This window comes from Streptosporangium nanhuense (genome assembly GCF_059358815.1).
Window position 1 is genome coordinate 1 of record NZ_JCADBG010000003.1, and the last position, 229,293, is coordinate 229,293.

At 70.0% G+C, this 229,293-nt stretch carries 203 protein-coding genes, 3 tRNA genes and 2 pseudogenes (1 of these 208 only partly in view); 80 read left to right on the forward strand and 128 right to left on the reverse strand.

The window, feature by feature from the left end; all coding sequences use genetic code 11:
- Positions 1-7,118: DUF7507 domain-containing protein (locus tag AC5L38_RS07855; protein ID WP_495242453.1), on the reverse strand; the 7,118-nt coding region annotated here is incomplete at its 3' end.
- On the opposite strand from AC5L38_RS07855, the gene AC5L38_RS07860 reads away from it, so the two are divergent.
- The 3 genes from AC5L38_RS07860 to AC5L38_RS07870 all read left to right on the forward strand — a co-directional run bounded on the left by AC5L38_RS07860 (position 7,081) and on the right by AC5L38_RS07870 (position 8,088).
- A complete protein-coding gene (locus AC5L38_RS07860) occupies positions 7,081-7,296 on the forward strand; it encodes a hypothetical protein (protein ID WP_495242087.1) in 216 nt (71 codons plus the stop codon). The genes AC5L38_RS07855 and AC5L38_RS07860 overlap by 38 nt on opposite strands.
- 39 nt (positions 7,297-7,335) lie before the next feature.
- Positions 7,336-7,602, forward strand: a complete 267-nt coding sequence (locus AC5L38_RS07865) for a hypothetical protein (RefSeq protein WP_495242088.1) — start codon at positions 7,336-7,338, stop codon at positions 7,600-7,602.
- Between the two features lie 297 nt (positions 7,603-7,899).
- The gene (locus AC5L38_RS07870) at positions 7,900-8,088 is read left to right on the forward strand and encodes a hypothetical protein (protein ID WP_495242089.1); all 189 of its coding nucleotides are present in this window, start codon (positions 7,900-7,902) and stop codon (positions 8,086-8,088) included.
- Between the two features lie 1,499 nt (positions 8,089-9,587).
- On the opposite strand, the gene AC5L38_RS07875 is transcribed toward AC5L38_RS07870, so the two are convergent.
- The 3 genes from AC5L38_RS07875 to AC5L38_RS07885 form a co-directional block, all read right to left on the reverse strand.
- Entirely contained in the window at positions 9,588-10,817 is a 1,230-nt protein-coding gene (locus AC5L38_RS07875) for a Dyp-type peroxidase (protein ID WP_495242090.1), read from the reverse strand.
- 21 nt (positions 10,818-10,838) lie between these two features.
- Entirely contained in the window at positions 10,839-11,486 is a 648-nt protein-coding gene (locus tag AC5L38_RS07880) for a copper chaperone PCu(A)C (RefSeq protein ID WP_495242091.1), read from the reverse strand.
- A 227-nt stretch (positions 11,487-11,713) separates the two neighbouring features.
- Positions 11,714-12,271: an MFS transporter gene (locus tag AC5L38_RS07885; RefSeq protein ID WP_495242092.1), complete on the reverse strand. Its 558-nt coding sequence runs from the start codon at positions 12,269-12,271 to the stop codon at positions 11,714-11,716.
- Between the two features lie 303 nt (positions 12,272-12,574).
- Here AC5L38_RS07885 and AC5L38_RS07890 point away from each other — a divergent pair, with 303 nt between their 5' ends.
- Entirely contained in the window at positions 12,575-13,153 is a 579-nt protein-coding gene (locus AC5L38_RS07890; RefSeq protein ID WP_495242093.1) for a DUF998 domain-containing protein, read from the forward strand.
- Between the two features lie 52 nt (positions 13,154-13,205).
- Positions 13,206-13,490, forward strand: coding sequence for a YiaA/YiaB family inner membrane protein (locus tag AC5L38_RS07895; RefSeq protein ID WP_495242094.1), 285 nt, complete (start codon positions 13,206-13,208; stop codon positions 13,488-13,490).
- 51 nt (positions 13,491-13,541) lie between these two features.
- Here AC5L38_RS07895 and AC5L38_RS07900 read toward each other — a convergent pair whose 3' ends face one another.
- Positions 13,542-14,051, reverse strand: a complete 510-nt coding sequence (locus AC5L38_RS07900) for a winged helix-turn-helix transcriptional regulator (RefSeq protein ID WP_495242095.1) — start codon at positions 14,049-14,051, stop codon at positions 13,542-13,544.
- A gap of 97 nt (positions 14,052-14,148) precedes the next feature.
- Here AC5L38_RS07900 and AC5L38_RS07905 point away from each other — a divergent pair, with 97 nt between their 5' ends.
- Positions 14,149-14,865 (forward strand): DUF899 domain-containing protein, encoded by a 717-nt coding sequence (locus AC5L38_RS07905; protein WP_495242096.1) that lies wholly within the window; start codon positions 14,149-14,151, stop codon positions 14,863-14,865.
- Between the two features lie 14 nt (positions 14,866-14,879).
- On the forward strand, positions 14,880-15,401 hold the full coding sequence (locus tag AC5L38_RS07910; protein WP_495242097.1) for a pyridoxamine 5'-phosphate oxidase family protein: 522 nt from the start codon (positions 14,880-14,882) through the stop codon (positions 15,399-15,401).
- 5 nt (positions 15,402-15,406) lie between these two features.
- Here the strand turns inward: AC5L38_RS07910 and AC5L38_RS07915 are convergent, their stop codons facing one another.
- Entirely contained in the window at positions 15,407-15,529 is a 123-nt protein-coding gene (locus AC5L38_RS07915) for a hypothetical protein (RefSeq protein WP_495242098.1), read from the reverse strand.
- A 162-nt stretch (positions 15,530-15,691) separates the two neighbouring features.
- Here AC5L38_RS07915 and AC5L38_RS07920 point away from each other — a divergent pair, with 162 nt between their 5' ends.
- Positions 15,692-16,243, forward strand: coding sequence for a TetR/AcrR family transcriptional regulator (locus AC5L38_RS07920; protein WP_495242099.1), 552 nt, complete (start codon positions 15,692-15,694; stop codon positions 16,241-16,243).
- A 295-nt stretch (positions 16,244-16,538) separates the two neighbouring features.
- Positions 16,539-16,892, forward strand: coding sequence for an STAS domain-containing protein (locus AC5L38_RS07925; RefSeq protein ID WP_495242100.1), 354 nt, complete (start codon positions 16,539-16,541; stop codon positions 16,890-16,892).
- A gap of 740 nt (positions 16,893-17,632) precedes the next feature.
- Here AC5L38_RS07925 and AC5L38_RS07930 read toward each other — a convergent pair.
- On the reverse strand, positions 17,633-18,115 hold the full coding sequence (locus AC5L38_RS07930) for a MarR family winged helix-turn-helix transcriptional regulator (protein WP_495242101.1): 483 nt from the start codon (positions 18,113-18,115) through the stop codon (positions 17,633-17,635).
- Between the two features lie 158 nt (positions 18,116-18,273).
- On the opposite strand from AC5L38_RS07930, the gene AC5L38_RS07935 reads away from it, so the two are divergent.
- From AC5L38_RS07935 to AC5L38_RS07950, 4 genes are all read left to right on the forward strand, one after another.
- The gene (locus tag AC5L38_RS07935; protein ID WP_495242102.1) at positions 18,274-18,696 is read left to right on the forward strand and encodes an HGxxPAAW family protein; all 423 of its coding nucleotides are present in this window, start codon (positions 18,274-18,276) and stop codon (positions 18,694-18,696) included.
- 470 nt (positions 18,697-19,166) lie between these two features.
- Positions 19,167-20,177 (forward strand): STAS domain-containing protein, encoded by a 1,011-nt coding sequence (locus tag AC5L38_RS07940; protein ID WP_495242103.1) that lies wholly within the window; start codon positions 19,167-19,169, stop codon positions 20,175-20,177.
- A gap of 406 nt (positions 20,178-20,583) precedes the next feature.
- Entirely contained in the window at positions 20,584-21,288 is a 705-nt protein-coding gene (locus AC5L38_RS07945) for a hypothetical protein (protein ID WP_495242104.1), read from the forward strand.
- Positions 21,289-21,339: 51 nt separating this feature from the next.
- Positions 21,340-21,972 (forward strand): thymidylate synthase family protein, encoded by a 633-nt coding sequence (locus tag AC5L38_RS07950; protein WP_495242105.1) that lies wholly within the window; start codon positions 21,340-21,342, stop codon positions 21,970-21,972.
- An 81-nt stretch (positions 21,973-22,053) separates the two neighbouring features.
- On the opposite strand, the gene AC5L38_RS07955 is transcribed toward AC5L38_RS07950, so the two are convergent.
- The 4 genes from AC5L38_RS07955 to AC5L38_RS07970 all read right to left on the reverse strand — a co-directional run bounded on the left by AC5L38_RS07955 (position 22,054) and on the right by AC5L38_RS07970 (position 30,243).
- Positions 22,054-23,577 carry an ankyrin repeat domain-containing protein gene (locus AC5L38_RS07955; RefSeq protein ID WP_495242106.1) on the reverse strand — a complete coding sequence of 508 codons (1,524 nt, stop codon included), beginning with the start codon at positions 23,575-23,577 and terminating at the stop codon, positions 22,054-22,056.
- A 238-nt stretch (positions 23,578-23,815) separates the two neighbouring features.
- Entirely contained in the window at positions 23,816-26,056 is a 2,241-nt protein-coding gene (locus AC5L38_RS07960) for a heavy metal translocating P-type ATPase (RefSeq protein ID WP_495242454.1), read from the reverse strand.
- A gap of 253 nt (positions 26,057-26,309) precedes the next feature.
- A complete protein-coding gene (locus tag AC5L38_RS07965; RefSeq protein ID WP_495242107.1) occupies positions 26,310-27,356 on the reverse strand; it encodes a DUF8832 domain-containing protein in 1,047 nt (348 codons plus the stop codon).
- Positions 27,357-27,726: 370 nt separating this feature from the next.
- Entirely contained in the window at positions 27,727-30,243 is a 2,517-nt protein-coding gene (locus tag AC5L38_RS07970; RefSeq protein ID WP_495242108.1) for a GcvT family protein, read from the reverse strand.
- A 75-nt stretch (positions 30,244-30,318) separates the two neighbouring features.
- On the opposite strand from AC5L38_RS07970, the gene AC5L38_RS07975 reads away from it, so the two are divergent.
- A complete protein-coding gene (locus AC5L38_RS07975; RefSeq protein ID WP_495242109.1) occupies positions 30,319-31,269 on the forward strand; it encodes a phosphotransferase in 951 nt (316 codons plus the stop codon).
- The gene (locus AC5L38_RS07980) at positions 31,266-32,852 is read left to right on the forward strand and encodes an amino acid permease (protein WP_495242110.1); all 1,587 of its coding nucleotides are present in this window, start codon (positions 31,266-31,268) and stop codon (positions 32,850-32,852) included. The genes AC5L38_RS07975 and AC5L38_RS07980 overlap by 4 nt, the downstream gene beginning before the upstream one ends.
- Positions 32,853-32,975: 123 nt before the next feature.
- Here AC5L38_RS07980 and lipB read toward each other — a convergent pair whose 3' ends face one another.
- Both lipB and AC5L38_RS07990 read right to left on the reverse strand, forming a co-directional pair.
- Positions 32,976-33,614, reverse strand: coding sequence for a lipoyl(octanoyl) transferase LipB (gene lipB, locus AC5L38_RS07985; RefSeq protein ID WP_495242111.1), 639 nt, complete (start codon positions 33,612-33,614; stop codon positions 32,976-32,978).
- Positions 33,615-33,659: 45 nt separating this feature from the next.
- Positions 33,660-33,845, reverse strand: coding sequence for a PspC domain-containing protein (locus AC5L38_RS07990; RefSeq protein ID WP_344743060.1), 186 nt, complete (start codon positions 33,843-33,845; stop codon positions 33,660-33,662).
- Positions 33,846-34,061: 216 nt separating this feature from the next.
- On the opposite strand from AC5L38_RS07990, the gene AC5L38_RS07995 reads away from it, so the two are divergent.
- Entirely contained in the window at positions 34,062-35,621 is a 1,560-nt protein-coding gene (locus AC5L38_RS07995; protein ID WP_495242112.1) for a M28 family metallopeptidase, read from the forward strand.
- Positions 35,622-35,718: 97 nt separating this feature from the next.
- Entirely contained in the window at positions 35,719-37,224 is a 1,506-nt protein-coding gene (locus AC5L38_RS08000; protein WP_495242113.1) for a M28 family metallopeptidase, read from the forward strand.
- A gap of 142 nt (positions 37,225-37,366) precedes the next feature.
- Here the strand turns inward: AC5L38_RS08000 and AC5L38_RS08005 are convergent, their stop codons facing one another.
- From AC5L38_RS08005 to AC5L38_RS08015, 3 genes are all read right to left on the reverse strand, one after another.
- Positions 37,367-38,029, reverse strand: coding sequence for a mycothiol-dependent nitroreductase Rv2466c family protein (locus AC5L38_RS08005; protein WP_495242114.1), 663 nt, complete (start codon positions 38,027-38,029; stop codon positions 37,367-37,369).
- 62 nt (positions 38,030-38,091) lie between these two features.
- Complete coding sequence (locus AC5L38_RS08010) at positions 38,092-38,985, reverse strand: hypothetical protein (protein ID WP_495242115.1); 894 nt, start codon at positions 38,983-38,985, stop codon at positions 38,092-38,094.
- Positions 38,982-39,473, reverse strand: coding sequence for a SigE family RNA polymerase sigma factor (locus tag AC5L38_RS08015; protein ID WP_495242116.1), 492 nt, complete (start codon positions 39,471-39,473; stop codon positions 38,982-38,984). Before AC5L38_RS08015 ends, AC5L38_RS08010 begins: the two co-directional genes overlap by 4 nt.
- A gap of 176 nt (positions 39,474-39,649) precedes the next feature.
- On the opposite strand from AC5L38_RS08015, the gene AC5L38_RS08020 reads away from it, so the two are divergent.
- Complete coding sequence (locus AC5L38_RS08020) at positions 39,650-40,477, forward strand: undecaprenyl-diphosphate phosphatase (protein ID WP_495242117.1); 828 nt, start codon at positions 39,650-39,652, stop codon at positions 40,475-40,477.
- Positions 40,478-40,565: 88 nt separating this feature from the next.
- Here the strand turns inward: AC5L38_RS08020 and AC5L38_RS08025 are convergent, their stop codons facing one another.
- The gene (locus AC5L38_RS08025) at positions 40,566-41,783 is read right to left on the reverse strand and encodes an extracellular catalytic domain type 1 short-chain-length polyhydroxyalkanoate depolymerase (RefSeq protein WP_495242118.1); all 1,218 of its coding nucleotides are present in this window, start codon (positions 41,781-41,783) and stop codon (positions 40,566-40,568) included.
- A 557-nt stretch (positions 41,784-42,340) separates the two neighbouring features.
- Here AC5L38_RS08025 and AC5L38_RS08030 point away from each other — a divergent pair.
- Both AC5L38_RS08030 and AC5L38_RS08035 read left to right on the forward strand, forming a co-directional pair.
- A complete protein-coding gene (locus tag AC5L38_RS08030) occupies positions 42,341-44,983 on the forward strand; it encodes an ATP-dependent RNA helicase (protein WP_495242119.1) in 2,643 nt (880 codons plus the stop codon).
- Positions 44,984-45,158: 175 nt separating this feature from the next.
- Positions 45,159-46,541 carry an amidase gene (locus AC5L38_RS08035; RefSeq protein ID WP_495242120.1) on the forward strand — a complete coding sequence of 461 codons (1,383 nt, stop codon included), beginning with the start codon at positions 45,159-45,161 and terminating at the stop codon, positions 46,539-46,541.
- Between the two features lie 182 nt (positions 46,542-46,723).
- On the opposite strand, the gene AC5L38_RS08040 is transcribed toward AC5L38_RS08035, so the two are convergent.
- From AC5L38_RS08040 to AC5L38_RS08060, 5 genes are all read right to left on the reverse strand, one after another.
- Positions 46,724-47,683: an aldehyde dehydrogenase family protein gene (locus tag AC5L38_RS08040; protein WP_495242121.1), complete on the reverse strand. Its 960-nt coding sequence runs from the start codon at positions 47,681-47,683 to the stop codon at positions 46,724-46,726.
- Complete coding sequence (locus AC5L38_RS08045) at positions 47,676-47,873, reverse strand: hypothetical protein (RefSeq protein WP_350969140.1); 198 nt, start codon at positions 47,871-47,873, stop codon at positions 47,676-47,678. The genes AC5L38_RS08040 and AC5L38_RS08045 overlap by 8 nt, the downstream gene beginning before the upstream one ends.
- On the reverse strand, positions 47,866-49,293 hold the full coding sequence (locus AC5L38_RS08050; RefSeq protein ID WP_495242122.1) for an aldehyde dehydrogenase family protein: 1,428 nt from the start codon (positions 49,291-49,293) through the stop codon (positions 47,866-47,868). The genes AC5L38_RS08045 and AC5L38_RS08050 overlap by 8 nt, the downstream gene beginning before the upstream one ends.
- Positions 49,294-49,302: 9 nt before the next feature.
- Entirely contained in the window at positions 49,303-50,241 is a 939-nt protein-coding gene (gene deoC / locus AC5L38_RS08055) for a deoxyribose-phosphate aldolase (RefSeq protein ID WP_495242123.1), read from the reverse strand.
- 176 nt (positions 50,242-50,417) lie between these two features.
- Positions 50,418-50,687, reverse strand: coding sequence for a hypothetical protein (locus tag AC5L38_RS08060; protein ID WP_495242124.1), 270 nt, complete (start codon positions 50,685-50,687; stop codon positions 50,418-50,420).
- An 822-nt stretch (positions 50,688-51,509) separates the two neighbouring features.
- On the opposite strand from AC5L38_RS08060, the gene AC5L38_RS08065 reads away from it, so the two are divergent.
- Both AC5L38_RS08065 and AC5L38_RS08070 read left to right on the forward strand, forming a co-directional pair.
- Positions 51,510-51,668 (forward strand): hypothetical protein, encoded by a 159-nt coding sequence (locus AC5L38_RS08065; protein WP_495242125.1) that lies wholly within the window; start codon positions 51,510-51,512, stop codon positions 51,666-51,668.
- A 124-nt stretch (positions 51,669-51,792) separates the two neighbouring features.
- Positions 51,793-54,705, forward strand: a complete 2,913-nt coding sequence (locus tag AC5L38_RS08070; protein WP_495242126.1) for an ATP-binding protein — start codon at positions 51,793-51,795, stop codon at positions 54,703-54,705.
- A gap of 169 nt (positions 54,706-54,874) precedes the next feature.
- On the opposite strand, the gene AC5L38_RS08075 is transcribed toward AC5L38_RS08070, so the two are convergent.
- The 8 genes from AC5L38_RS08075 to AC5L38_RS08110 form a co-directional block, all read right to left on the reverse strand.
- On the reverse strand, positions 54,875-55,444 hold the full coding sequence (locus AC5L38_RS08075) for a TMEM165/GDT1 family protein (protein ID WP_495242127.1): 570 nt from the start codon (positions 55,442-55,444) through the stop codon (positions 54,875-54,877).
- Between the two features lie 272 nt (positions 55,445-55,716).
- On the reverse strand, positions 55,717-56,754 hold the full coding sequence (locus AC5L38_RS08080; protein ID WP_495242128.1) for a UDP-N-acetylmuramate dehydrogenase: 1,038 nt from the start codon (positions 56,752-56,754) through the stop codon (positions 55,717-55,719).
- 41 nt (positions 56,755-56,795) lie between these two features.
- Entirely contained in the window at positions 56,796-58,091 is a 1,296-nt protein-coding gene (locus AC5L38_RS08085) for a glycosyltransferase family 2 protein (RefSeq protein WP_495242129.1), read from the reverse strand.
- A gap of 114 nt (positions 58,092-58,205) precedes the next feature.
- The gene (locus AC5L38_RS08090) at positions 58,206-58,634 is read right to left on the reverse strand and encodes a MaoC family dehydratase (protein WP_495242455.1); all 429 of its coding nucleotides are present in this window, start codon (positions 58,632-58,634) and stop codon (positions 58,206-58,208) included.
- 1 nt (position 58,635) lies between these two features.
- The gene (locus AC5L38_RS08095; protein WP_495242130.1) at positions 58,636-59,082 is read right to left on the reverse strand and encodes a MaoC family dehydratase N-terminal domain-containing protein; all 447 of its coding nucleotides are present in this window, start codon (positions 59,080-59,082) and stop codon (positions 58,636-58,638) included.
- 391 nt (positions 59,083-59,473) lie between these two features.
- Positions 59,474-59,638, reverse strand: a complete 165-nt coding sequence (gene rpmG / locus AC5L38_RS08100; RefSeq protein ID WP_030921771.1) for a 50S ribosomal protein L33 — start codon at positions 59,636-59,638, stop codon at positions 59,474-59,476.
- A gap of 80 nt (positions 59,639-59,718) precedes the next feature.
- Positions 59,719-59,792: transfer RNA gene (locus tag AC5L38_RS08105), tRNA-Met, on the reverse strand.
- A 212-nt stretch (positions 59,793-60,004) separates the two neighbouring features.
- Positions 60,005-60,077 (reverse strand) — tRNA-Thr (locus AC5L38_RS08110).
- Positions 60,078-60,800: 723 nt separating this feature from the next.
- On the opposite strand from AC5L38_RS08110, the gene AC5L38_RS08115 reads away from it, so the two are divergent.
- The 5 genes from AC5L38_RS08115 (at position 60,801) to AC5L38_RS08135 (ending at position 65,383) form a co-directional block, all read left to right on the forward strand.
- Positions 60,801-61,112: a hypothetical protein gene (locus AC5L38_RS08115; protein ID WP_495242131.1), complete on the forward strand. Its 312-nt coding sequence runs from the start codon at positions 60,801-60,803 to the stop codon at positions 61,110-61,112.
- 346 nt (positions 61,113-61,458) lie between these two features.
- On the forward strand, positions 61,459-61,707 hold the full coding sequence (locus tag AC5L38_RS08120) for a hypothetical protein (RefSeq protein ID WP_495242132.1): 249 nt from the start codon (positions 61,459-61,461) through the stop codon (positions 61,705-61,707).
- Positions 61,708-62,000: 293 nt separating this feature from the next.
- Positions 62,001-63,293, forward strand: coding sequence for a PP2C family protein-serine/threonine phosphatase (locus AC5L38_RS08125; protein ID WP_495242133.1), 1,293 nt, complete (start codon positions 62,001-62,003; stop codon positions 63,291-63,293).
- Between the two features lie 110 nt (positions 63,294-63,403).
- On the forward strand, positions 63,404-63,808 hold the full coding sequence (locus tag AC5L38_RS08130) for a YciI family protein (protein ID WP_495242134.1): 405 nt from the start codon (positions 63,404-63,406) through the stop codon (positions 63,806-63,808).
- Between the two features lie 162 nt (positions 63,809-63,970).
- On the forward strand, positions 63,971-65,383 hold the full coding sequence (locus AC5L38_RS08135) for an RNA polymerase sigma factor (RefSeq protein WP_495242135.1): 1,413 nt from the start codon (positions 63,971-63,973) through the stop codon (positions 65,381-65,383).
- Positions 65,384-65,401: 18 nt separating this feature from the next.
- On the opposite strand, the gene AC5L38_RS08140 is transcribed toward AC5L38_RS08135, so the two are convergent.
- A complete protein-coding gene (locus AC5L38_RS08140) occupies positions 65,402-66,460 on the reverse strand; it encodes an LLM class flavin-dependent oxidoreductase (protein ID WP_495242136.1) in 1,059 nt (352 codons plus the stop codon).
- 572 nt (positions 66,461-67,032) lie between these two features.
- On the opposite strand from AC5L38_RS08140, the gene AC5L38_RS08145 reads away from it, so the two are divergent.
- The 5 genes from AC5L38_RS08145 to AC5L38_RS08165 are packed head-to-tail and all read left to right on the forward strand — an operon-like array spanning position 67,033 to position 75,237.
- Positions 67,033-68,295: a glycosyltransferase family 2 protein gene (locus tag AC5L38_RS08145; RefSeq protein WP_495242137.1), complete on the forward strand. Its 1,263-nt coding sequence runs from the start codon at positions 67,033-67,035 to the stop codon at positions 68,293-68,295.
- 1 nt (position 68,296) lies between these two features.
- On the forward strand, positions 68,297-70,663 hold the full coding sequence (locus AC5L38_RS08150; RefSeq protein WP_495242138.1) for a right-handed parallel beta-helix repeat-containing protein: 2,367 nt from the start codon (positions 68,297-68,299) through the stop codon (positions 70,661-70,663).
- On the forward strand, positions 70,660-72,648 hold the full coding sequence (locus tag AC5L38_RS08155; protein ID WP_495242139.1) for a right-handed parallel beta-helix repeat-containing protein: 1,989 nt from the start codon (positions 70,660-70,662) through the stop codon (positions 72,646-72,648). Before AC5L38_RS08150 ends, AC5L38_RS08155 begins: the two co-directional genes overlap by 4 nt.
- Before the next feature lie 3 nt (positions 72,649-72,651).
- Positions 72,652-73,869, forward strand: a complete 1,218-nt coding sequence (locus AC5L38_RS08160) for a right-handed parallel beta-helix repeat-containing protein (protein WP_495242140.1) — start codon at positions 72,652-72,654, stop codon at positions 73,867-73,869.
- Positions 73,870-73,905: 36 nt separating this feature from the next.
- Positions 73,906-75,237, forward strand: coding sequence for a UDP-glucose dehydrogenase family protein (locus AC5L38_RS08165; protein ID WP_495242141.1), 1,332 nt, complete (start codon positions 73,906-73,908; stop codon positions 75,235-75,237).
- Between the two features lie 319 nt (positions 75,238-75,556).
- On the opposite strand, the gene AC5L38_RS08170 is transcribed toward AC5L38_RS08165, so the two are convergent.
- The 3 genes from AC5L38_RS08170 to AC5L38_RS08180 form a co-directional block, all read right to left on the reverse strand.
- A complete protein-coding gene (locus AC5L38_RS08170) occupies positions 75,557-76,084 on the reverse strand; it encodes an FAD-dependent oxidoreductase (protein ID WP_495242456.1) in 528 nt (175 codons plus the stop codon).
- A gap of 183 nt (positions 76,085-76,267) precedes the next feature.
- A complete protein-coding gene (locus AC5L38_RS08175) occupies positions 76,268-76,897 on the reverse strand; it encodes a pyridoxamine 5'-phosphate oxidase family protein (protein ID WP_495242142.1) in 630 nt (209 codons plus the stop codon).
- A 497-nt stretch (positions 76,898-77,394) separates the two neighbouring features.
- Positions 77,395-77,700, reverse strand: coding sequence for a hypothetical protein (locus tag AC5L38_RS08180; protein ID WP_495242143.1), 306 nt, complete (start codon positions 77,698-77,700; stop codon positions 77,395-77,397).
- Between the two features lie 333 nt (positions 77,701-78,033).
- On the opposite strand from AC5L38_RS08180, the gene AC5L38_RS08185 reads away from it, so the two are divergent.
- Positions 78,034-78,729: a DUF6188 family protein gene (locus tag AC5L38_RS08185; protein ID WP_495242144.1), complete on the forward strand. Its 696-nt coding sequence runs from the start codon at positions 78,034-78,036 to the stop codon at positions 78,727-78,729.
- Positions 78,730-79,042: 313 nt separating this feature from the next.
- Here AC5L38_RS08185 and AC5L38_RS08190 read toward each other — a convergent pair whose 3' ends face one another.
- The 5 genes from AC5L38_RS08190 to AC5L38_RS08210 form a co-directional block, all read right to left on the reverse strand.
- The gene (locus tag AC5L38_RS08190; protein WP_495242145.1) at positions 79,043-79,255 is read right to left on the reverse strand and encodes a hypothetical protein; all 213 of its coding nucleotides are present in this window, start codon (positions 79,253-79,255) and stop codon (positions 79,043-79,045) included.
- Between the two features lie 281 nt (positions 79,256-79,536).
- Positions 79,537-80,919: a nitrilase-related carbon-nitrogen hydrolase gene (locus tag AC5L38_RS08195; RefSeq protein WP_495242146.1), complete on the reverse strand. Its 1,383-nt coding sequence runs from the start codon at positions 80,917-80,919 to the stop codon at positions 79,537-79,539.
- A 36-nt stretch (positions 80,920-80,955) separates the two neighbouring features.
- Complete coding sequence (locus tag AC5L38_RS08200; protein WP_495242147.1) at positions 80,956-81,642, reverse strand: response regulator; 687 nt, start codon at positions 81,640-81,642, stop codon at positions 80,956-80,958.
- Between the two features lie 5 nt (positions 81,643-81,647).
- Positions 81,648-82,838 carry a sensor histidine kinase gene (locus AC5L38_RS08205; protein WP_495242148.1) on the reverse strand — a complete coding sequence of 397 codons (1,191 nt, stop codon included), beginning with the start codon at positions 82,836-82,838 and terminating at the stop codon, positions 81,648-81,650.
- A gap of 125 nt (positions 82,839-82,963) precedes the next feature.
- Entirely contained in the window at positions 82,964-83,392 is a 429-nt protein-coding gene (locus AC5L38_RS08210; protein WP_495242149.1) for a DUF6010 family protein, read from the reverse strand.
- Positions 83,393-83,730: 338 nt separating this feature from the next.
- On the opposite strand from AC5L38_RS08210, the gene AC5L38_RS08215 reads away from it, so the two are divergent.
- The gene (locus tag AC5L38_RS08215) at positions 83,731-84,669 is read left to right on the forward strand and encodes a GlxA family transcriptional regulator (RefSeq protein ID WP_495242150.1); all 939 of its coding nucleotides are present in this window, start codon (positions 83,731-83,733) and stop codon (positions 84,667-84,669) included.
- A 34-nt stretch (positions 84,670-84,703) separates the two neighbouring features.
- On the opposite strand, the gene AC5L38_RS08220 is transcribed toward AC5L38_RS08215, so the two are convergent.
- The 3 genes from AC5L38_RS08220 to AC5L38_RS08230 all read right to left on the reverse strand — a co-directional run bounded on the left by AC5L38_RS08220 (position 84,704) and on the right by AC5L38_RS08230 (position 87,582).
- Positions 84,704-85,795 (reverse strand): IS630 family transposase, encoded by a 1,092-nt coding sequence (locus AC5L38_RS08220; protein ID WP_495242151.1) that lies wholly within the window; start codon positions 85,793-85,795, stop codon positions 84,704-84,706.
- A gap of 297 nt (positions 85,796-86,092) precedes the next feature.
- Positions 86,093-86,929, reverse strand: coding sequence for a helix-turn-helix domain-containing protein (locus AC5L38_RS08225; RefSeq protein ID WP_495242152.1), 837 nt, complete (start codon positions 86,927-86,929; stop codon positions 86,093-86,095).
- Positions 86,930-87,105: 176 nt separating this feature from the next.
- Positions 87,106-87,582 (reverse strand): hypothetical protein, encoded by a 477-nt coding sequence (locus AC5L38_RS08230; protein ID WP_495242153.1) that lies wholly within the window; start codon positions 87,580-87,582, stop codon positions 87,106-87,108.
- A 404-nt stretch (positions 87,583-87,986) separates the two neighbouring features.
- Here AC5L38_RS08230 and AC5L38_RS08235 point away from each other — a divergent pair, with 404 nt between their 5' ends.
- The 6 genes from AC5L38_RS08235 (at position 87,987) to AC5L38_RS08260 (ending at position 95,814) form a co-directional block, all read left to right on the forward strand.
- Positions 87,987-88,313, forward strand: coding sequence for a CU044_2847 family protein (locus tag AC5L38_RS08235; RefSeq protein ID WP_495242154.1), 327 nt, complete (start codon positions 87,987-87,989; stop codon positions 88,311-88,313).
- An 80-nt stretch (positions 88,314-88,393) separates the two neighbouring features.
- Positions 88,394-92,401, forward strand: a complete 4,008-nt coding sequence (locus tag AC5L38_RS08240) for an AAA family ATPase (RefSeq protein ID WP_495242155.1) — start codon at positions 88,394-88,396, stop codon at positions 92,399-92,401.
- A gap of 449 nt (positions 92,402-92,850) precedes the next feature.
- Positions 92,851-94,089, forward strand: coding sequence for an IS110 family RNA-guided transposase (locus tag AC5L38_RS08245; RefSeq protein WP_495242156.1), 1,239 nt, complete (start codon positions 92,851-92,853; stop codon positions 94,087-94,089).
- 523 nt (positions 94,090-94,612) lie between these two features.
- Entirely contained in the window at positions 94,613-94,867 is a 255-nt protein-coding gene (locus tag AC5L38_RS08250) for a hypothetical protein (RefSeq protein WP_495242157.1), read from the forward strand.
- A gap of 222 nt (positions 94,868-95,089) precedes the next feature.
- Positions 95,090-95,467: a hypothetical protein gene (locus AC5L38_RS08255; RefSeq protein WP_495242158.1), complete on the forward strand. Its 378-nt coding sequence runs from the start codon at positions 95,090-95,092 to the stop codon at positions 95,465-95,467.
- Between the two features lie 77 nt (positions 95,468-95,544).
- Positions 95,545-95,814 carry a hypothetical protein gene (locus AC5L38_RS08260; protein WP_495242159.1) on the forward strand — a complete coding sequence of 90 codons (270 nt, stop codon included), beginning with the start codon at positions 95,545-95,547 and terminating at the stop codon, positions 95,812-95,814.
- Positions 95,815-96,369: 555 nt separating this feature from the next.
- Here AC5L38_RS08260 and AC5L38_RS08265 read toward each other — a convergent pair.
- Positions 96,370-96,451: transfer RNA gene (locus AC5L38_RS08265), tRNA-Tyr, on the reverse strand.
- Between the two features lie 489 nt (positions 96,452-96,940).
- Between AC5L38_RS08265 and AC5L38_RS08270 the strand changes: the two genes are divergently transcribed.
- The 3 genes from AC5L38_RS08270 (at position 96,941) to AC5L38_RS08280 (ending at position 99,443) form a co-directional block, all read left to right on the forward strand.
- Positions 96,941-97,435, forward strand: a complete 495-nt coding sequence (locus AC5L38_RS08270; RefSeq protein ID WP_389918980.1) for a YajQ family cyclic di-GMP-binding protein — start codon at positions 96,941-96,943, stop codon at positions 97,433-97,435.
- Positions 97,436-97,742: 307 nt separating this feature from the next.
- Positions 97,743-98,318, forward strand: coding sequence for a pyridoxamine 5'-phosphate oxidase family protein (locus tag AC5L38_RS08275; RefSeq protein ID WP_495242160.1), 576 nt, complete (start codon positions 97,743-97,745; stop codon positions 98,316-98,318).
- Positions 98,319-98,564: 246 nt separating this feature from the next.
- Complete coding sequence (locus AC5L38_RS08280) at positions 98,565-99,443, forward strand: WD40 repeat domain-containing protein (protein WP_495242161.1); 879 nt, start codon at positions 98,565-98,567, stop codon at positions 99,441-99,443.
- 41 nt (positions 99,444-99,484) lie between these two features.
- On the opposite strand, the gene htpX is transcribed toward AC5L38_RS08280, so the two are convergent.
- The 7 genes and pseudogenes from htpX to AC5L38_RS08315 all read right to left on the reverse strand — a co-directional run bounded on the left by htpX (position 99,485) and on the right by AC5L38_RS08315 (position 108,624).
- The gene (htpX, locus tag AC5L38_RS08285) at positions 99,485-100,336 is read right to left on the reverse strand and encodes a zinc metalloprotease HtpX (RefSeq protein ID WP_389918989.1); all 852 of its coding nucleotides are present in this window, start codon (positions 100,334-100,336) and stop codon (positions 99,485-99,487) included.
- A 73-nt stretch (positions 100,337-100,409) separates the two neighbouring features.
- Positions 100,410-102,185: an NADH-quinone oxidoreductase subunit N gene (locus AC5L38_RS08290; RefSeq protein WP_495242162.1), complete on the reverse strand. Its 1,776-nt coding sequence runs from the start codon at positions 102,183-102,185 to the stop codon at positions 100,410-100,412.
- Positions 102,182-103,987 carry a complex I subunit 4 family protein gene (locus tag AC5L38_RS08295; protein ID WP_495242163.1) on the reverse strand — a complete coding sequence of 602 codons (1,806 nt, stop codon included), beginning with the start codon at positions 103,985-103,987 and terminating at the stop codon, positions 102,182-102,184. Before AC5L38_RS08295 ends, AC5L38_RS08290 begins: the two co-directional genes overlap by 4 nt.
- Before the next feature lie 222 nt (positions 103,988-104,209).
- Positions 104,210-106,258, reverse strand: a complete 2,049-nt coding sequence (locus AC5L38_RS08300; RefSeq protein ID WP_495242164.1) for an NADH-quinone oxidoreductase subunit 5 family protein — start codon at positions 106,256-106,258, stop codon at positions 104,210-104,212.
- A gap of 266 nt (positions 106,259-106,524) precedes the next feature.
- Positions 106,525-106,806: pseudogene (gene nuoK, locus AC5L38_RS08305) on the reverse strand (NADH-quinone oxidoreductase subunit NuoK); the annotation flags it as partial.
- Position 106,807: 1 nt separating this feature from the next.
- Positions 106,808-107,344: an NADH-quinone oxidoreductase subunit J family protein gene (locus tag AC5L38_RS08310; protein ID WP_495242165.1), complete on the reverse strand. Its 537-nt coding sequence runs from the start codon at positions 107,342-107,344 to the stop codon at positions 106,808-106,810.
- Positions 107,341-108,624, reverse strand: a complete 1,284-nt coding sequence (locus tag AC5L38_RS08315; protein WP_495242166.1) for a NuoI/complex I 23 kDa subunit family protein — start codon at positions 108,622-108,624, stop codon at positions 107,341-107,343. Before AC5L38_RS08315 ends, AC5L38_RS08310 begins: the two co-directional genes overlap by 4 nt.
- A gap of 309 nt (positions 108,625-108,933) precedes the next feature.
- Between AC5L38_RS08315 and AC5L38_RS08320 the strand changes: the two genes are divergently transcribed.
- A complete protein-coding gene (locus AC5L38_RS08320; protein WP_495242167.1) occupies positions 108,934-110,340 on the forward strand; it encodes a serine/threonine-protein kinase in 1,407 nt (468 codons plus the stop codon).
- A 13-nt stretch (positions 110,341-110,353) separates the two neighbouring features.
- Here the strand turns inward: AC5L38_RS08320 and AC5L38_RS08325 are convergent, their stop codons facing one another.
- From AC5L38_RS08325 to AC5L38_RS08345, 5 genes are all read right to left on the reverse strand, one after another.
- Positions 110,354-111,292, reverse strand: coding sequence for a hypothetical protein (locus tag AC5L38_RS08325; RefSeq protein WP_495242168.1), 939 nt, complete (start codon positions 111,290-111,292; stop codon positions 110,354-110,356).
- A 132-nt stretch (positions 111,293-111,424) separates the two neighbouring features.
- The gene (gene nuoH, locus AC5L38_RS08330; RefSeq protein ID WP_495242169.1) at positions 111,425-112,387 is read right to left on the reverse strand and encodes an NADH-quinone oxidoreductase subunit NuoH; all 963 of its coding nucleotides are present in this window, start codon (positions 112,385-112,387) and stop codon (positions 111,425-111,427) included.
- 75 nt (positions 112,388-112,462) lie between these two features.
- The gene (locus AC5L38_RS08335) at positions 112,463-113,143 is read right to left on the reverse strand and encodes an NADH-quinone oxidoreductase subunit C (protein ID WP_495242457.1); all 681 of its coding nucleotides are present in this window, start codon (positions 113,141-113,143) and stop codon (positions 112,463-112,465) included.
- A complete protein-coding gene (locus tag AC5L38_RS08340) occupies positions 113,136-113,633 on the reverse strand; it encodes an NADH-quinone oxidoreductase subunit B (RefSeq protein ID WP_495242170.1) in 498 nt (165 codons plus the stop codon). Before AC5L38_RS08340 ends, AC5L38_RS08335 begins: the two co-directional genes overlap by 8 nt.
- 100 nt (positions 113,634-113,733) lie before the next feature.
- A complete protein-coding gene (locus AC5L38_RS08345) occupies positions 113,734-114,105 on the reverse strand; it encodes an NADH-quinone oxidoreductase subunit A (protein ID WP_495242171.1) in 372 nt (123 codons plus the stop codon).
- A 265-nt stretch (positions 114,106-114,370) separates the two neighbouring features.
- Here AC5L38_RS08345 and AC5L38_RS08350 point away from each other — a divergent pair, with 265 nt between their 5' ends.
- The 5 genes from AC5L38_RS08350 (at position 114,371) to AC5L38_RS08370 (ending at position 120,350) form a co-directional block, all read left to right on the forward strand.
- A complete protein-coding gene (locus AC5L38_RS08350; protein WP_495242172.1) occupies positions 114,371-115,807 on the forward strand; it encodes a polysaccharide deacetylase family protein in 1,437 nt (478 codons plus the stop codon).
- A gap of 81 nt (positions 115,808-115,888) precedes the next feature.
- Positions 115,889-115,978: a putative leader peptide gene (locus AC5L38_RS08355; protein WP_389919017.1), complete on the forward strand. Its 90-nt coding sequence runs from the start codon at positions 115,889-115,891 to the stop codon at positions 115,976-115,978.
- A gap of 213 nt (positions 115,979-116,191) precedes the next feature.
- The gene (locus AC5L38_RS08360) at positions 116,192-118,045 is read left to right on the forward strand and encodes a 2-oxoacid:acceptor oxidoreductase subunit alpha (protein ID WP_495242173.1); all 1,854 of its coding nucleotides are present in this window, start codon (positions 116,192-116,194) and stop codon (positions 118,043-118,045) included.
- An 82-nt stretch (positions 118,046-118,127) separates the two neighbouring features.
- Positions 118,128-119,111 carry a 2-oxoacid:ferredoxin oxidoreductase subunit beta gene (locus tag AC5L38_RS08365; protein WP_495242458.1) on the forward strand — a complete coding sequence of 328 codons (984 nt, stop codon included), beginning with the start codon at positions 118,128-118,130 and terminating at the stop codon, positions 119,109-119,111.
- Positions 119,112-119,423: 312 nt separating this feature from the next.
- Positions 119,424-120,350 (forward strand): NAD-dependent epimerase/dehydratase family protein, encoded by a 927-nt coding sequence (locus tag AC5L38_RS08370; RefSeq protein ID WP_495242174.1) that lies wholly within the window; start codon positions 119,424-119,426, stop codon positions 120,348-120,350.
- Between the two features lie 18 nt (positions 120,351-120,368).
- On the opposite strand, the gene AC5L38_RS08375 is transcribed toward AC5L38_RS08370, so the two are convergent.
- Together AC5L38_RS08375 and AC5L38_RS08380 are read right to left on the reverse strand one after the other, a co-directional pair.
- Positions 120,369-120,686 carry a DUF5131 family protein gene (locus tag AC5L38_RS08375; protein ID WP_495242175.1) on the reverse strand — a complete coding sequence of 106 codons (318 nt, stop codon included), beginning with the start codon at positions 120,684-120,686 and terminating at the stop codon, positions 120,369-120,371.
- A 69-nt stretch (positions 120,687-120,755) separates the two neighbouring features.
- A complete protein-coding gene (locus tag AC5L38_RS08380) occupies positions 120,756-121,289 on the reverse strand; it encodes an amino acid permease (RefSeq protein WP_495242176.1) in 534 nt (177 codons plus the stop codon).
- A gap of 397 nt (positions 121,290-121,686) precedes the next feature.
- On the opposite strand from AC5L38_RS08380, the gene AC5L38_RS08385 reads away from it, so the two are divergent.
- A complete protein-coding gene (locus AC5L38_RS08385; protein ID WP_495242467.1) occupies positions 121,687-122,073 on the forward strand; it encodes a hypothetical protein in 387 nt (128 codons plus the stop codon).
- 21 nt (positions 122,074-122,094) lie between these two features.
- On the opposite strand, the pseudogene AC5L38_RS08390 reads toward AC5L38_RS08385, so the two are convergent.
- A pseudogene (locus tag AC5L38_RS08390) lies at positions 122,095-122,304 on the reverse strand (potassium-transporting ATPase subunit KdpA); the annotation flags it as partial.
- Between the two features lie 113 nt (positions 122,305-122,417).
- Positions 122,418-123,209, reverse strand: a complete 792-nt coding sequence (locus AC5L38_RS08395) for a GbsR/MarR family transcriptional regulator (RefSeq protein ID WP_495242459.1) — start codon at positions 123,207-123,209, stop codon at positions 122,418-122,420.
- Between the two features lie 221 nt (positions 123,210-123,430).
- On the opposite strand from AC5L38_RS08395, the gene AC5L38_RS08400 reads away from it, so the two are divergent.
- From AC5L38_RS08400 to AC5L38_RS08410, 3 genes are all read left to right on the forward strand, one after another.
- On the forward strand, positions 123,431-124,102 hold the full coding sequence (locus AC5L38_RS08400; protein ID WP_495242177.1) for a DUF4097 family beta strand repeat-containing protein: 672 nt from the start codon (positions 123,431-123,433) through the stop codon (positions 124,100-124,102).
- Between the two features lie 88 nt (positions 124,103-124,190).
- A complete protein-coding gene (locus AC5L38_RS08405; protein ID WP_495242178.1) occupies positions 124,191-125,312 on the forward strand; it encodes a serine hydrolase domain-containing protein in 1,122 nt (373 codons plus the stop codon).
- Between the two features lie 692 nt (positions 125,313-126,004).
- Positions 126,005-126,658 carry a hypothetical protein gene (locus tag AC5L38_RS08410; protein ID WP_495242179.1) on the forward strand — a complete coding sequence of 218 codons (654 nt, stop codon included), beginning with the start codon at positions 126,005-126,007 and terminating at the stop codon, positions 126,656-126,658.
- Between the two features lie 312 nt (positions 126,659-126,970).
- Here the strand turns inward: AC5L38_RS08410 and AC5L38_RS08415 are convergent, their stop codons facing one another.
- Together AC5L38_RS08415 and AC5L38_RS08420 are read right to left on the reverse strand one after the other, a co-directional pair.
- The gene (locus AC5L38_RS08415) at positions 126,971-127,183 is read right to left on the reverse strand and encodes a DUF397 domain-containing protein (protein WP_495242180.1); all 213 of its coding nucleotides are present in this window, start codon (positions 127,181-127,183) and stop codon (positions 126,971-126,973) included.
- On the reverse strand, positions 127,174-127,995 hold the full coding sequence (locus AC5L38_RS08420) for a helix-turn-helix domain-containing protein (protein ID WP_495242181.1): 822 nt from the start codon (positions 127,993-127,995) through the stop codon (positions 127,174-127,176). The genes AC5L38_RS08415 and AC5L38_RS08420 overlap by 10 nt, the downstream gene beginning before the upstream one ends.
- 877 nt (positions 127,996-128,872) lie before the next feature.
- Between AC5L38_RS08420 and AC5L38_RS08425 the strand changes: the two genes are divergently transcribed.
- Positions 128,873-129,604 (forward strand): ATP-binding protein, encoded by a 732-nt coding sequence (locus AC5L38_RS08425; RefSeq protein ID WP_495242182.1) that lies wholly within the window; start codon positions 128,873-128,875, stop codon positions 129,602-129,604.
- Positions 129,605-129,999: 395 nt separating this feature from the next.
- Entirely contained in the window at positions 130,000-131,463 is a 1,464-nt protein-coding gene (locus tag AC5L38_RS08430) for a glycoside hydrolase family 62 protein (protein ID WP_495242183.1), read from the forward strand.
- Between the two features lie 190 nt (positions 131,464-131,653).
- On the opposite strand, the gene AC5L38_RS08435 is transcribed toward AC5L38_RS08430, so the two are convergent.
- The 3 genes from AC5L38_RS08435 to AC5L38_RS08445 form a co-directional block, all read right to left on the reverse strand.
- Positions 131,654-132,976: a hypothetical protein gene (locus AC5L38_RS08435; RefSeq protein ID WP_495242184.1), complete on the reverse strand. Its 1,323-nt coding sequence runs from the start codon at positions 132,974-132,976 to the stop codon at positions 131,654-131,656.
- A 124-nt stretch (positions 132,977-133,100) separates the two neighbouring features.
- The gene (locus AC5L38_RS08440) at positions 133,101-135,554 is read right to left on the reverse strand and encodes a glycosyltransferase (RefSeq protein WP_495242185.1); all 2,454 of its coding nucleotides are present in this window, start codon (positions 135,552-135,554) and stop codon (positions 133,101-133,103) included.
- Entirely contained in the window at positions 135,551-136,369 is an 819-nt protein-coding gene (locus AC5L38_RS08445) for a WecB/TagA/CpsF family glycosyltransferase (RefSeq protein WP_495242186.1), read from the reverse strand. Before AC5L38_RS08445 ends, AC5L38_RS08440 begins: the two co-directional genes overlap by 4 nt.
- Positions 136,370-136,705: 336 nt before the next feature.
- Here AC5L38_RS08445 and AC5L38_RS08450 point away from each other — a divergent pair, with 336 nt between their 5' ends.
- Positions 136,706-137,254, forward strand: a complete 549-nt coding sequence (locus AC5L38_RS08450) for a dTDP-4-dehydrorhamnose 3,5-epimerase family protein (protein WP_495242187.1) — start codon at positions 136,706-136,708, stop codon at positions 137,252-137,254.
- On the opposite strand, the gene AC5L38_RS08455 is transcribed toward AC5L38_RS08450, so the two are convergent.
- The 7 genes from AC5L38_RS08455 to AC5L38_RS08485 form a co-directional block, all read right to left on the reverse strand.
- Positions 137,193-138,695, reverse strand: coding sequence for an O-antigen ligase family protein (locus tag AC5L38_RS08455; RefSeq protein ID WP_495242188.1), 1,503 nt, complete (start codon positions 138,693-138,695; stop codon positions 137,193-137,195). The two genes, AC5L38_RS08450 and AC5L38_RS08455, sit on opposite strands and share 62 nt — an antisense overlap.
- A gap of 8 nt (positions 138,696-138,703) precedes the next feature.
- Positions 138,704-139,414, reverse strand: coding sequence for a hypothetical protein (locus tag AC5L38_RS08460; RefSeq protein WP_495242189.1), 711 nt, complete (start codon positions 139,412-139,414; stop codon positions 138,704-138,706).
- A gap of 151 nt (positions 139,415-139,565) precedes the next feature.
- On the reverse strand, positions 139,566-140,648 hold the full coding sequence (locus AC5L38_RS08465; protein WP_495242190.1) for a hypothetical protein: 1,083 nt from the start codon (positions 140,646-140,648) through the stop codon (positions 139,566-139,568).
- A gap of 143 nt (positions 140,649-140,791) precedes the next feature.
- On the reverse strand, positions 140,792-141,688 hold the full coding sequence (locus tag AC5L38_RS08470; RefSeq protein ID WP_495242191.1) for a phytanoyl-CoA dioxygenase family protein: 897 nt from the start codon (positions 141,686-141,688) through the stop codon (positions 140,792-140,794).
- A gap of 62 nt (positions 141,689-141,750) precedes the next feature.
- Entirely contained in the window at positions 141,751-142,644 is an 894-nt protein-coding gene (locus tag AC5L38_RS08475; protein ID WP_495242192.1) for a glycosyltransferase family 2 protein, read from the reverse strand.
- Between the two features lie 72 nt (positions 142,645-142,716).
- Positions 142,717-144,297 (reverse strand): lipopolysaccharide biosynthesis protein, encoded by a 1,581-nt coding sequence (locus tag AC5L38_RS08480; protein WP_495242193.1) that lies wholly within the window; start codon positions 144,295-144,297, stop codon positions 142,717-142,719.
- On the reverse strand, positions 144,294-145,313 hold the full coding sequence (locus AC5L38_RS08485; RefSeq protein WP_495242194.1) for a hypothetical protein: 1,020 nt from the start codon (positions 145,311-145,313) through the stop codon (positions 144,294-144,296). Before AC5L38_RS08485 ends, AC5L38_RS08480 begins: the two co-directional genes overlap by 4 nt.
- 110 nt (positions 145,314-145,423) lie before the next feature.
- Here AC5L38_RS08485 and AC5L38_RS08490 point away from each other — a divergent pair, with 110 nt between their 5' ends.
- Complete coding sequence (locus tag AC5L38_RS08490; RefSeq protein WP_495242195.1) at positions 145,424-146,620, forward strand: RNA-guided endonuclease InsQ/TnpB family protein; 1,197 nt, start codon at positions 145,424-145,426, stop codon at positions 146,618-146,620.
- Positions 146,621-146,660: 40 nt separating this feature from the next.
- On the opposite strand, the gene AC5L38_RS08495 is transcribed toward AC5L38_RS08490, so the two are convergent.
- The 12 genes from AC5L38_RS08495 to AC5L38_RS08550 all read right to left on the reverse strand — a co-directional run bounded on the left by AC5L38_RS08495 (position 146,661) and on the right by AC5L38_RS08550 (position 159,042).
- Complete coding sequence (locus tag AC5L38_RS08495; RefSeq protein WP_495242196.1) at positions 146,661-148,034, reverse strand: DUF4910 domain-containing protein; 1,374 nt, start codon at positions 148,032-148,034, stop codon at positions 146,661-146,663.
- Positions 148,024-149,064, reverse strand: a complete 1,041-nt coding sequence (locus AC5L38_RS08500) for an NAD-dependent epimerase/dehydratase family protein (protein ID WP_495242197.1) — start codon at positions 149,062-149,064, stop codon at positions 148,024-148,026. The genes AC5L38_RS08495 and AC5L38_RS08500 overlap by 11 nt, the downstream gene beginning before the upstream one ends.
- Positions 149,065-149,069: 5 nt before the next feature.
- A complete protein-coding gene (locus AC5L38_RS08505; protein ID WP_495242198.1) occupies positions 149,070-149,720 on the reverse strand; it encodes a PIG-L deacetylase family protein in 651 nt (216 codons plus the stop codon).
- Positions 149,717-150,616 carry a sugar phosphate nucleotidyltransferase gene (locus AC5L38_RS08510; protein WP_495242199.1) on the reverse strand — a complete coding sequence of 300 codons (900 nt, stop codon included), beginning with the start codon at positions 150,614-150,616 and terminating at the stop codon, positions 149,717-149,719. The genes AC5L38_RS08505 and AC5L38_RS08510 overlap by 4 nt, the downstream gene beginning before the upstream one ends.
- Entirely contained in the window at positions 150,613-151,854 is a 1,242-nt protein-coding gene (locus AC5L38_RS08515; RefSeq protein WP_495242200.1) for a class I SAM-dependent methyltransferase, read from the reverse strand. Before AC5L38_RS08515 ends, AC5L38_RS08510 begins: the two co-directional genes overlap by 4 nt.
- 285 nt (positions 151,855-152,139) lie before the next feature.
- Complete coding sequence (gene rfbD, locus AC5L38_RS08520) at positions 152,140-152,997, reverse strand: dTDP-4-dehydrorhamnose reductase (RefSeq protein ID WP_495242201.1); 858 nt, start codon at positions 152,995-152,997, stop codon at positions 152,140-152,142.
- A complete protein-coding gene (gene rfbB / locus AC5L38_RS08525; protein ID WP_495242202.1) occupies positions 152,994-154,046 on the reverse strand; it encodes a dTDP-glucose 4,6-dehydratase in 1,053 nt (350 codons plus the stop codon). The genes rfbD and rfbB overlap by 4 nt, the downstream gene beginning before the upstream one ends.
- A 163-nt stretch (positions 154,047-154,209) precedes the next feature.
- Positions 154,210-155,277 carry a glucose-1-phosphate thymidylyltransferase gene (locus AC5L38_RS08530; RefSeq protein ID WP_495242203.1) on the reverse strand — a complete coding sequence of 356 codons (1,068 nt, stop codon included), beginning with the start codon at positions 155,275-155,277 and terminating at the stop codon, positions 154,210-154,212.
- Positions 155,277-156,731 carry a sugar transferase gene (locus AC5L38_RS08535; protein WP_495242204.1) on the reverse strand — a complete coding sequence of 485 codons (1,455 nt, stop codon included), beginning with the start codon at positions 156,729-156,731 and terminating at the stop codon, positions 155,277-155,279. Before AC5L38_RS08535 ends, AC5L38_RS08530 begins: the two co-directional genes overlap by 1 nt.
- Positions 156,732-156,975: 244 nt before the next feature.
- Positions 156,976-157,326: a hypothetical protein gene (locus tag AC5L38_RS08540; protein ID WP_495242205.1), complete on the reverse strand. Its 351-nt coding sequence runs from the start codon at positions 157,324-157,326 to the stop codon at positions 156,976-156,978.
- A gap of 59 nt (positions 157,327-157,385) precedes the next feature.
- The gene (locus tag AC5L38_RS08545) at positions 157,386-158,009 is read right to left on the reverse strand and encodes a GntR family transcriptional regulator (protein ID WP_495242206.1); all 624 of its coding nucleotides are present in this window, start codon (positions 158,007-158,009) and stop codon (positions 157,386-157,388) included.
- A 10-nt stretch (positions 158,010-158,019) separates the two neighbouring features.
- A complete protein-coding gene (locus AC5L38_RS08550) occupies positions 158,020-159,042 on the reverse strand; it encodes a DMT family transporter (RefSeq protein ID WP_495242207.1) in 1,023 nt (340 codons plus the stop codon).
- 215 nt (positions 159,043-159,257) lie between these two features.
- On the opposite strand from AC5L38_RS08550, the gene AC5L38_RS08555 reads away from it, so the two are divergent.
- Positions 159,258-159,626, forward strand: coding sequence for a barstar family protein (locus AC5L38_RS08555; RefSeq protein WP_495242208.1), 369 nt, complete (start codon positions 159,258-159,260; stop codon positions 159,624-159,626).
- Here AC5L38_RS08555 and AC5L38_RS08560 read toward each other — a convergent pair.
- Complete coding sequence (locus tag AC5L38_RS08560; protein WP_495242209.1) at positions 159,536-159,877, reverse strand: SWIM zinc finger family protein; 342 nt, start codon at positions 159,875-159,877, stop codon at positions 159,536-159,538. The two genes, AC5L38_RS08555 and AC5L38_RS08560, sit on opposite strands and share 91 nt — an antisense overlap.
- 243 nt (positions 159,878-160,120) lie before the next feature.
- On the opposite strand from AC5L38_RS08560, the gene AC5L38_RS08565 reads away from it, so the two are divergent.
- On the forward strand, positions 160,121-162,136 hold the full coding sequence (locus AC5L38_RS08565) for a sensor histidine kinase (protein WP_495242210.1): 2,016 nt from the start codon (positions 160,121-160,123) through the stop codon (positions 162,134-162,136).
- The gene (locus tag AC5L38_RS08570; RefSeq protein WP_495242211.1) at positions 162,133-162,516 is read left to right on the forward strand and encodes a DUF742 domain-containing protein; all 384 of its coding nucleotides are present in this window, start codon (positions 162,133-162,135) and stop codon (positions 162,514-162,516) included. Before AC5L38_RS08565 ends, AC5L38_RS08570 begins: the two co-directional genes overlap by 4 nt.
- A 38-nt stretch (positions 162,517-162,554) precedes the next feature.
- Here the strand turns inward: AC5L38_RS08570 and AC5L38_RS08575 are convergent, their stop codons facing one another.
- From AC5L38_RS08575 to AC5L38_RS08585, 3 genes are all read right to left on the reverse strand, one after another.
- Positions 162,555-163,046, reverse strand: a complete 492-nt coding sequence (locus AC5L38_RS08575; RefSeq protein ID WP_495242212.1) for a GNAT family N-acetyltransferase — start codon at positions 163,044-163,046, stop codon at positions 162,555-162,557.
- A 155-nt stretch (positions 163,047-163,201) separates the two neighbouring features.
- Positions 163,202-163,876, reverse strand: coding sequence for an NUDIX domain-containing protein (locus AC5L38_RS08580; RefSeq protein WP_495242213.1), 675 nt, complete (start codon positions 163,874-163,876; stop codon positions 163,202-163,204).
- A gap of 196 nt (positions 163,877-164,072) precedes the next feature.
- Positions 164,073-164,525 (reverse strand): STAS domain-containing protein, encoded by a 453-nt coding sequence (locus AC5L38_RS08585; protein ID WP_495242214.1) that lies wholly within the window; start codon positions 164,523-164,525, stop codon positions 164,073-164,075.
- A gap of 194 nt (positions 164,526-164,719) precedes the next feature.
- Between AC5L38_RS08585 and AC5L38_RS08590 the strand changes: the two genes are divergently transcribed.
- The gene (locus AC5L38_RS08590) at positions 164,720-165,037 is read left to right on the forward strand and encodes a hypothetical protein (protein WP_495242215.1); all 318 of its coding nucleotides are present in this window, start codon (positions 164,720-164,722) and stop codon (positions 165,035-165,037) included.
- A gap of 301 nt (positions 165,038-165,338) precedes the next feature.
- On the opposite strand, the gene AC5L38_RS08595 is transcribed toward AC5L38_RS08590, so the two are convergent.
- On the reverse strand, positions 165,339-166,277 hold the full coding sequence (locus AC5L38_RS08595) for a hypothetical protein (RefSeq protein WP_495242216.1): 939 nt from the start codon (positions 166,275-166,277) through the stop codon (positions 165,339-165,341).
- A 262-nt stretch (positions 166,278-166,539) separates the two neighbouring features.
- Positions 166,540-167,847 (reverse strand): alpha/beta hydrolase family protein, encoded by a 1,308-nt coding sequence (locus AC5L38_RS08600; protein ID WP_495242217.1) that lies wholly within the window; start codon positions 167,845-167,847, stop codon positions 166,540-166,542.
- Between the two features lie 366 nt (positions 167,848-168,213).
- Here AC5L38_RS08600 and AC5L38_RS08605 point away from each other — a divergent pair, with 366 nt between their 5' ends.
- Together AC5L38_RS08605 and AC5L38_RS08610 are read left to right on the forward strand one after the other, a co-directional pair.
- A complete protein-coding gene (locus tag AC5L38_RS08605) occupies positions 168,214-168,792 on the forward strand; it encodes an ArsR/SmtB family transcription factor (protein WP_495242218.1) in 579 nt (192 codons plus the stop codon).
- A 312-nt stretch (positions 168,793-169,104) separates the two neighbouring features.
- Positions 169,105-171,663, forward strand: a complete 2,559-nt coding sequence (locus AC5L38_RS08610; protein WP_495242219.1) for a pectate lyase-like domain-containing protein — start codon at positions 169,105-169,107, stop codon at positions 171,661-171,663.
- A gap of 270 nt (positions 171,664-171,933) precedes the next feature.
- On the opposite strand, the gene AC5L38_RS08615 is transcribed toward AC5L38_RS08610, so the two are convergent.
- Positions 171,934-172,518, reverse strand: a complete 585-nt coding sequence (locus AC5L38_RS08615; RefSeq protein ID WP_495242220.1) for a TetR/AcrR family transcriptional regulator — start codon at positions 172,516-172,518, stop codon at positions 171,934-171,936.
- A 175-nt stretch (positions 172,519-172,693) separates the two neighbouring features.
- On the opposite strand from AC5L38_RS08615, the gene AC5L38_RS08620 reads away from it, so the two are divergent.
- Together AC5L38_RS08620 and AC5L38_RS08625 are read left to right on the forward strand one after the other, a co-directional pair.
- On the forward strand, positions 172,694-173,647 hold the full coding sequence (locus AC5L38_RS08620) for an SDR family NAD(P)-dependent oxidoreductase (protein WP_495242221.1): 954 nt from the start codon (positions 172,694-172,696) through the stop codon (positions 173,645-173,647).
- A gap of 524 nt (positions 173,648-174,171) precedes the next feature.
- A complete protein-coding gene (locus AC5L38_RS08625) occupies positions 174,172-175,557 on the forward strand; it encodes an MFS transporter (RefSeq protein WP_495242222.1) in 1,386 nt (461 codons plus the stop codon).
- Between the two features lie 238 nt (positions 175,558-175,795).
- On the opposite strand, the gene AC5L38_RS08630 is transcribed toward AC5L38_RS08625, so the two are convergent.
- Positions 175,796-176,596: an alpha/beta fold hydrolase gene (locus AC5L38_RS08630; protein ID WP_495242223.1), complete on the reverse strand. Its 801-nt coding sequence runs from the start codon at positions 176,594-176,596 to the stop codon at positions 175,796-175,798.
- Between the two features lie 125 nt (positions 176,597-176,721).
- Between AC5L38_RS08630 and AC5L38_RS08635 the strand changes: the two genes are divergently transcribed.
- The 4 genes from AC5L38_RS08635 to AC5L38_RS08650 all read left to right on the forward strand — a co-directional run bounded on the left by AC5L38_RS08635 (position 176,722) and on the right by AC5L38_RS08650 (position 180,527).
- Positions 176,722-177,315: a TetR/AcrR family transcriptional regulator gene (locus tag AC5L38_RS08635; RefSeq protein WP_495242224.1), complete on the forward strand. Its 594-nt coding sequence runs from the start codon at positions 176,722-176,724 to the stop codon at positions 177,313-177,315.
- A 122-nt stretch (positions 177,316-177,437) separates the two neighbouring features.
- The gene (locus AC5L38_RS08640) at positions 177,438-178,577 is read left to right on the forward strand and encodes a sensor histidine kinase (RefSeq protein ID WP_495242225.1); all 1,140 of its coding nucleotides are present in this window, start codon (positions 177,438-177,440) and stop codon (positions 178,575-178,577) included.
- The gene (locus tag AC5L38_RS08645; protein WP_495242226.1) at positions 178,574-179,230 is read left to right on the forward strand and encodes a response regulator; all 657 of its coding nucleotides are present in this window, start codon (positions 178,574-178,576) and stop codon (positions 179,228-179,230) included. Before AC5L38_RS08640 ends, AC5L38_RS08645 begins: the two co-directional genes overlap by 4 nt.
- A 313-nt stretch (positions 179,231-179,543) precedes the next feature.
- Positions 179,544-180,527, forward strand: coding sequence for an NAD(P)-dependent alcohol dehydrogenase (locus AC5L38_RS08650; protein WP_495242227.1), 984 nt, complete (start codon positions 179,544-179,546; stop codon positions 180,525-180,527).
- A gap of 24 nt (positions 180,528-180,551) precedes the next feature.
- On the opposite strand, the gene AC5L38_RS08655 is transcribed toward AC5L38_RS08650, so the two are convergent.
- Both AC5L38_RS08655 and AC5L38_RS08660 read right to left on the reverse strand, forming a co-directional pair.
- Positions 180,552-181,106, reverse strand: a complete 555-nt coding sequence (locus tag AC5L38_RS08655) for a hypothetical protein (RefSeq protein ID WP_495242228.1) — start codon at positions 181,104-181,106, stop codon at positions 180,552-180,554.
- Positions 181,107-181,225: 119 nt separating this feature from the next.
- The gene (locus AC5L38_RS08660; RefSeq protein ID WP_495242229.1) at positions 181,226-181,933 is read right to left on the reverse strand and encodes a hypothetical protein; all 708 of its coding nucleotides are present in this window, start codon (positions 181,931-181,933) and stop codon (positions 181,226-181,228) included.
- On the opposite strand from AC5L38_RS08660, the gene AC5L38_RS08665 reads away from it, so the two are divergent.
- From AC5L38_RS08665 to AC5L38_RS08675, 3 genes are all read left to right on the forward strand, one after another.
- Positions 181,896-183,305, forward strand: a complete 1,410-nt coding sequence (locus AC5L38_RS08665) for a hypothetical protein (RefSeq protein WP_495242230.1) — start codon at positions 181,896-181,898, stop codon at positions 183,303-183,305. The genes AC5L38_RS08660 and AC5L38_RS08665 overlap by 38 nt on opposite strands.
- 423 nt (positions 183,306-183,728) lie before the next feature.
- A complete protein-coding gene (locus AC5L38_RS08670; RefSeq protein ID WP_495242231.1) occupies positions 183,729-184,661 on the forward strand; it encodes an RNA polymerase sigma factor in 933 nt (310 codons plus the stop codon).
- Positions 184,662-184,769: 108 nt separating this feature from the next.
- Positions 184,770-185,684 (forward strand): alpha/beta fold hydrolase, encoded by a 915-nt coding sequence (locus AC5L38_RS08675; protein WP_495242232.1) that lies wholly within the window; start codon positions 184,770-184,772, stop codon positions 185,682-185,684.
- Positions 185,685-185,818: 134 nt separating this feature from the next.
- On the opposite strand, the gene AC5L38_RS08680 is transcribed toward AC5L38_RS08675, so the two are convergent.
- Complete coding sequence (locus tag AC5L38_RS08680) at positions 185,819-186,472, reverse strand: hypothetical protein (RefSeq protein WP_495242233.1); 654 nt, start codon at positions 186,470-186,472, stop codon at positions 185,819-185,821.
- Between the two features lie 54 nt (positions 186,473-186,526).
- On the opposite strand from AC5L38_RS08680, the gene AC5L38_RS08685 reads away from it, so the two are divergent.
- Positions 186,527-187,249, forward strand: a complete 723-nt coding sequence (locus AC5L38_RS08685) for a MerR family transcriptional regulator (RefSeq protein WP_495242234.1) — start codon at positions 186,527-186,529, stop codon at positions 187,247-187,249.
- A gap of 187 nt (positions 187,250-187,436) precedes the next feature.
- Here AC5L38_RS08685 and AC5L38_RS08690 read toward each other — a convergent pair whose 3' ends face one another.
- The gene (locus tag AC5L38_RS08690; RefSeq protein WP_495242235.1) at positions 187,437-190,040 is read right to left on the reverse strand and encodes a PA14 domain-containing protein; all 2,604 of its coding nucleotides are present in this window, start codon (positions 190,038-190,040) and stop codon (positions 187,437-187,439) included.
- A gap of 536 nt (positions 190,041-190,576) precedes the next feature.
- On the opposite strand from AC5L38_RS08690, the gene AC5L38_RS08695 reads away from it, so the two are divergent.
- The gene (locus AC5L38_RS08695) at positions 190,577-191,359 is read left to right on the forward strand and encodes a neutral zinc metallopeptidase (protein ID WP_495242236.1); all 783 of its coding nucleotides are present in this window, start codon (positions 190,577-190,579) and stop codon (positions 191,357-191,359) included.
- Positions 191,360-191,386: 27 nt separating this feature from the next.
- On the opposite strand, the gene AC5L38_RS08700 is transcribed toward AC5L38_RS08695, so the two are convergent.
- Positions 191,387-192,217, reverse strand: coding sequence for a hypothetical protein (locus tag AC5L38_RS08700; RefSeq protein WP_495242237.1), 831 nt, complete (start codon positions 192,215-192,217; stop codon positions 191,387-191,389).
- Between the two features lie 385 nt (positions 192,218-192,602).
- On the opposite strand from AC5L38_RS08700, the gene AC5L38_RS08705 reads away from it, so the two are divergent.
- Positions 192,603-193,517, forward strand: coding sequence for a DUF6891 domain-containing protein (locus tag AC5L38_RS08705; protein ID WP_495242238.1), 915 nt, complete (start codon positions 192,603-192,605; stop codon positions 193,515-193,517).
- Between the two features lie 82 nt (positions 193,518-193,599).
- On the opposite strand, the gene AC5L38_RS08710 is transcribed toward AC5L38_RS08705, so the two are convergent.
- On the reverse strand, positions 193,600-194,490 hold the full coding sequence (locus AC5L38_RS08710) for an NAD-dependent epimerase/dehydratase family protein (protein ID WP_495242239.1): 891 nt from the start codon (positions 194,488-194,490) through the stop codon (positions 193,600-193,602).
- Between the two features lie 190 nt (positions 194,491-194,680).
- Here AC5L38_RS08710 and AC5L38_RS08715 point away from each other — a divergent pair, with 190 nt between their 5' ends.
- Positions 194,681-195,532: a helix-turn-helix transcriptional regulator gene (locus tag AC5L38_RS08715; RefSeq protein WP_495242240.1), complete on the forward strand. Its 852-nt coding sequence runs from the start codon at positions 194,681-194,683 to the stop codon at positions 195,530-195,532.
- A 203-nt stretch (positions 195,533-195,735) separates the two neighbouring features.
- Here the strand turns inward: AC5L38_RS08715 and AC5L38_RS08720 are convergent, their stop codons facing one another.
- Positions 195,736-196,269 carry a CGNR zinc finger domain-containing protein gene (locus AC5L38_RS08720; protein WP_495242241.1) on the reverse strand — a complete coding sequence of 178 codons (534 nt, stop codon included), beginning with the start codon at positions 196,267-196,269 and terminating at the stop codon, positions 195,736-195,738.
- A gap of 105 nt (positions 196,270-196,374) precedes the next feature.
- On the opposite strand from AC5L38_RS08720, the gene AC5L38_RS08725 reads away from it, so the two are divergent.
- Together AC5L38_RS08725 and AC5L38_RS08730 are read left to right on the forward strand one after the other, a co-directional pair.
- Positions 196,375-197,133: a class I SAM-dependent methyltransferase gene (locus AC5L38_RS08725; protein ID WP_495242460.1), complete on the forward strand. Its 759-nt coding sequence runs from the start codon at positions 196,375-196,377 to the stop codon at positions 197,131-197,133.
- A 118-nt stretch (positions 197,134-197,251) separates the two neighbouring features.
- Entirely contained in the window at positions 197,252-198,109 is an 858-nt protein-coding gene (locus tag AC5L38_RS08730; RefSeq protein ID WP_495242242.1) for a PD-(D/E)XK nuclease domain-containing protein, read from the forward strand.
- 270 nt (positions 198,110-198,379) lie between these two features.
- Here the strand turns inward: AC5L38_RS08730 and AC5L38_RS08735 are convergent, their stop codons facing one another.
- The 8 genes from AC5L38_RS08735 to AC5L38_RS08770 all read right to left on the reverse strand — a co-directional run bounded on the left by AC5L38_RS08735 (position 198,380) and on the right by AC5L38_RS08770 (position 205,286).
- Positions 198,380-198,679: a helix-turn-helix domain-containing protein gene (locus AC5L38_RS08735; protein ID WP_495242243.1), complete on the reverse strand. Its 300-nt coding sequence runs from the start codon at positions 198,677-198,679 to the stop codon at positions 198,380-198,382.
- Positions 198,676-198,873, reverse strand: coding sequence for a type II toxin-antitoxin system RelE/ParE family toxin (locus tag AC5L38_RS08740; RefSeq protein WP_495242461.1), 198 nt, complete (start codon positions 198,871-198,873; stop codon positions 198,676-198,678). The genes AC5L38_RS08735 and AC5L38_RS08740 overlap by 4 nt, the downstream gene beginning before the upstream one ends.
- 252 nt (positions 198,874-199,125) lie before the next feature.
- Positions 199,126-199,854 (reverse strand): hypothetical protein, encoded by a 729-nt coding sequence (locus AC5L38_RS08745; RefSeq protein ID WP_495242244.1) that lies wholly within the window; start codon positions 199,852-199,854, stop codon positions 199,126-199,128.
- A gap of 70 nt (positions 199,855-199,924) precedes the next feature.
- Positions 199,925-200,710: a GNAT family N-acetyltransferase gene (locus tag AC5L38_RS08750; protein WP_495242245.1), complete on the reverse strand. Its 786-nt coding sequence runs from the start codon at positions 200,708-200,710 to the stop codon at positions 199,925-199,927.
- 654 nt (positions 200,711-201,364) lie between these two features.
- Positions 201,365-202,036, reverse strand: coding sequence for a hypothetical protein (locus AC5L38_RS08755; protein ID WP_495242246.1), 672 nt, complete (start codon positions 202,034-202,036; stop codon positions 201,365-201,367).
- 190 nt (positions 202,037-202,226) lie between these two features.
- Positions 202,227-203,354, reverse strand: a complete 1,128-nt coding sequence (locus AC5L38_RS08760; protein ID WP_495242247.1) for an RDD family protein — start codon at positions 203,352-203,354, stop codon at positions 202,227-202,229.
- A 121-nt stretch (positions 203,355-203,475) separates the two neighbouring features.
- Positions 203,476-204,132 (reverse strand): response regulator, encoded by a 657-nt coding sequence (locus AC5L38_RS08765; RefSeq protein WP_495242248.1) that lies wholly within the window; start codon positions 204,130-204,132, stop codon positions 203,476-203,478.
- On the reverse strand, positions 204,129-205,286 hold the full coding sequence (locus AC5L38_RS08770) for a sensor histidine kinase (RefSeq protein ID WP_495242249.1): 1,158 nt from the start codon (positions 205,284-205,286) through the stop codon (positions 204,129-204,131). Before AC5L38_RS08770 ends, AC5L38_RS08765 begins: the two co-directional genes overlap by 4 nt.
- A 245-nt stretch (positions 205,287-205,531) precedes the next feature.
- On the opposite strand from AC5L38_RS08770, the gene AC5L38_RS08775 reads away from it, so the two are divergent.
- Positions 205,532-206,206: a hypothetical protein gene (locus AC5L38_RS08775; RefSeq protein ID WP_495242250.1), complete on the forward strand. Its 675-nt coding sequence runs from the start codon at positions 205,532-205,534 to the stop codon at positions 206,204-206,206.
- A gap of 46 nt (positions 206,207-206,252) precedes the next feature.
- Here AC5L38_RS08775 and AC5L38_RS08780 read toward each other — a convergent pair whose 3' ends face one another.
- The 5 genes from AC5L38_RS08780 to msrA form a co-directional block, all read right to left on the reverse strand.
- Positions 206,253-207,023 (reverse strand): DUF2306 domain-containing protein, encoded by a 771-nt coding sequence (locus tag AC5L38_RS08780; protein ID WP_495242251.1) that lies wholly within the window; start codon positions 207,021-207,023, stop codon positions 206,253-206,255.
- A 453-nt stretch (positions 207,024-207,476) separates the two neighbouring features.
- Positions 207,477-208,022: a PIN domain-containing protein gene (locus AC5L38_RS08785; RefSeq protein WP_495242252.1), complete on the reverse strand. Its 546-nt coding sequence runs from the start codon at positions 208,020-208,022 to the stop codon at positions 207,477-207,479.
- Entirely contained in the window at positions 208,019-209,113 is a 1,095-nt protein-coding gene (locus AC5L38_RS08790; RefSeq protein WP_495242253.1) for a helix-turn-helix domain-containing protein, read from the reverse strand. Before AC5L38_RS08790 ends, AC5L38_RS08785 begins: the two co-directional genes overlap by 4 nt.
- Before the next feature lie 105 nt (positions 209,114-209,218).
- Entirely contained in the window at positions 209,219-209,422 is a 204-nt protein-coding gene (locus AC5L38_RS08795; protein ID WP_495242254.1) for a hypothetical protein, read from the reverse strand.
- Between the two features lie 91 nt (positions 209,423-209,513).
- Entirely contained in the window at positions 209,514-210,176 is a 663-nt protein-coding gene (msrA, locus tag AC5L38_RS08800) for a peptide-methionine (S)-S-oxide reductase MsrA (protein WP_495242255.1), read from the reverse strand.
- Positions 210,177-210,312: 136 nt separating this feature from the next.
- Between msrA and rarD the strand changes: the two genes are divergently transcribed.
- Positions 210,313-211,233, forward strand: a complete 921-nt coding sequence (gene rarD, locus AC5L38_RS08805; RefSeq protein ID WP_495242256.1) for an EamA family transporter RarD — start codon at positions 210,313-210,315, stop codon at positions 211,231-211,233.
- 78 nt (positions 211,234-211,311) lie between these two features.
- Here the strand turns inward: rarD and AC5L38_RS08810 are convergent, their stop codons facing one another.
- The 17 genes from AC5L38_RS08810 to AC5L38_RS08890 form a co-directional block, all read right to left on the reverse strand.
- On the reverse strand, positions 211,312-211,713 hold the full coding sequence (locus tag AC5L38_RS08810) for a MarR family winged helix-turn-helix transcriptional regulator (RefSeq protein ID WP_495242257.1): 402 nt from the start codon (positions 211,711-211,713) through the stop codon (positions 211,312-211,314).
- A gap of 221 nt (positions 211,714-211,934) precedes the next feature.
- The gene (locus AC5L38_RS08815; RefSeq protein WP_495242258.1) at positions 211,935-212,930 is read right to left on the reverse strand and encodes a polyprenyl synthetase family protein; all 996 of its coding nucleotides are present in this window, start codon (positions 212,928-212,930) and stop codon (positions 211,935-211,937) included.
- Positions 212,931-212,944: 14 nt separating this feature from the next.
- Positions 212,945-214,498: an NADH-quinone oxidoreductase subunit NuoN gene (nuoN, locus tag AC5L38_RS08820; protein WP_495242259.1), complete on the reverse strand. Its 1,554-nt coding sequence runs from the start codon at positions 214,496-214,498 to the stop codon at positions 212,945-212,947.
- Complete coding sequence (locus AC5L38_RS08825) at positions 214,495-216,090, reverse strand: NADH-quinone oxidoreductase subunit M (protein WP_495242260.1); 1,596 nt, start codon at positions 216,088-216,090, stop codon at positions 214,495-214,497. The genes nuoN and AC5L38_RS08825 overlap by 4 nt, the downstream gene beginning before the upstream one ends.
- Positions 216,090-217,952 (reverse strand): NADH-quinone oxidoreductase subunit L, encoded by a 1,863-nt coding sequence (gene nuoL / locus AC5L38_RS08830; RefSeq protein ID WP_495242462.1) that lies wholly within the window; start codon positions 217,950-217,952, stop codon positions 216,090-216,092. Before nuoL ends, AC5L38_RS08825 begins: the two co-directional genes overlap by 1 nt.
- Positions 217,953-218,018: 66 nt before the next feature.
- A complete protein-coding gene (gene nuoK / locus AC5L38_RS08835; protein ID WP_389919284.1) occupies positions 218,019-218,315 on the reverse strand; it encodes an NADH-quinone oxidoreductase subunit NuoK in 297 nt (98 codons plus the stop codon).
- On the reverse strand, positions 218,312-219,148 hold the full coding sequence (locus AC5L38_RS08840; protein ID WP_495242261.1) for an NADH-quinone oxidoreductase subunit J: 837 nt from the start codon (positions 219,146-219,148) through the stop codon (positions 218,312-218,314). Before AC5L38_RS08840 ends, nuoK (AC5L38_RS08835) begins: the two co-directional genes overlap by 4 nt.
- Positions 219,141-219,656, reverse strand: coding sequence for an NADH-quinone oxidoreductase subunit NuoI (gene nuoI / locus AC5L38_RS08845; RefSeq protein WP_344747308.1), 516 nt, complete (start codon positions 219,654-219,656; stop codon positions 219,141-219,143). The genes AC5L38_RS08840 and nuoI overlap by 8 nt, the downstream gene beginning before the upstream one ends.
- Positions 219,643-221,004, reverse strand: coding sequence for an NADH-quinone oxidoreductase subunit NuoH (gene nuoH, locus AC5L38_RS08850; RefSeq protein WP_495242262.1), 1,362 nt, complete (start codon positions 221,002-221,004; stop codon positions 219,643-219,645). Before nuoH (AC5L38_RS08850) ends, nuoI begins: the two co-directional genes overlap by 14 nt.
- Positions 221,004-223,562 carry an NADH-quinone oxidoreductase subunit G gene (locus AC5L38_RS08855; protein WP_495242263.1) on the reverse strand — a complete coding sequence of 853 codons (2,559 nt, stop codon included), beginning with the start codon at positions 223,560-223,562 and terminating at the stop codon, positions 221,004-221,006. Before AC5L38_RS08855 ends, nuoH (AC5L38_RS08850) begins: the two co-directional genes overlap by 1 nt.
- Before the next feature lie 79 nt (positions 223,563-223,641).
- Complete coding sequence (gene nuoF / locus AC5L38_RS08860) at positions 223,642-224,928, reverse strand: NADH-quinone oxidoreductase subunit NuoF (RefSeq protein WP_495242264.1); 1,287 nt, start codon at positions 224,926-224,928, stop codon at positions 223,642-223,644.
- A 130-nt stretch (positions 224,929-225,058) separates the two neighbouring features.
- Positions 225,059-225,790 (reverse strand): NADH-quinone oxidoreductase subunit NuoE, encoded by a 732-nt coding sequence (gene nuoE / locus AC5L38_RS08865; RefSeq protein ID WP_495242265.1) that lies wholly within the window; start codon positions 225,788-225,790, stop codon positions 225,059-225,061.
- The gene (locus tag AC5L38_RS08870; RefSeq protein ID WP_495242266.1) at positions 225,787-227,157 is read right to left on the reverse strand and encodes an NADH-quinone oxidoreductase subunit D; all 1,371 of its coding nucleotides are present in this window, start codon (positions 227,155-227,157) and stop codon (positions 225,787-225,789) included. The genes nuoE and AC5L38_RS08870 overlap by 4 nt, the downstream gene beginning before the upstream one ends.
- Positions 227,154-227,840 carry an NADH-quinone oxidoreductase subunit C gene (locus tag AC5L38_RS08875; RefSeq protein ID WP_495242267.1) on the reverse strand — a complete coding sequence of 229 codons (687 nt, stop codon included), beginning with the start codon at positions 227,838-227,840 and terminating at the stop codon, positions 227,154-227,156. Before AC5L38_RS08875 ends, AC5L38_RS08870 begins: the two co-directional genes overlap by 4 nt.
- Complete coding sequence (locus AC5L38_RS08880; RefSeq protein ID WP_030916695.1) at positions 227,837-228,388, reverse strand: NuoB/complex I 20 kDa subunit family protein; 552 nt, start codon at positions 228,386-228,388, stop codon at positions 227,837-227,839. The genes AC5L38_RS08875 and AC5L38_RS08880 overlap by 4 nt, the downstream gene beginning before the upstream one ends.
- A gap of 2 nt (positions 228,389-228,390) precedes the next feature.
- Positions 228,391-228,750 (reverse strand): NADH-quinone oxidoreductase subunit A, encoded by a 360-nt coding sequence (locus tag AC5L38_RS08885; protein ID WP_362862500.1) that lies wholly within the window; start codon positions 228,748-228,750, stop codon positions 228,391-228,393.
- A 121-nt stretch (positions 228,751-228,871) separates the two neighbouring features.
- On the reverse strand, positions 228,872-229,293 hold the end of the coding sequence (locus tag AC5L38_RS08890) for a geranylgeranyl reductase family protein (RefSeq protein ID WP_389919303.1). The gene runs 856 nt beyond the window's last position; the window shows 422 of its 1,278 coding nt (coding positions 857-1,278); its start codon lies off the right edge, out of view — the gene reads right to left on this strand; its stop codon occupies positions 228,872-228,874.

Here is a 229,293-nt window from a genome sequence, read left to right on the forward strand (position 1 = left end):
GTGTCCACCACCCCCACACCCGTCAACGTCGTGTTACCCGTGTTGAGGACCGCGTAGGAATAGACGATCGTCCGGCCGGCCGCCACCACCGTGCTCGGCGCCGCCGTCTTCAACAACGCCAGACTGGGAACCGGGGCGGCCGTCACCGTCGCCGTCGACGGATTGGAGGCCACCGCCGGACCCACCGGCGGCGTCCCCGACGCCACCGCCGTGTTCACCACCGCCCCCGCGTCGATGTCGGCCTGCGTGATCGTATACGTGCTGGTGCAGATCGTCGCGGCCTGCGGAGCCAACGTCGTCACCGGACACGTCACCACCGGCGGCGCACCCGAACCCGAGAACGACGTGTCCACCACCCCCACACCCGTCAACGTGACGTTGCCGTCGTTGACGACCGCGTAGGAATAGGTGATCGTCGGGCCCGCGGCCGTCACCGTGGCCGGCGCCGCCGTCTTCAACAGCGCCAGGCTGGGAGCCGGGGCGGCTGTTACCGTCGCCGTCGTCGGATCGGAGGCGACCGGCGGGCCGGTGGGTGGAGTGCCCGACGCGACCGCGGTGTTCACGATCGACCCCGCGTCGATGTCGGCCTGGGTGGTCACGTAGGTGCCGGTGCAGGTCGTGGTGGCCGCCGGCGCCAGCGGCGTCGCCGGGCAGGTGATCACCGGAGGTGTCCCCGTCCCCGAGAACGACGTGTCCACCACACTCACGCCGGTCAACGTCGTGTTACCCGTGTTGACGACCCGGTAGGAGTAGACGATCGTCCGACCGGCCGCCGCGACCGTGCTCGGCGCCGCCGTCTTCAACAACGCCAGGCTGGGAGCCACCACGATCGTCACCGTCGCCGTCGACGGATCGGAGGCCACCGGCGGACCCACCGGCGGCGTCGCGGACGCCACCGCCGTGTTCACCACCGATCCCGAGTCGATGTCGGCCTGCGTGATCGTGTACGTGCTGGTGCAGGTCGTGGTGGCCTGCGGCGCCAGCGTCGTCACCGGGCAGCTGATCACCGCAGGTGGTCCCGAACCCGAGAACGACGTGTCCACCACACTCAGAGCGGTCAACGTCGTGTTACCCGTGTTGACGACCCGGTAGGAGTAGACGATCGTCCGGCCGGCCGCCACCACCGTGCTCGGCGCCGCCGTCTTCAGCAACACCAGGCTGGGAGCCGGGGCGGCCGTCACCGTCGCCGTCGACGGGTTTGAGGCCACCGGCGGGCCGGTGGGCGGCGTCCCCGAGGCGACCGCGGTGTTCACGATCGACCCCGCGTCGATGTCGGCCTGCGTGGTCACGTAGGTGCTGGTGCACGTCGTCGTGGCCTGCGGCGCCAGCGTCGTCACCGGACACGTCACCACCGGCGGCGCACCCGAACCCGAGAACGACGTGTCCGTCACGTTCAAAGCGGTCAACGTCGTGTTACCCGTGTTGACGACCGCGTACGAATAGGTGATCGTCCGGTCCGCCGCCACCACCGTGCTCGGCGACGCCGTCTTCAACAGGGCAAGGCTGGGAGCCGGGACGGCCGTCACCGTCGCGGTCGACGGATCGGAGGCCACCGGCGGACCCGTCGGCGGCGTCCCCGACGCGACCGCCGTGTTCACGATCACGCCCGCGTCGAGGTCGGCCTGCGTGGTCACGTACGTGCCGGTGCAGGTGGTCGAGGTCTGTGGCGCCAGCGTCGTCACCGGACACGTCACCACCGGCGGCGCACCCGTCCCCGAGAACGCCGTATCCACCACATCCACCCCGGTCAACGTCGCGTTACCGGTGTTGACGACCCGGTAGGAGTAGACGATCGTCCGACCGGCCGCCGCCACCGTGCTCGGCGACGCCGTCTTCAACAGTGACAGGCCGGCGGCCGGCTCTCCGGTGACCGTCGCCGTCGACGGGGCGGACACGACCGCGGGGCCCACCGGCGGAGTGCCCGAGGCGACCGCCGTGTTCACGATGGATCCCGCGTCCACATCGGCCTGCGTGGTCACGTAGGTGCCCGTGCAGGTCGTCGTGGCCTGTGGCGCCAGCGTCGTCACCGGACACGTCACCACCGGCGGCGTCCCCGTCCCCGAGAACGCCGTGTCCACCACACTCACACCGGTCAACGTCGTGTTGCCCGTGTTCACGACCAGGTAGGAGTAAGTGATCGTCTGACCCGCGGCCTCCACCGCCGAGGGGAAGGCGGTCTTCAGCAGTGACAGCTCCGGGTTGGGTGCGGCGATCACCGTCACGGTCGACGGATCGGACGTCACCGCGGGGCCCACCGGTGGAGTGCCCGACGCGACCGCGGTGTTCACGATCGTCCCGGCGTCCACATCGGCCTGGGTGGTCACGTAGGTGCTGGTGCACGTCGTCGAGGCCTGTGGCGCCAGCGTCGTCACCGGACACGTCACCACCGGCGGCGTCCCCGTCCCCGAGAACGACGTATCCGTCACACTCACACCGGTCAACGTCGTGTTACCGGTGTTGACGACCAGGTAGGAGTAGGTGACCGTCCGGCCCGCCGCCGTCACCACGTTCGGCGACGCCGTCTTCTGCAGTGCCAGGGTGGGAGCCGCGATGATGGTGACCGTCGCCGTCGACGGATCGGAGGCCACCGGCGGGCCGATGGGCGGAGTGGCCGACGCCACCGCCGTGTTCACCACCGCACCCGCGTCCACATCCGCCTGCGTCGTCACGTACGTCCTCGTACACGTCGTCGACGCCTGCGGAGCCAACGTCGTCACCGGACACGTGATCGCCGACGGCGTCCCCGAACCCGAGAACGACGTGTCCGTCACGCTCAACGCGGTCAACGTCGTGTTACCGGTGTTGACGACCAGGTAGGAGTAGGTGATCGTGGTGCCCGCCGCCGTCGTCGTGCTCGGTGACGCCGTCTTCTGCAGTGCCAGGGTGGGAGCCGCGGTGATGGTGACCGTCGCCGTCGACGGATCGGAGGCCACCGGCGGGCCGGTGGGCGGCGTCCCCGACGCCACCGCCGTGTTCACCACCGACCCGGCGTTCACGTCCGCCTGCGTCGTCACGTACGTCCTCGTACACGTCGTCGACGCCTGCGGAGCCAACGTCGTCACCGGACACGTGATCGCCGACGGCGTCCCCGAACCCGAGAACGACGTGTCCGTCACGCTCAATGCGGTCAACGTCGTGTTACCCGTGTTCACGACCAGGTAGGAGTAAGTGATCGTCAAGCCCGCCGCCGTCACCACGCTCGGCAACGCCGACTTCAACAGCGTCAAACTGGGAGCGGCGGTGATGCTCACCGTCGCCGTCGACGGGTTTGAGGCCACCGGCGGGCCGGTGGGCGGCGTCCCCGACGCCACCGCCGTATTGACCACCGACCCGGCGTTCACATCCGCCTGCGTCGTCACGTACGTGTTGGTACACGTCGTCGACGCCTGCGGAGCCAACGTCGTCACCGGACAGGTGATCGCCGACGGCGTCCCCGTCCCCGAGAACGCCGTGCTCGTCACCCCCACCCCGGTCAACGTCGTGTTACCCGTGTTCACGACCAGGTAGGAGTAGGTGATCGTCGCGCCCGTCGCCGTCACCACGTTCGGCGACGCCGTCTTCAGCAGCGTCAGGCTGGGAGCCGCGGTGATGGTGACCGTCGCCGTCGACGGATCAGAGGCCACCGCCGGACCCGTCGGCGGGATCCCCGAGGCGATCGCGGTGTTCACGATCGACCCGGCGTTCACGTCCGCCTGCGTGGTCACGTACGTCCTCGTACATGTCGTCGACGCCTGCGGGGCCAGCGTCGTCACCGGACAGGTGATCGCCGACGGCGTCCCCGTCCCCGAGAACGCCGTGTCCACCACACTCACACCGGTCAACGTCGTGTTACCCGTGTTCACGACCAGATAGGAGTAGGTGATGGTCAAGCCCGCCGCCGTCACCACGTTCGGCGACGCCGTCTTCAGCAACGTCAGGCTGGGAGCCGCGGCGATGGTCACCGTCGCCGTCGACGGCGGAGACGTCACCGGTGGGCCGGTGGGCGGAGTACCCGACGCCACCGCCGTGTTCACCACCGCCCCGGCGTTCACATCGGCCTGCGTCGTCACATATGTGCTGGTACACGTCGTTGACGCCTGTGGCGCCAGCGTCGTCACCGGACACGTCGCCACCGGAGGCGCGCCCGTCCCCGAGAACGCCGTGTTCGTCACCCCCACCCCCGTCAACGTCGTGTTACCCGTGTTGACCACCAGGTAGGAGTAGGTGATCGTCCGGTCTGCCGCCGTCGTCGTGGTCGGCGACGCCGTCTTCAACAGCGTCAGGCTGGGAGCGGCCACGATGGTCACCGTCGCGGTCGACGGAGCCGACGTCACCGCCGGACCCGTCGGCGGAGTACCCGACGCCGTCGCGGTGTTCACCACCGACCCGGCGTCCGCATCGGCCTGCGTCGTCACGTACGTCCTCGTACACGTCGTCGACGCCTGCGGAGCCAGCGTCGTCACCGGACACGTGATCGCCGACGGCGTCCCCGTCCCCGAGAACGCCGTGTCCACCACACTCACACCGGTCAACGTCGTGTTACCCGTGTTGGTGATCAGGTAGGAGTAGGTGATCGTCCGGCCCGCCGCCGTCACCACGCTCGGCAACGCCGTCTTCAGCAACGCCAGGCTGGGAGCCGCCGTGATCGTCACCGTCGCCGTCGACGGAGCCGACGTCACCGCCGGACCCGTCGGCGGAGTACCCGACGCCGTCGCGGTGTTCACCACCGACCCGGCGTCCGCATCGGCCTGCGTCGTCACGTACGTCCTCGTACACGTCGTCGACGCCTGCGGAGCCAACGTCGTCACCGGACACGTGATCGCCGACGGCGTCCCCGTCCCCGAGAACGACGTGTTCGTCACCCCCACCCCCGTCAACGTCGTGTTACCCGTGTTGACCACCAGGTAGGAGTAGGTGATCGTCAAGCCCGCCGACGTCACCACGCTCGGCGACGCCGTCTTCAACAGCGTCAGGCTGGGAGCGGCCACGATGGTCACCGTCGCGGTCGACGGCGGAGACGTCACCGGCGGGCCGGTGGGCGGAGTGCCCGACGCCGTCGCGGTGTTCACGATCGACCCGGCGTTCACATCGGCCTGCGTCGTCACGTACGTGCTGGTGCAGGTCGTCGACGCCTGCGGAGCCAGCGTCGTCACCGGACACGTGATCGCCGACGGCGTCCCCGCCCCCGAGAACGCCGTGCTCGTCACCCCCACCCCCGTCAACGTCGTGTTACCCGTGTTCACGACCAGATAGGAGTAGGTGATCGTGGTGCCCGCCGCCGTCGTCGTACTCGGCGACGCCGTCTTCAACAGCGTCAGGCTGGGAGTCGCCGTGATCGTCACCGTCGCCGTCGACGGAGCCGACGTCACCGCCGGACCCACCGGCGGAGTACCGGAGACGATCGCGGTGTTCACGATCGATCCCGCGTTCACGTCCGCCTGCGTCGTCACGTACGTGTTGGTGCAGGTCGTCGACGCCTGCGGAGCCAGCGTCGTCACCGGACACGTGATCGCCGACGGCGTCCCCGAGCCCGAGAACGCCGTGCTCGTCACCCCCACCCCCGTCAACGTCGTGTTACCCGTGTTGGTGACCAGATAGGAGTAGGTGATCGTCCGGCCCGCCGACGTCACCACGCTCGGCGACGCCGTCTTCAGCAACGCCAGACTGGGAGCCGCCGTGATCGTCACCGTCGCCGTCGACGGAGCCGACGTCACCGCCGGACCCGTCGGCGGAGTGCCCGACGCCGTCGCGGTGTTCACGATCGACCCCGCGTTCACGTCCGCCTGCGTGGTCACGTACGTGTTGGTGCAGGTCGTCGACGCCTGCGGAGCCAGCGTCGTCACCGGACACGTGATCGCCGACGGCGTCCCCGTCCCCGAGAACGCCGTGCTCGTCACCCCCACCCCCGTCAACGTCGTGTTCCCGGTGTTGGTGACCAGATAGGAGTAGGTGATCGTCCGGCCCGCCGCCGTCACCACGCTCGGCGACGCCGTCTTCAACAGCGTCAGGCTGGGAGCCGCCGTGATCGTCACCGTCGCCGTCGACGGAGCCGACGTCACCGCCGGACCCGTCGGCGGAGTACCCGACGCCACCGCCGTGTTCACCACCGACCCGGCGTTCACGTCCGCCTGCGTCGTCACGTACGTCCTCGTGCACGTCGTCGACGCCTGCGGAGCCAACGTCGTCACCGGACACGTGATCGCCGACGGCGTCCCCGTCCCCGAGAACGCCGTACTCGTCACCCCCACCCCCGTCAACGTCCTGTTCCCGGTGTTGGTGACCAGATAGGAGTAGGTGATCGTCCGGCCCGCCGCCGTCACCACGCTCGGCGACGCCGTCTTCAGCAACGCCAGACTGGGAGACGACGCGGCCGTCACCGTCGCCGTCGACGGCGGAGACGTCACCGCCGGACCCGTCGGCGGAGTGCCCGACGCCGTCGCCGTGTTCACGATCGACCCCGCGTCGATGTCGGCCTGCGTCGTCACGTAGGTTCTCGTGCACGTCGTCGACGCCTGCGGAGCCAGCGTCGTCACCGGACACGTGATCGCCGACGGCGTCCCCGAACCCGAGAACGCCGTGTTCGTCACCCCCACCCCGGTGAGGGTGGTGTCACCGGTGTTGGTGACGATGTACGAGTACGTCACCGTCTGGCCCGCCGCCGCCACCGTGCTCGGCGACGCCGTCTTCTGCAACGCCAGCGACGAGATCTGCACGGGAACCACCGTCGAAGAGTTCCCGGCGGACGTTCCCTGCTGGGCCGGCGTGTCGGCACTGGAGAATCTGACGCTCGCGGTGTTGGTCACCGTCGTGCCGGGCGAGTTGGGGCCCAGGGTGACCCGGAACGTCACGGAGGTGGACTGCCCCGGTCCCAGGGTGCCGCCGCTCGTGGCGTTCGCCCCGGTTCCCAGTTGCGCGCTGACCTGGTTGCCGACGAACTGCGCCTGGTCGTCCCCTGGCGCGTCCGTCTTGGGTCCCGCGTTGGGTCCTGACGCCACGACGATGCTCCCCGGGACGTAGACGGTGTTCGCGGGGATCGGGTCGAAGAGCAGCACCCCGATGGCGTTGTCGTCTCCCGTGTTGGTCACGGTGAGGGTGTACTGGATGACCGAACCGGGCACGGGGGTCCCGCCACCGATCACCTGGGCGGACTTGGCCAGCTGGATGTTCGCCTGGCGGAGGTCGATCTGCGTGAAGAACGCCTGCGGCCAGTACGCGTCTCCCGTCGTGCTGAAGGTGAACCGGGCCGAGGTGTCGTTGTTACGGAACGCCGACGACGCGTCGATGATGTTGGAGTCGTACCCGAGCGTGTTGGTGTAGGTCGGGTTCCGGTCGGTCACCTGGCTGCCGAGATTGGCGATGGTGGAGTTGAAGAAGTTGTTCGCCGGGTGGAGGGCGTCGCTGAGCACGGTCAACGGCCCGTTGGTGCTCTGGATGCTCAGCGAGTCACCGACGATCGCGTTGTCGCCGTCGAAGGCGATCTCACCCAGCTGGACGTTCACGGACCCGATGGTCGGGGTCTGGAATCCGGTCACGGTGATCGTGGTGTCCGGGGCACCGTTCTGCTGGTACAGGAAGCCGTCGGACACCGAGATGTTGCGCAACGGCAGGGACGCGTCCCGGTAGGCCACCACCAGCGACCAGCCGCCGAACGCGCCGAGGCCGTCGAACCCCCGGGCGGCCTGCACGTTTCCCACCGAGTAGGTTCCCCCTCCCGTCGACGCCACCAGGGAGGTGACGTCCGCGGAGGCCCCGTAGACGATCCCGTTGTTGGTGACGTTGTCGGGGGTGTCGCCGATGTCGGCGGCCGAAGCGGTGATCGTCCGGTAGGCGGTGTCGCCCGGAGCCTTGATCAGCACCTGCCCGCGCAGACCGATGTTGGGCGCCAGGCGGTTGCCGGCCGGCAGGCCCGTCGTGTCGGTCGTGGTCTGGCTTCGCCCGCCCCAGTACAGGCGCGCGTACGCCACCTGCGCGCCGGCCGTCAGCGTGAGGTTGGCGGTGCTGGAGTTGAAGGTCGTCGCGTCGCCGTCCACGTCGATGAAGGTGGCGGCGATGCTGTTGTTGCCCGAGCCGTTCCGGACGGTGGCGCAGTTGGTCACCTGCGGGGGGTAGCAGGTCACCACCGCGTTCGCCGCGCGGGTCACCGCTCCCCGGTAACTGCTCGTGTAACGCTGGGAGAAGGGGATCGGCGCCCGGCGCGCCGTTCGCGCACCCGCTTCGGACCCCCGTCGGTCCGGCCTGCTCTCGCTCGGAATCCCCGTGGCGCCCTTCTGCCGCGCGGCCTTGCTCTCAGTGCTCTCAGCGCCCTCAGCGCTCTCAGCGCTCTCAGCGCTCTCAGCGCTCTCAGCGCTCTCAGCGCTCTCAGCGCTCTCAGCGCTCTCAGCGCTCTCAGCGCTCTCAGCGCTCTCAGCGCTCTCAGCGCCCTCAGCGCTCTCAGCGCTCTCAGCGCCCTCAGCGCCCTTTCCTGCCGGACCGGCCGTCGCACCGGTCTCGTCGGCCGGTGCGTGCTCCCCGTCAGCCGGTGCGCGGCGCTCGTCGGCCTGCGCTTCGACCTGCGTTCGGGCCGGGACACCGGCCGGGGTGCCGGTCCGCGCGCCGGTCGGGGCGTCGGTCGGGGCGTCGGCGGCACCGGGCTCGCCGACGGGCGTGCCGACGGCCTCGGGACCGGCGGTCGTGCTCCGGCAGTCCCGCCCCGCGCGCGCGTTGACCGTCGGGATGGACATCCGGTCACCGGACGCCCGGACGGCGTACCGCACCTCGATGCTGTCACCCGCGCTCACATCGCCCGCCCACCTGAGCAAGGGCTTGCTGTAGGTCAACGCGCCCGAGGTCGCCCGGCTCTCACCCACGGTCTCGCCGCCGGGGACGGCGGAGAGGTCCTCGGCGAAACTCGCCCCCTCCGCGTCGACGTCACCCGTGTTGGCGACGTGCACCGTGACGATCGCGCGGTCGCCGTCGCGTCGCGCCTCCCGGGTCAAGCGCAATGTGGGGCCGGTCCCGTCTGAGCCACATGTGATGACAAATGATGGGGTGTTGCTATCACCATGAGATGCGAAAAGGGGGGTATACGCTATCGACCCCAAGCCAACCGCACACACCATAAATCCTGACAAGGCACTCCCAAAGAAGCCCCTCCGCACATGAGCCCAGAGCAGCAAGGCCGACCTCCCGCAGGAATTCCGACAAATAGTGTCGAATTATCTAACGGGGGGCCGAGCTTTCCGCGGCGATATTGCCCCGACCACGGCCTTAAGAGGATAACCGGATCATCAGCGACCGAAACGTCAGGCGCGCGGGAGTCGTGATCTGCCAAATTATGCTGCTCTAACAGTTCAATTTCTTTACCATAGCCGCTTTTTCCACAAAAAGCCTACAATTGCGATTCGCCGGATATTGTCCATTACGGGGACAGTCTGAGCGAATGTCTGCCTGACGATGTCCCGACCCGGTGCAAACCGCGCCTGCCCGCCCGGCGTCCAACCGTCGACAAGGCGGCCGACGGTGACGGCGTCGGGAACGGCCCGGGGCGCCGTGGTGCGGAGGGCCGCGTCGGGAGGCACGCCGTGACGGCCGTGAGCGTCACGGCCGTCACGGGCGTACGGCGGCCCCGGTCAGGTGAGGAGACCGTCCCCGATCCAGCCGTTGGGCGAGCATCCCGGCGGGATGGCGAAGACGGCCGAGCCGATCGGGGTCGTCCACTCGTTGAGCAGGTCGGCCTCGGCCAGCCTGCGCTGGATCGGGACGAACTGCCGGGAGACGTCGGCCTGGTAGGAGGCGAACAGCAGCCCCGAGTCGGCGTGCCCCTCCGGGGTGAGCCCCTCGTCGTAGTTGTAGACCCTGCGCAGGATCCGCAGGTTCGGGTCGGCGACATGGGCCCGGCGGATGTGGGCCTGCTCGGAGATGACGGGGAAGCCGATCGCGTTGAGCTTCTCGAAGTCGGCCGCGTCGTGCTCGTCGCGCCCGGTGAGCGGGGCGCCGTTGTCCAGGCGCCGGCCCACGCTGAACTCCTTGCCGACCCGGTCCACGGCGTCCCAGGTCTCCATCTCCGCCCGGATGCGCCGCAGCACCAGCGTGGTGCCGCCGCGCAGCCACTCGGGGCCGTCGCTCACCCACACGGCCCGGTCGAACCCGGGCGCGCCCGGTGCCGGGTTGACGGTCCCGTCGAGCTGGCCCATGACGTTGCGCTGGGTCATCCCGGCGGGCTGGGTGCCCGCACCGCGCCGGAAGCCCCGCTGGGTCCAGCGGACCTTCGCGAAGGAACGGGCGTCCTTGACAATCATGCGCAAGGCGTGGGCCAGGGTGAGGGCGTCGTCGGCGCAGATCTGCAGCAGCAGGTCCCCGCCGCTCCACTCCTTCCTGAGCTTGTCGACCGCGAAGGCGGGCAGCGGCGCCGCCGCCGCCGGCCGGCGGTCGGCGAGTCCGGCCGCCGTGAAGAAGCCGGGACCGAACCCGAAGGTCACGGTGAGCCTGGCGGGCAGGACGGCCAGTTCCGGCTCGGTGTCGGCCAGGGCCGGCCTGCCCTGGGTCAGCCGCCGGGCGTCGTCGGTGAGCAGCCGCATCATCCGGACCAGCGCCTCGCGGTCGGTGTCCGGCAGCAGATCCAGGCCGACGAACACCCCGTACGTCTGAGGCGCCGTCGCGATCCCGGCCTGGTGGACCCCGTCGAAGGGTTCCGTCGCGGAACCGCCGGAGACGGCGGACACCGCCGAGGCGGCCTGGGGATGCGCTTGGGGGGCGACTGGGGGGACAGCCTGGTCGGGGGCACACGCGGCGAGGGCGCCGACCGCGGTGGCGGCGCCTCCCGCGAGCAGTCCCCTACGGCTGAGTCGGGGTTCCCGCATGAGTTCTCCTCCGTTTCCCGCTCAGCCGTTGCTCTCGCCCATGTCCATACCTCCGTCGCCCCCGTCGCCCTTGTCCCCCTCGTCGCCCCCCATGTCCATGCCGGGCTGGTAGTCCTCCTTGCCCCCCGCGAACTCCTTGCCGACCGCGGTGAACTCCACGGTCTTGCCGTCCTTGAGGGTGAGGGTGAAGGGAATCTGCGCGCCGGGCTTCACCGCTTCGGTGATGCCCATCAGCATGATGTGGTCACCGCCGGGCTGGAGCTGGTGGGTGCCCCTCGCGGGGATCACGAACCCGCCGCCCTTGGGCCGCATGATCATCTTCCCCTTGGAGTCGACGACCTCGTGCAACTCGATCTCCGGCGACAGCGGCGAGGCGCCGGAGACGACCGTCACCTCGGCGTCGGTGTTGTTGACCAGGGTGCCGAAGGCGGCGCTCATCCCCTTCTTCGCGGTCTTCACCCACGGGTCGGTGATCGTCAGCGCGGTGGCGGCGACGGGGGCGGTGGAGGGGGTGGCCGCGGGCGCGGCGGTGCTCGGGGCGGCGACCGGTGCCGTGGTGTCCTGGGAGCCACATCCGCCCAGGACCATCACGGCCGCGATCAGGGCGCCCGCGGGGACGGTACGGCGGATCGCGGCACGGTTGACACGACTGATACGACGAGCAGACACGTTGGGGCCTTTCTTCTGGCCGGACCGGCAGGCCGCGGCCGAACGCCGCCTCGATAGGGCCATACCGGACACGCAGCCGGGATTGTCACGCTGATCTGGTCCGCCGGGCAGCCGGAAGGCCGCGTCGGCGCAGGCCCGCGCCTACAGACACGCGGACTCGGGAACAGGCCCGCGCGTACGGACGCGCGGACCCGGGAACAGGTCACGACCCCGGGTGACCTGGGTGGTCAGCCGGAGGTGAGGGTGACGATCCGGGGAGGGCCGCGCCGGCTTACGGCGTGGCGCAGCACGGCCGGGCGCAGGACCCCCGGCTCGATCGCGTCCGCGGTGAGGAGGGAGGTGTACGCCGGGGTCACGACCACGACGAGCACGCGGCCCAGCCGGGCGCCGAGGCGACGGAGCAGCGCCCACAGCACCGCCTCGCCGCGCGCCAGCCACAGCGCGGTCAGCCCGACGGCCCAGCCGTGCGCCACCAGCATGCCCAGGCCGGGCAGCAGCCCCGAGTGGACATGCCCGATCATCTCGGTGGGGGACGCGGCGTGCGCGAGGGAGAACAGCACGTGCAGCCCGGCCTGCGTACCCGCCAGCAGCGGCAGGATCACCGTCAGCGTCCGTTCGCGCCGCGACACGGCGAGAGCCACGACGAAGGCGACCGCCAGGGCCACGGTCGCGGTCGGCACGGAGACCGAACCGCCCGCGAGGACGTGCGCCATCACGCTCAGCCCCAGGCAGACCGCCCCGAAGGCGGCCGCGCGGGCGAGGCGGAAGGGAAGCGTCGCGGGCATGGTGGAGAAATCATCCCACGCCACCCGGGCGGTGCGAAGTTCGAGGCCTGTGGACGTTTCGCGCCCACCCCGCCCCGGAGCGTCGGCAGCGCCTCCCCACCGCGGATCGCCGCAGCTCCCCGCGCCGGCCCGGACCCCTCGAAGCCGTGAAGATCACCCCGAGGGCATCGGGGCGATCCACGCTCCAAAAAATCTTGAAAAGAAATCGGGCCGCCGTGTCGAATCGGGCCGGGCCCGTTCGAAGCGTGGTCAGAGGGCCGCAAGGAGCACCGGAACCGGCCCCGGACACGTGAGGAGAGGGCCATGACCCAGCAGACGACGAGGACCGCGAACACGGCGCCCCGCGACCCGGGCCTCACCAGGGCACTCCTGGGCTGCGGGGTCGCCGCCGGGCCGGTGTACGTCGCGGTGTCCCTCGCCCAGGCGCTGACCCGGGAGGGCTTCGACCTCACCCGCCACGCGTGGAGCATGCTCGCCAACGGCGGCCCCGGCTGGACCCAGATCGCCAACCTCGTCCTCGCCGGGCCGGCGAGCGTCGCCTGCGCGGCCGGCCTGCGCCGGGCCCTGTCCCCCGGACGCGGCGCGACCTGGGCTCCCCGGCTCGTCGGCGCGTACGGGCTGAGCCTGGTCGGCGCGGGGATCTTCCGGGCGGACCCGGGGATGGGCTTCCCCGCCGGGGCGCCCGAGGGACCGGGACCGGTCAGCTGGCACGGGATGCTCCACTTTCGAGTCCGCGAGGGTGGTCGCGGGGCTCGCCCGGATGGTGCACAACGTCGGGCCGGCCGAGGAGCTGGCGCAGGACGCCCTCGTCATCGCCCGCGTGACCGCCACGAGCGGTTGACCGGCCCCGCGAGGTTCCACAGCCGCCGTACTCACCGGTAACTAAGTAGTGGCACTCAGGATCCGGGAGCGGATCGTCACGACGATGGTGTGCATGACACGACCGGTGAAGAACTCGACGACGACCGCCTTCTACGCGCAGGCCGTCCTCTCCTTCGGGCTGTCCGTGGCGGCCCTGGCGATCGGTATCGCGTACCTGCCCGTGACCACCTGGGTCCGGTCCTTCATGGGGATCGGGCTGCTCTACGTGGTGACGTCGACCTTCACCCTCGCCAAGTGCGTCAGGGACCGGAACGAGGAGGCCTCCGTCGTCGGCCGCGTCGACCAGGCCAGGCTGGACAAGCTGCTGGCCGAGCACGACCCCTTCAAGAACGACTGACGCCCGCGCGGGCCGCCCGCCGCGCCCGCTCCCGGGGGACGGGCGCGCGTCTCAGGGCCCGGCGTGCTCGTACCGGTCCGTGCCGGTCCGATCGTGCGAGGCGGCCGGGGGCCCGGCCCCGGGGCCGGGCAGCACGTCGACGTCGGCGGCGCTCATCGGCCGGTCGCACACCGAGCAGCGCAGCTCGACGTGGCCGATCTCGCCGCAGGCGTGGTGGCGGTAGAGCACCGGCGGACCGGCCTCGCCCGCCGTCCACCGGTCGCCCCAGCGCACCATCACCAGGAGCAGGTCGCACAGCTCCAGGCCCTTGGCGGTCAGTGTGTACTCGTGGCGGGGTGGCCGGCTCGAATACTCCCGCCGCTCCAGCACATCGTTCTCGACCAGCCACTTGAGCCGCTCGGTGAGCACCTTGCGTGAGATGTCCAGGCTCTGCTGGATCTGGTCGAAGCGGCTGATGCCGACATAGATGTTCCGCAGGATCAGTGGCGACCACGGCTCCCCGATGACATCCAGCGTGCGGGCGATCGAGCAGGCCATGTCACCGAATCGGGTTCGCTGCATGAGAGCAGTCTAGGCGAGAGGGTTCCCTTAAGGAACGGTCCCCTGTTAGCGTCTACCGGGTAAGTTCCTTGAGGGAACCCACCGGAGGGAGCACGTCATGAACGATCCCCGGGTCGTCTCGGCCGAGGATTGGCAGGCCGCGCGGGAAGCGCTGCTGGTGAAGGAGAAGGAGCACACCCGCGCGCTCGACGCGCTGGCCGCCGAGCGGCGCAGGATGCCGATGGTCAGGGTCGGCGGGGAGGAGGACGGCGGCGGGTACGTGTTCGAGGGCCCGGACGGGCCGGTGAGCCTGCTCGACCTGTTCGACGGGCGGCGCCAGCTCGTCGTCTACACCTTCATGTGGCTGGGCGGTGGCGACTTCTGTTCGGGGTGTTCGATGTTCACCGACAACATCGGGCACCTGAGCCACCTCCACGCGCGCGACACCTCCCTGGTGCTGGTGTCCCGCGGCCCGCTGGCCGAGATCATCCCGTTCAGGGAGCGCATGGGCTGGACGATCCCGTGGTTCTCCTCGCTGGGCAACGGCTTCAACGACGACATGGGGGCGGGCGACGGGTTCGCGCTGAACGTCTTCCTGCGCGACGGCGACGCCGTCTACCGCACCTACTCCACCGCGGGACGGGGAGTCGAACGGCTCGGCAGCGGCTGGACCTTCCTCGACCTGACGCCGCTCGGCCGCCAGGAGACCTGGGAGGACTCCCCCGAGGGCCGGCCGCAGACCCGGCCCTACGAGTGGTGGCGCCTGCACGACGAGTACGAGGCGCCGGCACCACTCGATCGATCATCTCCCGACGGGGAGCCGGGACGCCGATGACGAGGAGGCCCGCGATGACCGGGACGACGCCCGTCGCCGAACTCCTGTTCGACGACGCCGACGCGACACCGATCAGCACGGACGAAGCGACGATCAGACCGTGGGACGAGGCGCGGGCGTGCCTGGATTCCGCGCCGAAGGCCTGGCTCTCGACGGTGTGGCCCGACGGCCGCGCGCACGCCGCGCCCGTCCTGCTGGTCCGAGTCGGCGACGCGTCCTGGATCGCCACCCGCCCGACGTCCCGCAAGGCCAGGAATCTCGCCGGCAACCCCCGCTGCGTCATCACCGTCGCCGGAGAGACCCTTGACCTCGTGGTCGAGGGGACCGCCGTCCGGGCACGGGAGGAGGACGAGCTCCGGCGGGTGGCCGCCGCCTTCAGGACGAAGTACGGGTGGGAGTTCGCGGTGCGCGACGGCTCCGTCCACGAGGACAGCCTCCCGGGCTCACCCGAGTACGGCTTTTACCAGGTCAAGCCCACGCGCGCTTTCGGTTACGGCACGGACGGCAGGACGGCGACACGCTGGCGGTTCGGGTGAGCGGATCACACCGTGGGGAAGGTGGGCGAGCAGCCCGCGTCGCCGACCAGGCCGATCCGGCCGCACGACCAGAAGTCCGCCCGGATCCGGGTGATCGAGTCGCAGCAGAGGGCGGGGCTCCGGTCCATCTCGTCGAGTTACTTAACGGAAGGTAAGTCATCCGCACGGGCATGGACAGGCACTTACCTATCGTTAAGTCAGTTGTCTTCGCCGTGCCGGTACCCTTGGTCCGAGCACGAGGACGCCCGCGCGTACGGGAGGTCCGGCGCGAGGACAGGAGAGAACGACAGGTGGCCAGGCCGTCCGACACCAAGGCGCGCATCCAGGCGGTGGCACGGGAGCTGTTCGCCGAGAAGGGCGTGCAGCAGACGAGCCTGCGCGACATCGCCGACCGCCTCGGGATCACCAAGCCCGCCCTCTACTACCACTTCACCTCGCGGGAGGACCTGCTCCGCAGCATCGTCCAGCCGCTGATCGACGACGTCGACGCCTTCCTCGCCGACACCGAGGCGAACGCCCCGCAGAGCCCTCGCGATCTCCTCCAGGGCTACTTCGACATCACCTTCCGGCACCGGGAGGTGACCGTGATGGTGGTGCGCGACCTGTCCACCCTGGCCCACCTCGACCTGGGGCCCCGCATGGGCAGCTGGCGGCGGCGGCTCATCGCCCTGCTGCTCGGCCCCGACCCCGACCTGGCCGCCCGCGCCCGCGCGGCCGTGGCCATCGGCGGGCTTTCCGACTGCACCGTGGAGTTCGCCGACGTACCGGCCGCGACGCTCGGCCCCCCGGCGGTGGCCGCCGCGCTGGCGGCCCTCGCGGCCGCCCCGCCCGCGGCGGGGTGAGGCGCGCGGAAGGCGGCGTCACCGGGCCGGGCACCGGTGAGGAACGGACGGGCATCGGCGAGGAGCGGACGGGCATCGATGAGGAGCAGCCGGGCACCGGTGAGGAGCGGACCGGCCGGCCCGGACACGTCCGCGGCGCCGACACCCCGGCGGTGTCGGGCGGACGCCACGGAAACGCACCCCCATGTGACACACTTCCGACATCGCCACGGCGACATCGATCGGTCACACCGCCCGCCCCATCACAACGGACGTTCCACGGGCTGACGCCCGCGGCCGCCGATCGGAGGTCCACATGGACCTGTCCACACACGCCCACCCGGACTGGATGGTCTGCGGCGTCGCAGGCGAGATCGACATTTTCACGGCCCACGCGCTCCGCGAGCACCTGCTGACCGCGCTGGGCCGCCCGGGACACCGGCTCCTCCTCGACATGTCCATGGTCACCGCCATGGACACCAGCGGGGTCGCCGTGCTGCTCTCCACCCTGCGCAGGGCCGTACGGCAGGGCGGCACGCTACGGCTGATCGCGCCGGCGCCGGTGGTGCGCGGGCTGCTGAAGGCCAGCGGGCTGTCGGAGAGGTTCGCCGTCAGCGCCGATCTGGCCGGGGCACGGATCGCCGAACCGCTGCCGGCCGGTGCCAGGTGAGCGGAACCGCTGCCGGCCGGTGCCAGGTGAGCGGAACCGCTGCCGGCCGGCGTCAGGCGAGCCGTCGCCCGCGTCCGACGTTCCGGTCCGGGAGGCCCCGCGTTCCGGCTCCCGACCTGCCTCAATTGATTTATTACTAAAAGAGTGAGGAAACATCACAAAAGCGTCAAACGAGTCTAAAGTTAGCTCATGGTGACTCATCGCACGGCGGTCGTACCGGCAGATTCGGGAAATCCCGGTAAGTGTCTCTGCGGCCATCCGGCCGATTACGTGATCGAAACGCGCTGGTTCTCCGGCAGGCACTCCCGCGACCCGGTCTGCGCGCCCCACGTCACCGAGGTCCTCCAGGGGATCGCGAAGCAGAACGCGCGCCGCGACGGAGGGTGAACGCCCCGCGGGAACCGGCCGCGAGCCCGCCCGCGCGCCGGTGATCGGCACGTCGGCCGCGCCGTCACCATGACCGAGGCATGCCCCGCGGACGCTCCGGGCCGCGGGCTCCCGGCCCTCGGCCCGGCCGCCGGTGACGCCTTCGGGAAACGCGCGAGAACACCGGCACCGCTGCCGGGAACGGCGAATCCGGCACCCCTTTCCGCGTCGTGCCACTTCGCGGCATTTCCCGGCGAAGCGCACAGGCTGCCCTCAGCCCTTCGGCTCGCCACCTCCAATTCGTTTTCCTGATGTTTCTCCTGTTCCTTCCGGCGCGACCGGGACGACCGGGACGACCGTGGCGGCGTCCGGCCTCAGGGAGCCGGAGATTCGCGAATCTCGGCCAGGGAGATCCGCATGGCGTCGGCGGCGCGCGTGAACCAGTCGGAGATGGCGGCCAGCTCGTCCGGACCGTAGCTCTCGAAGAGCTCGGTGAGCCGCCGGTAGGTGGGCTCGTACGCCACCGCGATGCGGGCGGCGGTATCCCCCTCCGGGACGATCCGGACACGACGGCGGTCGTGGGGGTCGGGAACGCGCCGGGCGTAGCCGGCGTTCTCCAGGCGGTTGACCACGCCCGTGACGGCCCCCGTGGTGAGACCCGCCAGCTCGGCGAGACGTCCCGCGGTGAGCGCCTCCTCTCCCGCGCCGAGGATGAAGCCCAGACACGTCAGGTCCGTGACGTTGACGCCGAGGCGCTCGGCGAGCGTGTGCTGCCCGACCAGGCTCAGCGCGATCAGCTGGTCCATCCGGGCCAGGACCTCCAGCGGCGACGCAACGGCCTCGGACTTGCGTTCCACCACAGATTCTCCTTACTATCTAAGAAGCTTAGCTCGTGAGATAAATGATACGGGCGGATTCAACCTAGCGCCTGCCACCCGGCCGCCCGCCACGGCCTGCCAAGGCCCACGAAGTGCGACGGGGACGGCGGGGGCGGCGCTTCAGATGGAGGGACATCGTGGGGATAAGAAAAGACCTCGCGGAGTTGGCGGAGATCCACGAAGAGCACGACATGGGGCACACCGTGGCGGGCTGGACCGGCTCGATCGTCTGCATCACCGGCTTCGCGATCTCCGGGGTGGCGATGGTGGCCGCCAGCGTTCCCTTCTTCTGGATCGGCGCGGGGGTCGTGGCCCTGGGAGGCGCCCTGGGATGGCTTCTCCACCAGATGGGACTCGGCAAGGAGATCGGACCACGGCCGGTGTCCGAACGCGGCATGCGCCGGCGCCCGGCGCCGAGCACACCGGGAGCGGCGGAGCCGCCCGGAGGAGCGACACGATCCCGTACGGAATCCCCCGCGTCCGCCCCGGCCCTGTCCGCCCGCCCGGCCCAGCCCGTGGCGGCGGCCCACGTCGCCTCGGGCACGCGGTCCAGCCTCTGATCCGGTCATCCGATCGGTTCGTACGTCGCACGCCCAAGCCCCGGCGTCACCCGGGGCGCGCAGGCCGGCCCCTCGATCGAGGGGCCGGCCTTTCGGTTTTCCAGCCCGCCGCCGCCCGCTCCAACCCGTTCCGGCTCGTCCCCGCCCGCCCACGGACCGTCTGCCCCGCTCCGATCCGGGCAGGCCGGTGCGGGCAGGCCGGTGCGGGCAGGCCAGTGCGGGCAGGCCAGTGCGGTGGAGGCCGGTGCGGGCAGGCCGGTGCGCTGGAACCGGCGGGGCGGGAGTGTCGATCCGAGGACGAGGGCTCAACGACCGAGACTTCGAACCGGCGGTCCCCTCGCAATCCGCCAGAGAGGACGAAATCACGCAAGTACACTGTAATTCCCCGCCAGCGGGGCAACCAGTACTGCATACCTGGTAATACGGAGGGAACGCCCGCCCTGTGAACTGCGGGTCTAAGGAGTCTTTCCATGCCACCCGAAGGTGTGAACACGCTCTCGATATCGGCCGGTGTGCGCGGAAGCGCCATCGTGGTCCGAGCGATCGGCGAGCTCGACTACGACTATGCGCCGACCTTCCGGAAGGAGATCGTTCGAGCCTGGGGTCTGAGCGCCGACGGCTCACCCTCCGAGCTTCGGTCTCCTCCGTCGCCCGGCTCATCGGCCGAGACCCCGTCTTCTCCATCGCTCGACCCGCCGTCCGAGATCCCCGTTTCTCCGGCCCTCGGCTCGCCGTCCGAGCCTCCGGCTCCTCCCGTGACGCTCTCCGGCCCGCCGTCGCTTCTCCTGGAGGCACCGCTCCTCCCGGAAACGCCGCTCCTCCCGGAAACGCCGCTTCTCCCGGAAACGTCGTTTTTCCCGGAAACGTCGCTCCTCTCGGGAACGCCGCTTTTCCCGCGATCGCCGCTTGAGCCGCCGTTCCTCTCCGAGGTCTCGCCGGCCTCCGAGGTCCCGCTGCTCTCTGGAGGTCCGCTTCCCCCGGAGCCGTCGCCACCGCTGTCGCCCGAGCCCCCTTCCCCGTTCTTTCCCGGGAGCCCGCCTCCCCCCTCCCCGGGGAGCCCACCGCCCCCGGGAAGCCCGCCACCGCTCTTCCCCGACAGTCCCGCTCCCCTCTCCCCGGACAGGCCACCAGCGGACGAGTCGCCATCGGGCGGGCGGCCGTCACTCTCCACGACGGCCTCGCCCGCTTCCTCGCCGCGGGTCCTCCCCTCCTTCGAGACGTCTCAGGACACGCGGGCCCAGGTCGGCTCCTGGCTCATCCTCGACCTGGAGGGGCTCACCTTCTGCGACTCCACCGGGCTCGCGGAACTGCTGTGGATCCTGCGCAGGAGTCAGGAGACCCGGACCCGCCTGGTGCTGGCCGGGGTGAGCCGGACGCTGCGCCACATGATGGCCACCACCGGGCTCCTGGCCTACTTCACGATGGCCGCCTCCGTGGAGGAGGCCCTGCTGGAGGTGCCCGGGGCGGCGGGGGGACACTGACGCGCGGGTGGACGACGGTTCCGTCCTTGGCGGCGTGAGGCGGATCTCGCGATCGCGAAACGAATTTCGCGATCGCGAAACGGTCCGCCGCCATCCGGAGCCGGTGAGCCGGCTCCGGACCGCGGCGGCCGACGGGGAGATCGTCCCGTCGGCACGGGACTCCCTTACGGGAGACTCCCGCGGGAGACGCCTCACGCCGGACATCCCGCGGTGACGCCCGGGAAACCCACGGCGACGCCCGGGAAACCCGCGATGACGTCCGGGGAGGACGCGTCCGGGAAGACGCGTGCGGGAGACGTCGCGTAGAAGTCTGAGACGTATGTCGTTAAAAAGCACTCATTCGCCTGACAAGTGGGTCAATATCTTCTTACGGGAAAATCCACTATCCGGCGAAAGTGGGGTCCCGATGCGGAAGACGTCACCGCGGACGACCGCGGAAGCACTGCCCGAGACCCTGGACGGGCTGCCCGTGGCACCCGGGGAATTCCTCGCCCTCGTGTCCGTGGACTTCAGCGGGACGTACCAGGTCTACCTGGCGGCCAAGGACGAGCGCATCAAGATGACCAGGCTGTCCATGAGCCTGCTCGCCGCCCCGTTCGCCGCCGCGGTCGCGCTGGCCAGCGCGAAGGTGGTCAGCCCGGTCATGCTGACCACCTGGCACAGCGTCCCCTGGCACCTGTTCGCGATGGTCGCCGCGTTCGGGCTGCTCAGCGTGCTGCCCTTCCTGCGGCTGATCGAGGCGGTCAACGCGCACATGAGGACCGCGCGGGCGCTCAACAACTTTCGCCTGCTCTACGCGGTCCATCTCAAGGACCAGTTCTCGGCCCTCGGCTGGACTCCGAACCTGCCGGTGGATCCCCGCTACCCGGAGACGTACGCGCCGATGGCGTGGCCGGGGATCAACGTGATGATGCTGGCCCTGGTCAACAGTTCCTACATCGCGGTCGGCGTGCTCGGGATGATCGGGGCGGCGCCGGCCACGGCCCTGCTTCTGGTGATCATCGGCCTGCTCGCGCTGGTCCACTATTTCGTCTACTACGTTCGCGCGAATGTCTCCCGGCAACGCCGGCTCCCACACAACCCCTTCCATTTCCCCAACGTGGAGACCTGAATGTCCGACCTCCTCAGATTCGCGTCTTGTGGGGAGACGTGGATCTGGCTGATGCGACACGTGACACACAACGGCGGGCCCGCCCTGGACGACCGCGGCCCGATCATCGAGGCTCCGGCGGTGCTTTTCGAGGTCACCGGCCTGGCCTGGGACGATCCGGTGCTGAAATGCTACGGCGACGCCGGGAAGATCCCGCTGTACTCCAGCAAGTTCAGCGAGCGGTCGGTCGTCCCGCCGTTCAAGTACAGCTACGGGGGGCGGCTGCGCCAGTTCCTCGGCGTCGACCAGCTCGGCTGGATCGCCGACGTGCTGCGCGCCAAGCCGTACACCAAGAGCGGCTGGATCTCGCTGACCGCGCCCGGCGAGCCTCCCGACGCGGTGCCCTGCCTGACCAGCCTGGCCTTCAGGCTTCGTGCCGGGCGGCTGGTCATGACCGCCGCCTTCCGGTCGCAGAACGTGTTCACCTCCTATCTGAACTACGTCCCGCTGCGCGGCATCCAGAGCGAGGTCGCGGACGGCCTCACGGTGGGCTGCGGGTCGATGAGGGTGTTCGTCGACGTGCCGCACATCTACACCGCGGACGAGGCGGCGGTCGGGGAGATCCTCCAGCTGTCGGAGCGCGGCGGGCCCGGCGAGGGAGCACCGGCGCCGGGCCCCGATCGTCGGATCTGCCCCGTTCGCTGACCTGGCGGGCCGCCTCCCGGGACGACCGGCCGCCTCCCGGCGTCCGCCGTCCCGGGACGCGGCCCGCGACAGGTCACCGCGTCACAGGGAGGCGAGGTGGGCGGCGACCTCGTGCCGTCCCCCGTGCTCGGCCCACCCCAGGGGCGTGGCGCCGAACCGGGTGTCGCGTACGGACGGGTCCGCGCCGAGTTCCAGGAGAGTCTTGACCATGGGCAGGTCCCCCGCCCACGCCGCCTCGTGCAGCGGCGAGGATCCGCGCACGAGGCCGACCTCGAAGCCGAGGGAGGCCATCAGCCGCACCGCCTCGGCGTTCCCGTGCGCCGCCGCCCGGTTGACCAGGTGCGGCACGCGCTCGACGGCCCTGGCCACCAGTTCGGGGGCGACGTCCAGGCGCTCGGCGCGCATGCAGGCGCCCAGGAACAGGTCGACCTCGTCCAGGGAGCCCCTCGCCCCGGCCTCCGCGAGCATCGCGGCCGCCTCGACGTTCCCGCCGAGCACGGCCAGCTCGTAGGGCGTACGACCCTCGAAGATCGGATGACCGGTGCCGGGGCCGTTCACGCCCGCGCCGCGTTCGATCAGGAGCCGCAGGCGCCGGGGCCGCCGCATCATGGTCGCGGCGAGCACCTCGTCCTGGAGCATCCGCTCCGGTGTCGCGTGGGCGGGACCGAGGCGCCGGTGCCACGGCCCGCCGTCCCCCCGGCCGAGACCGTACTCGAAGAGAAGTTCCAGGTGCTCGGTGTCGTCGGCGCCGGATGCGCCGAGTCCCCGGTTGTAGAGGGTCTGGCTGTCGTTGGGATCGGCGCCCGCCTCCAGCAGCAGCCGCGCCAGCTCGGCGGAGCGCGGGTGCGGCGGCTCGCCGCGCTCGCCGCCGCCGAAGGCCCCGGTGAGCGCGGTGAACGGCGAGGGCAGCCCCTCCCACAGGTATCCCGCGTCCGGGTCGGCGCCGTGTTCGAGCAGCACCCGGGCGGTCGCCGTCGCGTCGCCGCCCTCGACCCGCGAGTACGCCAGGTAGAGCAGCGGCTCCCACCGGTACGGTCCGCCCTCGGCCCGCGCCTGGGCCGGGTCGGCCGCCAGCGTCGCGGCCATCGCCTCCGCCTGGCCGGTCGCGGCCATGGTGTGGACGCTCGCCACCGCGAGCCCCGGGTCCAGGGCCAGCGCCCGCGCCGCCTCGCGACGGCGCGACGGGTCGTCGTTCCCGTACGGCAGGCAGGCCAGCCGGAGGAACTCCGCGACCGGGTCCGCGCTCTCGGGCACCAGGTGGGGCGAGCGGGAGTGCCGCGCGAGGACGTCGAGGTGGGCGCGGAGCCGGGGCCAGCTCGCGAAGCCGTACGCCCTCGCGACCGTCAGCTGGGCGTCGGCCAGCGTGAACCCCTCCGGCGGCGATCCGGCGGGCCGCGCCGCGAGGCCGGGAAGCGGGCGGGGGTCTCCCCCGGCCGGCGATGACCCCGCGGGCCGCGTCCCGAGCCCGGGAAGCGGGCGGGGGTGGAACTCGGCGACCAGCTCGAGCGCGGCGGCCTCGGCGGCGCGGACCGCCCTCCTGAGGCGCTTGGCCTGATTCCTCAGGTGTTCGAGGCTGGGGTTGTCGGGAAGACGGCGAACGGGCACGGGTGCCTCCCTTTCGTCACGCCCGACGTCCGCGTGATCGGGCCGAAAAGGAGGTGGGCCGGATGATCGGGGTGGTGCTCAGGTGGGCTCTGCCCTTCCCGCGGACCGGGTGCGCCCTGCCGCGCGGACTCCACCATAACGTCCGCGCCGCCGGAGCGCCCCTCACCCGTCCGCGCCGCCGGAGCGCCCCTCACCCGACCCCACCGCCATAACGTCCCCGCCCCCGCGAGGGCGCCCCTCACCTGAAGCGGCGCAGCCGGAGGCTGTTGCTGACCACGAACACCGAGGAGAGCGCCATCGCGCCCCCGGCGATCATCGGGGTGAGCAGGCCGAGCGCGGCCAGCGGGATGGCGGCGACGTTGTAGGCGAAGGCCCAGAACAGGTTGCCCCTGATGGTGCGCAGCGTGCGCCGCGACAGCCTGATCGCGTCGGCGGCCACCCGCAGGTCGCCCCGGACCAGGGTGAGGTCGGAGGCCTCGATCGCGACGTCGGTGCCGGTGCCCATCGCCATGCCGAGGTCGGCCTGGGCGAGGGCGGCGGCGTCGTTGACCCCGTCACCGATCATCGCCACGGTGCGTCCCTCGGACTGGAGCCGCTTGACGACCTCCACCTTGTCGGCGGGCAGCACGTCGGCGATCACGTCCTCGATGCCGACGGCCTCGGCGACCGCGCGGGCCACCGTCTCGTTGTCGCCGGTCAGCAGGATCGGGCGCAGGCCGAGCGCGCGCAGCGCGGCGACCGCCTCGGCGGAGGTGGGCTTGATCGCGTCGGCGACGGTGATCACCGCGCGGGCCTTCCCGTCCCAGCCGACCGCGACCGCCGTCTCCCCGCGCGCCCGAGCCCGCTCCAGCTCCTCCTCCAGCTCGGACGGCAGGTGCTGCGACCAGTCGGCGAGCAGCTGGGGCCGCCCAACGAGCACGGCGTGCCCGTCGACGACGCCCTGGACGCCGAGACCCTCGATGTTCGCGAAGTCCTCGACCTGGGCGGTGGAGTCCGCCGCGCGGGCGACGGCGCGGGCCACGGGGTGCTCGGAGGCGGCCTCCAGCGCCCCGGCCAGCCGGAGCACCTCCTCGCGCTCCTCACCGGCGGCGGGGAAGACCTCCCTGAGGGTCATCGTGCCCGACGTCACGGTGCCGGTCTTGTCCAGGACCACGGTGTCGATGCCGTGGGTCGACTCCAGCGCCTCCGGGCCCTTGATCAGGATTCCCAGCTGGGCGCCCCGGCCGGTGCCGACCAGCAGGGCGGTCGGCGTGGCGAGGCCCAGGGCGCAGGGGCAGGCGATGATCAGCACCGCCACGGCAGCGGTGAAGGCCGCCGCGGCGCCGGAGCCGGTGCCGAGCCAGAAGCCGAGGGTGGCCACGGCCAGCGCGATCACGATCGGCACGAACACCGCGGAGATCCGGTCGGCGAGCCGCTGCACGGCGGCCTTGCCGTTCTGCGCGTCCTCCACCAGCCTGGCCATCTGGGCGAGCTGGGTGTCCGCGCCGACCCTGGTGGCCCTGACCACGAGCCGCCCGCCGGCGTTCACGGTGGCGCCGACCACCGCGTCGCCCGGCCGCACCTCGACGGGGACCGACTCGCCGGTCAGCATGGACGTGTCCACGGCCGAGGACCCCTCCTCGACCACGCCGTCCGTCGCGACCTTCTCCCCCGGCCGTACGACGAAGAGGTCGCCCGCCGTGAGGGTGCCGACGGGAACGATCTTCCCGGAGGCCAGCGTGACGTCCTTGGCGCCCATCGACAGCAGCGCGCGGAGCGCGGCGCCGGCGCGGCGCTTGGAGCGGGCCTCGAAGTAGCGGCCCGCGAGGATGAAGGTGACCACCCCGGCGGCGGCCTCGAAGTAGATGTTCCCCGAGCCGTCGCCCCCCGACAGGGTGAACTCGAAGCCGTGCCGCATGCCCGGCATGCCCGCCGTGCCGAAGAACAGGGCCCAGAGCGACCAGGAGAAGGCCGCGATCGTCCCCAGCGAGACCAGCGTGTCCATGGTCGCGGCGCCGTGCCGCAGGTTGGTCCAGGCCGCCCGATGGAAGGGCCACCCGCCGTAGACCACGACGGGACCGGCCAGGGCGAGGGAGAGCCACTGCCAGTTGTCGAACTGCAGCGCCGGGATCATCGCCATCGCGACCACCGGCACCGACAGCACGGCGGAGGTGATCAGGCGCTGCCTGAGGGGGGCGAGTCTCCCCTCCTCATCCGTCTCGTCCCGCCCGGTGGACAGCTCGGTGGACAGTTCGGGGGACACCGGCGGGGCCGGCGGTTCGGCGGTGTATCCGGCCTTCTCCACCTCCGCGACCAGGTCGTCGGAGGTGACGCCGGCGGGGTAGGCGACCTTCGCCTTCTCGGTGGCGTAGTTGACGGTCGCGGTCACGCCGTCCAGCTTGTTGAGCTTGCGCTCGATGCGGGCCGCGCAGGAGGCACAGGTCATGCCGCCGATGGCGAGCTCGATCTCGCCGCGGGCGGGTGCTTCGCCGGTGGTCATGGACGTCACGGCCTCTCCTCGTGCCTTCTCTGTCGTCGTAGGCGGCCCGGAGCCGCCACCGGTCCTGCGGCCGGAACCGTCACCGGCCCGCCGATCCGAGCCGCCGCCGGCCGGTCGGCCGGGGCCGGAGGCCTCGTCGCCGCCCGGGAGCGGGCCCGTCCCTCGACCCGGCACCGGTCGCCGCCCCCGCGATGGGTGTGTCCAGGCATGTATCTCTCCTCGCTATGAGAACACGTAACCCCTATGGGGTATTTCACGGCTGGTGGCTGTGCCCGTGGCCGTCCCCGGACGTCGCGGCCCCGCTCCCCTCGGGGTCCGGGCTCGTGGCGGCGGTGAACACGGCGGTACGCACGGTCCCCTCGTGCTTGAAGTCCAGGTGGAGGCCGTAGGTCCCCGCGCTCGGCACCTCGGCGTAGAAAATGATGTCCGGGCCGGGCGCGGTGCGCCCGTCACCGGGCGTGCCGTCGGGGTGCACGTGCAGGTAGGCCAGGTCGCCGTCGCGCAGCGCGACCAGGTGTCCGTACGCGGCCAGATAGGGCTGCAGGTCCGTGACCGGCTTGCCGTCCTTGGCGACCGAGAGCTTCAGCACGCTCGTACGGCCGGGGATGAGATCTCCCGTGAGGGTGACGGTGTAGTCGCCCACCTTGGCGGTCTCGGACGGGACCGCGGGCGGCTCGGGCCGGTAGTCGCCCGCCACCGACAGGTCCATGCCGAGCGTCAGGGGCTGCGCCCCCTCGGGGGCGAAGTCGGCGAACACGCGGTACTCCCCGGCGGCGGGGAGTTCGAGCGGGACCGACCAGACCCCGCCTCCCAGCTGGGTGGGATGCAGGTGCTGGAAGCCCGTCAGGTCGCGGCGGACCACGATGAAGTGCATCTTCTTGTCGTGCTGGACGGTGAACCCGGTGACGGGGGATCCGCCGGGGCCGATCACCGAGAAGCGGAAGTCGGTCCGCTTGCCCACCTTGACCTCGTCGGTCTCCGGCATGAGCATGTATCCGCCCTGGGAGACCTGGAGACCCGCGGGAAGGGGCTGCTCCCTCGCGTCCCCCACCTTCTGCTCCGCGCCCTGCTCCGCACCCTGCCCCGCGCCGTGGCCGCCGTGCCCGGCACCCTGGCCCGCACCCGGCGCCGTGTCCTGGCCCGCGGCCCGCTCGCCACCGGTGTCGCCGGTGTCGCCGGTGCTCTCGGCCGACGCCGACCCGCCCCCCGAAGGACCGGCCAGCCGGCCCGCCCCCAGGGCGCCGCCGAACACCAGGACCAGCCCCAGCGCGTACACACCCACCTTGATCGCGCCGTTCATCCCGACCATCCCTCCTCGATACCCATGGGGGGTATCAGACCGCTCGACCACAGTGCCACACCACCACCTTTTCGGCAACCCCTGGGGGGTATATATGCGCCGGTCTCCAGGTCACAGAATGGCCGATACGGAGCTTGCTGACGGGAACTACGGGAAAACGGCCGCGCGAGAACCGGGCGGGGAGGGGGCCTCCCCGCCCTCTCGATCGGCGCTCAACCGGGCGACGCCGTCGAAGCCGTGACGGGCCGTCAGGGCGAAGCGCGACGCGCCGGGCTCAGGCTTGACCCAGGCGGACCCAGGCGGACCCAGGCGGACTCGGTCGGACTCATGGGTGGTCACGCGCTCCGGCGGAGCGCGTCCCCGGGGACGGTCAGGAGGGCAGGCGCCGGACGCGTTCCGAGGACGGGTCGTAGAGGGGTTCCGCGGTGACGGCGGCGCCCGCCCAGGTGCCGGTGACGCCGATCTCCACGCGGTCGCCGGGAACGGTGCCCTCGGGCAGGTAGGCGTAGGCGATCGAGCGGTCGACCCGGTGGCCGTACCCACCGCTGGTCACCCGCGAGGCGGGCACCCCGCCGGCGCGGACCGGCTCCCCGCCGAGGCAGACCTGGCGGGGGTCGTCCAGGACCAGGCAGAACAGGCGCCGCGCGGGCACCCCGGCCCTCGCCCCCGTACCCGCGTCCCGTTCGGCCGGTGCGGGACGGTCCCCGGCGGGGCGGCGGGCGGCGTCCAGGGCGGCGTCCAGGGCGGCGCGGCCGAGGAAGTCCTTGTCGCGGGCGACCGCGAAGCCCAGGCCCGCCTCGTGGGGGGTGGTCTCCGGGGTGATGTCCATGCCCCAGACGCGGTAGCCCTTCTCCAGGCGCATCGAGTCGATCGCGCGGTACCCGGCCGGGCGCATGCCGTACGGCGTCCCCGCCTCCATGAGCGTGTCCCACAGCGTCAGCCCGTACTCCGACGGGCAGTACAGCTCCCAGCCGAACTCGCCGACGAACGTCACCCGCTGGGCCAGCACCGGGACGTTCCCGACGCTGATCTCCCTGGCCTTCATGTAGCCGAAGGTCAGGTCGTCGCCGGAGACGGAACCGAGGATGTCGAGCGCCCGGGGGCCCCAGAGGCAGTAGCAGGCGTGGGCCGAGGTGACGTCGCGGACGTCGAGGCCCTGACCCCGGAGCCAGGCGGCGTCGTGGACGCCGAAGGCGGTGCCGGTGACCAGGCGGAAGCGGTCCTCCGCCAGGCGGGTGACGGTCAGGTCGGCCTCGATGCCGCCGCGCTCGTTGAGGAGCTGGGTGTAGACGATCGAGCCCACCGGTTTGTCGAGCTGCCCGGCGCACGCCCGCTGCAGCCCCTCCAGGGCCCCGGGCCCCGACACCTCCAGCTTGGAGAACGAGGTCTGGTCGAAGAGGCCGGCGGCGTCGCGGGTGGCCAGGCACTCCTCGCGCACGGCGGGCGACCAGATCCGGCCCGCCCAGCCGTCGGGGCGAGGGCTCCGGTCGCCCTGGTCCTCCGAGGGAAGGTCCTGGGCGGGCTCGTACCGGTTCACCCGTTCCCAGCCGGACTTCTCGCCGAACGACGCCCCCAGCTCCACGTGCCGCACCCAGGCGGGAGAGCGGCGGAGCGGCCGGGCGGCGGTGCGCTCCTCGCCGGGGTAGACGATGTCGTAGTACTTCGAGTACGAGTCCAGCGCCTTGGCCCGGGTCCACGAAGCGGAACGGGCATGGCTTCCGAAACGCCGCAGATCCATGCCGAACATGTCGTATTCGGGCGAGCCATCCACGATCCATTCGGCCATGACCTTGCCCACGCCTCCGGCCGCCGCGAGGCCGTGGACGCAGAATCCGGCCGCCGCCCACAGCCCGCGGACCGGGGTCTCGCCGAGGAGGAACTCGCCGTCGGGGGTGAACGCCTCGGGGCCGTGCACGACCTTCGTGATCTCGGTACGGGCCAGGGCGGGGACCCGCCGCACCGCGGATTCCCACGATTCCTGAAATTTCGGCATATCCGGGGGAAAGACGGTCCGAGGCTCCTCCAGCGGAGCAGCCGTATCCCATATCTCAGGATTACGGATATATCCGCCCACCAGAATTCCGCCATTCTCTTCCCGGAAATAGACAATGTTGTCCGGATCCCGCACCGTGGGCATGGACGACGGGACCCCGAATGATTCGGTGGTGACATATTGGTGCTTGATCGGCACGACCGGAATATCCACTCCGGCCAGCCTCCCGACCCGCCCGCTGGCCGCTCCGGCCGCGACGACGACGGTCTCCGCCCGGACCGACCACTCCTCGAAGTCCTCGGTGCCCTCGGCCCCCGACGCCAGCCGTACCCCGGTGATCGCGCCCTTCGCCACGTCGAGTCCCGTCACGCGGGTCCCGGTGTGAATCCGCACACCCAGCTTGCGCGCCCCGGCCGCCAGCGCCCTGGCCAGCAGCGCCGGGTCCAGCCAGCCGTCCCCGGGCAGCCAGAGCGCGGCGCGCACGTCGTCGGCGTGCAGCAGCGGGAGCATCTCCTTGGCCTCGGCGCCGGAGACGACCTCCAGGCCCAGGCCGTAGGTCTCCCCGGCCCCGGCCAGCCGCAGCGACTCCTCCACCCGCTCGGGCGTGGTCGCCAGGCGCAGGCCGCCCACCCCGTGCCATCCCGGGTCGAGCCCGGTGAGCTCGGCCAGCTCGGGGTAGAGACCGGCCGAATACATGATCATCTTGGTCTGGGTGACCGTGGAACGTAGCTGGCCCACGAACCCGGCCGAGTGCCAGGTGGTCCCCTCGGTGAGTTCGTGCCGCTCGACGAGGATCACCTCGGTCCAGCCGAGCCTCGCCAGGTGGTAGGCGACGCTGCAACCGGCCACCCCGCCGCCGATCACGACGGCCCGCGCGGAACTGGGAAGTTTCAAAGCGCGCAACCCCTCTGTAACGACTAGTCCACAGAATCGGATCAATGGTATGAACGTAGGCCAAAGGAGGGCGGCATGCCAGATCCTCTAGCGGACGTCCGTAAATGGGCCGGCCAGCCCGTGACCGAGACCCTGATCAAGGGTGGGCTCAGCCACCGGATCTCCCGGCTCACCACGGCCGACGGGCAGCGATGGCTGCTGCGCGTGCTGGACCCCCGGGTGTCGGAGGCCGGTCTGGGCATACCCCTCGACCAGGAGATCGCCAACACGCTCCACGCGGCGGACGCGGGGATCGGCCCCAGGGTGCTGCACCGGCTGCCGGGCGCGCTGGTCCTGGAGTATCTCGACGGCGTCACCCTTGACGCCCACGCCGTACGGACGCTTCCCGGCCCCGTCGCGGCGGCCTGCCGCCGGCTGCACGCCGGGCCCAGGTTCGTCAACGACTTCTCCATCTTTCGCAAGCTCGACGAGTTCCTCGCCCTCTGCCGTACCCACGAACTGGGCACACCCGACGGCTACGAGGACCGCCTTCCCGCGGCGGCGGAGATCGAACGGGCGCTGGCCGCCGATCCGCCGCCCACCGTGCCGTGCCACAACGACCTGCTGCCGGAGAACTTCATCCGCTGCGGCGCCGAGGTCAGGATCGTCGACTACCAGCTCTCCGGGAACAACGACCCGGCCTTCGAGCTGGGCGACATCGCGGCCGAGGCCGACTACGACCCGGACCTGACCGTCCGGCTGGCCCGCGCCTACTTCGGCACCGACGACCGGCGGCTCACCTCCAGGGTCCGGCTCAACCTGATCATGTCCAACCTGACCTGGACACTCTGGTTCGCCGTGCACCACGGTCTGCTCAAGGAGCAGGCGGCCGACGCCGACTTCGACTACGAGGCCGAGGCGGCCGACAAGTTCTCGCAAGCCGTACGGGACCTGGACGACCCGGGGTTCGGGCGGCTCGTCGACGACGTCCGGGGCGCGAGCGCCGGATCTCCCCACCCCCCGCACCACGCAAGGAGGCTTGAGTGACCAAGCCAACATCGGCCGACCCGGTCGACGAGGACGCGAGACGCCTCGCCGAACTCGGCTACAAGCAGGAGCTCTCCAGAACCTGGAGCGGCTTCTCCAACTTCGCCATCTCCTTCTCGATCATCTCCATCCTGGCCGGCTGCTTCACCACGTTCGGCCAGGCCTGGAACAACGGTGGCCCGGTCGCCATCGCGTGGGGGTGGCCGCTGATCTCGATCTTCATCCTGATCATCGGGCTGTGCATGTCCGAGCTGGTCTCGGCCTACCCGACCGCCGGCGGCATCTACTGGTGGGCCGCCAAGATGGGCAGGCCGATCCACGGCTGGTTCACCGGGTGGTTCAACCTCATCGGCCTGATCGCCGTGACGGCCTCGGTCGACTACGGCTGCGCGACCTTCCTGAACATCACCCTCAGCCGGTTCTTCTCCGGCTGGGACCCCAACCTGACGAACGCGTTCATCCTGTTCGCGGTCATCCTCGTGCTGCACGCCCTGATCAACATCTTCAGCCACCGGCTGATCTCGACGCTGCAGAACGTCTCGGTGTGGTGGCACGTGTTCGGCGCGGCGGTCGTCGTGCTGATCCTGGTCTTCGGCCCCGACTCGCACCAGTCGATGTCGTTCGTCTTCACCGAGACGATCAACAACTCCGGCTTCCCCGACTCCTCGTACTGGTTCTACGTGCTGCCGCTCGGCTTCCTGCTGACCCAGTACACGATCACCGGGTTCGACGCGTGCGCGCACGTGTCGGAGGAGACCCAGGGCGCCTCCACCGCCGCCGCCAGGGGACTGTGGCAGTCGATCTTCTACTCGGCGATCGGCGGCTGGATCCTGCTGCTGGCCTTCCTGTTCGCGGCCACCGACGTGGACGCGGTCAACGAGGCGGGCGGCTTCGTCGGCGCCATCTTCGACAGCGCGCTCCCCGGCAACCTGGCCACGGCGATCTTCGCGATCTCCACCATCGGCCAGTTCTTCTGCGGGATGAGCTGCGTGACCTCGATGTCCCGGATGACCTACGCCTTCTCCCGGGACGGCGCCATCCCCGGCTGGCGCCTGTGGTCGAGGGTGGACGCCAACCGGACCCCCGTCAACGCGATCGTCTTCGGCTGCGCGGCCGCGCTGGTCCTCACCCTGCCCGCGTTGTACGAGGCCCCCGGCGGCCTGCCGCTGGCCTTCTACGCGGTCGTGTCGGTGGCGGTCATCGGCCTCTACATCGCCTTCGCGATCCCGATCTGGCTCCGGCTGCGGATGGGCGACCGGTTCCAGCCGGGGCCCTGGACGCTGGGGTCGAAGTACAAGGTCATGTGCTGGATCGCCATCGTCGAGATCTTCATCGTCTCGATCTACTTCATCATGCCGCTGGTCCCGGCCGCCGTGCCGTTCGACGACGAGTTCACCTGGACCGCGGTCAACTACTCGCCGATCGTGGTCGGCGTGATGGTGCTGGCCGTGGGCCTGTGGTGGGCGCTGTCGGCCAGGCACTGGTTCACCGGCCCTCGCCGTACGGTCGACATGGCCGAGGCGTTCGACCCGGCCGGCACGACCGGCACGACCGATCCGGCCGGCAAGGAGCCGATCGGCTGACCTGAGCCTCAAGAACCCTGAGAACACCAGGTGGCCGGCCCGCTCCCCGAGACCGGGCCGGTCACCTCCCGAACCGGCGCCACACCGGGGAACCGGCCCGCGCGAAGCCCCCCCGGACGCCGGTCAGCTCGCCTCGAAGGCCTCCGCCACCGCCGCGCGGACCCGGTCCATGGCCGCGACGGCGGGGGCCTCACGCCCCATGGAGGTCATGTCGACGTCGGGCATGCCGCAGGCCACCGCCCAGCTCCACGGGGTCAGGTCGCCGTCGACGTTGAGGGCGAACCCGTGGCTGGTGACGCCGCGGCTCTGCCGCATGCCGATCGAGACGATCTTCCGCCCCGTCTCGACCGTCCACACGCCGGTCAGCAGCTCCGAGCCCGGCGGGGTGTCGCGGCGCTCGGCCGGGACGCCCAGCGCGCCGAGCGCGCCGACGAGCCTCAGCTCGACCTCGCGGACGTAGTCGACGATCCCCTCGCCCTCGTCGAGCTTGACGATCAGGTATCCGACCAGCTGGCCGGGGCCGTGGTAGGTGAGCTGCCCGCCACGACCCGTGCTCACGACCGGGATGCCGTGAGCGGGGTCGGGCAGGTGCTGCTCAGGGGTTCGCCTGCCCACGGTGTAGACCTGCGGGTGGCTGAGCAACCAGAGCGTGTCGGAGCACTCGTCGCGCTGCCGCCGACCGACCAGGTCGGTCATCCGCTCCATCGCCTTCTCGTAGTCGATCAGGTCGTCGTTGACCAGGGACAGTGGGCGTCGCCTCATGCCCCCCAGCTTATTTTCAGCGGCGGACTGCGAACGCCCCGGGACTCAGTAGCGGACGGCCGGCGCCTTGGGGACGAAGATCCACATGAGCACGTAGGCGACCCACAGGGGGCCCGGGATGAGCGAGAGCAGCAGCCAGAACACCCGGACAAGGGTGGGCGGCATGTTGAGCGTCTCCGCGATCCCGCCGCAGACTCCGGCGATTATCTTGTGGTTTCTCGAACGGTGCACGATACCTCTCCCCGAATCGGTGTTCTTCGTCTCTTCAAACGAACGACCGGAACTCTCCCGTTCCCGGGACATCCCTGAGAAAACCCTGTCAGGGTCGGCTTGATAACTTTTCGTGCACCTGAGCCAGAACGCATCTAGGCGAAACCAGTTGATCACGGTACGTTCCGCCATGTACGTAATAGGGGTTCCCCCCTCCGTTCCACTCCGAGGAGCGCTATGCGCCTGAGGTTACGACGCAGCATGGTCAAGGCCGCCACCCTGGTCACGGCCCTCGCCCTCCCTCTCGCCTTCACCGTCCCGGCGAGCGCGACCATCGCGACCACGACGTCCCCCGGCGTCACCGACGTCCTCGCCAACGTGTTCGCGACGCAGATCAAGGGCAAGAACGTCAAGAAGCACCTGGACAAGTTCCAGGAGATCGCGACCGCCAACGGCGGCAACCGCGCGGCGGGAACGCCCGGCTACGACGCCTCCCTCGCCTACGTGCAGGACAAGCTGCGCAAGGCCGGATACAAGACCTCCACGACCGACGTCGAGTTCCCGCTGGGCTGGGAGGAGGCGAGCCCTTCCATCCTGCAGCAGACGGCCCCCGAGGCGAAGACCTACGCCAACCCGGCCGACTTCGTGACCGTGATCTCCTCCAGCGGAGGCGACGTCACCGCGCAGGTGCAGGTCGTCGACCCCGTCATCCCGCCGACGCCGACCCCGAGCTCGACGGCGGGTTGTGAGACCTCCGACTTCGCCGGGTTCGTCCCCGGCCGGATCGCGCTGATCCAGCGCGGCACCTGCCCGTTCGTCGACAAGGCCACCAACGCCAAGGCGGCCGGCGCCGCCGGTGTGATCTTCTTCAACGAGGGCCAGCCCGGCCGTACCGACCCGCTCGTCTTCGACATCATCGAGTGGCGCTTCGGCTTCCCCATCGTGATGGCGAGCACGGCCGTCGGCCTGGACCTGGCCGACAGCCCGAACACGACCGTCCGCCTGAAGGTCGACGCCGAGACCACGGTCGGCCGTACCAAGAACCTGATCGCCGACACCCGCTGGGGCAAGTCCGGCGAGATCGTGGCGGTCGGCGCCCACCTGGACGGCGTGCCCGAGGGCGCGGGCATCAACGACAACGGCTCCGGCAGCGCCGCCGTCCTGGAGACCGCGCTGAAGCTGGCCCACGTGCCGACCAAGTACAAGGTGCGCTTCGCCTGGTGGGGCGCCGAGGAGCTGGGCCTGCTCGGCTCCGACCAGTACGTCGCGGGCCTGTCGCAGGCCGAGAAGGACAAGATCAGGCTCTACCTGAACTTCGACATGATCGCCTCGCCCAACGACGGCACCTTCCTGTACGACGGTGACGACTCCGACGCCGAGGGCGCGCCCGCGGGCCCGGCCGGATCGCCGGAGATCGAGAAGCGCCTCGAGGCGTTCTACGCCAAGCGCAACCTGCCGTTCGAGGGAACCGACTTCACCGGCCGCTCCGACTACGGCGCGTTCATCGCCAACGGCATCCCCGCCGGTGGTATCTTCACGGGCGCCGAGGGCATCAAGACGCCCGAGCAGGCCGCCAAGTTCGGCGGGACCGCGGGCGTCGCCTACGACCCCTGCTACCACGCCGCCTGCGACGGCATCAACAACATCAACGCCGCCGCACTCGAGCGCAACTCCAAGGCCGTGGGCTACGCCACCGCGTACTTCGCCTACGACCTGACCGGCATTCCCGACCGCAACGCCGCGGCCGCCAGGTCCGCGGCGAGGACCGCCGCGGCCCACGAGGGCGCCGCCCGCTAGGGAACCGCTCCGCAAGCGCACCACCACGCTGTACGGCGCGCACCCGCCACGGGTGCGCGCCGCTCGGGGGACCCACACACCCTCAAACCCGAGGAGCATGATGCGCAGTCTGTGGACCATGGGCATGGCGGCGATCCTTGCCATCCCGTTGGCGTTCACCGCACCGTCGGCGTCGGCCGCCGTCCCACCGGACATCTCGCTGACCGCCGTGAAGGCACACCTCACCCAACTCCAGTCCATCGCCACCGCCAACGGCGGCAACCGCGCCCACGGCCGTCCCGGCTACCTGGCCTCGGCCAACTACATCAGGGGCCTGCTGGACGGCGCGGGATTCACCACCTCGCTGCAGTCGTTCACCTACAACGGCGCGACCGGCTACAACGTCATCGCCGACTGGCCGGGCGGCGACCCGAACGACATCCTGATGGTCGGCGCCCACCTCGACAGCGTGACCGCGGGGCCGGGCATCAACGACAACGGCTCCGGCAGCGCCGCCATCCTGGAGACCGCCCTGGAGGTCTCCCGCCAGTCGCTGGCACCCACCAAGCACCTCCGCTTCGCCTGGTGGGGCGCCGAGGAGCTGGGCCTGCGCGGCTCCCAGTACTACGTGAACAACCTCCCGTCCTCCGAGCGGGCGAAGATCAAGGGCTACTACAACTTCGACATGGTCGGCTCGCCCAACGCCGGCTACTTCGTCTACGACGGCGACAACTCCGACGGCGTCGGCTCGGGCCCCGGCCCGGCCGGTTCGGCGCAGCTGGAGGCGACGCTCCAGGCGTACTTCACCTCGATCGGCGTGGCCACCCGGGGCACCGACTTCGACGGCCGCTCCGACTACGGGCCGTTCATCGCCGTCGGCATCCCCGCGGGCGGCACGTTCACCGGCGCCGAGGGCACCAAGACCAGCGCCCAGGCCACCCTGTGGGGCGGTACGGCGGGGCAGGCGTTCGATCCCTGCTACCACCGGGCGTGCGACACCATCAGCAACATCAGCGACACCGCGCTGAACCGCAACTCCGACGCCATCGCCTACGCCGTGTGGACGACCGCGACCGCCGTGGCCCCGACGGTCGTCTGGCAGGACACCTTCGAGACCGCGACCGGCTGGACGACCAACCCCTCGGGGACCGACACCGCGACCCTCGGCCTGTGGGAGCGCGGCGACCCCGAGGCCACCACCTCCAGCGGCGCCAAGCAGCTCGGCACCACCGTCAGCGGCAGCAACGACCTGGTCACCGGCAGGCTCGCGGGTGCCGCGGCGGGCGACTACGACGTCGACGGAGGCATCACCAGCGTCCGGTCGCCGGCCGTCACCCTGCCGTCGACGGGAACGCTCAGGCTGGCGTTCTCCTGGTACCTGGCGCACGGCTCCAACGCCTCCAGCGCCGACTTCCTGCGGGTGAAGGTCGTCGGCTCCACCACCACCCAGGTGTTCCAGCAGCTCGGCGCGGCCTCCAACCGCAACGGCGCCTGGGGCACGGCCAACGTCGACGTCTCCGCCTTCGCGGGACAGAGCGTCCGGATCCTGATCGAGGCCGGTGACGCCTCCGGCGCCTCCCTGGTCGAGGCCGGGGTCGACGACGTCAAGCTGACCCGCCAGTGAGCGGGAAGGTGACCCGGCCGCGGTAGGCGAGACCGGGTGCGGCCCGCGCCTTCCCCTCCACGGGCCGTCCGGATTCCGTCCGGACGGCCCGGCACGCGGGTCGCACCCCCTCTCGAGCGACCACTCATGAACGCGTGGCCCGTCAGCCCGGGTCGTCGTCGAGCCGGGGCTCCTCGTGCGGGGGCCCCTTGAGCTCGTGGAAGCCCGGGGTCGCGGCCACCAGCAGGGTCCCGTCCCACAGGCGGCCCGCTTGCTCGCCCACCGGGATCCGGGAGATCACCGGGCCGAAGAACACCACGCGCTCGCCGCCGGTCGCGGGGCCGGTGACGGCGACCACCGGGGTGCCGACGTGCTCGCCGATCAGGCCGATGCCCTCCGCGTGCGAGGCGCGCACCGCCTCGTCGTAGGCCGTCGACGTCCCGGCCTCGGCCAGTTCCGGCGGCAGGCCGGCGGCGACCAGGGAGTCGTGCAGGGAGCCGACCCAGTCCTCCCCACGGGCGCGCCCGACGGTCCACATCGCGGTGTAGAGCCTGCCGAGCGCCTCCTGGCCGTACTTCTCCCGTACGGCCGTGCAGACGCGCACGGGCACCCACAGGTATCCCTCGGTGTCGCCCTCGGGGTCCTCGTCGCGGCCCTCGTTGAGCACCGACAGGCTCATCACGTGCCAGCGCACCTCGACGGGCCGCACCCGCTCCACCTCCACCAGCCAGCGCGAGGTGATCCAGGTGTACGGGCAGGAGGGATCGAACCAGAAGTCCGCGATCGTGTTGTCCGTCATCCCGAGCTCTCCGATCGTCGCCTTCATGACGTGTCCAGCTTCGCGGATCCCGGACGCGCCGGGGCGGGGACGCCGGCCGAGGGCGCCGGTCAGGAGGACGGTCGGTCGTAGACACCGATCGCCCAGCGGCCGGGCTCGGTGCCCACCTTCGCCGTCACCCGTTCGAGCACCCGCGTCTCCATCCGAGGGCCTATCAGAGCCCAGTTGACGTACTGCCCGTCGCACATCCCCGTCTTCTCTATCTCCTTTTCCGGGCACTTCAGCTTTTTCATCGCCTCACGTGAGATGCGTGGTCTGGGGGGAAGCACCCAGATCGTTAAGCTCTGCTCCTGCGACGTCCAGCCGGGGGACACCGACTTCTCGTCGTACTGCGTGGTCACCCCCGGAGCGTTCCCGCCGCCACCGACGCGGCCACATTCGCCGACGGAGCCCGACCGGTGTTTCCCCGCCCCGCTCAGCAGGACCACCACCGCCCTCGGGTCCTCGCAGACGACCCGGAATCCGGTGAAGACACTGGTCGGGGTGAACCTCACGACATGTTCCGCGCCCATGATCTTCGACCGGTACGCCCGGATCAGCCGCATCTCGTCGCGATGACGCAGGCCGCTGAGGGTCGCGGGGAGGTCCGTGCCGGGGGCCGGCGAGGTGGCGGTGGGGACGGGCGTGGGGTCGGCGGCGACCGCCACGATCGGCGCCTCGCCTCCGCCCCCGCCCCGGGCGGTCAGCGACGGCGCCACGACGGCGACCGCCAGCGCCCCGGCGGCGAGGACCGCCGCGGCCGTGGCCGCCGTCCGCCGCCGCCGGATCGCCCGGCCCCTCGCGAGGATCGCCTCCAGCCGGGCCGTGCCTCCGCCGCCTCCGCCGCCTCCGCCGACCCCGGTGTTCCGGCCGCCCCCGCCGCCCCCGCCGCCCCCGATGCCCCCGATGCCGTCCGCGCCGCGCTCCTCCAGGAGCGCCCTGAGGTCGTCCTCGGTGCCGCTCATCGCCGTACTCCCGTCGTCGCCTGGATTCCCTGATTCACCCTGAGCCGGGTGAGAGCCCTGTTGAGCTGGCTCTTCACCGTCCCGACCGAGCATCCGAGCACCTCCGCCACCTGGGTCAGCGGCATGTGCTCGAAGTAGTGCAGGACGACCACCGCGCGCTGCCGCCCCGACAGGGTGCCGATCGCCGTCCACAGCGCGTCGCGATCGCCGACGTCGCTCGTGAAGTCCCGTTCCCCGGCCCGGTCGGGCAGCTCCCCCGTCGGGATCTCCCCCCGCCAGCGCCGCCGCCACCAGGAGGCGTGGGTGTTGGCGATGATCCGGTAGACGTACGGGTCGGGGTCGCCGTCGATCCGGCGCCAGGCGAGCCAGGCCCTGGCCAGCGCGGTCTGCACCAGGTCCTCGGCGCTCGCCCAGTCCCTGGTGAGGAGGTACGCCGCTCGCAGCAGCCGCTCGTGGCGCTGCTCGACGTACTCCGCGAAATCGGTCATCATGCCTCCGCCTCGGTGCTCCGACGATGACTACCGTCTGGGGGGCGGGTCCGGTTTACGGAAGATCACGAAAAGAGCGCGGTCGGCATCGGCCGAACGGCCGGGTCACAGTTGCCTCCCCGCTCCGCTAGCCTCGCGTAGGTTACGCACGCGCTGGTACGGAAGGTGCTCATGTGATGGGCTGGTTCGAAGCGGTGGTCCTCGGACTGATTCAGGGATTGACGGAGTTCCTGCCGATCTCCTCCAGTGCCCACATCAGGGTCGTGTCGGCGTTCTTCGGCTGGGAGGACCCGGGGGCCGCGTTCACCGCGGTCATCCAGCTCGGTACCGAGGCCGCGGTGGTCATCTACTTCCGCAAGGAGATCTGGGAGATCATCTCCACCTGGACCCGGTCCCTGTGGACGCCCGGCCTGCGCGCCCACCACGCCGCCCGGATGGGCTGGTACGTCATCGTCGGCACCATCCCGATCGTGGTGCTCGGCCTGCTCTTCGAGGAGTCCATCGACAGCGCCTTCCGCGACCTGCGCCTGATCGGCACGACGCTGATCGTCTTCGGCCTGGTCCTGTGGTTCGCCGACCACACCGCCCGCAACAGGCTCACCCTGGAGCGGCACCTCAGCTTCACCCACGCCCTCATCTACGGCTTCGCCCAGTCGCTCGCCCTCATCCCCGGCGTGTCCCGCTCCGGCGGCACCATCAGCGCCGGGCTGCTGCTCGACTACCGCCGCGAGGAGGCCGCCAAGTACTCCTTCCTGCTCGCCATCCCGGCCGTGCTGGGCGCGGGCTTCCTGCAGCTGTTCAAGATCGGTGAGGGCAGGGCCCCGGAGTGGGGTCCCACGATCCTGGCCACCGTGATCTCGTTCATCGTGGGCTACCTGGCGGTCTCGTGGTTCCTGAAGTACATCAGCACCCACCGGTTCACCGGCTTCGTGATCTACCGGATCGCCCTCGGGATCGTCATCATCGCCCTGGTGAGCTTCGGGGTCCTCGACCCCTCGGCCTAGGCGCCCGGTCCTCTCGGACGAACAGACGAACAGACGAACGGCCGGACCGCTGGTCAGCGGTCCGGCCGTTCGCGTTCGGGGTTCCGCGCTAGCACTCGCTGTCGGCGACCACCCAGTGGTTGGTGCCGGTCTGCTTGAGGCCGTGCGTGACGAGGGTGTTCCACAGGCCCATCGCGTTGTTGGACCCGTTGGCGTAGGTGTAGCCGCCGGACTGGTAGGCCCGCCCGGCGGTGGTGTGGGCGTAGTTGCTCGCCCTGACGCAGGTCTGCGGCACCGTGGGCGTGGGCGTCGGGGTCGGCGTGCCGGTCGGGGGCGGGGTCGTCCCGCCGGTCAGGCCGAAGAACTGCGCGTCGTGGTAGGCCGAGCAGATGGTGTCGAGGAAGTACGCCGCCGCGCTGCCGCACTGGTCGGCGGCGCCGCCGGGATCGATCGGCAGGCCATGCCCCATGCCGGATATGTCGTACACGCGCACCACGTCGTTCCCGTACACCTTCAGCGAGGTGCCGCCGGTGAGGCTCCGCGTGGAGGTGGGGCTCTGCGAGACGCCCCGCACGTTCGTCCACTGGTCGCGCAGCTGGACGGCGTTGGCCGGGACGACGGTGTAGTCGGCCGTTCCCTGCCAGATCGCGACGCGCGGGTACGGCCCCGAGTAGCCGGAGTACGCGCCGCGCACCAGGTCGCCCCACTGCTGCGGGGTCTTGCTGACCGGGCCGTACTGGCAGGTGGAGGCCTGGAGGAGGCTGGTGGCGCACCGGTACGCGAGCCCGGCCCCGATCGAGCCGCCCGCAAAGACGTCCGGGTACGTGGCGAGCATGACGGCCGACATGGCCCCGCCCGCCGACAGGCCGGAGACGTAGACGCGCGCCGGGTCGGTCCCGTAGTTGGAGACCGCGTAGGCGACCATCGCGCGGATCGAGGCGGCCTCGCCCTGGCCGCGGACGGTGTCGCCGGTCTGGAACCAGTTGAAGCAGCTCGACGAGTTGTTCGCGCTGCCGGTCTGCGCCAGGACGAGGGTGAATCCCGACTGGTCGGCGTACTTGCGCCAGCCCGAGTTGGCGAAGTAGCCGCTCGCGTTCTGCGTGCAGCCGTGCAGCAGGACCACCAGCGGGCGCCCGGCGGCCGAGCCGTCGGGCCGGTAGCTGTACATGGTGAGGTTGCCGGGGTTGCTGCCGAACGAACCGACCTGGACGAGCGAGGCGGCCCGCGCGGGAGCCGTCGTCGCGGTCGCCGCGCCGAGCAGTCCGAGCAGCCCGAGCGACAGGGTGAGGAGGATGCGGAGAGGTCCCGCGGGAACGGATGCGGCCATGGCGTGCTCCTTCGTGGCCCTGTGACCTGTGTCACCGGCCCTTACCAGCGCACGTTAAAACCGCTGTAACCCGTTTGACATGTTCACGAGACACACTCTTCGCCTCCGTGTTATGGATCACACGGTGGCGGGCGGGGCTCCCCCTCCCCGGATCCCGCGAACCCTCGGGGCCTCCTGGGTGTCCTGACTTCCACGGGGTACGCGAGGTTCCCCGGCTCCCCGGACGCCCTCCGCGGGAGGGTGCGCGGGCTCCCCCGGCGACCGGCGCGAGGCGCCACCCTCCGGGACGAGTCCGGTCGCGGGTCCGGGCCCAGCTCCGGGCGCGGGTCCGGCTCCAGGTCCGGCTCCAGGTCCGGGCGCGGCTCCGGCTGGAGGCTGCCGGTCGGCCGCCCGCAGCCGGGCGGCATGTCGGTAGGCGGTCACGGTGGCGACGAACATAGCGGTCAGACCGATCACGAAGGGATCATTCCCCCGCCCGGCCCGACGAACACCACCGCGGGCGCGTTCCGGGAATCGCCGCGTCCCGCCGGGTGCCGGACCCGGGGGACACTGGACGGGTGCGCTCCGACTGGTCCGGCCTGCCCGTACGCCACGCCCTGCCCGAGTTGCTCGCGGCACTGGACGTGCGGGGCGTCGCCGTGCTCACCGCCCCTCCGGGCACCGGCAAGACCACGCTCGTCCCGCTAGCGCTGGCCGGGCTCCTCGACGGCTCGGCGCCCAGGCGGGTGATCGTGGCCGAGCCGAGGCGGATGGCGGTACGGGCGGCGGCGAGACGGATGGCGTGGCTGCTGGAGTCCGAGGTGGGGGCCGAGGTCGGGTTCTCGATACGCGGCGAGCGCAGGGCCGGCCCGAGGACGGTCGTCGAGGTCGTCACCACCGGGGTCCTCCTGCAGCGGCTCCAGCGCGACCCCGAGCTCGAAGGCGTGGACACGGTCCTGCTCGACGAGTGCCACGAGCGCCACCTGGACGCGGACACCGCCCTGGCGTTCCTCCTCGACGTCCGCGCCGCGCTCCGCCCCGACCTGAGAATCGTCGCCACCTCCGCCACCGCCGACGCCGCCCCCTGGGCCCGCCTCCTCGGCTCCCCAGGCGGCGCCGACGTATCGTCCGGCGACACCGGCGACACCGGCGACACCGGCGACACCTTCGACGCCTCCGGCGGGCTCGCGCCGATCGTGCACGCCTCCGGCACCATGCACCCGGTCACGCCCGTCTGGGTGCCGCCCACCGGGACCGTCGCGCCGCCCCACGGCATGCGGGTGGACCCGGCGTTCCTGGCCCACGTCGCCGGGGTCGTACGGCGCGCGCTGGCCGAGCACGAGGAGGGGGACGTGCTCTGCTTCCTGCCGGGCGTCGGCGAGATCGGCCGGGTGGCCGCGATGCTCACCGGCGTCGAGGTCCTCCAGGTGCACGGCCAGGCCCCGGCCCGCGTCCAGGACGCGGTCCTGTCCCCGGGCGACGGTAGAAGGGTGGTGCTCGCCACCTCGGTCGCCGAGTCGAGCCTGACCGTGCCGGGCGTACGGATCGTGGTCGACTCCGGCCTGGCCAGGGAGCCTCGCACCGACCACGCCCGCGGTCTCGGCTCGCTCACCACCGTCCGCGCGTCCAGGGCCTCGGCCACCCAGCGGGCGGGACGGGCGGGCCGCGAGGCGCCGGGCGTGGTCTACCGGTGCTGGTCGCGGGCCGAGCACGACCGGCTGCCCGAGTACGCGCGCCCCGAGATCGCGCTCGCCGACCTGACCGGTTTCGCCCTCCAGGTCGCCTGCTGGGGCGATCCCGCCGCCACCGGCCTGGCCCTGCTCGACGCGCCGCCGCCCGCCGCGATGGACGCCGCCCGCCGCACCCTGTACGCCCTGGGCGCCCTCGACTCCCCCGGCACCCCGCGCCCACCGGGCGCGCCGGAGCGGTCGCCTGCCCCTCTCCCGGGCCGGGTGACCGACCGGGGGCGGCGGATGGCCGGGGTCGGGGTCCACCCGCGCCTGGCGCGGGCCCTGATCGACGCCGGTACGGACGGGATCGACACCGGGTCCCGGGCCGCCGAGGTCGTGGCACTGCTGTCGGAGCAGCTGCCCCGGGACGCGGGCGACGACCTGGTGGCGGTCTGGCGCTCCGCGCGCCAGGGCGGCGACGGCTTCTCCGCCCGCTGGCGCCAGGAGGCGGGACGCCTGGCGCGGGCCGTACCCGGCACCGGCCCGCGTTCCGGCCGCGGACCGGCGGGTGCCGTCCGGCCGGGGAACGGCGACGACGCCGTGGCGGGGACGGTCGTGGCGCTGGCCTACCCGGAGCGGGTGGCGCGACGGCGCGGCGGCTCGTACCTGATGGCCTCGGGAACGGCCGCGGAGCTGCCGCGCGGGTCGCGGCTGGGGACGGCGGAGTGGCTGGCCGTCGCGGTCGCCGACCGGCCCACCGGGGCGGCGTCCGCCAGGATCAGGCAGGCGGTGGTGATCGACGAGGAGACCGCCAGGCTCGCCGCGGCCTCCCTGTACAGCTCCGGTGAGGAGGTCACCTGGCACACGCCGCCGGGAGAGCGGCGCGGCGACGTGTCGGCGCGGCGGGTGGAGCGGCTGGGCGCGATCGAGCTGTCCAGCGGCGCGCTCCGCGGTGCCGACGTGCGGCCCGCCGTCCTGGAGGGCCTGCGTGCGGAGGGGCTGTCGATCCTGCGCTGGACGCCCGAGGCCGTGGCCCTGCGCGAGCGGCTGGCCTTCTGCCGCCGCACGCTCGGCGACCCGTGGCCCGCGACGGACGACGACGCGCTGATCGGCGCGGCCGACCGCTGGCTGGAGCCCGAGCTGTCGCGAGCCCGCCGCCGGTCGGACCTGGAGCGCCTCGACGTGGTCTCCGCGCTGCACCGCCTGGTCCCCTGGAACGCCCGGCTGGCGGAGGTGGCCCCGGAGCGGGTCGAGGTGCCGAGCGGGTCGCGGGTCAGGATCGACTATTCGGGCGAGCGGCCGGTGCTCGCGGCCAAGCTGCAGGAGCTGTTCGGCTGGGCCGAGGCCCCGCGCGTCGCGGGGGTCCCGCTCGTGATCCACCTGCTCTCCCCCGCGGGCCGCCCGGCCGCCGTCACCGCCGACCTGGCCTCCTTCTGGCGCGACGGCTACCGCGCGGTCCGCGCCGAGCTGCGCGGGCGCTATCCCCGGCACCCCTGGCCCGACGATCCCCTGTCGGCCACCGCCACCCGCCGCACCAACCCGCGCCGCTGACCCCGGCGGGCCGGAAGCCCGGGCGCACCGGGGCTCAGGCGCGCCGGAGGCTCGGGGAAGCCGGGCGAAATAACGCCGATGAGCCGGACAAGTCATCTGATTGAGATGTGGGACGCTTCCCCTTACGCACTCGCCGGACCACACTCGGTGCATGTCGTGGGTGGGAAGTTCCGCAGTGGAGATCGCGGATGCCGTGCGACGGGGGAAGGTCACGGCACCCGTGGTGGTCGCCGAGCACCTCGACGCCATCGCCGAGCGTGACGGACGGATCGGGGCGTTCCGCGTGGTCCTCGCCGAGCGGGCGCTGGCCGAGGCGCGGGCCCTGCAGGAGCGGGAGGACCTGCAGGGCCTGCCGCTCGCCGGGGTGCCGATCGCGATCAAGGACAATGTCGCGGTCCGGGGGGAGACGTCGCGCAACGGCTCGGCGGCGACGCCCGACGTGCCCGCGGACGAGGACCATCCCGTGGTCGCCAGGCTGCGGGCGGCGGGCGCGGTGGTCGTCGGCATCACCAACGTGCCGGAGCTGTGCCTGGCCGGGTTCTCCGACAGCGTGTACGGCGTCACCCGCAACCCGTGGGACCCGAGCCGCACCCCCGGCGGCTCCTCGGGCGGGAGCGCGGCGGCCGTGGCGGCGGGAATGGTCCCGCTGGCCCACGGCAACGACGGGCTGGGCTCGCTGCGCATCCCCGCCGCCTGCTGCGGCCTGCTCTCGATCAAGCCGGGACACGGGCTGGTCCCGCCGCCCGAGCACGACTGGTACGGGATGTCGGAGAACGGGCCGCTGGCCACCACCGTGGCCGACCTCGCCCTGGCCCTGGCCGTCATGGCGGGCGACATGTCGCTGGCGACGCCCGGCGAGAGCGAGGCCCTCGGCGTGGGCAGCGCCATCGACGACTACCCGGGCGGGCTGACCCTGTCCGAACCGCTGAGGCTGCGGGTCGCGGTCGCGCCGATGCCGCTGCCGCCGGGGCTCTCGGTGGACGCCGAGTTCCAGCGGGCGGTGACCGGGGCCGCGGAGGCGCTGGGCGCCGCGGGGCACACCGTGGTGGACCACCCCGAGCGGATGTCCCTCAAGGTGGGCGCCGCCGCCGTGGCCACCTGGTTCGCGTGCGCCAGGGGCGACGTCGAGGGCCTCGACCCGCGCGGGCTGGAGCGGCGCACCAGGTCCCTGGCGAGGATGGGCCGGCTGCTCGCCAGGTTCGGGGCGGACGGCGCCGCGGGCCGCGACCGCTGGCGCGCGCACGGCGCCGACCAGTGGTTCGGGAACGCCGACGTGCTCGTCACCCCGACCCTCGCCGCCGTACCGCCGCCCGCCGAGCGCTGGGGCCGCCGGGGGCTGCCGGCCAACGTCCGCGTCAACCTGACGTACGCGCCCGCCACCGCGGCATGGAACATGGCCGGCTGGCCGGCCATGAACGTCCCGTACGGCAGGCACTCCAACGGCACCCCGATCGGGGTCCAGCTCGTCGCGGCCCCGGGCGGCGAGGCGCAGCTCCTCGCCCTGGCCGGCCAGCTGGAGGCCGCCCGCCCCTGGCCCCGTCACGCCCCGCTCGCCTGAGCCTGGCCCCGAACCCGCCGAACCCGCCCACCCTGACGGGCCTGGCGGGCCTGGCGGGCCGGATCCGGCGCACCGGACGCGGCGAGACCCGATGGAGCCGGGCGGGCCGGACCCGGCACGCCGGACGCGGCGGGCCAGGCAGGGCAGGGCATGGGAGGGCAGGGCAGGGCGAACCCGGCAGGTCAGACGCCGGTGGGGTGCCAGACCGTCTTGGTCTCCAGGAAGGCCGTCAGACGCCTGGTGCCGGGGTCGGCGGACCAGTCGGTCGCGGTCGCGGCGGGGCGGAGGACGCGCTTGAGGTTCTCGGCCGCGGCCTCCTCGCACGTGACCGCCAGGCCCTCGTCGTCGACCCCGGTGAGGTCGAGGGCGTTGACGTCCATGTGCGCGGCGAGCCAGGGGGCGAGCTCGGCGGCCGAGCCGGTCAGGATGTTCACCACCCCGCCGGGCAGGTCGGAGGTGGCGAGCACCTCGGCCAGGGTGATCGATGGCAGCGGGGCGCGCTCGCTCGCGACCACGACGCAGGTGTTGCCCGTGACGATCACCGGGGCGATCACCGAGACGAGCCCGAGCAGCGGCTCGTCGGGGGCGATCACCGCGACCACGCCGGTCGGCTCCGGCGTGGAGATGTTGAAGTAGGGCCCGGCGACCGGGTTGGAGGACCCGGCGACGGCCGCGATCTTGTCCGACCACCCGGCGTACCAGACCAGCCGGTCGACGGCCGCGTCCACGACCTCCCCGGCCCTCTTCGTCCCGGCCTCCGCCAGCTCGGCGGTGAACTGGGCCCGGCGGCCCTCCAGCATCTCGGCGACGCGGTAGAGGATCTGCCCCCGGTTGTACGCGGTGGCGCCCGACCAGCCGCCGAAGGCCTTGCGCGCGGCCGACACCGCGTCGCGGGCGTCCTTGCGGGAGGCCCGCGACGCGTTGGCGAGGAAGTCGCCCCTGGAGGAGGCCACGGCGTAGGACCTTCCGCTCTCGGAGCGCGGGAACGCCCCGCCGATGTACAGCTTGTACGTCTTGCGCACGGCGAGCCGCGCGGATCCGGGGCCCGCGTGGTCCCCTCCGCCCTCGCCCGTACCGTCTCCCGCCGGGGCACCCGCCTGCTTGCCCGCCCGTGCCCGGCTCGGCCGCTCAGCCTTACTCATTTCCCAGCCCTCTCCACGAGCTCTCCTGCTGCGCCAGCCGGGCCGGCACGAAGATCTGACCGCAGCGGCTCACGCCGCACCGGTGGGCGAACCAGCCCCGCAGCACCGGCCGTCCGGCGCGGGCGAAGCCGTGGCCCCGGGTGCTCTGGGCACGGCGGGGACGGCGTTTCGCCCTGTGATGCTCACACATCGAGATACGCCTCCAGCCCGTGCCGCCCGCCCTCGCGCCCGTACCCGGACTCCTTGTAGCCGCCGAACGGCGAGGTGGGGTCGAACCGGTTGAAGGTGTTGGCCCAGACGACGCCGGCGCGGAGCCTGTTCGCCATCCACAGGATGCGCGAGCCCTTCTCCGTCCACACGCCCGCCGACAGGCCGAACGGGGTGTTGTTGGCCTTCTCGACCGCCTCGGCCGGGGTGCGGAAGGTCAGCACGGACAGGACCGGGCCGAAGACCTCCTCGCGGGCGATCCGGTGCGACTGGGCGACGCCGGTGAAGATGGTCGGCGGGAACCAGAAGCCCTTGTCGGGCAGCGAGCAGGCCGGGGACCAGCGCTCGGCGCCCTCCGCCTCCCCCAGGTCGGACAGCTCGCGGATCTTGGCGAGCTGGGCCGCGGAGTTGATCGCGCCGATGTCGGTGTTCTTGTCCAGCGGGTCGCCCAGCCGGAGGGTGCCGAGCCGCCGCTTCAGCGCGTCGAGCAGCTCCGTCTCGATCGACTCCTGCACCAGCAGCCGGGAGCCCGCGCAGCAGACGTGGCCCTGGTTGAAGAAGATCCCGTTGACGATGCCCTCGACGGCCTGGTCGAGCGCGGCGTCCTCGAAGACGATGTTCGCGGCCTTGCCGCCGAGCTCCAGGGTGACCTTCTTGCCGGTGCCCGCGACCGACCTGGCGATCCGGCGGCCGACCTCGGTGGAGCCGGTGAAGGCCACCTTGTTCACGTCGGGGTGGTTCACCAGGGCGGCGCCGGTCTCGCCCGCGCCGGTCACGATGTTGACCACGCCGGGCGGCAGGTCGGCCTGCGCGCAGATCTCCGCGAACAGCAGCGCGGTGAGCGGGGTGGTCTCCGCGGGCTTGAGGACGACCGTGTTGCCGCAGGCCAGCGCGGGCGCGATCTTCCACGCGAGCATGAGCAGCGGGAAGTTCCACGGGATGACCTGGCCGGCCACCCCGAGCGGGCGCGGGCTGGGGCCGTACCCGGCGTAGCCGAGCTTGTCGGCCCAGCCGGCGTAGTAGAAGAAGTGGGCCGCCACCAGGGGCAGGTCCACGTCGCGGGACTCGCGGATCGGCTTGCCGTTGTCCAGGGACTCCAGCACGGCCAGCTCGCGCGAGCGCTCTTGGATGATGCGCGCGATCCGGAACAGGTACTTGGCCCGCTCCGAGCCGGGCAGCGCCGACCAGACGCCGAACGCCTTGCGGGCGGCCTGTACCGCCCGGTCGACGTCGGCCTCGGTGGCCCAGGCGACCTCCGCCAGGACCTCCTCGGAGGCCGGGTTGACGGTCTTGTTGCGGTTGTCACCCTGGGAGTCGACCCACTCGCCGCCGATGAACAGGCCGTAGGACGGCCTGATGTCGACGACGTCACGCGACTCGGGCGCCGGTGCGTACTCAAACATGTGAACGCCTTAGTCGAGGGTGAAGTAGTCGGGACCCGCGTACCTGCCGGTGGCCATCTTCTGGCGCTGCATCAGCAGGTCGTTGAGGACGCTGGAGGCGCCGAGCCGGAACCAGTCGGGGTCGAGCCAGCCGTCGCCGACGGTCTCGTTGACCAGGACGAGCATCTTGATCGCGTCCTTGGTGGTCTTGATGCCGCCGGCGGGCTTCACGCCGACCTTGCGGCCGGTCCCGGCCAGGAAGTCGCGGACCGCCTCCAGCATGATCAGCGTCACCGGGAGGGTCGCGGCGGGCTGCACCTTTCCGGTGGAGGTCTTGATGAAGTCGCCCCCGGCCAGCATGGCCAGCCAGGACGCGCGGCGCACGTTGTCGTACGTGGCGAGCTCGCCGGTCTCCAGGATCACCTTCAGGTGGGCGTCCCCGCACGCGGCCTTGATCGCGACGATCTCCTCGTAGACCTTGAGGTAGTCGCCCGAGAGGAACGCGCCCCGGTCGATGACCATGTCGATCTCGTCGGCTCCGGCCGCCACCGCGAAGGTGGTGTCGGCGATCTTGACGTCGAGCGAGGAGCGCCCGCTGGGGAAGGCGGTCGCGACGCTGGCCACCTTGACCCCGGAACCCTTCAGGGCCGCCACGGCCCCGGCGACCATGTCGGGATAGACGCACACCGCGGCCACCTTGGGCACGGAGGGGTCGGCCGGGTCGGGGTGGACGGCCTTGGCGCACATCGCGCGGACCTTGCCCGGGGTGTCGGCCCCTTCGAGGGTCGTCAGGTCCACCATGCCGATGGCGAGGTCGATGGCCCGGGCCTTGGCGGTGGTCTTGATGGATCGGGTGCCGAGCATCGCGGCGCGCTGGTCGGCGCCGACGCGGTCGACACCTGGCAGGCCGTGCAGGAAGCTTCGCAGCGTGACGTTGGACGTTGCCACGTCGGTGAGCGAGGTCGTCATAGTTGACACCTCTCCAGCATGCCTACTGGTGTGATTACTTCCAAACTGGACCCTGCACAGCAGGCTTGCCGGTTTTCGTCAACATCCGCCGTCTTCCCCCGTATCGGGGGCGAACACCACCGAGCCCCCGTGTCACACGAGGGCCCGGTGACAACGGCGTCAACGCGAGGGCGTCATCAGACGAGGCAGTCGAGAATCTGGGACACCGTCGCACCGGTGATGCTGGCGATGAGGTTCAGGGCCGTGTTGAGGGGCATCAGCCCGGCTCCCACCAGGGCGAGAATCGGCCTGGCGACGGTTCGGATGGTCTGGCAGAGCTCCACCTGCGAGGCGGTCGGGGTGGGAGTCGCGGTGGCGGCGTTGGAGACGGCGGGGGTGCCGAGCACGGCCAGGCCGAGAGCGGCGCCCGCGACGGTGCGGACAGCGATTCTCTGAAGACGCGTCATGAGAGTTCCCTTTCAACGAGACGGGCGCCTTTGGGCGTCCGCACTGGTTGTGCTCATCACGTTGCCGAGGAAACGAGCCCGAAGCAATGAATTAGATTCATTTTATCCGGACGATCCAATATTTCGGGCCAAACATATAGATGTCGACCCGATCCGCGAGACCCCCGTGACACGAAAACGCATACAGCATCCGGCCTCACAACACTCTCCACGCATAAAACCGCAGGTCAGAGCCATGTTTCCAGAAGCACAAAGGGACAGAACAACACCAATCCCACGGGCCTCGCCAAGGAAACAGTGAATAGCGGAATGGCAAGGAGACCCCTCGGCTCTCCACGCCGAACCGGGCTGTCATGTCACGAAATAGCCGTCTTGCGAATAGGTGATCGACGACCACGGAAAAGCAATGAGAATAATCCCGCGAGAGCCCGGCGCTTTTCGGTTCTCCGCGCCGGGCGGGCCGTTCCCGGCCACCCGGGGAAAGCACGCGGCCGAGGACGGCGGGGCCCGGCCAAGGTAGGCCAAGGTAGGCCAAGGCAGGCCAAGGCAGGCCAAGGCAGGAGGGCCGGCCGGGGCGGAGGATCGGCCAGGGCAAAGGACCGTCCGGGACAGAGACCCGGCGGACCCGACGGACCTCTCGGGCGGGGTGGATCGGCGCCGTCTAGGTAGTGCCGGGACGCCCTAGGCGTGATCTAGGTAATGCCCGGGCGAGAAGTGTCCGGGAGATAGGACATCCTCCCGATGTGGGACCGGGGGCCTTAGGACGAATCTTGAGTGTGTAAGGAAAGCGCACCACGAGGTGCCACACCAGGGAGGAACCCCATGGGTCCCGAGCTCCACCTTCAGATGATCGCCCACCGTACCTCCGAGCTCCGCCAGGAGGCCGACAGCTACCGGCGCGCCCTTGAGGCGCAGGAGGACAGGAAGGTCCACTCGCCCGAGAAGCGGCGTGGCCTCTTCAGCAAGATCATCCCGGCATGACCCCGCCCCGAGAGCCCGGCCGCTCCCATCGGCCCGGCCGGGCCTCGCTACCCCCCTGAACCCCCGATTCCACCGAGCGAAAAATAGGGAGATCACACCTTTAAGGCATGACATGCTGGCAGACATGGTGGGTCGGGCGGTAAGCCCCGTCTTCGTAGGGCGGGAGAGGGAGCTCGCGGACCTGACCGAGGCGTTCGAGCAGGCCCGGAAGGACACGGCGGTGACCGTGCTGCTCGGCGGCGAGGCGGGAGTCGGCAAGTCGCGCCTGATCGGGTGCTTCGCGGAGCGGGCCACGGCCGACGGCGCCCACGTGCTCAACGGGGGCTGCGTGGAGCTGTCGACCGAGGGGCTCGCCTACGCGCCGTTCACCGCGGCGATCCGCCAGCTCGTGCGCGAGTGCGGCGCCGAGGAGGTCGCGGCCCTGCTCCCCGAGGGAGGGGCCCGTGACCTGGCCCGGCTGCTCCCCGAGTTCGGCGAGCCGAGCGGCGACACGGAGAGCGACACCGCCCGCGCCCGGCTCTTCGAGCAGATCCTCACCCTGCTGGAACGACTCGCGGAGCGCCACCCGGTGATCCTCCTCATCGAGGACGTCCACTGGGCCGACAGCTCCAGCCGCGACCTGATCGCCTTCCTCAGCCGGAACCTCCGCACCGCGCCCGTGCTGATGGTCCTCACCTACCGCTCCGACGAGCTCCACCGCCAGCACCCGCTACGGCCGGTGCTCGCCGAGCTCGGCCGGCTGGACGGGGTCCTGCGGATGGACCTGCCCCGGCTCACCCAGTCCGAGGTGGCGGCCCAGATGGCCGGCATCCTCGGCACCGCACCCGAGTTCGCCCGGGTCGACAGGGTCTTCCAGCGCAGCGAGGGCATCCCGCTGTTCGTCGAGGCGCTGATGGAGTGCGGCGGCGAGTGCGCCTTCCCCGACTCCCTGCACGACCTGATCATCGGCTCCGTGGAGCGGCTCCCCGAGGAGACGCAGCGGGTGCTGCGCATCGCCGCGGCCGGCGGCATCCGGGTGAGCCACGCCCTGCTCGTCGCGGTCAGCGCGCTGTCGGACGTCGAGCTCGACGACGCGCTGCGCACCGCGATCGCGGCCAACGTGCTGCAGGTCGCCGACGGCCGCGCCTACGTCTTCCGGCACGCGCTGATCCGCGAGGCCGTGCACGACGAGCTCCTGCCCGGCGAGCACGTACGGCTGCACGCCCGCTTCGCCGAGGAGATCGGCAGGGACCGGACGCTGGTCCCCCCCGGCCGGGCCGCCATCGAGATCGCCCACCACTGGCACTCCGCCCGCGACGACCTGTGGGCCCTCGTCTCCGCCTGGGAGGCGGCGGGCAAGGCCGCCAAGACCTTCGCCCACCGCGAGATGATGCAGCTGCTGGACCGGGTGCTCACGCTGTGGGGCAAGGTCCCCGACGCCGCCGAACGCATCGGCGTGGACCACACCACCGTCCTGGAACAGGCCGCCGAGGCCGCGAGCGCGTGCGGGGAGACCGACCGGGGCACCAAGTTCGTCAAGGCCGCGCTGCACGAGCTCGACGAGCGGACCGAGCCCGCCCGGGTGGCGAACCTGCTCGTATGGAGATCGCAGTTCAAGAAGGCCAAGCGGCGGCCCGGGGTCCTCGACGACCTCCGCTACGCCGAGCGGCTGGTCCCCGAACCGGGGCTGGAGCGCGCCGCGGTGCTGTCCAAGCTGGGCTCGTACCTGATATTCAGCGGCGAGCTGGCGGAGGGGACGGCGCACACCGAGGAGGCGCTGCGGATCGCGCGCGAGCACGGCGAGGAGACCCTGGAGGCGGAGCTGCTGCTCAACCTCGCGCTGGGCCACTCGATCGCGGGGCGCATCGAGACCACGATCGAGCTCAACGAGACCGCGCAGGCGATCGGCGAGCGGGTCGAGTCCGGCCGCAGCGTCCTGCGCGCCATCGCCAACAACGTGGACGCTCTGAACAACATGGGCCGCTCCGTCGAGGCGATCGAGCTCGCGCTCGAAGGGGAGCGGCTGGCCAGGAAGTACGGCCGCTACCGGAACCAGGGCACGTTCATCGCCAACAACCGGGCCGAGGCGCTGGAGGCGCTGGGCAGGTTCGACGAGGCGGCCGAGCTGGTCGAGCGGATCCTCGGCAACGACCCCACCCTGCGCACCCGCCACCACCTGCGGCGGGTCCGCGGGGACGTGGCGGTCGCCCGCGGCGAGACGGACGTGCTCAGATCCGTCCTGGACGAGGTGACCGCGTTCGGCACCGTCCCCGAGGAGTTCATGCAGGAGCTGACCACCGACGCCCGGCTCATGATCGGCCTGCACATGCTCGGCGGGGAGCCGCTGGCCGCGCTGGAGGTCGCCGAGCGGGTCGCCCTGGAGGCGCAGATCACGAGCAAGCCCATGCTGGGCTGGCGGACGCTCGGCCTGCTCGGCGGCATCTGCGAGACGGTCGAGGAGCTCGCGCCCGAACGGGTGGCGGCGCTGCGCGCCCACGTCGGGAAGGCCGCGGCGACGATGACCGTGGACAGCCCCGTCGCCGAGGCCTACCGGCTCGGTCTCACCCGCGACCACGACGCCGCGGCCGCCGCCTGGGAACGGCTGGGCCGCCCCTTCCCCCAGGCGAAGGCGCTGCTGTACGGGGGACGGATGGCGGCCGGCGCCGGTGACCGCGACGGGGCCGCGCCCCGGCTGCGCGCGGCCCACCCGATCGCCGTGGCGCTCTCCGCCCTGCCGCTGGCCGCCGAGATCGAGGCGCTCGCCCGCCGGGTCGGGATCTCCCTCACCGAGCGGGCCGCAACCGCCGGGCAGGCCGGAAGCACCGGACGAGCCGGAGCCGCCGGGCAGGCCGGGGGCGGGGAGTCGACGCTGACCCCGCGCGAGCTGGAGGTGCTCCGGCTGGTCGCCCAGGGGCGCTCCAACCGCGAGGTCGCCGCCGAGCTGTTCATCTCGGCCAAGACCGTGAGCGTCCACGTCTCCAACATCCTCGGCAAGCTGGGCGTCTCGACCCGGGGCGAGGCCGCCGCCGCCGCCCGCCGCCTCGCCCTGATCGGCTGAACCCCGCCCCCTCCCGGAGCGATCGTCGGGCGGCGAACGACGGCGCGGCGATCGCCGCCGCCGAACACGCGCGGCCGTCCTGGCACTGACCCGTCCTGGCACTGATCCGTACCGCCCCTGACCCATACCGGCCCTGATCCGTACCGCCCCTGACCCGTACCGGCCCTGATCAGACGAACAGCGGTTCGAGGAGCAGGATCACGCCGAAGACGGCGAAAGCCGCGGCGGCGCCGTAGCGGATGACCTTCTCCGGCAGGTGCTTGCCGAGCATCCGGCCGACCGCGATGGCCAGGGCGTCGGCGGCGACCATGCCCACCGTCGAGCCGACCCAGGTGCCGAACCAGCCGTACTGGGTGGCGAGCGTGATGGTCGCGAGCATCGTCTTGTCACCCAGTTCGGCGAGGAAGAAGGCGACGGTCACGGCGATGATCGCCGACCGGGTGGTGCGCTGCGCCTTCCGCGACTCCTCCTCGGTCAGCTCGTCCCCGCGCAGCGTCCACACCGCGAAGCCCAGGAAGGCGATGCCGGCGATGATCGTGATGGCCGTGGTGGGGAGGAAGTCGCCGACCAGCCCGCCCAGTCCGACGCTGAACAGGTGGACCACCGCGGTGGCCAGGGTGATCCCGGCGAGGACCGGCCACGGCTTGAACCGGGTGGCGAACGTCATCGCCATGAGCTGGCTCTTGTCGCCGAGCTCGGCGACGAAGATCACGACGAGACTGATCCAGAACGCTTCCAACGAGGGTGCCCTTCCGCGTACGCAGCCGGGCGGAAGATGAACACCCGGGGAGTCTCGGGCACGTCTTCGGCCCGGCGGCATCCATAAATGCCTGCCAGGCCGAAGGTCTCGTCCGCCACGGAGCCGGGCCGAAACGGCCGGATCCGGGGCCCGCGCGACCGGGCGCCTCGGGCGCCAGCATGTCGATCACGCGATTGGGACTACTCCCCTTCGGGTTTTGCTATCAGACCATAGCAGCAGAAATCGGATGACCATTACCCGCCCCGGGCACCTCAGAGGCGGGTGCCGACCATCACGGGCTCGTTGACGAGGATGACGCCGAACTTCTCCAGGACGCCGTCCCTGACCTCGCGGGCGAGGTCGAGGAGTTCCTCCGTCGATGCCACCGATTCCGGATTCGTCATGGCAAGGGTGTGCTTGGTGGAAATGCGGGCCGGGCCGCGCCGGTAGCCCTTCGGGAACCCGGCGTTCTCGATCAACCACGCCGCCGGGACCTTGACGGCCCCCTCCGGCATGTCCCAGCGGGGGAACCCCGGCGCCCGCAGCTCCAGCTCGGCGGCCTGCGCGACGGTCAGGACCGGGTTGGTGAAGAACGACCCGGCGCTGCGGGTGTCGGGGTCGGCGGCGTCCAGGACCATGCCCTTGCCCGCGCGCAGCTCCAGCACCGCCGCCCGCGCGTCCGCGAGCGGCACCCGGTCACCCAGCGCGACGCCCAGCCGGGAGGCCAGCTCGCGGTAGGCGACCGGGCCGGACAGCGCGTCCCCGGCCAGCTCGTAGGTGACCGCGAGCACGACGTACCGCCCGAGATCATCCTTGAACGCGCTGTGCCGGTAGGCGAACCCGCACTCCCGCGCGTCCAGATCCCGCACCTCGCCGGTCCGGCGGTCGTAGGCCCGGACGGCGGTGATCGTCTGGGAGACGTCCTGCCCGTAGGCGCCGACGTTCTGGATCGGCGTGGACCCGACCAGCCCGGGGATGCCGGACAGGCACTCCACGCCCGACCGGCCCTCGTCCACCGCGCGCTCGACCAGGGCGTCCCAGTCCTCGCCCGCCTGCGCGGTGACCAGATCCCCCGCGATCTCGACGCCCCGGGAGGCGACGCGCACGACCAGGCCGTCGAAGCCCTCGTCGGAGACGACCAGGTTGCTGCCGCCTCCCAGCACGAGCACCGGCTCGCCCGCCCGGTCCGCCGCCGCCACCAGCTCGACGATCTCCTCGGACGACCCCGCCTCCACGAACGCCGCGGCCGGTCCTCCCAGCCCCAGCGTCGTGTACGGCGCCAGCCGCACCCCCGCCACCCGCTCCGTCATGCGCTTCCCCACCCGCCACCCGGCCGAAATCCGCGACCAGCCTACGGGGAGCGCAGCAGCTTCAGCACCCGGTCGCGGTTTCGGCGGGACTCCTCGTCGCGGTATCCGGGGTCCACGCCGTCGTCACCGCGCCGCCGCTCCTGGCGGACCGGGAGATCCTTGCCCAGGGCGACGAGCGTGCCGGGCAGCCCGAGCGAGAACTCCAGGTCGGCGTCGCGGTAGTAGCCGGCCTCGGCGGGGAAGCCGCCCGCGGCGAGCGCGACGTCGCGCCTGACCGCGAACAGGTGGCCGAGCAGCGCCCGGACCTCGCCCGGTTCGGCCTCCAGCCACTCCTGCTCGCCCTCGCGGGGATTGACGCCCTTCCACCCGGCCGCGGTCACGTCGTCGTCCAGCGCCTTGACCAGCGGGGTGACGGCGTCGCCGTCCAGGATCACCGAGGTGTCCATGACGACGTGCACGTCCGAGGTGTCGAGGCGCAACAGCCTGTCACGGCTCTCGCCCCATCCCGCCGAGCCGCCCCTCCAGTGCGGCGTCTCGGCCACGTGCCAGGCCTCCACCCGGCGGGGGAACTCCTCCGCCAGCTCCTGCAGGACCGCTCCCGCGCCGTCCACGTCCCCCAGGTCGAGGGCGAGGATCCTGGCCTCCGTACGGGCGACCAGGGCTCGTACGCACTCGCGCAGCTCGTCGGGACGGCCGTCGACCAGGAGCGCGACGGTCACCGTCGACCGCGCGGCCGTCGGCTCCTCGACCTCGGCCGGGGGGACGATGGTCTCGTCGAGCCGGGAGACCGACAGGCTGGCGTCCCACAGCAGCTGGGAGGAGACCATCCGCTCGGGATGGCCGTCGAGATCGTCGGCCCGGCCGACCAGCTCCGAGCCCTCGGGCGTCTGCTGGGGGGCCGCCTCGGCCTCGGCGACCCGCTTCGAGTCCAGGTCTCCGAGCCGCTCCGGGTCACGTCCCGGATCGGCGGCCTCGGCGACCCTCCCGGGGTCGGCCGAGTCGTCCCTTCCGGTCGCCGTGTCTCCGGCGTCTCCGGCGTCCCCCGCGTCCCCGCCTGCCGTACTCACCCGTCCGGGGGCCGTGGAGGCGCCCGGCTCACCGCCCGCACCGCCGCGCTCCGCCTCCGGGGAACCCCCCTCGGGCAGGGATCCCACCGTGGGCCACACGTGGAAGGAGGGAGAGGGGATGACCTCGAAACCGTCCGCGGTGTCCCGGACGAGCCAACCCTCGGTTCTGATCTCGTCACGGAGCGCGTCGGCGGCGGCATGATCGTGCTCGGCTCGCGCCCTGGCCCGCCGCTCGGCCAGGCCGGTCACGTTAGGAGGTACTTCGCTCATGCTGGGGAGCTACCCCTGGACGGGGAGAAGATTCGGCCCCGGTCCACGAGCGTGCCGTGAACCGCGCCCAGGCCGACGACCATCCCCCCGAACAGGCTCCGGGCCGGACGGCGCCTACGCCAGCCGGACCACGGCGCGGGCCTTGGACAGGACCCGGGAGTCGTTGGCCCTGGCGGTCAGCGCGACCACCACGCGGTTGTCATCGAGCTTCTCCTCGATGAGCCCGCTCACGGTGACGACGGTGCCCTGGTCGTCGTCGGGGACGACCACCATGGAGGAGAACCGCACCCCGTAGTCGATGACCGCGCCGGGGTCGCCCACCCAGTCGGTGACGAACCGGCCGCCCTGCGCCATGGTGAACATGCCGTGCGCGATGACGTCGGGAAGCCCGACGGTCTTGGCGAAGCGCTCGTTCCAGTGGATGGGGTTGAAGTCGCCCGACGCCCCGGCGTACATCACCAGGTTGGCGCGGCGCACGGTGTATTCGGCGGGCGGGATCTGCTGGCCCGTCTCGACCTCGTCGTACTTGACCGTCGCGGCCATGTCAGCCCGCCCCTCCACGCTCGACAATGGTGTTGTAGGTCGTGCACACGAACTCACCGTCGACGGTGCTGACGTCGCTCTTGACGGTGATCATCTCATTGCGGCCGGCGCTGCGGATGTCGGTCACGGTGGAGACGGTGACCAGCTCGTCCCCGGCGTGGATCGCCCGGCGATACTCGAAGCGCTGCTCGCCGTGGACCACCATGGCGAGGTTCAGGCCGAGCTCGGGGTCGGTCAGGATCGACCCCAGGGCCAGGCTGAACACGATGGGGAAGGTCGGCGGCGCGATCACGTCGGGGTGCCCCGCGGCCTGGGCGGCCTCCCTGTCCCGGTAGATCGGGTTGTTGTCGCCGATCGCCGTCGCGAACTCTTTGATCTTCACGCGACTGACCTCGTACGGCGAGGAGGGCGCGGACGCCCGCCCGATGAAGTCACGGTTCAGAGCCATCGTGCTCCTTTGCGGATATCGAACCGGTGAGGCCGACACCGGCGGATCGGACGAGACATTGACGGAACAAGATTCCAGCAGGTGCCCTCGGGTTGGCAACCGGGGGGCGAATCATCGGAAAGCGGGTCACCCGCCGGGCGGGAGCAAAAGCTCCCCCGGCCGGTGGACGCCGTCGGGAGACGAACCATCGGAAAGCAGGCCACCTGCCGGTGAACCACTGGAAACCGTAGCCCGGCCCGCTCCCGCGCCGACTCTCTTCCACGGTCAACGCTCGTGCGAAAAAACTGTACGGATACGACAAACCGGCGCCTCGTCTGAGGACGCCGGTTTCCGTGGAGTATGTGCGTGCCGAAGCACTCATCTCCCGCCGCAGCGGAAGGCTTCGCGCAGACTAGCGAGTCTCGCGGTGCGCCTGGTGCGTCTTGCAGTTCGGGCAGTACTTCTTCAGCTCAAGCCGATCCGGGTCATTGCGCCGGTTCTTCCGCGTGATGTAGTTGCGGTGCTTGCACTCCTGGCAGGCCAGCGTGATCTTCGGCCTAACGTCGGTGGCAGCCACTTGGGAGTGCCTTTCTACGTTCGGGACAGTGGACAACCCACGACAGGACTTCTCTAGTGGGAGAAGCCCCTGGTGGGTAGTAGCGGAGGCCGGACTTGAACCGGCGACACAACGATTATGAGCCGTTTGCTCTGCCTGGCTGAGCTACTCCGCCTTGAGGCCGACGAAATCGACCGACCTCGCAAGGATACCCGACCCGCAGAGTGCCTGCGTACTTGTGCAGGTCAGGGCGATCTCTTCTGGGTCGCCCCAGTATGCCCGCTCACGCGTCAGGAACCTTGAGTATTTTCTGGCCCGCCTTTACCTGCCTTCAAGGCCAACCAAGCCGAAAGCCCCAACCAGGAGGTTGGGGCCTTTAGGCTGTTGAGCCCCTTTACGGAATCGAACCGTAGACCTTCTCCTTACCATGGAGACGCTCTGCCGACTGAGCTAAAGGGGCCTGTCCGTGTCGCTCTCGCTTGCGGACAGGTGTAACCATACACGGCTCCGCAGCAGGATGCGAAATCAATTGAGGTCCACCCGGACCACCACACGTCCCCCCTCGGAGCACCCGCGCCGCCCTCCGTGACGAACCCCTCCCGAGACCCGGCCCACCCCCTCGGTTCCCGCCCGGGAGCCCCGGGGACACGGGTGCGACAACCCCGGCCCCGGCCCGGCGGGCGGGGGCGGCGGGGGCGGCGGGCCCGGCCCGGCGGGTGGCGACGGCACCGCTCCGGCGAGCGAGAACGGCGGCCCCGCACCGCCGCTCCGGCGGGTGAGAACGGCGGCCCCGCACCCCTGCTCCGGCGAGCGAGAACGGCGGCCTCGCATCCCCTCCGGAGCCGGGCACCCGCCACCCGTCGGACACACGGCCCCGGAGGGCGGCCGGCGCGCTGGACGGCGGTCGCCCACGCCACCGGTCATCGATGAAACGATCGGTGGCGACCGCGCACCCGCCCGCCGCGACGAGCCCGGCCACCGCGGCCCGCCGCCCGGAGGTGCCCGGGTTCACCGCCCGAGGCGGACCGGGAACACGCGGCACAACAAAAGCGCGACATGCCCCGTTAGGCGCCTTTTGCCGAATATCTAACCTTTCGGGAAACATCAGGCCGGATGAACACCCTGCCGGATGAACACCCGACCGGGTGAACGCCCGGTCTTTCGCGGAACACCGAGGAGCACGATGCTGCAGGACCGTCGCAGGGACACGATCCGGGCGCTCGACGAGAGCGACCGGCCGCACCTGTACTGGCACGGGGTGGACGGCGACGGCCACGTGTGGCTGTTCGAGACCGTCATCGACAGCGGCGGGGAGTACTGGCCCGTGCGGCACGCCGAGCTGGGTTCCGACGGCCTCGCCCGCACGTACTCGTGGCGCCACATCGAGGACGAGCACGGCTTCCTCGCCGAGGGCCCGATCTATCCCGGCGACTTCGGCCTGAATGCCCTGACCTCCGAGGAGTTCGACACCCTGTGGGCCGCGCTCGGCGGGTGATAGCGCCCCTCAAACGCCCCTCAAACGCCCCTCGGACGCCCCTCGGACGCCCCTCGGGCGCCTCCCTGTCCCAGCCTCCCGGGCCCGCGGACCGTCCTGGCCGAATCTCGGGCGGCACCACGGCACCACAGCCCCACGGCCCCGTGCCGGACCGGACGCGAGCAGTGACGTCCGTCGATCACACATGGGTCGGGCGGGCGGTGAATGGCATTCGCCACCCCTTCGCATCGATTTTCGACTGTTTTCGACCAGCGGTCGACCGCCGTTCCGGCCGCGCCATAAGTTCGCTGAATCGGGATGACAAAGTGGGTTATTTCGCATATATGCATGGGGGTAAGTTGCTCGCATGAGCGGAACGCCCGGCCTGAGGATGGCAGCCTCGGACATGACCGCGCTGAGCCTGTGGACCGCCGACGCGGTGGTGCTGTTCGACTGGCTCCTGAGCGTGGATCTCGACCAGCTTCCCGTCCGGCACCTGGCACAGAAACAGGCCCTGATGGATCTTCTCCAGCAGCTCGACCGGAGCATCCCCGGCTACACCTCCGAGGACATCGAACAGGCACACCAGCTGCTGACCCAGGAGATGGGCCTCTAACCGCGCCCTCCCCGCCCCACTGCGGAACCGTACGATCCGCGCCGCGACCGTGAGGGGCCACACCGCGACCGTGTGCCCCGGCCCTTGACGGGATCGCGCGGCTCGGGGAGGAGGGGCATCGCCGTCTCGGGAACGCTGGCCTAGAGTTTGATCCGTAGGGGTTCGTTCCGCTCTCTGTAAGGCCCGGTCGCCTGCCTCGGGCCCGCTCCGGCGGCTTCCGGCGTGAGCGGCGCGGTCGTGGATGACGTACCCGGAGGCGTGAACGACGTACCCGGAAGAAGGCAGTCGCGCACATGGGCGTTGAGATCCCCGCGGCGGTGTTCGATCCCAAACGCCTGTCGGCGCTGCGGGCGACCGGCCTGCTCGACAGCGAGCCCGAGCCGTCGTTCGACGATCTCGCACGCCTGGCCGCGCGGGTGACCGGAACCCGACGGGCGTTCGTGACCCTGGTCGACGATCGGCGGGTGTTCTGGAAGAGCGCGATCGGGATGGGCGAGCTGTCCGTCTCCGATCGGCAGAACGCGGTGGCCGACAGCCCCTGCCACATCCTGATCGCGACGAACGAGCCGCTGCTCGTGGACGACGCCGCCACCGACCCGCGCGTACGCGACCTGCCGGCGGTGGAGCTGCTGGGGATCGGCGCGTGGGCCGGATATCCCATCCACGGCCCGGACGGAGAGGTCCTGGGCGGGTTCTGCGTGGTGGACTCGGTGCCGCGCGCCTGGTCCGACGTCGACGCGCAGACACTGGCCATCCTGGCGCGCGCCGTGTCGAGCGAGATCCGGCTCCGGGACGCGCTGGCCCGTTCCGAGCGGCACGTGATGGAGCTGGAGGCCGCGGGCAAGGTGTCGACGAGGCTGGCCAGGACCCTCCAGGACAGCCTGCTGCCGCCGATGATGCCGACGGTTCCCGGCCTGCAGGCCGCCGCCACCTACATCCCGGCCGCGGGCGAGGTGAACGTGACCGGTGACTTCTACGACCTGTTCCTGGCGAGCGGTTCGCGCTGGTGCGCCGTCCTGGGTGACGTGTGCGGGCACGGCGTGGAGGCCGCGCAGATCACCGCCCTGGCCCGGTACACCCTGCGGGCCGACGCGCCCCGCCACATCTCGCCCAGCAGGGTGCTGGAGCAGCTGAACCGGGCCCTGCTGGCGCAGCGGGTCAGGGACGGGCGGTTCCTGACGGTGGTGTGCGCGATCTTCCGCCCGGACGGTGATGGTTTCACCGGAATGCTGTCCACGGCCGGTCACCCCTCCGCCCTGCTGCGACGGGCGGACGGAAGGGTGGAGTCCCTCAGGACGCCCGGCGTCGTGCTGGGCATCATGGAGGAGACGAGGCTGGGGAACGTCCGTTTCGATCTGAGGCCCGGTGACACGCTGGTGCTGTACAGCGACGGCGTCACCGAGGCCCACCCACCGAGACGGCAGGACCTGTTCGGCGACGAACGCCTGGCCGCCCTGCTGGCGGGGTGCCGGGATCTCGACGCGGACGACATCGTGCGGCGGATCGGGGACGCCGCGCTCGATTACAGCCAGGGACACATGACCGACGACATGGCCATCCTGACGCTCCGCGTTCCCGACCCGTGACCGGAAACTTCTTTCGCCGGATGCCCGGCAGGATGTCGAGAACGCGCTCGCCTGCTTCTACCTGTGGGTGAGAGCGCCGGCGAAGGCGCTCGAACACGAGGAGCGAAGACATGAAATACATGATGTTGATGCAGTTCAGCGGGCAGACGGACGATTTCCCGCCGATCGACACCTGGCCCGTCGAGGACGTCCAGGCCCACATCCAGTTCATGCACGACACGAACCAGAAGCTCCTCGACGCCGGCGAGTTCGTGGACGCGCAGGGGCTGGCGGCTCCGGACCAGGTCAAGATCGTACGGGCCGGTGAGGGCGGTGCCGCCGTCGTCACGGACGGCCCGTTCCCCGAGACGAAGGAGTTCCTGGTCGGCTACTGGATCATCGACTGCGACGGCCCCGAGCGGGCGGTCGACCTCGCCGCGCACGTCTCGGCGGCGCCCGGTCCCGGCGGCAGGCCGCTGAACATGCCGATCGAGCTGCGCCAGGTGATGTCGGTCGCCCCGTCGGAGGAACTGTGACCGCCGGACACGCCGGTCGCCTCCGTACGGGAGCCGTGACCGCCGGACACGCCGATCGAGCCGATCGAGCTGATCAAGCTGCGCCAGGTGATGCAGACCGCCCCCGCACGGGAGCCGTGACCGCTGGATAGCCCGGCCGCCGTCGACCTGCTGCGCCGGCTGGTGCCGCAGGTCGTCGGCGTGCTCACCCGGCGCTTCGGGGACTTCGCCGCCGCCGAGGACGCGGTCCAGGAGGCACTGATCGACGCCGCCGCCCAGTGGCCGGAGGAGGGCGTCCCCGCCAGCCCGCGAGGATGGCTCATCCAGGTCGCGTACCGCAGGATGACCGAGCAGCTCCGCAACGAGCGGGCGCGGCGCCGCAGGGAGGAGCTGGTGGCCGCCCGGGCGCCCCTCGACCGGCGGACGGCTCCGCCCGCGGACGACGCCTACGAGACGGACCGGGACGACACCCTCACCACGCTGTTCCTGTGCTGCCACCCCGCGCTGACCCCGGCGTCGGCGATCGCCCTCACCCTGCGGTCGGTGGGCGGCCTGACCACGGCCGAGATCGCCAGGGCCTTCCTGGTGCCCGAGTCGACCATGGCGCAGCGGATCAGCAGGGCCAAGCAGCGCGTCAAGGCGTCGGGGGTCCCGTTCCGCATGCCGGCTCCCCCGGAACGGGCGCGACGGCTCGGCTCGGTGCTGCACGTGCTCTATCTCATCTTCAACGAGGGCTACGCCAGCAGCGCCGGTCCCGACCTGCAGCGGGTGGAGCTCTCCCGCGAGGCGATCCGGCTGGCCAGGATGGCGCACGACCTGCTCCCCGACGACTGCGAGGTGGCCGGGCTCCTCGCCCTGATGCTGCTCACCGACGCCCGGCGCCCCGCCCGTACCGGCCCCGGCGGCATCCCGATCCCGCTGACCGATCAGGACAGGGGCCTCTGGGACGGCGAGGCCGTCGCCGAGGGGATCGCGCTCATCACCGGCACCCTGGCCAGGGGCGCGGTCGGTCCCTACCAGCTCCAGGCGGCGATAGCCGCGCTCCACGACGAGGCGGCGACGGCCGAGGAGACCGACTGGCCGCAGATCCTGGCGCTGTACGGCCTGCTGGAACGCATGTCCGACAATCCCATGGTCTCGCTCAACCGCGCCGTCGCCGCCGCCATGGCGCACGGTCCCGCGACCGGTCTCGACATGCTCAGGGCACTCGGCGGCGACGCCCGCCTGGCGGGGCACCACCGTTTCTACACGGCCCGCGCCCACCTCCTGGAGATGGCCGGTGACCGGCGGGCGGCCGTCGACGACTACCGAGCGGCGGCGAGCCGCACGACGAGCGCCCCGGAGCGCGACTATCTCACCACCCGCGCCGCCCGCCTCGCCACACCGGACCAACCGGAACGGACCACCCCGACCGGCCGGCACGAGCCCTCTCCCGACCAACCCGAGCGAACCCCTCGGGCCGGTCGGCACGAGCCCTCTCCCGACCAACCGGAACGGACCACCCGGCCGGTCAAGCCGAGCGAGCCGCCCCCGACCGGCCGACCTGACCGCGACCCATCTCGCCCGCCGGTACGCCCCGGCGGCGCGGGCCCGTGACCGGCGGGCCCGGCCGGGTCATCCGGCCGGTGTCGCGGCCGGGGTCTGGGCCAGCAGCCGCCGCACCCTCGGCACGACTTCCTCCCCGTAGAGGCGGATCGTGTTCATCAGGCTCTCGTGCGCGAGCGTCCCCGAGCTGTACTTGAGCTCGAAGCGGTCGACGCCGAGCGTGCCCACCGTTTTCGCGATCTTCGCGGCCACCGTCTCGGGGGATCCGACGTAGAGCGAGCCCTCGTCGGCCTCCGACTCGAAGCGGTCGCGGTTCGTCGGGCCCCAGCCGCGCTCGCGGCCGATGCGGTCGTGCATCGCCCGGTAGTGCGGCCAGAGCTCGTCGCGGGCCTGCCGGTCGGTCTCGGCGATGTGTCCCGGCGAGTGCACGCCGACCGGCAGCCGCTGGAACTCCAGCTGGTCGAGGGCGCGGTGGTACAGGTCGACGTACGGCGCGAACCGCTCCGGCGAGCCGCCGATGATCGCGAGCATGAGCGGCATCCGGTAACGCGCCGCGCGCACCACGGACTCGGGGCTGCCGCCGACGCCGATCCAGGTCCGCAGCCGGCCCGACTCCGTCTTCGGATACACGTGCTGGTCCTTCAGACCGGCACGGAGACGGCCCCGCCAGGTGACCGGCCCCTCCTCCAGGAGGTGGGAGAGCAGATCGAGTTTCTCCTCGAACAGCTCCTCGTACTGCGCCAGGTCGAAACCGAACAGCGGGAACGACTCCGTGAACGAGCCACGGCCGAGGATGATCTCCGCACGGCCCCCGGACACCGCGTCCAGGGTGGCGAACCTCTCGAACACGCGCACCGGGTCGTCCGAGCTGAGCACGGTCACCGCGGTGCCGAGCCGGATGCGTTCGGTACGGCCGGCGATCGTCGCCAGCACGATCTCCGGCGCCGAGACGGCGAAGTCGTCCCGGTGGTGCTCCCCGATGCCGATCGCGTCGATCCCCACGCTGTCGGCGAGCACGGCCTCCTCGACGACGTTACGGATCACCTGCGCGTACGGCAGCCGGTGCCCGTCCGCGTCGACCGTGACGTCCCCGAAGGTGTCGATCGCGAACTCAAGCGGTGCGGACATCATCCCCTCTTTCCCAACGACTTCCCAAGGCTCAACCGAGGCTTTCCGAGGCTTCCCGGGACCTCCCGGAGCTCCCGGAGCTCCCGGTGCTTTCAGTGCTCCCATTAAGCTCCCGGGACTTCCCGGCCGTCTCAGCCGTCTCAGCCGTCTCTCGGCCGCTTCTCAACGGCGTGGACATAGGCGAAACCATGGCACCACAGTGAGAATTCCGGCAGGTGACCGCGACCACACCCGCCGGCGCGAACCACGGGTCTCAGCCCTTGGCCGCGGCCGGAGTCTCAGTCCGTGGTATCACCCCTGGCGATCTCTCGGATCTGTCCCCAAAACCATACAAAAGCTGATATATCTGACATTCCGCTAGTGACGTACGGAGTCCGTGGGGCTCGCGTGGTTCGTGATGCCTTCCACGTCACCTCATCAACCACGGGCGCACCATGTGCAAACTCCCTCAGTCTTGTAACGGTTGTACCGTTCCAAGATACTTGGCCACGGTTGGCCCAGTAATGTCCTGGTCCATCGGCTAAGGGGTCTTTCCCCATGGGCATGTTCGGACGATTCGCCCAGGAGGATCAGTGGCGTCAGTTTTCGAGTGGTTTGATGCTGCCTACGAATGGATCGTCCGCTCCAGCGCCAACGGGTCCTGGCGGGACCTGATCCCCCTGGGCCTGGCCGGCCTGCTCGTCTGGGGCCTGTGGGTCTACCGGGTGGTGCTGTCCCGGCTGGCCAAGCCGATCGTGAACGGCTACCGGACCACGGTCTCCGTGGTCGTCCCCTCCTACCGGGAGGACGCCGAGATCCTGGTGCGCTGCCTGGACAGCTGGCTGGCCCAGGACCCGCAAGAAGTGATCATCGTGGTGGACGTCGCGGACACCGAGTGCCACGCCAGGCTCAGCGAGGTGACGGACCCCCGGCTGCGCGTCCTGATCTTCGAGCACTCGGGCAAGCGCTCCGCGCTCGGGGTGGGCATCCGGGCGGCCCAGGGCGAGGTCGTGGTCTTCGCCGACTCCGACACCTGGTGGCAGCCCGGCCTGCTGGACGCCGTGCAGATGCCCTTCGAGGACCCGGCGGTCGGCGGGGTCGGCACCCAGCAGAACGTGTTCCAGCGAACCAGCAGCGTCTGGCGGCGCATCGCGGACTGGCTGGTCAACCTGCGCTACTACGACTACGTGCCGGCGATGGGCAGCAGGGGCGGGGTGGCCTGCCTGTCCGGCCGGACCGCCGCCTACCGGCGCGAGGCCATCCTCCCGGTCCTCCCCCACCTGGAGAACGAGTTCTTCCTCGGCCGCCGGTGCATCGCCGGCGACGACGGCCGGCTCACCTGGCTGGTCCTCGCCTCCGGGTACAAGACCGTGCACCAGTCCTCGGCCCGCGCCATCTCGATGTTCCCCGACTCCTTCCGCGCCTTCGTCAAGCAGCGCGTCCGGTGGAGCCGCAACTCCTACCGCTGCTACCTGACCGCGCTGTGGAAGGGGTGGTTGTGGAAGACCCCGCTGGTCACCAAGGTGACCGTGCTGCAGATCCTGCTCACCCCGGTGACCATGGGCGTCACGCTCGCCTACCTGTTCTTCAGCAGGCTTGAGCTCACCCCGATGGGCATCGGGCTCGCCGTCGGCTGGCTGCTCCTCGGCCGGGGCGTCCGCGGCTGGTCCCACCTGCGCCGGCACCCCGCGGAGATCCTGCTGCTCCCGCTGCTCTGCCTGGTGGTCATCATGATCGCGCTGCCGATCAAGCTGTACGCGTTCCTGACGATGAACAAGCAGGGCTGGCTCACCCGTACCTCCGACCAGGTGGGCGGAGCGGGGCAGAGCGCCGCCACGCTCAAGGGGCTGGTTTGAGATGGCACGCTCCGCCCCTGTCCTGCTGGGCGCCGCGGTGCTGGCGTTCGGGCTGGCGGCCGGACCCGCGGCCGCCCTCTCGTCCCCCCAGCCGCCGGGTGACTCCGGTGAGATCTCGAATCCCAACCCGTCCCCGACGAGCAGCGCGACTCCGGACGACAACCCGTTCCTGAACACCCCGGAGCCCGAGGAGGAGGAAGAGGAGGAACCCTCCGCCGAGGAGAAGCCCCCGCCGAAGAACACCCCTCCTCCGAAGCCCGACCCGACCCCGACCGCCAAGCCGACTCCGAAGCCCGGCGCGAGCCAGACGGCCAGGCCGGTACCGAGAGGCGGTACGCAACCGACCGTCGCCCCGGCCCCGACGGCCCGCCCGACCGTGGAGGAGACCCCGGCCCTGGTCGAAGACGCGATCATGGCGAACGACGCGATCCTGGAGGCCGGCACCCTCACGGCGGGCGACGCCGAGGCGCAGGCGACCCTGGTGGACGTCGAGGACCAGCGGATCATCCAGACCCGCGCCGCGCTCACGGCCATGCTGCAGACCGGCGGCATCGCGGCCGCCCAGCGCAAGCAGCCCCAGGTCTTCGTGTCGGGGCACGGCAGGACGCTGGTGCTGCCCGCGCGCAACACCGAGGCCCCGTACACCCTCAAGGACCTCGCGGGCGTCGAGAAGGGCCGGTACCTGCGGCGGCTGAAGGACGGCTCCTACCTGCTCGGCGTCCAGGTCTTCGTGGCCGACGGGGCGCGCCTGCAGCTGCGCGGCCCGCTGACGCTGCGGATGGGCAGCCTGCCCGGTTCGTTCAGCTCGATCATCGCGTTCGGCGGCGACATCGAGATCAAGGGCACCGCCAAGCGACCGGTGCGGATCACCAGCTGGGACGTGCGCACCAAGAAGCCGGACCTGACCACGACCGACGGCCGCGCCTACATCCGGGCGGTCGGCGGCGAGTTCGAGATGACCTACGCGCAGGTCTCCCACCTGGGATTCTGGAGCGGTCGCACCGGGGGCATCGCGCTCACCGGCACCGAGCGCCCGGCCAGCGTCTACCGGCACCGGACGAAGGACCAGCGCCACCAGGACAAGCAGGAACGGCTGGCGAACACCAGGCGGGGTGATCAGGGCGGTAGCAACTTCGGCGACGTGGAGACCATCCCGATCGGTCCCGGCACCGCCTCGCACGTGCTCGCCGACGAGCTGGTGTCCGGGTCGATCAAGAACAGCGTCATCACCGGTGACGCCTACGGGGTCTTCGTCTCCGGCTCGAACCAGACGCAGATCATCAACAACAAGATCAAGAACAGCCTGGTGCACGGCGTGTTCATGCACCGGTTCGCCAAGAACGCGACGATCGAGGCGACCGAGGTGACCGGCAGCGGCGGCGACGGCTTCGTGCTGTCACGGGCGACCGAGAAGGTGAAGGTCGTCGACTGCCTGGCCGAGGGGAACAAGCGCAACGGCTTCACGCTCAACGGGCGGGCGCTGGCGAACGGCCCGTCCGCGAGCGGCGAGTCGCTCGCCGTCTACGGCGACAGCTCGGTCAGCAACAGCACCGCCCGCGACAACGGGCGGTACGGCGTCGAGGTGCTCGGCGGCAGCCGGCTGGCCGTGCAGACCAGCGAGATCATCGGCGGTGACATGGGCATCGTGGTACGCGAGGGCGCCAGCGGGGTCCAGATCTCCGGCAACAGGCTGACGGACCAGCGCCGCCAGGCGATCGCGCTGCGCGACGGGGCGACCGGCGCCCACGTGGCCGGCAACACGATCACCGGGACCGTCACCGGCATCTATCTGCGCAACTCCGCCGGCATGGTCGTCGGAAACAAGATCACGACCCTGGAGAACCCCAAGGCCCACGGGATCACCGTGGTCGGCGACGCCACCGGCTCCGAGATCACCCGCAACACCGTCATCGGTGCGGGGACGAGCGCGATCAGCGTCGCGCGGGCCGCCGACACGGTGAACAAGCACAACAACGACGAGGACCAGTGGAACGACACGTCGTCGTTCTGGGTCAAGGCCAAGCGCTACGTCAAGCCCATGAACGTGATCTGGGCCGCGGTCATCCTCCTGGTGGTCGTGTCGGCGATCCGATCCCGCGGTGTCGCCGACCGGCGGCAACGTCGCAACGAGATCCGCAACCCCTACGAGCAGCAGCGGCTGCTCGCCGAGGGGCGGTTCCAGCTGCTGCGCCACGCCGGCACGCCCGCGCCGGACGACGAGGATCCTTCGTGGCAGCCGCAACCGACCGCCGCCGACGAAGACCCTTCATGGCAACCGCAACCGACGGCCACCGATGAAGACCCTTCGTGGCGGCTGCGGCCGACGACGTCGCACGCCGACGCGGCTCCCGTGGGAGGCAGGGGATGAGCCAGTCGCCCAAGAGGAGGGGCCGTACCCTCCTCATGATCCTGGTCCTGGGCCTGTCCGCGACCGGCACCTGGGCATACCTCTCCTACCTCGACCGCCCCGTCCCGTCCCCGGGTGTCAACGAGGTGTCGTCGGCGGAGGCCCAGCAGCAGTCGACCCTGGTCGACCAGGAAGACCTGCGGATCATGCAGACCCGCGCGACGCTGTCCTCGGCGCTGGCCCGGGGCGGGCCCGCCGCCGCGCGATCCCGCGTGCCGCACATCTCCAGCTCGGCCAACGGCCAGACGCTCGTGCTGCCGCAGCGCCGCGATCCGTACCGGATCGCCGACCTGGAGCGCCTCGGCCAGGAGTACTTCCAGAAGCAGTCGGACGGCTCCTACGTGCTCGGCATCAACCTGTTCGCCGGTCCGGGGGCCAAGGTGGTGCTCCAGAACGCGACCGGCCCGCTGGTGATCCGGATGCGCAGCGACCCCGGCGCCTTCGTCTCGATCGTGAGCTTCGGCGCGAACATCAGGATCAACGGCTCGGCGCGGAACCCGGTGCGGATAACGAGCTGGGACGCGCACGCGAGGACGGCCGACACCAAGGTCTCCGACGGGCGCGCCTACCTGCGCGTGGTCGGCGGGGAACTCAAGATGAGCCACGCGCTGGTGGAGCACCTCGGATTCTGGAGCGGCCCGACCGGCGGGCTGGCGCTGACCGGCAGCGACCGGCCGATCCGGACCGCGGACCTGGTGACCACCCCCGCCACCACCACGGCCGGCACCACCGCCACCGGCGCGGCCACCTCCGCCGTCCCGCGGTCGTCGGCCACCCCGAAGCCGAAGCCCACGCCGACCGGCTCCCAGCAGCGGGCGCTCCTGCCCAACGGCCTCCTCGTGCCGAGCAGGGGCGGCAACAACGAGATCGAGATCACCAACGGGGCGGGCCGGGGCAGGGTCGCCTACCGGCTGCCCGAGGCGAACCTGGTCACCGGCGACATCACCGACACCAAGATCAACGGCAACGCGTACGGGATCTTCATCACGGCCTCCAACGAGACCCGGATCATCGACGTCTCGGTCACCGGGAGCCTGGTCCACGGGGTGTTGCTGCACCGGTTCGCGCGCAACGCCTCCATCGAGAACACCACCGTGACCGGCAGCAGGGGTGACGGTTTCGTCCTGTCCAGGGGCACGCAGAACGTCACGATCACCGGTTCGGAGGCCACGGACAACAAGGGCAACGGCTTCACCATCAGCGGCCTGCCGCTGGCCCGGGGGCCGTCGGCGTCCGGGGAGTCGCTGCGCAGTTTCGGCGGCAGCTCGGTGACCAGCAGCACGGCGCGGGACAACGGCCGCTACGGCGTGGAGATCCAGGGCGGCGACAAGCTCGTCGTACAGACCACCGAGGTGATCGGCGGGGAGATGGGCATCGTGGTGAGCCAGGACGCCACCGGCGTCCAGCTCTCCGGCAACCGTCTCACCGGCCAGCGCAGCCAGGGAATCGCGCTCCGCGACGGGGTGCGGGGAGCCAGGATCAGCGGCAACATCGTCCGGGACACCCAGACCGCGATCTACCTCCGCAACTCCGAGGCCACCGTCTCCGCCAACACCGTCGAGTCCGCGTCGCTGCACGCGATCTCACTGCTCGGCGCGGCCCAGGGCACCAAGGTCACCGGGAACACCCTGGGCGGTGCCGGCCGCAGCGCGCTCGACACGGGCCGGGCGAAGGGAACCACGACCGTCACGCAGAACAACACCACCGGCTGGCAGGACACCGCCGGCTTCTGGACGACGGTCAAGCGGATCGCCAAGCCGATGAACCTGATCTGGCTGGGCGTGATCTCCCTGATCGTGATCTCGGCGCTCCGGGCGCTGCGCGGCGACGGTCCGCGGGTCGGCCGCCGGTTCGTCCATCCGTACGAGAAGCAGACACTGCTGGAAGAGCGACCGGCCCGGCTCCTGGAGCCCGCCACCGCCCAGCCGCCAGCGGAGAGGAGCTGAGCAATGCGCGTAACCATCGACATCGACAGGAAGACCGTGGTGGGGATGGTGGCCGGGGCGGTCATCACGGTGATCGTCGTGGTGCTGCTGCGCGGACTGTTCGGCGGCGGGGAGGACTCGGCCACCCCGATCGAGGACATCCGGCCGAAGAGCGCGGACGCGCCGGCCTCACGGTCGCTGGAGGAGTCACCGGAGCAGTCGTCGGATCAGTCATCGGATCAGTCGTCGGAATCGCAGGGCGACACCTCACGAGTGGAGGAGGACGAAGACGTGGAGGAGTTCGTCGCGACGCAGGAGCCGCCCGACATCGCCGTACCCCTCGGGAAAGGGGTGATCGACTGCCCCGAGGCCACGGTGACCGTCGAGGACGCCACCGGGCTCGCCGAGGCCCTGGAGGCGGCCGAGCCGGGCGCGGTGATCAAGCTTGAGCCCGGCGTCTACAACGGCCGGTTCGTCGCGACGGTCTCAGGGACGGAGAACGAGCCGATCTTCATCTGCGGCCCGCCCGAGGCGATCATCGACGGAGGCGGGATCAAGAAGGGCTACGCCTTCCACCTCAACGAGGTCAGCCACGTGAGGCTGATCGGCTTCACCGTCCGCAACAGCCAGAAGGGGGTGATGGCCGACCGCACCACCAACACGATCATCCAGCAGCTGACCGTCCACCACATCGGGGACGAGGCGATCCACCTGCGCAACTTCAGCACCGACAACACCGTCCAGTACTGCATGATCTACGCGACCGGCATGCGCCGGGAGAAGTTCGGCGAGGGCGTCTACCTCGGCACCGCGGAGAGCAACTGGGCGTCCTACTCCGGCGGGAAGATGGACCGCAGCGATCGCAACACCGTGCGTGGCAACGTCATCCGGGCCACCGCCGAGGCGATCGACATCAAGGAGGGCACCTCCGGCGGCCACATCGTCGGCAACATCTTCGACGGTTCCAACCTCGGTGGCTCCAAGCACAACGACTCCTGGGTCGACGTCAAGGGCAACGGTTACCTCATCGAAGGCAACACCGGCAACAAGACCAACGCGGACGGCTTCCAGACCCACAAGATCGTGAACGGCTGGGGCACCGGCAACGTGTTCCGGGCGAACATCATCAATCTTGGTAATTCAGGCGGATTCGGCATCAACGACACGGCCGGCGGAAACAAGATCGCCTGTGACAACAAGGTCACCGGTGGCAAGCTCTCCAAGGCCGATGGCTGCTCCTGAACACGAGCCCGAGGACAAGTAGATAGGAAGACGGATATGGGCGAAGCCGAGCTCCCCCGATTGACAGTGATCGGAACCGGCTATCTCGGGGCGACACACGCGGTTTGCATGGCGTCACTGGGCTACGACGTGGTCGGGCTCGACGTGGACAGCAGGAAGATCGAAAGACTGCAGGCCGGGGAGGTGCCGTTCTTCGAGCCCGGCCTGCCCGAGCTGCTGAGCAAGGCCCTGGAGTCGGGCAAGCTCCGGTTCACCACCTCCTACGCGGAGGCCGCCGAGCACGGCGACATCCACTTCGTCTGCGTCGGCACCCCCCAGGAGCCGGGCTCGGACGCCTGCGACCTGAGCTACGTCGACGCCGCCATCAGCAATCTGGCCCCCCACCTGACCCGGCGCTGCCTGGTGGTCGGCAAGTCGACCGTGCCGGTGAACACCGCCGCCCGCCTGTCGGACCTGCTGCACGAGCTGGCCCCGGCGGGAGAGGAGGTGGAGCTGGCCTGGAACCCGGAGTTCCTGCGGGAGGGCTTCGCGGTCGACGACACGCTCAAGCCCGACCGGCTCGTGTTCGGCGTCACCTCGGAGTGGGCACGCGAGCGGCTGTCCGCGGCGTTCCAGCCGATCCTCGACCTCGGCACCCCGGTGGTGGTCACCGATCTGGCCACCGCGGAGCTGGTCAAGGTGGCCGCCAACTCGTTCCTGGCCACCAAGATCTCCTACATCAACGCGATGGCCGAGGTCTGCGAGGCCACCGGGGCCGACGTCCGCGACCTGGCCAAGGCCCTCGCCTACGACGACCGGATCGGCGGCCGGTTCCTCCAGCCGGGTCTGGGCTTCGGCGGCGGCTGCCTGCCCAAGGACATCCGCGCCTTCGCGCACCGGGCGGAGGAGATCGGCGTCGGCCAGGCCGTGTCCTTCCTCCGCGAGGTCGACGCGATCAACCGGCGCCGCCGTTCCCGGACCATCGACCTGGTCAGGGAACTGCTCGGCGGCCAGCTCGACGGCAAGAGGGTGGCCTGCCTGGGCGCGGCCTTCAAGCCCAACTCCGACGACATCAGGGACGCCCCGGCGCTGAAGGTGGCCCAGACCATGCACGGCCTGGGCGCCAACGTCCGGGTGTACGACCCGGCCGCGCTGGACAACGCGCGCCGCGCCTACCCGGAACTCAGGTACGGCACGAGCGCGCTGGACGTGGCCCGCGACGCGGACGTGGTGGTCCTGCTCACCGAGTGGGCCGAGTTCCGGGAGATCGAGCCCTCGGCGCTGGCGCAGGTGGTCAAGCACGCCAAGATCGTGGACGGCCGGCACGCGCTCGACGCGGACGTCTGGCGCGCGGCGGGCTGGGAGTACCGTGCGCTGGGCTGCCCCTGACCCGTCTCCTGTGAGCGTGTCGAACGAACGACGCCGAACGTGGCCGTGCGGCCGGGACGCGGCCGCGTGACCGGGCCATCGGGTGACCGCGCGGCCTCGGGTGACCGGGTGACCGGGCGGCCTTGGATGACCGGGGGCCTCGGCTGACCGGGCGGCCTCGGGCGACCGGGTGGCCGGTCTTCGCGGAATCGTCCGGACACCGTGAAAGACCCCGCCGAGGCTATGCCGGGCGGGGTCTTTCACGGTCGTGAACGGCTTCGGGCCGCCGTGGGACGCTGCGGGAGACGCGACGGGCGCGACGGCGTGGTGGTGCCGGCTTTCAGCGTCCGGCCTGTGACGACACGCCCTGGCTCGCGGCGACGGCCGCCACGTTCTCGCTGTTGAGGAGGCGGCTCGCCTGCGCGAAGATCTGCTCGGGGTCGTCGACCGAGGGGTAGATCCACATCGTGTTGATGTTCCGCTTCATGACCTTGGCCTCGGGGCCGGTCGCCACGACCGTGCGCTCCCACCCGTCGGTGAGGACGGCGCCGGCGGACCCCAGGTCCAGGGCGTTGCTGTAGGGGTCGGAGGTGAGGGGCAGCAGGGCGGTCCCGAGCAACCCGGCCGCCACGTTGTGCCCGGCGCACTTTCCCATCGGCTGGGCGTGCTGGCAGCTCTGGATCGTGTGGTGCCCGTCTTCCACGGCGGCCACCGCGGTGTCGCCGGCCGCGTACACATCGGGCACTCCGGTCACCCGCATGTACGCGTCGACGCTCAGCCGTCCCAGCCGGTCACGCTCCCCCGGGATCTGTGCGGTGAGGGGGCTCGCGGTCATGCCGGCCGTCCATATGACGATCGCCGCGGGTATGGTCTCTCCGCGCGGAACAGGCGCTGCACCAGGCCCTGGCCGCCCAGACCCTCGCGGACATCCGGGCGGAGCTGGACCAGACCCCCGCGATCGGGCGCGTCATACGGTCCGCCTTCAACTGACCGCGCGGGGCCGCCCGTCACACCGCCCGCCGGACACCCCTCCCGGATCAGACCCGCCCGCTCAGCGGTACATCCCCTCCGCGTAGGAGGGGCCGTAGTAACGCTCCAGCTCCTCGATCGGGTCCTCCGGCCGCTCCAGAGCCTGGGCGATGCGCGCCCGCGAGGGCAGGGCCTGGGGGTCCCAGCTCTCCGGGCGCCACAGTTCCGAGCGGAGGAACGCCTTGGCGCAGTGGTGGAAGATCTGCTCGATCTCGACCACGATCGCGAGCTGCGGCCGGTGCCCCTTGACCACCATCCGGTCGAAGAAGGGGGCCTCGCGCACCAGGCGCGCCCTGCCGTTGACGCGCAGGGTGTCGCCCCGGCCGGGGACGAGGTAGATCAGTCCGACGTGCGGGTTGCGCAGGATGTTGTGGAATCCGTCCGCCCTGCGATTGCCCGGCCGCTCGGGGATCGCGATCGTGGAGTCGTCCAGGACCAGCGTGAATCCGGGTGGGTCGCCCTTGGGTGAGACGTCACAGCTACCGTCGGCGCCTGAGGTCGCGATGAGGCAGAACGGCGAGGCGGCCAGCCAGGCCCGGTCCAGCTCGTGCAGGGCCTTCCGCTCCTTCGCGACCACCGCCGGTTTGGGGGTGCCGAGCAGTTCCCGCAACTCGTCCGCGGAGTCGATCGACTCCCAGCCCTCGGCCCCCATGTTCCTCCTTCGACAGGAAAGCACGGAGAGGCAATTTTATCGCTTCTGTCCCATATCGTTAAGAACGATCGGCCCGTACGGCAGCACTCCGGGCGCAGGAGGCTCCGGGCACAGGAGGTTTCAGGCACAGGAGGTTTCGAGCGCAGAAGGCTCTCGGCACAGGAAGCTCCGGGCGCAGAAGGTTCTGGGCGCAGAAGCAGGGCGAGCGCCGTGGCGGTGGGTGATTCCGGAGAGCGACGCGCTCGCGCGGTCACCCCTCGGTGGCCGGCGGGGAGCGCCGGATGTCGAAGGCGACCGCCGCCACCCTGGCCGCGTCCCCGGCGGCGCGGAGCCGGACGGGATCGCCCTCACCGGGCGATGAGCGAAGTCCTCATGCTTCCTCGGCACGGGCGGCTCACCCTCACCGGGCGATGAGCGAGCGAACCGCGAGCGCCCGGAGCCGGCCAACGGCTCCGGAGTACTCGACCGTGCTCGGCCACACGGACGACGTCCGGCGGTCACTCTCCTGCCGAGCGGTTCACCTCGGCCGGCGAGACCGGGTTCTCCCCCTGGTCGAAGGTGATCACGATGTACCTGCCGTTGGCGTAGCTGACCACGGGCCGCTGGAGCATGTCCCCCACGCCGCGGGCGACCCTCTGCCACAACTCCACCATCTCCGGGGTGTCGGCGGTTATCCTGAACCGCCCGTCGGCGAGGAGATTCCGGGCGACCAAGGGGACGAAGTTCGCCTCGGCCCGTGCCCTCTCCTCCGCGTCGAGAGGAGTGCGCCGAGGCGCGAGCCGCGAGCCGAGGGGGTGGGTCATCGCTGATCTCCTTGTGATCGCCGGCCTCCCAGCATGCCACCAGCGCCTTCCACGAACCACAGTCGACCGGGTCACGCCCACGGGGACCCGCCCGACCGGCCCGGCGCCTTCGTACGGGCCGGACCGGTCGCGGGCCGCGCCGGTCAGGGCGGCCGTCGAACCGGCGGGGAACCTCCCGCGCCGCACGGCCCTGGCCTACCGGCCCACTGGCCTCCGATGCCGCTGCCGGCCGCCATGACGGGCAGCAGGGTGGCGATCTGATGGTGGAGCCGATCCTTGACCCGGCTCGTAGCAGCGCGACATCGCGGGCGGCGCGAGAGGCAGGATGATCCCGTGAAGCTGAACGAGAAGGTCGCGGCGGGGATCGCGGAGGAGTACCTGGACCGGTGGCGACGTGTCGCGCGCTACGACGAGCTCGCCGTGATGGAGGAGAACGACGACAAGGACTGGGAGAACGTCGTCGGCGAGGACGGCCAGGAGTACAAGGTCCTCGCCCATGTGCTTCCGCACGGCGACGGGACGCTCCGGATGGTGATCTCGGTGAACCACCGCAGAAAGGATCACATGGCCGCTGCCCCGCTGATCCGGGAAGCGGTCATGCGCTCGGACGGCACCGTGACCACACCGGCGGATCTGGCCGAGCTGGAGGACCGCTGGCTTCTGCCCTACCGGGGGATGCAGGTGGTCCAGGTCCGGGTGAGCTATCAGTTGACGTTGCTCCTCGACGGTGACGCCCAGGTGACCATCGAGTCCACGGCGACACTCACCGGCGGCCCGCTGAACGCTCCCGATGCGAAACCGGTCCAGCTGGCCCCTGAGCGCCAGGAGGTCGCGCCGGCCCTGGCCCTCTTCGGCACGACACTCGTGTCAGCGGTCGCCTTCAAGTCCGGCGCGTTGCGGCTGGTCTTCGACACCGGGACACACCTGAACGTGAAGCCCGACTCCCGCTACGAGGCGTGGAACACCTGCGGTCCTGACGATCTGCGCTTCATCTGCCTGCCTGGCGGCGGGCTTTCGATCTTTCGGTGATCGGACGAGCAGGTCCGGAAGCTCGGTACGCGACTTCGCGAGCTACCGCGTTCCAGGTCAGAAGCGGTCTCGCTTTGCCCGTGAGTTCCCGTGAGTCCCCGTGATCCCCCTTGGCGACCCTCCCGACCAGCACGCAACCAGCACCCAACCAGCACGGTTTGAGAATCCCGTGCGGACGCCCGCATCCCGCCCACCGGATCTTCCCGGACGTTCCCCGGCCATGGGACGCCAACGGTCACAGGCGGCCTCGATCCGAAGGGCCGAGATGCCGGGCCCGCCCGGGACGTAGCAGGCGGGACAGTCCGGCTCTACCTCAGCCACTCAAGGACGAAGTCCCGCTTCTCGCGATCATCCCGGAGCCGGGCCCCCGCCGAAGTCCGAGAACCCGACGGGCAAGGGCGTAGAGAACGATGACGAGCGCGGCGGTGATGCCAACGCTGGAGACGACCACGCCGACGACTGTCAACAGGCTGACGATGACCTCGAAGGCGAGGTAGGAGAGGATGGCCAATCCGTCGGAGGGCAAATCAGCTCCTCATCACGCAGGCGACAGATCGAGAGTACAGCGAAAGCCGTGTGTGGCGGTGTGGCCCCCGATTCGGCGGCCGTGAGAGGACGGCGCGTACCGGATTCGGCGGGTACGGCGCGTACCGGGTACGGCGCGTACCGGGTACGGCGCACGGCCCTGATCCCCGCCTGCCGTTCGGGAGGGACCGGCGCCCACACCGCACGCCCGGACGACAGGCGGGCGACGCGCCGCTTTGACGGTCTGTACCGAGGTCCGGCGAGATGTACGGGCACTCGCCCTCACTCCGGCCCAGGTCGCCGCCCCCCGTGCCCGGCGACCGTACGCCCTGAGGCACGCTCGACGGCCGGGCTCTCGCCGACCGGGCCGGAGGATTTCGTACGAGCCGGCGTGCCGAGTGCGAGCAGCAGCAATCCCGCCGAGGTCCATGCGGCCCAGTCTCCCAGGGCGGTGTAGAGGGTGGCCGAGCCCTCCTGAGGCAGGGTGGCCGTGACCATGGCCATGCCCGTTCCGGCGCTGTGGCGCTCGGCCACGATCCGGCCGCGGCCGTCGCTGACCGTCAGCCGTCCCTCGCGCGCGGCACGGGCCACCGCCAGGCCGTTCTCCACGCCGCGCACCACCGCCATGCGGCTGTGCAGCCACGCGTCCTCGCCGAAGTCCCACGCGGGCGCGAGCAGGGCGGCGACGCCGGCCTTGCCGTACTCCCTGACCAGGCCGGGAAAGTCCAGGTCCTTGCAGATGATGAGGCCGAGCCGATCGCCGTCGAGGAAGGCCAGGCCGGTGCCGGGCCGGAACTCGCGCTCCACGCCGGGGATCATGTGGTGCTTGTCGTAGCGCACGCCGGAGGGATAGCTCACCGCGCTGTTGGTCTCCATGGCGATCCCCGCGACCACCTCCACACCCGGGCGGGCGAACGGCAGGCCGGCGGTCCTGAAGACCTTCTCGGGCAGCACCACGATCTCCGCGCCCTGGGCCGCCGCGGTGTCCACCGCCTCGCCGTACCGGCGGACGAGATCCTCGGAGTTGTCCGTCGCTACCAGCGCGACCTTCCGTCCCCCGGTGTCGGCGGGCGTCGCGAGCCGTACGAGACCATGGCCGAGCGTGAACGCGACCAGCACGCCCGAGACCACCGCCGCGCGTGGCCGCAGGACCGCGACGGAGGCGGGCACGAACAGCAGGAGGAAGGTGATGCCCCAGACCCCGGTGACCGAGGCGGTCTGCAGCACGGGCAGGAAGTCGGCCTGCGTGTACGCCAGGCTCCACCAGGCCCCGTGCGCTCCGGCGAGGTTCATGGCGTACTCGGCGGTGACCCAGACGGCCGGTACGGCCGACGCCGCCAGGAGCGGCCTGCCGCGCGCGAGCAGGACGCGGAAGAGCAGCACGCCCGAGCCGTAACAGAGCGCGGGGCCGGCGATGAGGGCGGCGGCCAGTGCGGGCGGCATCTCGAGGGGGCCGGTGAAGTACGGCCACATCTGCGCCTGGCCGGCGAGCCAGACGAGCGTCCCGGCGGTGAAAGCCGTAGCCCTGCCCGCCCGGCGAGCGAGGAACAGGACAGGGAGCGGTGCGAGCCAGGTGAGCCACCAGACAGGGTGGAGGCCGGTGCCGAAGTGCGTCAGGACGGCGGAGGCGAGGGTGAGGGCGAGGGTGAGGAGGACGCGTTCCATGCCGACGATCGTGCTTTCCCGCCCCCTGCCGGCGCGTCACTCGCGGGTGTGATCTCCCCTGTCACTCTCACCGGCGACCACCAGCCCGGACTCGTAGGCGAGCACCACGGCCTGGACCCGGTCCCGCAGGTCCAGCTTGCCGAGCATGCGGCTGACGTGCGTCTTGACCGTGTGCTCGGTGACCACGAGCACGGCGGCGATCTCCGCGTTCGACAGGCCGTGCGCGACCAGCTTCAGCGTCTCGCGCTCACGTTCGGTCAGTGCGTCCAGCCTCGCCGTCAGGCGGGGGGCGACGCCGTGGGCGGGCCTGCGCACCAGGTCCTCGAGCAGCCTCCTGGTCGCCGCCGGGGACAGCAGGGCCTCGCCCGAGGCGACGGTACGCACAGCGTGGGCCAGCTCGTCGCGCCGGATGTCCTTCAGCAGGAAACCGCTCGCTCCCGCCCGGACCGCGTCGTAGACGTACTCGTCGAGATCGAACATGGTCAGCACGAGCACCTTGGCGGCGGTGGTGGCGCAGATCTCCCTGGTCGCCTCGATGCCGTTCATGCCCGGCATGCGCACGTCCATCAGGACCACGTCCGGCCGGAGCCGCCTGGCCGCGGCGACCGCCTCCTCTCCGTCGGCGGCCTCACCGACCACCTCCATGTCCGGCTGCGCACCCAGGATGAGCCCGAACCCCGCGCGGAAGAGGTCTTGGTCGTCGGCGATGAGCACCCGTAACATGCGGGCTATTCAAGCGGAAACTCAGCTCTCACCATGAATCCCCCATCCCGTCCCGCCCCGGCCCTGAGCGTCCCGCCGCATGCCGCGGCCCGTTCCCGCATCCCGGCCAGCCCGTACCCGCCGCCCAGCCCGTACCCGCCGCCCCCACCCGGCCCCCGACCGTCGTCGGCGATCTCCACCGTCAGGCTCTCCCCCCAGGTCAGAGAGAGGCGTACGGCACGCGTACCGGCGTGCTTGCGCACGTTGGTGAGCGCCTCCTGAACGATGCGGTAGACGGCGGCCTCAACGCTTTCGGCGACCGGACGTGGGGTGCCGGCGGTCGTGCTCACCACCTCGAGACCGCTGCGATCGAGCAGCGCGGGAAGGTTGGCCAGACGCGGCTGGAACAGCGACTCGCCGAGGCGCTCGCCGACACGGCCCCCCAGCGACTCGCCGGGACGGCCGTCGGCGCGGCCCCGTACCGGTCCGCCGCTTTCACCCGGGATCCGTAGCGCTTCGCCCGGGATCCGTAGCGCGGCGAGCACCCCCCGGAGCTCGGCCAGCGCACCCCTTCCCGTGTCGGCGATCGTGTCGAAGACCGCCTCGGCCCTGTCCGGGTCGCTGCGCACCACCACCGGCCCCGCTTCGGCCTGAACCACCATCAGCCCGACGGAATGGGTGAGGACGTCATGCATGTCGCGCGCGATCCTGGTGCGTTCCTCGGCCACCGCCGCGATGTGCTCCTGCTCCTGCCGCCGCGCCCGCTCGGTCAGCTCGGCGGCTCGCGAGCGGCTCGCCCTGACACTGGTGCCCAGCGCGTAGGCCGCCACGAAGGCGGTCCCCACCAGCCGGAAGGTCTCGTCGCTCTCCCCCGGCAGCACCAACGAGAAACCCACGGTCGCCACGATCACCGGAATCGCCGCCAGCCTCTGCCACCTGGGACTCAGGTCGGCGATCGTGTAGACGGCCAGCAGCGGCCCGAAGGGCAGGAACGGCTTCTCCCACATCACCAGCACCGACATCGCCGCCCCGACCACGATCGCGACCACCATCGGCGCCCGCCTGCGCCACCCCACCGGCACCGACGCCAGCAGCCCCAGCCCGATGATCCACCACGGATCGGGACGGGGCAGGAGAAGCGGCACCACCGTGGCCAGGGCCACGCCCACCGCGAGCACCCCGTCAACTGCCCTACCGGCCCGGACCGCTGCGAACATCCGCCCATTATCCGGATTCCTCCGCCCGCCGCCCTCACTCCCAAGAGTGATCATCACCCTCACTCCCTCAAGGGGCACCCGGCCACACCGCACGGGACCCGCCCGGGGGAGGCGGGCCGGTGCGATCAGGGCGGCGGCGTCGCGGGCCGTTCGACGCGGGACCGGCCGAGACGCGCGCGGAGCAGGTCTGTGACCGAGGGGCCGCCCCAGAGGCACCACACGGCGATCACGGGATCGCAGATCGCGCATCCCAGGGAGGAGTGTTCCGCGAAGGGGATGATCGGGTTGCCGTGCAGGTGGTGCAGCAGATCCCATCCGGTGTGCAGCAGCCACCCGATGCCGACGAACGTCCACGACTCCAGGCCGCGGTAGGCGCAGTAGGTCATGACGGCCGTGAAGGCGAGTTCCCACGGGCCGAAACCCCCGCCGCTGAGGTAGGCGGCCCCGGCTCCGGCCACCATGATCGCGTTGAACCTGCGCCGGTGCGGTTCGCGGATCAGGGACATCAGGCACACGTACACGACGCCGATCATGATCGGTGCGGCGACGCTCATCGTCGGTGTCCGTCCTGCCGGTGTCCGTCCTGCCGGTGTCCGTCCTGCCGGTGTCCGTCCTGCCGGCGGCCGCGCGGCGCGGCGGAGGTACTCGCGGTGCCGTCCGCGTGGAGGAGTTCGAAGGCCGTGACGGCATCGAGTCGGGTGATCACGAAGGGGTCCGTTCCGTTGAGAAGTGCCGGGACGCGGTCGAGGCTAACCAGCGGCACCTCCCCGCTCCTAGTGGCAGGAATGACAACCTTCAACGGAATATCGCCAACGGTTGTCCGTACCCGATGAGCAGAAAAGAGCAGCTGGGAGCCATTGGCGAGAATCCGGGGCAGGGATATGTTGTCGCCATGCACACCGTCGTCGTCCTCGCGCTGGATCAGGTGATCCCCTTCGACCTGTCCACCCCCATCGAGGTGTTCACCCGCACCCGGCTGCCCGACGGCCGCGCCGGTTACCGGGTGCGGGTCTGCGCCGAGCGACCCGACGTGGACGCCGGCCTCTTCACCCTGCGCGCCCCGTGGCGACTGGACGCGCTCGCGAACGCGGACACGGTCATCGTGCCCGGCACCGCCGACCCCGCCAGGCCCCTGCCGCCGGCCGTCCGCGACGCGCTCCGCGGCGCCGCCGCCGACGGCACCCGGATCGCCTCCATCTGCTCCGGCACCTTCGTCCTCGCCGCCGCCGGACTGCTCGGCGGGCTGCGCGCCACCACCCACTGGCTCGCCGCCCCCCAGCTCGCCACCGACTACCCGGACATCGACGTCGACCCGAACGTGCTCTACGTCGACAACGGGCAGATCCTCACCTCGGCCGGCGCCGCGGCCGGACTGGACCTGTGCCTGCACATGATCCGCCGGGACTACGGCTCCGCCATCGCCGCCGACGCCGCCCGGCTGTCCGTCATGCCGCTGGAACGCGAGGGCGGCCAGGCCCAGTTCATCGTGCGGCAGTACCCACCCACCCCTCGCGGCTCGGCCATCGAACCCCTTCTGCGCTGGATCGAGGACAATCTCGCCCGCGATCTCACCCTGGCGGACATCGCCGGCCAAGCCGGTACGAGCACCCGCACCCTGATACGGCACTTCCGCGAGCAGACCGGCACCACACCGTTGCAGTGGCTCCACCGGGCCCGTGTCCACCAGGCCCAGCACCTGTTGGAGACCACCGGCCATTCCATGGAACGCGTCGCCGCCCAGGCGGGCTTCGGCTCGCCCACCGCCTTCCGCGACCGGTTCAAACGCGTCGTCGGCGTCAGCCCCCACACCTACCGGAGCAGTTTCAGCTAGTGCTGTGACCGGAAACGTTGGCCGGGTTGGGCGGTCAGGCGGCAGCTGACAGTGGTCGGCCGCCCCAGCGGATACGTTTCTCGCTGCGGATGCGGGCGCGTTCACGGCGCTGGGCGGCCAGGACGTCGGGGTGGCGGGCGTTGGCGTTGCGCCAGCGCAGGTAGGCGTGCAAAACCCGGGTCTGAACGGTGTGGTTGGGGTGATCGGAGCCTGCGATCGTGAACTGGCGTAGCGGCCCGAAGTGCGCCTCGATCGGGTTGGCCCAGGAGGCGTAGGTCGGGGTGAAACACAACTCGACCTTGTTGCGCCTGGCCCAGGTGCGGATACGCCAGTTCTTGTGCGCGGACAGGTTGTCCAGGATCACGTAGACGGGGGCGCCGTCCGGGCGGGCCGCGCGGATCGACCGCAACGCCGTCCAGGTGTGGTCGATGCCCTTGCGGCGCCGGTTGACGCCCCAGAGCAGGTCATCGCCAACCGAATAGCAGCCGTGGAAGTAGGTGATTCCGTGGGTGCGGTGATAGGTGGCCGGCAGCCGGTCCGGCCGGCCCTGCCTGGTCCACCCCGATCCGGCGGTGGGGCGGATGCCCAATGGTCCGAACTCATCGAAGGCGAAGGTCCGTTCCGGGCGCTGGGTCAGGGCGTACTCGATCCGGTCCAGCTTGGCGTCGAAGTCGGGGTCAGGGGATTCCTTCCAGGTCTTGGTGCGCTGGAAGGTGATCCCCCGGCGGGCGAGCAGGGTGCGTAAGGCCTCCCGTCCGATGAAGAGTGGCCGGGAGGGCAGGCGTTGCAGGTAGGCGGCCAATTTGCGGATCGACCAGCGGGTGAAGGGCTGCCCGAGCTTGGCCGGGCGGGTGGTGGCCATCTGGATGACGAGGGCTTCCTCGTCGTCACTGAGCAGGCGGGGACGGCCTCCCGCCCACCGAGGGTCCAGGGCGGCCAGCCCGATCTCGTTGAACCGGTGAATCACATCGCGCACCGTGTCCTCATCGGCGGCCACCAACCGGGCGATCACCGGGACGGTGTTACCCCCGGCCGAGGCCAGGAGGATCATCGCTCGTCGATACCGGACCGAACTGGTGCTGCCCCGGCGCACGATCTGCTGCAGCTTCTGCCCTTCGGCATCCATCAGTCTTCGTACTCTGACCGGTTCTGCCACCGCGCCTCCTCGCGTCAGTTGGACGTGTACGGCACATCCAACCGGCGCCAGCGGCTATACGCGAGGCCGGCAAACGTTTCCGGTCACAGCACTAGGAGGGCGGTGACGAAGCGTCGCGCTTCGGTGATCGCCACGGGAGAACCGGGGAAGGTGCGGGACATGCGCCAGGGCGACATAGCGGACTCCGATGTCTAGGGGGCTATACATCCACCGCGCCAGCGTATGAGTGATGCTAGAAGCATCTCAAGGAATTCGACGCATTAGCAGCTAGAGACGTGTTGCCAAGGTGCGATAGTCGGCACCGATTCGCCCCAGAAGATCCCGCAGCTCCTCGCCATAGACAGCCACCGCCGCGAACACCTCGAAGGTCTCCCCATGAGCCGACAGCTCCCCCGGCTCCGTCAGCGTCAGATCACCCGTCAGGCTCTCCACCACGCTCACCGCACCGTCATAGACCGTGAACCCACGCAGCGGGAACGCCGGAGCCTGCACCGACCACGGCACCACCCCGACAGTGACGTGAGGCAGCGTCGCCACCTGCAACAACCGATCAAGCTGAGCCAGCATCAACGCCGGCGACCCCGGCCACGTACGCACAGCTCCCTCAGTCAGCACAAAGAAGAACTCCCGGCCGGACTCGAACAGGACCGTCTGCCCCTCCACCCGAACCGCCGCAGCCTTGGCCGCGTCCTCCTCATCCACTTCACGACCGATCGCCAACGCCAGCCGGGCGTACTCCGCCGTCTGCAACAGCGCCGGAACCATTGCCGAAGAAAACACCACCACCCGACGCGCCGACCGCAGCCGAGCGGCATTGGCCGCTTCCCGGCCGGCAAGCCCGCCCTTGAGACGAGACACCTCATCACGCAGCCGCACGAGCAGAGCATCCAGCTCCCTGCGGCCTGCATCATCCAGGCCCAACGCCTCTACGAGACGATCCACCGTCTCCGGCACTGGAAGAAGCCGCCCCGTCTCAATCCGAGAGATCGTCGGCTGAGCCACCCCAGCCCGCAACGCCAGATCCTTCCCCGTCAGCCCAGCATCCTTACGCAGCCGACGAAACAGCTCACCCAGCGCCCGCAGGCGATCCCGACGATCCTCCACACCCAGCGTTCTACCAGCCCCCCACGCAAGGAACGCTACCGATCACGGATGTCGTGACTCGCTTGATGCTTGACACCCCTAGCTGGTCTTCCGCTGTTCAGTATGCGCTTTGGTCTTGATCGCATGATCTTCTGGGGCGCGGTCTGGAGCACCAGCTGCGGTGGTTGCCGAAAGAATCACGTCAGCCGTGAGGCGTTCGGATCCGCTTCTCCCTGGGGCTTCTTCATACGAAGCAGGAGGCTCTGCGCCTCGGTACGGACGCCGTCGTTCTCATCGGAGGTCAACTCCCGCAGTTGCTGGACCAGCTGATCTGCGCCGCTCTCCGTTATCCAGCGGGGATCACAGTCGATTTCCGCCGATAGTTGATCAGTGGTGTCGAAAGCCTGCGCGCAGGCGAGTGCCGCCAGTACGGCGCGCAGACCACATGCGTCCCCCCGCTGCATGAGGGCTTCTGCCGTCTCCTGGGTGACCCCTGTGTCATCAGGATCCAGCAGGAGGCGGTGAAGGACCTTGGACACCTCAGGTACGTGTGCCGATGCCGCAAGGCGCCGTCCGGCGGTGGCTCTCACCGACCACAGCGGGGAGTCGGCTTCACGAACGGCGCTGGTGATCGAGTCCACAAGCGGCTGTTCCTGTTCGGGGTCATCACGCACTCGCTCAACCCTAAGGCCGTGGATGACGACCGTACTGTCTGGTCTCTCGAAGCGTCGATAACACCACGAGCCGAGACAGAGAGCGATCAAGGTGTCAAGCATCAAGTGAGGCAGGACAGCTACCGATCACGGATCACTGCCGAATTGTTCTCATGGGTATCAAGGGCGGCGCTCCGCGCCGCTGCGCGGCCCTGCGCTCGGCCGCACGCTGCGCGTGCGGCCTGGGGGCCGTTCTCGCGTGCGTCCGTGCTCGGGCCGCGCACCATTACGTACGACCGACTCTGGACCACGCGTAACAAGTAACTCACCCAGATAGATGTCCATATACCCCAACCTCTTCCACCCTCTAGACTCGTACAGACCATCGTGATAGATGTCAGCTTTAAACACTACAGGGGAAACATATGACGAACCGTACGCTTGTTGCCTTTGACGCTTATGATGCTCAGATTCTGGTTGAGGTGGAGCAGCACCACTTAGGGCCGGAACGTGTTGCCGTCAGAGACAAGGCGATAACCGCAGCAAAAGTAAGCTTCAACCAGGCTGTCAGTGTACTTAGGCCAACCGCTCAGGCCATAATTGATGAACTCGACCAAATGCAAAATAAGCCCGAGGAAGTAGAAGTAACACTAGGCCTCAAGTTCACCGCTGGAGCAGCCGTCCTTGTCGCCTCAGGATCGAGCGAATCTAGTTGTACAGTCAAAATGGTTTGGAAGAACCGTACAACGTAGACGCAAAGATGCACGAAGCTTCACGCGCCCCATTGCCGCATCTAGCTCAGATCATATCGACAGATAACGTGACCGTAGGGATGGCAATCACACTCGACACGACCCGGCTTTTGACGTGTTCCCATGTGGTCGAACGAGCTGTTGGGCAGCTGAAGGGCGAGATTGAAAGAGGACTAGACGTCGTTGTAAACATCACCTGGCCTCTTACGCCGGAAGTGATCGGACGCGCTCGTGTCATGAGGGAATGGTGGAAGCCGGAAGATGGATACGGTAAAGGAGATGTGGCAGTCCTAGAATTGCTTTCGCCACTACCAGAAACAAGTATTCCTGCTCCCCTAGCTTCGCTTAGCGACCATGAAGGCCATCGCTTCAAGGCTTACGGTTTGCCGATGGGAGATATGTACCCGGTTGCCTGCGATGGAACGATGCGAGGCTATGAGGGTCCAGGTGGTACATGGGTTCGACTTGAGGGCCGCCAAGGAGTGGGAAGAGCAATTGACCCTGGATTTTCAGGGACAGCTGTATGGGACTTGGACGCAGAAGCGGTAGTTGGAATGATTGTTGCGCGCGATCAGGTCAAAGAGGCCAAGAGCGGTTACTTTATTCCAATGGAGCAAGTCGCGCAATTCTGCCCTGTGATCTATAACTATCTTCCCACACCATTTGAGCGAAGCGCGACTGCTCGGGAGCATTGGATTCCCCGAGCCCGAGGAGTGAGTAATAGCACCGAAAGCGGCTGGTTCTTCACAGGACGCGACACGATCTATAAAGAACTGGTAGCACCATTATTATCTGGAGCTAGCGCCAGCAAGAGGTTGTTCTGTGTAACTGGTAGCCCTGGATCTGGAAAATCGGCCATCCTCGCACGCATCCCAGTTTTGGCGGATAGAAGACTGGCTAAGCTAGCCAAACGTACGCCACTAGAGACTACTCTTGAGCATGCAAAAATAATTCCAATCTACCTACGCCAAAAAACCTTCCTCGATGTTCTAGATGAGTTAGGGAGAGCTCTAGGTCGCAGAATAGAGAGCGTAGATCACCTGCAGCAGACGCTCGCAGCAAGAGCACGCAAAGATTCCTCGCAGATGGCAATAGTATTCGATGGCCTGGACGAAGCTGCCGATCCAAATTCGCGTGACCGAATAGCGCGAGAACTCATTAAGCAACTAGGATACTATGCAAGAGATCTACGGCTGACGATAATAGTAGCATGCCGATCAGGAATCCCTGGAAGCGAGAACGAGCAGTTAATAGAGGCTCTCGGATCTCGGCGCGAAGTGCTAGTTGTAGATAAGCCGCCTTTTGTTGATCGTGAGCAACTTCAGCTATACGTCGAGTCCCGTTTGATTGCTGGCGGTTCAGATAGTGGAAGCCATCCTTATCGGGATCGGCCTGACTATGCTCACAAGCTTGCTAGGGATGTTGCCACAGCAGCGTATCCCAATTTTCTAGTGGCGCAACTTGTAAGCCAATCGCTCTTAGATGATCCAAGTGCCACTGAGCGCAGGCTAGCTGAGAAACGATTTCCTTCGAACGTTGCCGACGCACTTTCCGACTTTATTGCAAAGTTCGGTAGTAATCGCCAGCGCGCGACTGACCTTCTTCGCGGGTTGGCTTATGCGCGAGGGGCAGGTTTTCAAGTAGGTCAGTTGTGGCTCTCAGTGACCAAAGAGGTCACAGGTAATATGTACTCTTTGGATGACTTAAAATGGCTTCTGAACTCGGCCGCAGCTTTTCTAATCGAGAGCCTCGACGAAAACTATCAGAAGAAATATCGCCTATATCATCAGGCTCTTGTCGACGTCTTACAGTCCGGCGACGGCTTACGGACAGTGTTTGGCTACCTTGTCCATCGCGGTATTAATGCTAAAGATGATGAAACTGTAGATTATCTACAAGAGCACCTGTCAGGCCACGCTTTGTCAGCGAAGTCCCTTGATACTCTCCTCACTTCACCGGAACTTCTGGCGGTATGTGGCGCCAGAGGCCTGCTTCGAGATAGTGCGCGCGCCGACACCCAAATTTCTTCAAACGGTCTCAACGTGCGAATTGCCCTAGCCGGTAAAGCCCACACATTGGACCTTTGCCGCAACCGCGATCAGCGGGCAGCCTATCTAAAACTTGCCGGTCACCAGCATAAAGTAGTCGCGCTCGCTAAGCAGCCTAAAAATTACTGGTGGGACTGCTACTGGTCCGAATGGCAAGCTACCAGTGAACATCAGGTAATTTTGCGTGGAGAGTTTATCGCAAAAGTAAGTTCTGTCGCGATGGACGATGAACGGTTAATCGTGACAGGAGATGATACGGGTAGGGTCAAGATTATAGACCCGGTCAGTCATCATTCCAGATACGAAGTAGAGTTGGACTCTGCCATTACGGCACTTTTTGTGCTCGAAAGTGCATCCACCCCCATGGCTCTTGTGGGTACCGAGGCCGGTTGGGTCTGGATACTCAAGGGATACCAGGGAGGGATGAGAGCTTTCAAAGTTGGGCGCCTTGATGGAGTGGTCAGCTGTCTGACTGGCGTTTTTATGCAGCGGGGCGACGTACGCTTCGCTGCCGGCTCTGATAGTGGCGACTTCCTATATCAGAGAAGAAAGCCTGGCCAGAAGGTAGAAGAGTATAGGACAAAGCATTCCACTTGGGTATGCGACGTCGCCTTCTTTGGAATAAACGGAAACTTTTTACTTACAGCCTTACGGGACGGCCATGTAAGTGTAATGATTGCCAGGACGATGAGCCTTGACCCTGGGTATGGGGTCAATACCGACGAAGAGATATCTAGAGTTTTCCTGGCTAAGTCATCTCCCGATGAGGGGCAGACTGTCCTTATTGCAACTGAGCATAGTATAGATTCCTGGAATCTCGACTACGGCCTCCCTCTCGATGACAGCATCCCTATGCCTGGGGACGGATTGAGTCTGCTTCTCTCGGAAAGGGATGGCCTACGGGTACTGATCGTGAGCGATTCTAGTCTCGTACGAGTTATCCCCTGGGTTACCTCGGGCGGAGGCTTGGTTTTGCAGGGCCACGATGAGCCTATTCGCGATCTCGCGGAGCTCGTATTGGGTTCTGACCACTATGTACTCAGCTCTTCGCAAGATGCTACTGTCCGCTTGTGGCCAGCAAAAATTGGTGCCGACTCAACTCAAGTGGGTAGTAGCGCCGAGCCTCTAGCGCTTGGAATTAGTGATGATCACTCCGGAGCGGTAGCTGTTGTACTAGGCAATGGCGAAACTATAGGAACAGATACATCCCAAATCAAAGGCGTGAGGGATGCCCATACCATAACTGATATCGAATACGTTAGTGGGCGTCCGCTAGTGGTGCAGAGCCATAGATTTGGTGTATACCTAGGTGGATCTATGGTGACTGGTGAAAATGCCACGATGCCACCCCGTATTGTACGCATATCGGATAGGCGATTTGCCATTTCCGTTGATAGTCAGATTCTGATTGGCCGCTATTCATGGAATGGACCGGAAGCGTGGCGCGAGCTCCGCAATATTAAGCTGGAAGGTAAGATTGTCGGGATACATGCATGTGCCATAGATCGGAATCAGAAGCATGTCATTGTTGCGCGAATTCAGCAACTTGACCTACGCGATGTGTGCATTCTTGACCCCAACGGAGAGGTTCTTTTTAATTCTGCAAGCCACAATCTCGACGTCTATGATGCGGTCATCTCAAGTAGTGGAGACCGACGCTCAGTCGTCATTGTGGATGAGCAGGAGCTGATCAAGCTTGCTATGGTGCAATCGGAAAGATCGGATTGGGAATTATCGCATGCCGTCAAGCGAAGTCGGCCGGGAGAGGCTCTCCTAACATGTATCAGCAGCCTCGAATCTAGATATTTATTGATGCTTGAAAGTGGATCATTGTCTGTCTTTGAGGCTGACAGACTCGGCTTGATTGATGAAGTTGACCTAGGTGGTGGACGGCCTACTGGCTTGAAGACTACGCCGCTAAATCCTGCAAGAGATCAATGGGCGGTCTTAGTGGGAACATCGGCTGGCGTAGTGGCTTTAAGGCTGCATCTATCAGAACTAGGGGCGCGCTTCTCTACTATGCAGAAGCATCCTGACTAACAGATTCCAAGCCTTAGGTGATCATTGTTGGCTACAGATTCGGTACAGCACTTACGATCGCCTGACTGGGGTCGATACCGTAAGTGGTTTGGGGCGATCGCCGGGTTAGGACTTCGTTCCTAATGACGGTGCGGGCGCGTTCCCCGGTCGGGATGACGGATGCCTTCTTCGTTCCGGGATCTTTGAGTCCTTCTTGCTGAGACTGGCACTGTTACCGAAATGGCCAGGTGGAGCGTGCCCGCCCGGGTGGATCGTGGTCTGAGCCCGCCTGTGCAGGCCGTACCCCTTCTGTGCGTTGGTGAGCGGTGAGCTCTGAAGCAAGACCGGGGCCTGTGTGGGTTGCTGGGGTCACGAACGGCTGATCGGATGGTAGGCCGCAGAGCCTTGTCATTAGGGCGCCGGGTGACTCCGCCATGGGCAGAAAGGTAACCGGATCAGCGGAGGTGACCATGGGAGTGTTCTGCGGCATCGACTGGGCCGAGCGCCATCACGACGTCGCACTGATGGACGAGAGCGGAACGGTGATCGCGCAACGCCGGATCGCTGAGACCGTGCAGGGCTACCAGGAACTACTGGACCTACTCGCCCAAGCCGGCGACCAGGCGGACGACATGATTCCGGTCGCGATCGAAACGCCTCGCGGTCTGCTGGTGGCCTGCCTGCGCGCCTCGGGCCGTCGGGTGTTCGCGATCAACCCGATCAGCGCCTCGCGCTATCGGGAACGGCACGCGGTCTCGCGCAAGAAGTCCGACAGCCAAGACGCGATCGTGCTGGCCGGCATCTTGCGCACCGACATGGCCATGCACCGGCCGCTGCCGGCCGACACTCACCAGGTTCAGGCCTTGGCGGTGCTGGCTCGTGCCCAGCAGGACGCCATCTGGCGGATGCACCGCACCGGCAATGAGCTGCGCTCGGTGCTGCGTGAGTACTTCCCGGCGTTTCTGGAGCTGTTCGCCGGTCAAGACGGCGGAGTGACCTGCCGGGAGGCACGCGCCATCTTGGCCATCGCCCCCACCCCCGCCGCAGGCGGCAGGCTAACCCGGCCACAGATCCGCGCCGCCCTCAAGCGCAGTGGCCGCGTCTACCACCTCGATGCCTGGACCGAGAAGATCCACGCCGGGCTGCGTGTCGACCACCTGCGTCAGCCCGCCCTGGTCGAAGAAGCTTTCGGTCATCAGGCCCTGGCGCTGCTGGCCGTCGTCGATGCCACCTGCTCTTGCGCCGCGGCTCTGCACGAGGCCGCCGTCACGGCGTTCCGTTCCCACCCCGACTACGAGATCATCACCAGTTTCCCCGGCCTGGGTGAGGTGTCCGGAGCCCGGTTGCTCGGCGAGATCGGCGATGACCGCACCCGTTTTGCCGACGCCCGAGCTCTCAAGGCCTACGCCGGCGCAGCACCCATCACCCGCTCCAGCGGACGCAGCCACGCCGTCGTGCACCGAAGGGTGAAAAATCGCCGCCTGGCCGCGGTGGGTTACGTCTGGGCGTTCGCCGCCCTGACCGCCTCACCCGGCGCCCGAGCCCATTACGACCGGCGCAAACACCACGGCGACCGCCACGCCACCGCCCTGCGCAACCTCTACAACCGCTTCCTGGGTTGCCTGTTTCACTGCCTGACCACCCGCCAGAGCTACCAGGAACACACCGCGTTCCCCACCCTCCAGCAGCCCGCAACGGCTCACGGTTGAGCCTCACCATCTGATCGCCGTTACCGCTGGGGGCTTCGCAGCCCCCAGACCCCCGCGCGCCGGAGCAACCACCGACGCGCATCCCGCCGTGCCCGCAATTCGCCGATCGCGTCGGCGGCCACTCCGGACCGACTTGACGCACCCCGCCCATCGGATGTCTCAGCCCTAACCCACCGTGCTCCCTCGCCGACGTGCCCAATAGAGCGGGAAACAGCGGGACACAGGGACGCTTCACGAGGAACGCGACCACTGCGATAAGCTGTTTTTGCTGGTAGACAAAGATCAGTATGAGTCTTTGCAAGCAGGAGATCAGCAGACGCGCTTTCACCTCACAATCGCCCAAGGGTCACGTCACCCATTTAGTTGCAGTTCTAGTTGCAGCCGGGAGCCGTACATGGCGATTCCACGTAGACCAGCATGGTCTGGTGGCTCTGGTGACACCGATTGGTACGGGCAGGATCTGAGCTGCTAATGCGGTTTGAGTAGGTGCCTTGTCTCTTGGCGTGGCAGTTAGGGTCACCATGTGGATGAAGCCCTGGTAAGTGCGGAGAGGTGGCGCGAACAGGTTCGAGCGCGAGGTTCCATCGAGCAGGACCGTGCGGCGCTGGCCCGGCTGATCGAGTACGACCACGATCCGTTCGAGACCGAGCTGTATGAAAGCTCCTCCGATCCGCAGAACCGGTTGGTCGACAAGGCCGAGAGGTCCTACGCCGGTCAGTACGATCGTCGCCTACGCAGGCTGCGAGAGCGTGCTAGGCACGCCAAGGTCGATGAATAGCCGTTGCGGGATATGCGCGGATGATCTTCGGTGGTCGGGGCGGGGAAAGACCTCCCGCCCTGGTGAGAGGCCCTGTCTGCGCTGGGAACGCAGCCCTCTTGAAAACCTCTACGCCCTGGCGGGGCGCTCAGTTCTGAGGTGACTGCCGGTACGCGAGCGTGAGATCGTATGCGGGAGGGGCGAAGCTTGCGTAGATGCGCCGGCCGCGGAAATCCTGTGGTCATGCTCACTGTGCGGCAGCTTCTCGACTACCTCGAAGGTCTCCCCGATGACACTCCCGTGGTGATCGACGTTCGCCCCGGCGATGAGTACGTACGGGTCGAAGACATCGACATCACCACAGAGGAGGACGCGGCAGGAGACCACACACCCACGGGCGTCCAACTCGCGACACGCAGAGTTCAGCGAGACGCACTCCAGCAAGAGCTTGGCGAACTACGCTCGGCGCTCTGCCACACCCTCGGGAAATCTCACAGACAGCCAGGCGGCCCGCAAGGCTTGACGATCATCTCCGTACTCAGCGACAGGGAGATCTTCAGCGAGATCCGACGACTCCGCACGATCGCCGAATCCGTTGAGCAGCGGAGTTTAGAGTCGTGATCACCGTGCCACTGGTCTTGGCGACGGAAAATTCTCTGTGTTCACTCGTGACCAGCCTAGAGCCCAGGCTCCGGGCGTTGCTCATCGCCGACCTCGGGCCCAATGGTGACCCGTTGTGGAGTGCGGATCGGCTGGCCGCAGATGTTCTAGAGACTCTGCCGTTGAACCTGGAGCAGGCGCGCGAGTGGGTGACGGACTGGACCGCGCGACCGCGGCACCAGATGCGCACTCTGCGTACCTGTAAAAATCTGATCAGGCCCATGGAACTGGTCGTCGATCGGTTGACGACAGGACCGGTGCGGACGCAGATCGGACGCTGGATGGATCTCAAAAAGCGTCTGCCGTGACGTGCAATATGCGTGCAATGATCATGAGGGTGAGAGCGGTACAGAAGCGACGAGCCGCAGGTCACGAGCACTGTCACGTCGGGAACGGTCACGTCCTGTAAAACCGCTATGCCTCCGGCGGGGGCACTTCGGTTCCGGGATGATCGACGTTGTGCCACGAAGGCCGTAAGTGGTTGAGGTGGAAGCAGGATCTTCCCGCCTGCCACGTCCCAGGCAAGCCCAACATCTCGACTCCTCCGGATCAAGGCCGTCTGTGATCGTTGGCATCCCATGGCCGAGGAACGTCTACCGGCTGACGCACACGCGAAGACAACCTTGCCCCTCCGTCCCCGCCGAGCTGTTGCCCCTCCGGGGGTGGGACGAGGCAGACGGGAAGATCCGGCGAGGGAAGTGTGCGCGTTCGCGCATGATCCGGAGCTTGATCACGTGCCACAGGCGTGCCAGATCTCACGGGAAGTGGCGGGGAATCACGGGGACTCACGGGGAGTCGTAGATCAGAAACGAAGAAGCCCCCGCACCGCGTTTCCGCTGGTGAGAGGGCTTTTTCTACTGGTGTGGCAGGTGCAGGACTTGAACCTGCGTAGGCTGAGCCGACGGTTTTACAGACCGCTCCCTTTGACCACTCGGGCAACCTGCCGTGTCTTCCGCTTTCGGCGGCGACAGGAAGAAGAATAGCGGACTTCCGGGGGTGACGTGACATCGGCGGAGGGCGCCTCCCGGTAGCCGCTTCCACCAGGACTTTCAGTGTGTACGCCGTCGCTCGTGCCGGCGCTGCGCGGGGCAGGAGTGGCGTGAGAGGTGTGAGAGCTCAAGCGCTGGGTGGAGGAGCGGCGGGAGGTGGCGCGAAGGGGGTGGAGGAGTGGGACACGCCGAGAGGTGGAACGGAAGGCAGGCTAGGGAAAGCAGGAAACAGGGGAAATGGGGCGCGCTGGGGTGGGGTAGGACTCGCGGGCGGTGAGATGGAGACACGCTGCCGCCTCGGCATCGGCGGGAGATGCTGGCTAGGCTGATCCGTTACGTACGCGTCTACCGAACCGGCTCGCGGGCGCCGCCGCGATTCGAGGTTCGCGGCTTTCGGGAGCCGGGCGGCGATTGATAGTTCCAGCAGGTCAGAGGGGATTGAGCTTTGGCGGATTCATCGTTCGACATCGTTAGCAAGATCGACCACCAGGAGGCCGACAACGCGCTGAACCAGACGCTCAAAGAGGTCGGGCACCGGTTCGACTTCAAGGGCACCGGCGCGACCATCGCCTGGTCGGGCGGGCAGAAGGCCGTCGAGATCAAGGCCAACAGCGAGGAGCGCGCCAACGCGGTTCTCGACGTCTTCAAGGACAAGCTGATCAAGCGAGGGCTCTCCCTCAAGATCCTGGACGCGGACGAGCCCAAGCTGTCCGGCAAGGAGTACCGGCTTCTGGTGACCCTCAAGGAGGGCATCGACCAGGAGCACGCCAAGAAGATCTCGAAGATCATTCGCGATGAGGGGCCCAAGGGCGTCAAGGCCCAGATCCAGGGCGAGGAACTGCGGGTGAGCTCGAAGAAGAGGGACGAACTGCAGGAGGTCATCGCCCTCCTCAAGGGTAAGGACCTGGAGATCGCCCTTCAGTTCTCGAACTACCGCTAGCGGATGAGCGGTCGAGACCCCGGCCACCGGTTCCGGGATCCAGCCCGCCGCAGCAGGCGTATCCGGGCACACGGACGAGGGCGCACGCCTTCGCGTGTGCCCCGGCCGCTTCATCCGTCAGGTTCGGCGAGCGGTGCCACGGCTCCCCGCGAGAAGGATCAAGAGCGGGAAGACGATCGAGCGGAAGCGACCTGGCGCGGGAAGGCGACCAAAGCTGAGCGAGGCCGCCGCGAGCGGGGTGCCGCGGTCGCGGGCAACCGCTGGACCCGGCGTCGGTCGGCGAACGACAAAGAATTATCGTCCTGTCATGGGGAAAATTCACGACAGGATCGACGGCCGGCTGCGTGATTTCATCGGAGCGCAGCCGGTCTACTTCGTGGCGACGGCTCCCGAACGGGACGGTCACGTCAACATGTCCCCCAAGGGATACGCCGACACCTTCGCCGTTCTCGACGACACCACCGTCGCCTACCTGGACCTGGACGGCAGCGGGGTGGAGACCATCGCCCACCTGCGCCAGAACGGCCGCATCACGATCATGTTCTGCGCCTTCTCCGGCCCTCCCAACATCCTCCGCCTGTACGGCACCGGCCGTGTCGTCGTACCGGAGGACCCTGACTTCGCAACGCTGATCAAGAACTTCGGCCCGCACCCGGGTGTGCGGTCGATCATCGTCGTCGCCTGCGACCGGATCTCCGACTCCTGTGGCTTCTCGGTACCGTTCATGGCCTTCGACAAGGACCGGACGCTGCTCGACGAGTGGTCGGGACGCAAGGACGTCCAGCAGCGGCGCGCTCACCGGGCGCGGAAGAACCGCGAGAGCATCGACGGCATTCCCGGCCTTTCCCCGGAGGAGACCGACCCGGTCACGCAGCACTCCTGAGACGATCGGCCGCCCCGGACCGGCCCTCGCGAGGAGCCGGTCCGTTCACCCGCGACGGAGGGCTTCGGCGCCCTCCCTGCCGCCGGGTGACCTCCCGGCGGTCGAACGGCACTCACGACGGTCGGATGACACCCACGAAGACACCGCCGACCGGCCTTCCCCGAGGCGTACAGTAAGCCCGTACGCGACGGACGCCCCCCGTTTGTCCGGAAGACTCGGGGGGCCTCAGTGGGGTTGTTCTGCCGCTTGAGCGTTTGCGTCGGCGCGGTCGCCGTGATCGTGGGGGCGGGGGTTCCCGCGGAGGCCGGGCGCGCGAGACCTCCTGTCCGGTACGCGGGACTCGACCGGTGCGTCTGCGCCCCGTGGAAACTCTGGGTACGCGGCGGCGGGGTGGTCCCCCTCCCCGACGCCCGGGTGTTCTCCGTGGGCAGGCAACGAGCACCGCTGGCCCTGTCGCCGAACGGCAGGTATGTCGCGTACTTCCGACTGAGGGGCGGGGCGCTGGTGGTGCGGGGGGTGGGCACCGGCGAGGTGCGCGCGGTACCGGGGGTGACATGGTCGAACGCCATGCGCGTGGCACGGGTCGAACTCTCCCCCGGTGGGCGGTACGCGGTGCTGGGCATCGGCTGGAAACACTGGATCCTGGACACCTACAGCGGGGAGAGCGTCCCGGTGCCGCCCGGCCTGCGACCGTGGAGTTTCAGCCCCGACGCGAAGTTCGTCCTCATGGTGAATGACGCGTTCCAGGCGGGGATCTATTCGATGTCGCCCTTCGCCGAACGGGGGAACGTCCCGGTGGGGGGCGCGCTCGGCCCGGACGGCGAGACCGTCGCCTACTTCACCGCGCGCGACGCGGGGATCCACCTGTGGAACGTCCCCACCGGCGGCATCCCCAGGCGCGACGCCATCGCCGTGCCCGTCGACAGGACCCCGACCCGGATGCGCTGGAACGGCGACGGCCGCCTCGACCTGCAGACGGTCACCCCGCGCAGGATCAGGAAGGGGGGAGGCAGCCGTTACACCTGGTATCGGGTCGACCAGGAGTCGGGCCGCACGAAACGGGTGGGTGGCTTCGTCGTGCCCGGATCCGTCCACAACCCGATCGTCACCGGCCTGACTCCCTGACCCGTCGTGGATCACAAGAGCGGCACAGGGCTGCGAGGAGATCAGCGGCGGTAGCCGGCCATGCGCTCCAGGCGGGCGACACGCTCGGCGGTGGGCGGGTGGGTGGAGAACATCCGGCCGATCCCGGCGCCGCGGAAGGGGTTGGCGATCATCAGGTGGGAGGCGGAGGCGATCCGGCCGTTCTCCGGGAGGGGCAGCTGACGGGTGCCCATCTCGATCTTCCTCAGTGCCGAGGCGAGGGCCAGGGGATCACCCGTCAGCCGGGCACCGGACTCGTCCGCCTGGTACTCGCGGGAGCGGGAGATGGCCATCTGGATCATTCCGGCCGCGACCGGGCCAAGCACGATCATGAGGATCGCGCCGATGAAGCCGGGGCCCTCGTCCTCGTCCCCGCCGCCGAAGAACAGGCCGACGTAGCCGAGGTAAGTGATCATGGTGGCGAACGCGCCGGCCACCGAGGAGATCAGGATGTCGCGGTTGTAGACGTGGGAGAGCTCGTGCCCGATGACCCCGCGCAGCTCGCGCTCGTCGAGGATCTGGGTGATTCCGTAGGTCACGCAGACCGCGGCGTTGCGGGGGTTGCGTCCCGTCGCGAAGGCGTTGGGCTGCATGGTCGGCGAGACGTAGAGCCGGGGCATGGGCTGGCGGGCCTCAGTGGAGAGCTCACGCACGATCCGGTAGAGAACCGGTTGCTCGACCTCACCCACCGGCCGGGCGCGCATGGCCGACAGCGCGATGCGGTCGGAGAAGAAGTAGGCGACGCCGCTGGTCGCCAGCGCGACCAGGACCGCGATCTGCACGCCGACGCCGCCCCCGAACCACGCCCCTACCACGATGATCACCGCGGACAGTGCGCCGAGAAGGATCGCGGTACGCAGACCGTTGTGGTGCACTACACCCCCCTTTCGGTTGATGCTGATTCACCTGTGACAACGTCTCCGGCCAGGTCGAACGTTCCCAGATGGTTCAGCCCGCGGCGATGAGCGCCGCGGGAACGAGATCGAGGACCAGCTGGGGGGCGACCGAGAACGCGATCGCGACGATCCCGGCCATCGCGACCGCCACACTCGCGGGTATCCACCCGGTGCCGCGGCCGCCCGTCTCGGCGCCATCCGCCACGGCGCCGCCCGTCAGGACACCGCCCGTCACGACGCTTCCCGGCATGGCGCTCCCGGTCACGGCGCTTCCCGTAACGGCGCTTCCCGTCACGGCGCCTCTCTTCACGGCGCCCCCGATCGCGGCGGCCTCGGTCACCGGAGCCGGCGTGAAGATCCGCACGACCCAGGCGACGTAGTAGTAGAGGCCCATGACCGTGTTGACCGCCATCACGGCGGCCAGCCAGCCACCGCCCCCGCCGAGGAGCTCCCGGAACACCACGATCTTGGCGAAGAGCCCGGCCAGCCCGGGGGGCAGGCCCGCCAGGCAGATCAGGAAGAAGGCCAGCGCCAGCCCGGCCGCCGGGCTTCGGAACGCCAGGCCCCGGTAGTCGTCCAGCTCCCCCCTGCCCGACCTCCTCGACACCAGCGTGACCACGGCGAACGCCCCGAGGTTCATGGCCGCGTAGAAGACCAGGTAGGCGATCGAGGCGTTCATCGCCTCGTCGTTCCTGATGCCGAGGGGGGCGAGGATGTAGCCCGACTGGGCGACGGACGACCAGGCGAGCAGCCGCACGGCGTGACGCTGGCGCATGGCCAGGAGGTTGCCGACGGTCATGGTCAGCGCGGCGAGGATCGCGACCAGCGGGACCCAGGTGGCCCCCTGACCGCCCAGAGCGACGACCAGGATGAGGATCAGCCCCGCGAACCCCGCCGCCTTGGAGATGACGGAGAGGAGCGCCGCGACGGGGACGGGCGCGCCCTGGTAGACGTCGCCCGCCCACGCGTGGAATGGCACCGCTGCGATCTTGAAGGCGAACCCGGCGAGGACCAGGACCACGGCCACGGTGACCACCGCGGGCAGGTCGTAGGCGATCTGCAGCGAGGAACCGTAGGCGGTGCCGTCGCCGATGCCGCTCTGGCTCGGCCCTGAGCCTGCGGGGACGTCCTGTCTCAGGGCGCGGGCGATCCGGTCGAGGTAGACGGTTCCGGTCGTCCCGTACAGCAGGGAGACCCCGAAGAGCATCACCGCGGTGGAGACCACGGAGACCAGGAAGAGCTTGACCGCCGCCTCGGAACTCCGGCCGTCGTAACGCTTGAGCGCGGTGAGCGCGAACACCGGCAGCGAGACGAGCTCCAGCGCGACCACCAGCATGATCAGATCGCGGGAGGCGGGCAGGGCGACGGCACCTGCCAGCGTGCAGAGCAGCAGGAAGTACCACTCCCCGACGGGGATGTCCCCGGAGGAGAGTTCGGCCGCCGACAGCAGCACCACGACGATCCCGGCGGCCAGCGCGAGCCCCGCGAAGACGAGCGTGAAGTCGTCGACCACGAACGAGCACGGCGCCACGGCCGTCGCGGAGGCGGCCGGCCCGCCGGCCGGAGGGACGATGGCGCCGATCGCCGCGTGAGGGGAGCCGAGCAGCCCCTCGGGCACGCAGAAGGTTCTCAGCGGGTCTCCGGTGCGTACGGCCTGAGAGATCACCACCGCCAGGGCACCGATCACCCCGGCCAGCGTGACCGCGCCGAGTGCCGTCCGGACGTACCGCCTGTGGGGCAGGAAGGCGTCCAGGAGCAGCACGAGCCCGGCGGTGAGAGCGAGGATCAGGGGCGGTGCGACCGCGTAGTAGTCGATCGACTGGATCACGGCGCGCCCACCAGGGTCCGGACCACCGGGTCGGTGAGGAGGAGGAGCGCCTTGGGCCAGAGCCCGAACAGCAGGATCAGAGCGATCAGCGGTGTCCAGGCGGCCAGTTCGTAGCCGGTCACGTCGGGCATGCGCGACCTGCCCGTGCTCGTCGCTCCCGGAACCGCCCGCGAAGTCGCCACCGTAGCCGTCGAAGTTGCCGAACCCGCCGAACCCGCCGGAGTCGCCGGAGTCGTCGGAGTCGCCGGTGGGGAAGTGCCTCCCCCGCCGGCGGTTGTCATGGAGGAACCCTCCTCCCCCGACTCGGCGGTGGGGACACCGCCCTCGTGGCCCCCCTCCTCGCCGGTCGGGCCCGTGGCGGGGAGGCCGCCCGCGGTGGCCGCGGCGAGGACCGGAACGTGGATGGTCTCGGTGCCCCGGCCGTGAGTGACGCGGGAGAGCATGAGCAGGAAGTAGGCGGCGGTCAGCACCGTACCGAGACCTCCGAGGGCCATGAAGACCAGGTAGAGGGGGCGGGACAGACCCGCGGCCGGTTCGAAGGCACCGATGAGGGCCAGCATCTCGCCCCAGAAGCCCGCCAGTCCCGGCAGCCCGAGCGAGGCGACGCAGGCGAAGGTGAGCAGGGAGGCCAGGTGGGGAAGGCGTGTCAGCATGCCACCGCCGAGAGCAGGCATGTCGGAGGTGCCGTAGCGCTCCTTGATCGCTCCGGCGACGAAGAACAACAGGGCGGTGATCAGGCCGTGGGCGATGTTGCCGAACAGGGCACCGTTGACTCCGGCCGGAGTGAGCGTGGCGAAGCCCAGGAGCACGAACCCCATGTGGCCGACCGAGGAGTAGGCGATCATCCTTTTGAGGTCACGCTGGGCGAGGCAGGCCAGCGATCCGTAGACGATGCCGATCACCGCGAAGACCCCGAGCCACGGGGCCGTCGCGGCGGCGCCGTCGGGCAGGATCGGGATGGCGACGCGGACGAAGCCGTACGTGCCCATCTTGAGCAGCACGCCCGCCAGGAGCACCGAGCCGACGGTCGGCGCCTCGGTGTGGGCGTCGGGCAGCCAGGTGTGCAGCGGCCACATCGGCGTCTTGACCGCGAAACCGATGCCGACGGCCAGGAAGGCGATGGTCTGCACCACGGGGGACATACCCGTTCCCCGCGCCCGTGCGAGGGCGGTCATGTCCAGGGTGCCGGTCTGCGACCAGATGAGCAGCAGGCCGAGCAGGAGGACGACCGAGCCGAGCAGGGTGTAGAGGATGAACTTGATCGCCGCCGCGCGACGGGCGCGGCCACCCCAGATGGCGATCACGAAGTACATCGGGATGAGGACGACCTCGAAGAACACGAAGAACAGCAACAGGTCGAGCGCGAGGAAGGTGCCGATCATGCCCACTTCGAGGACGAGCAGCGTGAACACCAGGGCCCGTGGCCGGTTGCCACCGGGCCGGGGCCTCAGCAACTGTCCGGGCCCGTCGGCGCGCCCCCGGCACAGGTAGACGAAGCAGAGGAAGGTCAGCAGCGTGGTCAGCACGACCAGCGGCAGCGAGATCCCGTCCACGCCGAGGTGGAACCTGAGGTCGAGGCCGGGGATCCAGGCCAGGTCGGTCACGAACTGCACCCGAGCGGCGTCGCCATGGTCGAACGCGGCGGCCAGCACCACCGACAGCGCGAACGTGAGGCCGGAGACGACCAGGCCGTGCACCCTGAGCAGCCGCCCCCTGGCCGCGACGTCCGTGCCGAACGGTGCGAGCAGCGCGGCGGCCCCGGCGAGTGGCACGCCGAGCAGCGCGATCAGCACCCAGCTCATGGCGTGGCCACCTCACCGGAGTTCGGCTCCGAGTTCGCCTCGGTGTCCGGTCTTGGGCCCGGCCTCGCCCCCGGTGCCGGGTTCGGGTCCTGGTTCAGGTCCGGGGCCGAGGCCGGGTCCGGTCCTGTGGTCGGTCGCGGAGAGGAGGTCAACGGCGTGTCACCGCCAGACGGATGAGGAGCAGCACGACGAGGGCCACGACGCCCCAGAACAGCAGAGAGATCATCTAAAAATCACCGCCCCGGCCGCGATCATGAGGACTCCGGCCAGCAGGCCGGTGACGTAGAGCTGGGCGTTGCCGTTCTGCACCAGGCGGACCAGCCCGGCCAGGCTCAGGGTCGCCCGGCCCGAGCCGCGTACGGCACCGTCCACCACGCGGCCGTCGGTGCGGACGACAAGGCTCGCGAGGAGCAGCACGGGCCGGACGAACAGCCCGGTGTAGACGGAGTCGACGTGGAACGCCCGCTCGCAGGGGGCCCGGAAGGGCCCGAGCAGGCGAGCCGGGTCGGTCAGGGGGTCGGAGCGCCACACGGCGTAGACCACCCCCGCGCCCAGCAGCGCCACGGCGAGGCTGAGGGCGGCGGCGTCCCAGTGGACGTCGCCGACGCGGGCGAAGCCGAGGAGCAGGGCCGGGACGGCCAGGACGAGAATGGGCCAGCGCATGGTGGCCGGAGCCTCATGAACAGCGGTGTGGACGGTGGTGTGGACGGCGTGAGGGTCGCCGGGCGTGGGCTGGAGCTGGGGCCGGGGAGCACGTTGCCCGAAGAAGGTTCGCAGCCACGCGCGGGTGGCGTAGGCGCCGGTCACCGCGACCGTGGCGAGGGCGCAGCCGTAGAGCAGCAGGGCCGCGGCACTCGTCAGCGACCCCGAGGACAGGGAGCCCTCGATGGCCACCAGCACCTCGTCCTTGCTGAAGAAGCCACTGGCCGGGGGCAGGCCCATCAGGGCGGCGAAGCCGATCGTCATCGCGGCGAAGGTGACGGGAAGCTCCTTCCTGAGGCCTCCCATCGTGCTCATCAGGTTGGAGCCGACCGCGTGGATCACCGCTCCGGCGCAGAGGAAGAGGAGCGCCTTGAAGGCGCCGTGGGTGATCAGGTGGAAGGTCGCGGCACTCCGGGACCCGGCGGCCAGGGCACCGGCCATGTAGGCGAGCTGGCTGATCGTGGAGTAGGCGAGGACGAGTTTGAGGTCGTCCTGGGCCAGGGCCGCCAGGGCCGCGCCGAGCATGCCGACGGCGGCCAGGACCGCGAGAACGTCCAGGGTGGGGCGGGCACCGAGAAAGACCGGGTAGAGCCGGGCGACGACGAAGATGCCCGCGGCGACCATGGTGGCCGCGTGGATGAGGGCACTGATCGGTGTCGGTCCGGCCATCGCGTCGGGGAGCCAGACGTGCAGCGGCACCTGGGCGCTCTTTCCCGCGACCCCGGCGAGCAGCAGCATGGTCGCGGCGATGAGCGTGCCGGACGACATCTCGGGGACCCCGGCGATGACGTCGGCGATCCTGAAGCTGCCCGCCGCCGTCCCGAGGACGAAGATGCCGAACAGGAAACCGACGTCGCCGATGCGGGTGACGAGGAACGCCTTGATCGCCGCTCGCGAGTTGGCCCTGTCTTCCCACCAGTGTCCGACCAGCAGGTACGAGCACAGGCCCATGATCTCCCAGCCCACGTAGAGGACCATGAGGTCGGCCGCGTAGACGACCAGCAGCATGGCGCTGGTGAAGAGGCTGATGAAGGAGCTGTAGGACGGGTAGCGCCGGTCGTCGCGCATGTAACCGACGGAGTAGACCTGCACCGCCAGCGCGACCACGGCCACCAGCACGGCGATCGACGCGGCGAGGCTGTCGACCAGCAGCCCGACCGTGATCGGCACCGAGCCCGTCTCGATGACGGTGAACGTCGCGGTGACACCGTCGATCATCCCCTGAGCCTGCGGCTCGACCGGCGCGGACGAACCGGTTCCCCCGCCGGTGGCCGCCCAGGTGGCGTAGGCCAGCCAGATCGCCAGGGCCGCGGAGACGGCGGTGGGCACCACGGCGATCCAGGCGGCCCGGCGGTTGGCATTCGTGTCGGCGCCGGGCTTGGAGGCGGCGAGCTCGGGGGCGTCGGCCTCGGGGGCGTCGGCCTTGGAGACGCCCGTTTCGGGGATGGCGCTGCCGCCGGTCTCCGGGGGCGTCACGCCGTGGAGATGCCGGGGGAAGCGGGAGCCGAGAAGCCCGGTGGCCGCCGCGAGGAAGGGCAGCAGGATGACGAGCGAGGCAATGGTGATCATGGCGCGTCACCCGGCCTGGTGTCCGCTTCGGATCCGGCCTCGGGTTGGGCCCGCCGCGTGCCGGTCCCGGGCTCGACCTCGGCCTCGGCCTGTGAGCGTGTCTGTGTCTGCGTCTGTGTCCGGGACAGGCTTCGGGACTCGGCCGAGGGCTGGTCTCGGGGTGGGGGGTGGGAACCGGTGTCGGCGGAATCGGTGTGGGCCGGGTCGGTGGGAGCGGTGTCGGTGTCGGTGTCGGTGTCGCCGGAGTCGGACAGGGAGCGGAGGCGGTCGAGGTCGACGGTCCGGCGGTTGCGGTAGAGCGCGAGGATGATCGCGAGACCGAGGCCGACCTCGGCCGCGGCGATCACGATGACGAACAGCGTGAGAACCTGCCCGCCGTGCAGGCGGTCGCGCAACCACACGTCGAAGGCGACCAGGTTGAGGTTGACGGCGTTGAGCATGAGCTCGACGGACATCAGCACGAGGATCGTGTTGCGGCGGGCGAGCACGCCGTACACGCCGATGGAGAACAGCAGCGCCGAGACGACCGCGGGATAGACGACGTGCACGTCAGTCCCTCCCGCGGATGTCCGTGCGGGACAGGACGATGGCGCCGATCAGGGCCGCCAGCAACAGGACCGAGAGCGCCTCGAACGGGAGCACCCAGTTGCGGAAGATGCTGGATCCGAGCTCGCCGGCCGAGCCCGCACCGGGCTCAAGCGGGACGTAGGCCATGCGGAAGCCGTCGACGACGACGGTGACCAGCACGGCCGCGGTGGCGATGGCCACGATCGCCGCGGTCGGACGGTTCGGGCTGTCGAGGTCGGCGCTCCTGCCGATCGGGGCGCGGGTGAGCATGATGCCGAACAGGAGCAGGACCACGACCGCGCCGACGTAGATCAGCACCTGGACCCAGGCGACGAACTCGGCGGTGAGCACCAGATAGCACCCGGCCAGCGCGCCGAAGCAGACGACCAGCCACAGGGCCGCGTGGACGAGCTGCCTGGTGGTCACGACGAGCAGCGCCGACCCGACGGCCATCGCGCCCAGCAGGAGAAAGACGATCTCCTGCCCGGTCGGCGACAGGTAGGACGGCACCTCGGTCACCTCTCCTCCTCGGGCTCTCCACTCGGATCCGTGGGAGGAGTCTGCTCCGGCGTGGCCGCCGCCGGGGGCGCTTCACCCCCGCCTGTGGATAACTTCTCGACGGATGACCTGCCTGTGGACGGGTCGTCCTTCTTCGGCAGGGCGCCCGGTGGCCGGATGGCCCGGACGCTCGCGTGCCCCGCCGAGACGCCTGATCTGGACGGCCTGCCCGGGGACGGGCCGCGCCGGGCGGTCGGCGCGTCGGGGGCACCGGGAGCGGGGGAAGCGGACGACGAAGCCTCGGACGGCGAAGCCCCGGACGACGGGGAAGCGGCCGACGAAGCCCCAGGTGCCGAAGAGGGGGCACCTGGTGTGGACGCTCCAGGACCGGGCCCGGACGCCTCAGGGCTCGGCGGGAGACCGGGTTCGGAACGGGGATCGGCGAGGGAGGCCGGGGCTTCGGGTGGCGAGGCCGACACGCCGGGCGCGGAACCCCCGGGGCCATGCGTGGAGGTCGCGGGACCGGGAGCAGCCGCGGAGCCGGGACCGGCGGTACGGCCAGGACCGGCCGTGGAGCCGGGGTCGGCCGTGGAGCCGGGACCGGCCGTGGAGCCGGGACCGGCCGTGGAACCGGGGCCGGCCGCGGGTCCGGCCTCGGAATCGGGACCGCCCGTGCGGCCAGGGCCGGCCGCGGAGCCGGAAGCGGTAACGGGGCCGGCCGCGGAGCTGAGATCAACCGCACGACCGGGGTCAGCCGCGAGGCCGGGATCGGCCGTGCGGCCAGGACCGGCCGCGGAGCCGGGGCCGGTGGTACGACCGGTTCCGGAGGCGGGCTCGGGCGGCGCGGGGCGGGGGCGGATCGGGCGGGAGGTGGCCGCCAGTTCCTTGGGGGGGTCGGCGTTGGGCTCGTGGGCCGGCGGGAGCGGGACGCTCTGGGCCCAGGTGGCCAGCTTGTCCTTCTCGTGAAGAAGGTTACGGATGTCGCCCTCGGCGTACTCGAACTCCGGAGACCAGAACAGCGCGTCGAAGGGGCAGACCTCGATGCAGATCCCGCAGTACATGCACAGGGAGAAGTCGATCGCGAAGCGGTCGAGCATGTTGCGGGCCCGAGGGCGGCCGCCTTCCGGGGCGGGGAGGGTCTCCTTGTGGGAGTCGATGTAGATGCACCAGTCGGGGCACTCGCGGGCACAGAGCATGCACACCGTGCAGTTCTCCTCGACCAGCGCGATCACCCCCCTGCTCCTCGGGGGCAGCTCCGGCCGGACTTCGGGGTACTGCTGAGTCACCGACCTGCGCAGCATGTGGCGAAGGGTGATGGAAAGTCCCTTCGCCAGTCCCACTCCTGGTATCCGTGCCACAACTCAACATCATGGCGCACAGCGGGGCGCTCGGGAATGCGTGGGCTCCGGAGACCGGCCCGATAAAGGGTGTCAGCGGGGAAACGAGGTTATCCACAGAAGTTATCCACAGACTGTGTGTTCGAGAACCGCTCTCCAACCACGGGCTCACCACCGAAGCGACTGCGGACACCCTGAAAAAATCGTATTGTTCGCCACATGTCCCACCAGCACGGGCCGGCCTGGCAATCGCAACCACCGACGCGATCCAACATGGCACTGAGCGTCATGTGGGCATTGGTACCGCTGCTGACCTGCGGTGTCGGGACGCCGTTCGTCATCGGTCACGCCGCCCGCCGGTTGCGGAGCCCGTTGCTGGCCGTCGCCGCCGCCGCCTACGGCTTCGGCGTCGGCGTTTTCTTGATCATCGCGGCGACCTACGGGGATTCCAACCACACCCCGGTCGCGCTGGACGCCATCGGGACGGTCGGCCTGTTCGGCAGCTGGATCGGCGGGCTGGGCCACGCGCTGATCCTCAGGGGGTCGGTTTTCCCGCGGTGGCCTTCCCAGGAGTTCGCCCCGGGACCGCCTCAAGGCCCGTCCCGGAGGCCTTCGTACCAGACGGGTCCCACCGCACCCTCGATCGTGCACCAGTCCGCCATGCACCCGCCCGCGCAAAGGCCGCAGCCGCACCGGCCGGAGCCCCCGTACCACGGCGGGTATCAGCGGCCGCCGCAGTCTCGCCATGACAGCGGGCCGCCGCGGTACGCGCCCCAGCACCCCCAGCACCCCCAGCACCCCCAGGACCGCTTCACCCACACCTCACACGGCCCCCACGGACCCCAGGCCCCCTTCACACAGGGCCGGCCCGCCTACGCCTCGCAGAACCAGAACGCCGCCCCGGCCCCGCAGGGCTGGCTCGGGCCGTACCGGCTGATCGGCAGCCTGGGGAAGGGCGGCCAGGGAACGGTTCACCTCGCGCTCACCCCGCAGGGGCAGAAGGTCGCGATCAAGGTGCTGCACGAGCACTTCAACGGCAACCAGGTGGTCAGGGAGCGGTTCCTGCGGGAGGTAGAGGCGACGCGCAGGGTGGCGACGTTCTCCACCGCACGGGTGCTCGACGTGAACATCAACGAGGACCAGGCGTACGTCGTCAGCGAGTACGTGGAGGGCGACTCCCTGGAGCAGCTGGTGCGTGACAAGGGCCCGCGCGACGAGGACGGCCTGACCAGGCTCGCCCTGGCCACGGCGGGCGCGCTGGCCGCGATCCACCGGGCCGGCGTGGTGCACCGGGATTTCAAACCGGCCAACGTGCTGATCGGCGCCGACGGCCCCCGCGTGATCGACTTCGGGATCGCCCGAGCCCTCGACCAGGTCACCGCGACGTCGGGCAACATCATGGGCACCCCCGCCTACATGTCCCCCGAGCAGCTCTCGGGCGAGACGGTCGGGCCGGAGACCGACGTGTTCAGCTGGGCCGCGACCATGATCTTCGCCGCCTCGGGGAAGGTGGCCTTCGGGGAGGACACCATCCCCGCGATCCTGAACCGGGTGATCAACCACCACCCGGACCTGGCGGCCCTGCCCCACTCACTGCGCCCGCTGGCCGCCTCCTGCCTGGACAAGAGGCCGGGCAACCGGCCCACGGCCGCCGACATCATGCTGCGGATCGTGCAATAGCGGGACACCCGCCTCAGGGGACCGCGTCCTTCGCCCGGGCCGTCAGGTCCAGGTACTCGTCGCGGGTCAGCGCGCGGATCTCCAGCTCCAGGCCGTTCCCGGTGGCGAAGCGCTCGACGTCCGCGGGGTCCCAGTGTCCCGGCAGGTGGAACAGCTCCCCGCCCACCATCAGGCCGGTCACCCCGGACTCCGCCGAGTACAGCAGCAGCTCGGACGCGTCCAGCTCGCGGGTCCTGCGCGCGGTCTCCAGCAGCAGGCGGCCGTGGACGATCACCAGGCGGCAGTGCGGCTGGCCCTCGCGCCTGATCACACGCCCCTGGGCGGTCTGGTTGCGGGACCTGCGGCGGCCGACCCCGACCACGACGACGGCCCCGACGACCGTCAGCGCGGCCAGCACCAGGGCGGCGATCCCGAGCGCGCCCATCCCCCGGGTGACGTCGGCGCGGGTCTCGGTCAGGTTGAGGAGCACGAGCGCCACGAAGACCGCCCCGTAGGCGAGCACCGCCCACATGAGCACGTACAGCAGTTGCTCGCGCCACCACACCTTCGGCGAGCTCAGGGGCGGCCTGAGGCTTCTGGCGCCGGGGACGCGCATGCGTGGCAGGGGCGCCGGGGCCCGGCGCCAGGTCACCGCGCGCCACCTCGGGGACCTGCGGGCGAGGGCGACCCTGGCCCGCTGCGGGGTCTCGAACGCCCGGAACTCGAACTCCAGCCCGTTGTCCGCGGCGAACGCCTTCACCGCCTTCTTCGACCGGGATCCCGGGGCCTCCAGCATGACCAGGCCGGCCTCGTCGAGCACCGCCAGGCCGTATCTCGTCCTTCCCCTGCCGGGATAGCCGAAGATCAGCAGCGTGCTCGCCCGGCCCTCTCCGGCGAGCGGCAGCCGCACCGGCGGATGTTCCGGCACATCGACGACCAGTTCATCCTTTTCCACGGCAAGCGCGAGGGTCATGCGTTCCGTCCTTGGCAGGTGGTGTCACAGAGTGTATTTACTCCCTGCCCTGCGTGGGCGCTTCGAACGTCAGATCGTTCGGTACGGCGGCCCGGAAGGTACGGAAACGGCCCGGAAGGAAGGAGCTCGTGCTCATCCCACGGCGATCCTGACGACTCCCGTCAGCGCCAGCTGGACCAGGGCCAGCGGTACCAGGCCGATCCAGGCGAGCCGCTGCAGCTGGTCCTCGCGCAGGCGGGGATAGCTCACCCGGAGCCAGATGACCACGAAGACCAGCAGAAAGACCTTGAGGAGCATCCACACCGGCCCCGGCAGGAACGGGCCGTGCCAGCCACCGAGGAAGAGCACGCTGGTGAGCGCGGAGATCACGATGATCCCGGCGTACTCGGCCAGCATGAACAGGGCGAACCTCATGCCGGTGTACTCGGTCATCGGGCCCATGATGATCTCGGAGTCGGCGATCGGCATGTCGAACGGCGGGCGGCGGAGCTCGGCGAGCCCCGCGACGAAGAAGACCACGCCGCCGATCGCCTGCCAGGGCAGCCACCACCACTGCCAGGCCTCCACGATGCCCGGCAGGGAGAGCGTGCCCGCCGCCATCGCGACGCTGGAGGCCGCGAGGACCAGCGGCAGCTCGTACGACATGAGCTGGGCCGCCGAACGCATCCCGCCCAGGACGGAGTACTTGTTGCCCGAGGACCACCCGGCCATGATCGAGCCGAGCACGCCGACCCCCATCACGGCGAGGACGAAGAACAGCCCGGCGTCCAGGTCGACCCCGACCAGGCCGGGTCCGACCGGGATGACGACCATCACCAGGAGATAGGGGACCAGCGCGACACCGGGGGCCAGGGTGAAGACCCGGCGGTCGGCGGCGGTCGGGATCACCTGCTCCTTCTGCATGAACTTGACCCCGTCGGCGATCAGCTGGGCCCAGCCGTGGAAGCCTCCGGCGTACATGGGACCGAGGCGCGACTGCATATGCGCCATGACCTTGTGCTCCATCTGCCCGGCGACCAGCGGCAGCACCAGGAAGATCGCGACGATCACGACGAGCCGTACCGCGGCGTCGAGCACCTCGGCGATCACGGGCACCTCCGGTCCCCCGGGGAAACGCCCCGGCCGTCACGGGTATCGCGGGCTTCGCGGTGGGGCGGCCGCCGGAAGGTCTCAGGCGCCACGTTCGCGCCCCCAGTCGGCGGGCACCCCCGGCGGGAGCGTCTTGCGGCGGCTCGGCGAGCCGCCTCCGGACTCCCCGGGCTCCTTGGCCCCCGGCCAGGCCTTGGCGACCCGGGCGGCGAGCACGAAGTCCTTGCGCAGCGGGAAGCCCTCGAAGCCCTCGGGGAGCAGCAGCGGCACCAGGTTCGGATGGCCCTCGAAGACGACGCCGAACATCTCGAAGGTCTCGCGCTCGTGCCAGTCGGCCCCGCGGAAGACGCCGACCGCGCTGGGCAGCCGGGGGTCGGCGCGCGGTACCCGGGTGCGCAGCAGCAGGTGGGCGTGCGAGACGGGTGCGAAGAGGTGCACGACGACCGCGAACGCCTCCGGTGGCTCGTCCACCGCGGTCAGCCAGTCGAAGAACTCGTAGCCCCCGGCCCTGGCGGACTCCAGCAGGCCGATCCAGCCCTCGGGATCCACGTCGACCGTGGTCTGGCCGAAGGACTCCGACACCCGGGCGCCCTCCCCGTACGCGAAACCGTGCACGGAGCCGGACGCGGGCTCGGACGCGGGCTCGGGTGCGGAGCCGGACGCGGGTACGGGCTCGGACGCGGAGGCGGGCGTGAAACCGGACGTGGGACCGGACGCGGGATCGGGCTCGGGTGCGGAGTCAGGTGCGGGCCGGTCAGGCATAGCGTTCACCCAGGTTCTCCGCGGCGATCTTCTCCTGGAGCATCATGATGCCGTGGAGCAGCGCCTCGGGGCGGGGAGGGCAGCCGGGGACGTAGACGTCGACCGGGATGATCTGGTCGACGCCCTTGGTCACGCAGTAGGAGTCCCAGTACGGGCCCCCGGAGTTGGAGCAGGCGCCGAAGGAGATCACATACTTAGGGTCGGGCATCTGCTCGTAGAGCCGCTTGACCGCGGGCGCCATCTTGTCGGTCACCGTGCCTGAGACGATCATCAGGTCCGCCTGCCGGGGGCCGTTGGCGAACGGGATGACTCCGAACCTCATGAAGTCGTGCCTGCTCATCGAGGTCGCGATGAACTCGATCGCGCAACAGGCCAGACCGAAGTTGAACGCCCACAGCGAGTAACGGCGCCCCCAGTTGAGGATGAAGCGCATGGGTTTGGGAGCCAGACGCGAGACTGGCCCCACGGTGGGCATCGGGAGATCCGCCATGGCACGCATTCTCCTTCAGAGTCGGTGTTCGCGCTCGCCCGGCCCTTCGAGCTCTCGGGCCCGGCCTCCGCGCCCTCGGATCCGCCGGGCTTTCGGTCTCTCAGGTCCAGGTGAGCGCGCGTTTGCGCCAGGCGTACAGGATGCCGAGCGCGATGAAGCCGAGGAAGACGAACATCTCGACCAGGGTGGTCGTCCCGAAGCCGGGCGCGGCGAAGACCGTCGCCCAGGGGAACAGGAAGACCGCGTCCACCGCGAAGACCACGTACAGGTAGGTGAACACGTAGTAGCGGATCTGGGACTGGGCCCAGCCGTCGCCGACCGGGTCGACGCCGCACTCGTAGGTGAGCAGCTTCTCCGGGGTGGGGCGGTCCGGCCGGAGCCCCCGGTTGATCAGGAGCGCCCCGGCGACGATGAGCAGGCCGATCGCGAACAGCGCGAGGACCACCACATAAGAGCCGAAATATCCGCTCATGGCTCCTCCTCCTCGGGGACCCCGGAACCTCGGAACCCACAGCCCCTGAGACCGCCGCCGAACGCTCCGGGACCTGCCGTACGAGGCTCTCCGCCCTACCTATAGCAGTATCGCCCCTTCCCGTCACGCCGGGAAAGCCGGGAAAGCGACGGGCGCGGAACGCTAAAGGCTCCGTGCACTTAATACCAAGCCAGGGCAAATACCCTATTAGGCCATATAGCGTTAGTTTATGTTTAAAGTGCGATTCGTCGGAGGAATCGCCTGCATGGCCGCGACGATGGCCGGTTGCGGCGTGGCCACCGCCTCTCCCCACGCGGATTCCCCCGTCCCCTCGGAACCAACGCTGATCAACTACGTGGACCCCTCCATGGTCCAGGACCTGAGCACGAGGAGCCTGAACTCGGGGGAGGGAGAGACCGCGAGCCGTCGCGTGCACGTCACCTACCCGGCCATCGCCGACGCCCCCCGGCTCACCGAGAAGCTCTTCAGGACGGTGACCGCGAGCCTCGATCGGTTCACCCGGCACGACGTCCCCTCGGGCGCCCTGCCCAACCCCGAGTTCAACGTCGACTGGCAGCTCGCCGCCGCGTCCCCCGAGGTCCTGGGGGTACGGCTGCGCATCGGCCAGTCCATGGGCTCCGGCTGGAGCGAGTCACGGACCACCGTCTGGTACGACCGGGCGAGCCGGCGCGCCCTGGACTCCCCCGGCCTGATCAGGGACAGCGCGGCGCTGACCACGCTGGCCGGGATCGTCAGGAGCGAACTGGCGCTGCGGGGCCCCCTGGTGAACCCCAACGCGCTCAGGCCGGAGCCGTCGATGTTCGACTCCCTCGGCTTCAACCCGCGCGGCGACCTCGTCGTGGAGTTCGACGACAAGCAGGTGGGCCTGGGCGTCGCCGGGCGGGTGGCGGTCGCCGTGCCGTCCGCGACCGCGGCGCCGCTGCTGTCGGAGACCGGGCTGCGGGCGCGGCGGGCCTCCGTGGGGACCGCGACCCTCACCTCGCAGAAGGACATGCTCGCGGCGAGCATGGACAAGCCCGCGGCGCGCAGCTCCAAGGCGGGCACCGTGGACTGCGCGAAGGCCAGATGCGTGGCGCTGACCTACGAGGACGGGCCGGGCCCCGAGACCGGGCGGCTGCTCAACATCCTCGGCGCGTACAAGGCGAGGGCGACCTTCTTCGCCCTCGGTTCCAACGCCTCCGCGCGTCCCGAACTGCTGCGGCGGATGCGTGACGAGGGACACCTGGTGGCCAACCACACCTGGTCCCACCGCGACCTCAGCGTGCTGTCCTCCGCCATGCTCGCAGACCAGCTCACCCGCGCGCAGCACGCGATCGTCCAGGCGATCGGCCAGGTGCCCACGCTGATGCGCCCGCCCTACGGCGGGACCGACGAGCAGGTGGCCTCCGTCGCGCGCCGGCTGGGCATGTCCGTGGTGCGCTGGAGCGTGGACGCCGAGGACCGGCGCGACCCCGACCCCCGGGCGATCGCCCGCCGGACCGTCTCCCAGGTCAAGCCCGGGGCGATCGTCCTCATGCGTGACTTCAACCGCGCCACCGTCGACGCGGCCCCCGCGATCCTGCGCGAACTCACCGCGAAGGGTTATACCTTTGTCACTGTCCCGGAGTTGTACGGCCCGCACGCGATGGAACCGGGCCGGACCTACGACTCCGGAACCGTGTCAAATGTGCTGGACAGGTAATCCGTGTCATAGCCTGAAGCTATGGGGCCATAGCCGGAGGCGATGAGAGCGTCTTCGCGACGGGACATATAGTTGGGCATCGTGATCCCAACTGTCCTCTTCGGCCGCCTGCACGTCGACCTGTGTCGGCTCGCGGCCGGGCTGTGTCGGGCCGACCGTCCGCGATGGTGACTCCCCCGTAGGCCGTGCGACGGCCGCGCGCGCGATGTCCGCGCCCAGCTTCGACTCAGTTTCGACTCAGCGGCCGTCAAGGATATGCGACAAAGGTCACTTTCCTTCGCCGAGTGGAACGCGAAAAGACTACGCGTGACCCCGAGGATCTAGCATGGAAAAAAGAATGTGCCACGAGCAACGGCGCCCTGTCGCGTCGAGGAGGACTGAGCTGTGACCAAGCAGGTTCAGCAACTCGACCGCGTGATCATCCGGTTCGCCGGCGACTCCGGTGACGGCATGCAGCTCACCGGTGACCGCTTCACCGCCGGAACCGCGGAGTTCGGCAACGACCTGTCGACGCTTCCCAACTTCCCGGCCGAGATCCGCGCCCCCGCCGGCACCCTGCCGGGCGTGTCGAGCTTCCAGCTGCACTTCGCCGACCACGACATCCTCACGCCGGGCGACGCTCCCAACGTCCTGGTCGCGATGAACCCCGCCGCGCTGAAGGCCAACCTCTCCGACCTGCCGCGCGGCGCCGACCTCATCGTCAACACCGACGAGTTCACCAAGCGCAACCTGCAGAAGGTCGGCTACGACGGCAGCCCCCTCGACGACGACTCGCTCTCCGAGTGGCGGGTCCACCCGGTGCCGCTGACCTCGCTGACGGTCAAGGCCCTCGAAGGCTTCGCGCTGTCCAAGAAGGACGCCGAGCGCTCGAAGAACATGTTCGCCCTCGGGCTGCTGAGCTGGCTCTACCACCGGCCCACCGAGGCGACGATCCAGTTCCTCGAGAACAAGTTCGCCAAGAAGCCCGACATCGCCAAGGCCAACATCGCCGCCTTCCAGGCGGGCTGGAACTACGGCGAGACCACCGAGTCCTTCTCGGTCTCGTACGAGATCAAGCCGGCCAAGCTCGCCCCCGGCGTGTACCGCAACATCTCCGGCAACCAGGCGCTCGCCTACGGCCTGATCGCCGCCTCGGTGCAGTCGAAGCTGCCGCTGTTTTTGGGGTCGTACCCCATCACCCCGGCCAGCGACATCCTGCACGAGCTGTCCAGGCACAAGCGGTTCGGCATCCGCACCTTCCAGGCCGAGGACGAGATCGCGGGCGTCGGCGCGGCACTGGGCGCCGCCTTCGGCGGGGCGCTGGGCGTCACGACGACCTCCGGGCCGGGTGTCGCGCTGAAGGCCGAGACCGTCGGCCTCGCGGTGACCACCGAACTGCCGCTCATCATCGTCGACGTGCAGCGCGCCGGTCCCAGCACCGGCATGCCCACCAAGACCGAGCAGACCGACCTGCTGATGGCCATGTTCGGCCGCAACGGCGAGTCGCCGCTGCCGATCGTGGCGCCCTCGACCCCCTCCGACTGCTTCGACGCGGCGGTGGAGGCGGCCAGGCTCGCGGTGAAGTACCGCACCCCGGTGATGCTGCTCTCCGACGGCTACCTCGCCAACGGCTCCGAGCCGTGGAGGCTGCCCGACGCCGCCGACCTGCCCGACATCTCCACCGAGTTCGCCTCGGGGCCGAACGGCGAGGACGGCACGACCTTCCTGCCGTTCAAGCGCGACCCCGAGACCCTCGCCCGCCCCTGGGCGATCCCCGGCACCGCGGGCCTGGAGCACCGGATCGGCGGCATCGAGAAGGCCGAGAACACCGGCAACATCTCCTACGACCCGAACAACCACGACCGGATGGTCCGGGTCCGGCAGGCCAAGATCGACGGGATCGCGAACGACATCCCGCCGCTGGCCGTGGACGACCCCGACGGCGACGCCCGCGTGCTGGTGCTCGGCTGGGGATCCACCTACGGGCCGATCGCGGCGGCCGTGCGGCGCGTCAGGAGGTCCGGGGGCAAGATCGCCCAGGCCCACCTGCGGCACGTCAACCCGCTGCCCCTCAACACCGGCGAGGTCCTGCGCGCGTACGACAAGGTCCTCCTGCCGGAGATCAACCTCGGCCAGCTCGCGCTGCTGCTCCGCGCCCGCTTCCTGGTCGACATCATCAGCTACAACCGAGTGCGCGGGCTTCCGTTCAAGGCCGAGGAACTTGCCGGCGTGATCCAGGACGTGATCGACAGTGAGTAGTGGTACTGAGTTGCCCCAGGTGTCCGTCCCCGGAAGGGGCGGGGCGCTTTCGCTGGTGCCGAAGTCCGAGGTCAAGCTCGGGATGAAGGACTTCAAGTCCGACCAGGAGGTCCGCTGGTGCCCCGGGTGCGGTGACTACGCCATCCTGGCCGCGGTCCAGTCGTTCGTGCCGGAGCTCGGGCTCAAGCGCGAGAACATGGTGTTCGTCTCGGGCATCGGCTGCTCCTCCCGGTTCCCGTACTACATGGACACCTACGGGTTCCACTCGATCCACGGCCGCGCCCCGGCGATCGCGACCGGCCTCGCCGCCTCGCGTCCCGACCTGTCGGTCTGGGTGATCACCGGTGACGGCGACGCGCTGTCCATCGGCGGCAACCACCTGATCCACGCGCTGCGCCGCAACGTCAACCTGAACATCCTGCTGTTCAACAACAGGATCTACGGCCTGACCAAGGGCCAGTACTCCCCGACCTCCGAGATCGGCAAGATCACGAAGTCGACCCCGATGGGCTCGCTGGACAAGCCGTTCAACCCGATCTCGCTCGCCATCGGGGCCGAGGCGTCCTTCGTGGCCAGGACCATCGACTCCGACCGCAAGCACCTGCAGTCGGTGCTGCGCGAGGCCGCCGAGCACCGGGGCACCTCCCTGGTCGAGATCTACCAGAACTGCAACATCTTCAACGACAACGCCTTCGAGCCGCTGAAGGACCCGGAGCAGCGTGACGACATCACGCTGCGCCTGGAGCACGGGCAGCCCATCGCCTCGGCGTCCAAGGCGGTGCGCAGGGCGGCCGACGGCGGCATCGAGGTCGTCCCGAGGTCGTCGGTGAGCGAGGACGAGATCCTCGTGCACGACGCCCACCGCGCCGACCCGTCGCTCGCCTTCGCGCTCTCCCGGCTGGACGAGCCCTCCTTCGAGCACGTCCCGATCGGCGTCTTCCGCAACGTCGACCGCCCCTCCTACGACGAGCTCATGGCCGAGCAGCTCCAGGAGGCCGTCGGCGAGCGCGGCCCCGGCGACCTGAACGACCTGCTGCTCGGTGGAGACACCTGGCGCATCGGCTGATCCCGGCGCCGTACGGCACCGCACGGTATCGAACGGCATCGGACGGCATCGGACGGCAGGGCCCGCCTCTCGGAATCCGGGAGGCGGGCCCTGCCGTTTCGCGTTCCTCAATGACAGCCGCTTTCCGGCGAATCACTTTTTCTGGGGATTATCTCCGTCGTCACCACGGCGTCCCGTACGGCGAGGTATTAATTCCTTGGGCCGCACGGCTCCGCCCGGTTCGCGTGGCGCTGTTCCCGCCGGCGGGAGATCCGGCCCTCCACACGGAAGCCATCCGGCGAGACTCGCCACGTACGGGAAAGGAAAGCGCCCATGCCGAGCCCCGCGGAGGAAGATTACTGGCACGCGAGGCCCGTGCTGGTGACGGGGGCCGGTGGCTTCATCGGAGCTCACCTGGTACGGCGTCTGGGCGCGCTCGGCGCGCGGGTGCACGCGGTCAGCCGCCGCTCCAGGGAGAGCTCCAACGGCGAGACGTGGCACGTCGCGGACGTCGCCGACGCGGGCGCGGTCGAGTGGCTCGTCGGCTCGACCCGCCCGGCCGCGGTGTTCCACCTGGCCAGCGAGGTCGCCGGGGCCAGGGATCCGCGGCTCGTGCTGCCGATGCTGCACAGCAACCTCACCGGCGTGGTCAACCTGCTGACGGCGGTCGCCGACGTCCCCGAGACCACGGTGGTGCTGGCCGGTTCGCTGGAGGAGCTCCGGCCCGACGAGGGCGACAGGGCGCCGTCCTCGCCGTACGCGGTGTCCAAGTGGGCCGCCGACGGCTACGCGCGGATGTTCCACCACCTGTGGGACGTCCAGGTCAGCAACCTGCGGATCGGCATGGTCTACGGGCCGGGCCGCCAGGACACCCACAAGCTGGTCCCCTACGTGGCGCTGTCGCTGCTGCGCGGCCGGACACCCGAGCTCGGCAGCGGGACACGCCACCTCGACTGGGTGTACGTCGACGACGTGGTCGACGCCTTCCTCGCGGCGGCCCGGACCCCGGACGCGGCGGGCCGCGCCTTCGACATCGGCACCGGGACGGGCACCTCCATCCGCGACACCGCGGACCTGCTCTCCGAGATCGTCGGCGGCCGGGCCCGTCCCCGCTACGGCGTGCTCGCCGACAGGGCCCTGGACAGCGCCAGGATCGCCGACACGACCGCCGCCGCCAAGATCCTCGGCTGGCGGCCGACCGTGGGGCTTGAGGAGGGCCTGCGACGGACCGTCGACTGGTTCGCCCGCGAGAACGGCTGATCGAGGGGCTCGGCCGGGCTAAGCCATCATAGGACGGGCCAAGCGTGCGACGGTTGGACGGTGCACTGGCATCTTGTCCCAGGCGCGCCCGTCCAGCAGGCGTCCGCGGGCCTCGGGAGTCCTGCCGCCCCATTGCTTGAAGAAGTCGACTCCATCCCGAAGACACTGGTCACGGAGCTCCCGCCCCCAGCGGGGATCAACGGGCCTGGGGGTCTTCGTCATCCCCGGGCAGTTGTTCACCGCCCAGTTCCTGGAGCCTTCCTTCAAGAACTCCGGGGATTCCATGCTCGCGCGCATTGACGTGCGGGCCATGCCTGACGCGGTCACGCACGTCATGCCCTGTCGGCTGCCCCCCCGCGAACATCGCCAAGCTCATCTTGACCACTCTGGGCTCGCTCCTGGTGATCATTGGGCGGCCGGTGCGATGAAGGCGCGGGCGCTGTTGGTGATGCCTTTGAGGTTGATCGCGGTGATCACGCCGAGCACGGCCAGGCACAGCCACACGGTATACGGCAGGAGCTCGGGAAAGGCCGAGGTCAGCGCGGCGACCCCGGCGGCGACCGAGACCGCCACGTTCAGGACGTAGTCCACGATGAGTGAGGCGCCCGCGACCAGACCGGCCCCGCGGCCCAGGTAGGCCTTGGCCACGCCGTAGGCGCCTCCCCCGGCGGGGAAGGCGGCGATGACCTGTCGGTAGGACAAGGTCAGCACACCCAGCAGGGCCGCGATAGCCAGCGTGACCGGGAGGGTGAAACCAAGCCCCGCGCCACCGGCCAGGGCCAGTACCAAGACGATGGCCTCAGGACCGTAGGCCACCGAGGCCATCGCGTCCAGTGAGAGGGCCGCCAGGCCGCCGGTGACCGTCAGCCGGTGCCTGTCACCGGTATCGGGGGGATCAGGGGGCTCCTGGGGACGAGCTGGGGTCAACGGCGCGGACATCACGTCACTCCTGTGCGAGGGCTGCACTTCATCGTCGCCCCCGACATGGAGATCAATTGTCGATCTATATGATCTTTTGATGCCTTTGCGGCGAATAACAACGCGTATCCCACAGTGATGCAGTGAAAACGGCGACCGCGCCACCGGCTGAGGCCGGGAACGTCCGTACCTGGCAGGCGGCTCATCATGAGGAGATGGGGCGGGAACGGGACGACGAACCTCGATTCCGCCGCATCTGCTGGCGCCCGATGTCCTACGAGGTATCGGCGTCGGGGAATTCGGCGCAGTGTCGCCAGTAAAGGCGTCAGAAAATCCTTCAAAGGCGTAGGGATCGCGTCAAAAACATGGTGACGCGCCCAGGTACCGGCTCACCATGGGACCGGAAAAGAGCGGCGTCGTGGGACGTCGCCGGGCCGGGATCCACCGCGTGCTGGAGGGTGTTGTGAACGAGGTCGCGGGATTGTGGCTGCTGGGCGTCGACCTCGCCCTGTTCATGCTCGCGAGGCGCGTCAGGAGCGGACCGGTGCGCGGCTGGGGCGGGCTGGCGGCCAGGATCGGCCTGCAGGACGCGCGATCGTGGGAGATCACGCACGACGAGGTCGAGCCGTGGATCACGGCCGCGGGGGTCGCGGCGGGACTGGCCGGGCTGGCGTCCTTGTCGATCGAGGAGAGCTCGGTACTGGCCGCGGTGACGGCCCTGGGCCTGGGACTGTGCGGCGCGCTGCTGCTGGCCGCCGCCGTAACCGGACGCGCGGTTACGGCGGCCCGGCGCCTGAGAGACTGATTGCCGGTGCGTCCGCCCCGTTCGGACCAGGATCGGGGTGACCAGGAAGTACATCGAGACCAGCTTGATCTCCCGAGCGCCGACCTTCTTGCCGAGATACTCGGGAGTGCGGCCGACCATGAGACCGGTGATGAAGAGCAGGGCGTACACGAACAGGATGGAGACCGACCGAGAAGGCCCGCACGCTGCGGGCGTACACGCTGAGAGGCAGCGCGGTGGCGTCGGCGACATGGAACTCGCCCGCGGGCCGGCGCTCGACGGCTGTCTCGATCATGGTGGGATCCGGGTACGCCGGTCGCGATGGAGCGGCTCGCTGCGGAGCTCGGGCACGGCTCGACGAGCACTCACCGTACGCCCGGACCGTCTTGAACCGTGCCGGGTGCGATGGAGGCTCTAGCCTGCCCTGGGTTCGGTGGAGTCGCGTTTCCGGGTTTCGTGTGGAGGATCTCGCGGGCCTGGTCCGCGGCGCGGGCGATGCTCTCGGAGACGAAGTCGACGAAGCGGGCGATGTTCTGCAGGCGGGCGGCGGCCGGGGTGCCGGGGCCGAGGATGTCGACGCCCTGCCGGGCGATCTCGCCGAGGTGGGCGGTGGCGCGGGCGCTGGCCATCGTCGACTGGTACAGGACGTCGTCGTCGACGAGGTAGTGCTCGCGGCGGCGTTCGTCGCGTTCGCGGCGGATGAGGCCCTGGCCTTCTAGGAACGTGATCGCCTTGGAGACGGACGCCAGGCTGACCTGGAGGCGCCCGGCGAGCTCGGAGGCGGTGAGGCTGCCGGTGTCGGTGGTGTAAAGGCCGGCCAGCACCCGGGCCGTCATCTTGGGCAGGCCCGATTGCATGAAGACGGTGGCGAAGATCTCCTCGTACTCGCGCACGGCCTCGACGTCGCGTCCGTACGCCGGCTGGGGGGTATTGGGGTCCCGGGGCGCGGGGCGCCTGCGGCGGTGGGTGCGGTGTTCGGTCGCGCGGTGGGCCAGGTCGGCGCGGTAGGCGGTGGGGCCGCCGTTGCGCATCACCTCACGCGTGATCGTCGAGGTCGGACGGTCGAGGCCCCTGGCGATCTCCGCGTAGGCGAGACCGTCGGCCAGTCCCAGCGCGATCTGCTGGCGGTCCTGCTGGGTAAGTCTGCCTCCCGGCATCGCGGTCTCCCTCATGGTCTGCGGTAGCCCCAGCATAGCGTTCATCCTCAATTCATTGCAACGGCCAGAGCGATGATCGTTGCATTGAATTCAAACCATTGCAACACATTATTGGCTCTGAGCTGCATCTATAGTTTCTGAGTGCAATAAGTTGATTGACGAATACAGAAATGCAACGTAGTGTTTCCATCGTCGGAAACAACGAGCCGAAGGAAGAAACGATGCAGAAGTTCGACACCCCCGCCCCGGTGACCGCCGTCCTCGACATCCCCGCCGGCCGTATCCGGTTCATCGCCGCCGACCGGGCCGACACCGTGGTCGAGGTCCTCCCCGCGGACGCCTCGAAGAGCCGCGACGTGAAGGCCGCCGAGCAGACCGAGGTCGCGTACGGCGACGGCGTCCTGCGGATCAAGGCTCCTGAAGCGAAGAACCAGATCCTCGGCGCCTCCGGATCCGTCGAGGTCACGGTCCGGCTGCCCGAGGGCTCCCGCATCGAGGCGAAGGCGGCCAGCGCCGAACTCCGGGGCGTCGGACGGCTTGGCGACGTCGCCTTCGAGGGCGCGCAGGGCTCGGTCAAGCTCGACGAGGCCGCGAGCGCCCGCCTCACCCTGCAGGCCGGCGACCTCTCGGTCGACCGCCTGGGCGGCCCCGCGCAGATCAGCACTCAGAAGGGCGACCTCCGCATCACCGAGGCCGTGCGCGGTACGGTCACGCTGCGCACCGCGTCCGGCGAGATCTACGTCGGCGCCGCCCGCGGCGTCTCCGCCACCCTGGACGCCGGCACCACCTACGGCCGGATCCACAACGCGCTCAGGAACACCGACGGCGCCGACGCCGCCCTGACCATCCACGCGACCACCGCCTACGGCGACGTCACCGCCCGCAGCCTGTAGGCCCGCAGCTTGTAAGAGGGACGCCCCAGGCGCGGCGATCCTGTCCGTTCGATCGAATTTCGTACCGGTTCCGAAGGAGCACACCACCATGTCCATCACCCTTACCGACCAGGACCGCCCGGAGCTGCGGAAGGTCATCGAGGAGATCGTCGACTCCGGTTTCACCGGGATGACGCTGCGCGTGCACGATGAGCGGGGCACGTGGGCCGGCAGCGCCGGCGCGGCCGAGCTGGGCGGGACCGACAGGCCGCCGATCGACGGGCACGTCCGGATCGGCAGCAACACCAAGACCTTCACCGCGACCGTGGTGCTGCAGCTGGTGGCCGAGGGCAAGGTCGAGCTCGACAGCCCGGTGGCCGGCTACCTTCCCGAGTTCGGGCTGGACGAGCGGATCACGGTGCGGATGCTGCTGCGGCACACCAGCGGGGTGTTCAACTTCACCGGCGAGTACTACGACGACGGGACGGTTGTACCGGGGATCCCCGCCACGACCGCGGGCCAGGAGTGGGTGGACAACCGGTTCAAGACCTACCTGCCGAAGGAGCTGGTGGAGCTGGCGTTGTCCAAGCCGGCGCGGTTCGAGCCGGGAACGGGCTGGAGCTACTCCAACACCAACTACGTGCTGGTGAGACTGCTGATCGAGAAGGTCACCGGCCGCTCGGTCGCCGAGGAGATGCAGCGGCTGATCCTGGGGCCGCTCGGGCTGTCGGGCACCACGGCGCCGGCCACCGAGTCGGACGTCCCCGAGCCGCACGCCCACGCCTACTACCGCTACGAGGAGGCCGGGGAGCGGAAGACGGTCGACGTCACCCGCCAGAACCCCTCCTGGATCTCCAGCGGCGGCGACATGATCTCGACCACCCAGGACCTGCACACGTTCATCTCCGCGCTGCTGGGCGGCAGGCTCCTGCCGGCCCCGCTGCTGGCCGAGATGTGCACCCCGCACCCGACGGGCGCCCCGGACATGGACTACGGCCTGGGGGTGTTCGTACTGACCACGGAGGGCGGCGGCACCCTCATCTCCCACAACGGAGGCATGGCGGGCCACGCGGCGCTGATGTACGGCACGCCCGACGGCGGCACGACCCTGACCGCCGCCCTGAACTATGTGGACGACGTCGAGATGTCCCTGGGAGAGGCGTTCCAGAAGGCGACGCAAAGGCTCATCGAAGAGGTGTTCGGCGGCGGGCAGGCCGAGCCGGCCCGGTAGACGTGGACAGGGACGAGCGGCGTGGGCCCGCACGGGCCAAGCCGGCTCGCCCACCCCGTCCGAGGCCGACCGGCACAGACGACCGGGTCCACCCGGACCACACGCCGCGGCGGGTCGACGCCGAAGTGCGACCGTACTGCTGAGAAGCCATCTCAAGCGACGCGGTACCGGCCGGCCCTGCTGAACGGCTTCGCCGCCGAGACCAGCCTGGTTCTCAAGCCGAGCTGATCAACAAACCTCGGACTTTCGACATCGGTAGGTCGACGACGAAAACCCCTGGCCAGATGGCCAGGGGTTTCGAGTGCTTCCGGAGTGTGGTTCGGAAGTCGAACTCGCCCTTCTTGGCGCCGTCGACGAAGGCGCCCCAGACGCTCGCGCTCACCACGAAGGGCGCCCGCCCGGGAGCCTCGGCGTCACGCAGACCCACCCGCCTGCCGTCCCAGAGGGTTCGCCGAACCCCGGACCCCGCCCCCGGACCGGCTGCGGGCCCGGATCTCGTGGAGGCATGATCCACATAGGTGCGGGCCGGAACACCGAATGAGCGGACAGCGCCCGTCGCGAGCCGCGAGGAAGCATCATGAAGGCAGTGATCGAACGCCATTGACGAATAACGACGGTGGGGGTTCACGATGCTCCGTCGATACCGTCGGCCGTCATTCTCCAGGCCGGCATCCGGATTTTCCGTCGGGCGATTGATCCTGGTCGCGTTCGGCCTGGGCGTGATCGTGGCGGCGCTCGTCGCCGCCGCCGACCCGTACCGGCAGACTCGTGAGTTCCACGAGGTCGTGACATGCGAGCGGAGAACCCACGACTGCTTCGTCAGGGAGCCGGCTTCCATCGCCGGCCGACGCACCTACACCACGACGCACACCGACTCCGAGGGCCACACGACCACGACCACGCACTACGAGATCACCTGGCAGCGGGCCGAAGGTGCCCGGCAGACCCGCGAGGTGTCATGGAGCCTCTACGAGAAGGCGCGGGAGGGCCAGCCGGCCACGCTGCGGTCCTGGCACGAGGAGGTCGTCGGTGCGGAGGTGGCGGGCAGGACGCAGTGGTTCCTGCCGGAGGTGGGCGGGACGCTCGGCAACTGGCTGCGCCTGGCCTTCCTCGGCCTCGGAATCCTGCTGTGGGGACTGCTGTTCGGCTGGTGGGACGGATTCTTCATGCTCGTCTGGCGCACCTTCGCCTGGATGTTCATGAGCATCATGCCGGTGAACCTGGCGACGCGGGCCCTGGCCTACGACCTGAACACCGGATGGGCTCTCGTCATGGACATCGTCATGTGCGCCTTCTTCGTCGGCATCCCCGCCTGGATGCTGTTCAGTTCACTTGACGACTGGTAGGTGGACGCGAGCCGGACGGTGCCGATTTCAGTGGTTCTTCCCTGACAGGTTGGAGATGAGGCGCGAGCAGGATCCGACCCAGCGCGACGTGGCTACCACGACGGGGTCCCCGACCCGAGAGTCGCGACCATCGACACAGCGAGGTCGACCGTGTCGAGGTGGCGCCCCTGCGCTCTTACGTCGATGCCCTTGGCGGGCGGCTGCGCGTGGTCACCGACTTCGGCGACGTCGAACACACCGTGGCACAGCCCGTACGACGACAGAAGCCCCTGGACAAGGTGCCGGGGGCTTCCCTCGCTTCCAGGAGCGGGGTCAGAAGTCGAACTCGCCCTTCTTGGCGCCGTCGACGAAGGCGTCCCAGACGCTCGCGCTCACCACGAAGGGCGCCCGCTCGGGAGCCTCGGTGTCACGCAGGCCCACCCGACCACCCGACAACGGAGCCACCTCCAGGCAGTTTCCCTGGTTGGATCCACTCTTGGTGGCCTTGCGCCAGGCCGCCGTCTTGAGTTCGTCGCTCAGATCCACAGTTTCTCTGCCTTTCTGATCAACTCGATGGACGCGCGCTGGGGCTGCGCCTCCGCGCGCAGGGCGTCGTATCTCGCGTGGATGGCTTCCACATCTTCCGGACGACTTGATACATATCCATTGGTTGCGGATTCGATGTACACCATATCCGGGTTTCCCGGAAGCTGGGCGATCACGAAACCACCGAGGATTCCCGTCGTCACTCCCAGCTCCATGGGAACGATCTGGATGCCGATTCGCGGGGACTCTATCGCCTGCGCGAGGCGTTCGAGTTGTCGGCGCATGACTTCCCTGCCACCGATCGGACGGCACAGAACGCCTTCGTCAATCACCGCACGGAACAGCGGCGGGTCGGCGCGATCGAAGATCGCCTGGCGCTCTATCCGAGCGGCGACGGCCTTTTCTGCTTGCTCGTCGGTTATGCCGGGCTCTCCACGGATAACCGCCCGCGCGTATTCCTCGATCTGGAGAAGGCCGGGTATGACGAGCGGCTCCCAGGTGTGCAGCGTGTGCGCCACCGGCTCGATGTCGAGCCAGCTCCGGAACCACCAAGGGCTCACGGCATGGGTGATGTGCGCCCAGAACTGGACGAGCTCCCCGTTCGCCCCCAGGGCGTCGTCGCAGCGTTGTGCCAGGTTGCGGCTAGGTGTGCGCTCGCCCCTCTCGACGAAGCTCAGCAGGCTCCTGCTGAACTGAGTCACCTCGGCCAGCTCATCCTGAGTCATTTTTGCCCTTTTTCGATATTTACGGAGTTCCGCACCGAAGAGAGCAAGGTTACTCATTGTCGGGTCGAGCTCGGAGTTCGTGAACATTTCGACTCCATCCAGCGGGGAATTCCACACCGCGACACAAATGACACAGCTTTTCCACAAAGTGTCTCACTGATGTGCCACATGCTTCACTACCCAAAGTAGCGATCCGGGGGCACTCTGTGAAGTGGTCCGGGACAGCGGAAACGCTACCGGAATGGCCCTTTCACGCCTATGAGAGGCCCTCTTCTCGGACCATCGAAAAACACCGTTTATGTCCGGATAAGGGGGTGGAAAGTGTCTGTCGATTCATCGGAGAAGGAGATATCGGTCGTACTTTATGCCTCTGCCGGACACACACCTGTCACCGCTGAGTAAGTCCCGCGGAGTCGCCTCCTCGCAAGGCGAACCCACCAAACCAGACGGGGCCTGCCACGGCACGGAACGCCATGACAAGCCCCTCGACCGGACTCTGGAGGTCCGATCTGATGCGCAACTCTAGAGGAAACCCCAGGCCGATCCGGGTGCGTTGGCACGCGAACCGGCCACCGATGCCGCTCGGCTGCCGTTGGTGCGGCCATCCCCCGTACGCGCACGAGGCCGCCAGCCTCCCGCACCGCGCGCACCACCATTGGGAGCAGCCCACCCCCGCCCAGGTCCACGCCCGGATGAGCATCCGTCGCCGCCTCGACCTCTCCGGCCGCCCACCCATCACGACGCCCATCCGCACGATCCCCGGCTCCATGGCCTCCCGCTCCATGGCCTCCGGCTCCACGGTCCCCACCGCTCTCCCCGCGCGGTCTGCGGAGGCCTCCCCCGGTCGGCATCGGCGGCCGGAGCAGGTCGTGGCCACGGCCGCCGTGCCGTACCGGCGTGGACGGCCGCCGAACCCCCGCACCCCCTCCGGCAGGCACACCCCGTACCGACAGGGAGCGACGACATGAACGAACGCGCCTCCCAGCCCCGGCAGGGCGGGCGGCATCGGCGCGGAGCGGCCACCGCGCAGATCGACCACCGGCCCTGGGACCCCGCCGAGCGCTCCGCCGCCGAGCGGCTCGACCAGGTCGAGCCCGCCTGGACCGTCTGGTACGGCCCCGGCACCCGGCGTTTCCACGCCGCCGCCCTGTGGCCCGCTCCCGAGCCCCTGACCGTGCGGGCCCGCACCGCCGACGAGCTACGCGGCCTGATGCGCGAGGCCGAGCACGGTGCATCACCATCCCGAGGAGAGACCATGCCCGAGATCCCGGACATCCCACCGGCCCCGGACGACCATCGGACCGTCTGCTGGGACCTGCCGCACGACCTGCCGATCGTCGGCAAGGCCCGCGCCATGGTGCGCGAGACTCTCACTGCCTGGAAGCTGCTTCACCTCGTCGACGATGTCGTCCTGGTGACCGACGAGCTGCTCGCCAACGCGATCGTTCACGGTGAGCCCGTGGTCAGGCTCTCCCTGCGGGCGAGTGCGGACGAGTTCCGGGTCCAGGTCACCGACCGGGGAACCGGGCAGCCCCGCCTCCTCGCCCTCGACGCCGAGGCCGTCCACGGCCGCGGCCTGGCCATCGTCCGGGCCCTCGCCCACGACCACGGCGTCGCTCCCCTCCTTGACCGTCCCGGCAAAACCGTCTGGGCCCGCTGGCGCCTGCCGCCACACGACGCCTCGCCGACTCCGTGAACCAGGTGTCCGGGACCCGATGACGTACGTTCACGGCCTGCTCGCCGCCGCGTCGAACGGCCGCGCACGGTAGAAGATCAACGCCATCGCTGAACGTTTCATCACAGAGCCGATCTCGCACGGTGCGATCGGGATGCCCGTCAGGGCAGATGAAGGCCCACCGAGGGCACGAGCGCGGGGAAGAGGGTCAAGGGGCGTGCCTTGACGAGGGTCGGCCACATCGTATTGGCTCCGCGCACCACCACCATCTCTCGCCGGAGAAATGGAGCAGTCCGTCAGCGAACTCAATGTGAGCGCTAACAACAAGCTTGGCATGTACATCTGGGCGGCACCCCCGCACGCCACCACCCGCACCAGTCCCCGACAGCGGCTGGACGAAAAGATGAGGAGCATCCATGCGCCTGCCCTGGCGAACGCGGACACCGCGTCCCTCCGCCGTCACACGGACGGCGTCGTCCCAGCCGACCGTACGCCGCGTCTTCACGATCATCGCGATCCCGGTCCTGCTGGCGGCGGCCGGGCTGGTGGCCACGCAGCCCGCGCAGGCGGCCGTCGCCTGCCGGGTCGACTACACCGTCACCTCGTCGTGGCCGGGCGGCTTCGGCGCCAGCGTCACCATCAACAACCTGGGTGACGCGGTCAACGGCTGGCAGCTGACCTGGTCCTTCGGGGGCGGCCAGCAGATCACCCAGATGTGGAACGCCACGTCCGCCCAGTCCGGTTCGGCGGTGACCGCGACCAACGTCGCCTACAACGCCGCCATCCCGTCGGGGGGCAACACCGCCTTCGGGTTCAACGGCTCGTACACCGGCAGCAACCCGTCGCCCACCTCGTTCTCCCTGAACGGCGTGGCCTGCACCGGGAACCCCGGAACCCCCACCCCCACGGTCACGCCGACCCCCGACCCGACCCCTGACCCGACGCCGACGCCGACACCGACGCCGACCGCTACGTGCAACCTTCCGTCGACCTATCGCTGGAGCTCGACCGGTGTGCTGGCGCAGCCGAGGTCGGGCTGGGTCTCGCTCAAGGACTTCACCGTCGCCCCCTACAACGGCAGGCAACTGGTCTACGCCACCACGCACGACACCGGTACGAGGTGGGGGTCGATGAACTTCGGCCTGTTCACCAACTGGTCGGAGATGGCCTCGGCCAGCCAGAACGCGATGAACAACGCCACGGTCGCGCCCAGCCTGTTCTACTTCGCCCCCAGGAACATCTGGGTGCTGGCCTACCAGTGGGGTGGGCCCGCGTTCTCCTACCGCACCTCCAGCGACCCCACCAACCCCAACGGCTGGTCCTCCCCCCAGACCCTCTTCTCCGGAAGCATCTCCGGCTCCGGGACCGGACCCATCGACCAGGCCGTCATCGGCGACAGCACGAACATGTACCTGTTCTTCGCCGGTGACAACGGCAAGATCTACCGGGCCAGCATGCCCATCGGCAACTTCCCCGGCAGCTTCGGCTCCACCTCCACCGTCATCATGAGCGACACCACCAACAACCTCTTCGAAGCCGTCCAGGTCTACAAACTGGCCAACCAGAACCGCTACCTCATGATCGTCGAGGCGATCGGCTCCCAGGGACGCTACTTCCGCTCCTTCACCGCCACCAGCCTCAACGGCTCCTGGACCCCGAACGCCACCACCGAGAGCAACCCCTTCGCCGGCAAGGCCAACAGCGGCGCCACCTGGACCAACGACATCAGCCACGGCGAGCTGCTGCGCACCAACGCCGACCAGACCATGACCGTCGACCCCTGCAACCTGCAACTGCTCTACCAGGGGCGCAGTCCCAACTCCGGCGGCGACTACGGCCTCCTGCCCTACCGGCCGGGCCTGCTCACGCAGCAACGCTGACGGCGTGACACACCTCCGGCCCGAACGTTCCCGACGTCCACCGCGAAGGCGTACGCCGAACCGGATGAGCGTGCGATCAGGACCGGGTGAAGCCGGAGCGGGCGAGCTCGGTGCACGGCCGAGCCCGCCCGTGTCACGCGGAGAGCCCAGATCGTCCGCTGTCCGAGCGGGGGAGTTCGCCTCGGGGACGTCAGGGAGTGATCCGGTAGATGTGGTGGGAGTACTCGGCGGCGAAGGTGTCGGTGAACCTGCCCTGGGCGTCGACGGGGATCGTCCGGTTCTCGAAGAGGACCTCGGCGCGCGTCGCCCGCGTTCCGCGCGGCAGGGTGAACGTGCGCCTGCCGGGGGACGTGTTCGCGCCGGCCATCGCGAAGACGTAGGACGAGCCCTGATGGTGTTTCAGCATGGTGTCGAGGCCGGTGCCGAAGCGGTGCGCGTACGACTGGGTGTTCAGTACGGGGGCCAGTTGCCGGATGCGCCGGTTGACCTCGGCCACCGCGGGCCTGACCTTCCGCCCGCACTCCTCGCGCAGCACGTGCTGGGAGTGGCAGGGCCCGCCGAAGTTGTGGTTGAAGTAGATGATGCCCCGGGCCTCGTGGATCAGCGAGCTCATGACCGCGCCCGTCACCTGCTGCGGCTGGATGGCCCGGGTGTCGTTCTCGGCGGGCCAGCCGACCTCGACGAAGCCGTAGATCGGCTGGCGGCGGCCGTCCAGCGCGTCCAGCTCGCGCTGGCGGTCGAGGACGGCGCCGTAGTTGGCGGCCCTGCGGCACCGGGAGGTCGGCAGGGACAGGAAGTTCTGCCCGTCCAGGCAGACGCTCGCGCTGGTGTACCAGTAGATGTCGGACGAGACGACGTCGGTGAAGCGGTTGACGAACGTGGCGGCGTCCGTGTCCCGCTCCCACATCATCACGCCCTTGCCGTAGTTGGCGTAGTGCATCCTGCCGTCGCCCTTCGGCACCTTTTCCTTGCGGGTGCGCAGCACGGTGAAACCGCATCCCTTGTCCTCGGGGACGCACAGGGGGCCCTCGCCGGGGTGGTTGCCGGTCCACCCCGCGTCCCCGGCCTTCGCCCACATGTCGACCTCGTCGTTGAGCAGCCAGCCCACCGTCTCCCCGCCGTGGCCGGGCAGCGGGGCGCTCGTCAGCGCCGACATGCCGTTCTTCCGCACCAGCGTCATGTCGCTGGTCTCGGTCAGCTCCACGTAGGTGTTGATCCCGGCGGCCCGGTCCTTGTCCGCGTCGGCCTGGGTGATCACGGACTCGAACCAGACGCCCACCGGGAAGAACGACGGGTTCGTCCAGCCCGCCGCCGCGGGCGCGGCGAACCGCCCGTAGTAGGCGGGGCCGCCCTCCCACGGCACCCGCGCGGCCGTCGCGGGAGGGCCCGCGGCCGACCACGCGCCGGCCGGCGCTCCGGCGAGCGGGCCCCGGTCCTGGTCGCCGGGTACGTCGATCCAGGAGAGCCCGAGCACCGCCACCGACACCGAGACGGCTCCCGCCCCGACCAGCATCGGCAGCGACCGCCTGGTCCGGCGTTCCGTCGTCCGCTCCCGGGCTGTCGTCCGCTCATGGTCTGTCGTTCGTCCGTGGTCTGTCGTTCGTCCGTGGTCTTCGGAGTTCATGGTCCCGTCCTCCTCATCGCGGACCCGGTGACAGCTCGGCGAGCGCCATCAGCTGCGCGGCACGCGACGACCAGGAGGCACCGAGCACGGATCCCCGTATGGTGTCCGCGGGCTGCAGGCCACCGTCGCGCAACGTCGCACGAACGGCGTCGAGGAAGAGGTCGCCGTCGGTGGCGATCCGCACGCGATCGGCGTAGTTCGCGAGCTCCTGGAAGTCGGTGCTGACCACCGGGAGGCCCAGCGCGAGATACTCCTTGAGCTTGATCGGGTTCGAGTGCCTGATCCACGGGTTGTCCAGCCACGGCATGATCGCGACGTCGAACCCCGATCCGTACGCGGGGATCTGCTCGTACGGCCGGAATCCGAGCCAGTGGACGTTCGGATGGCGGGTGAGCCGTTCCATCGGGACGGTCGCGTCGCCGATGAGGACCAGCGAGACGCCGGGGATCTCGACGGCGATCCGTTCGAGAAGGTCGAAGTCGACGAGATAGTCGTCCAGCGCGCCGAAGAAGCCCACCCTCGGCCCGGGGATCGCGCGGAGGTCGGCGGGCTGCTCGCTCTCCGGGCGCCGCCGGAAGTGGTCGGTGTCCACGCCGTGGTCGAGGAAGTGCGCGCGGTCCCCGGTCATGCCGCTCTCCTCGCCCATCAGCGCGGTGCTGACGTAGACCACGTGGTCGGAGCGCTCCAGCAGGCCGCGTTCCAGCGCCTCGATGGTCGGCCGGTCGGACTCGGGGAACGACGAGTGCCGGTCGGAGCGGTTGAACACCAGCGCGCGCCTGCGCATCGGCCGTACCACGTCCCAGGCGGTGGGGATGGTCACCATGATCACGGGATGGCGCAGCCCGAGTGCCCGCGAGACGGCCAGCACCTGGGCCCGGACCAGCAGCGCGTTCACCCGCCTGGCCAGCGGCGACCCGTAGAAGGGCAGCGGGAGCGGGGACATCACGTAGAAGCCGGGCAGCTCCCGCAGCGGTCTCCTGACGAGCATCGCGACGCTGCGCAGCTTGCGCCCGACGCGCCGCAGCACCTGCGTGGACCTGCCCGGCATCGGCATGCGCATCCCGATGCTGTTGACCACGAGGACCTTCCTGTGGGCGGCGACCGAGCGCATGAGCTGGAAGTCCGAGTGCGCCCGGTTGTGGTACCACCAGTCCTGCGCCGAGAAGCAGACATAGCCGGGGGAGGCCGCTGCCTCCTGGGCGGGAGCGGCCGTCGTGGGGATGGGGTTCTCCGCCGGCCCACGGACCTCGTTCATACGAGTCCCGTGGGCCGGGGAGGTTCCCTCCTCGTCGGGCAGGAGCGGCCACTCGCGCAGGGGGACCAGCTGGCGCAGGGCGGCCCGGTGCCGCCGCCCGCCCGCCCCGCCCCTGGCGACCGCGCGGACCAGCTCGTTGAGCCCGACGGCCAGCCGCATCAGCTCCGCGCGCGAGCGGCCGTGGCGCTCCCGGTGCATCCGGACCCGGTTGGCCGACGACAGCGCCCACAGCCGGCTCGACGTGGACTGCTCGCCACCGAGATGAACGGCCACGGCACGGGGCTCGTACCGGACGGCGAACCCCGCCTCCCCCGCCCTGAGCATGTACTCGGTCTCCTCCGAGTACAGGAAGTAGCGCTCGTCGAGGGGGTCCAGGGCGTCCAGGCACGCGCGGGAGATCATCCAGGCCGCACCGGCCACCCAGTCGGCCACCTGCGGGCTGTCGTAGGCGGCCGGGTCCACGACCAGCTCGCCGAGCGCCGGAACCCGCCCGGCCCTGTGCCCGCCCAGCAGCGCCTCCCCGAGCGCTCTCGGCACGGTGGGACGCCTGCGCAGGGAGAGGTGCAGCGTTCCCGTCTCACCCGTGAGGCGGGGGGCGGCGATCCCGGTTCCCGGCAGGGCGAGCGCCCGCCGGAGCAGGAGCACCGAACCGGGCGCGAGCCGGATGTCGGGGTTCAGCACCAGTACGTCGCAGCCGTCCGCGGCGGCGATGCCCGCGTTCACTCCGGCGGCGAAACCGGCGTTGCGCCCGGTCTGGATCACCTCGGCCTCGGGCGCGACCTCGCGCACCCGCTCGACGGTGTCGTCGGCCGAGGCGTTGTCCACCACCACGACCCGCGCCGGACCGGCACCGGCCAGCGCCGCGTCGAGCGAGCGCAGGCAGCCCTCGACGACCTTGCCGCTCGAATACGTGACGATCACTATGGCCAGCGGAGGCCACTCGGGAACAGCCATGTCGGAGCCGTTTCTCGTGAGAGAGGACTGAGGCGCCTCGGGCGCGGGACCGGTGGTCGCACGAAGCGCCTCGGGCGCGGGATCGGCGGTCGCACGAAGCGCCTCGGGCGCGGGATCGGCGGTCGCACGAAGCGCCTCGGGCGCGGGATCGGCGGTCGCACGAAGCGCCTCGGGCGCGGGATCGGCGGTCGCACGAAGCGCCTCGGGCGCGGGATCGGCGGTCGCACGAAGCGCCTCGGGCGCGAGGTCGGCGGTCATGTGCGGCGCCTTGATGTCAGGCGGGTGCGCAGGGCGCCCGCGAGGAGGGCGATCGCGAACGGCGCGTCGTCGCGCAGGTAGCGGCGGGCCAGGCGGCGCGGTTCCAGGGCGAGCCGGTACAGCCACTCCGCCCCCGCCCGCTGGACCGGTTCCGGGGCGCGGCTGAACCGCCCTGCCGCCATGGGGATCCCGGCTCCGCAGCCGAGGTACCAGGCATCGGGCAGCTCCGCCCTGAGGGCCTCGATGACCCGTTCCTGCTTGGGGAAGCCCAGCCCGACGAGGACGAGGTCGGGGGCGGCGGCGACCACCGCCTCGACCACCTCACGCACCCCGTCGGGCGTGCTCTCGAACCCGAAGGGGGGCGAGCAGGTGCCCACCACGCGCAGTCCCGGGCCGCCTCCGGTGAGGGTCCGCGCCGCGTCCTCCGGCACGCCGGGCTCCCCTCCGAGCAGGTAGACCGAGCGGTTCTCGCGCGCGGCCCGCCGGGTCAGGGAGTGCACGAGCGAGGCACCGGTGATCCTGCTGATCCCGCGGGGGACCGCCGGCCCGGCGAGCCTCGACGCCCACACCACCGGCATGCCGTCGGCGACCACGATCTCGGAGCGGGTGACGAGGTCCGCCAGGGCGGGGTCACGGGTGGCGGCGCGGACGATGTCGACGTTCGCGGTGACGATCGCGCCGCCGCGCCCCCGCCGCCACTCGTCCGCCACGTGGTCGAGAAGCTCCGCCTCGCTGATCGCCATGACCTCGACGGCCCCGACCCGGACGCGCGCGAATCCCGCCCCTGGCCCCTCGGGTGTCGCCGGGCGCACCACCGACAGGTGCGACCGGCCCGCGGGAGGGACGTTCTCCGGGGTACGCGGTCCGGCACCGTTCCCCTCTTCCGCGCGGCCGGAAGACTCAGTGCCGTTTCCCGCTCCCGCGCGGCCGGGGGGCTCCGTCCCGTTTCCGTCTCTCGTACGGCCGGAGGACTCCGTCCCGTTTCCGTCTCCCGTACGGCCGGAGGACTCCGTCCCGTTTCCGTCTCCCGTACGGCCGGAAGGCTCCGTCCCGTTTTCCGCTTCCGCGCGGCCGGGGGGCTCCGTACTCCGCTCCCTGCCGTTTCCGGCTTCTTCGTCGCCGGGAGGGTCGGGAGTGGGAAAGATGGGCTCATGAGAGTCGAACGCGCCGAGATCGACGATGTCCTGCTCTTCGTCCCCACCCAGCACAGGGACGACCGCGGGCTGTTCACCCGAACCTTCGACGCGGCGCTCGCCGCCGCCCACGGGCTGCGGCCCGAGGCGTTCGTCCAGGACAGCCAGTCCCGGTCCCGGCTGGGGACGATCAGGGCCCTGCACGGCCGGGGCGGCAGAGGGGAGGCCAAGCTCGTCCGGTGCGCCCGCGGGGCCGTGCACGACGTGCTCGTCGACGCCCGGCCGGGCTCGCCGACCTTCGGCCGCCAGATGTCGGTGGTTCTCGACGATGAGACGTTCGTTCACCTCTACGTTCCTCCTGGCTTGTTGCACGGCTATCAGGCACTGACCGATCAGGCCGACGTCTGCTACCGGATCGACCGGGAGCACGATCCGGCCGAGGACCTCGCCGTCCGCTACGACGACCCCGAGCTCGGCATCCGGTGGCCGTTGCCGGTCACCGCGATCAGCGATCGGGACCTGGCCGCGGGCTCCTGGGCGGATCTGCGCGCCCGGCTGGTCGGGTGACCTTCCCGGCGGTCTCGACGGCCTTCTCGCCGGGCTCCTCGTCGGTCTCATCCGCGGACTCCCTGGACTCCCCGCCGGGTCTCCCCGGCGGCCGGACGGTCTGAGCCCTCGGCTGCCGGGTGGCGCGCAGCAGCGAGCCGGCGGCTCCGATGATCAGGAATGACAGGCCCGTCACGGTCGCGAACGAGCGCAGGTCGAACGTGGCCGCCCCGACCAGGGGGACGACCAGGCACGCGGCCAGGGTCAGCCCCAGGTCCCGTACGGCGGGGTCGGAGCTGAGGCGGCGGACGCGCAACGCCGCCCAGATGCCGGTCAGGAAGATCCCGGAGAAGGCGGCCAGGCCGATGACCCCGGTCTCCACCAGCGACAGGATGTACTGGTTGTCGAAGATCAGGTGCTTGGGCGCGTACCAGGTGCCCAGTCCCCTGCCGACCCAGAAGTGGTTCCCGATCTCGGTGGCCGCCACCGCGTAGTCATGGGTCCTGTACTGGATGCTCGAATCGCTGGACAGGCTGGTGAACAGCCCCAGGAAGACGCTCATCAGGCCGGGCACCGCCACCTTCATCCCCACCAGGAAGCCCGCGCCGCCGATCGCCGCCCACAGCCTCCTGCGCGCGGGCCACCCGGCGACCAGCACCACGCTGACGACGGCGAGTCCCAGGACCGCCGACCGCGACACGGAGAACATCAGCCCGACACCGATCAGCGCGCAGCAGGCCCACCAGCGCAGGGAGGGCTCGCCCCGGTCGCGGGCGCCGAACGCGTAGTGCAGCGCGAGAGGGGTGAGCATCGCGCAGACGACGCCGAGCTCGATGGGGTGTCCGGTGGTGGCCGCGACCCGGCGCAGGGTGTTGCGTTCGAGGATCGCCGGAAGCTCCGAGGTGAACCGGAACCCGGGAAAGGCCAGGTACTTCGTCAGGTCGAATTCGAGCACGAACTGGAGCGCCGCGATGACCCCGACGGCCGCGCCGGCGATCACGAGACACCTCAGGACGAAGTCCAGCCGCTCCCGGCCCCGGATGCCGTCGCACGCCCCGAGACCGATGCCCACCGTCGCCACGACGAGGACGATGCTGTGGTCGGCCATGTCGAGCTCGTCGGGCGGGAGGTAGGCGGCGCTGGCGTACCCGTAGGTGATCAGCATCGCCGTGGTGTACACGAACAGCGAGGTGCGTACCGGGTTGGAGCCCTTGGCCGCGCCGAGCGTGGTGGTGAGCTGCGCGCAGAACCACCACAGCGCGGCGAAGAGGCCGACCGCGTCGGCGGGCGTGAGCGAGAAGGGCAGGCCGCGGAAGACCAGCCGCGCCGGGGACAGCATCAGGACCACCACGAACGCGGCGGCCAGGGTGGCCCCGTCGGCGCTGCGGAGGCCGGGGCGGTCGAGCGAGGCGACCGGCACGGGAGCCGGTGCCCGGGTGGGAGCCGAGAGCGTACGGGCCACGGGAACCCTCACCTCCTCAGGAGGGAGGGTGCGACGGGCAGCCCGGACGCCGCCAGGGGCGTCCCGCGTCTCCGCCTCCGGGCGTCCAGGAAGCTCTCCAGGGAGAACACCGCGGCGAGACTGGCGAGCACCCCGAGGAGCAGCGCGGCGGCGGCCCCGCGCGTCTTCCCTCCGGTCTGGGGCTGCGGCTCCGTCGGCGGGACCATCTCGTCCATCGTGATGTAGGTCGCCAGGGGCGCGTCGAGCTGCCTCTGGCGACCGGCCAGCTCGGTCCTCGCGCGGTCCCTGACCCGCGTCACGATGTCCCGCGCCCCCTCCGGCGACATGCTCGTCCCCTCGATGTACACGAACGGCCCGCCGTCCAGCGCCTCCGGATTGGTGCTGCCGTTGGTGGCCGTGAAGGTGGTGTCGCCCTCGGGCCGCACGCCGAGCGACTCCGCCGTCTCCGGCGCGCTGATCACCTGGATGAGGATCGAGGCGGACATGCTCAGGCCCCAGTCGAAGTTCAGCAGGGGGTTGGTCAGCCCGTTGGGACGCTCGGGGTCGCTCGGCAGGCTTCCCCCGGTGGGCGGGATGGTCAGCACGAGCACCGCGTTCGAGACGTAGAGCGTGGGGATCGACGCGTAGACACCCAGCGCGGCGCCGATGGACAGCAGGAACGCCGGCAGGGCGACATACCAGCGCCGTAACACGATGAGTACGGTCCCCCAGAAGTCCACGCGTTTCCTCTCGTCTGCTGTCGCGGTCGCCTGCTTGCCGTCGTTGTTGTCGGTGTCGGTGTCGGTGTCGGTGTCGCCGTCGTTGTCGTTGTCGTCTTGTGGTCGCTGTCCGCTTGTCGCCGCCTGTGTGTCGCCGCCTGTGTGTCGCCGTCTACGTGTCGCCGTCTGTCTGTCGTCCTCGTCCGGGTGTCGCCGAGGGCGCCGGGGACATCGCCTCCGCCGGATACACCGTGACCGGCGGCTCGGGGGCGTCCTTGCCGTCACGGCCGCCACGACCGCCACGACCGCCACGACCGCCACGGCCGCCACGTCCTCCCCTGCCTCCGCGGCTCCTGCCGCCCCCGGCGTCCCCGGCGCCCTTGCCGCCGTCGTCGCCGTCGTCGGCTGTGGGCTCCCCGCCCTCCCCGCCGCTCCCGTCCTCCCGGTCCGCTCCCGCAAGGTCACCGGGACGCGCCTCGTCGGACCGGTCGGACGGGGCCGGGAGCGGGGCCGGGGCCGAGGGGGCGTCCGTGAGCGGGCGGGGCCCACCGGGCCGCCCGCCATCGGCCCTCCTCCGCCGGAACACCCTCCGGCGCTCCACGGCGTACACCGTGCCGAGGCCGAGCAGGACGACCGCGAACGCCGCCCCGCCCGCGGCCTGCCACGTACCGCTCCGGTCCATCGCGGGATAGGCGGGCGGCACCACCTCGACGAACCCGATGAAGGTGGAGCGGGGCGCGCCGAGCACCTCCTGCCTGCGGACCAGCTCGGTCCTGAGCCGGAACTGGGTCCTGGCCATGACGGTACGGGTGACCTCGGCGGAGTCGCTCTCCACCTCCACGTACACGAACGGGCCGTTCATGAGGATGCCCAGCATGTTGGGGTTGGTGCGCCCGTCGTTGATCGTGACCGTGACGGGACCGTCCTTCACGATGCCCAGTTCCGTCGCGACCGCCTCGGTGTTCATGGACAGGATGAGGATGCCGGCCGTGGTCCTGAGGCCGTCGCTGAACTGCAGCAGCGGGTTGGTCCGCCCCGGCGGCTTGGCCGGGTCCGTCGTCCCTCCGGCGGGGGGCGTGGTCAGCACCATGGAGGCGCTCGACACGTAGCGCGGGGGCACCAGGGAGAAGACGACCACGGCGGCGAGGATCGCCAGGCCGGCCAGCGGAAACCCGACCCGCTTCCTTCTGGCGAGGTCGAGGATGGTCTTCCAGAACTCCACTACGTCGTCCCCGCTCTCCCGGGCGCGCCGCACGCCCAGGACACGATGCGTATTGGTCGCGGCACACGGACTCCTTGTCACTACGTCACTGCGGACGTCACTACGGGTGCCACCACGGCCGTCACCATGGACGTCGCGGCGTCACCGCGGTGTGGCGGCGGCCGGGTTCCCGCCGCTCACCCGACCCTGGTCAGGGCCTCCGCCTCGTACTCCAGCGCCAGCTCCTCCGGCATCGGGTCGAGGTCCGAGGAGCGGACGAAGTCGCGCAGGGTGGTGCCGGTGCACTCCGCGTCCACGTTGCGGGCGCCGCGACGGGCGCGTACGTCGTCGATGTGCACCGTGCGGAAGTCGATGCTGAAGCGGGTCCTGCCCGAGGTGTTGGGCACCGTGGAGTGCAGCTGGGCGCCGGAGAACACCATGACGCCCCCCGGTTCCGGCACCACCCGCACCTGCGGGTCGAGCACGACGGCCTCCTCGGGACGGGGCTGGTCCCTGGTGTCGCCGCGCACGTGCTGGGCCGCGGTGAGGCGGCTGGTCCTGTTCCACTCCGCGTAGTCGTAGCGGGCGCTGCCGTTGCGCACCGGGCTGCCGAAATACTGGGGATGGAAGGCCATCACGTTCTCCGGGACCACCTCGTAGACGGGGATCCACCAGTTGAGCTGGTTGAACGGGGCCGAGTACCAGCAGTCGCGATGGGGGTGGAAGGCGTAGGAGATGCCGGAGGTGAGGTAGTCGTGGGAGGTGGAGGTACGCAGCCGGGGCACGTCGAAGTAGGTGCGGTCCAGGTCGCAGCCCAGCTCCCTCAGCACCGCGGGCAGCAGCTCCTTGCACCGCGGGTGATGGATGAACCGGGGCTTGAGCCCGGCGAGCAGGCCGGCGAACTCCTCGACCGGCATGTCGAACTGGGCGGTCTCCGGGTCGCGCTCGCCGAACGCCTCGGCGATCAGCTCCCTGGCGAAGGCCGCCAGCAGGGCGGAGGCGGGCGTCGCCGAGTAGACGAAGACCTGCCCTTGGTAGAGCTGCTCCCTGCGCGTGTCGTCGTCCACCACGCTGTTGGAGAAGACGGTGGTCACGGGGTTCTCCTTTCTGGAATCACTGGTCTGGTCTGAGATCACCGGGACGGAGGGGACGTCTCTCACCGCCCGCCCGGGACGAGCCCCGAGGCGAGCAGCGCGAGCCTGCGGCCCCGGCGGGCCGCGGTGAGCCGGTGGCGGCGCGCGTACATGCCGAGGACGGCCGTACGGGCACGGTGGCGCTGGTCGGCGGTGAGGTCGGCCTCCCTCAGCCAGCGGAACAGTTCCGCGCACTGCAGGAGGGTGGAGCAGCGGGCCCGCCAGGGGGGCACGTCGAGGCGGCGGGCGATCGCCGGCAGGGTGTCGTGCTTCCAGTTGCGGTGGGCGAGGACCTCGGGGACGTGCCCCCACGGTCCGGCCAGCGCGAGCTTCGCCGCGAACACCTCGTCCTCGCGCAGCATGTTGCGCCGGGGGATCGCCGCCAGCGGGTCGCGCCGCAGCGTGCCGTACAGCGGGTCGACGAGCAGGTGGCTCTCGTTGAGCAGCCGCAGCATCTCGGCGAACCGCTCGACCGGGTCGTCCGAGGCCAGCCCGGAGCCGTCGAGCGGGGCGGTGGTGACGGTACCGTCGGGGCCGGTGTAGGCGACCTGCGTGGTGACCAGGACGAGCCGGTCGTCCTCCGCGAACGCCCGGAGGGACCGGGAGACGCACGCGGGCTCCAGCCGGTCGTCGTCGCCGACCCAGCGGAAGAACGTGCCCGCGACCAGCTCGGTCGTACGGACGAAGTTGTCGAACAGGCCGACGTTCTCCGGGTGCCTGCGGTAGACGATCCGGTGGTCGGTCGCGGCCAGGTCGCGGCAGATCTCCTCGGTGCCGTCCGTGGACGCGTTGTCGGAGATCACCAGCTGGAGGCGCTCGTGGTCCTGGCCGAGCACCGAACGGATCGCGCCCTCGATCCGCCCCGCCCCGTTGCGTACGGGAAGCACGATGGACACCAGGGTGTCGGAGTCATCCATCCGGTCTCTCCTCTCGTAACTCTCGTCGATCTCGTGGGTCTCGTAGGTTTTGCGGGTTTCGCGGAGCCGTGGTCAGCGGGCGGGGACCGCCCGCGCGCCGAGCCGTTTGAGTCGTTTGAGCCGCGCCGCGGGCACGACGACCAGGAGGTACGCGAGCAGTCCCCCGCCACCGGCCACGCAGAGCTGGACGAGCGCGGAACCGGCGGTCATCTCACCCGCCACCCCGCCCGCCACCCCGCTCACCGGCCCGCTCGTCAGACCGGCGAGCGTCACCGTGACGGCCGCCGCGACCGCGGCGCCCAGCAGCGGGCGTACGAGGGCGGGCAGGACGGGTGCCAGGCGCACCCCCGCGCGGCTCAGCGCCAGGGCCGCCATCGGCAGGGCGACCAGGACACCGGCCAGCGCGTGCCCGGCCGCCGCGCCCCGGATGCCGTACCAGTGCGTGCCCGCCCACAACGCGGGCACCAGCACCACGGCCCAGCCGAGGTTCATCCACACGGTGGCCCTGGTGGCGCCCGCCGAGGTGAGGATGTCGAAGGCGAGGGAGGTGAGCATCCGCACGACCATCAGGACCGCCAGCAGCGCCAGCACCCCGGCCGCCGGAGCCCACTTCTCGCCGTACAGGAACGCCACGATCGCCGGGGCCAGCGTGGCCGTCACCACGGCGACCGGCAGGACGAACGCGACCAGCAACGGCACCGAGCGCTGCACCCCCAGCGACAGCGCCTGGGGCCGCTGCTCGGCCAGCCGCGAGAAGCTGGGCACGGTGACGTACCGCAGGGCGGTGCCGATCACGCTGGGCACCCAGCTGGAGACGTTGAACGCCAGCAGGTAGAAGCCGAGGGCGACGGGGCCGAGCACGGCGCCGACGATGACGTAGTCGGCGTTCATCAGCACCGCCTCGATGCCCAGCCCCAGGGCCAGCGGCGCCCCGAACCGCAGGAGCCTGACCGCCACCTCCCGGTCGAAGCCGAGGCGGAACGGCAGCCCGGCCCAGGCGAACACCAGCGCGCCGGTGACCGTGTTGGCCGCCACCTGCCCGACGGCGAAGCTGTAGGCGCCCGCGCCGTTCGCGGCGAGGGTGACGGCCACCCCGGCGTTGACCAGCGAGCCCGCGATGTTGGCCTTGGTCAGCCTGTCGTGCCCGAACCCGCGCATCAGCGAGCCGGCCCGCACGGCGGTGATCCCGTCGATGAGGATGACCGCGGTGAGCAGCCGGACCACCGGGGTGGCCTCCGCGCTGCCGGCCAGCTCCGCGAAGTACGGGGCCACCACCCAGAAGATCCCGTACATCCCGGTGCTGAACGCCACCGCCATGACCGTCGCCGTCGGCGCCATGTCCTCGACCCGGCCCCGCCACTGCACGGTGGCGGCGATGATGCCGACGTCGTTGACGTGCATGACGAAGGTGGTCGCGGCGAGCGCGATGGCGTAGAGGCCGAAGTCCTCCGGCACGAGCAGCCTGGCGAGCACCAGTCCCATGACGAAGGTGGTCGCCTTCGTGCCCAGGTTGCCCAGGAGGCTCCAGCGCAGCCCGCGACCGGCCTTCCTGCCGATCGTCCCGACCTGCTCACCGGCCGAGGCTCCACCGGCTGTGTCGGCCCCACCGGCCCCGCCGGTCTCGCCGCCTGTCCCGTCGGACGACCCGCTCAACTGGACTCCTCGACGCGTTCGAGCCAGATCTCCCGCCAGAACGGCACGAACTCGCGCGGGCAGCTGACGTTGTACGCGCCCGCGCAGACGACGCCCTCCAGGACGATGCAGGGGTTCTTCATCCGCAGCATCCGGCCGGTCTTCTCGTCCAGGCACCTCTCGACGCGGGCGCTCACCCGCGCGACGTGGCCGCAGTAGCGCGACATCTCCTCCTCGAACCCCATGCCGCGGTTGAGCAGGCCGTCGTTGAGCGTCTTGAGGATCTCCTCCTTGGACTTGACCCTGACGAGCTCTCCCGGCCTCAGGTCCAGGGTGAGCGTCGGGGTGGTGGGCCCGGCCTCGCCCCTGACGAACCCCCAGCGCATCCCGCCCCTGATCCACAGCCGCCTGGGCAGGACGCGCTTGCTCGCCTGCTGGAAGCGGTTGAACAGCCCGACGAGGAACGAGCGCAGCATCCAGGTCACGCCCACGTTCCCGGTGCGCACGTCGGCGACGTACTGCCCGACGTCCTTGAGCGGCAGGCAGGTGGGCGCGGCGCGCAGCAGCTCGGTCGCCTGGCAGGAGAAGCGCTCCTCCCCGTCGGGGCCGGGCTCCTTCCTGGTGGCGGCCTGCAGGATCGGCAGCAGCGGCCGGCCCGCCGCGAGACCGGCGAGCATGGCGGGAGGAGCGGGGGAGTCCGGGTCCACCCGCTTGAGCCAGGACTCCTTCCAGTAGAACTGGCAGGCCGTCTGGCAGCCGCCGTGCGCCTGCCCGTCGCAGCGGGCCCCGGTCAGGTGGACGGCACGCTCCATCCGCCGCATGCCGCTGCCGCTGATCGTGTCGCAGAGCTTGTGCGCCACCTTGTGCACCGTGAGCCGCCGCCCGCAGAAGGCCAGCATCTCCGGCATGAAGGGCAGCTCGTCCAGCTCCCCCCGCCCGTCCAGCGTGGCCATGATCTCGGCCTCGCTGAGCACCTCCACCGTCTCGCCGACCCGGAGGCCGAGCGCCTCGCCCACCCGGGAACGGGAACCCGTCACCGAATACCTCCAGCGTGGATGCCCCGTCCTGCGGGGCGGGGAGGAAACGCGGAACGATCGGTCACTTTGGTCTCCGGGTTTTGTCGGTGGGCTTCGGTAGGTTGATCGGCATGTCCCGCTTCCGGCTTCAGCCTTCGCCTGCCCAAGAGGCGGCACTGCTGGAGCACTGCGGCCACGCCCGGTTCGTGTGGAACCTCGCCGTCGAGCAGCACGCCCACTGGCGTCTCGGCATCAAGTCCGCGCCCGGGTTCGCTGAACAGTGCCGCCAGCTCACCGAGGCTCGCGCGGAGTTCGAGTGGCTGCGTAGCGGGTCGATCATCGTTCAGCAGCAAGCCCTCAAGGATTTCACCCAGGCGATGGCGAACTTCTTCGGCAAAACCCACCGCCGTCCGACGTGGCGTAAACGCGGGCAGGGCGAGGGGTTCCGGATCGTCGCGGTCAAACCCGGTGACGTGCGCCGCGTGTCGCGCCGCGTCGGCGAGGTGAGGGTCCCCAAGGTGGGGTGGGTGCGGTTTCGCTGGTCGCGGTCCGTCCCCGACAGTGTGAAGTCCTACCGGGTCACCCGGGACCGGGCGGGTCGTTGGCATGTGGCGTTCGCCGCGATCCCCGAACCCGTTCCGGCACCGGGCACTGGTGAAGTCGTTGGCGTGGACCGGGGCGTGAGCGTGTCGGCGGCGCTGTCCACGGGTGAGCTGCTGAACGCCCCCGCCCTGCGAGACACCGAGCGGAAGCGGCTGCTCAGGTTGCAGAGGAAGCTCGCGAAGGCTAAGCGCGGGTCGAACCGGCGGGGCAAGGTCAAGGCTGCGATCGCCCGGCTGAAGGCCCGAGAGAGCGACAGCCGTAAGGACTGGATTGAGAAGACCAGCACCGATCTGGCGCGCCGGTTCGACGTCATCGCGGTTGAGGACCTGAAGATCAGCAACATGACCCGGTCCGCCAAGGGCACCTTCGAAGCGCCTGGGAAGAACGTCCGCCAGAAAGCGGGCCTGAACCGGGGCATCCTCGCTAACGGGTGGGGTCAGCTTGTGGCCCGGCTGGAGCACAAAGCCCCGGCCCGCGTCCAGAAGATCAACCCGCGTTACACGTCGCAGACCTGCAACGCCTGCGAGCACCTCGCCAGGGAGAGCCGCGAGAGCCAAGCTCTCTTCCTGTGCGTGGCTTGCGGGCATCAGGCCAACGCAGACGTCAACGCGGCGAAGAACGTTCGTGATACCGCCGCAGGGCATGCGGTGGCTGCGCGGGGAGGCTTCGGGGTGCCGGAGCCGGCGAACCGTGAACCTCAACACGACCTCCTCCTCGTGAGGTAGTTGCTGTTGGAATCCCCCGTCTTCAGGCGGGTGGAGGATGTCAAAGCGAACACTCCTTGAGAAGTCCCGAACCGCGAAGGGCCCGTGCCGCCTCCGCCACGGCACCGAAGGGAAGATCGGACCGTTCCGCGATGTCCAGGAGGCTGTGCCTCCCGTCGGAGAGGTTCAGCACCCACAACATCGCCATCTGGGCCTCCTTCGTGTCGCTGCGCCCGCCCAGCGACCCGTACAGGCCCCGCCTGCCCAGCTGCGGTTCCCCGTACGGGCTGAGGTTCAGGTAGGCGCGGTTGTCCTCCAGCACCCGGGTGACCTCCCAGCAGGTCTCCAGGGTGTCGGCCATCGCCTCGTCGGAGACGAAGCCCGGGTCGTCGGCGGAGGTGTGGTACTCCGGATAGCCCGCGTACGGGGTCCTGGTGAGCGAGCCGACGGGCAGGTCGAAGCCGGGCGAGCAGAACTGCCGCTCGTCGTAGCCGTACGGGGAGAAGTCCACGACCGTGTGAGCGCGCCCCGAACTCCGCAGGACGTGCCGCACGGCCCTGTCGATCTCGGCGTCGCCCCGCCTGCTGCGCTTGTACGTCAGCGGGCCGCGGTCTCCCGCGCAGGCCAGCACCAGGCCGTGTTTGATCCGCCCGGCACGCTCCCGGTTGCGCGCCAGCCAGGTGATCGCGCCGATGGTGCCCGGCGCGAACAGGAAGCGGTAGGTGTACCACGGGTCGGCCCCGGCCAGCCGCCGCGCGAGCCGGACCGCCACCGCGACGCCCGCCAGGTTGTCGTTGGCCAGCGAGGGATGGCACACGTGGCAGGAGACGAGCACCTCCTCGGCGACCCTGCCGGGCACCACGTGCTCGCCGTAGGTCAGGTGCCCGTCGGCGAGCGTGGAGTCGATCATGACCTCGTACGGCCCGTCCCCGAGCCCCTCCAGGGTGTCGTGGGCCAGGCAGAAGCCCCAGGTCTCCGCGTAGTAGCTCGTGCGGTACGGGATCAGGGCGGGCTGCTCGGGAAGCGTGTGCAGGTGCCCGCGCAGCTCGTCCAGGGTCATGGTGGCCGACACCGGGACGCTGTAGCCGACCACGTGCAGGTTCGACGCGGCGAAGTCGACGACCCTGTCCCCCGAGGCGTCCTTGACGTAGGCGTCGCGGATGTTCCACTCCCTGGGCACCGTCCAGTCGAGGACCTGGGTCCCCGTCGGCACCTCGCGGACCTGCAGGCGGAGGGACTCACCGATGATCTCCAGGGTGCGGCGCACGCCGTCGCCGGTGATGCTCCTGCAGAGCGGGTAGAGCCGCTCCACGAGGTCCCGCATCTCGCGCCCCTCGCCGCTCACCGCTCCCGGCGTCGCGTCCCCGCTCGCCGCACCCGGCGCCCCCGATGCCCCGCCGCCCGTGTCACCGGCGCCGCCGCTGTCACCCGTCACCGTTCACCACCCCGCGTGGCCGCAGCGCCCCGTCGACGGTCCCGGCGTCGCGACGGGCCGACAGCCACGCCAGCCTGGTGAAGTGCCGCTGGAAGCCGTCCTCGGTCAGGCCGAACCGCCCGTAGGCCTCGGCCAGCTCGACCGCGCCCGCCTTGACCGTCCACAGCGCCCGGTAGCCGGGGAGCGCGTCCCTGATCCGGGAGAAGTCGACCCGGTAGGAGCGCGGGTCGGCCCCGGTCTCGCCGGTGATCACGACCCGGGAGCCGGGCACCGCCTCGGCGACCTCGGCGGCGATCTCCGCCACCGTCACGTTGTTCTCCTCGGTGCCGACGTTGAACGCCCTGGCGTGGATCGCATCGCGCGGGGCGGCCAGCGCCATGGCGAAGGCGTTCGCGATGTCGGTGGCGTGCACCAGCGGGCGCCACGGGGTGCCGTCGGACAGCACCCTGACCTCCCCGGACAGGAGCGCGTGCCCGACGAGGTTGTTCAGCACGATGTCCGCGCGCAGCCTGGGCGAGAACCCGAACGCGGTGGCGTTGCGCAGGAACACCGGGCTGAAGTCGCCGTCGGCCAGCTTGACGAGGTCGTTCTCCACCCGGACCTTGGAGTCGGCGTACGGGGTGACCGGGCGCAGCGGGGCGTCCTCGTCGACCAGGTCCGAGCCGGAGGCGCCGTAGACGGAGCAGGTGGAGGCGTACAGGAACCGGCGCACGCCCGCGTCCCTGGCCAGCCGGGCCAGCCGCACCGCGGCGCGGTGGTTGATGTCGTAGGTCAGCTCGGGCGCCAGCGCGCCCAGCGGGTCGTTGGACAGCGCGGCGAGGTGCACCACCGCGTCCACCCCCGCCAGGAGCCCGGGGGTGACGTCCCGCAGGTCGACGGCGTATCCGGGCGGGTCGTCGGGCACGGGGCCCAGCACGCGTCCGGCGAAGAGCCCGGAGTCGAGCCCGGTCACCTCGTGGCCCGCGGCGGCGAGCACCGGGGCCATCACACTCCCCAGATAGCCCTGGTGCCCGGTAAGCAGCACGCGCATCCGGTTCAGCCTCCAGCCAGATCGAAGGTCAGCTTGTTGACGTGGAACCCCTCGGCGTAGCGGGCGTGGCACTCGATCCCGCGGATGCGGGCCAGCCCCAGGAACGCCTCGCGGTCGTACCAGGAGCGGTGGCGCTGGGAGGGGTAGTGGCGGTGCAGCAGCCTCACCTTCGCCTCGGCCACCTCGGGTGTGAGCGGCTGGTAGGCCGAGGGCCGCCCGAGGTCGCCGTCCCACTTGGCGATCTCGTAGCCGAGCACCTGGTGGTCGCGGAAGGCCGTGGGCACCAGCCGGGCCAGGCCCCGGTGGTCCTGGTGGGCGTCGGCGGGGTTCGGCGCGAACAGCAGGTCCGGGTCGGTGCGCGCCCGCAACTCCTCGACCGCGTCCTTGGCCTCCTCCCAGTGCGCGGGCAGCCGCCCGTCGGGCAGCTTGAGCACGGTGAGCCGCAGGTCGGCGCCGGGACAGAAGGCGGCCAGCGCCGCGCGCTCCTCGTCCTCCCGCTCGGTCCCGCCGCCGGAGAGCACCAGGGCGTCCACCTGGACGCCGGGGCGCGCGGAGCACAGGGTGAGCAGGCTGCCGCCCGCCCCGATGGCGAGGTCGTCGCAGTGCGCGGCGAGCAGCGCGATCCGGCCCGTCCTGGCCGGCCGGAACCGGATCATGTGACCGTCACCGCCGAGGGCCCTCCCCCGAGCGCCGCCGCGGGCTCGTACCCGGGCGCCTGTACGAGCACCTGACCGGGCGCCTGGCCGAGCACCGGCGCGTGTCCGGGGACAGGCGCGTGCTCGCGTTCCCACAGCGCCCAGGGACGGTCGCCGCGCGAGTAGGCCTCGTCGAGGGCCACCCGCTCCTTGACCGTGTCGGTCGGCCGCCAGTAGCCCCGGTGCGGGTAGGCGAGCAGCCTGCCGCGCTTGGCCAGCTCGGCGCAGCCGTCCGCGACCAGGTCGCCGCCCACCGGGATGTGGTCGAAGATCTCCTGGCGGAGCACGAAGTATCCGCCGTTGACCCAGAGCGGCATCTCGCTGACCGGCGTGATCCCGCCGACCGTGCCGCGCTCCCCCAGCTCGATGCAGTGGAAGGTGTCGGAGGGCGGCACCACCATCATGGACGCGCCCGCGCCCGACCGGGCGAAGCGCTCCACGATCTCCGGCAGCGGCGCGTCGGTGAGCACGTCGGCGTAGTTGGCCAGGAACATCTCCTCGCCGTCCAGGTGGTCGCGGACCCGGCGCAGCCGCTCGCCGATCGGCGACGCGATCCCGGTCTGCACGAACGAGATCGACCAGTCGGAGATGTCGGTGGACAGCAGCTCGATCCTGCCTCCGCGCAGCACGAAGTCGTTGGACGTCGTCTCCTGGTAGTTCAGGAAGAAGTCCTTGATGTGGTGCGCGCCGTATCCCAGGCAGAGGATGAACTCGGTGTGCCCGAAGTGCGCGTAGTAGCGCATCACATGCCAGATGAGCGGCCGGGGCCCCACGAGCTGCATGGGCTTGGGCGCGTCGCCGGGGGTGCCGGTGCGCATCCTGGTGCCGTATCCGCCGCAGAAGAGGACGACCTTCACGGGTTCACCTCGACGATCTCCAGGTTGGGGATGGGGAAGACCAGCCGGCCTCCCCAGGCGTGCACGAAGGACAGCTGGCCGACGAGTTCCTCGCGGAGGTTCCACGGCAGGACCAGCACGTAGTCGGGCCGCTCCTCGGCGAGCCGCTCGGGCGGCAGGATCGGCACGCGCGTGCCGGGGGTGAACCGGCCGTGCTTGTACGGGTTGCGGTCGACGGTGAAGCGGAGCAGGTCGGGCCGGATGCCGCAGTGGTTGAGCAGGGTGTTGCCCTTGCCCGGCGCCCCGTAGCCCGCGACGGTCCTGCCCTCGCGGGCGGCGTCGAGCAGGAAGCCCAGCAGGTCGCGCCGCACCCGCGCCACCCGCTCGCCGAACTCGGCGTACCCGGACAGCTCGTGCAGGCCGGCGGCCTTCTCCCTGGCGAGCAGCGCGGCCACCCGCTCGCTCGGCTCGCGTTCCCTCACGGCCTCCAGCGGCCTGGCCCACAGGCGGATCGAGCCCCCGTGCGTGGGCAGCGACTCGACGTCCACGAGCGCGAGCCCGCCGGTGGCCAGGGCGCGCTGGGCGGAGGCGACCGTGTAGTACTGGAAGTGCTCGTGGTAGATCGTGTCGTACTGGTTACGCTCCATCAGGGTGAGCAGGTGCTGGACCTCGACGGAGACCCAGCCGTCGTCTGCCACCAGGGCGCGCAGCCCCCGGGTGAACCCGACGACGTCCGGGATGTGGGCGTAGACGTTGTTGGCCACCACCAGGTCGGCGGGCCCGTGCTCCACGCGCACCGAGGCGCCGGTCTCCGGGCCGAGGAACGCGGTGAAGGTCGTCACCCCGGCGTCCCTGGCCGCCCGGCCGACGTTCTCCGACGGCTCGATGCCCAGGCACCGGATGCCCCGCTCGACGACGTGCCGCAGCAGGTACCCGTCGTTGCTGGCCACCTCGACCACGAACGACTCCGCCCCCAGCCCGAGCCGGTCGACCGCCCCGTCCACGAACTCCCGCGCGTGCTCCACCCACGAGGTGGAGTACGAGGAGAAGTAGGCGTACTCGGTGAAGGTCTCCTCAGGCGTGATCATCGGCGGGATCTGCGCCAGCCAGCAGCAGGTGCAGACCCGCAGGTGCAGCGGGTAGGTGACCTCGGGCTCCTCCAGCTGCCGCTCGGTGAGGAACCGCTCGCAGGGCGGTGTCGCCCCGAGGTCGACGACGCTGGCGAGGCTCGTCGAGCCGCACAGCCTGCAGGTTGTCATGAATGCGCTCCCTCGCCGCGTGACGCGCTCCGACGCTTCTCCGACCGGACCGTCCCCGTGACCTGGCACCGGGCCGTCTCCGTGACCTGACACCGGGCCCTTCCCGTGACCTGGCACCGGGCCTCTCTCGTGACCCGCCACCCGGGCCCGCCGGGCCTGCCACCGGTGGTACGGAGTGCCCCCTCCGCACCCCGCACCACCGGCGGCCGCCCACGCGCCGGGCCTCTCCCCGGGTCCGTCCCCCGGCCCGCGTCGCCACCTCGGCGCGGACCGGGCCCGTCACCCCTAGCCCGCCGCGAGCACATGGGACTCCCTCAGCGCCTCTCTCCAGTGCCGCATCGGCGGCAGCCCGGCCGCGCGCCAGCCGTCGTGTCCCAGCACGCTGTACGCGGGCCGGGGCGCGGGGCGCGGGAAGTCCTTGGAGGAGACCTCGGTCACCCGGCCGGGGTCGGCGCCGAGCAGCGTGAAGACCTCCCTGGCCAGGCCGTACCAGCTCGTGTGGCCCGAGTTGGTGGCGTGGTAGACGCCGGGCGGCGCCTCGTTCCGGACCAGGTCGACGATCCTGGCCGCCAGGTCCCCGGCCCAGGTGGGCTGGCCGAACTGGTCGCCGACGACGTCGGGAGCCATCCCGCCCCCCTCCAGGCGGGCCATCGTGCGGACGAAGTTGTGGCCGGTCGCGGCGTACAGCCAGGCGGTGCGCACCACGTAGCCGCCGCGCGGCAGCACCTCCAGCACGGCGCGTTCACCGGCGAGCTTGGTCCTGCCGTACGCGTTGGCCGGGCAGGGCCGCGCGTCCTCGGGGTAGGGGTCCAGCGCGGTGCCGTCGAAGACGTAGTCGCTGGAGGGCTGGACCAGCCGCGCGCCCGCGTGGCCGCACGCCTCGGCGAGCGCGCGCACCCCGGTGCCGTTGACCGCGAGCGCCTCGTCCTCCCGCGTCTCCGCCTCGTCGACGGCGTTCCACGCGGCGCAGTTCACCACGACGTCGGGTTTGAGGGCCGTGACCAGGCGGTGCGCGGCGGCGGTGTCGCGAAGGTCCAGCTCCCGTCTGCCGAACGCGAGGACGGGCTGCCCCTCGGCGCCCAGGCGGGCCGTCAGCTCGGTACCGAGCATGCCGGAGGCACCGACGATCATCCAGCGGGTCATCCGGTCTCCCCTTCCCGCCGTCCACCCACCGAGCCGGGTGAACCGGGTGCACCGGGTGAAACCCCCAGGCCGGGCGGGCTCGCGCCGCCCCACGGCGGGCCGTCGTCCGCCTCCTCCACGGCCGCCTCCCACCAGCCGGGGTTGTCCTCGTACCAGCGGACCGTCTCCGCCAGGCCCCGCTCGAACGGCACGGACGGCCGGTAGCCGAGCGCACGGAGCCGGGAGTCGTCCAGGGAGTACCGGCGGTCGTGTCCCTTGCGGTCGGGGACGCGCTCGACCATGTCCCATCCGGCGCCGCAGGCCTCGAGGAGGCGGGCGGTGAGCTCGACGTTGCTCAGCTCCGCCGTACCGCCGATGTGGTAGACCTCGCCGCACCCGCCGCGCTCGGCGACGAGGCGGATGCCCGCGCAGTGGTCGTCGACGTGCACCCAGTCGCGGACGTTGCCGCCGTCGCCATAGAGCGGGACCCTGCGCCCCCGCAGGAGGCGGGTGACGAAGCGCGGGATCAGCTTCTCCGGGTGCTGGCGGGGACCGTAGTTGTTGCCGCAGCGCGTGATGGAGACCGGCAGCCCGTGGGTGACCGCGTACGCCTGGGCGACCATGTCGCCGCTCGCCTTGGCCGCGGAGTAGGGCGAGCGCGGGCTGAGCGGCGCGCTCTCGTCCCAGGACCCCCGCTCGATCGACCCGTACACCTCGTCGGTCGAGACCTGCACCACCCGCGGGGTGCCCGCGTCCAGGCAGGCCTGCATCAGCGCCTGCGTGCCGAGGACGTTGGTCCGTACGAAGTCGGCGGCACCGTCGATCGACCGGTCGACGTGGGACTCGGCGGCGAAGTTGACGACGAGGTCGTGCCCGGGGACCAGGCCCGCCAGGAGCTCGCCGTCGCAGATGTCGCCGTGCACGAAGTCGTGGGGCGTCCCCTCCAGGTTGGCGGGGTTTCCCGCGTAGGTGAGCTTGTCGAGGACCGTCACGGCGGCCCCGCTCGCGGCGACCGTGCGGGCGAAGTGGGAACCGATGAAACCAGAACCACCGGTGACCAGGACTTTCATCGAATACCTCCAGCGTGGAGACTCCGGGGTTCGGGCTCGGGAGAAACGTCGGGAGAGGTCGGGAGAGAACGTGGGGAAACCTTGGGGGAGGGCTTGAGGGAGACCTCGGGGGAGGCCTGTCCGCGCGGACGGGGACCCTCCGGCTCCGGCCGCGGGATGGGTGTCAAGAACTGATCTGGACCTTGCTGTGATCGCCCAGCACGAGACGGTGGGCTCTGGGGGTGGTGGGGGCGGGGGTGACCTCGACGTCGTGGCCGATGAGGGACGCCTCGATCCGCGAGACCCCGGCGATCGAGGACCTGGGCAGGACGATCGAGTACTCGATCTCGCTGCCGTCGACCGCGCAGCCCGCCGCGATCGAGGTGAAGGGGCCGATGTAGCTGTCGCGGATCCGGGCCCCGGAACCGATGATCGCCGGCCCGACGACACGGGACCGCTCGATCTCGGCGCCCGGCTCGACGACCACCCGGCCGATCAGCTGGCTGGCGTCGTCGACCAGGCCGTCCACCCGGGGCTCCAGGGACTCCAGCACCAGCCGGTTGACCTCCAGCATGTCGGTGACGTTCCCGGTGTCCTTCCAGTAGCCGGAGATGACGGAGGACTCGACCCTCCGCCCGTCGGAGATCAGCCAGTGGAGGGCGTCGGTGATCTCCAGCTCTCCCCGCCACGAGGGCTTGAGCTCGGCCACCGCCTCGTGGATCGCGGCGGTGAACAGGTAGACGCCGACCAGGGCGAGGTCGCTCTTGGGGACGGGCGGCTTCTCCTCCAGCCCGACCACCCGGCCGGTGGCGTCGAGCTCGGCGACCCCGAACTGCCGGGGGTCTCCGACCCTGGTGAGCATGATGTGGGCGGCGGGCCGCTCGCGGGCGAAGCGTTCGACGACGTCGTCGATGCCGCCGACGATGAAGTTGTCGCCGAGGTACATGACGAAGTCGTCGTCACCGAGGTAGTCGCGGGCGACGAGCACCGCGTGGGCCAGGCCCAGCGGCGCCCGCTGGCGGATGTAGGTGGCCTCCAGGCCGAACGCGCGGCCGTCGCCGACGGCCGCCTCGATCTCGGCGTGCGTGTCGCCCACGACGATCCCGATCTCGCGGACGCCCGCGGCGGCGATGGCCTCCAGGCCGTAGAAGAGGACGGGCTTGTTGGCGACGGGTACGAGTTGCTTGGCGGAGGTGTGGGTGATCGGCCGCAGCCGGGTGCCCGATCCTCCGGCGAGCACGAGTGCTTTCACTAGTAGGCCCCTTCTCCGCCGGTCACGGCGCTCCAGGTCTTCCAGAGGATCTGCAGGTCCAGGAAGAGCGACCAGTTCTCGACGTAGCGGAGGTCCAGGCGGACCGACTCCTCCCAGGTCAGGTCCGAGCGCCCGCTGACCTGCCACAGGCCGGTCATGCCGGGTTTCACGACCAGGCGGCGGCGCACGTCCGCGCCGTACTGCCTGACCTCGTCGGGCAGCGGCGGGCGCGGGCCGACGAGGGACATCTCTCCGCGCAGCACGTTGAGCAGCTGGGGCAGCTCGTCGAGGGAGTATCGGCGCAGGAAGACGCCCACGCGGGTGATCCTTGGATCGTTCCTAATCTTGAACAGGACGCCGTCGAACTCGTTCTCCCGCTCCAGGTCGATCTTGAGCTGCTCGGCGTCGACCACCATCGTGCGAAATTTCACGACGCGGAACTCCATGCCTCCCTTACCTACCCTGACCTGGCGGAAGAGGGCCGGCCCCGGGCTCGTCGCGCGGATCAGCGCGGCGATCACCAGCATCGGCACCCCCAGCGCCAGGAGGGCCAGGCCCGCCCCCGTCCGGTCGAACAGGCTCTTCGCCAGCCGCCGGGCGCCGCGGAAGTCGGGGTGCTCGACGTGCAGGAGCGGCATGCCGGCGACCGGGCTGATGCTGATGCGCGGACCCGCCACGTCCATGAGGGCGGGCGCCACGAACAGGTCGGTGCGGGCGTCCTCCAGCCCCCAGGCGAGCCTGCGCAGCGCCGCGCCGTCCAGTTCCGGGCAGGCCAGAACGGCGACGGCGTCGGCGTTGACCTCGGCCACCACCGTGGGGACGTCGGAGAAGTTGCCGAGGACCGGAACCCCGTCGACCTCCACCAGGTCGGGCCCCGCGGGCAGGCACGCCGCGACGACGGTCATGCCGTGATGCGGCTGCCTGCGCAGCTGCATCACCAGGTCGAGCACCGACTCCCGGTGGCCGACGGCGACCATGTGGCGCATGTAGTCGCCGCGCGAACGCCTGCGGTGCAGCCGCTTGCGCATCCGGTAGCGGAAGAAGAGGGTGAGGGCGAAAGCGAGCGGGAACATCGCCATGACAAAGCTGCGGGCGATCGGAGTTTGCGTGATGTACGCGCCGATCGCGACCGCCGCCGTCAGGCCGGCAGCGCCATTGAAAACCGCTCGGAATTCATCCGTTCCCTCCCCGTGCGTGCGCTTGCGATAGGCGCCCCCCGACGCCAGGGCCAGCGGCCAGATCAGGGCGAGGCCCAGCCCGAGCAGTGCCTCGGTCTCCGGGATAAAGGCGCCGAACCACAAACGGACGCCCAGAACGGCCTCACAGGCGACCACGGAACACGCGATGTCTCCGGCAAGCAGAATACGGACATAAGAGCGCGTCCAAATGCTTGGGGCAGTGCGTGCTGGACCTTTGAGAAGCCCGACGACGAGCTCCTCGGTCTCCACTCTCATACCACCTCACCCCACCCAAGATGCCCGGGCGCGACCGGATAAGGTGCCGCGCATCTCATTTAATGGTTGACAGTATTCCCTTATGCATCAGGAGCGTGGATACCCATGGAAATCCTAGTGATCACCAATGAGTAGGGGAATACCGGCCACTGTCCACTATTGGCCGAACTACGGCAGAGATGGCATCTTGACGGAACGATCCAAACGTGTAACTTTGACCGCCGTATTTGGAAATAATTGGAAATTAGTCGTATTCAAAATCCGGCAGAGCCGAAGGCGGTTCGGGGCTGCGCCATACGACGACGTAATCGTCGCGCGCGGACTCCACCGCCGCGCCGAGCCTGTCGAGGTCGAAATCCGGGAGATACCGGAGACGGGCGAGGAAGGTCGAGTCGGTCGCCGAGTCGGGCACGACACACCCCTGACCCGCCCGATCGAGAAGTATGTACAGAATGTCCGAGTCCGTGTCGCCCACTACCCGCACCTCGACGACGTCCTCCCACGCGAGGGCGTCGACGCTGCCGTCCGCGTAGTGACGGGTCACGCCTTCTTCGGTGACATATACGTAGGAGTCCGGCACTGAGTTGCCGTGCATGGGCGCGATTGTGACGACTTCAGGGCTCCGGGTGCAATAGAGCCATGCAAGTCGAGTCCCTAATGATCGCCCCAGCTGTGGTCGAGGTGCGCGGCGACCGCCTCCCTGGCGGCCTCCCCGGGACCCCGGCCGAGCGCGTCGAGCAGGTCCCGGTGCTCGGCGACCAGCACGTGCCGGTCGGGGTAAACCGCGCGCAGCCTGACCAGGCCGAGCCTGGTCTCGGCCGCCAGCATGCCGTAGAGCCGCTCCAGGCGGGGGCTGCCGACCGCGACGACCAGCGCCTGGTGCAGGGCCATGTGCTCGGCCACCGCCTCCGACCAGGGGGCGTCGGCGGGCAGCGCGGCCATCCGCGCCAGCGCCGCGTCGGCCTCCGCGACCCGCCGCCCGGCCAGCGAGGCGGCCATCAGGTCCTCCAGCGGGCGCCGGACGAACATCAGGTCGTCCAGGTCGTCCGCGGTCACCTCGGCCACCTGGGCGCTGCGGTGCCGCTCGCGCCTGAGCAGCCCCTCGTGCACGAGCACGGCGAGCGCCTCGCGGACGGTCGGGCGGGCCACCCCGTACAGGGCCGAGAGCTCCTGCTCCGGCAGCGTGGTGCCCGGCGGGATCTCGCCGGACAGCACCCGCCGGCGCAGGGCGTCGGCGAGCGCGCCGACGGCGGAGACGGGATGGAGCGGGAGGGTCACGCCGACGACCCTATTGCCCTCCGGTCCCGGCTTCCGGAACGGACGCGCTCAGGCAGGTCCGGTCCCGGCTTCCCGGACGGACGCGCTCGGGCAGGGAGACCGCGACCAGGCTGGCGCCGAGCAGGACGAGCCCGGCGACCGAGGCGGGCGCGAGCCGCTCGCCGAGCACGACGACGCCGAGCAGGGCCGCCACCGCGGGCTCGGCCAGGGCGAGGGTGGCCGCGGTCGCGACCGGGGTCGTGCGCAGCCCCCTGCCGTACAGGAAATAGGCCAGCGCGGTGGTGGCGCAGCCCAGGTAGAGGGCGGTGAGCAGGCCGCGCGGCTCGGCCAGCCAGCCGGTGCCCGTCCACAGCAGGACGGGTGCCATCACGACGGCGGCCCCGCCGAACATCAGTCCCATCACCCCGTCGGAGGGCGCTCCCGCGCCGATCGCCCGCGCCGCGGTGACCGCGTAGGACGCGTACAGCAGGCCGCCGAGCAGCGCGAGCAGGACACCGTCGGCCCGCACCTCGCCTCCCCCGCCGGTGAGCACGGCGCAGCCGGCGATCGCCACCGCGGTCGCCCCCGCCCAGCGGAGGCCGGGCCACGCGCGGTCGAGCAGCCAGGACAGCAGGCCGGTGAAGACGGGACCGCTGCCGATGGCGACCACGGTGCCGACGGCCACCCCGGTCCTGCCGACCGCGGCGAAGTAGCACAGCTGGTACGCGGCCACGGCCACCGCCGCCGCCACGAGCGGGCCCGGCCGCGCCCGGCCCCCGCCCTCCCGACGCCGGGGAGAGCCCGGGGCCTCTTCGGGAGAGCCCGCGAGGGCGCCTCCAGGAGAACTCGCGAGGGCGCCTCCAGGAGAGCCCGCGAGAGCACCTCCGGGGAAGAGCAGGAGCCGCGCCGCGGGGGCGGTGGCGACCGCGAGGACCAGGCCGCCGATCACCAGGCGGGCGGCGGCCAGGGAGACGGCGTCCACCCCGGTGACGAGCAGGCCCGCGGTTCCCGCGGTCCCCCAGAGCACGGCGGCTCCGATCACGGCGATTCTCATGGGCCGATTGTAGGCAGATTGTATGACAACTAGACAATGCAATAACGAGCGTCCTGCGTCGGGCAGCGTTTTCGCGGGTGGGCGCGCGGGTAGTTCGGCGAGGTGAGATGTCCGCGAGGCAGCACGAACCAGCAGCTCAGAGGGCACGACCGGGCACCGGCTCCGGGCGTCGTCCGCCACAGGGACCACACGGGCGCACCCGGCCGGGGGCGAGGATGACCACGGTCTCCAAGGGAACGTTCCGCCACGGGGCGGCCGGCGAGGTCGACTCCATGCTCGGATCCGCCACGCCCCACCCGCTGGACGGCGCGAAGATCACCACCTCCGCCGAGGCGATGGACGCGATCATCGAGGCTCTCGACCTGCCCGACCATTTCGGGCACAACCTCGACGCGCTCTATGACGTGCTCACCGACCTGTCGTGGTTGCCGCCGGGCGAGCACCTGCTGATCTGGTCGCAGCCGTCGACGCTCCGGGCCGGGGACCGCCCGGCCTACGACGCGATCCGGACCGTGCTCTCCGAGGCGGTCGCCGACGGCGCGGCGGGAGAGTCCTTCCTGTCCGTCCTGATCCTCACCGACTGAGCCGTCGCCACGCAGTGGGCGCAGAAGGCGCCGTTCCTGCCCGCGGGACAGCTGCAGTGCCAGCGGAGGACCCCGTCGACGAGCCGGAACTCGACGCACGCGGCGCCGTCGTCGACCTCGGCGGTCACCCGCGGCGGGCCGAACCGGACCAGCTGCACCGCACCCGCCCCGGCCAGCTCGCCACCACGCGCCAGCGCCGCCTGGTCGGCGCGCTCGGCCTCGGCTTCGATCAGGTCCGCGATCTTCTGCATCGTTGACCCCTCTCCTCTCCAAGAGAGACGTACGCGAGGAGTCGGCGGTTCCGAACCAACAGATCGCGATAAATCATCTCAATGTGACTCACGTGCATGCCTGGTCCCAAGTGACCCACATTGCTATGTTTGACCATTGTTAACCACGCATCTCAAGGTGTGCGAGGTATTATGGCCGCCCGAAAATACTCAATCAGGGTAAAGATTTTTACCTTACTCCTGGTACCCATTATATCCCTTGTAGTGATTTGGGTATTTGCGGCCAGCATCACGGTCCAGGATGGGCAGCAGCTGCTCAAGATACGCGGTGGTTACGAGTACGTGGTGGTGCCCGCCAGGAAGGTGACCACCGCGCTCCAGCACGAGCGGCTGCTCTCCCTGTCCGTCCTGGGGGACGTCGGCGTCTCGCGCACGGAGCTGGACGCCCAGCGACTGCGGACGAACGCCGCCCGGATCGAGCTGGACCGGCTGACCACCGCGGTACGCCCCGACATCGACCCCGCCACCTGGGGACGCCTGAGCCGGCTGCTCGCCTCGCTGGACCGGCTCACCGAGATGCGCAGCGGGGTCGACACCCGTACCGAGACCCGGTTGCGGACCCTCGACGCCTACAGCGGGATCATCTCGGCCGCCTTCGAGGCCTACGAGAAGATCCGGATCGCCGCCGACGTCGAGCTGAGCGACCAGACGCGGGCCATCGTCATGATCGGGCGGAGCCGCGAGATGCTCAGCCAGCAGGCCGCGCTGATATCCGGAGCCGTCGTCGAGGGGGCGATGACCCCCGCGGAACGCGAGAGGTTCGGCCAGCTGGTCACCGGCCGCAGGCTCCTCTACTCCATGGGCTTCGACCAGCTCGACTCCGAGTTCCAGTCCCTTTACACCCCCCTGCGCGACTCCTCCGACTACTCCTCCTTCGAGAGGATCGAGGACGCCATCACCGCCTCGGCCGTGCCCGAGCCGTCCTGGGCCGGGATCGCCGCGCGCGTCTCCGACGACTTCGACAAGCGCGCCGGGTACGCCGGCAGGCGCATCGGCGAGCGGTCCACGCCCCTCGCCAGGGACATCATGGTCCGGATCGGCATCGCCGGAGGGCTCGGCCTGGTCGCGGTCGGGCTGTCCGTCTTCGTCTCGGTACGGTTCGGCCGGAGGCTCGGCGGCGAGCTCGTCGGCCTCCAGCAGGCGGCCCTCGACCTCGCCGACAAGCGGCTGCCGGACGTGGTCCGGCGGCTCCGCCGGGGCGAGGACGTCTGCTCAGAGGCCCCCGAGATCAAGGTCGGCGACACCGCCGAGGTCGCCGGGGTCGCCGAGGCGTTCTCCTCCGTGCAGCGGACCGCGGTCGAGGCCGCCGTCGGCCAGGCCGAGATGCGCAAGAGCGTCAACAAGGTCTTCGTGAACCTGGCCAGGCGCAGCCAGTCCCTGCTGTACCGCCAGCTGGCCATGCTGGAGGCCATGCAGCGGCGGGCCAGCGACCCGGCGACCCTTGAGGACCTCTTCGGCCTGGACCACCTGACCACCCGGATGCGCCGCCACTCCGAGGGCCTGATCATCCTGTCCGGCGCCGCCCCCGGCAGGGGGTGGCGGAACCCGGTCACGATCTACGACGTGGTCCGCGCCGCCGTCGAGGAGGTCGAGGACTACCCGCGCGTGACGATCGGCGTCCCGCACGGCCCGTCCGTGATCGGCGCGGTCGCCACCGACGTGATCCACCTCGTCGCCGAGCTGGTCGAGAACGCCGCCGTGTTCTCTCCCCCGCACACCGCCGTACGCGTCCACGGCGACATGGTCGCCAAGGGCTACGCCATCGAGGTCGAGGACAGGGGGCTCGGCATCTCCGCCGAGGAGACGGCGCGGCTCAACGCGCTGCTGGCCGACCCGCCGGAGTTCGACCTGGCCGACAGCGACCGGCTCGGCCTGTTCGTCGTCGCGCAGCTCGCCGTCCGGCACGGCATCCGCGTCTCCCTGCGGCCCTCCCCCTTCGGCGGCACCACGGCGATCGTGATGCTCCCGAGCGAGCTGGTGGTCGAACCCGTCGATCCCCGCTTCACCTACTCGGTCGAGGTCGAACGGTCGCCCCAGGCCGACGGCCTGCCGAAGCGGGTGCGCCAGACCGTACCCGCGGAGCGGACCGCCGCCGGGATCCCGATCACGGACGCCCGGGAGACCCGCGAGGGCGGGACGGGCGAGGGGGCCGTCCCGAGCGGCGCGTTCGGGACGCCCCGCGACGGATGGCGGAGCGCCGGGCGGGAGGGCGGACCGTGACGGCGGAGCGCTCACCCGGCCAGGAGGCCGGTCCGGCACCCGGCCAGGAGGCCGGTCCGGTCATCCGCCCCTACACGATGACCCGCGGCCGGACCAGGCACGCCGGGGCCCATTTCGACCTGATGGCCGTGGTGGTGGCGGTCAGGGCACCCCACCGGGAGCTGCAGCCCGAGCACCTGTCGATCCTGTACGCCTGCCGCGTGCCGATCCCGGTCGTCGAGCTGGCCGCGCGGACCACCCTGTCCGTCGGGGTGCTCCGGGTCCTCCTCGGCGACCTGCGCGACGGCGACCTGATCACCGTACGGCCGCCCACGCCGCCGTCCGCGGCTCCCCGCGAGCGCCTGCTCCGCGACCTGCTCGCCGGGCTCGAAACCCTCTGACCCCGCCCCGCCGCCGGTGACCGAAGCACCCGCGCCGTTCAGTCGGTGGCCAGGCGGGCGTGCCGCTCCACGTCGTAGCGGACGCCCTCGTAGCTCAGCTTGGACCGCTCGATCCCCTCCGACAGGAATCCGGCCCTGGTGGCCACCGCGCAGGAGGCCTCGTTGGTGACCCGGTGTGCCAGCTCCAGGCGGAACAGCCCGCGCTCCCTGAACGCCCACTCGGCCATCATCCTGGTGGCGGCCACCGCGACACCCCGCCCCCGGGCGCGAGGGAGCGTCCAGTAGGAGACCCAGCCGGTGCCGTGCGCGTCGATGTTGCTCACCGCGACGTTCCCCACGACCTCGCCGTTGGACACCACGGCGAACGCCCGCGCGTCGTCGCGGAACCCCCAGACCCCCATCCACTCCAGCGCCGCCTGCGCGGTGTCGACGGGCCGGGCCGCCTGCTCCGCCATGTCCGGGGAGCTGAACGCGTCGAGCACCACCGACATGTCGTCGGGCCGCCATCCGCGCAACTCCACTTCCGTCATCCGTGCAGGGTAATGCCCGCCGACCGGCCCGTGAAGCGCGCCGGCGGCCGAATCCGGTACGGGAGAGACAGATGGTACGAGAGCGGTTTCACCGGCGCCGGGACGGTCCTCCTGACGACTGTCCGGCCCTGACCGTCCCGGCTCCGGGCCGCTCCTCACCTGCCCCGGTCGGAGAACGGACCGGACAGCGCCGCCCACTGCAGCAGCATGATGGTCTTCGCGTCGGCGATCTCACCCGAGACGATCATGCCCAGGGCCTTCGCGAAGGGCAGCTCCACCACCTCGATGTCCTCGCCGTCGTCGGCCAGCCCCCCGCCGTCGGAGGTCCGCCGGTCCGCGCTGTACGGGGCGGCGAAGAAGTGGACGCGCTCGGTCACCGAGCCGGGGCTCATGTAGACGTCGAAGACGTGCTCCACCTCCCCGATGTCGTAGCCGGTCTCCTCCGCGGCCTCCCTGCGGATCGCGGTCTCCGGGTCGTCGTCGTCGAGCAGGCCCGCCGCCGTCTCCAGCAGGAGCCCGTCGGGGTGGCCGTTCACGTAGACCGGGTAGCGGAACTGCCTGGTCAGCAGCACGGTCGCCCGCTCGGCGTCGTAGAGCAGCACCGTCGCGCCGTTGCCCCGGTCGTAGGTCTCCCGCTGCTCGGTGCTCCAGACGCCGTCCCTGCGCCGGTAGTCGAACGTCGTTTTGCGCAGCACGTACCAGCTGGACGAGAGCAGCCGCACCTCCCGCACCCGCACCCGGGGGTTGCCGGCCAGGTCCAGCCCCACCCTGTCCAGTCCCGTACGACCCCGCCCGTCCGGGACATCCGCCCCGGGTACCTCACCCGACACCGGTTCCCCGCCCTCCTGTTGACACCGCACCGCCGACCGGTCCGGCCCGTCCGGCAGGACCACCGCCCAGGAGGGGGTGGGCCACCGAAGGACAAGTCTGCACCAACGGGTGAGAAGGCCCGCAAATCATCCCCGTAAGGGGCGTGGAGCGGGAGGTGTGCGGACGCGACGACGGGGTGAGGGGAGACTTCTCCCCTCACCCCGTACCGAACGGAGGCCTCGCGTCCGGAGCGGACGGGGCGGGCGGGGCAGCAGACGGGGCGGGCGAGGGCACGGCCGGAGGTCTCGCGTCCGGGACGGGCGAGGACAGGGCCCGCAGTGACGCGGGGACGTCGGGGTCGAGGGAGAACGCGCCCGCGAGGCCGGTGATCGTCAGGATTCGCCCCAGGACCCCGTGGACACCGGCCAGCCGCAGGCAACCCCCCGCCGCCCTCGTGCGCCGCTGGAATTCGAGCATGATCCACAGACCGGTGGAATCGCAGAATCTCAGACCGGCGACATCGAGGACCAGACGGCACACCCCGCCGTCCAGCTGCGTGACCATGGCGTCGCGGAGCCGAGGGCTGGACAGCTTGTCCAGCTCACCGGCGAGCGCGATCACCGAGACGTCCTCGTGTCCGCGGACCGAGAGATCAAGCCGCGTCGTCATCCTCCACAATCCTTACGCCGGTTGCACCGAGGCTATTTTAAAGATCTTGGTGAGAAGAGCCTCTCCGGCCAACCGCAACACGCCCGTAAGCGAATCGCGCCCTGGACATGGTCCGCGGCTCCCACGTCGGGAAATCGTCCACATCGGATCGTAGGTCTCAGATAGATCTAGGACCTGCGGGGCACTCAGCAGCTATGAGCGACGATTCGGAGAGCCGCGACTTCATCGGGAAGGGGTTCGGCGACGAACTCTCGGGACGGCCGAAGACAATGGGAGAGATAGCCGTGAATCTGGCGGTCAGCGAATCACTCGCCAATCACGGCCACCACGCGCTGGTCAACGCCCACGAGGCGGCGGCGAGCAGCCACCAGCTCATGGCCGAGGCGGGTGTCGGCGACGTGGACGAGCACCTGGATCTGGCGCGGTGGCATCGCTGGTGCGCCATCGTCGAGGATCAACTGGCCGACGAGGCGGATCAACGAACCCCCGCCAGACGGAACAAGGAAGGCTGAACCCGGCGGGTGCCCCGGGAACACCCGGGGGCGGGGACAGCGCGTACCCACGTCTCCACATACCGGTGGGGGACGCGGTCACGGTGAGGGTGACCGCGCCTCCCACCGGTATGGGAACGATCGCGGAAGCGTTCCCGGGAAGCGTCCGGGGAGCGTCTCGGGGGAGGTCCGGGGAACGTCCGCGGGAGCGTTCGCGGGAGGACGCGGCGGGGCGGAGTGCCGTGCGGCCACCGGCACCGGACACCCCCGCCCCCGTCCCCGTCCCCGAGCCGCCGGACACCGTCGTCCCGGCCACGCGTCGTTACGGTTGGGCGGTGTTCCGGTTCACTTCCCGCAGCACCCCGCCGTGGAGGGAGCAGGCCCCCTGGATCCCGCCCGACAGGCTCACCCTGCCGTCCTTGCACATGACCAGGTAACCCGTCCCGTTGCGGAAGTTCTCGATGCACTGGAAGACCAGGCAGGCGTCGTTCGCGGGCGGGTACACCCTGACCCCCGTGGAGCAGAACGTGAACCCGTGGGGGTTGGGGGGCGCTTCGCAGAGCGGGCCGGTCACCGTCACGGAGGGCGTGACGGAGGGGGTCGGCGTGGGGGTGGGTGTCGGCGTGGGGGTGACGAGGACCGTCGCGGTGGCGGTGACGGTCGCCGTCGCGGTGGCCGTCACGGTCGCGGTCACCGTGGTGGTCACGGTCTCGGTGATCGTGACCGTGGTGGTCACGGCCGGGGCGGTGGGCCGCACGGTGACGGTCACCCGGGGCGCGGGGGTCGTCCGCGCCGGCTGCGGCGTCTTCACGGAAACAGAGGATTTGCCGCTTTTCTTATAGGTGCCGGTACCGAGATATGTTTCGTGCCAGGCCGTCCGTCCGGCATTCACCGACAGGGCGGTCGTCACCGTCCGGCACTTCTTCTTCACGCAGACACGTTGTTTCACGGAGAAGCGTCTGGTGCCGCCGTACCCGCTCGTCACCTGCACCCTGAGGTAGGACTTGCCCCCGACCTTCGTCACGGAGGTCTTGACCACCCGCTTGTCCGTCTTCGTGGGAGCGGTGTTCATCCACCTGTCCACCAGGGCGGAAGCACCGATCACCCCCCTCTCCGCCTCCAGGAAGCTCCTGATCACCTGCCTGTCCGGACTCGTGCTGGGAGCGGCGGCGGAGCTCACGGCCGAGGCGGAGAAGGTGTCCCGGACGTCGATGGCACCCAGCCAGCCGATGACGGCGATCAGGGTGCCAACGGCCACCACGGACAATACGAAAACTCTCATACCACCACAAATGTCCTGTATGCCAGAATTAGTCTAGATAAATAATTTATCAGCACTTATATCACTTCCCTCCGTTGATTTCAGCCGAACGGAACGTCCCGATGACACGCGCTTTCATCACGGGAAGGCGCCGGGCCGGACACCCGGGACCGGCGCCTTCCGTCGGCGGGCCTTCCGCCGACGGGTCCTCTGTCGACGGGTCTTGCGTCGGCGGGTCTTCTGTCAGGGAGCGGGCCTTCCGTCAAGGAAGCAGCAACCCCCAGTAGAGGGCCCACGGGACGAACGCCGCTCCACCGGCGAGCAGGAGGCCGAGCCGCACGCCCTCCCCTCGCGGCACCGAGGCTCGGGCGCGGCGCCAGGCCAGCGCGGTGAGGACCGCCGCGACCACGGAGACCACCGCGAGGGCCTGCAGCGCCAGCCAGAGCACCGGGCGCCCCGCCACCACGGGCCCCGGAGCGGCCAGCTTGCCGCCGGTCATCACCAGGTAGAACAGGTAGGAGAACGATCCGAGCACCGCCGCGAGCCCCGAGGCGCTGAGCAGCCGCGCGGGCCCGGTCGGCGAGGGGCGCGACCGGCCACTCAGGCGCCGTACGAGGGCGACCACCGGGTAGGCGGTGAAGGCGACCAGGATCAGCAGCAGAACCGCCAGCTGGACCGGCGCCGACTCCCACGGGGCGGGAGGATCCACCGGCACGGTCCGCGAGGCCTGCACGGGAGCGGGCCCGGACGTTCCCGACGCCGGCGGCCTGCCCGCCGTGACGTCGCCGACCCAGGAGCCGACCAGCTCCGCGTAGCCCGGGGCGAGTTCGGGCGACCGGGTGACGCCGCCGTCGGGACTCCGGTGGGCGGCATGATCCGCCCCGGCGAAGAAGCGGACCGTGTAGTGCCTGTTGCCTCCCTTCTCCAGCGCCCTGGCGAAGAGCGGCGGGCTCTCCTCGGGCGGGGTCAGCAGGTCGTGCGTACCCCAGATGCCGAGCACGGGCCGGCGCACCTTGGCGATCGTCGGTCCGGGGTCGTAGTACGGCTCGGGGAACATGCCGCCGTCGGCGATCGTCCGGTAGAGGTTGAACTCGGCCCGGTCGATCAGCGATCCCGACACCCCCGCCTTGCGCAGCCCGGCCGCCACGGCCCAGGTCTGCTGCCGCAGCGGTGACAGCCCGTTGGCGCCGACGAGCACGACGAAGGCGATGTCGCTCGACCGCGCCGCCGCGATGGGGACCACCCAGCCGCCCTCGCTGAGCCCCCACACGCCGACCTTCGCCGGGTCGACGCCCGGCTGGGAGCGGAGGACGGCCAGGGCGCCGAGCGCGTCGTCGGCGAGCAGCGAGTAGGAGCGCTCGAAGAGCGAGTAGTCCTTCGAACGCTTGTCGTAGATCAACACGGACATTCCCTGGCGGGCGAACGCGACGGCCTCGGCCATCAGCTTCTCGCGGGGCGTGCCGGTGCCCGCGCCGTGCACCAGGACCATGCCGGGACGCGCGGCCCCGGCGCCGGTGGGCGAGACGACCGTGCCGTGCATGGCGAGGCCCCTGCCACCGCGGAAACTCACATCCGCCGCCACGAGGTCGGGTGGGACACCCGGGGGCGCGGCGCTCACCGGGACCCCGGCCGCCGGAGCCATGGCCTCCGAAACCACAGCCGTCGAAACCACAGCCGTCGAAGTCACAGCCTCCGGAGTCACAGCCGAGAGGGCCGCGACCGGAGGGGGCGAGGTCGTGGAGGTGAGGGGAGCCGCGGAAGCGGCGGCGGCCGGAACCGTGAGCAGGCAGAGAGCGGTGGTGGCGGCCACCGCCCGGAGTCCCAGGGCGGCGAAGGGGATCGGGGGGATTCTTCTCATATGCCGAAACTACTCTGCAGAGAGTTCTCGGCAAAGCCTTGTCTGCAGATATCGTTCTGCAGGACTAGGCTGCTCCTCATGAAGGATGACGAGACGAAGGATGACGAGCCGTTCCTGCTCGACGACCCCGGGAAGCTCAAGGCCCTCGCCCACCCCATGCGGCGGCTCATGCTGCGCCATCTCAACGTCCACGGCCCCGCGACCTCCACCACGCTCGGCGAGCTGCTCGGCGCGAAGACCGGCACGACCAGCTACCACCTGCGCCAGCTGGAGAAGTACGGCTTCATCGAGGAGGTCCCGGAGCGCTCGACCGGCAGGGAGCGCTGGTGGCGCAAGGCGCAGGGCCCGCGCGACCTGCGGCTTCCCCTGCCCGAGCAGCTCGCCCCCGAGGACCGGCCCGCCCTCGCCGAGTTCCACCGGATCGGCATGGAAGAGGACCTCGAGCTGATCGACCGATTCCCCGAGGCCTACCTGCGCGACCCCGAGTGGGCCACCGGCTCGCGCGGCCTGGGCCGGATGACCAAGGACGAGTTCAAGGAGTTCTTCGAGGCCTACATCGCGTTGCTGATGAGATACAGCCCCCTGCCCGAGGACGCGTCCCCCGGCGCGCGCCCCATGCACATCCGGCTCTTCGCCATGCCCGCCGACGAGAACTGACGCCGGCAGGGCATCCGCCCGGCCCGACCGCCCTCCTTCTCACCCTCACGGCGTTCGCGCCACCCTCCCGCCCCCGCGCGCACGTCGAGCCGACGCCCGCGGGTGAGCCGGCACGCCTCGCGGGGAGCCCCCGACCAGGGGGTTACCGAGGCCTCTCCCAAAACGGCCATCCATGACTTTTGACCCATTGACGTCATGTTTCCGACAAGTTAAATTAAGTGTAGAAATAAGGCGTTGATTTACCGTTCCCCGTAAGTCGCCCTTCACCTGCAGTTAGACCTTCCACCCCCCGGATCCGCAGTGGAGACATGCATGAGAGGTCTGTTCCGTCCTGCCGCCTTATGGACTGCCACGGCAGTCGCGGCAGCTCTGCTCGCAGTACCGTCGACCCCCGCCTTCGCCGACACGTTGTTGTCGCAGGGCAAGCCCGCGACGGCCTCATCGTCCGAGAACGCCGGAACCCCCGCGAGCGCCGCCTTCGACGGCAACGCCGCCACCCGCTGGTCCAGCGCCAACACCGACGCCCAGTGGCTCCAGGTGGACCTCGGCACCTCGACCAGCGTCAACAAGGTCGTGCTGAACTGGGAGGCCGCGTACGGCAGCGGATACAAGGTTCAGATCTCCGCGAACGGCACCACGTGGACGGACCTGAAGACCGTGACCGGCGGTGACGGCGGGATCGACACCTGGGACGTCACCGGCACCGGCCGGTACGTCCGGATGCAGGGCGTCACGCGGGCCACCGGCTACGGCTACTCCCTCTGGGAGTTCCAGGTCTTCGGTCCCGACGGCGGCTCCAACCCCGGCGGGGCGTGCGGAACCACCAACGCCGCACTGAACAAGACCTACAGCGCCTCGTCGATCCAGGGCGCCGGCCTTCCCGCGAGCGCCGCCTTCGACGGCAACAACGGGACCCGCTGGGCCAGCCTGGCCAGCGACCCGCAGTGGGTCCAGGTCGACCTCGGCTCGGCGCAGACCCTCTGCAAGATCGACCTGAGGTGGGAGGCCGCGTACGCGAGCGCCTTCAAGCTCCAGGGATCGACCAACGGCACGACCTGGACCGACCTGAAGACCGTCACCGGCGCCACCGGCGGTGTCCAGTCGCATGACGTGACCGGCTCCGCCAGGTACGTCCGGATGCTGGGCAGCGCGCGGGGCACCGGCTACGGCTACTCACTGTGGGAGTTCGCGGTGTACACCACCTCGGGCGGCGACCCCGAGATCCCCGGCGGCGGCCCGCTGGGCCCGAACGTCCACGTCTTCGACCCGTCGATGTCCAGCGCCACCATCCAGAGCCAGCTGGACGCGGTCTTCACCCAGCAGGAGTCGGCCCAGTTCGGCACCGGGCGCCACGCCTTCCTGTTCAAGCCGGGCACCTACAACGTGAACGCCAAGGTCGGCTTCTACACCTCGATCATCGGCCTGGGGCAGAACCCCGACGACGTGACCCTCAACGGCGTGACCGTGGACGCGGGCTGGTTCAACGGCAACGCGACCCAGAACTTCTGGCGCTCGACGGAGAACCTGTCGGTGCAGCCTCCCGGCGGCACCAACCAGTGGGCCGTCTCCCAGGCCGCGCCGTTCCGCCGCATGCACATCAAGGGCGCGCTGAACCTGGCCCCCACCGGCTACGGCTGGGCGAGCGGCGGCTACATCGCCGACAGCAAGATCGACGGCGCCGTCGGCCCGTACTCGCAGCAGCAGTGGTACACCCGTGACAGCTTCGTCGGCGGCTGGGTCAACGGCGTGTGGAACATGGTCTTCTCCGGGGTGCAGGGCGCTCCCGCGACCAACTTCCTCGACCAGTCCTACACCACGCTGGAGAACACCCCGATCAGCCGCGAGAAGCCGTACCTCTACGTGGACGGCGGCGGCGCCTACCGGGTGTTCGTCCCGTCCCTGCGGACCAACGCGCGCGGCGTGAGCTGGGCCAACGGTTCCACCCCCGGCAGCTCGCTCCCGCTCAGCCAGTTCTTCGTCGCCAAGCCCGGCGACTCGGCCGCGACCATCAACGCCGCGCTCAACCAGGGTCTGCACCTGCTGCTCACCCCCGGCATCTACAACCTCAGCCAGCCGATCAACGTGACCCGCGCCAACACCGTGGTCCTGGGGCTCGGTCTCGCGACGATCATCCCGGGCGGCGGCTCCACCGCGGTCAAGGTGGCCGACGTGGACGGCGTGAAGCTCGCCGGCTTCCTGGTCGACGCGGGCCCGCAGAAGTCCGACGTGCTCATCGAGGTCGGCCCGCAGGGGTCGAGCGCGGACCACGCCGCCAACCCGACCACCCTGCAGGACGTCTTCGTCCGCATCGGCGGCGCCTTCGCCGGCAACGCCACCACCAGCGTGGTCGTCAACAGCGACGACGTGATCATCGACCACACCTGGCTGTGGCGCGGCGACCACGGCGAGGGCATCGGCTGGAACGTCAACACCGCCGAGACCGGCCTCATCGTCAACGGCGACGACGTCCTGGCCACGGGCCTGTTCGTCGAGCACTACCGCAAGTACGACGTCGAGTGGTACGGCGAGCGCGGCCGGACGATCTTCTTCCAGAACGAGAAGGCGTACGACCCGCCGAACCAGGCGGCCTACATGAACGGCACCAGCAAGGGGTGGGCGGCCTACAAGGTCGGCCCCGCGGTCAACAACCACGAGGGCTGGGGTCTCGGCAGCTACGTCTACTTCAACGTCGACCCGACGATCGAGGTGGAGAGCGCGTTCGAGACTCCGGTGAAGCCGGGCGTGAAGTTCCACAGCCTGCTCACCGTCTCCCTCGGCGGAAACGGCCGGATCAACCACGTGATCAACGGTGTGGGCGGCCCCGCCTTCGGCACCGCGACGATCCCGTCCAAGCTCGTCTCCTACCCCTGAGGTCCTGAGCCCGCCTGATCAGCGGTGGTCATAGCGCTCTCCCCGCTGATCAGGCGTTTCACCCCACGCCGTGGGTCTCCGTCATCGCGGAGGCCCACGGCTACACCTTTCCCGGCCCCGCACCGGCTCGCCGGTCTCCGCACCGGCCCTCCGATCCCCGCACCGACCCTCCGGCTCCCGCGTCGATCGAGAACGGCCGTCCCCGCACCGGCTCGCCGGGAGGGCGCCGGTCGGCCCGATCCGGGGCCGGCGGCGGTGCGGGGTTCCGCGTCAGGGTGCGGCGGTGGCGCGGTAGCGCAGGCCGTCCATCAGCAGGTCGAGCAGGCGGCGGGCCTGGTCGCGCTGCTCCGGCTCCCCCGCGGCGAGGGACACCCCGCCCATGCTCACGAGCACGTCGACCGGCTCGACGTCCGACCTCACGGTCCCGGCGGCGGCACCCGCCCCGAGCAGCGTCGTGATCGCCTCGATCAGCCGGCCCCGGCTCTGCTCGTACGGGTTCCCGCCGGACGCGATGACCACGCGCAACGCGTCGGCCATGCCGCGCTTGGTCGTCATGTAGTCGACGAAGTGGTCCATCCAGGTGCGCGTCGCCTCGTCCGCCGGCAGGGTCTCCAGCAGGTCGGGCACGACGTCGCACAACTTGTTCAGCTCGCTGCGGTACGCCTCCTCGATGAGCGCCTCGCGCGTGGGGAAGTGGCGGTAGAGCGTGCCGATGCCGACGCCCGCGGCCTTCGCGATCGCGTCGAGCGTCACGTCCGGCCCGTCGTGGGAGAACGCGCGCACGGCGACCTCCAGCAGCCGTTCGCGGTTGCGCCGCGCGTCGGCGCGCAACGGTCGGGGGCCGGTGGCCGACACTGTCTCTCCTCGTCAGTCCCTGCGGACATGCTGGCCGGCGCGCTGGACGCCGGGGCGACTTGCTAAGCGGAGGAATCTCCACTTACAGTGGTTCGTAGTGGAGGGTCCTCCGTTTTCGTATCGTACCGGCCGGGCCCCCGTTCGTACAGCCGAGCACATCGCCGACAGGACAGGCATGACCATGACTGAGAGCAGCCGCATCACCACACCGTTCACCGCCGCGTCCACCGCCGCCGAGGTCGTGGACGGCATCGACCTCACCGGCCGCCGCGTCGTGGTGACCGGCGGAGCGTCCGGCATCGGCATCGAGACCGCGCGGGCGCTCGCCGGAGCGGGCGCGGAGGTGACGCTGGCGGTACGCGACCTCGACGCCGGGGAGCGCACCGCGAACGACATCGTCGCGACCACCGGCAACAAGCAGATCCTCGTCGCCCCGCTGGATCTCGCCGACCAGGCCTCCGTGGCGGCGTTCACGGCCGCCTGGGACGGCCCGCTGCACATCCTCGTCAACAACGCCGGTGTCATGGCGTCGCCCGAGGCGCACACGCCGGAGGGCTGGGAGCTGCAGTTCGCCACCAACCACCTCGGCCACTTCGCGCTCGCCACCGGGCTGCACCGGGCGCTCGCGGCGGCCGGCGGCGCCCGCGTCGTGTCGGTCAGTTCGAGCGCGCACCTGCGCTCGCCGATCGTCTTCGAGGACATCCACTTCCGGGAGCGCGCCTACGAGCCGTGGTCCGCGTACGGGCAGTCGAAGACGGCCAACGTGCTGTTCGCGGTCGAGGCGACCAAGCGCTGGGAGAGCGACGGCATCACCGTCAACGCGCTCATGCCCGGCGGCATCCGTACCAACCTGCAGCGGCACGTCTCCCAGGAGGACCTCGACCGCGCGGTCGCGGCGGCCGGTGGCGCGAGCAACATCACGTGGAAGACGCCCGAGCAGGGTGCCGCCACGTCCGTGCTGGTCGCGACGTCGCCGCTGCTCGAAGGCGTCGGCGGGCGCTACTTCGAGGACTGCAACGAGGCGGGCCCGAACCAGCCCGGCTCCCGCCTCGGGGTCGCCGCGTACGCCCTCGACCCCGAGGCGGCCGCCCGTCTCTGGCAGGTGTCCGTCGAGACGCTCACCCCGTGACCGTCGCCGTCTCGCCTCGCGGGTGACGACCGTCATCGCCTCCCGCGACACCCCCCGGGGCGTTCCGCGCACGACCCACCCCGTTCACGTGTCCACTCCGCGAAAAAGCCCGTCCCACAAAAAACCCGTCCCGCGAACGCCCCTTTCCGCGAACGCCCCTTTCAGCGAACGGCCTGCCTCGCGGACGGCCCGCCTCGTGAACGGTTCCGGCCCACTGGCCGATGACAGCCAGGATCCCAAGGCGTTCACCGGGGAATCACGGACATCGACCACCTGACCTGCGAGAACATGAGCATCGATCGCGCCCGTTGGCCGCGTTCGGCCGATGGTCCCGCCTTGACCGGCACGGTCATATCCGTATATCAATGACAACTGGCCCCCTTTCCCGTAGCGACGAAATACGAAAGAGGGCCGTTAAAACACCCTTATCGTTTTTGACATGATGTTTTATTGGACCGTCGTCGTGCACGCGTTGTAATTTCGCCACAACGCCTATATCCGAGCCTCACGTCCCGGAGTGAACAATGCACACGACCGACCGTTCATCACCCGCGCGCCCCAGGAGCGGGCTCGCCGTCGTCGCGATCTGCTTCTTCACCATCGTCTTCGACGGCTACGACCTGATCGTCTACGGGTCGGTGGTTCCCAGCCTGCTCGGCAACCAGGAGTGGGGTCTCACTCCGGCGCAGGCGGGGGCGATCGGCAGCTACGCCCTGATCGGGATGCTGGTCGGCGCGGTCGTCGCGGGCATGATCACTGATGTCGTCGGGCGGCGCAAGATCATCCTCGTCAGCATCGCGTGGTTCTCCGTGGCCATGGTGCTGTGCGCCACGGCGCCGTCCCCCGAGCTGCTCGGCCTGTTCCGCTTCGTCGCGGGTCTCGGCCTCGGGGGCGTCGTGCCGACGACGATCGCGCTGACCGTCGAGTACGCCCCGAGGAACCGGCGCAACCTCTACAACGCGCTCATGTTCTGCGGGTACCCGGTGGGCGGCTGCCTGACCGCGCTGGTGGCCATGGCGCTTCTCGCCGAGCACGGCTGGCGCGCGATGTTCCTGGTCGGGGCCGCGCCCATCGTGCTGATCCTGCCTCTCGCGATCTGGCTGCTTCCCGAGTCGGCGAGCTACCTGCTGGCGCGGGGGCGCCGGGCCGAGGCCGAGGCCGTGGCCGCCCGCTACGGGCTGGACCTCGCCGGCGGTCGCGACGAGCCCGCCGGGCCGCGCGGCGGGAAGGGTTTCACGCTGCCCTTCCGGCGGGGCTACCTCGCCGCCACCCTCCTTTTCGGAGCGGCCAGCTTCTGCGGCCTGCTGCTGGTCTACGGCCTCAACACCTGGCTGCCGCAGATCATGCGCCAGGCCGGCTACCCCCTCGGGCCCGCGCTGCAGTTCCTGCTCGTCCTGAACATCGGGGCGATCGCCGGCACCATCGTGATGTCGGTCCTCGCCGACAGGATCGGCGCCAAGGCCATCACGGTCTGCGCCTTCCTCGCCGCCACCGCGTCCATCTACCTGATGAGCCTCGACCTCGGCACCGGCCTGCTGATGCTCTGCGTCGCCGTCGCGGGGCTGGGCAGCGTGGGAACCCAGATCCTGGTCAACGGATACGTGGCGATCTTCTACCCGGCCTCCGGCAGGGGCTCCGCCCTCGGGTGGACGCTCGGCGTGGGCAGGGCCGGCGCGATCGCCGGCCCCCTCCTGGGCGGCTGGCTGCTGGGATCGGGGCTCGGGTTCGAGTGGAACTTCTACGGGTTCGTCCTGCCCGCCCTGCTGGGCGCGCTGTTCATCGCCGCGGTCCCGAGCGTCGCCCGCCGCCGCCGGGTGCCGGCCGTCGAGGAGACACCGGTGGAGAGCGACGCGCTCGGCACCATCCCGCCGCAGAGACGGGCGCGGGCCCACCACGACGTCATGCGGTGACGTCCCAGGCGTCCACCCGCCGTCAACCGCCGGCCTCGGGGCCCGCCGGAGAGCGCGGGCGTCGCCATGAGCCTCGGCGTGCCACGACGCCCCGCCTTCCCCTGCTTTCCCCGGCTCGGATCCCGGGTGGGAACGGCTCCCCGAAACCACGTTCGGGCCCGGCCGGCCGGGGTGGCGCCGGGCGGCGGGTCCTCGGCGAAGCCCGGCCCGGCCCCGCCACCGGGGCGGCCCTCGGCGGTCAGTCCTGTCGCGGGCCGGCCGGCGAGGTGAGGAACTCGCGGACGACGCCGACGAATCCGGTGGGGTCTCCGGCGTAGACGAAGTGGTCGGCGTCCAGTTCGGCGAGGCGGGTGCCGGGACGCCGCTCGACCATGGCCCGGGCCTGGTCGGCGGGGATGACGCCCTGGGTGCCCCGGACCAGCAGGGCGGGACAGGTGGTCGCCAGCCAGTCGTCCCAGTGGTCGCCGTGAACCAGGTCCTCGGAGTCGACCATGTCCTGGGGATGGAAGGGCAGCCGCCAGGTGCCGTCGGCGTTCTCGCGCAACGTGCCGGCGAAGAAGGGGGCCATCGGGCCGAGCCCTTCGACGAGCTCCTGACGCGTGGGGGCCTGGTCGCGCAGGGCGAGGACGAAGGCCAGCGGGTTGGGGCCGTGCGGGTCGAGCGAGACCGGCCCCTCCGCGTTGACGAGGGCCTCGACCCGGCCGGGGTGGCGGGCGGCGAACTGGTAGGCGTTGATGGCGCCCAGCGAGTGACCCAGGATCGTGACCCGGTCCAGGCCGAGGTGGTCCAGCAGGGCGAGGATGTCGTCGAGGTAGCCCCGGCGGGAGTAGTCGGCCGCCCGGTCGGAGTCTCCGTGGCCGCGCTGGTCGGGAGCGACGACCCGCCGGCCGGGGGCCAGCCCGGCCGCCACGTCGGCGAAACTCGCGCCCTCGGACAGGTGACCGTGCAGGGCGAGCAGGGGACGGCCCGTGCCGCCGAAGTCGAGGTAGGACAGGCGGCGGCCGTCGATGTGCAGCTCGGCGCGGACGGGACTGGTCACGGCGGGTCTCCGGGGGTCGTCGTTCGATGTCGGCGACCGTAGCGCGGATTTGGGCATTTGCGCAAGGCATTTGCCTTAGGCGTATGCCTGATTCGTCCGTCCCAGGCGTGGATACCATGCCTGGCATGGGAAATCGCGAGGATCTGCTGGCCGGGGCCCGGCGCTGCCTGGAGGAGAAGGGGTGGGCGCGCACCACCATCCGTGACATCACGGCCGCCGCGGGCGGGGTCAGCATGGCCGCCATCGGCTACCACTTCGGCTCGCGCGAGGCACTGCTGAACGCGGCCCTCATCGAGGCCATCGACGAGTGGGGCACCGAGACCGGCCGTACCCTGTCCGGCTACGCCGAGCCGGGCGCGACCCCGGCCGAACAGTACGAGGCCATGTGGACGAGGATCATCGAGTCCTTCGTCGCGCACCGGCCGCTGTGGATCGCCAGCTTCGAGGCGCTCCTGCAGGCCGAGCACTACCCGGAACTTCGGCTGCACCTGGCGCGCGGTCAGGCCGAGGGCCGTCGCGGGCTGACGGCGATCCTGACGGGCGTCCGGGAGGACGCGGTCGACGACGACGTGGCGCGCACCCTGGGCGCGGTGCAGCTGGCCCTGATGGGCGGTGTCATGACGCAGTGGCTGCTCGACCCCGAACAGGCCCCGTCCGCGGCCCAGGTGGTGGCCGGTCTGAGAGCCGTCGTGGGCGGCCTCGATCCCGCCGCGGGGTGACGGGCCGCCGAACGGCCGCACTGCCGAACAACCACACCGCCGCACCGCCGGTGAATGTACCTCTCGTACTTGTCGTACTTTGGGCCGATCCAGAGTGATAGGGGCTCTCGTACCATGATGAGGTGCTCCCCCTTGTTCGCTCCGTGTGGGACGAGCCCCGCCCCCCCGACCCGCCGCGGCGGGTGTGGCGGGACTGGGCGCTCGTAGGAGTGCTCGTCCCGATCGCGGTGCTCGAAGGGGTGCTGCGGCCGGACCTCCCGTGGCGGGCCCTCGCGGTGGCGATCACCGTCGGGCTGATCCCCACGCTGCTGTGGCGTCGGAGCAGACCGCTGCTGGTGGTCGTGATCGTCTTCGGCACCACGAGCCTGGCCCCGCTGCTGACGGGCGGCGAGCCCGTGGAGACGCACACGATGGGCTACCTGCTGCTCGTGGTGTACTCGCTGGTCCGGTGGGGGTCCGGGCGCGAGGCGGTGATCGGGTCGGTGATCATGCTCGTCGCGGTCCATCTCTCGATCGTCTTCGACCGCCTCGCCTCCGCCGACGTGGTCGCCGCGTTCGCCGTCATGTTCTCCGCCGCCGCCCTGGGCGGGGCGCTCCGGTACCGGGCGAGGGCGAGGATGCGTGAGCTCGACCAGGTCAAGATGCTCGAACGCGAGCAGCTCGCCCGCGACCTGCACGACATCGTCGCCCATCACGTCTCGGCGATGGCGATCCGCGCCCAGGCCGGCATCGCCACCTCGGCGTCGCGACCGAACGCCGCGACCGAAGCGCTCCACGTGATCGAGGCCGAGGCGTCGCGCGCCCTCGCCGAGATGCGCGCCATGGTCCGCGTCCTGCGCCGGGACCAGGCCGCCGACCTGGCTCCCGGCCGGCGCGTCACCGACCTCCGGCAGCTCGCGAGCCTGAACGCCTCCGGCCCGTCCGTCGACGTGGAGATCTCGGGTGACCTCGACGGCCTCCCCCCGTCGGTCGAGGCCGCGATCTACCGCCTCGCCCAGGAGTCGGTCACCAACGCCCGGCGGCACGCCCGGCACGCCACCCGCGTCGAGGTCCGCGTCACCGCCGACGACACGTCGGTGCGCCTGCGCGTGAGCGACGACGGCGACACCGCTTCCGTACGCCCGCCCGCGCCGCCGGGGTACGGGCTCATCGGCATGATCGAACGCGCCGAGCTGCTCGGCGGCACCTGCGAGGCCGGGCCGGACCCCGACCGGGGCTGGACCGTCACCGCCGTGCTGCCCCGGAGCGGGGTGGAGGCATGAGCATCCGGGTGCTCGTCGCCGACGACCAGGAGATCGTCCGCACCGGGCTCGTGATGATCCTCGACGCCCAGCCGGACATCGAGGTCGTCGGCGAGGCCGCCGACGGGCGGCGAGCCGTCGAGCTCGCGCGGCGCCTGCGCCCCGACGTGTGCCTGTTCGACATCCGCATGCCCGGCATCGACGGCATCCACGCCACCCGCCTCCTCGCCGGACCGGCCGTCGACGACCCCCTCGCCGTCGTCGTCATCACCACGTTCGACCTCGACGAGTACGTCTACGCCGCGCTGCGGGCCGGCGCCCGGGGCTTCCTGCTCAAGGACGCGGGCACCGTCCTGCTCACCCAGGCCGTCCACGCCGCCGCCGGCGGTGACGCGCTCATCGCCCCGAGCGTCACCGCGCGCCTGCTCGGCGCCTTCGCCGCCGCCGGGCCCACCTCACCGCCGGCGCACCCCATCGAGGCACTCACCCACCGGGAGGAGGAGATCCTCGTCGCCGTGGCGCGGGGGCGGACCAACAACGAGATCGCCGACGAGTTCCACATCTCCCTCAGCACCGTCAAGTCCCACATCGCGAGCCTGATGGCCAAGCTCGGCGCCCGCAACCGCGTCGAGATCGCCATGTGGGCCTACGAGACCAGGCGCCTCGGGAGCTGACCCGGGCGCGCCGGTGGTTTCTCGTCCCGTTCCCATGGGTCACGCCCCGATCGTGACGGCTCGGGCGGTGGCCGTCCCCCGGCGCAACGGCCGCTCCGGACCGGCCGATCGTCCGTCGATCGGGCGTACTTTCGCCTGATGAGTCGCTCGCGCGGGGCTTCTACCGTGATTCTCGTGGCCCGGGACAGCCCCGGCGCCACCTGGCCGGCGACGCCACCGATCCACTCCACCGGCACCGGCCACGACGCCGACCCGTGAGCATCGCGGGCTTCGGCGACCCCCGCACCCACCCGCGATGGATGAGGAGAACGCGTTGAAGGCATTCGTTCTGCGCTCTTACGGCTCACCCGACGTCCTCGATCTGACGGACGTCGACAAGCCCGTTCCCGGTGACGACGAGGTGCTCGTCCGGGTGCGTGCCACCTCCGTCAACCCCTACGACTGGCACAACATGAGAGGCGAGCCCTATGTCGCGCGCCTGATGGGCGGCCTGGGGCTGCGCGCCCCGAGGCTTCGCGTCCTGGGCGCCGACGTGGCCGGGCAGGTCGAGGCGGTCGGGGGGAACGTGACGGGATTCCGCCCCGGCGACGAGGTGTTCGCGCTGCTCAAGCAGGGCGGCTTCGCCGAGTACGTGTGCGTCCGGGAGGACGAGCTGGCGCCGAAACCGAAGAACCTGTCGTACGGGCAGGCGGCGGCGATGCCGATGGCGGCCGTCACCGCCCTGCTGGGCCTGCGCGACGACGGGCGGATCCAGCCGGGGCAGCGGGTCCTCGTCAACGGCGCCTCGGGAGGGGTGGGGACGTTCGCCGTGCAGCTCGCCCGCGCGTTCGGCGCGGAGGTCACCGGCGTCTGCGGCCCGGGGAACGTGGAGCTGGTCCGGTCGATCGGCGCCCACGAGGTCGTCAACTACGCCAAGGAGGACTTCACCCGGGACGGGCGGCGCTACGACCTCCTGCTGGACATCGCGGGAAACCGCCCGGTGTCGGCGTGCCGTCAGGCGTTGGCTCCCAAGGGGGCCCTCGTCCTCGTCGGAGGACCGGGCGGCCGGTGGGCGCAGCCCCTCGGTCACATCCTCTCGGCCCTCGCGACCTCGCCGTTCGTGTCCCAGCGGACGGCCAGGACGGACACGACCCGATGCGCGGAGAACAAGAGGAACCTGATGACGCTGACCGAGCTCGTCGAGGCCGGGAAGGTCACCCCGGTCATCGACCGGGACTACCCGTTCGAGGAGACCCGGGCGGCCGTCAGGTACCAGGAGGAGGGGCACGCGCGGGGAAAGGTCGTCATCACGCTCTGAGACGACGGGCAGGATCACGCATGCCTAACTCGCCGCGGGTTCCCCCGTCTGGGGGAGGTACGGCAGGCGGGCCGAGCGATAGAGCGTGACGATCAGGGCCGCGACGGCCACGAACCAGGCGACGGCCAGGACGGGGCCCAGGTCGGCGTAGCCGTACCCGGCCAGCATGCCGAGTGCTCCCAGGCCGACGACGGCCCAGCGCAGGATGTCGAGGAGGACGACCCTGGAGACGTCCCCGCCGGGACGGATCCGCCTGATGACGGCGTCGACGGACAGCCACACGGTGATCAGGGCGCCGGCCGTGCAGGCGATGCCGACCCCGTGCTCGATGGGGGAAAGCGTCAGGAGACCGTTCGAGGGCGCGCCGGACACGACCATCGCGACGAGCGAGGCGCAGAGCGTGGCGATGGCGAAGACCCTGGCCCGGTCGAAGGGGTCGCCTGCGGACCGCTGGAGCTGAGACAGCCCCAACACGCACAGGCACCATCCGATGGGGTCGAACAGCAGGTCGAAGCCGTTGATGCGAAGGGCGGCGAAGGCGAAGAGGAAACCGGTGGCGATCTTCGCGACGGGCAGCATGCGTCACGACCTCCCAAGCTTGTCGTTGTCCCTGTCCCTGTCCCTGTCCCTGTCCACGTCCACGTCCACGTCCACGTCCACGTCCACGTCCACGTCCACGTCCACGGAAGGGTTGACCATCAGGGCCAATCCGGGCTCACCGCGTCGTTGCAGACCTTGCTGGCGACACCTCGCTGCCAGGCGATCGGCAGCCTCTCCTCGGGTCCCGTCAGCTCCCATGAGCCCCACGTCACCTCCGCCGACCCCGAGACCATCCAGGTGCTGTAGGTGAAGCTGACCGGCTGGGGCTCGCGTGGCACCGCCGCACAGTCGGTGATGACGACGCTTCTCCTCAGGGTCCTCAGGTCACCGCTTCCCAGGGTGACCGAAGAAGGCTCCTCTTTCGCCTCGTCGGCGGGCAGCAAGCGGATTCCCGGTATTTTCGCCGAGATGCCGGTGATGGTGAAGGGGACCATTCCATCGTTTTCAAGCTCGATATGCAGGGTGGCGGACAGGACGCCATTCTTGTCCACCTTCCCATGGAGGAAGAAACCGTTGACGCTCCACTGGATGTGCGGATTTATCGATCCCGACCACCACAGGACCGACCCGGCGACCACCAGAGTCAGGACAACGGACACCGCACTTTGCAACAGCGACCGCGTACGCTCGGCACGCCACGTGACAACACCGAATTGCTGCCATATATCGCCTGAAGTCACGATGTAGAACCATATACGGTGATATCTCGTGACGACACCCTCAATAATTTTCTGGTTGGCCGTGGTGACGACCGTGCTGGCAGCGGCTGTGCCGGTCACATCGGAGCGGCTCACCAGATTCGCCACACTGGCCGGCCTTTCCGTCACAACGGCCAACGCCCAACAGGTCATCGACCATTTCACCGGCCTGCGCCGATGGCGGCTGATCACCCTCGCCGTCGCCGTCCCCCTGGCCTGCCTGACCGGCGACCCGTTCTATCTGGTCTTGGGCTGGTGCGCCGTTTCCGTCTTCCGCGGCGTACGGTCATCGGCCCGGGGGTCGCGCCCCCACGACGACACGGACGTCTACCGGGGAGCATGGCTGCTCGGCCTGGGCGCTTCCGTCGTGACGTGTGGTTACCTGCTGATCGACGAGGGGGCCACTCCGGCACGTCTGGCCCATGCCGCCATCGTGATCATTGTGGCGGTGGCCGTACGACTCGCCGCCCGGAACCTGACCGCCGAGCCGACGCCCGAGGCGACGGACGAGCCGACGCCCGAGGCGACGGACGAGCCGACGCCCGAGGCGACGGACGACGCGGCCCGGACCGTGTCGGTCATTCGCCGATGGTCGACACGGACCCTCTACCTCGCGGGAACCGCGATCGTGCTGTCGGGCGCGGTCCTCTCTCCCTGGCGGCCGCCACAGCGGGAGCTGCCCGAATACTCGATGCCGACGTCGTTCCCGAGGTACACGGCCGAGTTCACGACGGTGGACGAGTACAAGGGGCCCGCCTGCCCGTGGATCGACGAGGTGGACGACCCCTGCCGGTCGTGGCTGGTGAACGGAGAGCCGTTCCCGCAGGCCGCGCCGTACGTCATCAGGACAGGCGGGGCACCTCGGCGGGCGCCGTTCGTGCGCAGCCCCGACAAGAAGGCCGTCGTCTATCTGGACAGGCACGATCGCCGGATGGTGTACCAGGACGCCGACGGCGTACACCACCTCACCGGCAGCCTGGCCGACACCGAGGTGCCCACCCCCACGTTCGCCGCCCAGAACAGGTACGTCGCCCTGACCAAGGACGGCGCGCGGATCACCGACACCAGGGCCTGGACCACGTTGTCGATCCCCGGTGCTCGGAAGGTCCACGACCTCAACGAGAGCGGGATCGTGGTCACGACGGCCTCCGAGGTGCTCGTGCTCGACCATCGGGGAAGGACACGGATGAGCCTTCCCCTCAGGAAGATCGAGGACGACGCCCCCGAGGACACGTACCACCTCCGGCCGGACGGAAAGCGCTTCGTGGCCATCCGAGGCCACGGGGTGAGTGTCGAGACCTTCGACCCGGAGACCGGCGGGCGTCTGTCCGGCGTCACCCCCACGTTCCCCGGCGACGACTTCCTTGAGATCGGTCTCGGCTGGTCCGAGAAGGGCCCCTTCCTGGTCCGCGGCTACCAGAGCGAACGTGTCTACTACCTCGAACTGGCGACGGGCAAGCTCTGGAGACGTGACAGGTGAACCACGAACAGCGGGTGTCCGGAGGCCGGAAGCCGGTCGGACCCACGGGGTCGTGTCTCCTGAGTCTCTCCTGAAGCCCCGCGGCGGCCCTTGATGCCGCTTCTCGTGAAGACGCCGCCGATGACGGGCGAATCGGAGGTCACGGCCGCTCACGGAGAACGGGAGCGGCGCACGCGGCGAACGGTCCGCGGGGGCGGGCCACCCGGCGGACCCCGCCGGCTCCGGCGCATCCGGCGCATCCGGTGCATCCGGTGCATCCAGCGCCCCGACGTATGCTGGGCGACTGTGCGGGACTGAGCGCGGACGATCGACGATCATGGATTCGACCGCCACCACCTGCGGGATCGCGGCCACGAGCGGCATCGGCCGGACCCCGGGAGCGGCCGGGGAGGCCGGGGCGGCCGGAGCAAGAGGTGAACCAGCATGACCCCCAACGGGATCTCGGACCCGGAACTCACCCTCGGCGCCCAGGCCGGGGACGTCGCGGCGCTGGGGCTGTTGCTGGCGCGCCACCAGGCGGGCATGCGCGCGGTGGCGCTGAGCCTTCTGGGACACGGAGCGGACGCGGACGACGCCGTGCAGGACGCGGCGCTGGTCGCGCTCCGGCGGATCGGCGACGTCCGGGACCCCGCCGCGGTGGGGCCCTGGCTGCGGATGATCGTCCGCAACGCGTGCCGGACGCGCCTTCGGGCCGCCCATGACACGCGGTCCCTCGACGAGCTGGTGCTGCCCTCCCCGGACGCGACCCCCGAGCAGGCGCTGGAGCGGCACGCGCTGCGCGACTGGGTCTGGCGCGCGATCGAGGAGCTGCCCCCGCCCGTCCGGATGGCCGTCATGCTGCGGCACTTCAGCGAAGGCGTCACGTCCTACCGGGAGATAGCGGCGGCCTGCGGGGTGCCGACGGGCACGATCCGCAGCAGGCTCAGCCAGGGGCGGGCCAAGATGGCCGAGGCCCTGCTGGCGACCGCGGAATCGGCGCACGGCGACGCCGCCGAGCTGGCCGCGGCCAGCCGCAGGGAGGCCCTGGAGACCCTGGAGGCCGCCGCGCGGGGGAAGTTCGCCGAGGTCCTGGCCGAACGCTGGTCTCCGAAGGTCGCGCTGCTCAGCGGGCCGCGCCCGATGATCGGGCGCGAGTTCCTGCTCAGGGGGATGGAGGGCGACCTGGAGGCGGGGGTACGCCAGTACCTCGCCAACGTGGTCGCCGGCCGTGACATCGCCATCTGGGAGATGGACATCGCCAACCCGGTGGAGAACCCGGAACACTGCCCGCCCGCGGTGACCTGGCTCATGTCCCTCGACCAGGGCCGGGTCCACCAGCTGCGGCTCTACCACCCGCAGCCCTCCGGAAACGCCTGAGAACCCGCGTCCTCCCCTGTGACCACGATCACAGGGGCCGGATCGAACTTACCCGCCGCCTCCGCGTCCTGTCGGTGTCAGTGACGACACCACACGACCGGAGATCCCATGAACGCCCCCGCCACGAACCCGCTGTCACCCGGCACCCACACCGTCGACCTGGACGGCGTCGTCCAGCGCTACCACGTACACGGCACCGGGCCGGTGTGCCTGGCGCACTCCGGCGGCCCCGGAGTCTCCTGGGAGTACATGCGGATGCCCGAGCTGGAGCGGCACCTGACCATGGTGTACGTGGAGCCGATCGGCACGGGCGGATCGGGCCGCCTCGAGACGCACCCCAACGGTTACACGCGAGACCGCTACGCGCGGGCCCTCGACAGCCTGATCGACCACCTCGCGCTCCCGAAGGCACATCTCCTCGGCCACTCGCACGGCGGCTTCGTCGTGCAGCACTACGCCCTGCGCCACGCCGACCGTCTCGCCGGGATCATCCTGTACGACAGCGCGCCGGTCACCGGGGCCGAGCACTTCGCCGAGGCCATGCGCAACATGGAGGAGTTCACCCGGAGGAACGCGGGCAACCCCGAGCTCCAGCGGGTCCTCGACGCCTTCCGGTCGATTCCCGCCATCTCCGACGACGAGGAGTTCACCGCCACGATCCGCGGGCTGCTCCCGGCCTACTTCGCCGACTACTGGGGCCGCGCGGAGGAGTTCGCGCCCCTGCGGGCCACGGTGAGCGGCTCGCACATCTCGGGCCTGGACGAGCACCTGGTCCCCGACGTCATCGACGACCGGGAGCTGCTGGGGTCGATCACCACGCCGACCCTGGTGATCGTCGGCCGGTACGACGTCATCTGCGGGGTGCGCTGGGCGCACGAGCTCAACAAGCTGATCCCCGGCTCCGAACTGCTCATCCTGGAGAACAGCGGCCACTTCGGGCACATCGAGGAGCCCGAGGACTTCACCCGGGCGATCGCCGCCTTCGCCGCGTCCACCGCGCCCACCGCGCCCACCGCGCCATGACGGTTCACCACCGCGCCGCGAGAGTCCCGCGGGCCTGTCACGGCGCGGTGGTGAACCGCCGGAACCGGCCGGGAATCAAGAATCGGGATCGGGAATCGGGGATCGGGGATCGGGGATCGGGGATCCCGGGGCGATCACCCGCCGCGCAGCCATCGCCCGCCCAGCACGCCGAACCACAGCATGACCGGCAGGTGAAGGGCGTACCCGAGCTGCTCCATCGCGACCGACGGCCCCCTGACCCCGGTCGTCCAGGGCAGCGTGACCGCCGCCAGCCCCAGGAGCGCGACGATCGCACCGGCGCGGCGAAGTCCCGTGGGCATCGGGACACCGGCCGCGGTGGCGGCGGTGGCCGCGACCCACAGCAACCCGGCGAGGTTCACCGTCCACTTGGCGGTGAGGAGTGTCGCGGTGGCCGCGGCGGCGGCCCCGGGGACGGCGGTCAGCTGGGTCAGCGCCAGGTTGCCGGCGTCGTGGAGCATGCCCGCCAGCCCGGCGGCCGCGAGCAGCCCCCCGGCGAGCACCACCGGGTGCGGTCTGGGCGCCCCGGCCGAACCGGCGGCCATCACCAGCCCCGCGGCGGTCAGCGCCAGCCAGCCCAGCACGTCGAGGGCGAGCTCGGCCAGGTGCGGGCCGACATGCTCGCCCACCGCGGCCAGCGCGGCGGCGGTGTCGGAAGGATTCAGGGTAAGCCCCGATGGCACCGCGACGGCCGCACCGGCGACCATGGCGGTGAGCGAGCTCAGCAGCAGTACACCGGTGAGCCGGTTTCCAGGGTTCGAGTCGGTCATGGACGGTGACGGTAGAACCCTGACGCAGGGGCAAGGTCAACACGAGGGGTCGAGATGTGGCGGATCGGACAACTGGCGCGCATGGCCGGCGTCTCTGAACGCACCCTGCGCCACTACGACAGAACCGGCCTGCTCGCGCCCGCCGCGACGGACCGGGTCACCGGCTACCGCTGGTACGGCGTGGCCGAGCTGTCCCGGCTCGAACGCATCCGCGCGTTGCGGCGCCTCGGCCTGCCGCTGCGCCAGATCGCCGACCTGCTGGAGGCTCCCGAGGCACAGCTGCGACAGGCCGCGGCCGAGATCCTGACGGGCATCCGGCGGGACATGGCCGCCCTGGCCGCGACCGCCGCCCACGTGGAGGACCACCTCGCGACGCCGATGTCGATCCTGCCGCGGCAGACCACGGTGGGCCCGCGCCACCTGCGCGTACACCGCCTGCGCCTCGACCACCCCGCCGGGCTGGCCGCCGTCTGCCCGGCACCGCCCGCGACCCTGCTGACCTGGCTGCGCCGGCACCCGACCGGTGGATTCGACGCGGCGGTGACCGCCGGCCGCGACGGGGAGCGGCTCGTCCTGCCCGCCCGCACCGTCGTGCGCGCCGTCGTCCCGCCCGCGACCGGAGTGGTCCGGGCCGGGCAGGAGCTGTTCGGCTGGCTGGAACGCCACCACCTGGACGTCGCCGGTCCCACCGTCGAGGAGCACCTCGTGGACGCCGACGGCGCGCGGGCCACCGTCCTGGAGATCTCCGTGCGCGAGGGTTCGGCGTCGCTCGCGTGACCGCCCGCGAGGTGACGAGGGCGGGGAGGAGTCGTCCGGTCGACGTCCCCGCCCCGCCCTCCGATCGGAAAACCCGTCCTCCGGTCAGAGGAGTCGTCCGGTCGACGTCCCCGCCCCGCCCTCCGATCGGAAAACCCGTCCTCCGGTCAGAGGAGTCGTCCGGGCGATGCTCCTCCCCGCCCTCCGGTCAGCCGCAGGCGGGCGAGATCGCGCCGGTGAGCGCCCGGTTGGCGTCGCGCACCCGCTTGACGTCGGGCTTGGTCACGGCCCTGTCGTAGGTCATCAGTCCGTTGATCTCGGTCTCGACGTCGGTGGTCTGGGTGTAGATCGCCGCGCTGAGCCCGTCGCAGGCGTGCAGCCTCTCCAGTTCCCTGTTCATGGCGACGTACCGCGTGGTGAGGGCCTCGGGGTCGGGCTCGGTCGCGTAGCCCCAGCCGCCGCCGTTCCAGGTGTGGCCGATCACCGGCAGGGCGAGCCCGCCGTACTCGCCGAGCACGGACGCCCTGGTGGCGCTCGGCCGGCCGGGACCGCCGGGCCCCGGGTAGATGTGGTAGTCGGCCACGTCGCCGTTGCCGCCGTCGACCGCGCCGCAGCAGTTGATACCGCTCATGTTGTTCACCAGCCGGGAGGGGTCCCAGCCCTTCACCTGGTCGGCGAGCCTCGCCTGGTCGTACTGGCCCCAGCCCTCGTTGAGGGTCACCCACATCACGATCGACGGGCTGCTGCGGTGCTGGTCGACCATCTCGCGCATCTCGGCCTCGAACTGGGCGCGCTCGGCCGCGTCCGAGGTGCCGAACATCGACGGCATGTCCTGCCAGACGAGCAGCCCGAGCCTGTCGGCGTGGTGGTACCAGCGGTCGGGCTCGACCTTCACGTGCTTGCGCACCGCGTTGAAGCCGAGCCTCCTGGTCTCCTCCAGGTCGTACCTCAGCGCCCTGTCGGTCGGCGCGGTGTAGATGCCGTCGGGCCAGAACCCCTGGTCGAGCGGGCCGATCTGGAAGACCGGCTCGCCGTTGAGCAGGATCCTGGTCCTGCCGTCCACCTGGCCCGTCGAGATGGTGCGCATCCCGAAGTAGCTCTCCACCCGGTCGGCGCCCCTGAGCTCGACGGTGAGGTCGTAGAGGAACGGGTCGTCCGGCGACCACAGTTTCGGGTTCGGGACGGGGAGCCGCAGCTCCGTGCCGGCGGGTCCCGAGACCCTGCCGACCACCCGGCCGTGGTCGCGGGCGGTGACGACGGCCACCCGTCCGGCGGCACCGGAGGCCGCCACCGTCACCTTGAGGGCCTGCCCGGCCACGTCGGGCGTGGTGTGCACCGCGTCGATGTGCGCCCTGGCGACGGGCTCGATCCACACCGTCTGCCAGATGCCGGAGGCGGGGGTGTAGAAGATGCCGCCGGGGTCGAGCCGCTGCTTGCCGACCGGCTGACGGCCGGTGTCGGTCCCGTCGGCGACGCCGACGACGAGTTCCTGCTCGCCCTTGGGCTTGAGCGCGTCGGTCACGTCGACCGTGAACCGGTCGTAGCCGCCCTTGTGCGTGCCGACCCGCTTGCCGTTGACGTAGACGGCCGACTCCCAGTCGACGGCGTCGAGGTGCAGCAGCAGCCGGTCCTTCTTCCAGGACTGCGGAACGGTGAAGGTGCGGCGGTACCACATCCGGTCCTCGTGCCTGCCGATCCCGGAGAGGGTCGACTCCACCGGGAACGGCACGACGATCCGCTCGGCCAGGTCGCGGCCGGACGGGACCGCCTCGCCCGCCTCGGCGGCGGCGAACTGCCAGACGCCGTTGAGGCTGCGCCACCTGTCCCTGGTCAGCTGCGGGCGGGGGTACTCGGGCAGCGGGTCGCGCGGGTCGACGTCCTTCGCCCAGCGCGTCCGCAGGGTGTATGTCGAGTTGTTGATCACCAGCGCGTGGGCGAAGGCCTCGAGCGGCGTGCCGTCGGCCCGGGCGATGCCGCCCTGGCCGTCGTAGGAGGCGCGTACGGCGTCGCCCGCCCGGCCGGGGACCGCGAATCCGAGCTTGAGCCTTATCCTCGTCCCACCGTCCAGCGCGGCCGACGTGACCGGCCACCTGGTCCCCGCGACGGTCAGTCCCAGGTGCTCGTACGCCCCGGCGGGCAGCGGCCTCAGCCGGACGTCGCCGAAGTCGAGCGTGACGGTGTCGCCCCCGGCGCCGACCGTGGCGCCGACCGGTCCCGGCGGGTCGAAGCCCTCGGGCAGGAAGAACGCCCCGGCGGGCACGATCTCCCTGGCCTGGCTCGGGCTCTGCCAGCGCAGCCGCAGGTGGGCGCCGCCGAAGTGCTCGAAGTACTCGATCCTGATGTCGTACCGTCTCCCTGCCTCCAGGGTGATGGGGGTACCGACCTGCTCGACGTCCCAGTCGTCCACCCAGTGGTCGATCACCACCTGGCCGTCCACCCAGAGCCGGAAGCCGTTGTCGCCGATCATCGAGAACGTGTACGTCTCGGAGTACTCGGGCTCGATCCGGCCCGTCCAGCGGACGGCGACGTCGTCCTCCCGGCCGGTGAGGTCCTTGAGCACCGGGTTCAGGTCGGCCAGCTCGATGGCCGGGTCGACGACCGTGGCCTTGAGCTCGGCGAAGTCGAACGTCCCGGGAGCGGAGTTGAGGTGGTAGTCGCCGCGCAGCCCCGGCCGCCCGGCATCGGCCGAAGCCGAAGCCGGTGTCGAGGGCGAAGCCGATGTCGAGGGCGAGGCCGAGGCCGCCGGAACCGCGACGACCTGCAGGGCCAGGGCGAGGATCATGGTCAACAGGAGGGAGGTTCGTCCGCGCATACGGTGATGCCTTCCTGGTCACAATTGAACAGATGTCGATCCGTTGTGACCTACAAGAAACATCCCTGACGATCCGCGGTCAAGGTATCTGATCGAATTCGTTCATATTCGGTCAGAGATGACCTCGGGTGCGGCCCCGGACGCCGGTCTCCCCCGGAGGAGCTTCGAGCGTCACCGGCGACTCCCCGAGCAGGCCGGGTTCGGGAAGGTCCTCGGCCTCGACGACCAGGCCTTCGGGCAGCGGCTCGACGGCACCCTGGCGCCCCGGCCGGCGAGGCGCGGCGACGTCTCGGATACGAACCTTCGGTTCCCCGCGCGAGGCCGTTCGGGCAGGAGGGTGAACGCGCCTGCGTGCCGAGGCCGTGTGCCCGGCGGGCGTATGCGGGCCACCGTCCTGCGCGTCTTCTTACGCCCGCGCCCGCGCTTCCCGGAAGGGTTAAGACAGCTCAGGATTCTTTACGGGAAGTGCGCACCTTCCCATGGAAGTCGGACTTTAAGATTTCTTAGTAAGGTTCGCTGGCATGCGTACCCTTTTCGTGGCATTAGCGACCGTCGCACTTGTGAACATGCCCCTCACCGGGACCGGAACCGCGAACGCGGGCTCGGCGAGACCCGTGCCGACCGGCACCGCCGCCTTGACCGGAAACCCGATTTACAAAACCGGCAAGTTCATCCCCCAGACCTGCGAGGAGCCCGCACTCCGGGGCGGCGATGTCGAAACCGTCCAGGGTTATGCCGAGAGCATCGCGGCCTGCCTCGGTAAGGCGTGGCAGGCGCAGTTGAAAAAGGCCGGGATCCCGTTCAGCAAACCGAAGGTCAAGGCCACTCTCGGGGACCAGGTCAAGACCCCCTGCGGGGTCTACCGTCCGGGCGACACGTTCGGCCTGTACTGCCAGAGGAACGGGACCGTCTACCTGATGGTCACCGATTACGGCGTGAGGGGCGAGTTCGAGTCGCCGCAGATGCTCGAGAGCATCTCCATCGCGTACAGCTACCACGTCCAGCGGCTGATCGGCGTTCTCGCCCAGGAGGCCAGAGCCGCCAAGAAGCTGCCCAGGGCAGGGGACCTCGCCCTGAGCAGCAAGGTCGCGCTGCAGAACATCTGCTTCGTCGGCGCCTTCGCCGGAAGCGTCTGGGACTCCCTGGGCGACACCAAGAGGCCCGGCCACGAGTCCTTCCTCAACCGGGAATTCATGGACAGCGACACCAAGGGGAACGGTACGGCGAAGAACCGGATTTACTGGATGAAGCGCGGTTTCGACGCCCAGTCCCCCGGCGCCTGCAACACCTTCAAGGCCCCCGCGTCCAGGGTGGCCTGACCCCGGCGGCGGCGAGTTCCCTCCGGCCTAACCCCGGCCGCCGCCGCGGACGGTCGGCTCACGGGTCTTCATGTTCTCCACCGTGCCCGCCGGAGGCGCCTTGACGCTCACCCGGCTCCCCCACCCGGTGTAACGGGTTTCGACACTGTACTGCCCGCTCTCCGTCGTCACCGCCCTGCTGGAGTGGGTAGTTCTCGGATAGACGGTGACGAGTCGCTGGGGGAGCCGATCGGCGCCCAGGGTGAGCCTGAAGCGCAGCACCGCAGCCTTGTCATCCTCGGACAACCCGATGAAGTTGGCGTTCCGCAGCCAGGGGGAGACCTTCTCGAGCGCGCCGAAGCTGATCGTCCCCGAGTAGGTGCGGCCCGTTCGCTTCCCCTTGTTGATCAGGGCCTTCAGGGTCGCCGGCTCGGCCGCGTTCACCAGCTGGCTGTGCCAGCCGGTGAGGCCGGCGCTCATGCCGCGCGGGTGCTTGATCCAGGTCTTGCCCTTCGACGGCGCCCAGGCGCCGCCGGAGTAGTAGCTGGTGGTGCCGATCCTGATCGTCCGCTCCGGATCGGTGATCCTCCAGATCATGTTGACGGGTATCTCGGCCTCGTCGACGGTGCGCCTCGTGGTGGTGTCCGAGGCGACGATTCCGGTCCTGCCGAACTGGAAGGAACCGGTGCGCTTGAGGAACGACGTGTTCCCCTCGAAAACCACCAGGGTGGTGACGTCGGTGAACTTCACCCCCTTGCCCGCGGCGAACCGGCTCTTCAACGCCGCGACCGGATCCGCGGGAGCGGCCTGGGCGGGCGTCACGGCCACGAAAGTGGTAGCCGTGGCCACGGCGACGCACGCGATCACTCGCTTCACCATGATTTCCTCTCAACCTGATATGGAGGGGAAATCCTGCCGGACCTTGATCACGATCAAGTCTCGGCATTCCGGTGACATCGAGCCGCCTCGACCCGGTGGCGGTACCTGTCACGGAGCCGCCCTGAACGCACCGGGCATCCGGGTTCGCGATCGCTTCGGGGTCGTCCACCGAGATTCATGTCCCGACGCATGGAGACATGGCCATCACCACGAACATCTTCCGCCCACGGGCCGACGGGGCCGACCGGGCCGACTTGATGACGTTCCCGCAGGTGGCGCCACGCCGGAGGCCGGTCCGACCGGCCACGCGAGCCGCCTGCCCGGCGGGTGCCCTCCTCCCCTCCGCACTGGCCGTCCGCCCGTTCCCTGTGCCAGGGTGACCGGCATGTTCGCGATCACCGTACTGACGGAGGACGGCCACCGGCACGTCCGGGCGAGCGCCGGGAAACTCGCCGAACTGGTCAACCGATTGGGCGAGGACAACAGGTTCCTGGTCGTCCAGCGGATTCCCGACCTGCCTGAGGTGTTCATCCAGGTGTGGCACGAGGACGGCGGCGACTACACGCTGGAACACCGCGACGGGGCACCCGACCGGCACTTCCAGGCGGTGTTCGACGGACCCGAGCCGGTGATCGCGGTCATGGCCCGCTGGGCGCGCTCGGAGGACGAATGGGACTCCGGACCGGACTGGACCTCGCTGGACCTGGCCCCGCCCGGACCTCCGCCCCCTCTCGAACTCGACAAGGACGAGAGCGAGGCGCTCGACGCGCGCCTCCGCGAGGTGATCGTGGGCGGCTACGCGACGCGGGCGCAGCTGGCCGAGATCGCACAGGACCACCTGGTGTCGGGAGACCGCCGGCCCGTCTCCCCGGAGCAGGCACGCCTGCTGGTGGACCGGATGTGGCTGGAACGCGTCCGGGAACAGGCCTCCTGGCAGGGAGAGACGGACCCGGAACGGCTCGGCCGGGCCTTCGCCGCCCTGGCGGCCACGGGCGTCACGGCGAGAGAGAACTTCACCTGCTGCCGCACCTGCGGCCAGGCCGAGATCGCGGCGGCGGGCTCACCGGACGCCCGGGGCTATGTCTACTTCCACAGCCAGTGCACGGACTCGGCCGCGGCCGGACACGGGCTGACACTCCTGTACGGCGGGTTCGACGGCTCATCCGACACGACGGCGTCCATCGGACGGGAGATCGTGGCCGCACTCGGGGAGACCGGCCTCCCGGTGGAGTGGAACGGCGACCCCTCGCGGGCCATCACCGTCGTCCCCCTCGACTGGCGCAGACGCCTCGTCGGCTGAGCGCACGCACCCGGCCACACCTCGTTCGTACGTCTCGGACGGGGTCCGGTGACGGCAGACCCCTTATGAGAGAGCGGGCCGATCAGGCCGGTGCCTGCGCGTAGGAGCCGGACGTCAGGTCCTCCAGGAGGTCGGGGGCGGCGGGGTTCCAGCCGAAGAGCTTCCGGGCCCGCGACGAGTCCAGCGGCGACGAGCTGGTGAGCGTGGCGGCGAACGATCCCAGTACCTCGGCCGCCTGCTCAAGGGTGATCGACACGGCAGGGGCACCCGTGAGCTCGGCGACGGCCTCGGCGATCCGCCGCATGGAGGTCCGTTCGCGCCCGGCGGCGTTGACGACGACCCCGGGCGTGGGGCGCTCCAGCATGGCCAGGTACAGCTCGGCGAGGTCGTCGACGTGCACCGACGACCACTCGTTGGCGCCCTCCCCGATGTAGGTGACCACGCCCTGCTGCCGGGCGGAGGCCACCATGCTCTGCAACAGCCCGGACCCACCCCGGCCGTAGACCAGTGAGGCCCGGATCACCATGCCCGTCACGTGGCCGGCGTCCAGGACCTGCCGCTCACCGAGGATCTTGTACGGCTGCGGCGAGGTCCGCGGGTCGACGGGGTGATCCTCGTCCACCGTGACGCCCCGGGTGTCCGGATAGACCAGGCCCGTACTGGTGTAGAGGAACGTCCCCCCCGCGCCCAGTCCGGCCAGCAGCGCCCCCAGGGCGTCGTGCTCGATCTCGCCCATCTCCGGATGGATGTAGTCCACGGCGGTGTGGACCACGGCCTCGGCATCGGCGGCGCCCGCGCGCAGGACGTGGAGGTCCCGCAGGTCGCCGGCCACCGCCTTCGCGCCCAGGTCCTCGACCCGCTCGCGAGCCTGATCGGACCTGGCCAGGGCGGCCACCTCGTGGCCGGCCCGGACGAGGTGCTCGGTGACGACCCCGCCGAGATAGCCGCTCGCGCCGGTGATGAAGATACGCATGGGTTTGACGCCTTTCCGTGGTGATGTGACCGCCGGCGCCAAATGGCTTCCGGAGGGCTGGGGGCCGGGGAGTCCGGCCCCGGGTCCCCCGCCGGTCGCCGGCAACCTCACCATCGCGCTCCCCCGGCCCGCACAGCCAGGGACCGGGAGTCCGTGGCTGGGGTCCGGCGCCGGGACATATGGTCAGGACATGGACAAACGTGCTCTGGCGGAGTTCCTGCGCGGCAGGCGCGAGCGGGTCGACCCCTCGGACGTGGGTCTGCCCCGGGGGCCCCGGCGGCGCACGCCGGGACTGCGGCGCGAGGAGGTCGCCCAGCTCGCCTACGTATCGGTCGATCACTACACCCGGCTGGAACAGGCGCGTGGCCGGCATCCGTCGCGGCGGGTGCTCGACGGCATCGCCCGCGCGTTACGCCTTTCCAGCCAGGAGCGCTCCCGGCTCTTCCACCTGGCCGGGGAGAGAGACGAGAACCCGGACGTCGGCCCGGCGCGTGAGGTGCAGCCGAGCACGCTGAACCTGCTCGACCGCCTCACCGACGCCGCCGCGATCGTCGTCGACCAGACCTGCAGGGTGCTGGCCTGGAACCCGCTGGCCGCGGCGCTGTTCGAGGACTTCTCCGCCCTGGCCGGGCAGGAGCGCAACATCATCTGGCGCTACTTCCTGCACCCGGACCCGGAGCAGCGGTACTACGGCATGGGCAGCCCGGAGCGGTTCGTCGTCACGGCGGTCAGCTACCTTCGCATGGCCGTCACCCGCTATCCCGACAACCCGGAGCTGACGTCCCTGGTGGACGAGCTGATGGCCGGAAGCGAGGAGTTCGCCCGCCTGTGGAACTCCCACCAGTTCCACATCGAGCGTCACCTGCGCCAGACCGTACGGCATCCGCAGGTCGGGCCGATCGAGCTGGACTTCGACGTCCTGACCGTTCCCGACCAGGAGCAGCAGGTGGTCATCTTCACCGCCGCCCCCGGCTCCTCCGCCTACCAGTCCCTCCAGCTCCTGAAGGTCATCGGCACCCAGCGCATGACCGTCGACAGCTGACCCACGCGCACCGGCCCGGGGTCGCGGAAAGGAGCCGCGAGGCCGGGCCGACGCACGCCGGCCGGGCTTCGCCGGTGGTCAGGGCCCGGCGGTGCGGAAGACTCCGGCCCCGCCGTGGCCGCGGGAACGGCCGGCCTCGTACCCGGCCTGCCAGGTGCCCCGGCCCCCGCGGTCCGTGACCGGCGGCCGTCAGGAGCGCGCCTTCACGGGCCCTTGCCCCTGGCGCGGAAGGCCGCGGTCTTGACGCGGTTCTGGCAGGTGGTGCCGCAGAACCGGCGGGTGCCGTTTCGGGAGACGTCCACGTAGACCCGGTCGCAGTGCGGCGCCGTGCACACGCCGAGACGGTCGTGGTACTCGCTCCCCAGCACGATCGCGAGACCGGTGGCACAGCTCGCCGCCCAGTCGCCCGTCATGGTGCCCCCAGGGCCGTGGAAGTGCAGGTGCCACGGCTCCCCGTCGTGGCGTTCGAGCATCGGCCGGGCCCGGCTCTCGTCGAGAAGCTCGTTGATCCGCAGGGCGGCGGCGTCGATGTCCCCCGTCGTGACGGCGTCGAAGACCACGCGCAGCCGCGCCGCGATCCCGACGAGCTCACCGGCCTCCGCCTCGGTGACCTCCCGATGGCCCGGGTAGCCGGTACGCAGGCCCTCCGTGGCGGCGGCGGCGAGATCGCGCGGCGGCGGGAAGTCGCGGCCCCGTCTCTCTCCCGGGGTCAGCTCGTTGACCAACCCCACCGCCACCCGAACGATCGCATCAGCGTGACTGTTGAAATCCACTTGACCGGTTACATCCTCGCGTTCTAGTTTGTAACTGTCACAAGCTTAGACGACAGTTACAGGGAGATGATGGTGCTCACCCACGATGCCGCACTCGAGTGGATCGCACGCTGGGACCGCCAGCAGGAGGGCTACCTGCCTGACCGCGAGGAGCGCTTCACCGCGCTGATCGACGCCGTCGAGGCGACGGGCCGCCCCGATCCGCTGGTCATCGACCTCGGCTGCGGACCGGGCTCGCTGTCCGCCCGCCTCCTGGAGCGGCTTCCCGAGGCGACAGTGATCTCGGTCGACGCGGACCCCCTCCTGCTCGGCCTCGGCCGGGCCGCCTACCCGCATCTCACCTTCGTCTCCCTCGACCTGCGCACCCCCGGATGGACCGAGTCCCTGGGCCTGAGCGGGCCGGCCGACGTCGCGGTGAGCACCACCGCGCTGCACTGGATCTCCGGGCCGGACCTCCGGAAGATGTACGCCGAGCTGGCGACCGTGCTGCGTCCGGGCGGGCTCCTGCTCAACGGCGACCACATGGAGACCGACGACACCACTCCGGCCATCGCCCGCCTCGAACGCGCCGTGCACGACCGGGAGACCCGGCGCGCGTTCGCCGGCGGTCACCCCGAGGGCTGGCGCCAGTGGTGGGAGGCCGTCGCCGCGGATCCCGACCTCACCGAGCTCCACACCGCGCGCACCACCGCGGGCGCCGACCACCACGGCTCGGAGTCCTCCCTGCTCTCCGAACACGTCGACGCCCTCCGCGGCGCCGGCTTCACCGAGACCGGCACCCTCTGGCAGCGCGGCAACAACCGCCTCCTCTGCGCCGTCCGCGACTGATCCGGCCACCGCTCATCGTCAGGTGACCCGTGAGCCCTGTTGCCACACTTGATAACCGTCGATCAGATAGAACTCGAACACCCCCGGACTGGGAGGGGCACCGCAGTAAGATCGTCAGGTGACGAGAAGGGCACTCGCGAAATTCACCGATCTGATCAGTCGCGCCGACGCCTTCGCCGATCCGGCAAGAGAGGTACAGAACGAAGCCCGGAACGGTCGAGAAGACCTTCTCCGTCAACTCGCCGACGAATACGGCACATGGTACGCGGAAGCCCTGGCCGTCATCCCGTCCGATCACGTCGAAGCCTTCCGCAAGGAATATGACGGAGGATTTCCGAACTACAAGATCAAGCACTTCCTGCAGGCCGGACTTGAGCTCAACAAGATGTTCGCGGAGCTGGCCGCCCAGGGAGCGATACCCAAGTGGTTGTATCCGGTCAACAGCGCTTTTCTCGCACCGTTGTCCGAGCAAAAACAGATTCTGCGGAACGCTCTGGTCAGCACGGGAGGACGTTCCGGAGTCCTGGCCGCCCTCGACACTCTCGAAGACATCTTTCGGAGGCTTCCGGTCGCCCTGGCCGTTCTGCGCCTGGACGTCCGCGGACGCCCGGGCGTCGTAGTCAACGACGAGTACGACCTGCAGCGGATCGTGCATGCCGTTCTATGTTTGCACCATCTCGATGTTCGTCCGGAAGAGTACGGCCCCAGCAGGGCAGGCGCGCATCCCCGTCTTGACTTCCTTCTCAAGGAGGAGCGGATCGCCGTGGAAACAAAAATGACGCGGAACAGCCTGGGACCACGGCGACTTGGGGACGAACTCGCCCAGGACGTCATGCGCTACCGGGCCCATGACCACGCGGACGCATACTTCGCCCTTGTGTACGACCCGGAAAAGCACATTCTCAACGTCCCTGGCTTCGAGCGAGACTTCCCCGTGGACACCACGTTCCCGGTCCGTGTGGTCATCGTCCAGTGAAGAGAGATCAAACAGCTCCGTGGAGGTTTCCAGTGGCTCCGTTCGATACGGAGCCACTGGAAAGGTGGCCGAGAACATGATGCTCACGCCGTGGGCAGACGGCTCCTCGCCCACGGCCGACATTCACCGCCGATCACGGCTTGATCTTGTGCCGACGTTTGACGGTCATCAGTTCACTCGCCAGAGGGCGCGACGCCTGCCGAGCGGGAGACCCCGGCGCCTCCGACTCTGCGATAATCCACGAAGTGCCGACAACATCGGGACCTCGGCTCAGGCGGCGGGAGCCCGTGGCGTCAGGCGAACCTCGACATCCGCGTCCAGGGCACGCGCCAGACGTTCCAGAACGGGCAACGTGGGGATGGTTCCGCCCGCCTCGAACCGTGCCACGGCCGACTGCGTCATGCCTGCGGCACGAGCCAGGTCGTTCTGGCTCCAGCCTCGCCCCTCGCGCATCCCCCGGACCGTCCTACCCAGTTCGTGAGCGAGACGTGTGGCCTCATAGGCCTCAGCCGCGCCCGGCTCGGCCATCCGACGGTCTCTGAGCTCTCGCCAGTTCCCCTGTCCGCTCATGCTGTTTCCTCCTCCTCGGCGGTGTGCGCCAGTTCGGCACAGCGACGCATGGCTCGCCGAGCCCGCTCGACCTCACGGTCATCACGCATCCGCGTCTTGTGAAACACGGTCAGGAGCACGATGCGGCGATGAGGTGCGATCCAGTAGGTGATGCGTACGGCGAACTCGTCAAGGTGAAAGCGGAGCTCACGCAGCTTGCCGTCAGCTGCCTCGTGTAGGGCTCCCCCAGCAGGGGCCCCTCCGCCGCAAGCAGATCGACGTGGAAAGCCGCCCTCGCGAACGACGCCGCGGGGAGGTTCTCAAGCCACTTCAGAACTTCCGGTTCCAGTTCCACGGCCACCCCGGCCCATAGCGTTGATGCTATAAGCCACACCCTCGTCACACTCCGCTTTCAATCGAACACAACCGCCGACCCCGGCGGTCAGGGGTCGAAGATCAGGCTCGTGTCAGTGTCGATCACCGGTGAACGCCGCGCGCGGATCGAGGAGCCCGCCTCGTGCGTACTCCTCGTCGAAGGCGGTCCGGCCGAGCGCCTCGACGGCGGCGGCGCGCACCTTGGCGAGGTCGGCCGCGTCGTCGGGATCAGGTACCTGGCCGAGTGACGCGAACGCGGCGTCCGCGACTCCGGCCAGCCGCGCCGCGCGTGCGTGATCACCCTCGGCCGAGGCGTACGCGGCGCCCGCCACGCAGACGTACGGCACGAAGTCGTCCCAGCCGTTGCGGAACACCCGCTCACGGCCCTCGGCGAACAGCTTGCCCGCCACGTCGAGATTGCCCAGGCCAAGTTCACAGAACGCGAGGTTGTGATACTCGGAGTTGACCATCACGGGCCGGCCGAGCGCCTCGTTGAGGGCGATGCTCTCCCGGTACAGATCCCGGGCACGGAGCAGGTCGCCGGACATGCGCGCCACGGCGGCGAGCACGTGCCTCGGCCGTTCCTCAAGGCCACGGTCACCGGAGCGCAGCGCGACCGCGAGCGCCTCCCGGGCCCGGGCCTCTCCGCCCGGCAGGTCACCGCCGCGGATGGCGACCCGGGCCAGGCTGTAGCGGGCCTCCACCTCGCCCGCCGGGTCTCCGGCCGCCCGGGCCCGCTCGATCTCGGCCTCGCTCATGCGCACCACGGCGTCGCTCTCACCGCGCCGGAAGGCCGAGCGTACGTTCTCACTGAAGTTCATGGATTCTCCCCCCATAGGTCCGGCTCGGCGGCTGGAACCTCGTCGCGCCGCGACCGAACGGTCTCGTCCCTCACCGCGCCACGAACACGGTCCACTCCTCCACGAGGCGGAAGCCCATCGACTCGTAGAGCGGCCGGCCCATCACGCTGGTGTGCAGGTAGGCCGCGTCCGCTCCGGCCGCGACGCCGTCCAGCAGCACGGTCTCGGTGATCGAACGGCCGAGGCCGCGGCTCCGTGCGGCCGGGACGACGGCGATGTTGAACACGCCGACCACGCCGGAGGTCAGGATCCCGAGCCCGGTGCCGACAGGCCGTCCGGACTCCTCGGCCAGGTAGCCGGTGACGGGATCGGCGTCGAGCACCCCGCCCTTCATCAACGAGCCGAACACGTCCTCGGGGGCCTCGAACCCCTGGGCGAGGGCCTCGGTGTAGAGATCGCTCTCGGCAGCGCCGACCTGGCGTACCGGCTTCCGCCGTGCCGCGTCGTCCCGGAACGCGATGTCGCTCACGTCGCAGGCCAGCAACGACAGGTCACTGCGTTCGACCAGCCCGTGCCGGGCCGCGAGGCCGGCGACCTCGTCGCCCGCCCGGCCACGAACCATGATCGACCATGGCACGGCCTTCCCGCCGACCTCGGTCGCCATCTCGTCGAGCGCCGCGCGATCCGGTTCCGGTGCCGTGTCGTAGGCCGCGTTCAACGTCGCGACGCCCGCGCCGGTCACCGCCGCGCGGGCGGTGCCCCGCTCGGCGTACCAGCCCGCCGGCGTCACCTCGCAGAGGAACGCGATGGCGTCGAAGTACGCCGCCGCCATCCGGTCGGCGGTGGTGTCCATGGTCGTCTCCCTCGTGTTCTCCATGGCCGGAAGACTCGCACCGCCGCTCGGGCGGCCTGTCCGCGTACCCCGTCAAGAATGGGCGAGGCTGTACGGCGCCCTGAGCCAGCAGGAGAAAGAACAGTCGTTCTTGCGCGGCCCAAATTAGTCGTAACCGGACATTTCAGCAAGCCGGAGAGGGGAGAAGGAGCGATCGGCGCCCCGCGACCGTCTCCTCGCGACGGCGAGCGGCCCGTTCCACGTCGACGGCATCAAGGGCGCGAGGGTCGCACGGGACACCCTCGGCGAGCCAGACGTCGCGTGCCGCACGTTCGCCCGCGGCGCGCGGTGGACGGTGGACGGTGGACGGCCGGCCCGCGCCGGGCGAGAGGCGGGCCTCGTCACACCGCCCGTGAGGCCGGACCAATTTTCTACCAACCCCATGGACCGCGCCCGGCGAATCTCGACGCCGGCCTGTGACGGCGCAGGTGCCGCGTCGTCACAGGCCCGGCCGATGCCGCGCGGGCGCGGTTCGAGCGCCGTGCCCCTCCTCGTCCCGCCCCTCGTCCCGCCTTTCGTCCCGCCCCTCGTCCGCGCCGATGCCGAGCGGGCGCGGATCGAGCCGTCGCCGTACGCCCGGCCGGTGGGATCCCGGTCCCACCGGCCGCCGCCGGCTTCGCCGCTCCCCGGTGACGGGCGTCAGGCCATCACCGACTCCCCACCGGGATAGGTGAAGGACGACCGGGGCGAGTAGAAGCCCCACATGATCTGCAGCGGATCGGCGGGGCGGAGGGCGTAGACGGAGTGGCTCGGCTCCAGGAACTCCAGCGACACGACCTCGAACGGATCAACCGGTTCCGCTACGAACGGGTAGATACCGCTGTGCCTCTGCCCGTCGACCTCCGTGATGTAGCGCAGCTGGCCGCGGTTGACCGCCGCGCCGGTCTCACCGACCCGCGCGGTCGTGCGGATCACCGGCACACCGTCCGACTCGGTCGTCGCGACCAGCTTCCCGTCCGCGATCTCGATCGTGGTACGGCCCACGCTCGCGGGCACGCCTCGGGCGGCCGCGTACGCGCGCACCACCTCGCTGGAGTTGAAGTAGTGCGTCCACCAGCGGCCGGGGGTCTCGCCGTCAGGCGCGTAGGCGTCCTCCAGGTCCGGGCCGATGTAGGTGAGCGAGTACGCGCCGAAGCCCGAGGTCTGCTCGGGCCGGTCGACGACGTACTGGTTCATGAAGACCTGGCGGTTGGCCGGGGGCTTCAGACCATCGGGCACCAGGGCCGCGACGGCCTCGGGATCGGCGGGCACCCAGCCGAAGTAGATCATCCGACTGTTGACGACGAGCTGGGGAGCCACGGGTTCGGGCACGACTTCTCCCTCGTATCGGCGGTATCTATCCGGAACATATGTCACGTTCCAACGGAGGACAATGACCTTGGTTTCCCGGAGATCCAGGGGTTCGCACACTCGATACCGGCATCGACGGCCACACCCGCGTCGGTGGAGGGCTCCATCGAGAACGCCCCCGCCTCGCCCCCGGTCAGCACCGCGCGCCACGTCACCCTCCGGTACCGCGAACCCCGCCTTGGCCGCCCGCCGCCGGCCGTAGCGGCTGTATCGGCTGGGGCTCGACGTGGCCCCGGCCGGCCACCGTGGCACCCAGCAGGCGGTCGTGCAGGACCCGGCCCTCCGGGTCGAGGAGCGTCCACACCCCGGCCGCGAGAAGGCAGGGCAGCCCGATGCCGGGCACGAGAGCGAGGACGGGGAAGAACAGCGTGCGAAGAGCCGCCCTCCCCGCGCCCAACCGCCCGCCCGTCCGCGCGTCGACGACGCGTATCCCCAGCAGCCGCTTGCCCGGCGTCCGCCCCCACAGGACGTGCTGCGTCCAGACGTAGAGGAACAGCCCAGCCAGGACGGCCACTCCCTCGGGCTCCACTCCGTTCCGGAACACGTCACGCCCGGCCCGCTCCAGGAGTCCGGTACCCATGGAGGGCGGGAAGCCGGTCAGGTATCCGGCCGCCCCCGCGACGGCACTGAGGACCGTGACGACGATCAGGTAGTCGGCCAGGGCCGCGATCGGCCGGCGCCACACCATCCCGTCCTGCGACGCGGCAGGCCCGTCCACCGTGGCGGGCCGTACCGGCCGGGACGCGAAAGGCCCGTCCACCATGACGGGCCGCACCACCCGGGACGCGACGAACACCAGCGCCGCGGCCGTCAGGAGGCACAGCTGGGTGATTCCCCAGGCACCGGCCACCGCTCCGAACCAGTCGGCGCCGAACAGCGGGATCGTCTCGCGGCAGATGCCCCGCTCACTGTGCAGCGAGGCGAGAGGCTCGACGGCCGCGTTCAGGACGAGGAGTCCCGCCACCCGCCGGCCCACGGTCGCGGGATCCCTCCGGACGAGACACGCGAGAAGCCCGAGGAGGACCACCAGCGCCGGAACCGCCCACTCCGCCGCGATCTCCATGACCACTCCGAGGTCATGGCGGAGCGGAGCGAGCGGTGACAGTGTGGACCCACTGCCGAACTGGCACACGTACCCGTAGATCTGATCGGTCTCCCCGTGGATCCGGGCGTACTCCTCAATGCTGAGCCGCTCGCGCCACAGTTCCCACGTCGGGAAGGCCGCGACAGCCGCGGCCGCCACCCACACCGACAGCGCCGACCACGGCAACCGCGACATCATGATCCTTTCGCCCCGGGAGCGAAACCCTACCGGCACTCCGGCGAAGCGCTCCAGATCATGGCCACCGCGGCGACGAGCCATCAGGACGCCCCTCGGGCGGTGTCAACGCCCGCGATCCTCAGTCTTCGCCGGGACGGACGAGCCCGCTCTCGTACGCGAAGGCGATGGCCTGTGAGCGGTCGCGCAGCTCCAGCTTGTCCAGCACCCTGCCCAGATGCGTCTTCACGGTGGTCTCCCCGAGATGGAGCCTGGCGGCGATCTCCGAGTTCGACAACCCCCGGCCGACGAGGGCGAACACCTCGGCCTCCCGGCCGGTGAGCCGGTCCAGCGCCGGGTGCCGGGGCCGCGGCTCCGGTGCCCGCGCGTACCCGCCGATCACCGACGGGACCACGGCCGGATCGAGCAGGCCGCGCCCGGCGGCCACCTCACGCAGCGCCTCCAGCAACTGCTCGGGGGGCGACACCTTGAGCAGGAAGCCCGCGGCCCCGGCGCGGAGCGCCCCGTCCACGATGGCCTCCTCGTCGAACGTGGTCAGCACCAGCACCTTGATCTCGGGATGCGCGTCGGCGATCGCGCGGGCGGCGGCGATGCCGTCGAGGCCCGGCATGCGGGCGTCCATGAGCACCACGTCGGGCCTGACCGCGGCGGCCATCCGCACCGCCTCGTTGCCGTCGGCCGCCTCCCCGACGACGTCCATGTCCGGCTCGTCGGAGATCAGCATGCGCAGCCCGGCCCGCATGATCGTCTCGTCGTCGGCCAGCAGTACCCGGATCATCGTGTCCCCTCCGCGAGCGGGAACCGCGCGTACACCTCGAAGCCGCCCTCGGCGCGCGGCCCGGCCCGCAGTTCCCCGCCGAACATGCCCACCCGTTCGCGCATCCCCACCAGGCCGTGCCCGCCGTCCGGCCCCGGTCCCGGCCCCGGCTCGGCGACACCCCGCCCGTCGTCCACCACCCGGACGACGACCCCGGCCGGCTCGTACTCCACGGTCACCGTCGCGACCGCCGCCTCCGCGTGGCGCAACACGTTCGTCAACGCCTCCTGGACGATCCGGTACGCGGACATGTCAATACCGAGCGGCAACGGGACCGGCGTACCGGACACCGTGGACGTGACCTGGAGCCTGGCCGAACGCACCTCCTTCACGAGGTCGTCGACCCTCCGCAGGGACGGGGGCGGGGCCAGCCGGTCGGCCTCGTGGGAGCGCAGGAGGCCGACCACCTGGCGCAACTCGGTGACGGAGCGCCGGCCCAGCTCCTCCACCTGCGACAACGCGTCATGCTCGACCGGCCGGTCGGCCAACCGGCGCCGTACCACCCCGGCCTGCATGGTCATCACGCTGACCGTGTGCGCCACCGCGTCGTGCAGCTCACGGGAGATGCGGGCGCGCTCCTCCGCCACCGCCGCCCGCGCCCGCGCCTCCCGCTCCGCGGCCAGCTCCGCGGCGAGCGCGGCCAGCTGGCGGGAACGCGACTGTTCCCGCCGCAGCAACGTGCCGAGACCCCAGGCGGCCCCCACCAGCGCGCCGAAGAAGACGAACTCCCAGGGCCCCTCGCCACCCCAGACGAGCGCGACCGCCGGAACCACGGCGGCGCACACCGACGCGGCGAGGGAACGACGAGGTTCGGCCCGGTAGGCCGCGTGGACCACGAGCACCAGTTCGGCGATGAGCTGGGCCCCGCCCACCCCTTCCGCGCCGGTCAGCATCGCGTACGGGAACGACAGCATCGCCACGGACATCGCGACGATCGGATAAAGCGCCGCGAGCGGGAAGCAAAGGGCCAGCACCAGGCCGAGCCCGACGGCGGCGAGCCGATCATCGGTCCCGCGCGGGTCGCCGTACACCTCGACCAACGCGAGGACGGCGAACGACACACCCGCCACGGTGCCCGCGAGCAGCCATCTCCGACGGCTCCATGGTGTGCCCACGCCCGCTCCTCTCATCGCCTGCGCGTCGACTCTCATCGCCCGCGCGTCGACGGTAACGAAAGGGACCGGCTCGCGGATCAGACCCGGGAAGGACCGCGGAGGGTCGCGGGTCGTCTCCGGAGAGGACCCGGCGGCCGACGGGATGACTCGGAATCGCACTTCGGACGGCCCGCTAGGCCGATCCGGCCGGATGGTGCGCGCTCATAGCGTTACGGCAGCTCAAGAGACATCCGAAAGGACACCCCATGGACACCACGTCCGCCGCCTCCGCCCCGCTGCGCCGCCTCGCCGGCGTCGCGCTCGTACTCGCCCCCGTCCTGATGTTCGGCGGCATGCTCACCTCGCCGCCGCAGGCGGACGACTCATCCGCAGGGTACCTGGCCTCCCTGGCCGCCGACCACGGGCTGTCGCTGCTGTCGGCGAACCTGTTCCACTACGCCTGGGTGCTCATCGCGCTCGGCGTGCCCGCGAGCCTGACGCTGCTCCGCGGCCGGAGGGGCCGGGGCCTGACGGCGACCGGCGTGGCCCTGTCCATGTTCGGCGCCATCCAGATGTCCGGCATGCTGCTGTCCGACTGGTTCACCACCGTCATGCCGAACACCGTGCCGCTCGCCGACGCGGTGAAGGTGTTCGACACCGTCGCGGCCGACCCGACCCTCGCCGTGTGGCGGCTCACCGGAGTACTGTGCGGCGTCGCCATGCTCCCGCTGCTCCTGGCCGGGCTCGCCCGAGCGGGAGTGGTCGGCTGGTGGACGGTTCCGGTGATCCTGCTGCCGTTCGTGGCCGCGGCGATGCTGCCCGCGGTCGTGGGCGCCGTGGTGGCCCTGATCTGCTACGCGCCGCTGGCGCTCGTCGGGGTGCGGCTCCTGCGCCGCTCGGCCGCGGACGTGGTCCGGGCGGAGGCACTGGCCGCCGCCTGATCGCGACGAGGAGCCGGCGCCCCTGGGACGCCGGCTTCCTCGTACGTCATGCGCTCCGCACCCACCGCGGAGGTGCGTGACTCCGGCCGATCGGCCGCCTGCGGATGAACCGTTCGGCCACGGCGAGGTTGATCACCCAACCGGCGGCCACGAGCATTGCCCTGGGGAACTCGCCGGGCGTCCCGAGAATCAGGAACCAGGGCAGGTGGGTCAGCGCCTGCGTACCCGCGCCCAGGCCGATCGCGTAACCGCGAATCATCCAGGCGCGGTGCCGGGCGATGTCCCGCCGCCGGATCGCGGCGACGGCGAGAACGATGGACAGGACCATGGCCGAGCCGAACACGAGCCGGAACGCGGCGAGGAGATCACCGTCACCGGCGGGCCGGGGATAGAACAGGGTCATCCACAGACCGGAAAGCGCCGCGGCGATGCCGCAGAGGACCAGGATCCTCCCTGCGGCGCGATGCCAGCCCGGCTTCCGGCGGCGAAACCGGGGGACGAACTGGAAGGCCCCCAGAACGCTGTACACGCTGACGGTGAGGATGTGCAGCACCACGGGCAGAGGCGTCGCGAAGAACCGCGCGTTTCCCGGCGTGATCTCCGCGCCGCTCGTCAGCTCGGTCAGACGGGCGGCTCCGGCGATCATCGGAACGGCACTGAGCAGGATCAACCCGGCGGGCAGGAGCCAACCCGGCCTGCCCGGCCTGCCCGGCCTGCCGGAGGAGGCCGTGGCGCCTTCGCGGCCACGGACGGCTGTGTTCCGGTCATCCGCCGACCGGGGGTGCGGGGGGTGTCCCGTCGAGCGCTCATCGGTCATGACCCGATCGTGACGGCCGGGACACCGGCGGCTCATCGGGAGAACGGCCCGACCTGAACCGGCCGATCGTTCACCGCCGAGGTGTACTTTCGGCCCATGTCCCGTGAGGTCGTCGTTCCCACCGGGCACCACGCGTTCTCGTTGGGCACCAAGTGGACAGGTCCCTCGGTTTACGCCTGTCCGGCCCGAGATCGACACCGGACACTTTATGCGATCAAGAGCCGGGATCTGGTCAAGCCCGCGGAACCACTCCTCGCCTGAGGTCAGGCCGACCGGACACGAAACGCCGGTCCCGCAGTAGCTCAGCGGGCGCGGGTTCCCTGATAGGGGAACGTTGACGAACCACCAGGGGCAGCCGTCCTCATGCTGTACGAAGCCGAAGGGCGCTCGTTTAACGAACACCATGTAGGTCGCGAACCGTATGTTGCTTAGGTCTGCTCATTGGCGCAGAAATCAACTACTGATATTGCGACGGACGAAGGAGCCGAAGGTCGAGCCAGAGCACGGCAGGCGCATTCCGGTCACGATAAGGGCATCCACGATGTTTCCAGCGGAAACTTCGGTAAGTTTCCCGTCGGAGCATGCCCGGGCCAGGATCCACAAGGTTCCGTGTACTTCTAGGCCATGCGCTCTGCCAACACCTACAGCCTCGCGGTCATCAGTGATGGCAATGCCCCGCGTCAGTTCGGCTGCGGAGAATACGCTGGCCTCTCCGAGGTTGCGCTCCGTAGATCCAATGCGCTGCACCCACTTCGCAAAGCACTTGATCTCGTCCAGAGAGTCGAGCTTCGCGACTCCCAGCCAATCTGCGTCCAGGGCTGCTTGCAGAAGTGGATGATCTTGGACCCCCACTCGTATTTCTTCGCGGACGACATGGGTGGTCAGGCAGATGGCGCCGGCCAGGAGATCACGCAACACATCCAGACGTTCGGCATGCGCGAAGTGGTTAAGACACATCGCGTCGAACACCAATATGGAGGGCGGGTCAGCACTGGTCAAAGTTCCAGGTCCACATCATCACGCGGCGGCAGGTCGTTCGTCACAATCTGACCTCGCATGAGTTCGACGGCGCGTGACGCCGTAACGAGCGACCTCTTGTAGGACTCCATCACCGCGTGTGCATAGCTCGGCGGAACCCGAACCGCCTCCAAATCCGGCTGTGGAGCCCATCCGACCGCCTCCATCAACTCCGCACGTGTTGGGTTTCTTCGGCGCATCTCTTTTGCGGCTGTTCTGTCGATGACTTCAGCCGCGACGGCTTGCCGTAGTGTCAACGACCAGGAGGTCCTGAAGCGTGCTGCAAAGACCACCAACATCTCTCGCCTCACCAGCCCATCCGGGCATGCGCCATGCAGTGCTTCAGCCGGGAGAAGAAGTTCGGCGGCGAAGGCATCAATAATTGCTTCTCTGTCGTCACGAGAAACATGAATTCCTATATCGGTAGAATATTCATCACCGATGATAAAATGCCCTAGTTCGTGCGCCGCGGTAGCGCGGCGGCGACCGGGATCATGATGCCTGCTGACAACTGCAACAGCAAGATCTCCTTCGATCAAAGACGCGCCTTCACCTGGCACCTCCACCACCGCGACAAGTTGTCCGAGGCGTTCACATACCCTCATCAGGGAATCAATGGGCTCCAGCCCAAGGCCAAGCCGATTCCTGATCCAGAGAGCTGCACGACGGGCACCGGCGGCGTCCTGAATCGACTCCGGATACCTGTCGATCACCGGGGGCGCAAAATCTCCCGTTTCTATAAGTTGCTTAATATCGGACAGCCAGGTGGACAGGGCAATTTCCAAACGATATGACTGCCGCGCCGCATCACTGACCGTGTCGTCCGTCAGCTCCGCACGCCGAGACACCACTTGCGGCGCCGGGCCCAAGAAGTAACTCAAGGGAACGTCCAGGACGGCGGAAAGCTTCGCCAGCTCAAGCGCATCGACGCGGCGCACGCCCCGCTCGATCTTCGCGACCATCGTTCGGTCGAGCTTCAGGGCGGCCCCAAGCTGCTCCTGCGACATGTCGGCGGCCATGCGGCACTCACGCACCCGCTCGCCTATATCCGCCCACTCCTGCGGCTCTCTCATGGTGCGATAATCGCACACACTATGGGATCGCAGGAGGTTCAAGAACCAGAACCAGGTAATTGTTACCTAGATAAATTTATGTACTGTACGTGCTATATGACCAGGTCACGCAGCTGTCTCACCGTGCTGAGACTGCGGCACGAGGGTCGCAGCGAACAGCGCTGAGCCGTCGCGGCTGTTGGCCATGGCCTTAACATCCCAAGAACGTGTTTGATCTTCCAGGTTCTGTTCGGTCCGAGTACCCAGATTCTGGCCGTTTTCGCCGATGCGGCGCTGGGCCGTAGTGCCGATCACCGCGAGGTGGATCATGACTTTGGAGACGGCGAAAACGACACTGGCCCAAGATCGACACCGGACGCACCGGGCGATCAAGGGCCAGGAACTAACTAAACCCGCAGGTCTACGCCTCGCCGGAGGTCAGCCCCACCGGGCACGACACCCCGGTCCCGCCGATCCCGCAGTAGCCGCCCGGGTTCTTGAACAGATACTGCTGGTGATACTCCTCCGCAAAGAAGTACTCACCCGCCGGGGCGATCTCGGTGGTGATGGGGTCGTAGCCCGACTCGGTGAGCACCTTCTGGTAGGTGTCGCGCGAGGTAAGAGCCGACTTCTCCTGCTCGGGTGAGTGGAAATAGATCGCCGAGCGGTACTGCGTGCCGACGTCGTTGCCCTGGCGCATGCCCTGGGTGGGGTTGTGGGCCTCCCAGAAGACGCGCAGCAGCTCCTCGTACGAGACCTTGGTGGGGTCGAAGACGACGCGGACGAGCTCGGTGTGGCCGGTCTGGCCGGTGCAGACCTCCTCGTAGGTCGGGTTCTGGGTGTAGCCACCCGCGTAGCCGACCGAAGTGGTGATCACGCCCGGGGTCTGCCAGAAGATGCGCTCGGCGCCCCAGAAACAGCCGAGGCCGAAGTCGGCGATCTCGCTCCCCTCGGGGTAGGGCGGAGCGAGCGGGGCGTCGAGGACCGCGTGGCGGCCGGGTGTCGTGATCCGCGTGGGGCGGCCCGGGAGCGCGTTCTCCGGGGACACCATCGTCGTCTTGTCCTTGCCGAACAACCAGCCCATTGTGAACCTCCTCCTGACACGTTCTCATCAGGAGGCAACCGCTGGCGACCTCCCCGTGTTCCCGTAAGACCTTCTTAACAGAGTGGAAAGTACTACTAAATTGTATTAAATCTAGTAAGGAGCGAAGATAGGCGTCATGCCTGAAACGCGCCGTGGGGTCCTGTATGGCATCGCCGCCTACACCATGTGGGGCCTGTTCCCGCTGTACTGGCCGCTCCTGAAGCCCTCGGCCGCCCTGGAGATCCTGGCACACCGCATCGCGTGGTCCCTGGTCGCCGTCGTCGCCATCCTGGCGGTACGGCGCCACTGGTCCTGGTTCCGCGTACTCCTGCGCACCCCGAGAAAGCTCGGCCTCCTCGCCCTGGCGGCGGTGATCATCACGGTCAACTGGGCCGTCTACATCTACGCCGTCAACAGCGGGCACGTGGTCGAGAGCGCGCTCGGCTACTTCATCAACCCGCTGGTCAGCGTGCTCTTCGGGGTGGTGCTGCTGAAGGAGTGGCTGCGGCGGTGGCAGTGGGCCGCGGTGGGGCTGGGCGCAGTGGCGGTGGTCATCCTCACCGTCGACTACGGGCGTCCGCCGTGGATCGCGCTGGTGCTGGCCGCCAGCTTCGGCACGTACGGGCTGGTCAAGAAGATCGCCGGGGTGGGCGCCGCGGAGAGCCTGACGGTCGAGACGCTGGTGCTGCTGCTGCCCGCGCTGGGCTACCTGGTCTATCTGGGGCAGCAGGGGACGAGTACGTTCGGCAGCGCGGGAGCGGGCCACGCGTTCCTGCTGGCCGGGGCGGGGGTGGTCACCGCCGTCCCGCTGCTCTGCTTCACCGCCTCCGCGATCCGGGTGCCGCTCACCACGATCGGCCTGCTGCAGTACATCGCCCCGCTGCTGCAGTTCCTGTGCGGCGTGTTCGTCATACAGGAGGTCATGCCGCCCAGCCGCTGGCTGGGGTTCGGCGTCATCTGGCTGGCGCTGTCGGTCTTCACCTGGGACAGCCTCCGGGCGGCCACCCGGGCCCGCCGGACGGCCCCCCGGCCCGTTCCGGTGGAAGAGCCGGTATAGCCATAGAGGAAACCTGGGCGAACCCCGTGGCGCCACAGGGGCGCGCCACGGGGGCCGGGATCGTGAAGAGGCGGGACCTCAGGAGCCGCGTACGGCGAGGACCAGCGGGGTGAGGTCCGGGTCGACGCCGGCCTGCTCCAGGGCCGCGGCCAGGGAACGCTCGTAGGTGGGCGTGGCCCCGGCCAGGCGGGCCCGTCCCTCGTCGGTGATCAACGAGTAGACGCCGCGGCGGTCGTCGGAGCAGAGGTCGCGCCGGGTCATCCCGGCCTCCTCCAGGCGGGCGACGAGGCGGGTCACCGAGCTCTGGTTGAGCCCCACGGCCTCGGCGAGCTCCTGCATGCGCATGCAGCCGCCGGGAGCGGTGGCGAGCCGTCCCAGCGCGCGGTACTCCGACAGCCCGAGGCCGTGCCCGCGCTGGAGTGCCTTGGTCAACTCCGCCTCCACGCGCGCGTGCAAGAGGGCGAAACGGTCCCACGACATGGTGATTCCTCCTGGAATGTTCTATCGGCAGGAGTCTACATGCACGTACAATATTTGCTTTTCCATGCAAGGAACATCGTGGAAGACATGCGGAAAACCCGGCTCGGCCGGGTGGGCGAGCCGGGCGATGACCATACCTGCGAAGGCCGGCACGCACGCTTCACGATGTGATCGCACAGTGCCAGGTTAACGGAGCCGGCCGAGACACCTCACGACGCCGGTCAGCCGGAACGCTCCACCACGTAGTCGCACAGTGCCAGGTAGGCGGTGCGGGCCGGGATGTCGGGGAGGCTCGCGAGGTCCTCGCGGGCGCGGGCTGCCCAGGCGAGCAGCTCGGCGCGGGCGCGCTCCATGGCCGGGTCGGCGCGGAGCAGGCGCAGGGTCTCCTCGACGTCCTCCTCCGCCACCGGACCGGCCAGCAGCTCGCGCAGGCGGGCGCTCTCGGGGGCGTCGGAGGCGAGGACGTAGAGCACCGGCAGGGTCCGGATGCCCTCGCGCAGGTCGGTTCCGGGGGTCTTGCCCGACTCGACCGTCTCGGCGGCGACGTCCAGCAGGTCGTCGCTGAGCTGCCACGCGACGCCGATCGCCTCGCAGGCCCGGGTCAGCCGCTCGACCACCTCGGGCGAGGCACCGCTGAGCATGGCGCCGAACCGGCCGGAGGTGGCGATCAGCGAACCGGTCTTGTCGGCCAGCACCCCGATGTAGTGGGCCACCGGGTCGTCGCCGGGGCGGGGGCCGATGGTCTCGCGGATCTGGCCGCGCACCAGGCGGGAGAACGTCTGGGCCTGGATCCTGATGATGTCGGAGCCGAGGTCGGCGAGGATCTCCGACGCCTGGGCGAACAGGTAGTCACCGGTCAGGATGGCCACGGTGTTGTCCCAGCGGGCGTTCGCCGACGGGGAGCCCCGGCGGACCGGGGCCTCGTCCATCACGTCGTCGTGGTAGAGCGTCGCCAGGTGGGTCAGCTCGATCACCACGGCCCCGGGCACCACGCCCGCCGCCTCCGGCGAGCCGAACTGGGCGGCGAGCAGTGCCAGCATGGCCCGGAACCGCTTGCCGCCCGCCTCGATGAGGTGCTTGGACGCCTCCGTGACGAAGGCGTCGTCGCTCTCCACCGAGGACCGCAGCAGCTTCTCCACCTCGGCCAGTCCGGTAGCGACGTCCTGCGCCAGCCGCTCGTCGACGAACGGGAGATCAACTACCGGGGGCGCAGCCATGAAACGTTACTCCTCTAGCGAATGAACAGCGCGGACGCAGCCTGATCCGCGAGATCGAGCACCGGCTGCGGGAAAATCCCCAGCACTACCGTAGCCGCTGCCGCCAGGGCGACCACCGCCGAGGTGCCCACCGTGGGAGCCGCGATGGACGGCCCGTCGGCGGCGGGCTCGCTGAAGAACATCAGCACGATGACGCGGACGTAGAAGAACGCCGCGATCGCCGAACTGACCACGCCCACGATGACCAGCGGCAGGGCGTCTCCGGCGACGGCCGCCGAGAAAACGGCGTACTTGCCGAAGAATCCGCTCGTGAGCGGGATGCCCGCGAAGGCCAGCAGGAAGAAGGCGAAGATGCCCGCCAGGACCGGGGAGCGCTTGCCCAGGCCGGCCCACCGGGACAGGTGCCCGGCCTCGCCTCCGGCGTCACGGACCATGGTGACGACCGCGAAGGCGCCGACCGTGGTGAAGCCGTACGCGGCCAGGTAGAACAGGATGGCCGACAGGGCCTGGGCGTTCTGCTCGGCGGCGCCGACCGCGACGATGCCGGTGAGCAGGAAGCCCGCGTGCGCGATCGAGGAGTAGGCGAGCATGCGCTTGATCTCGGTCTGGGTGATGGCCAGGATCGCGCCGACGATCATCGTCAGGATCGCCACGCCCCACATGACCGGCTTCCAGTTCCACTCAAGACCACCCAGAGCCACCCAGAAGACCCTGAGCACGGCCCCGAAGGCCGCGACGAGCACGGTGGAGGCCATCAGTGCGGTGACCGCGGTGGGCGCGCCCTGGTAGACGTCAGGCTTCCACGCCTGGAACGGTGCGGCTCCGATCTTGAAGAGCAGGCCGATGCCGAGCAGCGCGGTGCCGATCAGCAGCAGCGTCTCCTGACCGCTGACCACGCTGAGCGAGTTGCTGATGGCACTCAGGTCCACCGACCCGGCGTAGCCGTAGACCAGGGCCATCCCGTACAGGAAGAAGGCCGAGGAGAACGCGCCGAGCAGGAAGTACTTGACCGAGGCCTCCTGCGAGAGCAGGCGGCGACGGCGGGCCAGGCCGCAGAGCAGGTACAGCGGCAGGGACATGACCTCGAGGCCGACGAACATGATCAGCAGGTCGTTGGCGGAGGCGAACAACAGCATGCCGCCGACCGAGAACAGCAGCAGCGGGTAGACCTCGGTCTGGGCGTACCCGCTGAGGATCGCCTCCTCCTCGTCGGGGCTTCCCGGCACCGCCGCCGCCTGCGCGACGAACTGCTCCTCGTCGTTGATCAGGAGCGTGCTGACCACGGCCAGCACGAGGATGATGCCCCAGATGAACAGGGAGGGACCGTCGACCGCGACCGAGCCCATCGCCGCCGGGGCGTCCGGCAGGCCGTTGACCGCGTTGAGCACGGTCATCAGGAACGCGCCGACCAGGGCCAGCAGCGTGAGCGGCATGTGGATCGACTTGCGCAGGTAGCGGGGCGCGAACGCCTCGATCAGCACGCCGATGATGGCCGCGCCGAACACGAGCAGCATCGGTGAGAGCAGCGCGTACTCGATCGTCGGGGGTTGGATGATGGCGTCGTTCACTGCCCGGCCCCCTTCTGGTCCGCCACGGCGGGTTTGGGCTGTTCGATGTTGATACTGCTGAGCGTCTTGTCCACCGCGGGGTTGATCACGTCGAGCACCGGCTTGGGGTAGAAGCCCAGGACGAGGAGCACCGCGACCAGCGGGGCCACCACGAAGATCTCACGCAGGTTGAGGTCGGGCAGGCCGAGCACCGGCTTCTTCCCGGCCTCGGGCAGGGCCTGCGCCGCCTCCTCCGGGGAACCGGGCACTGCGACCGCCGGCTCCTTCGGGGCCCCGGTCATCATGCGCTGGTACATCCACAGGATGTAGACGGCCGCCAGGACGACGCCGCTGGTCGCGATGATCGCCGGGACCGGGTAGCGCTGGTAGGTGCCGAGCAGGACCATGAACTCGCTGACGAACGTGGACAGACCCGGCAGGGAGAGCCCGGACAGGCCGGCGATCAGGAAGGTGCCCGCGAGCAGCGGGGCGACCTTCTGCACGCCTCCGTAGTCGGCGATCCGGCTGGAACCCCGGCGGTAGATCAGGAAGCCCGCGATCAGGAACAGCGCGCCGGTCGAGAAGCCGTGGTTGACCATGTAGAGGGTGGCGCCCGCGCCCGCGTTCGCGGTCATCGCGAAGACGCCCAGCGCGATGAAGCCGAAGTGCGAGATCGAGGTGTAGGCGATCAGGCGCTTCATGTCGGTCTGGCCGATGGCCACGATCGCGCCGTAGACGATGCCCACGACCGCCAGCACGATCACCAGCGGGGTGAAGAACTTCGAGGCCTCGGGGAACAGCTCCAGGCAGAAGCGCAGCATCCCGTACGTGCCGACCTTGTCCAGCACGCCCACCAGCAGCACCGCGGCGCCTGCCGGGGCCTGCGCGGCGGCGTCGGGCAGCCAGGTGTGGAACGGCCACAGCGGCGCCTTGACCGCGAACGCGATGAAGAAGCCCGCGAAGAGCCACTTCTGCGTCGTCGGGTCCTGCACGGCCGCGATCAGCTCGGGGAACATGAAGGTGTTCTTCCCGGCGACCACGTAGAGCGCGATCACCGCGACCAGCATGAGCAGGCCGCCGAAGAGCGAGTACAGCAGGAACTTCACGGCCGCGTAGGACCGCTGCGCCCCGCCGTACGACCCGATCATGAAGTACATCGGGATGAGCATGGCTTCGAAGAAGACGTAGAACAGGAAGACGTCGGTCGCCGCGAAGACGCCGATCATCATCGCTTCCAGCACCAGCAGCAGCGCGAAGTAGGTCTTCACCGACCGCTTGGGCGGGGCCGCGGCCCCGGAGCCGTCGGCGTCGTGCCAGGAGGCGAGGATCACGATCGGCACGAGGATCGCCGACAGCGCGATCAGCACCAGGGCGATGCCGTCGACGCCGACGCCGTAGTGGACGCCGAAGCGCGGGATCCACTCGTAGACCTCGGCGAACTGGAAGCGCGTCCCGGAGGCCGGGTCGAACTGGACCGCCACGGCGACGGTCAGCGCGAGCACGACCAGCGAGACCGCCAGGGCCAGCTGCTTGGCGAGCTTGTCACTCTTGACAAGGGAGACACCCACCGCGCCCAGAACGGGCACGGCCATCAGGGTCGAGAGCCAGGGCATCACATGTTCCCTACGTAGAGCAGCGCGCCAACGACCACGGCGGCACCGAAGAGGATGGACAACGCGTAGGACCGCACGTAGCCGGTCTGGATGCGGCGCAGCCGCCCGGAGGTCCCGCCGATCCCCGCCGCCAGGCCGTTGACCAGGCCGTCGATGCCGCGGTTGTCGAAGAACACCGCGATGCGGGCCAGCCACTGGCCGGGGCGCATGAACAGCGCCTCGTTCAGCGCGTCGCCGTAGAGGTCACGGCGGGCGAAGGTGGTGAGGAACGAGCCGCGCGGGGCGACCCGGGGCACCTCGGCGGAGCCGTAGCGGGTCCAGGCGAAGATGACGCCGACGGCGACCAGCCCGAGCGTGGCCAGGCCGGGAACACTGAAGGGGTGGAACCCGGGGAGCTCCTCGGGCAGGCCGACCGCCGGGGCGAGGAACTTCATGAACCGGTTGTCCAGGACCAGGAAGGCGCCCAGGACGATCGAGCCGATCGAGAGCAGGATGAGCGGCACGGTCATCACCGCGGGCGACTCGTGCGGGTGCGCGTCGTCGGCCCAGCGCTTCTTGCCGAAGAAGGTCATGAAGACCATCCGCGACATGTAGAAGCCGGTGATGCCGGCGCCCAGCACCGCGAGCCAGCCCAGGATCGGGTTGTGGTGCATCGCCGTCTCGATGATGCCGTCCTTGGTGAAATAACCGGACAGCAGCGGGAAGCCGATGATCGCGAGGTAGCCGACGATGAACGTGGCCGCGGTGACCTTCATCACCGAGAACAGGCCGCCGTACTTGCGCATGTCGACCTCGTCGTTCATGGCGTGCATGACCGAGCCCGCCCCGAGGAACATGTTGGCCTTGAAGAAGCCGTGGCCGATCAGGTGCGCGATGGCGAAGGCGTAGCCGACCGGGCCGAGGCCCGCGCCGAGCATCATGTAGCCGATCTGCGACATCGTCGAGCCCGCGAGGCCCTTCTTGATGTCGTCCTTGGCGCAACCGATGATCGCACCGGCGAGCAGCGTGGCCACACCGACGATCGTCACGACGAGCTGCGCGGTCGGGGCGGCCTCGAAGAACGCGCCCGAGCGGACGACCAGGTAGACGCCCGCGGTGACCATGGTCGCGGCGTGGATGAGGGCCGAGACCGGGGTCGGGCCCTCCATCGCGTCCAGCAGCCACGACTGCAGCGGCAGCTGGGCCGACTTGCCGCAGGCGCCCAGGAGCAGCAGCAGGCCGATCGCGGTGACCGTGCCCTGCGAGGCGCCTCCGGAGGAGATCGCCCCGCTCACGGTCTCGTGGGACAGATCGCCGAAGGCGACCGTGCCGAACGTGGTGAAGACCGTGAAGATCGCGATCAGCAGGCCGAAGTCGCCGACGCGGTTGACGATGAAGGCCTTCTTCGCCGCGGCCGCCGCCGAGGGCTTGAACTGCCAGAACCCGATGAGCAGGTACGAGGCCAGGCCCACGCCCTCCCAGCCGATGAACAGCGCGACGTAGTTGTCGGCCAACACCAGCAGGAGCATCGCCGCGACGAACAGGTTCAGGTACGCGAAGAACCTGCGCCGGTCGACGTCGTGCGACATGTAGCCGATCGAGTAGATGTGGATCAGGGATCCCACACCGGTGATCAGCAGGGCGAAGCTGATCGACAGCGGGTCGATCAGCAGCCCCATGTCGGCGACGCCAGGGATGAACTGGTAGAGCGGGACGCCCTGACGGCGCTGGTCCGGGGCCAGTCCGAGGAGCTGGACGAAGGCGAGGACCGCCACCGCGAAGGCGCCCAGGGACATCGCGACGCCGAGGAAGTGCCCCCAGCGGTCGGAGCGACGCCCGGCCAGCAGCAGGACCGCGGCGCCGAGCAGCGGAAGCGCGATCATGAGCCAGGAGGCCCCGATCGCACCTCCGGAATGCTGGATGATCTCAGCGGGTTCCACGGCCACCTCTTAGTACTTCAGCAGGTTGGCGTCGTCCACCGACGCGGACCTGCGGGTTCGGAAGATCATCACGATGATGGCGAGGCCGATCACGACCTCGGCCGCGGCCACCACCATCACGAAGAACGCGATGATCTGGCCGTCCAGGTTGCCCTGCTGCCTGGCGAAGGCGACGAACGCGAGGTTGCAGGCGTTGAGCATGAGCTCCACGCACATGAACACCACGATCGCGTTGCGCCGCACCAGCACACCGACGGCGCCGATCGCGAACAGCAGCGCGGAGAGCACCAGGTAGTGAGTGGTCACTTGCCGTCCTCCTGCTGGAGTGCCGCGTCCCTCACATGGACGGGCTCGTCGTCTGAGCCGGAGTCGCGGCCCTGTGCCGCCTCCTTCTCCAGGACCTGCTTGATGAGCGCCGCCTTCGCCGGGTCGGTCGGCGCGAAGCCGTCCTCGATCTCGTGCCGGGCGAGCACCCGGTTGATGGACTTCTCCGAGACCGTGCCGTCGGGCAGCAGGGCCGGCATGTCGATCGCGTTGTGCAGCGCGTAGGTGCCGGGCCCCGGCAGCGGCGAGGGCTGCGGGCCGGTGAAGCGGGCGCGCGACAGGTCGCGCTGGGTGGCCTTGGGCCGGACCCGCTCGCGGTGTGCCAGCACCATCGCGCCGAGCGCGGCGGTGATCAGCAGCGCCGAGGTGACCTCGAAGGCGAAGACGTACCTGGTGAAGATGAGCTGTGCCAGGGAGGGCACGTTGCCGCCCGCGGCCTTCACGGCCGCGTCGAGGCCGGTGGGCGCGGCGAAGACGGCGTTGCCGACGCCCAGGGCGAGCAGCGCCGCGAAGGACAGGCCCGCGACGGACGCCCACAGGCGCTGTCCCCTGATCGTCTCGACCAGCGAGTCGGCGGAGTCGACGCCGACGAGCATCAGGACGAACAGGAAGAGCATCATGACCGCGCCGGTGTAGACGATGATCTGCACCGCGGCGAGGAAGGGGGCGTCCTGGACGGCGTACAGCACGGCCAGCGACAGCATGACGACGCCCAGCATCAGCGCCGAGTAGACCGCCTTGCGGCTGAAGACGAGCCCGAGGGCCGCCCCCACCGAGACGACCGCCAGGACCCAGAACGTGATGGTCTCACCCATTGTTGCGTCCCAGCCGGTAGTAGTCCTCTTCGGTCTCGCCGAGACGCATGGGGTGCGGCGGGACCTCCATGCCGGGGCCGAGCGGCGCGAGCAGCATCTCCTTGGTGTAGATGAGGCTCTCACGGCTGCTGTCGGCGAGGTCGTACTCGTTGGTCATCGTGAGCGCACGTGTCGGGCACGCCTCGATGCACAGGCCGCACAGGATGCACCGCAGATAGTTGATCTGGTAGGTGCGCCCGTAGCGCTCACCCGGCGAGAACCGCTCCTCGTCGGTGTTGTCCGCACCCTCGACGAAGATCGCGTCGGCCGGACAGGCCCAGGCGCACAGCTCGCAGCCGACGCACTTCTCCAGGCCGTCGGGCCAGCGGTTGAGCTGGTGCCGGCCGTGGAAGCGCGGGGCCGTGGGCCGCTGTTCCTCGGGGTAGTTGACCGTCTCGACCTTCTTGAACATCGTGTGGAAGGTCACGCCGAATCCCTTGATGGGATTCAGCCAATCAGTTGCTCCCACTGGGAACCTCCTTGCGCGCTACACCGTGGTAGTGCGGCAGGTCGAGCGGCGGCACCGGGAAGCCACCGGCGGACGGCTCGGCTTGGAGTTGCTCGAACTCGGCCTGGACCTGGGCGGCCCTGGCCTCCTTGCGCTTCTGCAGAACGCTGTCGAAGCGCCACCAGATGCCGAAGCAGCCGATCACCACGATCGCGAGCACGGTGAACACGAGCGTGCGGTCGACGTTCTCCAGCCGCATGGCCTTGACCGTGGCGACGAGCATGATCCAGGCCAGGTTGACCGGAATGAGGATCTTCCAGCCGAGGGCCATCAGCTGGTCGTACCTGACGCGCGGCAGCGAGGCGCGGCACCAGACGAAGAAGGAGAAGACCAGCACCATCTTGATGAAGAACCACAGCAGCGGCCACCAGCCGGTGTTGGCCCCGTCCCACGCGGAGATCGGCCACGGGGCCTGCCAGCCGCCCATGAACAGGGTGATGGAGACCGCGGAGACCACGAAGACGTTGACGTACTCGGCGAGCATGATGACCGCGAACTTCAACGAGTTGGAGTACTCGGTCTGGAAGCCGCCGACCAGCTCACCCTCGCCCTCGGGCAGGTCGAAGGGGACCCGGTTGGTCTCGCCCAGCATCGTGACGATGTAGATCAGGAAGGACGGGATCAGCAGGATCATGTACCAGGAGGGCAGCGGGATCTGCAGCCCGAAGAGCGCGAGCTCCCCGCCCTCGGCCTGGGCCGCGACGATCTCCGAGGTGGAGAGGGTCCCGGCGAACAGGAAGACGCCGACGAACGACAGTCCCATCGCGATCTCGTACGAGACCACCTGGGCGCTGGCCCGCAGGCCGCCGAGCACCGAGTAGGGGGAGCGCGAGCCCCAGCCGGCCAGCACGATGCCGTACACGCCGATCGAGGCCATCGCCAGCACCAGCAGCACCGCGACCGGCAGGTCGGTGAGCTGCAGCGGCGTCTGGACCCCGAACATCGAGACCATCGGGCCCATCGGGATGACGGAGAAGGCCAGGAAGGCCGGGACCGCCAGGACGACGGGGGCGATGAAGTAGATCACCTTGTCGACGGTCCGGGGCATCAGGTCTTCCTTCAGCCCCATCTTGAGACCGTCGGCCACCGACTGGAGCAACCCGAACTTGCCCGCCCGGTTGGGGCCGTACCGGTTCTGCATGCGGGAGATGAGCTTGCGCTCGAACCACACGCCGAACAGCACGCCCAGCATCAGGACGACGAAGATGACGACGGCCTTGATGATGCTGATCCAGAGCGGGTCCTTGCCGAAGTCGGTGACGCTCGGGAAGTTCGGCTCGGCCGCTGCTAGAAGGGTCCGGACATTCATTACCGCTCCTCGTTGGCTTCGCCGGCGGCGCGTGCCTCGCCGACCGTGGTGCCGGTGGTGCCGGTGCCCGCGACGGTGCTCGCCGGACCCGGCGTGACCGGGGCGGCGGCGACGGGTGCCACGGCGGCGTCTCCGGAGGAGGCGCCGATCCTGACCACGTCACCGGCGACGGCGCGCAGGTCCCTGGTGACCGAGCGGCCCGCGGAGTTGGCGGGCAGCCACACCACCCGGTCGGGCAGGTCGGCGATCCGCACCGGCAGGCTCAGCGAGCCGCGCTCGGTGCTGACGACGATCTCTCCGCCCTCGACCAGGCCGGACTCGGCCGCGGTGGACTCCGACACCAGCGCCACGGCCGGACGGGCGGTGCCCGCCAGGTACGGCTCCCCGGCCTGCAGGCGGCCGTCGTCGAGCAGCAGGTGCCAGCTGGCGAGAACGGCCTCCCCGGCCTCGGGCCGGGCGGCGGGCCGGCCGGCCGCCTCGGGGGCGGCGGCCCTGGGGCCGCGCCACGCGCCGATCGCGCTGAGCTCGCGGCGGGCGGCCGCGGGGTCGGGCAGTCCGAGGTGCACGTCCATCGCGTCGGCGATCGAGGAGACGACCCGCAGGTCGCTCATGATCCCCGGAACCGGGAGCGCCTCCTCGAAGGTGCGCCCGCGTCCCTCCCAGTCGACGAAGGTGCCCGACTTCTCGGCCACCACGGCGACGGGGAGCACCACGTCGGCGCGGTCGGTGACCGCGCTGGCGCGCTGCTCCAGGCTCACGATGAACGGGGTGTTCTCCATGGCGAGCAGCGCGGCCTGCGGCGCCGGCAGGTCGTAGGGGTCGACACCGGCGACGACGAGGGCGTCGATCTGGCCGTCGAGCGCCGCCGCCAGGATGGCGGTGGTGTCGCGGCCCTCGCCCTCGGGCAGGGAGGCGACGTCCCACGCCCTGGCCACCTCGGCCCGGGCGGTCTCGTCATCGACCGGGCGGCCGATCGGCAGCAGGTTCGGCAGCGCCCCGGCCTCGATCGCCCCGCGCTCACCGGCGCGGCGCGGGATCCAGGCCAGGCGGGCGCCGGTGGAGTCGGCGAGCCGCAGCAGCGCCGACAGCGCGCCCGGCACGGTGGCGAGCCGCTCGCCGGCCAGGATGATCGCTCCGGGCTGCCTGATCGCCTCGGCGGCGATCGCGTCCACGGCGGCCAGGTCGTCCAGGACGGCGGTCTCCGTGCCCGGCACCGCCGGGACCAGGGTGCCGCCCATCTTGGCCAGCCCGGGGCCGGCGAACGGCGCGACCGAGAAGACCTTCAGGCCCTTCTTGCGCGCCGCCTTGCGCAGGCGCAGGAAGACGATCGGCGACTCCTCGTCGGGCTCGAAGCCCGCCAGGAGCACCGCGGGCGCCTTCTCCAGGTCGGCGTAGCGGACCTCGATGCCCTTGCCCGCGACGGCGTGCGCCAGGAAGCGCGCCTCCTCCTCGGAGTGCGGCCTGGCGCGGAAGTCGATGTCGTTCGTGCCGAGAGCGATCCGGGCGAACTTGGCGTACCCGTACGCCTCCTCGACGGTGAGGCGACCGCCGACCAGCACGCCCGCGCGCCCGCGGGCGGCGGACAGGCCCTTGGCGGCCGCGGCGAACGCCTCGGGCCAGGAGGCCGGGACCAGGCGTCCCTCCTCGTCACGGACGAGGGGGGTCTTCAGCCGGTCGGGCTGGGTCGCGTAGGTGAAGGCCCAGCGACCCTTGTCGCAGTTCCACTCCTCGTTGACCTCGGGGTCGTCCCCGGCCAGGCGGCGGGTGACCTTGCCGCGCCGGTGGTCGGCGCGCAGGGAGCAGCCGCTCGCGCAGTGCTCGCAGGCGCTGGGCGTGGAGACCAGGTCGAACGGGCGTGCCTGGAAGCGGTACGCGGCACCGGTCAGCGCGCCCACCGGGCAGATCTGCACGGTGTTGCCCGAGAAGTAGGACTCGAACGGACGGCCGTCGGCGGTGCCGACCTGCTCCTTGGCCCCGCGCTCGAAGAAGTCGATGAGCGGGTCGCCGGCGATCTCGTCGGAGAAGCGGATGCAGCGCGCGCACTGGACGCAGCGCTCGCGGTCGAGCAGCACCTCGGAGGAGAGCGCGACCGGCTTCTCGAAGGTCCGCTTCTTCTCCACGAAGCGGCTCTCGCCCTGGCCGTTGGACATGGCCTGGTTCTGCAGCGGGCACTCGCCGCCCTTGTCGCAGACCGGGCAGTCGAGCGGGTGGTTCAGGAGCAGCAGCTCCATCACGCCGCGCTGCGCCTTCTCGGCGACCGGGGAGGTGAGCTGGGTCTGCACGACCATGCCCTCGGCGACCTCGATCGCGCAGGAGGGCTGCGGCTTGGGGAAGCCGCGGCCGTTCCCGGCGTCGGGGATGTCCACCAGGCACTGGCGGCAGTTGGCGGCCGGCTCCAGCAGCGGGTGGTCGCAGAACCGGGGGATCTGGATGCCGAGCAGCTCGGCCGCCCGGATGATCAGAGTGCCCTTCGGGACGCTCACCTGGAAGCCGTCGATGGTGACGGTGACCAGGTTCACCGGCACCTGCTGCGCCGGGGTGGTGGCTTCGACGGTCATGGCGTCTCCTCCGTCGGCCTCATGACCGAAACGGTGCTGTACTTGCCAACGTGCTTGCCGGTTGCCGGGGTCCGCGCGCTCACCGGGCACCCCACACCGTGGACGGGGCGTGATCGAACGGGCAGCCGCCGATCTCGAAGTGCTTGAGGTATTCGTCGCGGAAGTATTTCACCGACGAGTGGATGGGGCTGGTGGCCCCGTCGCCCAGGGCGCAGAACGAGCGTCCCAGGATGTTGTCGGCGATGTCGGTGATCGTGGTCAGGTCCTCTTCGGTGCCCTGGCCCTTCTCCAGCCGCTTGAGCACCTGCTTGAGCCAGAAGGTGCCCTCCCGGCAGGGGGTGCACTTGCCGCACGACTCGTGCGCGTAGAACTCCGTCCAGCGGAGCACGGCGCGCACCACGCAGGTGGTCTCGTCGAAGATCTGCAGGGCCCGGGTGCCGAGCATCGAGCCCTTGGCCCCGACGGACTCGAAGTCCAGCGGGACGTCGAGGTGCTCGTCGGTGAAGATCGGGGTGCTCGACCCGCCGGGGGTCCAGAACTTCAGCCGGTGGCCCTCGCGGATGCCGCCGGACATCTCCAGCAGCTCGCGCAGCGTGATGCCGAGCGGGGCCTCGTACTGGCCGGGCCTGGTCACGTGGCCGCTGAGCGAGAAGATGCCGAAGCCCTTGGACTTCTCGGTGCCCATCCCGGCGAACCAGTCGGCGCCGTTGGCGATGATGGAGGGAACACTCGCGACCGACTCGACGTTGTTCACCACTGTCGGCGAGGCGTACAGGCCCGCCACGGCGGGGAAGGGGGGCTTGAGCCGAGGTTGGCCGCGATAGCCCTCAAGCGAGTCGAGCAGCGCCGTCTCCTCGCCACAGATGTAGGCGCCCGCCCCGCTGTGCACGACCAGCTCCAGGTCGAAGCCGGTGCCGAACAGGCCGGTGCCGAGATAACCCTTGGCGTACGCCTCGGCCACGGCGGCCTGCAGGCGGCGCACGACGTGCAGCACCTCGCCGCGCACGTAGATGAAGGCGTGGTTGGCCCGGATCGCGTACGCGGTGATGATGACGCCCTCGACCAGCGAGTGCGGGTTCGCCATCATCAGCGGGATGTCCTTGCACGTGCCCGGCTCGGACTCGTCGGCGTTGACCACCAGATAGTGCGGCTTGCCGTCCCCCTGGGGGATGAAGCCCCACTTCATGCCGGTGGGGAAGCCCGCGCCGCCTCGGCCGCGCAGTCCGGAGTCCTTGACGGCCTGGATGACGGCGTCGGGGTCCATGCCCAGCGCCTTCTTGGCCGCCGAATAGTCGCCGTAGCCCTCCAGGGTGAAGGAGTTGGGCTGGTCCCAGTTCGCGGTCAGAACCGGGGTGAGAGTGGTCACTTCGTCTCCTCGCCTGGCAGCCCGTCGCTCCGTGACAAGGCCGCACCGTGCCTGCCGGCACGCTCGTTACACCCGCACGCGCCGGGGTGACCGGCGCGCCCGCTCGTGGTGGCTCCGCTCCGTGGCACGCTCACGCCTCCGGAGCCTTCCATCCCTTGGCCTTGGCGATCTTCAGGCCCTCCAGGGAGGGACCGTTCGCCGAGGGGCCGTCGCCGGCCAGGCCGTCGGGCAGGCCCGCGAGCACCCGCGAGGCCTCCTTGAACGTGCAGAGCTTCTTCGGTCCCCGGGTGGGCGAGAGCTCCTTGCCGTCCCTGAGGTCGTCGACGAGCTGCTTGGCCGAGGCCGGGGTCTGGTTGTCGAAGAACTCCCAGTTGACCATCATCACCGGGGCGAAGTCGCAGGCGGCGTTGCACTCCAGCCGCTCCAGCGAGACCTTGCCGTCGGGGGTCGTCTCGTCGTGGCCGACGCCGGCGTGCTCGGACAGCTCGTCCCAGATCTGGTCGCCGCCCATGACCGCGCACAGCGTGTTGATGCACACGCCCACGTGGTACTGGCCCATCGGCTTGCGCTTGTACATCGTGTAGAAGGTGGAGACGCCCACGACCTCGGCCTTGCTCAGGCCGAGCATCTCGGCGCAGAACTCGTGGCCGTCGTCGGAGACGTAGCCGTCCTCCGACTGCACCAGGTGCAGCAGGGGCAGCAGGGCCGACCGCGGCTTCGGGTAGCGGCCGATGATCTCCTTGGCGTCGCGCTCCAGGCGCTCACGCACCTCCGGCGCGTACCCCTTGGTCACGGCCGCGCTCACCTCCTCGCCGCTCGTCGCGCCTGCCCTGCCGTCGGCCGGGCCCGTGGTCGCGCTCATCGGTCGACACCTCCCATCACCGGGTCGATCGAGGCCACCGCCGAGATGACGTCGGCGACCGCGCCGCCCTCACACGTCGCGGGCATGGCCTGCAGGTTCGTGAAGGACGGGTCGCGGAAGTGTACGCGGTAGGGGCGGGTCCCGCCGTCGCTGACCACGTGGGCGCCGAGCTCGCCGCGGGGCGACTCGACCGAGGCGTACGCCTGCCCGGCCGGGACCCGGAAGCCCTCGGTCACCAGCTTGAAGTGGTGGATCAGCGCCTCCATGGAGCCGCTCATGATGTGCGCGATGTGGTCGGGCGAGTTGCCCAGGCCGTCGGGGCCGAGCGCGAGCTGCGCGGGCCAGCCGATCTTCTTGTCGTCGATCATCACGCGGTCGTTCTTGAGCGGCCCGGAGAGGCGGTCGAGCGCCTGCTCAATGATCTTGAGCGACTCCTCCATCTCGGCCACCCGTACCAGGTAGCGGCCGTAGACGTCGGCGGTCTTCTCCGTCGGGACGTCGAACTCGTAGGTCTCGTAGCCGCAGTAGGGCTGCGACTTGCGCAGGTCCCACGGCAGGCCGGCGGCCCGCAGCATCGGGCCGGTGACGCCCAGCGCCATGCAGCCGGTGAGGTCGAGGTAGGCGACGTCCTTGGTGCGGGCCAGGTAGACCGGGTTCGCGTCGAGCATCTTGCGCATGTCCTTGATGCGCCCCGGCATGACCTTGAGCAGCTCGCCGACCTTGTCGACGGCGCCGGCGGGCAGGTCGACCGAGACGCCTCCGGGCCGGACGTAGGCCATGTTCATCCGCAGGCCGGTGATGTACTCCATCACGTCGAGCACCATCTCGCGCTCGCGGGACCCGAAGAGGAACGGCGTGGTCGCGCCCAGCTCCATGCCGAAGGTGCCGATCGCCACCATGTGCGAGGAGATCCGGGTGAGCTCCATCATCATCACGCGGATGGCCTGGGCCCGCTCGGGGATCCGGTCGGTGATGCCCAGCAGCCGCTCGACGCCCATGCAGTAGGCGGTCTCGTTGAAGATCGGCGCCAGGTAGTCCATCCGGGTGACGAACGTCGTGCCCTGCGTCCAGGTCCGGTACTCGAGGTTCTTCTCGATGCCGGTGTGCAGGTAGCCGATGACCGTGCGGGCCTCGGTGACCGTCTCGCCGTCGAGGTTCAGGACCAGGCGCAGCACGCCGTGGGTGGACGGGTGCTGGGGGCCCATGTTGATGACGAGCTGCTGGTCCTGCTGGCCGGAGAGGGTCTCGACGAGCTCGGTCCAGTCGTTGCCGGAGACGGTGTAGACCTTGCCCTCGGTGGCCTCGTCGTACGTGTCGTCGTACGAGGACCCGATGGTCTCCTTCGTCTCCTGGTAGGGGACGCTCATGTGTAGGACCTCCTCTGGTCCGGCGCGGGGATCTCGGCGCCGCGGTACTCGACCGGGATGCCGCCGAGCGGGTAGTCCTTGCGCTGGGGGTGACCGTCCCAGTCGTCGGGCATCATGATGCGGGTCAGCGCCGGGTGCCCGTCGAAGACGATGCCGAAGAAGTCCCAGGTCTCGCGCTCGTGCCAGTCGTGCGTCGGGTAGACCGAGACCGTGGAGGGGATGTGCCGGTCGTCGTCGGGGCAGGAGACCTCGACGCGCAGGCGGCGGTTGTGAGTGATCGAGCACAGGTGGATCACCGCGTGCAGCTCCTGGCCCACCAGGTGGGGGTAGTGCACGCCGGAGACGCCGAGCGAGAGCTCGAAGCGCAGGGCGGGGTCGTCGCGCAGGGCCTTGACGACGTCGAGCAGGCGCTCGCGCCTGACGTGGAAGGTCAGCTCGCCGCGGTCGACGACCACGCGCTCGACGGCGTCGCCGAGATCGCCGCCGAGGGCGCGCTCCAGCTCGTCGGCGATCGTGTCGAAGTAGCCGCCGTACGGGCGGGCGCTGGACAGCTCGGGCTTGCGCCGCACGACGAGGCGGCCGTAGCCGGAGGTGTCGCCGGTGCCCGAGGCGCCGAACATGCCCAGGTGCGCGACCGGCTCCTCCGGCACCTTCGGGAGGTTGTCGGCGGGTTCGCTCGTCATTTGGCGGTCCCCTGGTCGATCAGCGGCAGCGTCCGCAGGGCCTGCAGTTCGAGCTCGTCGATCTGCTTGGCGCGGTGCGCGCCGAACTTCGTGTTCTGGATCTTGTCGTGCAACTTGACGATCGCGTCGATGAGCATCTCGGGCCGCGGCGGGCAGCCGGGCAGGTAGATGTCGACGGGGACGACGTGGTCGACGCCCTGCACGATCGCGTAGTTGTTGAACATGCCGCCGCTGGAGGCGCAGACGCCCATGGCGATGACCCACTTGGGCTCGGCCATCTGGTCGTAGATCTGGCGCAGCACCGGGGCCATCTTCTGCGACAGCCGTCCCGCGACGATCATCAGGTCGGCCTGGCGCGGAGACGCCGAGGCGCGCTCCATGCCGAAGCGCGCCAGGTCGTGCTTGGGACCGCCGGTGGACATCAGCTCGATGGCGCAGCAGGCGAGACCGAACGTCGCCGGCCAGACGGAGTTCTTGCGCGCCCAGCCGGCCACCTGCTCGACCGTGCTGAGCATGAACCCGCTCGGAAGTTTCTCTTCAAGACCCATATCTAGTCCCAGTCCAGACCCTTGCGGCGCCACACGTACGCGTAGGCCACGAGCACGGTGACGATGAACAGCAGCATCTCGATCAACCCGAACATCCCGAGCTGGTCGAACGCGACCGCCCACGGATAGAGGAAGATGATCTCGATGTCGAACACGATGAACAGCATCGCGGTGACCATGTACTTCAGCGGGAACCGGCCGCCGCCCACGGGCTGGGGCGTCGGCTCGATGCCGCATTCGTAGGCGTCGAGTTTCGCGCGGTTCCAGCGCTTGGGACCGGTGAAGGGGGCGATCGTCACCGAGAAGATCGCAAATCCCGCCGCGAGAACGGCGAGCACCAGGATGGGTGCGTACAACTCCATCGCTACGCCTCCTCTCCCATCTCCACGCGCGCCGGCGCGTAGCTCTGCGTTTTGGTGTATTTCGAAAGTCTAGGCAGGGCGATCATCGCCCCCGGTTCCAGGTGTCCGGCCCTCGTCGTTCTCATGCCGGTGGCGCCACCTTCGACAGTGCGTTGATGATGCGGTCGGACGCGTCGCCCCGCCGGTCGGTGAGATTAGCAAGGAGCTTGAGCGCGAACCGCATCAGGTGCGGGTGCGGCAGCGCGTGACGCGTCGCGAAGTTCATCACCCCGCGGTGCCCGATCAGCTCCACGAAGCCTCTGCCGAGGGTGAAGTAACCACCGTATGCGTCTTTCAACGTCTGAGGGTAAGCGCGCAGCACGCGCTCCCGCTGCGCGGGGGTGACCCTGCCGAGCGCCTGGACGATCGTCTCGGCGGCGATGTGGCCGGTCTCCATCGCGTACGCGATGCCCTCGCCGTTGAACGGGTTGATCATCCCGCCGGCGTCGCCCACCAGCACCAGGCCCCGCGTGTAGTGCGGCTGGCGGTTGAAGGCCATCGGCA

What these genes read in the sequence shown, in the direction of transcription:
- AC5L38_RS08300 (WP_495242164.1), bottom strand. Translation starts at nt 106,258, where the DNA reads ATGATCACCATTGCCTCGCTCGTCATCCTGCTGCCCTTCCTCGCGGCG.
- AC5L38_RS08815 (WP_495242258.1), bottom strand. Translation starts at nt 212,930, where the DNA reads ATGGCTGCGCCCCCGGTAGTTGATCTCCCGTTCGTCGACGAGCGGCTG.
- AC5L38_RS08855 (WP_495242263.1), bottom strand. Translation starts at nt 223,562, where the DNA reads ATGACCGTCGAAGCCACCACCCCGGCGCAGCAGGTGCCGGTGAACCTG.
- AC5L38_RS08765 (WP_495242248.1), bottom strand. Translation starts at nt 204,132, where the DNA reads ATGATCCGGGTACTGCTGGCCGACGACGAGACGATCATGCGGGCCGGG.
- AC5L38_RS08745 (WP_495242244.1), bottom strand. Translation starts at nt 199,854, where the DNA reads ATGAACTTCAGTGAGAACGTACGCTCGGCCTTCCGGCGCGGTGAGAGC.
- AC5L38_RS08085 (WP_495242129.1), bottom strand. Translation starts at nt 58,091, where the DNA reads ATGAGCGAAGTACCTCCTAACGTGACCGGCCTGGCCGAGCGGCGGGCC.
- AC5L38_RS08380 (WP_495242176.1), bottom strand. Translation starts at nt 121,289, where the DNA reads ATGTCCGCGCCGTTGACCCCAGCTCGTCCCCAGGAGCCCCCTGATCCC.
- AC5L38_RS08010 (WP_495242115.1), bottom strand. Translation starts at nt 38,985, where the DNA reads ATGAGCGGCACCGAGGACGACCTCAGGGCGCTCCTGGAGGAGCGCGGC.
- AC5L38_RS08045 (WP_350969140.1), bottom strand. Translation starts at nt 47,873, where the DNA reads ATGTGTGAGCATCACAGGGCGAAACGCCGTCCCCGCCGTGCCCAGAGC.
- AC5L38_RS08130 (WP_495242134.1), top strand. Translation starts at nt 63,404, where the DNA reads ATGAAATACATGATGTTGATGCAGTTCAGCGGGCAGACGGACGATTTC.
- AC5L38_RS08760 (WP_495242247.1), bottom strand. Translation starts at nt 203,354, where the DNA reads ATGTCGCGGTTGCCGTGGTCGGCGCTGTCGGTGTGGGTGGCGGCCGCG.
- AC5L38_RS08500 (WP_495242197.1), bottom strand. Translation starts at nt 149,064, where the DNA reads ATGCGCGTGCTGCTTACCGGGCACCAGGGCTATCTGGGGAGTGTGATG.
- AC5L38_RS07960 (WP_495242454.1), bottom strand. Translation starts at nt 26,056, where the DNA reads ATGACCACCGGCGAAGCACCCGCCCGCGGCGAGATCGAGCTCGCCATC.
- AC5L38_RS08880 (WP_030916695.1), bottom strand. Translation starts at nt 228,388, where the DNA reads ATGGGTCTTGAAGAGAAACTTCCGAGCGGGTTCATGCTCAGCACGGTC.
- AC5L38_RS08220 (WP_495242151.1), bottom strand. Translation starts at nt 85,795, where the DNA reads ATGGATGCCGAAGGGCAGAAGCTGCAGCAGATCGTGCGCCGGGGCAGC.
- AC5L38_RS08205 (WP_495242148.1), bottom strand. Translation starts at nt 82,838, where the DNA reads ATGTTCGCAGCGGTCCGGGCCGGTAGGGCAGTTGACGGGGTGCTCGCG.
- AC5L38_RS07925 (WP_495242100.1), top strand. Translation starts at nt 16,539, where the DNA reads ATGGACCTGTCCACACACGCCCACCCGGACTGGATGGTCTGCGGCGTC.
- AC5L38_RS08050 (WP_495242122.1), bottom strand. Translation starts at nt 49,293, where the DNA reads ATGTTTGAGTACGCACCGGCGCCCGAGTCGCGTGACGTCGTCGACATC.
- rarD (WP_495242256.1), top strand. Translation starts at nt 210,313, where the DNA reads ATGCCTGAAACGCGCCGTGGGGTCCTGTATGGCATCGCCGCCTACACC.
- AC5L38_RS07915 (WP_495242098.1), bottom strand. Translation starts at nt 15,529, where the DNA reads ATGGACCGGAGCCCCGCCCTCTGCTGCGACTCGATCACCCGGATCCGG.
- rfbB (WP_495242202.1), bottom strand. Translation starts at nt 154,046, where the DNA reads ATGAAAGTCCTGGTCACCGGTGGTTCTGGTTTCATCGGTTCCCACTTC.
- AC5L38_RS07885 (WP_495242092.1), bottom strand. Translation starts at nt 12,271, where the DNA reads ATGCCCGCGACGCTTCCCTTCCGCCTCGCCCGCGCGGCCGCCTTCGGG.
- AC5L38_RS08645 (WP_495242226.1), top strand. Translation starts at nt 178,574, where the DNA reads ATGAGCATCCGGGTGCTCGTCGCCGACGACCAGGAGATCGTCCGCACC.
- AC5L38_RS08395 (WP_495242459.1), bottom strand. Translation starts at nt 123,209, where the DNA reads ATGCCGGGAGGCAGACTTACCCAGCAGGACCGCCAGCAGATCGCGCTG.
- AC5L38_RS08885 (WP_362862500.1), bottom strand. Translation starts at nt 228,750, where the DNA reads ATGGAGTTGTACGCACCCATCCTGGTGCTCGCCGTTCTCGCGGCGGGA.
- AC5L38_RS08040 (WP_495242121.1), bottom strand. Translation starts at nt 47,683, where the DNA reads ATGAGTAAGGCTGAGCGGCCGAGCCGGGCACGGGCGGGCAAGCAGGCG.
- AC5L38_RS08675 (WP_495242232.1), top strand. Translation starts at nt 184,770, where the DNA reads ATGAACGCCCCCGCCACGAACCCGCTGTCACCCGGCACCCACACCGTC.
- AC5L38_RS08195 (WP_495242146.1), bottom strand. Translation starts at nt 80,919, where the DNA reads ATGGAACGCGTCCTCCTCACCCTCGCCCTCACCCTCGCCTCCGCCGTC.
- AC5L38_RS07950 (WP_495242105.1), top strand. Translation starts at nt 21,340, where the DNA reads ATGCGACACGTGACACACAACGGCGGGCCCGCCCTGGACGACCGCGGC.
- AC5L38_RS08070 (WP_495242126.1), top strand. Translation starts at nt 51,793, where the DNA reads ATGGTGGGTCGGGCGGTAAGCCCCGTCTTCGTAGGGCGGGAGAGGGAG.
- AC5L38_RS08125 (WP_495242133.1), top strand. Translation starts at nt 62,001, where the DNA reads ATGGGCGTTGAGATCCCCGCGGCGGTGTTCGATCCCAAACGCCTGTCG.
- AC5L38_RS07975 (WP_495242109.1), top strand. Translation starts at nt 30,319, where the DNA reads ATGCCAGATCCTCTAGCGGACGTCCGTAAATGGGCCGGCCAGCCCGTG.
- AC5L38_RS08655 (WP_495242228.1), bottom strand. Translation starts at nt 181,106, where the DNA reads ATGCTGCCCGTCGCGAAGATCGCCACCGGTTTCCTCTTCGCCTTCGCC.
- AC5L38_RS07900 (WP_495242095.1), bottom strand. Translation starts at nt 14,051, where the DNA reads ATGCAGCGAACCCGATTCGGTGACATGGCCTGCTCGATCGCCCGCACG.
- AC5L38_RS08235 (WP_495242154.1), top strand. Translation starts at nt 87,987, where the DNA reads ATGACGAACCGTACGCTTGTTGCCTTTGACGCTTATGATGCTCAGATT.
- AC5L38_RS08210 (WP_495242149.1), bottom strand. Translation starts at nt 83,392, where the DNA reads ATGAGCGTCGCCGCACCGATCATGATCGGCGTCGTGTACGTGTGCCTG.
- AC5L38_RS08425 (WP_495242182.1), top strand. Translation starts at nt 128,873, where the DNA reads ATGAACGAACGCGCCTCCCAGCCCCGGCAGGGCGGGCGGCATCGGCGC.
- AC5L38_RS08605 (WP_495242218.1), top strand. Translation starts at nt 168,214, where the DNA reads ATGAAGGATGACGAGACGAAGGATGACGAGCCGTTCCTGCTCGACGAC.
- AC5L38_RS08175 (WP_495242142.1), bottom strand. Translation starts at nt 76,897, where the DNA reads ATGGGGGCCGAGGGCTGGGAGTCGATCGACTCCGCGGACGAGTTGCGG.
- AC5L38_RS08790 (WP_495242253.1), bottom strand. Translation starts at nt 209,113, where the DNA reads ATGAGAGAGCCGCAGGAGTGGGCGGATATAGGCGAGCGGGTGCGTGAG.
- AC5L38_RS08090 (WP_495242455.1), bottom strand. Translation starts at nt 58,634, where the DNA reads ATGGCCGCGACGGTCAAGTACGACGAGGTCGAGACGGGCCAGCAGATC.
- AC5L38_RS08625 (WP_495242222.1), top strand. Translation starts at nt 174,172, where the DNA reads ATGCACACGACCGACCGTTCATCACCCGCGCGCCCCAGGAGCGGGCTC.
- rfbD (WP_495242201.1), bottom strand. Translation starts at nt 152,997, where the DNA reads ATGACCCGCTGGATGATCGTCGGTGCCTCCGGCATGCTCGGTACCGAG.
- AC5L38_RS08750 (WP_495242245.1), bottom strand. Translation starts at nt 200,710, where the DNA reads ATGGAGAACACGAGGGAGACGACCATGGACACCACCGCCGACCGGATG.
- AC5L38_RS08725 (WP_495242460.1), top strand. Translation starts at nt 196,375, where the DNA reads ATGGTGCTCACCCACGATGCCGCACTCGAGTGGATCGCACGCTGGGAC.
- AC5L38_RS08080 (WP_495242128.1), bottom strand. Translation starts at nt 56,754, where the DNA reads ATGACGGAGCGGGTGGCGGGGGTGCGGCTGGCGCCGTACACGACGCTG.
- AC5L38_RS08365 (WP_495242458.1), top strand. Translation starts at nt 118,128, where the DNA reads ATGAAGGACTTCAAGTCCGACCAGGAGGTCCGCTGGTGCCCCGGGTGC.
- AC5L38_RS08200 (WP_495242147.1), bottom strand. Translation starts at nt 81,642, where the DNA reads ATGTTACGGGTGCTCATCGCCGACGACCAAGACCTCTTCCGCGCGGGG.
- AC5L38_RS08340 (WP_495242170.1), bottom strand. Translation starts at nt 113,633, where the DNA reads ATGGCGGATCTCCCGATGCCCACCGTGGGGCCAGTCTCGCGTCTGGCT.
- AC5L38_RS08590 (WP_495242215.1), top strand. Translation starts at nt 164,720, where the DNA reads ATGAGCGACGATTCGGAGAGCCGCGACTTCATCGGGAAGGGGTTCGGC.
- AC5L38_RS07945 (WP_495242104.1), top strand. Translation starts at nt 20,584, where the DNA reads ATGCGGAAGACGTCACCGCGGACGACCGCGGAAGCACTGCCCGAGACC.
- AC5L38_RS07965 (WP_495242107.1), bottom strand. Translation starts at nt 27,356, where the DNA reads ATGAACGGCGCGATCAAGGTGGGTGTGTACGCGCTGGGGCTGGTCCTG.
- AC5L38_RS08875 (WP_495242267.1), bottom strand. Translation starts at nt 227,840, where the DNA reads ATGACGAGCGAACCCGCCGACAACCTCCCGAAGGTGCCGGAGGAGCCG.
- lipB (WP_495242111.1), bottom strand. Translation starts at nt 33,614, where the DNA reads ATGAGGCGACGCCCACTGTCCCTGGTCAACGACGACCTGATCGACTAC.
- AC5L38_RS08140 (WP_495242136.1), bottom strand. Translation starts at nt 66,460, where the DNA reads ATGTCCGCACCGCTTGAGTTCGCGATCGACACCTTCGGGGACGTCACG.
- AC5L38_RS08120 (WP_495242132.1), top strand. Translation starts at nt 61,459, where the DNA reads ATGAGCGGAACGCCCGGCCTGAGGATGGCAGCCTCGGACATGACCGCG.
- AC5L38_RS08430 (WP_495242183.1), top strand. Translation starts at nt 130,000, where the DNA reads ATGCGCCTGCCCTGGCGAACGCGGACACCGCGTCCCTCCGCCGTCACA.
- AC5L38_RS08160 (WP_495242140.1), top strand. Translation starts at nt 72,652, where the DNA reads ATGCGCGTAACCATCGACATCGACAGGAAGACCGTGGTGGGGATGGTG.
- AC5L38_RS08325 (WP_495242168.1), bottom strand. Translation starts at nt 111,292, where the DNA reads ATGACCCTCGCGCTTGCCGTGGAAAAGGATGAACTGGTCGTCGATGTG.
- nuoE (WP_495242265.1), bottom strand. Translation starts at nt 225,790, where the DNA reads ATGAGCGCGACCACGGGCCCGGCCGACGGCAGGGCAGGCGCGACGAGC.
- AC5L38_RS08810 (WP_495242257.1), bottom strand. Translation starts at nt 211,713, where the DNA reads ATGTCGTGGGACCGTTTCGCCCTCTTGCACGCGCGCGTGGAGGCGGAG.
- AC5L38_RS08825 (WP_495242260.1), bottom strand. Translation starts at nt 216,090, where the DNA reads ATGCCCTGGCTCTCGACCCTGATGGCCGTGCCCGTTCTGGGCGCGGTG.
- AC5L38_RS08180 (WP_495242143.1), bottom strand. Translation starts at nt 77,700, where the DNA reads ATGACCCACCCCCTCGGCTCGCGGCTCGCGCCTCGGCGCACTCCTCTC.
- AC5L38_RS08165 (WP_495242141.1), top strand. Translation starts at nt 73,906, where the DNA reads ATGGGCGAAGCCGAGCTCCCCCGATTGACAGTGATCGGAACCGGCTAT.
- AC5L38_RS08420 (WP_495242181.1), bottom strand. Translation starts at nt 127,995, where the DNA reads ATGTTCACGAACTCCGAGCTCGACCCGACAATGAGTAACCTTGCTCTC.
- AC5L38_RS08715 (WP_495242240.1), top strand. Translation starts at nt 194,681, where the DNA reads ATGGACAAACGTGCTCTGGCGGAGTTCCTGCGCGGCAGGCGCGAGCGG.
- AC5L38_RS08475 (WP_495242192.1), bottom strand. Translation starts at nt 142,644, where the DNA reads ATGGATGACTCCGACACCCTGGTGTCCATCGTGCTTCCCGTACGCAAC.
- AC5L38_RS08000 (WP_495242113.1), top strand. Translation starts at nt 35,719, where the DNA reads ATGATGCGCAGTCTGTGGACCATGGGCATGGCGGCGATCCTTGCCATC.
- AC5L38_RS08350 (WP_495242172.1), top strand. Translation starts at nt 114,371, where the DNA reads ATGGCCGCGACGATGGCCGGTTGCGGCGTGGCCACCGCCTCTCCCCAC.
- AC5L38_RS08690 (WP_495242235.1), bottom strand. Translation starts at nt 190,040, where the DNA reads ATGCGCGGACGAACCTCCCTCCTGTTGACCATGATCCTCGCCCTGGCC.
- nuoH (WP_495242262.1), bottom strand. Translation starts at nt 221,004, where the DNA reads ATGAATGTCCGGACCCTTCTAGCAGCGGCCGAGCCGAACTTCCCGAGC.
- AC5L38_RS08275 (WP_495242160.1), top strand. Translation starts at nt 97,743, where the DNA reads ATGGGGAAAATTCACGACAGGATCGACGGCCGGCTGCGTGATTTCATC.
- AC5L38_RS08560 (WP_495242209.1), bottom strand. Translation starts at nt 159,877, where the DNA reads ATGCAGAAGATCGCGGACCTGATCGAAGCCGAGGCCGAGCGCGCCGAC.
- AC5L38_RS07905 (WP_495242096.1), top strand. Translation starts at nt 14,149, where the DNA reads ATGAACGATCCCCGGGTCGTCTCGGCCGAGGATTGGCAGGCCGCGCGG.
- AC5L38_RS08005 (WP_495242114.1), bottom strand. Translation starts at nt 38,029, where the DNA reads ATGAAGGCGACGATCGGAGAGCTCGGGATGACGGACAACACGATCGCG.
- AC5L38_RS08490 (WP_495242195.1), top strand. Translation starts at nt 145,424, where the DNA reads ATGTCCCGCTTCCGGCTTCAGCCTTCGCCTGCCCAAGAGGCGGCACTG.
- AC5L38_RS08060 (WP_495242124.1), bottom strand. Translation starts at nt 50,687, where the DNA reads ATGACGCGTCTTCAGAGAATCGCTGTCCGCACCGTCGCGGGCGCCGCT.
- AC5L38_RS07895 (WP_495242094.1), top strand. Translation starts at nt 13,206, where the DNA reads ATGACACGACCGGTGAAGAACTCGACGACGACCGCCTTCTACGCGCAG.
- AC5L38_RS08870 (WP_495242266.1), bottom strand. Translation starts at nt 227,157, where the DNA reads ATGAGCGTCCCCTACCAGGAGACGAAGGAGACCATCGGGTCCTCGTAC.
- AC5L38_RS08215 (WP_495242150.1), top strand. Translation starts at nt 83,731, where the DNA reads ATGCACACCGTCGTCGTCCTCGCGCTGGATCAGGTGATCCCCTTCGAC.
- AC5L38_RS08685 (WP_495242234.1), top strand. Translation starts at nt 186,527, where the DNA reads ATGTGGCGGATCGGACAACTGGCGCGCATGGCCGGCGTCTCTGAACGC.
- AC5L38_RS08025 (WP_495242118.1), bottom strand. Translation starts at nt 41,783, where the DNA reads ATGGCCGCATCCGTTCCCGCGGGACCTCTCCGCATCCTCCTCACCCTG.
- AC5L38_RS08375 (WP_495242175.1), bottom strand. Translation starts at nt 120,686, where the DNA reads ATGACGTGCGTGACCGCGTCAGGCATGGCCCGCACGTCAATGCGCGCG.
- AC5L38_RS08295 (WP_495242163.1), bottom strand. Translation starts at nt 103,987, where the DNA reads ATGAGCTGGGTGCTGATCGCGCTGCTCGGCGTGCCACTCGCCGGGGCC.
- AC5L38_RS08705 (WP_495242238.1), top strand. Translation starts at nt 192,603, where the DNA reads ATGTTCGCGATCACCGTACTGACGGAGGACGGCCACCGGCACGTCCGG.
- AC5L38_RS08435 (WP_495242184.1), bottom strand. Translation starts at nt 132,976, where the DNA reads ATGCTGGTCGGGGCGGGAGCCGTCTCGGTGTCGGTGGCGGTGCTCGGG.
- AC5L38_RS08245 (WP_495242156.1), top strand. Translation starts at nt 92,851, where the DNA reads ATGGGAGTGTTCTGCGGCATCGACTGGGCCGAGCGCCATCACGACGTC.
- AC5L38_RS08065 (WP_495242125.1), top strand. Translation starts at nt 51,510, where the DNA reads ATGGGTCCCGAGCTCCACCTTCAGATGATCGCCCACCGTACCTCCGAG.
- AC5L38_RS07890 (WP_495242093.1), top strand. Translation starts at nt 12,575, where the DNA reads ATGACCCAGCAGACGACGAGGACCGCGAACACGGCGCCCCGCGACCCG.
- AC5L38_RS08535 (WP_495242204.1), bottom strand. Translation starts at nt 156,731, where the DNA reads ATGAGAGTGGAGACCGAGGAGCTCGTCGTCGGGCTTCTCAAAGGTCCA.
- AC5L38_RS08635 (WP_495242224.1), top strand. Translation starts at nt 176,722, where the DNA reads ATGGGAAATCGCGAGGATCTGCTGGCCGGGGCCCGGCGCTGCCTGGAG.
- AC5L38_RS07860 (WP_495242087.1), top strand. Translation starts at nt 7,081, where the DNA reads ATGACCGAACCGGGCACGGGGGTCCCGCCACCGATCACCTGGGCGGAC.
- AC5L38_RS08345 (WP_495242171.1), bottom strand. Translation starts at nt 114,105, where the DNA reads ATGAGCGGATATTTCGGCTCTTATGTGGTGGTCCTCGCGCTGTTCGCG.
- AC5L38_RS08015 (WP_495242116.1), bottom strand. Translation starts at nt 39,473, where the DNA reads ATGACCGATTTCGCGGAGTACGTCGAGCAGCGCCACGAGCGGCTGCTG.
- AC5L38_RS08115 (WP_495242131.1), top strand. Translation starts at nt 60,801, where the DNA reads ATGCTGCAGGACCGTCGCAGGGACACGATCCGGGCGCTCGACGAGAGC.
- AC5L38_RS07875 (WP_495242090.1), bottom strand. Translation starts at nt 10,817, where the DNA reads ATGCGGGAACCCCGACTCAGCCGTAGGGGACTGCTCGCGGGAGGCGCC.
- AC5L38_RS07865 (WP_495242088.1), top strand. Translation starts at nt 7,336, where the DNA reads ATGGTGGAGTTGAAGAAGTTGTTCGCCGGGTGGAGGGCGTCGCTGAGC.
- AC5L38_RS08575 (WP_495242212.1), bottom strand. Translation starts at nt 163,046, where the DNA reads ATGACGGAAGTGGAGTTGCGCGGATGGCGGCCCGACGACATGTCGGTG.
- AC5L38_RS08150 (WP_495242138.1), top strand. Translation starts at nt 68,297, where the DNA reads ATGGCACGCTCCGCCCCTGTCCTGCTGGGCGCCGCGGTGCTGGCGTTC.
- AC5L38_RS08840 (WP_495242261.1), bottom strand. Translation starts at nt 219,148, where the DNA reads ATGGGTGAGACCATCACGTTCTGGGTCCTGGCGGTCGTCTCGGTGGGG.
- AC5L38_RS08550 (WP_495242207.1), bottom strand. Translation starts at nt 159,042, where the DNA reads ATGAGAATCGCCGTGATCGGAGCCGCCGTGCTCTGGGGGACCGCGGGA.
- AC5L38_RS08335 (WP_495242457.1), bottom strand. Translation starts at nt 113,143, where the DNA reads ATGCCTGACCGGCCCGCACCTGACTCCGCACCCGAGCCCGATCCCGCG.
- AC5L38_RS08255 (WP_495242158.1), top strand. Translation starts at nt 95,090, where the DNA reads ATGCTCACTGTGCGGCAGCTTCTCGACTACCTCGAAGGTCTCCCCGAT.
- AC5L38_RS08555 (WP_495242208.1), top strand. Translation starts at nt 159,258, where the DNA reads ATGACCACGGTCTCCAAGGGAACGTTCCGCCACGGGGCGGCCGGCGAG.
- AC5L38_RS08370 (WP_495242174.1), top strand. Translation starts at nt 119,424, where the DNA reads ATGCCGAGCCCCGCGGAGGAAGATTACTGGCACGCGAGGCCCGTGCTG.
- AC5L38_RS08440 (WP_495242185.1), bottom strand. Translation starts at nt 135,554, where the DNA reads ATGACCGCCGACCTCGCGCCCGAGGCGCTTCGTGCGACCGCCGATCCC.
- msrA (WP_495242255.1), bottom strand. Translation starts at nt 210,176, where the DNA reads ATGGGCTGGTTGTTCGGCAAGGACAAGACGACGATGGTGTCCCCGGAG.
- AC5L38_RS08670 (WP_495242231.1), top strand. Translation starts at nt 183,729, where the DNA reads ATGACCCCCAACGGGATCTCGGACCCGGAACTCACCCTCGGCGCCCAG.
- AC5L38_RS08795 (WP_495242254.1), bottom strand. Translation starts at nt 209,422, where the DNA reads ATGATCCACCTCGCGGTGATCGGCACTACGGCCCAGCGCCGCATCGGC.
- AC5L38_RS07995 (WP_495242112.1), top strand. Translation starts at nt 34,062, where the DNA reads ATGCGCCTGAGGTTACGACGCAGCATGGTCAAGGCCGCCACCCTGGTC.
- nuoL (WP_495242462.1), bottom strand. Translation starts at nt 217,952, where the DNA reads ATGATCGCGCTTCCGCTGCTCGGCGCCGCGGTCCTGCTGCTGGCCGGG.
- deoC (WP_495242123.1), bottom strand. Translation starts at nt 50,241, where the DNA reads ATGACGACCTCGCTCACCGACGTGGCAACGTCCAACGTCACGCTGCGA.
- AC5L38_RS07940 (WP_495242103.1), top strand. Translation starts at nt 19,167, where the DNA reads ATGCCACCCGAAGGTGTGAACACGCTCTCGATATCGGCCGGTGTGCGC.
- AC5L38_RS08505 (WP_495242198.1), bottom strand. Translation starts at nt 149,720, where the DNA reads ATGATCCGGTTCCGGCCGGCCAGGACGGGCCGGATCGCGCTGCTCGCC.
- AC5L38_RS08680 (WP_495242233.1), bottom strand. Translation starts at nt 186,472, where the DNA reads ATGACCGACTCGAACCCTGGAAACCGGCTCACCGGTGTACTGCTGCTG.
- AC5L38_RS08585 (WP_495242214.1), bottom strand. Translation starts at nt 164,525, where the DNA reads ATGACGACGCGGCTTGATCTCTCGGTCCGCGGACACGAGGACGTCTCG.
- AC5L38_RS08700 (WP_495242237.1), bottom strand. Translation starts at nt 192,217, where the DNA reads ATGGTGAAGCGAGTGATCGCGTGCGTCGCCGTGGCCACGGCTACCACT.
- AC5L38_RS08540 (WP_495242205.1), bottom strand. Translation starts at nt 157,326, where the DNA reads ATGCACGGCAACTCAGTGCCGGACTCCTACGTATATGTCACCGAAGAA.
- AC5L38_RS08315 (WP_495242166.1), bottom strand. Translation starts at nt 108,624, where the DNA reads ATGCTGCGCAGGTCGGTGACTCAGCAGTACCCCGAAGTCCGGCCGGAG.
- AC5L38_RS08450 (WP_495242187.1), top strand. Translation starts at nt 136,706, where the DNA reads ATGAGAGTCGAACGCGCCGAGATCGACGATGTCCTGCTCTTCGTCCCC.
- AC5L38_RS08405 (WP_495242178.1), top strand. Translation starts at nt 124,191, where the DNA reads ATGTCCATCACCCTTACCGACCAGGACCGCCCGGAGCTGCGGAAGGTC.
- AC5L38_RS08020 (WP_495242117.1), top strand. Translation starts at nt 39,650, where the DNA reads ATGGGCTGGTTCGAAGCGGTGGTCCTCGGACTGATTCAGGGATTGACG.
- AC5L38_RS08155 (WP_495242139.1), top strand. Translation starts at nt 70,660, where the DNA reads ATGAGCCAGTCGCCCAAGAGGAGGGGCCGTACCCTCCTCATGATCCTG.
- AC5L38_RS08240 (WP_495242155.1), top strand. Translation starts at nt 88,394, where the DNA reads ATGGCAATCACACTCGACACGACCCGGCTTTTGACGTGTTCCCATGTG.
- AC5L38_RS08320 (WP_495242167.1), top strand. Translation starts at nt 108,934, where the DNA reads ATGGCACTGAGCGTCATGTGGGCATTGGTACCGCTGCTGACCTGCGGT.
- AC5L38_RS08095 (WP_495242130.1), bottom strand. Translation starts at nt 59,082, where the DNA reads ATGGCTCTGAACCGTGACTTCATCGGGCGGGCGTCCGCGCCCTCCTCG.
- AC5L38_RS07910 (WP_495242097.1), top strand. Translation starts at nt 14,880, where the DNA reads ATGACCGGGACGACGCCCGTCGCCGAACTCCTGTTCGACGACGCCGAC.
- AC5L38_RS08610 (WP_495242219.1), top strand. Translation starts at nt 169,105, where the DNA reads ATGAGAGGTCTGTTCCGTCCTGCCGCCTTATGGACTGCCACGGCAGTC.
- AC5L38_RS08780 (WP_495242251.1), bottom strand. Translation starts at nt 207,023, where the DNA reads ATGACCGATGAGCGCTCGACGGGACACCCCCCGCACCCCCGGTCGGCG.
- AC5L38_RS08710 (WP_495242239.1), bottom strand. Translation starts at nt 194,490, where the DNA reads ATGCGTATCTTCATCACCGGCGCGAGCGGCTATCTCGGCGGGGTCGTC.
- AC5L38_RS08735 (WP_495242243.1), bottom strand. Translation starts at nt 198,679, where the DNA reads ATGAGCGGACAGGGGAACTGGCGAGAGCTCAGAGACCGTCGGATGGCC.
- AC5L38_RS08515 (WP_495242200.1), bottom strand. Translation starts at nt 151,854, where the DNA reads ATGACAACCTGCAGGCTGTGCGGCTCGACGAGCCTCGCCAGCGTCGTC.
- AC5L38_RS08775 (WP_495242250.1), top strand. Translation starts at nt 205,532, where the DNA reads ATGGACACCACGTCCGCCGCCTCCGCCCCGCTGCGCCGCCTCGCCGGC.
- AC5L38_RS08400 (WP_495242177.1), top strand. Translation starts at nt 123,431, where the DNA reads ATGCAGAAGTTCGACACCCCCGCCCCGGTGACCGCCGTCCTCGACATC.
- AC5L38_RS08620 (WP_495242221.1), top strand. Translation starts at nt 172,694, where the DNA reads ATGACCATGACTGAGAGCAGCCGCATCACCACACCGTTCACCGCCGCG.